Here is a 230686-nt window from a genome sequence, read left to right as displayed (position 1 = left end):
CTGGGCGTGGTTTGGCTACGACGAGCCGAATTATACGTACATGAAAGACGGTAAAAAACTGCTGTCTGAACTGGCCGAACTGAGCCCCGTTCCGGTGTATGTCCGGGCACACAGCCTGCTGGTGACCGGCGACGGAAAACCGGCCCTGAAATGGGGGTCGACCAACGCCTATACGGAAGATGCCAAAGGAAAACCGGTTTACGACTGGACGATTATCGACAGGATTTTCGATACGTACATCGAACGAAAAATGAAGCCGATGGCGCAGATTGGTTTCATGCCGGAAGCGCTATCGTCCAAACCGCAACCCTACGGGCACGACTGGCAACCCGGACAACCCTACGACAAGATTTACACCGGCTGGCGGTATCCGCCGAAAGACTACCGGAAATGGGCGGAACTGATCTACCAGTGGGTCAGCCATTCGGTGAAGCGGTACGGCAAAAAGGAAGTGGAAAGCTGGTATTGGGAGATGTGGAACGAACCGGACAGTCCTTATTGGGGCGGCACCACCGAAGAATACCACAAGCTCTACGACTACTCGATGGACGCCGTTCGGCGGGCCCTGCCGACGGCCAAAGTAGGCGGTCCGCACGTTACGGGGCCGCAGGGAAAACGAGGGGCGACGTTTCTGAAAGCCTTTCTGGAGCATTGCCGGAGCGGGAAAAATTACGTCACCGGCAAAACCGGTTCGCCCCTCGATTTTGTGGCTTTTCACGCCAAGGGCGCTCCCCGGCTGGTGGATGGCCACGTTCGGATGAATCTGGGAACGCAACTGCGCGACATTTCCAGCGGTTTTCAGATTGTGGCGTCCTATCCCGAATTCAGCAAACTCCCCATCATCATCGGCGAGTCGGACCCGGAAGGCTGCGCGGCTTGCGGGATGCAAACCAATCCGGAAAATGCGTACCGCAACGGGACGATGTATTCGAGTTACACAGCGGCCGCGTTTGCCCGGAAATACGAACTGGCTGATGCGCATCAGGTCAATCTGAAAGGCGCGGTTTCGTGGTCGTTCGAGTTTGAAGACCAGCCCTGGTTTTACGGGTTTCGCGATCTGGCCACCAACGGCGTCGACAAACCGGTGCTGAACGTGTTTCGGATGTACGGCATGATGCGCGGAAACCGGGTGGACGTAACCGGTAACCTGGCGTATCATACGATGGCAATTCGCGACTCCAGCGTTCGGCGGGCCGAACCGGATGTCAATGCGCTGGCAACACGCGATACGGCTTCCAACACGGCTGCCGTGATGATCTGGAATTACCACGACGATAATATTCCGGCCCCCGCTTCGGCGGTCGATCTGGCCATCAGGGGCTTACCCACTAAACAGGTGACCGTCACGCATTACCGGATCGACGAAGACCATAGCAATTCGTACGCGGTCTGGCTAAAAATGGGGTCACCACAAAAACCGACACCAGAGCAGGTTGCGACGCTGGAAAAAGCCGGGAAGCTGGCCCAACTCGATGCGCCCGCACCGGTGGCCGTTACAAATGGTACCGTCCGGCTGAAAACCGACCTGCCCCGGCAGGGTGTTTCGTTGTATAAACTGACGTGGTAAAGAGAAATTGAAGTTATTTCACGGAGGTTAGCGGAGAAAAAAGGAGTTAAGCGAAGATTCTTCTTTAACTTTTTTACTCTGCTAGACTCCCTTTTTCTCCGCTGATCTCCGCGAAATAGCCCTTTAAAACACATGAAAAAACTACTTTTTTTACTTCTCCTCAGCAACGCCCTCCTTGCCCAACCCCGCTGGCCAGCCGTCACGCAGCAGACCAAACCCTGGACGCGCTGGTGGTGGATGGGCAGCGCCGTGAATCCGAAAGACCTGACGAACCTGATGACCCAATACCAGAAAGCCGGTTTGGGCGGGGTCGAAATTACACCCATTTATGGCGTCAAAGGGGAAGAAAAGCAGTTTATCGACTTTCTGACGCCGAAGTGGATGACGATGCTGGACCACACACTGAAGGAAGCCGGTCGGCTGGGGCTGGGCGTCGATCTGGCGCAGGCGTCGGGCTGGCCGTTTGGCGGACCGTGGGTGACGCCGGAAGATGCCTGTAAATACGTCGTTCACAAGACGTTCACCCTCAAAAGCGGGGAGACGCTCAACGAACCCGTTGCCTACATCCAGAAACCGCTGGTCCGGACGGTGGGCGAAAAGATTGACATCAGCCAGCTGGTCGAACCGATTGCGAAAAATCCGAATCTGCAACGCCATGCGTTCGATCAGGTGCGGTTCGAAAAGCCACTGCCGCTGGTTGTGCTGATGGCGTATTCGGACCAGGGCCGGGTCATCAACCTGACCACGAACGTCGACACTTCGGGCAAACTGAACTGGACGGCGCCGGACGGGACCTGGATTCTGTATGCGGTTTTTCAGGGTTGGCACGGCAAGATGGTGGAGCGGGCCGGACCGGGGGGCGAGGGCGACGTGATCGACCACTTTTCCAAAACCGCCACGCAACATTATCTGCAAAAATTCGATCAGGCCTTCAAAGGACACGACCTGAAAAACCTCCGGGCGTTTTTCAACGATTCGTACGAAGTGGACGACGCCCAGGGCGAAAGCAACTGGACCCCGGCTTTGTTTGATGAATTTGTGAAACGGCGCGGCTACGACCTGCGGCACCAGCTGGTGTCGTTCTTTGCGAAAGGGAAAAATGACCGCTACCAGCGCGTGCTGACCGATTACCGGGAAACCATCTCGGAACTGCTGCTCGAAAATTACACCAAAACCTGGAGCGAGTGGGCGAAGGGAAAAGGCAAGATCATCCGCAACCAGGCGCACGGATCGCCCGCCAACATTCTGGATTTGTACGCCATCACCGACATTCCCGAGATCGAAGGCACGGAGATGCTGCGGATCAAGTTTGCCTCCTCGGCGGCCAACGTGACGGGCAAAAAGCTGACGTCGTCGGAGTCGGCGACCTGGGATAACGAACATTTCCTGTCGAAGCTGAGCGATATCAAGAAGGATATGGACCGGTTTCTACTCGGCGGTGTCAACCACACCTTTTACCACGGCACCAACTACTCCCCGCAGGATGCGGCCTGGCCCGGCTGGCTGTTTTATGCCGCCGTGCATTTCAATCCGAACAATACTTTCTGGACGGATTTTGGTAAGTTGAATCAGTATGTGGCTCGTTGCCAGTCGTTTATGCAGGCTGGAAAACCAAACAACGACGTGCTGGTTTACCTGCCGATTTACGATGCCTTCGCCCGGCCCGCCCGGGAACTGCTCCAGCATTTCGACGGCATCGAACACGGTTTCAAAGGCTTGCCGGTGGAGAAACACGCCAATGCGCTCCTGAAAAAAGGATACGGTTTTGACTTTATATCGGACAAACAATTGATGAAGGTAACGTCCGTCGGCGGAAAACTGCAAACCGGGGGCGTTGCCTACCAGACGATTCTGGTCCCCGAAGCGCAACTGATTCCGCTGGAAACGCTTCAGCAACTGATGAAACTGGCGCAAAGTGGGTCAAAAGTGGTTTTCGTCAACGAGTTGCCGCAGGATGTACCCGGCTGGGGTAAACTGGCCATTCGGCAGAACGCGTTCAATGCGCTGATTACGTCCATCAACTTTGAGGATGCCGAAGACGGCGTGCAGAAAGCGCGGGTTGGGAAAGGGGCTTTCTGGGTGTCGAACGATCTGGAAGCTTTGCTGACGGCTGCGGGCGTCAAACGCGAAAAAATGGTCGATTCCGGGCTTCAACTGGTGCGCCGGAGCCACGCAAACGGGAATTATTATTTCATTGCCAACGGGGGCAGCAAGGCCGTCGACGGCTGGGTGCCGATCGGCGTGGCTGCAAAGTCGGTGGCGTTATACAACCCGATGACGGAGAAGCTGGGTCTGGCCCGGTTTCGGACAACCGGCGGGGTCGGGGAGGTGTATCTGCAACTGGCTCCCGGCGAGTCCTGCATTCTGGAAACGTCGCGAACGGCCGTCAGCGGTCCGGCGTATGCGTATCTGAAACCGGCTGCTGCGGGGCAGGAAATTCAGGGAACGTGGACGATCAGTTTCGTGGAAGGCGGGCCGCAATTGCCCACCAAAAAAGTAACCGATAAGCTTGGTTCGTGGACGGAGCTGGACGGCGACGACGTGAAAAAGTTTTCCGGAACGGCCTCCTACACGATCGCTTTTCCAAAACCGGAGGGAACTGGCGACGGCTGGCTGCTCAATCTGGGGAAAGTGGCCGAAAGCGCCCGCGTGCAGTTGAATGGCAAAGAAATAGCGACCTTGATTGGGCCGGTCTATCAGGTTTTTATTCCCAAAGACCAACTGAAAGCGACCAATACGCTGACGGTTTTTGTCTCGAACAGCATGGCCAACCGGATTGCGGATATGGACCGCGAACACCTCAACTGGAAGAAGTTTTACAACATCAATATGTCGGCCCGACTGCGGGAAAACCGGGGTGAAGATGGCAATTTTACCGCCGAAAAATGGAAACCGCTGGCATCCGGATTGCTCGGGCCGGTGCTATTGACGCCCGTCGTTTCGGGGAAATGAAACGGTTAAAACCATTGAAATTACCTCGGATTTCGCGTTGTTGGCCCACGACTGAGCCGGGGTGCCGGGCGGTTATGAGTTAAATTAAACAAATGAGATTATTGACCCCGGAGGGGTTCAATGTTACTAGCAAATGGGTATTCTGATCACTCCCGGCGTGCCGGAGGTACGCAATATCAGCAGCTTAGTTGCGTACCTCCGGCACGCCGGGAGTGATCAGAACATCAATTTGCTAGTAACATGACGTGCCGCTGGCACTTAAAAAACGGTTAGACGGGGAATGATCTACTAATCGTATCGTTTGCGCCAAATTAAAAAATACGATCCCACGACCGCCCGTCGGTTCGGTTGCGGGAAACAGCTACGAAAACCTCTGGTTTTTGGTCGTTAAAATGACTTTTAAAATCTTAATTCAGATGCAGGAAATTGCTTTTACCATGAAACTCAAACCCGGCGTAGAGGCTGAATACCGGCGTCGGCACGACGAAATCTGGCCGGAATTGTCGCAGGCGTTGACTGATGCCGGGATCCGGGATTATTCCATCTTCCTCGACCGGTCGAGTGGCATTTTGTTTGGCGTACAGAAACGCGAGGAAAACCATACCGCCGATCAATTGCCGGCGCTGCCGGTGATGAAACGCTGGTGGGCGTATATGGCTGATCTAATGGATACTAATCCCGATCAGTCGCCGGTGGCGATTCAATTGGAACGCGTTTTTCATATGGAATGACGACCCGTTGAATTGGTTTGCTGAAAAGTAGGGAAGACTAGTCAAATGGCTGGTCTTTTTTGATATATTACTGTCCTGAATGCATCGACCTCTGAAATAGTATACGAATACCACAAATAAGACCCTTTTATTTTACATAAATTAAAAGGGTCTATAGTACTTTCTGCGAGATAAAGGTAAAGTGATTGTGAATTAATTCTTTTCAGTAAACCATCTACGTAACACTTTTATGAAAACACCTCTCCGATTTCACCACAAAACGGTGGGCATAGCGGGCCTATGCGCCATTTTAGGGATACTCTCCCCCGGATTAGCCCAAACCATCAAGGTCAGCGGTAAAGTCCTTGCGGCTGCTGACAAATCCGCACTGGTCGGTATCTCCATTGTCGTAAAAGGGACAACGAACGGAACGACGTCGAATGGAACGGGTGATTATACGATCAATGCACCCGCTACGGGTACCCTGGTTTTCTCATTTATCGGGTTTGCCAAACAGGAAGTACCCATCAACAACCGCAGCAGTATCGACGTAACTTTACAGGAAGATAACCAGCAACTGAACGAGGTGGTGGTGACGGCCCTGGGCGTGAAGCGGGAAAAGAAACAGTTGGGGTATACCGTATCGGAAATTTCCGGATCCAAAATGGCCACCACCAACGAATTAAGTCCCATCAGCGCGTTGCAGGGCCGCATTCCCGGTGTACAGATCGATCAGGGCGCGGGTGGTTTGACGGGCAATACTAAGATTCTGATCCGGGGTAATTCGACCCTTTCGACCAACAACCAGCCCATCTTTGTGGTTGATGGCGTCATTCTGGACAATGACATTTATGATGAAAGCAAAGGCCGGGACTTTGGAAACGCGCTCAAGAACCTGAATATGGAGGATTTCGAAAGCGTTTCTGTTTTGAAAGGGTCGGCTGCCGCGGCTTTGTACGGCACCCGGGCGATTAACGGCGTCATTCTGGTGACGACCAAAAAAGGAACCCAGCGCAAGGGAGTCGGCGCCAGTATTTCACAAACGGTGACTATGCAGCAGCCTTACCGGGGGCCTGATTTCCAGAACGAATACGGCGGAGGAACGGTCGGGGCGTTTTTTACGGATACGAGAGAACCAAACTACAAACCCGACGAAAGCTGGACCACCAAAGTATTCCCGACCAATAGCGACGGTAAACCGTATATCGACCGGCAGATTGGGCGTGAACTCGAGAACTGGGGGCCGAGATTCGCGGGCCAGCAGGTCATTGATTATAACGGCAAACCGACGACCTATCAGGCCTATCCCAATAATTACCTCGATGCCTTTCAGACCGGGCTGAGTAATCTGACCAATGTCGCTATCGATGGCGGTAGCGAACGCTCGACGTTCCGGTTTTCGTACAACCGGGTGAAAAGCCGGGGGATCAACTATAAAAATGAGTTAGAAAAAAATGCCTTCAATCTGCGGGTAACCCAGAATCTGAACAAGTTTCTGGTGGCCGATGTCACCGCCGACTACACGACCAGTACCGGCAAAAACCCACCTGCGCTGGGCCTGAATAACTACATCTGGGTCTTTCCGCGGAATTACGACACCAAATACTGGATGCAGCGGGAAAATTACGTCGGCTACAATGGCGGTTTACGCAACCCGGCCGATCCCAACGAACCCAACAAAGTGCCCGGCGCCGAATACTGGTTTAACATCTTCGAAAATGATTACCTGCAAACCGAACAGATGGTCCGCGGAAGGGTAGCGCTGACCGGTACCGTAACCGACTGGCTGAAACTTCAGGTCGAGGGCAACTTCAATAACCTCTATACCAAAAATGAAGACAAGGAAATGGGAACCGGGATCAATTTTACCGGCGGCCGATACGGACTGGGGCACTCCACCAAGCAGGCCACGTTCATGAAGTGGATGGCCATTGTGAATAAACCGATTACCAAAGACCTGGAATTTAGCGGCTACGTTGGTGGGGAAGCCCAGAACTACAACCTTTCCTACAATTACTCGTCAACCAATGGCGGACTGACCTATCCCGGCAACTTTTTCCTGGCCAATTCCATCCTTTCCCAGACTTCTACCGGGGGCATCAAAACCCGGCGCGCGTACCGGTCGTTGTACGCCAGTGCCGATTTTGGCTACAAGGATCAACTGTTTTTGCAGGCCACGTTCCGAAACGACTGGTCGTCGGCCCTCACCTACAAAGACGGCACCGGCAACAATTCGTACAGTTATCCCTCGGTCAGCCTGTCGTGGGTGTTTTCCCAAACCTATCATTCTTCTCTGCCGAAATGGATCAGCTACGGAAAGCTGCGGGGAAATTTAGCCGTTCTGGGCGGAGACATCGATCCGTTTGTGCTCAACCCGGGATTTGCGTTCAGAAACTACACCAATGCCGGTGGCTTTGGGGATCAGCCCATGTCGACCTATAGTTCGGCCAGTACCTTGCAGCAGAATATCAAACCGCTTCGGAAGATTGCGAAAGAAATCGGTCTGGAACTGAAAGTACTCAACAACCGGCTCGGAATCGATGTCTCGGTATATCGGGATAACTCCCGAAACCAGCCTATTCCCATATCGTCGGCCATCGAATCCGGCGTCGGCAGCATCCTGATCAATGCCGGAAACATCCAGAATACCGGTATTGAAATTGCGCTCGACGCGACACCAATTAAGGTTGGGGCTTTTACCTGGAATACGCTGGTATCCTATTCGCGAAACCGCAACAAGATCGTTGAATTGTACGGCGACCGGGAATACTACGCGCTGGCGGATGAATCCGGCGGTAGCAACGACCTGATTCCGTATGCGAAAGTTGGCGGCACCTACGGGGTTATCCGGACCAAGATTGCGGCCAGCCGTTTTCAGGGCGCGGATGCCAACGATCCCCGAAACGGGAAGCCCATTTTATCCTGGCGGGGTGATGCCCGGGCTGCTTTTCCGGCGCGGAGTAATGAATGGAAAGACGTCGGCGATATCAATGCTAAATTCCGGGGCGGTTGGGACAACACCTTTACCTTTAAGAAAATCTCCCTCAACGTGTTGCTGGATGCCAAAATCGGTGGGGATATGATCATCACGTCCTTGCGATACGGTACCCATACCGGCGTTTTCACCAACTCGCTTCAGGGACGCGATGCCGAACACGGCGGCATTACCTGGACCAGCAAGTACGACAACAAGACCTATGACGACGGCATCCTACCGGACGGCGTATTTGCTGCCGGCCAGACCATTACCCAGGCCGATGGCACGGCCGCCAATGTGGGCGGTATGACATTCAAGGAAGCCTATGACAAAGGCCTGGTTGAGCCTACGCACCGACCCCAGTTCAACTACCGCTACGGGTCATTCTCGACGGCCGTGGGGGATTACTGGATCGCTGAAAATTCCTGGATTTCACTGCGGCAGGTCTCGCTGAGTTTCCAGGTGCCATCGTCATTGGTTCAGAAAATAAAGCTGAACGCGCTGTCTGTCAACCTGGTAGGACGGGATTTGTTGTATTTGTACAATACCTTGCCGCTGCATTTTAACCCGGCTTCCAACTATTCCAACAGCACCGCCGTGCAGAAGGAAGTTGGCTTCATACCGCCCATGACGCGCACGCTGGGTGTTACGCTGCGGGGCTCATTTTAGGGATCAATCAGTCATAGAACGTCTTAAAGGCTAGTCAATATGAAAAATATAATGAGATGGAGTTCAATGGTCATGCTGGCCTCCGGTCTTTTCATGACCACCTCCTGCAAGGAAGATTTCGGAAACATCAATACCGATCCGAGTATTGTCATCACCCCGGACCCGAAGTACCTGTTTACGTATTCGCTGGATAATCTGGTGTCGTACAAGGGGACGGAGTGGGTTTGGGAAAGCCTCGAACAAACGCTCCGGTTTTCGCAGCACCTGACGACGGACCCCTACGAGCTTTCGACCAACATCAATTCCCGGTATGGCGCCTATTACAACAATATTCTGCCGAATCTGGTCGAAATACGGAAACAGATCGACGCCAAAATCGACAAGGAACGCTACCAGAAAATGCGGGCGGCCACCTTCGTCGTGGCCGTGCTTCAGGGTTTAAAGGTGACCGATATGAATGGTTCCATCCCGTATACGAAAGCAATTCAGGGCCGGGTTGAAGGAAATTTTAAGCCGGAATACGATACGCAGAAAACGTTGTTCGACACCTGGCTGACGGAACTGACCGAATCGGTTGCGACGCTTTCGGCCACGCTGGCCGACCAGGAAAGCTACGGCAATGCGGATATTTTCTACCACGGTGACTGGACGAAGTGGGCCAAGCTGGCCAATACGCTGAAACTCAGGATCGCACTCCGGTATGAAGGACAGGACAAGACCAAAACCCAGCAGATTTTTAAGGAAGTCATGGAAAATGCCGTTGGGCCGATTGTGGAAGACGGTGATCAGTTTGCCTATCTGGACCCGGATTATGATCCCGTCGGAGGAGCGATCGACTACCGCAGCGCGCGCTTCGCTACCAATTCCATCATAACGTTTCTGAAGACCACCAACGATCCGAGGCTGAAAATTTACTTTACGCCCAACGATCTGACTGCCAGTGCGCTGGATACGATCAAAAAGTTCAACCTCACCCTGCCGTCGTTCATAAAAACCGGTGATCCGTTGATCCGGTATCAGGGCGGGCCGGCCGACTGGACCACCAACCAGGCCGTTGCCCAGTATTACAAAAACCCGTTCAATGCCGGTACCAACAAATACATCCTGATGTCGGCGATTAACCGGACGTTTTTTGCCCCCCGCCGTAATGGTGCCACCGGAACCTTTAATGACTACCTGGTTACGAGTGCGGAAACCTGTTTTTACATCGCCGAGATGATAACAAAAGGGTACGGAGCCGGGGTAAATACGAAGGGTACGGCCGAGTATTGGTACAACAAAGGCATCGCTTCTTCCCTCAAAACGATGAATGCCATCGCCATTGCCGCTTTATCGACAACCGGACTGACCAGCGCGGCCGATCAGGAAATTGCGGCTTACATCGCCCAGCCCAAAGTGAAACTGGATGGAACCAACAACCTGGAACGGATTTATATTCAGCAGTATCTGAATTTCATGCGGCTTCCGACCGAGGCTTTTACGTTCGTCAGACGAACCGGATATCCGAAAAATAATTCGACGTACTATCCCCGCGATCCGTTTAACGAGCTGATCCCACGCCGTTTCTGGATTGACGAGCCTCCGCTGGGTACCAACAATGACAATTGGAAAAAAGCGCAGACCGAGCAGGGATTTACGTTAAACGACCATACACCGCAAGCCTTAAGCACCCAGCGGCTCTGGTTCGACAAGAATAGTCCGGCTTTTGGGCAGGGAAATTAAGCGTTTACCCACGGATGAACTGATGGAGGGTTTTGTAGCGCAGAATCGGATTTTGCGCTACAAAACCCTCCATCATACGAATGATGTATCTTTCACCCCGCCTGGCCTGGCTTAAGGCCTGTTAACTAAAAATGAAGCGTCTCCTGATCAGCAGTTTCTTTGCACTGATTGTCTTAACGGGTTTTGCCCAGCCGAAATATGGGGTTGCCAGTGTGCCGGACGAAAAAATGCGGGAAATTTTCGAAGAAGTTAAAACGCCTTATAAATACGGTATTGTGTTGCCCCAGCCCGATGCCGGTCGGCTGGTGGACAGCCCCACGATTTTCCGGAAGGGCGGCAACTGGTACATGACCTACATCATTTTTGACGGAAAAGGGTATGAGACCTGGCTGGCCAAAAGTGACGATCTTCTATCGTGGACGACGTTGGGCAAGCTCCTGTCATTTTCCGACAAAGACTGGGATGCCACCCAGAAAGCCGGTTATGTCGCCCTGATCGACACGGAATGGGGCGGTTTGTACGAAGCCGAAAAATACCGGAACCGCTACTGGCTGTCGTACCTGGGTGGTTCCGAAAAAGGCTACGAAGCGGGTCGCTTGGGCGTTGGCATCGCGAGCACGAACGACTTGACCAAACCGCAGGAAGCGACGCGATTGCCGCAACCGGTGCTGTCGGCGGTGGATGAAGACGCCCGCTGGTACGACAACAAGACGATCTACAAAAGTCTGGTTATTCGGGACAAAGCAAAGAAAACCGGGTACCCGTTTGTGATGTATTACAACGCCAAAGGCGAAAAGCCGGATGCCGAGGGCAAAGGGTTTGAAAACATCGCGATGGCGGTTTCCAGCGACATGACCCATTGGAAACGCTACGGCCAGCAGCCGCTGATTACCCGAAAAACCGGTATTTGTGGCGACGCCCAGATCGCAAAAATCGGGGATCTGTACGTCATGTTCTATTTCGGCGCGTTCTGGAAACCCGGTGCTTTTGAGCGGTTTGCCGCTTCATACGACCTCGTGAACTGGACCGACTGGACGGGCGACGATCTGATTGCGCCCTCGGAAGCGTATGACAAAACCTACGCCCACAAGCCGTGGGTAATCAAATGGAACGGTGTCGTTTATCATTTCTACAACGCCGTTGGCGATAAAGGACGCGTTATTACCGTGGCGACTTCCAAAGATTTGGGTCACAGTGCCCTGGGTCGGTAAGGCGTGATTGATTAAATTTGGTGGTTGATACTTTTTTAAGCCATGCTAAAAGGAATGAACGGGCCTCAAACCCAGGCTATTGCTCAGTATTCGCTGGAAGAGAGTAGCAGCCTGGCGAGTCGCTATTTCGAGATTCTGGACGTAGAGGGTCAATTCCGACGGCATAAAGCCAACTTTTTGTTGCCCCACCGAAAAGATTATTATTTCTTCTGTCTGGTTCGGCAGGGCAGCAGCCGTCACTGGGTAGACTATGTTCCGTATACGTTACAGGCCAACCGTTTCTATTTTACCGGGCCGCAGCAAATTCAGGTGAAAGAAAAAACGGAACCCCTCAGCGGTATTATGCTCTCGTTTACCGAAGAGTATTTGCAGTTGCAGGAAAATCAGGCCCTGCGTCAGCTGCCCATTCTTGAAAATCCGGAGCAGGGTCATGAACTACGGCTTGAACCGGATCAGGTGCAGTTTCTGGAAGACGTGTTGCGGAAGATGCTTCAGGAGTTTGCCGCCCGGCATGACTGGCGGAACCGCATGTTGCATTCGTATTTGAATGTGCTGTTAATTTACCTGAGCCGTCTGTATACCGGTTCGTTTTCAGGCGGAATCGCCGGGCCTGATCTGGCCTTATTGAAACGATTCCGGGCGGCCATCGACCAGCACTTTCATCGGCTCCATCACGTTGCCGACTACGCCGAGCTGCTCCACTTGACGCCGAATCATCTCACCGACCGCATTAAGCAGCAAAGTGGTAAAACGGCCATCCAGCATATCCATGAGCGTTTGATGCTGGAAGCGAAACGGCAACTTTTTCATACCGACCGGTCTGTTTCGGAAATTGCCTGGCAGTTGGGCTTTGAGGATGCGTCCTATTTTCACCGGTTTTTCAAGCGTTTAGAGGGCAAGACGCCGTCTTTTTTTCGAACGTCCACCCGGGAAATGTACCCATGAAACCCCGGTTTAGTCAGTAGCCTGCTGAGTCGGCAGCCGTACTTTTGTTCTGATGAACCTGGGAAATACCCGGGTTACTAAACAAACTGATTACGGATGAAAACATACCTGGTTTTAATTCGGGAGCCGGACGGACGAACCCTGGTTCCCACGGAAGAAGAGACCCGGCAGCATCAACGGGATGTGAAAACCTGGATCGATCAGGTGAGGGAAAACGGGCATTGGGAAGATGGCAGAGCCCTGACGCTCGTGGGCAAGGTCATACGCCCGACCTCCGCCGGCCGGCAGGTGTCTGAGGGCCCTTATCGGGTACAGGAGCTGGAAATTGTGGGTGGGTACATGCTGCTCAAAGGTCAGGACATGGATGACGTGATTGGCTTGCTGGAAACCTGTCCAATTTTTGACGCGGATTGCTTCATGGAAGTAAGGGAGTTGATGGGATAGCGACCCGGTGCTGGGTTCGCAGGAATCATCCCGGATAACCCAGGGCAGGCAGCCAACAACCAATATTCCTTTTTTTGCGTAAGTAAGCCATTTTCATAAACCGCATCAACTCGTCGGTTAGATCGGCTTTGCTGTAAATCCGGCTGTGGTGATTGTGCAGTTTGGAGTTGGGCAATTGGCCGATCTTATGAAATAAAAACGACTCGGTATACGGCTTGTCGAACTGAAAAAACACGTCGATATAGTCTTTGCCGAGCTGGTTAATGGAACAAAACCGGGTTTGATGGGCCAGCCCAATCCGGGATTTGGCCGGATGGAGCACAAAATCGCCGATGGTTTTGTAGCATTCAATGAACGCGTGAAACCGCTCAACGGTATGCGCGGATTGACCCCGTAGAAAATCATCGACGGTCCGGTCGTTGCACGAATGCCGCTGGTTGGTGTGGCGGAAGGGCTGGTTGCAGCGTGGGCAGGTCCACATCGTATTTCTTTCCGGAGATCTTTTTCGGGCAGTATAGCAAAAAAAACTGCATTATATCCGCAGGTTTCCCCAAATTTCTGCACCTAATTCCAGGTGTTCACCTTTAACGATACCGTCCGTTTGCAGGAGCCTGAATTGATTGCTGCGCTGAAAGCAGGCCATGAGTCGGCTTTTCGGATGCTTGTGGAACAGCATCAGGACAGGGTCTATACCATTGCGCTGGTGATTGTGCGGCACCCCGAAGAAGCCGAGGATATTGCGCAGGAGGTGTTTATTGAAGTCTACCAAACGGTTCATCAATTCCGGGAAGAAGCCAAACTGACGACCTGGCTCTACCGCATCACCACGACGAAAGCCCTGGCCCACCACCGCAAGCGGAAGGCGCAGAAGCGGTTTGCGGTGCTGACCAGTTTGTTCGGCCTGAACAACGAGGTGCTGCACCATCCGCCGGATTTTCACCATCCGGGGGTTTCACTGGAGCAGAAAGAAGAGATGAGCACGTTGTTTAAAGCCGTTGACCGGTTGGCGGATTCGCAGAAGGTAGCGTTTGTTTTGCATTACATCGAAGAACAGAGCCACCGCGAAATTGCGGAGGTTATGCAGGTCAGCGTTTCGGCGGTCGAGTCGCTGCTGCACCGGGCCAAGCAGAATCTGCGGAAACAGCTGGGCCCGTATTACAAGGAAAGAAATAACCCGTGACAGCATGAACAGGAACCAAGAAGATCAACCGTGGGAAGACCGGTTTCGGCAACTGGGCAACATCCGCCCCGCCCAACCGCGCCCTTTCTTTTATACCCGCCTGGAAGCGCGGCTGAAGGCCCGTTTGGAACAGCCGGAACTGGCGGCCCGTTTGCCCTGGTGGCTACAGCGACCGGCCTACGCCCTGGGAACGCTTGGCGTTCTGATTGCCCTCAATGTTTCGGTGGCTATGTGGCAAAACCGACCACCGGCCCCGGAAACTGATCCCGGAACGTACGAAGCGTTTGTGCAGGATTATCAACTGGATCATCAAACCGTTTACGCCGATGAATGACCGCAACCGCCTTCGAATGCTGATCGGGATTATCATTGCGCTGGTTGTACTGAATGCCGGATTGCTGACCTGGATGTGGCTGGGTTCCCAGCGGCATCACCGGGATGGCGATGGTCGATCGTATTTGTCCAAAACACTCGGTTTTTCGGAAGAACAACGGGCGAAATACCGGGCCATGCGCCAGCGCCATTTTCAGACCATCCGTCCTTTGCTGGATTCGATGCGGCAGGAACGCAAACGGTTTTTCGGGCAGGTGAGCGATTCCACCCAAACCGATGCGGTATTGATGCAGCAGGCCCGGCAGATGGGCGAGAAAACCGCCCGGCTGGATGTGCTGACCTTGCGGCATTTTCAGCAGGTAAGCGCCTTGTGTACGCCCGAACAACGGCAGAAACTCCGGCAGGTGCTGGCCGAACGGCCGGGCTACGGCTCGTTTGGCCGGTCGGGCTGGCCCGGAAGCCGCCGGCCTGATTCGAGCCACCGGGACCGTTCTGAAAAATAAATTCTTTTTTCGGGTGCCGCCCGCAGGGTTTGCGATCAATTGACATCTAATGCACTACAACTAAACAGGTACTATCATGAAAAAAGGAATGTTCATTGCCCTGCTACTCGCCGGGATGACGGTTTTCGAAAGCCATGCGCAGAATGGCCAGGGGAGCGGACAGGGCCGTATGCAGGGCATGACGCAGGTCGAAGAAAGTGCTCTGCCAGCACCGGTCATGGCCTATGTCAAAGATAAATACCCCGGGATGACCGTTCGGCGAATCATGAAAGACAAGGAAGATAATTACAACCTGGTTGTGGTGGCCGATACAACCCGGAAAATCGTGGTCTTCGACGCCAAAGGTACTTTCAAAGAAGAAAGAGCTATGCGTGGACGCCGGCCGGGTGGCAATCGCAAATAATTCAAACAATTAGGCGCAACGGGGTGTCTTTAAGGTAATCCCCGGTCGGGATTACACTTCATCAACTTTTCTGTCGATCACAGTCCTTGTCATCACGGTGGAATTCAATTCCATTGTGATGACAAAATTGTGAATCCGCCCATCTTCTCCTTCTGGATCAATGAATGCAAATATTTTACGTCTGTTTCAGTGCTGTTCCGTTCATTTTGGGCGGTATCCGGTTCTGGTGTATCCGGTAGTGGTTTTCCTGCTGACTTCGACAACGTCGCTGTTCGCGCAAACCAACCAGCTTACCGGAAAATTTGTCGATCCCAGAAACGGGGCGCTGGTTGGCGTGCCTATTATTCTGACAGCGCAGCAGGACACGACCCAGAAACAATATACGGTAACGGATACGAGTGGTGTATTTACCTTCCTGAATCTCAATCCGGAAGCATATCGGGTGAAAGCTACCTACCTGGGTTTTCAGGATTACGACCAGGTCATTACCATCACCCAACCCATTCAAAACCTGGGCAATATCACCCTGGCTGAGGATTCCAAAACGCTCAAGGAAGTAGTGGTCAAGGGGCAAATACCGCCCGCTCAGCAGAAAGGCGATACGCTTCAGTTGAACGCCGAAGCTTTTAAGGTAACGCGTGATGCGACAACGGAGGATCTGATCAAAAAAATGCCGGGAATTACCGTCGAAAACGGAACGGTGAAGGCCCAGGGCGAAGACGTGCAGCAAGTGCTGGTGGATGGAAAAATTTTCTTTGGCGACGATCCGAGTATTGCCCTGCGAAATTTGCCGGCCGAAGTGGTCGATAAAATCGAAATCTTCGACCGCCTGAGCGATCAGGCCCAATTTACCGGTTTTAACGACGGGCAGACTTCCAAAACCATCAACATCGTGACGCGCGGTGACCGGCAGAACGGCACCTTTGGCCGGGTTTATGCCGGTTACGGAACCAACGATACGTATTCGGCGGGCGGCAATGTCAACATGTTCAACGGGGCCCGGCGGTTTTCCATCGTCGGTCTGAGCAACAACATCAATCAGCAGAACTTTTCCTCGCAGGATTTAACCGGCGTCGCCAGTAGCGGTGGCGGGGGAGGAGGTGGCGGAGGCCGGGGCGGTGCCGGTGGTGGACGAGGTGGTGCCGGCGGTGGTGGAAACCGGGGTGGAGGAGGTGGCCAGGGTGGCGGAGGTGCCGACAACTTCCTGGTGGGTCAGCAGAGCGGGATCAACAAAACCAATTCCATCGGGCTGAACTTTTCCGACGACTGGGGCAAACACGTCACCATCCGGGGTAGCTATTTTTTCAATAACAGCAACAACAGCAACGCGCAGACGGTTTTTCGCCGGTATACGCTGACCGAAAATGCCAGCCAGAATTACTTCGAAAACAGCCGCACCAGCAGCCATAATTACAACCATCGGCTGGATTTCCGGCTCGAATACACGATCAATTCCAATAATTCACTGCTGATTACGCCCCGGCTGCGGTGGCAAAACAACAACGCATCGAGCAATGTCCAGGGGATTACCTACCTCGCTGGTGACAGTACCTCTGAAAATCCGACGCTGGGTAACAATTTTAATCCCATTCTGCCGCCCGACAGTCTGCTGCTCAACCGATCCAATACGGATTATGCCAACCGAACCCGGGCTTTTAACTTCAGCAACAACATTCTTTTTCGTCACCGGTTTGCCAAACGCGGGCGATCCCTCTCGTTGAATTTCGGCAACCAAATCAGTACCCAAACCAGCAATAATTCACAATTGTCTCTGAATGAATATTTTACGGGCAAAACGCCGGATCAACGCATTCAGCAGCAAACCAACAACAACACGCCGAGCTACCAATATTCGCTCAACGCGGCTTTTACGGAACCGCTGTCGAAACTGAGTCAGCTGCAATTGAATTATACGACGACCTACCGCTACAGTGATGCCACCAAACGGACCAACCGCTACAATCCGGCCACGCAACGCTATGACCAACTGGATTCGTTACTGTCGAATACGTTTCAGAACGATTACCTGACCAACCAGGCGGGTGTGGGCTATAATTACCGGTCGCCCAAAATGGGGTTGAACGTGAATCTGAATTACCAGCGGGCCGATTTGCTCAGCGACCAGATTTTTCCGTTAAACAACGACGTTCGGGCCCATTTCAACAATCTGTTGCCGTCGGGCATGCTGGATATCAAGCTTTCGACGGACAGCCGCATCCGGTTATTTTACCGCACCAATACGCAGGCTCCCGGCGTTACGCAGCTCCAGAACGTACTCGATAACTCGAATCCGCTCTTTCTTACGCTGGGAAATCCGAATTTAAAGCAGTCGTACAGCCACAACGTTTCGGCCCGGTATCAACTCACCAAACCGGTGAAAGGCCGCAGCCTGTTTGTGTTTATCAACATGGGGTCGACCAACAATTACATTGGAAATTCGACGGTAATCAGCAACGGAACCGCCACCTTACCCAACGGCACGATCTTAGGCCAGGGTGTGCAATTGACCCGCCCGGTCAACCTGAGCGGTTTGTGGAATCTCCGCACGTTTGTGACGTACAGCACCCCGCTCAAATTTATCAAAAGCAACATCAGCGTTAATGTCGGGAATAGTTACGGTACGTCGCCGAGTCTGATCAACAACCAGGTTAACAATGCCAACACCATGACCTGGTCGCAGGGGGTCAACCTGAGCAGCAACATCAGCCAGAAACTGGATTTTTTCCTGTCGTATTCGGGTAACTTCAACGATGTGAAATACTCGCTTCAGGCGCAGAATAACAATAAATATTACTTCCAGGTGCTGAGCGGGCGCATTAACTGGATTTTCGGGCCGGGACTGGTCTTACAATCCGATGTTTCGAATCAGAAATATACCGGTTTCAACGGAAGCATCAACCAGCAATATACGCTCTGGAATGCTGCCGTGGGCAAGAAATTCCTGAAAGATCAGCGGGGCGAATTGAAGGTGTCGGTATTTGACTTGTTGAAGCAAAATAACAGCCTGAACGTAACCCAAACGGATACCTACGTTGAAAACAGCCGCGCTCAGGTGTTACAACGGTATTTCATGCTGACGTTCACCTACAACCTGCGCCAGTTTAAAGCAGCCGCATCGCCGGCACGCGGCACCGACCGGCCCGACGGCCAGAACTGGCGCGATGGTGGTGGCGGAGGTGGGCGATTCCCCGGCGGTGGCCGTCCGGGAGGTCCGGGAAATAATTGATGCCTGATCAATCAGGAGGAAAACCGGTTGGGCGATCTTCCCGGCTGCTTGCTGGAAACAGCTACCGATTCGCACTGATTGAGGTATCGTGCGGAGGCCTATTCTGTTTGGGAAAACGGTAGAGGTAAGGTGCTTTGTTGGCAGCACCCGTAAATTTCTTTTCCAGCCGCTCCAGTACGTTTAGCTCCAGAATCCGTTTTGGAAAGTTGTTGGCTGCAAATGATTTCTCCAGAATCGTTTCGTACAGTTCCTGGACCTCTTTCATGGTAAAGGTTTCCGGAAGCAAATGGAAAGCCAGATGCTTGCGATCGAGATCGGCACGCAGGGTTTCGAGAGCTTCATCGACCAGCTCATTATGGTCCATAATCAGCTGGGGTACCGCGTTGATGTCATACCATTCGATCGACGCATCAATTTCGTTTTTCTGCGCAACAACCTGATTTAAATCGACCAGGGCGTAGTAACCAATTCCGATAAACCGTCGGGTAAACCATTCATACTCTCTGCGTTTGACTTGATCGTCTAATGGGTTCGGGTTGAGTTCCATCAGTCGATCCAGAAAATCCCGGCTGTTTCGACCCGCTTTCCCCATGGTTTTGAACGACGCCAGATAGACGTCTTTTATGCCGGTCCGGTCTTCCAGTATTCGCTTGGCGGCTTCGTCGATGTCTTCGTCCTGATACACAAAACCGCTGGGCAACGCCCAGAAATCCCCCTTAAAAATGAGTTTAGGTACAAGTACTTTAAGCTGTTTGTTCTGATACCCGAATATGACACAATGAATGGAGACTTGCTGAATATAGCCTTGTTCACTTAAAATATGCATACGTCTAGCGGAATAGGAATAAAAAGTAATCAAAAAGCAACGGTTTTGCGAACCTGTTGATAAAACTACCAAATTAAGCTACTACAAACCTGCCTGCATTCAGTCGGTGGGAACGATGAGTGCCCCGTTTTCCATAAAGGCCGAAAATGCCAACGCCCATCACCCCAGCCAACGTAACCAGCACCGGGGAGCGTTCGCGTAAGGGGGATCCGCAGGGCCTGAAAAGCCGTTCTCAGTCAAAGGTATAAGGATTAAAAATTATTATTATCTATTTTTTTAGATAATAATAATTTTTCTGCTTTACCTTTACTGAACCTTATACGACACCTGACTTTATAAGTGTCCGGTAATTGTCCACTCAGCGTCGTTTAACGGATGGTGTGCCAGCGTACGGTTGGGAACGTCATCTACATTAAATCGCAGCTTCACAGATAACCTTTAAACAAGCAACCTTATGCGGTTTACCCGGTTTCGCACCATCCTGTTTTGTCTGTTACTCGGCGGGTTTACGACGATGCCGGCTCAGAATAAGCTACCCCAGTTAAGTAGCGAACTGGCTAAAAAGTTTATCACCCAGGATACCTTGTTTAAGGAGCCGTATGTCGATGTGGATGAGTGGCGCGACACGCCCGTTCGCCACCGATATGTACACGGTGGCTTCAAAAACACCAACACCCGGTTTTCCTTCTACTTCCCGCCCAAAGAGCAGTATCAGGGCCGGTTTTTTCAATACATAACTCCGTTTCCGGACAATGAAAGCTTATCGCAGGGTGCCAAAGGCGAGGCTGATAAAATTGGCTTCTCGATCAGCAGCGGAGCCTATTTTATCGAAACGAACGGGGGAGGCCGAGTCGACTTTAGCCGACCAGGCCCTAGCACAAGCCCGTCGATTGGTGCTTACCGGGCCAATGCGGCTTCGGCCCAATACGCACGGGTGGTTGCGATTCAACTGTACGGCGGCAAGCGGCCCTATGGCTATGCGTTTGGCGGGAGTGGGGGCTCGTACCGGACCATCGGCGGAATCGAAAATACCGAAGGCGTGTGGGACGGCGTGGTGCCGTATGTGTCGGGTTCGCCGATGGCTATTCCCAATGTCTTTACCGTGCGGATGCATGCCATGCGGGTGCTCAATGACAAGTTTCCCCAAATCATCGATGCCCTCGAACCGGGGGGTAGCGGTGATATGTATGCCAGTCTGAACGCCGAAGAAAAAGAGGCTCTGCAGGAAGTGACGAATATGGGATTTCCACCGCAATCCTGGTTCGGTTATAAGCGCATGGGAATTCATGGTTTTTTGGTACTGTATCAGGGTGTGGTCGCTTCGGATCGAAAATACTTTGAGGAAGACTTCTGGACTAAGCCCGGCTACCTGGGGGCCAATGCGCCTGCTTCGCTGCGCAAAGCCCGAATTCAGCAAGCGAGCAAAATCAAAGCCGGTATTTCGGTTGATCAGGCGGTGAGTCTGAAATTAACCGCGCCCATGTCGCCCCAGGATCGGGGTACGGCCGATGCAGCCTGGAAAAGCATTGGCGGGGTAGAAGGGGCGATGCCGGTTGCCTTTCAACTCGCCGATGGCTTGCCCGACATTCCCTTTTTAGGCGGTGGTCTGGTCATAAAAACCGGTGCCGCTGCGGGCAAAGTGATCCAGCTCACCAAAATATCCGGTGATAAAGTCGTGGTCGGCCCGGCTGACCCCACTGTGCTCCTGCAGCTAAAGCCGGGCGATGAAGTGGCGGTAGATAATTCCAATTTTCTGGCGGTTCAAACCTACCACCGGCACCAGGTTCCCGGAAAGGAGTACCCGGTGTATGACCAGTTCAGGGATGCCGCCGGGAAACCGATCTATCCGCAACGCCCCCTGCTTTTAGGGCCCCGGTTTACGATAGGCGCGGCTGGCGTGTTGCCCACCGGAACGTTTAAAGGCAAGATGATCATGCTCGAATCCCTCCTGGATCGGGAAGCGTTTGCCTGGCAGGCCGACTGGTACCGGACAAAAGTGCGGGAACATCTGGGCGACAGCACCGATAGCCATTACCGCCTGTGGTTTACTGACCACGCGCTGCACGGCGATATTTCCATGGAAGATGACCCCACCCGTACGGTTGGCTACCTGGGCCTATTGCAGCAGGCGTTACGTGATTTAAGTGCCTGGGTTGAAAAAGGCATTGATCCGGCGGCTACCACCGCGTATAAAATCGTGGATGGTCAGGTGGTCATCCCCCCAACGGCCAACGAGCGCCGGGGCATTCAGCCGGTGGTGGTGGTGAAAGCCAACGGAGGCAAACGGGCGGAGGTGAAGATTGGCCAGCCTGTCACGTTCACGGCTGAGGTGGAGGTGCCCGCCAATCAGGGCAAAGTGGTAGCGGCTGCCTGGAATTTTGAGGGGTTGACCAAAGAAGTTACGCCTGCTGCCGGATGGGATTTTGTCGGGTCCGAGCAGTTTCCGGTTGCCGGGAAGTTCACCCCGGCCGACAAAACCGGCGCTCGGGTAAGGCTGACGACAACGTATACATTCTCCAAACCCGGTACGTACTTTCCATCGTTGCGCGTCGCTTCTCAACGGACTGGTGATGCCAAAACTCCGTATACCCGAATCCAAAACCTGGACCGGGTGCGGGTGGTCGTCAAATAAAGCAGCTATACAGACATCAAAAAATAAATAAAAACGGCATGATAACGCCTAAGTTTTTCGAAGTAAAATGGCCATTCTTATTGGCGGCAATGGCTGTACTGCTACCGTTTTTGAGTTTTTCACAGGACAAAAGCGCACAGGCAGCTATCAATTATTCGCTGATCCCGAAGCTGCCTAAACCGCCCAAACCAGAACCGTTCACGATTTCAACCATTCCGCTCCCCAAAAATGTGGTTGAAAGCGATCTGGTCAATTATCTTCCCGATGGGGAGCACCTTCTTATGGAAGTGCATTTTGTGGGGAAGAAAAAGAGCGATCTCGCCGTCATGAAAGAAGACGGCAGCGAGTTCAATTGCCTGACTTGTGAGTTGAAAGAGGAGATTGGCGATGAAATGCCGGTCCCTTTGCCCGATGGGAAACGGGTGTATACACCCCGCGGAGTTTTAGAGTGTAGCCCGTCGATCGTCAACTGTAAAGAAGCCCGGATCCTTCCATTGGTTTACCCGGCTATTCCGCAGGCCACGATTGTTCGGCGAATTGCCACCAACATGTCGCCCAATGGGGTAAACGTGGCCACCGGGTTGGTCACTACCCGAGGGTATCTGGTACTGGTCAGTGACTTGACGAGAGTGTCGGACGACAAGGGCGATCATTATGAACTGCAACAGGGCAAAGTGGTTGCCAGCAGTCCCAATGAAGCTGATTTTTTAGCGTTCCGACCAAAAATAGACGGGGCTGGCGAAGTGAAAAGTTTTGCTGACGGCGGCCGGTCACTCATTAATCTGGCCCTGTTTGAAAGCAACAACTACGACCTGGCAAAGATTGATCTGACCACTGGCACCCTAACCCGTCTGACCAAACACTTCAGTTACGACGAAGGCACCTATCCGTCACCGGATGGAAAATGGGTCATTTTTCAAACGCACAGGCATATCACCCGAATGGATGCGTTCGGCCTGATTCCCCGGCCGCTTTTTGCCGGACTACCGCAGGCGGCTGGTGTTTCCATGCAGCGAAATGCCGAGTATGAAGGCTATCCCAAGGCCACCCGCTTTTATGGACTCACTATGGTGGATAGTTATGGTGACCGGGCCCGACTACCCGAAGACGGCTATACCGGCGTCAATCTGATGACGGATAAAGACGATGTTACGCTCTATAATCATATGGGAAATTTCGCCTGGCATCCCTCCAGTACCCACGGTATTTTTTGGGAACAAAAAGACCCGAACACCGTGAAGGAAGGAGAAAGAACCGGACGGCTTCGTATGGCCCGGTTTACGGCCAGAAAGCCGACAAAGCCCCTTCCGCCTACGACGCCAGCGATGAACTGGGCCACTGACCTCAAGGACTTTAAATGGACGACTGCCACCTATCCGGAACAGGGCACACTGAAAGGTAAAGTAGCCGGGTATGCTGAAATCAGCACGGTGAAACCAACACCGGGTTCGGCTGATGAACCTCGGCGAGTCATTAAATACGTTGATTTTACGGATGACGGTGTTTACATTTTAAATGGCAGTGAGTCATCGACGTTACGACCTGGTGGGTACGATAAGCCCGTATCCTGGGACGCGGATATAACCGTGAGCGGCAAACATACGGGTTTCCTAAAAGCCAAAGACGTGAAGCTCAGGGTAACCGGTATGTCATCCGGCATCATTCAGGCAGAGCTGGATAAGCACAAAATGGAGGTTGATCTGGCAAAAGGACTACCAACCGGCGTTCCCGGCGAGCTTCGCTAGTTTTTTATACTTAAATAAAACACATGAAGGTGTGTTTGGAGCGGAGCGGTATTGATATAATGCACTATAAATCATAGGGTTATCTGGTTGTTGAAGCCATCGAAAACCGCTAAGGAGTCGTTCCGGCCACGGAAGAACCATCCGGATAAACGGGCTGCGGGGCCGGCGGAGTTACTTCACCGCGTATAAAGGAAATAAAGGCTCCGGTGAGGACTAAACCGGTCATCACCAGATAAACGTAATGCATGCCGAGAAGCTGGGCCTCGACCGATTCGGGCGTTATCGCATGCGCCAGCGCCCAGCGGTTGCGGCTGCTGTACCAAACGGCAGCTGCCATTGCAATGCCCACCACAAAACCCAGGTTACGCATGAAGGCAATCATACTGCTGGCAATACCCCGTTGGGCCAGGGGGGCCGAGTTGAGGGCGCTGCTGCTGTTGGGCGACTGAAATAACCCAAATCCCAGACTAACCAGCGAACTGCGCCAGACGACGTCATGCCAGTCCCAGCTGCTATCCAGAAACGAAAAGGCAAAATACCCGCTGGCCGTAATCAGTAAGCCAATACTGGACAGCCAGCGGGTCTTGACCCGGCTGGAAAGGTAACCGCCCAGGGGCGCAACCAGGCTGAGGGTTAAGGGCCCCGCCAGCAAGATCAATCCGGCCCGTTCGGGCGTGAGCGCCAGGAGTTGTTGCAGAAAAAAAGGAATCACGAACAGGTTGCCTCCCGAAGCGACAAAGCCACAAAAAGCCGCCAGAATAGCCGCCGTAAAGGAGCGGATCCGGAACAGACTCAACTGCAGCATGGGTTCCCGAACCCGCATTTCCCAAAATAGAAAGAGCAGGAGTAAAACCGCTCCGACCGATAGTAACGCGATTACGAGCGGATTGTCCCACCCATACCGGGGTTCCGGACCAAAGTCCAGGCCAGTGAGCAGCGTAATGACACCCGTCAGAAAAAGCCCGGCACCCACCAGATCGAAGCGCTGACCGGGCGCTTTCGGACTATCCGGCAGGATAGTCCAGGCCCGCCAGATGGCGAGTAAGCCGATCGGTACGTTTACAAAAAAGATGCTTGACCACCCGAACTTGCCCAGCAGAAAACCGCCGATAACCGGCCCCGCACTGGAACCTGCGGCCACGATGGAACCCATCAGGCCCATCGCCTGTCCGCGTTCCTGCGGGGCAAAGGTATCGCCGATAATGGCCGGGCCAACGGCAAAAATCATGGATGCGCCCAGGCCCTGAAGCACCCGAAACCCTACCAGCGACCAGAGATTCCACGCCAGTCCACACAGCAGCGACCCCAGCACAAACACACAAAAACCGGTGATATAAAGCTGCCGGCGGCCCACCCAATCGGACACTTTTCCCATGATGAGAAGAGTACTGGTGGTGGTCAGCAGGTAACACAGCACAATCCACTCGACACGGTCGCCCGCGCCCAACTGGCGCCGGATGGTGGGCAGGGCAATGTTGACGATGCTGCTGTCGAGGGTCGACATGAACGTACCGAACATGATGGTGCCCAGTATGATCCATTTATTGGGGGAAGACGAAACCGCAGATGGTGTTGATGACACAGGCAAACGAAATTATTCAGGGAAGTAACGGGTTGAGTGGGCTGGTTGTTTAAATGAGAAATTGAAAAACCGGTCAACGCTGCGTTTGGGTAGAAGCGTTGAGCGGACAGATTTCAACCCGCTCGATCCGCGTTCTTATGGCATTTCCTTCTGAAAAATCATAACGTGTTGCTGCGGCAGTTTTTTATACACGCTTTTTAGCGTTAGTCCCACGGCTTTCATCTCTTTCGTGGCCTGGGCGATGCTCATTTTGTGGTGGGGTTTGATGGGGACACTCGGGTCTTCCGCCCGGTATTCGACCAGCACCACCCGCCCGCCGGGTTTGAGAGCCCGAACGATGTTGGTCATCATTTCACGGGGATGCGAAAACTCGTGATACGCATCAATCATCAGGGCCATATCGATGCCGTTGGCGGGAAGTTTCGGGTCGGTAATCGTTCCCAAAACCGGCTCGACATTAGTCGCGTTTTTCTTCTTTCTGGCCTGATTCAGGTCGTTAATCATCTCATTTTCAATGTCGACCGCCAGAACTTTGCCCCGGTGGACTTTCGGTGCCATCAGAAACGTGAAATACCCGGTTCCGGCTCCCACATCCGCCACCACATCCGTTGGTTTCAGGTTCAGGGCCTCCAGCAGCAGATCGGTGCGCTCTTCCTGTTCGCGTTCCGGTCGCTCGAGCCAGGCGGCTCCCAGATGCCCCATGACCTGCGAAATTTCCCGGCCCAGGTACGTTTTTCCAATGCCGTCGTATGCCGCTTTCCGGTATTGATACGCCCCTTTTTGTGCCTCGGTCGCCGGAGCGGGTTGCTGGCCGAAGGAGCGCGCAAAAGAGAAAATAACGAACAGGGTGGAGAGACCGATGGGCCGGAATAGCGGTTTCATAGCGGGTGGAAAATAGTCTATCGTTTGAACAAGCGGCAAATGAAAGAGTTTAGAGATTATTCTCACTATTTTCACATTCGTATGAACCTAATTTTGCACCTGTTACTCGATGCCGCCGTTATCTTCGGCTTGGCCTACATCATGCCCCAGGTAGACGTAAAAAGTTTTGGCACCGCCCTGCTGATTGCGGTTATTCTGGCTGTTCTTAACTTTCTGGTCGGCTGGATCATTCGTTTTCCGCTGAATCTGGTGACGCTCTTTTTCTTAACGGGTATTGTGCGGATCATCGTGACGGCCATTCTGCTCAAACTCATCGATAAAATGATGGGTAGTTTCACGATTGTCGGATTTTGGCCGGCGCTGGTGATTGCCGTCACCGTAGCCATTGTCGGTGCCATGGTCGATGGGGCTCTGGCTCCTTCCGAAGCGGTTGTGGAAGAGCGTCAGCGGGAAGCCGTGCTGCTCACGCCGGCTTCAGAACTGGTTTTTCGGGGTTAACAAAGCACTTATTTTATAGCTGAAAATACAACAAAAGCCGCCCAGGGTTGATTTGGGCGGCTTTTGTCGTAGAAACCGATTGAATTAATCCACGATTTTCAGATCAACCTGAATGTTTCCACGGGTGGCGTTGGAATATGGGCAAACCTGGTGGGCTTTCTCAACCAGTTCTTCCGCCTGCACGCGTTCGACCCCCGGAATCTGAACTTCCAGCACAACGGCTAATCCAAATCCACCGGCGTCGTTCTTGCCAATGCTGACCTGGGCCGTTACGCTGGTCTGACCGGCTTCTACCTTCTGGGTGCGGATAATCAGACTCAGCGCACTGTCGAAACAGGCCGCGTAACCGGCGGCAAACAGGGTTTCCGGGTTGAGGTAGGTGCCGCCGGGGCCGCCCATTTCTTTCGGTACGCGCACATCGACATCCAGTGCCCCATCGTGCGATTTTACGTGGCCGTTGCGGCCTCCGGTTGCGGTGGCTTTCGCCGTATACAGTTTGTCCATTCGGTGAAGTGCGCAACCGCCCAAGCTCGGGCGGTTGCCAAATTTGTTTCCTGAACAACGGCCACCGGGCCCAAATGGTTGCAGACGGTGCCTTACTTCGCTTTGCGGATATAAATATTGCCGTGCATGTTTTTCATCATCACCTCGCGGCCCCCGCCGTTGACTTTGCCCTGTACCCAGTCGTCGATGCTAACTTTATACATACCGGTCTGGCTGGAACGGGTGGCTTTGGGCTGGCTTTTATCCACGTCCACGTCGAAGTCGCTGAAGATTTCGCCCCGGTCGGATTTAAGTTTTACGTCAAATTTGGCGTTGGCCGGAAAGGTAACATCGACGTTTCCGTTCAGCGTCGAGAAGGCCATCGGCACGTCCGAATTGATCGTTCGAAACGTGGCTTTCAAATTCCCGTTGACGGTATTGGCTACTGCTGAACCGGCGACGTTGGTGAGCTGGATTTGCCCGTTCACATTGTTGACTTCCAGTTCGCCGTTCACGTTTTCGATCGAAATGTCGCCATTGTTGACCGTGCTGACTTTGAGCGAAAACTGCTGAGGCACTTTAATGGTCAGGTTAATGGGGCGTTTTATCGAACCCGCGCTGAGGTTTATCTTGTTATTTTGCTCTTCGGCACTCATGTCAAGACCGCCACGGGTCGAAAGCCGCTTCATGCCGTTGGCGAGTTCATCCGGTTTCTCCTCTTTTCGCTTGCCGGTATTGGGTTCGGCAACGGCATCGACCACCACTTCTTTTCCGGTGTAGCCAACGACGTGGATGGAGCCGTTGATGAGCCCGACCCGCAGGAATCCCGGTTTATTCGGGTCGCTCAACGGGATGGTTAATTGTTCTTTTGTTTCACTTTGGGCCATGATGGGCTGGATTTCGGCCAGCGAAATGAGCATTAAAAGGGCGGTGGTGATGCGATTTGGTTTCATAGTTTTCAGATTGTTATTGAAAATTTTTGTGATCAGCTCATTATTCTGCGACCTTCAAAACCGACCTGTCGGCGCGGTCTGGTAGCTTTTTGCAGTGTGATTTTGTTGGGGCAACTCCCACTTTCCCCGGAGGGGATGCCTGTTACTAGTTTAGTAAACCCGCTCATTCATTCCCAGCCCCGTACGGGGCGACCTGATCCCTGAATCATCCTTGAAAACGCCCCGGCCGGGGCTTAATCTGCCTGGGTCAGCTGATTTGTTCTAGTGACAGACCACCCCTCCGGGGTTACCACCAGAGCGTTCTTTTCGGAATAACTATCACCAGAACAGAATTTTAGGTTGGATCGGCTTTCGGGAAGGAGGGGCATTTACGTTTGTTTTTTAATGTACACATTGCCGTTGAACGTCTCGAAGCGGAGCGTTTTGCCGCCGTTTCCGATTCGGATGGCCGTGTCTTTATTGAGCTTGTAAACCGTGCCGTCGCTCCGCTTTTCCTGGGTTTTGGTAACTTTCGCCGGGAGTAGTTCGGCATTCGGAAAATCCGTGTAAAACTCTCCCTGAAAGCTTTTAAAACTCAGATCGGCGGATAAATTGGCGGGATAGCTGATCTTGATGTCGCCATTGAGCGTATAATATTTCGATTGCTCGGGCGGACTGGCCAGATAATTCGCTTCCACGTTTCCGTTGATCGTCCGGGCGTCGGTAGCGCCCTTGATGTTGGTCAGCGTTATCGCCCCGTTGACGTTGTGCGCAAACAGGGAACCGCTCACGTCTTTTACGGTTACATTCCCGTTGTTTACCGTCGAAACGTGCAGATTCATCGAATAGGGGACTTTTACCGTAAAATCCAGGTCGTATTTGTAATCGATCCGTCGGTGGTTGGTGCCGTTGCCGTTATTCCAGTTGTTGCGATTGGGGCGCGAATCGTAGGGCTGGGCGATGTAGGCAATGATGCTGTCGGCGTCCTGATCGAATTGCAGCAGAAATTCCTTCTTGCCCTGTTCCAGTAACTCCGTGGTTTTGGCCGAAATGCTGCGATCAATTTCCAGGACCACTTTGGTGCCCGCATACCCTTCGACTTTAATAAAACCGCTGATGTTGTAAATCGCCAGCGTGCTGCTGCCTGCGTCTTTCGACAAGGTAAATTCTTTGCTGATGTGGTCCTTAAATTCCTGGGTTTGGGCCGATGCAGAAGCACAGGAAAGCCCCAGCCCCACCAGAATGAGGGTGATAAACGGTTTCATACGGAGTTGATTTTTAGAGATTAAAGAGTGGCGACGTGAGAGTAAAGACGTGAGAGCAGAGACGTAGGAGGAAAGAAGTGGGAATGGCATGACAAGTCTATCCTCTCTTGTCTATCCTCTCTTCTCTCCCTCACGACAAATCCTTGATGGTCTGTTCGATTTTCACCTTGACGAAGTCATTGAGGTTTTCCTGCCGGAGCAGTTGCCGAAGCGGTTTGAGCGATCGTTTTTCCTGAAGTTTCACCATAATGTCGGCCAGGGCGGATTGGACCAGGGGCGAATCCTGCTTGACAATCGCATGAACCAGTCCTTCGCGGACTTTCGGATCAGCTGCGAGCTGGGCCAGGGCTTCGAGCGTTACCAGCCGGACGTTGACATTCGAATCGTTGTTGAGCGTACTCAGCAACGCTTCCACCACCTGTTCATCCGCATGCTCGATGTCTTTGGTGTATTCCACCGCCCGAAGCCGTTCGGTTGCCGAGGAGTTTTCGAGCAGGGACAGCAAAACCGTCTGGCGCATTTCCTTCACCTGCGCATCCAGTTCGCTGATTTGCTGTTCGTAAACCGGGGCCTTTTTCGCACTCAGCCAGTAGCCGCCCGCCAACCCGATCAGCACCAGCGACAGGCTGTAGGCCACCCGAATCGCGAGTTCCGGCGTCAGCAGCCGCCGAACCCGGCGCGCGATACTTTTCCACGAGCGCCGGCGTTTTTTTGCTTCTTCCATCTGGACGGTTTCCAGCATGGCGTAAAACCGGGAGCGTACTTTCTCGCCCGGTTCGGGCACCGGCACGCTGCCCATCGCCAGCCACAGTTGCCGGGTAGCGGCCAGCTCGGCCTGGCATTCCGGACACTCCGCCAGGTGCGCTTCGACGGCGGCCCGCTCGGCTTTCGGAACCTGATTGCTCAGTAAATCAATCAATTGCTCTTGTGCGCTTTCACAGTTCATGGTTGTATCGTTTTGGGCGTTGACTTTGGCATTATCCTCGGCCAAAAGCCCTTTTTAGTTCATTCATCGCCCGGTGAACACGGACCTTTACGGCTCCTTCGGTCGTGTCCAGAATCCGGGCAATTTCTTCGTATTTCAATTCCTGAAAACGGCTCAGAATCAATATCTCCCGGTTTTCGGGACTCAGTTTTCGCAGGGCATCGTGCAAGGATGCCAACTCCTGTTCTTTCTGCATCGACTCATCCGCCGAAACGCCACCGCCAATTTTCTCGACAAAATCAGCCACGTCGTAATGGTAGGCCGAATGCTTGTTTTTCCGAACGTGATCGGCCAGCACGTTGCGGGCCAGGTGATACATCCACGTCCGAAACTCGCCTTCGCCCGTAAACGTATGGCGGTATTTCAGCATCCGGTAAAACACATTCTGCACCAGATCCTCGCTCGCATCGGTTTGCCCCGTCATGTGGTACAGGAAACCAAACAGGGCGCGGTGATACCGCTCGAAGAGCAGGCCCATCTTTTCCAGATTGCCATCCTTCACCTGAAGCATGAGTGAGTTGTCTGTCAGCGATTTCAACCGTTTGTGTGTTGCGGGTTTGGCTTAGTTGGGTGTGGAAACTTGGCGACTTTGGGAAGGTTACACAAAGAGATGAAATTTTTTCGTCTTGTTTTTTGTAACTTGCTTGTAATGATTTTCGACAACCACAATCGCCCCATCACCTACCTCCGTCTGGCCGTCACTGACCGGTGCAATCTCCGGTGCTTTTACTGCATGCCGGAAGAAGGCATCAAGTACCTGCCGAAAAGCCAGTTGCTGACCTACGAGGAGATGGAACGGCTGGTGCGGGTGCTGGCCCGGCTGGGTGTTTCGAAAGTCCGGATTACGGGCGGAGAGCCCTTCGTGCGGAACGGTCTGATGGCGTTTCTCTGGCGACTGAAAGCCACCGAAGGCATTGAGGAACTGAACATTACGACCAACGGCGTGTTGACCGAACCGCTCGTGCCGGAACTGGTTCGGCTGGGCATCGGCTCGGTCAACCTCAGCATCGATACGCTCGACCGCGAACGGTTTCGGCAAATCACCCGGCGCGACGAACTCCCCGCCGTGCAGGGAACGCTCGATGCGTTGCTGAAAAACAACATCCCCGTGAAACTGAACGCGGTGGTGATGGAAGGAAAAAACATTGAAGACCTGCCGCTGCTGGCCGAACTCACCCGCGACCATCCCGTTGAGGTGCGGTTTATCGAAGAAATGCCGTTCAATGGCGAGGGGAGCCATTACCCGGTTTTGAACTGGACGCACCGGCGTATTCTTCAGGAATTGCAAACCCTTTATCCGGGCCTGACGCGGCAATCTGATTCGCCGTTTTCGACCGCTTCCACCTACCGGATTCCCGGTTATCAGGGCACCATCGGCATCATTGCCGCTTTCACCCGCACCTTCTGCGGAACCTGCAACCGCATCCGCCTGACCGCGCAGGGAACACTCAAAACCTGTCTGTATGACAACGGCGTGCTCGACGTCCGGGCGTTGTTGAGATCCGGTGCAACCGACGCCGAATTGACAGCCGCTTTCCTCAAAGCCTTTGCCCACCGCCCCAAAAACGGTTTTGAAGCCGAACGCGAACGCGGCCCGGTTACGGAATCCATGTCGACGATCGGCGGGTAAAATACTGAAATTATTCGGCCTGAATACGGATGCTGCTTAAAACCATCAGATTGGGCTTACTCAACGCTTGAAGGGTGTTGGTGTCCATTTGCGGACAAGCTTTGTCCGTTCAAGGACAGGAAAAGTAGAGCATCGTACCAGTGGGAACCGTTCATTGATCTATATTGCCTTTGATATACTGTGTAATGCATAGTACCTGTTATTGTCAATCAATTTGCTTAACTTCTTTTGATCTGAAATTTATTCCCATCTGATATGCTACGTAGCTACTTCAAAATTGCCTGGCGGAATCTGGTCCGCAACCGCGCCTTTTCCGCCATCAACATCATTGGGCTGGCCATCGGCTTAGCCACCTGCCTGCTGATCAGCCTGTTCGTACTCAATGAATTGAGCTATGACCGGTTTCACGCCAAAGCCAACCAGATTGTCCGCGTCGTGTTTCGGGGAACGGTCCAGGGCGGAAAAATGAACGAAGCGCACGTGATGCCGCCCGTTGCCCGCACGCTCCGGGCCGACTACCCGGAAGTCGAAGAAGCTACCCGGTTGCGCGTGGGCGGGATGCCCCGGTTTCTGATCGGCGACAAGCTGTTCAATGAAGAAAGAATGGCGTTTGTCGATTCGAATTTCTTCCGGGTGTTTAGTTTCCCATTGTTGCAGGGCAACCCGAAAACCGCCTTGACGCAGCCCAATACCGTGGTGCTGACCAAACCGACGGCGCTGAAACTGTTTGGTCGGGAAGATGTCGTGGGCCAGACGCTCCAGGTGAAAGACAGCCCTACGCTCCTGACCGTTACGGGTGTGATGGACGAAATTCCGACGAATTCCCACTTCCATTTCGATATTTTTACGTCAATGGCGAGTTTGCCGGACGGCCAGTCCACTTCCTGGATGACGTCGGAATTCTTTACGTATCTGGTGTTGACCAAAGGCTACGATTACAAACAACTGGAAGCCAAGCTGCCCCAGGTGGTCGAAAAATACATGGGACCGCAGATCGAAAAAGCATTCGGCATGAACTACGCGCTATTCCGGCAGAAGGGCAATGACCTCGGCCTGTTTCTGCAACCGTTGACGGACATTCACCTGTATTCGGATTCGGGGTACCAGTTGGAACCGGCCGGTAACATCCAGTATGTTTATCTGTTTGGCGCGGTGGCGGTTTTTGTGCTGTTGATCGCCAGCATCAATTTCATGAACCTGTCTACCGCCGGAGCTTCCAAACGGGCCAAGGAAGTGGGCATCCGGAAAGTAATGGGATCCATCCGGCTGGAACTGGCCGGCCAATTCCTGATCGAATCCATTCTGCTGACGGCAATCGCGATGGTGGTGGCGCTGGCGCTGGTTTACCTGACGTTACCGGTGTTCAATAGCTTGTCCGGTAAAGCGTTGAAATTCAACTTTGTCGATGCGCCCTGGCTGTTACCGGGCCTGTTGCTGTTTGGGTTATTCGTCGGTATTCTGGCGGGAAGTTATCCGGCGTTTTTCCTGGCTTCGTTCAAGCCGGTTGCGGTGTTGAAGGGACGATTCAGTGCCGGCAAAACCAGTATTGGTTTGCGCAGCGGTCTGGTGGTTTTCCAGTTTTTCATTGCGATTCTGCTCATGGTCGGCACTACCGTGGTGTATCAGCAACTCGATTTCATTCAGCACAAGAAACTGGGCTACGACAAAGATCAGGTGCTGGTGTTGTCGAATACCTGGGCGCTCGGACCGAAGGAAGAGGTGTTCCGCGACCTGCTGTTGCAGGACCCGCGTGTGGTGAACGTCAGTCATTCGGGCTACTTGCCGGCTGGCCCGAGCAATAACAACAACTTTATGGTCTACGGCGATAACAATTCGACGCAGTTGGTCAAGACGTTACGCTACGATATCGATTACAATTACATCGCGACTCTGGGCATGAAGATGGTCGCCGGTCGGAATTTTTCCAAAGCGTACGGGACCGATTCGACGGGAATCATTCTCAACGAAACGGCGGCAAAACTGTTCGGGTGGAACGAAAAAGCAACGGGCCATACGATTACGCACCTGGATCGGGAAGGGGTAAGCCCGACCTACCGCGTGGTTGGCGTGGTGAAGGATTTTCACTTCCGGTCGTTGCACGAAAAGATTACGCCCCTGGTTATGGTGCTGGCCAAAACAAACGGGACGATGATCGTGAAAGTGAAAACCCGCGAGTTGGGCGGTCTTCTGACCTCGATCAAAAAGCAGTGGGCCGCTTTCAAACCCGATCAGCCGTTCTCGTATTCGTTTCTGGATGAGCGGTTTATGCAGACGTACGAAGCCGAACAGAAGATCGGCAAGATTCTCGGCATCTTTTCGGGCCTGACCATTTTTGTCGCCTGTCTGGGTCTGCTGGGGCTGGCCATTTTCACCGCCGAACAACGAACCAAGGAGATTGGCGTTCGGAAAGTACTGGGCGCGTCGATCGGCAGCATCGTGGGGCTGCTCTCCCGCGAGTTCGTCAAACTGGTATTGATTGCCATCGTGCTGGCGTCGCCCATTGCCTGGTACGCCATGAACCAGTGGTTGCAAGCCTTCGAATACCGCATCGCCGTCGAGTGGTGGATGTTCGTGCTGGCTGGTTTCCTGGCAATTGCCGTGGCGCTGCTGACCATCAGCTTCCAGTCCATTAAAGCCGCGCTGATGAATCCGGTGAGCAGTTTGCGGGGGGAATAAACAGTAATGGAAAGAGCCAATAGAAGTATAAAAACAAAGCGACAAAACCAGTATTATTCAACGGTTTTGTCGCTTTGTTTTTATACTTCTATTGGCTCCGTTTTGGGGGAGTACTTATCAGGTGCTGATCTTCTTGAACCCTATTTTAAATCCAACAGAGTTTGAGAAGAGTCAACCCTATAAAGGGGCTTACTCTTTCTAGCGTGGTGAATAGGTGAAGGTTCGGCTGATTCCAAAGTTATCGGCTTCCGAAATGGGCAGACCATTGGCATACTGTATCGTACTTACCTGGTTCGTTTTAATAATTTGATTCAATGGAATAGTTAGATCTTTGGTTACACCAGCCTGTGTTCTGACAAGGTTATTGGGTGACCAAAACCGAAAAAAAGCCTGTTCGAAGAGGTCAAAGTCGTACAAAGGATTGGGTTTATCATCAAATTGGTTCAAACGCTGTCCTCGAAGAATTACCTGTTTGGTAACGGCATCGGTTGTAACAAGGTCTATAGTGATGATATTGTTGCGGGCATCAAACTGGAGAGTTTCCACTTCTGTAAAAAAAATAGTTGAGCCATATTGATTAGTGCGGTCTTGATCAAAATAATAATCGCGGATTATTTTATTGATGCGGTTCTGATTGTCATGCTCATATTTCTCAATCCAATAAGTCTTGGTTACACCAAAAATATCCCGGATAATTCGTGAACGAGAAGTGGTTCTGCCATTTGAATCATAGGTATAATTCATAAAAGAAACAGCACTACCCGGAAGTTCAGGATTACCTCCTCGCACTGTCTGGATTAATTTTCCATTCAAATTATAGATATACATCTCTTTTAAAGAGTTTGTAACTTGTCCTCCACTGGAATACGTTACGGTAGCAGAAGTAGGTTGAGCCGCAGCATTATAAGTAATACTATACTCTCGATTGGAGCCGATGACTTCCGAAATGTGAGTAAGCAAAAACTGGCGTCCTTGCGGGTCGACAGGCGATCTGTGATCAGTCATGCAGGATGCTACCAGAATTGAAATCAGAAGAAGAATAAGTGGGCGATAAAAGCAAATCATACTGCTAGGGATAAGTTTGATAAATGAAACATCAAACTTACAAAAATAGTATTATGTACAACTAAAAGACAACTTGTTTTAAACTTGCCAATCGTTCTGTTGCAGGGATTATAGTATTAAATGAACCCTCACATAATGCTATTGAAGACATTCATTCCTTCACCACTATCTTCAATAAAACCGCCCGGTTTTACTGATGCAGACATTTCCCTGCGCCAGTTGCTTCAGAAACCGGCGGGGTGTCAACCCCAGGTAATACTGAAAATCCTTGATCAGGTGGCTGTGATCGTGATAGCCGAAGCGTAGCACCAGATCGAGCCAGTCGGGAGTGGCCGGATTGGTTTGGGTTAGAAAACCGAGCACGTTCCGGAAGCGCAGAAACCGGGTCAGCTCCTTGGCCGAATACCCCAGGTGCGACTGAAACCGCATCTGAATGCTCCGGGGCGACACCTGCTGCGTTTCGGCCAGCGCCTTGATCGGATCGAGCGCAGCGGCCCGGAAATACGGAATGCTTTCCCGCAATGATTCAGATGCGGCATCGACCGGAGCAGCAAACTGCAACGCATACGCGTTGAGCACCCGGATTCGGTCGTTCAAATTGGCTATTCGGGCGGTTTTTTGCCAGAGTTCGGAAAAACAATCGTTATTCAGCAAAACATCCGGATCGTGCCAGTCACCGGCTTTGAGTTTCTGCATCGATACACCCAGCAACCGGTAAAAACCGTCGAGCGTAAAGTTGACCACGATCAAATCGGCACCCGCCGGAAGTTCATACGTCAGCATTTTTTGCAACGGACCCAGCACGGCGGTTTTCTGAATGCGGTAGTGACTATCGCCCAGCGAAATCGGGATTGGCGGACCAAAATTGAACGCCAGCAACATTTCATAATTGGGCATCAATCGCAGCGTGACCGGTTCGTCTTCCGGGGAAAGCTGAACACAATAATAGTGGCTGAATACCGTCGCCAGCCGTTCGTCGGCATCGATGAGCTGACTGTTCATACGCGAAGCAAACGAATTGGATTCATAAAAAATGCCCAGCCGATATGCATACCGGCTGGGCAAACGCTATTGAAAACCGACTTCTTACGCGTGTTGTCCCTGGTGGGCACCTTCGCGAATTTCTTCGATCATTTTGCGGTTGAACGCCGGAATATCGTCCGGTTTGCGGCTGGTGACCAGCCCCTGATCGGTTACGACTTCCTCATCGACCCAGTTGGCTCCGGCATTGATCAAATCCGTTTTGATGGACGGATACGACGTCAAGGTTCGACCTTCCACCACATCCGCTTCGATCAGCATAATGGGCGCGTGACAAATGGCGGCCACCGGTTTGTGTTCTTCAAAAAAGTGCCGGACAAATTCGACGGCTTTTTTCTCAAGCCGCAGATTATCCGGATTTAAGACGCCACCCGGCAACAGCAACGCATCGTAGCTGTAGGCATCGGCATCATCCAGAATAACATCGACGGAGAACGAATCACCCCAATCTTTCATATCCCAGGCGCGCACGACACCGCTTTTGGGCGCAATCAGATGCGTTTCGGCACCGGCTTCCTGCAAAGCCTTCCGTGGCTCCGTCATTTCGACCTGCTCAAATCCGTCAGTCAGCAGAATCGCCACTTTCTTTCCCTTCAATCTTTGCTGATTTTCCATGATTACATTAAGAATTGGTTATAAGTAGGTAACCACAGAAAAAACAGAAGGTTTTTATTCTTTCTTAAAATCCATCCCGCCAAAAACCAGTGAATCAATTTTTCCCGAAGTGTTGAGACTAAACCGCGCCAGCGCTTTTCCGTACCAGTTTTTTTTGTACGGACCATAAAACGTATCGAAGTGCCAGTGCGCCAGTGTGGCGTTCAGGGCGTTGTCGTTGATGTTGAAAACCAGTTTGTTATCCTCCAGCGTGACGACGGCTTTTCCGTACAAAAGGCTGGAATAAGTACCGGTATAGTCTTTTAGCGGCAACGATGGTGCGGTATTGGCAACGCGCTTTTCCAGAAAGGCTTTGGCGGCTTTTCCATCGTTCTGTTTCAAGGTCGCATACAGCGTTTTGAACTCCGCGTTCCAGTCGCGGTTACCACCCAACGCAAACCAGTCGAGGGTTTTGTAAAGCAGCACATGCCGCACCTCGGCGTGGTCATAGTTCCCGAAAACATAAACACCCAGTTTTTCGTCGGGCAACTGACCCGTAATGGCCGTTAATCCGGCCAGGCTGCCCGTATGAAAATTGACTTTATGGCCTTTATAATCGTGTTGATACCAGCCCAGACCGTACGTCATCCAGCTGGGTTTCAGGACTTGCATGGTCGGGTATTCGTCTTCCGGAAACATCGTCTGCGGCTTGAAAATCTCGGCCCAGGTTTCAGGCTTTACCAGACGCCCACCGCTGTATTTGCTGCTGTCGAGCATGCAGATGATCCACTTGCTCATGTCGTCGACCGACGACCAGACCGCCCCCGCCGAACCGATTTCGCTGTCCGCGCCGTAGTCGATCACCCGAATGGTATCGTTGACGTTGAAATGCGGTTTTGTCATGTTCGTGCTCTTGCTGAGGCCCCGTTTGGGAGCGGTTTGGGTCATGCCCAGCGGATCGAAAATCCGTTCCTGCATCACCTCCGACCAGCGTTTGCCGGTGAGCCGTTCGATGATTCGTCCGGCGGCTGAATACATGATGTTCTGGTAAACAAAGCCCGACCGGAGCGAATAACTGGGTTTGACATACACCATGCGCCGGAACATTTCGTTGGCCGGAATCGTCATCGCGCCCGTAAAAAAGTCGGTGCCGCCAATTCCTGTGTTGTGCGTCAGCAGGTCGCGTACGCGTACCTCGCGGGTCAGATACGGATCGGAAAATTGCAGTTCCGGCAGGTATTTATAAACCGGGTCGTTCCAGGCCACTTTGCCTTCATCCACCAGCATGCCCATCAGCGTCACCGTCATGGCTTTGGTCGTGGACGCGCAGGCGAATAACGTTTGCGTATCGACCGGGTCGGACTTGCCCAATTCCCGCACACCGTAGCCTTTTTTGAAAATCACCTGATTGTCTTTGACCACCGTAATGGCCAGACCGGGTACGTTCCACTCTTTGCGAACCGCTTCCACATACGCATCAAATTCCTGCAGGTGTTTGGCGGTCGGTTTTTTCTGGGCAAACGCAGTCACGACACCGAAGGTGAATAAAACGACAAGAATCGACTTCATATCAACGGGGCGTTGTGGCTAAAACCGGCGGCTGGAACAGGAAATAATCGTAAATCGTGCGGGTTACGTGAGCAATCGTTTGTTCGCGTTGCTCCAGCGGCTGGGGCGATTCGCCAACAAAAACTGCAATGGCAATGTGTCCGGCATCTCCAGGCAGTGTGATAATACCAACGTCATCCGTGGCACTGCCGTCCAGTGAACCGGTTTTGTGGGCCACAACGGTTGCGGGTGGCAAATACCCTTTCAGGCGGTTGAGGCCGCCCCGACACCGCTCCATCACCGCCAGCAACAAATCGCGGCTGGCGGGTTTGAGGGCTTTGCCGCGGTAAATTTGGGTCAGCAGGTTGACCATCGCTTCCGGCGTAGACGTATCGCGCGGGTCGGTTTCCAGCTTCAGCGCGGCTGCACGTCTCATTTCCGGAGTTACTGTGCTCGTCAGCCGGTCATAAAAACCGAGCGTCCACTGCTCCATCGGGGGCAGCGTAACGCCGTCCAGGTCAGCCAGTAACTGAATAATGGACCGGTCGATGGACATGCCCTGAATGCCCAGTATTTTCAACCGTTCCCGCACGGGTTCGACCCCGCCCACCAGCCGCAGCAGAATGTCGGTCGCCGAATTGTCGCTGATCACCATCATCAACTCCAGCAGATTCTGCACGGAAAGCTGAACACCGGGTTTGTTAAAAAGTACGTCCAGGGTACCGCTTCCGGGGTGTAAATCAGATGGTTGCAGATCAACTATCGTCATCAGCGACAGTTCGCCTTTTTCAATTTTGGTCAACAGTTCCACGGCAATCGCCACTTTAATCGTGCTGGCCATCGGAAACCGCTCCTTCAGATTGAGGCTGATCTGCTGGCCCGATTCGAGGTGAAGGGCACAGATGCCCACTTTCCCCTTGGCCAGTTTCACGATGCGTTCCAGTTCCTGATTGAGCCGTTGCTCCACCAGGTTCGGAGTTGCCGGAGCGGGCGCGGGTTCCGGTTTATTTTTTTTCGACTGGCTAAAACCGGATGGTGAGATAGCCAGGATCAGCCAGAAAAGGAAGATAGCGGTTTTGAAGTGTACGATTTTTTTCATGAATTGACAGTGGGTTATGAATAAATTACACGGTTTTCTCCGTTTCGAAAACCGCTTCCAGCGCGGCTAGCGCCTGGGTGAGATCACCGATCAAATCTTCCACATTTTCGATGCCGACCGAATACCGGATCAGGCTTTCGGGAATGCCGAGCTGGGCGCGCTGGGCTTCGGTCAGTTCAACGTGGCTGGTGGTGCGGGGTGGCCCGGCCAGGGTGCTGACCGATCCGAGACTGGCGGCCAAATGGACAAAGTTGAGTTTCGTTAAAAACGTTTTCACGTCGTCGTAGCTGCCTTTCAATGAAAAACTCAGGACGCCACCAAAACCGCTCATTTGCTCCTTCGCAATGCCGTGGCCGGGGTGGGTTTCGAGTCCGGGATAAAAAACATCATTGACTTTTGGGTGTGCTTTCAGAAACCGGGCAATTTTCAGGGCCGACGCGTTTTGCCGCTCGATCCGGAGTTCCAGCGTTTTCATACCGCGGGCAATCAGATACGCCGGATCGGCCTGCAGACTCGCGCCGTTGATTTCCCGAAACCGGAAAACCTTCTCGACCAGCTCCTTTTTTCCGCAGAGCAGTCCGCCCATCGCGTCGGAATGGCCGCCGAGGAACTTGGTTGCGCTGTGAATCACCAGATCCGCCCCCAGTTTCAGCGGATTCTGATTGATGGGCGTCGCAAAGGTATTATCGACCACCACGACCGCGCCAACTTGGTGAGCGGCTGCCGATAACCGCTTGATATCGACCACTTTCAGCGTCGGATTGGTGGGCGTTTCCAGATAAACCAGGTCGCAGCCTTTGGCAATTTCGGCCTCCATGGCTTCGTGGTTTCCGGTTTCGCAAAGGGTCACATTGATCTGATAGGTGGGGAGAAAATCCAGAAAGAGACGGCTGGTGCCGCCGTAGGTATCTTTGATGGAAACCACGCGTTTTCCCGGTGCCAGCAGGCCGAACAAGGTGTTGCTGATGGCACCCATGCCAGTGGCAAACGACGTGGCGGCTTCGGCTCCTTCCAGAATGCGGATTTTTTCTTCCAGTACGTGAACCGTCGGATTGGTGTTCCGGCTGTAAATATGACCTTCGGCTTTCCCGGTGGCCACATCGTGCCATTCGTCAAGGTCGTGATAGGCAAACGCCACACTGTTTACAATCGGACTGGTGGTAGCACCTTTATAGAAGGGATCGGTTTCGCCCGCCCAAACGGAGGCAGTTCCTTTGTTTTTTTTAGAAAAATCCATTGAGGTGGTTGTAAGTCGCAGAAGATTCTCTGTTAAATAGCAAAAATTGCAAAATTTTGGATAAATGTTCAACTTGCCATAAGATTTGTTTTTTTACCTTATGAGAAGTGAAATTATGAAAGAATTAGTACGAATTTATGTAGGAATGGCTTTGCTTTTCTGCTCGTCGCTGGTCATGGCGCAGCAGATTGAAGTCAGTGGCCGGGTAACGGGTGATGGCGAGGACACGGCCTTGCCGGGCGTCAACGTGTCGGTGAAAGGCACAACGAGCGGAACATTAACGGATGCGGATGGGCGGTATAGCCTCCGGGTCAATGCGGGGAACTCCATCCTGGTTTTCAGTTACATCGGATTTGAAACGCAGGAATTCAAGGTGGAAAACCGCCGAACTATCAACGTTTCGTTGAAACAGGATTCCAAAATGCTGAACGAAGTGGTGGTGACCGCCTTGGGTATCAACCGCGAAAAAAAGGCGCTGGGGTATGCTTCGCAAAGTGTCAATTCGGAAGAACTGGTGCAAAACCGCCAGCCGAATCTGGTCAATGCGTTGCAGGGAAAAGTGGCCGGAGTAACCATTTCCAGCACGGGCGGTGCGCCCGGTCAGGGAGCCCGCATTCTGATTCGCGGGATCAATTCCATCGATGCCACTCGCGACAATCAGCCGCTTTTTGTGGTCGATGGCGTTTTGTTTGACAACAGCACCTCCACCGGTACGACCAATTCCGGGGCCGAATTTCGGGGCATGTCAAACCGGGCGGCCGACATCAATCCCGACGACATTGAAACCATCAACATCCTGAAAGGCGGGGCGGCTACGGCTTTGTACGGTTTGCGGGGTGCCAACGGGGTGGTGGTCATCACGACCAAATCGGGGAAAACCGGGGCGCTGCGGGCCAACTTCAGCAGCACCTTCGGCGTCGAAAATGTGAATAAATTTCCGGAAGTTCAGGATAAATACACCATTGGCTATTCGGGCGTCTACAACCCGCAGGACTTTTTTCCTTCGTGGGGACCCACCGTGGCCGAAGCCATCAAGATCGATCCGACGCACCCGAAAAAATTGTACAATCACTTTAAGGACGCCTACAATACCGGCAAGCAATACCAGAACAACCTGTCTTTTTCGGGCGGCAATGACAAGATTACCTTTCTGTCATCCATCGGTCATTTGCGCCACGAAGGCGTCATTCCGTTTACGAATTTCAACAAACTGTCGGTGCGGTTAAATACCAATGTAAAGTTTAGTGAAAAGTTCAGTACGAATGCGAATCTGAACTTCATCAACTCGGGCGGAGACCGGTATAATGCCGATCGGTACAACGAAAGCCTGAGCTACTGGTCACCGCGCTACGACGTCCGGGATTACCTGAATCCGGATGGGTCTTACAAGACATACGGCAACGGAAACCCCATTTACGGGGCCATGACGAACAAATTGCGGGATAATGTCAACCGGCTGGTGGGTGGTCTGAACTTCGTTTATTCACCCCTGACCTGGCTGACCTTCAACTACCGCGTCGGTCTGGATACGTATTCGGAAGATCGGAAGCGGACGGCCCCCGGCCCAACCGGCACCGCGGGCGAATACCTGTATGAAGACAATGACCTGGGTTTCGTTTACCAATATCACACCAATTTCAGAGCCATTACGTCAACGTTTGCCGCCAGCGCCAACACCAAATTTGGCGAAGCTCTGAACGCAACGCTGCGGGTTGGTCATGACCTGTACGACCGCCGGATTCGGTCGTTCGGTGCGGAAGGCAATGAGCTAACGGTTTATAACTATTTTGATCTGCGCAACGCCAAAACCATCACACCCTCGCAGTCGGCGGAGGATTACCGCCTGATGGGTATTTTCGGGGAATTGACGCTGGATTACAAAGATTTTCTGTTTTTGACCCTGACCGGCCGGAACGACATCACGTCGTCGCTGCTGGCACCCAACAACTCGTTTTTTTATCCGTCGGCCAGTCTGGGGTACGTTTTTTCGCAGCAGTTCAAACTGCCTGCGTTTATCACAATGGGGAAGCTGCGGGCTTCGTACGCCAAAATCGGGAAGGATGCGGCTCCGTATTCGACCATTACAGGGTATTCGGCCTACACCAGTCTGCCATCCGGCTCGACCGGTTTTACCCGTGGCTCGCTGCTGGGTGACCCGAACCTGCGTCCGGAGTTTACGGACACCTACGAAGGCGGTTTGGAAATGAGCTTTCTGAACAACCGGCTCGGCCTGGATCTGACCTATTACCACTCGATCAGTAAAGACCAGATTATTCAGGTGGATGTAACCTCGTCGACGGGCTACGTGAAAGCCGCCATCAATTCCGGTTCGATGCGGAATAAAGGGATTGAGGTAATTCTGCGCGCAACGCCGATCCGGAAAGGCAAACTGAACTGGGACGTCAACCTGAATTTCTCGGCAAACCGCAACAAGATTCTGAGCCTGCGTAATGGGTTGACGGAAATCAACTACGCTTCGCAGTACGGCTACGCCAACGCAACGGTTTCGATGAAGCTGATTCCAGGGTATGCTTACGGCAATCTCTACGGCCGGACCTACAAGCGGTATTATGCCAATTCGTCGGAGGAAAATCCCACGATCCTGGACAAAGACCGGCCCATTGTGATTGGGGCCAACGGTTTTCCGGTGGTTAGCACGGCCCAGAAGCTGATTGGGAATTCGCAACCCGACTGGATCGGCGGGATCACCAACACGCTGCGGTACGGTAATTTTACGCTTTCTGCGCTGGTCGACGCGCGGGTTGGGCAGGATCGCTACAACCAGCTGGATAACTTTTTTGCGGCATTCGGTATTGCCAAATACACGGAAAACCGCAATGATACCAAAGTTTTTGAAGGTGTTCTGGCCGACGGAACGCCGAACACGAAAGCCGTGTGGCTGGGACAGGGCAAGGGGCCGGATGGCGTCGATTATACGAACGGTTTTTACCGGAATGTATACCGGGGCGTGTCTGAAAACTTCATCGAAGATGCTTCCTGGGTGCGGCTTCGCTCCGCGAGTCTGGCGTATACTTTACCGGTTTCGGTGCTGAAAAACTCATTCGTTAAAAGTGTGCGGTTGAGCGTTACCGGGAACAACCTGGCCTTGTGGACCCGGTATTCCGGCTACGATCCCGAAACCAGTTCCACCAGCAGCGGCAGCAACGTCGACGGGTTCACGGGCTTTACCTACCCGGCGGTCCGCAGCCTGCTGTTTACGCTCCAGGCTGGTTTTTAAGTATCACCTTTATCTTGCTGATTATCATGAAATTGAATCATAAATTACTACTTCCGCTGCTGACCTTGCTGCTAATCGGGCTGGGTGGCTGCAAGGATTATTTTAACCTGAAAGACAATCCGAACCTGATTGCCAATCCTCCGCTGGCTTCGCTGCTGTCGACCACGACGCAGAAAACCGCCCTGAATTCGCAGCGGGTTGCCAATACGACCTCTTATTTTGTGCAATACCTGGCCAGTCCGGGAACCGCCGGATCGACGGACACCTACCAGGTAACGGATTATACGGCGACCTGGGACGCGGTCTATTTCGGAATGGCCGATTTATATGATCTCAAAAACAAGGCGCAGGAGCAGGGTGCTTCCGAATACGTGGGTGTGGCCGATGTCATGCTGTCGTATCACCTGACCCTGATTGCGGATGTGTTTGGCGCGGCCCCTTTCTCCGATGCGTTTACCGGAACCACGCTGACGCCCAACTATGATACCGGAGAAACGCTGTATGCCACGGCTTTGACGCTGTTGAATGAAGGCATTGCCGAACTGGCCAAAACCGATTCCAAAGTTAAACTGTCCGGGGCTAATGATCTGATTCACAAAGGCAACACGGCAGCGTGGACCAAAACTGCTTACGCCCTGAAAGCCCGGATGCTCAACAAGGTGTCCAAGACCAGTACCTACAAACCGGCCGACGTGCTGGATGCGGTTTCGAAGTCGTATACGTCCAACGCCGATGATGCGCAGATGGCGTCTTTTCTGCTGCGGAATCCGTGGGCGCAGGTGGCCCGCGACAACGCGGCTCTGAACCTCGATGGCTGGCTTTCCGACCAGTTTGTCAATCACCTGAACGGGACAACCTACGGCGTTGTGGATCCGCGCATTGAAAAAATTACGGACAAAACCGTCAACAACGACTACAAGGGAACCCGCAACGGACAGGGCAATGTGGGCGGAAACAATACCGTGAAGGACGAAAATTACATTTCGCTCAATTCACCGCTGACCGGCGACGCGTCCCCGCTGTTGATTGTGACGTATGCCGAAATGAAGTTTGTTGAAGCCGAAGCGGCTTTCCGGGCGGGCGACAAAGCCCGGGCGTATGCGGCTTATCGGGCCGGTATTACGGCCAATATGGACAAATACGGGGTGACAGCAGCGGCCCGTGATGCGTATCTTGCCAATCCGGCGGTGGGTGTCGGCCCGGCAGCGCTGACGCTCGATCTGATTTTAAAGGAAAAATACGTAGCGACGTATCTGAATCCGGAAGCCTGGAACGACGCCCGGCGGTACGATTACAAATACAAAGGATTCCGGTTGCCGTTGAATGCGGCCCTGCCGACCTTCATTCGGAGAGCCGCTTACCCGAACGGTGAAACATCGAAAAACGGTGCCCATGTGCCAGCCGAAGTGCCGCTGTCGACGCCACTCTGGTGGGATAAGTGAGGTTGAAGCGAAGGCTTCTGACACCGAAAACCGGGGTCGTTTGTACTAAAAGCGACCCCGGTTTCGTTTTAAAGTCATCTGATGGAGCGGGATCGTATTCAGGTATGAATTAGCGTGTCGCCGTGTTGGAAATTTAAATCTTGTTAGTAAATTACAAAGTTGTTAGCCTAATTTACATTCTGTATCGGCTTTCTGTTCTTTTCGTATTCCAATCCTCTTTTTATAGTGATCAACCTGTGCCGTTTGGGACGGCTACCGGGAAGAGTACTGTTTCGCTCTTGCTGATACGAATTTTTTAACCTTTTAATGCCTATGTTCCGTGCGAGGTTTAATCCTTAACCGGTATTATTTCATCCCGCAAGGAACAATGACCAAAAACGACCAACATGACCTGCCTGTTAATCCGGATCTGGTGCTGATCGGTCAGGCACTGAAGATAATCTCCGGAAAATGGCGATTATACATCATTCTGTTGGTGGGCGACGAGACCCGACGCTACAGCGAACTGAATGAAAGTTTGCCGGCCATCAGCGAAAAAGTGCTGGCCGGAGAGCTGAAAGCCCTGGTCGCTTTGGGCGTGCTGGACCGCAAAGTATACGCCGAAATTCCACCGCGGGTAGAATATACGTTAACCAGTAAGGGCCGATTAACCTTACCAATCTTAAAACAAATTCTGGAAATCGGCCGGATTTTTAACTACTAATTTATGGTAACCCAGCTTAAATTCAATACCACCAACCGTTCACAGTTTTTCTCTACCGTCCGGCAACGCGTCAATGCGTATTTTAAAGACAATAACCTTTCGCCCAACGCCAACGGCGCCATGTGGACCAAAGCTATTTTCTTTGTAACCGGCTACTTTGTCATGTACGGTTTGATTCTGTCGAATCAGTTTGGAAGCTGGGCGATGCTGGGAATGGCCCTTGCCATGGGCATGTTTGCCGCTTTTATTGGCTTCAATGTCTCCCACGATGCCCTCCACGGTGCTTTTTCTTCCCGGAGCTGGGTGAACAAGTGGATTGGATACAGCTTTTATTTTATTGGTGCCAGTCCCTATGTCTGGAAAATTACCCACAATGTGGTTCACCACACCTACACCAACATTCCCGGTCACGATGATGACATTGAAATCGCGCCGGGGTTGATCCGCGTCGATACCGATGAGCCGGTTCGCCCGTGGCAGCGGTACCAGCAGTGGTACGCGTTTCCGCTCTATTCGCTGGCGTCTATCTCGTGGGTATTTCGCAAAGACTACATGAAGTTTTTCAAGAAAACCATCGGCAGTTACGACAACTCCGGGCATCCCCGTCGTGAATACATCAAGCTGTTTGTTACCAAAGCGGCCTATTATATCTTCTTTATCATTATTCCCTTTCTGGTCCTGGATCTGACGTGGTGGCAGTTTGCCCTCGGGTTTGTGTTGATGCACATCGTCGAAGGCCTGGTGTTGGGACTCGTCTTCCAGTTGGCGCACGTGGTTGAAGGCACTTCGTTTCCGGTACCGCTTGAGGGTATCGGTATCGACGAGGCCTGGGCAGTCCATCAGATGCGGACTACGGCCAATTTTGCACCCGACTCTGACCTGGCTGCGTTTCTTTGCGGGGGGTTAAACCGCCAGATCGAACACCATTTGTTTCCCAAAGTTTGCCACATTCACTATCCGGTCATTGCCAACATCGTTCGGGATACCGCCCACGAATTTGGACTGCCCTATATTGAAAACCCGACTTTTTCCGCAGCTCTGGTTTCGCATTACCGGCTTTTGAAGGAACTGGGTAAGGAAGCGGTTCCATCGCCCGTCCCCGAATCGGTGGAGGTGACGGTTTAATCTTCTGGCTTTCAGAATAATACACCTTATTGAACCGGCTGACAGCTCACGGACTAAAGTCCGTGGGTACGGCCCTAAATGAAGTCCGGCATTTTTTCGCAACCAGGAAGTCGCTTTCTTTGCGGACAAATTTTTCGGAACATTCCCTTTAGGTCCCTTATGTTAAACCGGGTTGTTGTTACAGGAATCGGCGCATTCACGCCCATTGGTCATGATATTTCAACATTCTGGCGGCAGGTTGTCAATGGCCAGTCGGCCGTCGACCGAATCACCCGCTTCGATGCTTCTCTATTTCGTACCCAGTTTGCTTCTGAAATTACATATTTCGACCCGGCAACGTATCTAACCCGCAATGACATCAAGCGAACGGACCGGTTTACCCAGTTTGCTCTGATCGCTGCCGACCAGGCCATTCAAGATTCCGGTTTCGATCTGGACAAGATGGACCCGTTCGATGTGGGCGTCATCTGGGGTTCGGGGCAGGGTGGAACGGAAACCCTGGAAGAGCAGACAAAAGAGTACGTGTTGGGCGACGGTCATCCCCGATTCAGCCCTTTTCTGGTTCCAAAAGTTCTGGTTAACCTGGCATCCGGCCTGATTTCGATTCGGCACGGTTTGATGGGAATCAACTACACGGCGGTTTCGGCCTGCGCCAGTTCCAATTCGGCCCTCATGGATGCCTTTACTTACATCCGGCTGGGGAAAGCCAAAATCATCGTCAGCGGAGGTTCGGATGCGCCCATAACGCCGTCATCGTTTGGCGGTTATTGCGCTATGAAAGCCATGTCGACCCGGAATGCCGATCCGGGAACGGCAGCGCGGCCATTCGATGTCGATCGCGACGGGTTTGTCATGGGCGAAGGGGCGGGGGCACTCGTTCTGGAAGAGTACGAACACGCGGTTCGGCGGGGCGCAACGATTTATGGCGAACTGACCGGCGCTGCCATGACGGCGGATGCGTATCACATCACGGCCACGCACCCGGACGGAATTGGCGCAACCAGGGCCATGCAACTCGCCCTGAACGAAGCCCGAATCAACATCGAAGACCTGGATTACCTGAACGCCCACGCAACCTCGACACCGGTGGGAGATCTGTCGGAAATGCATGCCGTTGCCAAACTGACCGGTTCTAAAAAGACCAGTCTACACATTAGCGCCACCAAATCGATAACCGGCCATTTGATGGGCGCTGCCGGCGCTATCGAAGCCCTCATTTGTTTGCTGGCGATGCGCGACAATGTCATTCCCCCCACGATCAATACCGAGGTCCGGGACCCGGCAATTCCGGAGACTTTGACTATCGTCTTGAAAGAAGCCCGGACGGCAACCGTACAGTCCGCTATGAGCAATACCTTCGGTTTCGGGGGCCACAATGGGATTGTGGTTTTTCAGAAAGTGTAAAACCGGGTTGTGGCATCCGGAATCTTAGTCGAGGTATTTCCGATACGTCGGACGGCAACCGAACAGATAAGCCACGGGAGTCAGTAGGGTAAATACAATTTTCTGGACGGCGGGTTCGGGCTTTGTCAGCCGGAACACCTTTGAAAACCGGTTGACCAGCAGGGCAATCTGCAACACGGAGGGCATTCCGAGGGCGTTGGTTTTGCCATCGTTCGCCAGTCCGGTTGTGGTTTCCAGAAAATATTCGGTATCCATCGCCGGCCTGACCTGCCAGTTGACAACCGTTGGCTGGTTCGACGGATTCCACATGGTATGAACCCTGTTTTTCGAGATGTGCAAGCGGTCACCTTTTCGAAAGGTTCGCTGCGTACCATCCAGACGAACCGTCAGCTCGCCGGACACAATCAGAAAATCTTCAACCTGATGCGGGTGAAAATGGGGCGCAGGTTCGGTGGAGTGCGCCCTGAAAGTCGCTTCCATTTCGAGCAGCTTGCCATCTGTGTCTTTGGCCGTCTGGACAAACCGGATGGACTGTCCGGTAATGGCATTGGAAATCGTCTTGTTTGCGTAAGCCATAAGGTCAACTTGGTTTTAAATGGAAGCAAACCTACATGAACGGGCTGCGGATGGAAATGCCAATTATGCGAAGCGTTACCTGCGGTGTTTAAATAGCCCGGTCGGCAGTTCGAAAAATCAAGCGGCAAAACCCACTTTCTGATTTTAAACCGGCTTTAACGGGGTTGACATACTGATTAAGTGGGTTTGCATAAAACCGCCTGTCTGCACCCTCCTCCGCACCAATCTTTGTGGATCAGATCCGGTTACGTACCGCTTCACCGAACGAATTCGCCAGTTGAACCGGAAAATGCTGTTGCCGGAGCTGCGGAAGGCGTATTTTTAATCGAGATCCTTTGTATCGATTGATTCGACCCGGTTTGCGGTGATTTTCCGGACAGGTAACCCAATCCACTTATGACAACGTATCGTTCGCTCATCATTGACGATGAGCTACTGGCCCGCGGGGTCATTCGCACCTTTTTGCAAACCGATCCTGCCATCACCATTGTGGAGGAAGCCGGCAACGGCACGGAAGCCATCATTAAAATTTTGCAACACCGCCCCGACCTGATTTTTCTCGACATTCAGATGCCCGAACTGGACGGTTTTGAAGTTTTGAAAGAAATCTGGCCCCATCACCAGCCATTTGTCGTCTTTACGACGGCTTACGACCAGTATGCGCTCCGGGCTTTTGAGGTAAATGCCATCGATTATCTGTTAAAACCGTTCAATGAAGTGCGATTCCATCAGGCGTTGGGCCGCGTACAGGAACGGCTGGCGCAACGGACCCAGCCCCGAATCGAGGCCCTGGTCAATCAGTTGCTGGTTGAACAGGCTGCCCAGCCAAGCGGTTCTTTTTTGCGCCGGATTCTGGTGAAAGAAACGGGGCGGATGTACCTGGTCAAAACCGATGACATTAGTTACCTCGATGCCGATGGCAACTATATTACGCTGCATACCGCCCACGAACGCCATACGATTTACGACAGCCTGACCAACCTGGAAACCCGGCTCGATCCGGCCGATTTTGTGCGGATAAACCGCTCGTATATCGTCAATATCAACTACATCGCCGAAGTCGAAACGTATTTCAACGGCGAATACATGGTTCGGTTGAAAACCGGTCAGCAGTTGAAATGGACGCGGATGTACCGTGAAAATTTAAAAGCGTTTTATGCTAAATCGGCCTGAGGAAAGGGCGTAAAACCGGGGATTTAGGCCACATTACCGAATTTTGACTTGAAAGTGGCACCATAGCGTGTGTTTACCCGATATCTCCCGTATTTTAGAGACTTTACGAGCCACTAAGGTCATGAATCGCAGGGAATTGTTAAAAGGGTTAACGGTTTTGCCCCTGGCAGGAGCCACACCGCAGGTGCCGCAGTCGACCATCCGGGAGCGGGATATTTTTAAAGAACTGGGAATCCGCACCTTCATCAATGCCGCCGGAACACTCACCTACATGTCGGGCTGTATCATGCGCGATGAAGTGGTGGAGGTGCTGGAAAGTACATCCCACCATTTTTGCATGATCGACGAGGTGCAGGATAAAGTAGGGGAGCGGATCGCCCAGCTGGTGCATTCCGAAGCGGCTATGGTAACCTGTGGCGCTTTCTCGGCCATGACGCTGGGGCTGGCGGGCATCCTGACGGGCCTGGACGTCCGGAAAGTGGAGCAACTGCCGCACCTGGCAGGAACCGGCATGAAGTCGGAAGTGATCTGCCAGAAAAGCCACAATGAACGCTACAACCACGCTTTTCTGAACACAGGCTGCACGATCGTGGAGGTAGAAACGGTGGAGGATGTTGAAAAAGCGATCAATGAAAAAACCGCCCTGCTGCATTTTCTGAACATTGTGTCGAACGCGGGCCAGATCAAACACGAGGAGTGGGTGGCTTTGGGCAAAAAGCACAACATTCCCACCTCCATCGACATTGCCGCCGACGTGCCCCCGGTTTCGAACCTCTGGAAATTCAATGAGATGGGTTTCGATCTGGTTTTTATTTCGGGCGGGAAAGCCATTCGCGGTCCGCAGAGCGCCGGTATTCTGATGGGCCGGAAAGACCTCATTGCCGCGGCCCGGCTGAACTCACCACCCCGGGGATTCACCGTCGCGCGCGGTCATAAAGTCAATAAGGAAGAAATTCTCGGCATGTATGTGGCCCTCGAAAAATACCTTTCGAACGACCACGAAAAGGAATGGAAAACCTGGGAAAACCGCATTGCCCACATTCAGAATGCCGTGGAGGGGCTGAAAGGCGTTACCACCAAAATTACCGTTCCCGAACTTGGTAATGTAACGCCGGTATTGACCATCAACTGGGACGATACCGTGGTGAAACTGACCGGCCGCCAGCTGCGCGACCGCTTGCGCGATGGCCATCCGTCCATCGAAGCCCAGTTTTCGGGTTTGCCGCTGTATCATTATCAGGCCGGTTCCGATTCGATTGATCCGGCGGTGGCCGAAACCCTCAAAGGCGGGAACCTGGTCCGGGTGACGGCCTGGATGCTGCAACCCGGTGAAGAAAAAATCGTTGCCCGCCGAATCAAAGAAGAACTTTTAACGGCGTCTGTCTAAATTACCGTTCGCCGGTAGGATTACAAGCAGACCCCCCTTACAACTTGCGGTTTTAGAAACGAATCGACACGTTGCCATACTGGTCATTTTATTCCGGAAATAACGCCGTTGACCGGGTAGAATCGGATGGAAAACCGCATTTGGGTAGTGTCGGAACCAAATCAATCTCGTATGGAAGGCGTACCGCCCGATTCGCTGAAGCAGGAACCTGTCGATTTAGCAGACTTCATAAATCTGTTTGATTTTGAGCAAATGGCCAAGGGAAAAATGACGGAAATGGCCTACGAATACGTTGCCAGTGGGGCCGCCGACGAACTGACCGTCCGCTGGAACCGGCAGGCACTCGATGCGATCAAGCTCAATCCAACGGTTCTGACGGATGTCAGCCAGCTCGATACCCGCATTTCCCTTTTTGGCCAGAAACTGGCTCATCCGATTCTGATTGCGCCCACCGCCTACCACAAGCTCATGCACCCCGAAGGCGAGCTGGCGACGGCCCGTGGTGCCGGATTGGCTTCGGCCTTGTATGTGGTCAGTTCCTTCACGACAACACCCTTGGCCGAAATCGCTCAGGTGGCAACGCAGCCACTCTGGTTTCAGGTGTATGTCCGGGATGATCGGGAATTTACCAGAAATCAAATCCAGGAAGCCGAAGCGCAAGGGTGTCAGGCCCTTTGCATCACCGTCGACACGCCCGTTCCGGGTGTGCGGAACCGGGAGCAGCGAGGCAACTTCAGATTACCGGCGGGCGTCACCATTCCGCACATGGGCGGGCCAATTGTCGAGAAAAAACCCTTCACCTGGAACGATATCGCGTGGATTCAGTCGTTTGCGAAAACGCCGGTTTTGCTGAAAGGAATTTTAAATCCGGACGATGCTGAGAAAGCCGTTCAGGCGGGTGTATCGGGGATCATCGTCTCGAATCACAGTGGCCGGAATTTGGATACCGTACCCGCTACGATTGAAGCCCTTCCGCGTATTGCCGAGCGGGTTAACCGGCGCATTCCGGTTTTGATGGATGGCGGAATCAGGCGGGGAACGGACGTATTAAAAGCCATCGCCCTGGGTGCCAATGCGGTTTTGGTTGGTAAACCGATTTGCTTCGGACTGGCCTGCGGAGGGGCCGAAGGGGTGGCGAAGGTGCTGCAACTGCTGACGTATGAATTCGAACTGGCCATGATTCTAACGGGTCGGGCGACGATTGACAGCATCGACCGCTCGGTGATCTGGGATTCATTTCGTGAAAACAAACAGGGCTGACACGGTACTTATCGGTTGGCCAAAACTGATTTATCCAACGGTTTAATCAAGGGACCAGCCGGTTCCGGCTGTAATAAAACGACCGGAACCGGGGTTGAACGAATGCAAATGGTTTCGTTCAACCCCGGTTCCGGTTTTAGCTTTTGGCGGACGCTTCCAGCACCGGCCTGGGGTCAAAAATCACTTTGAGCGAGCTGATTTTGCCGTTCTCAAGATGATACCATCCGCAGCAAAACACGGTCTGCCCGGCCATGGTCAACTCATACAGCAGGCAGACATCATCGCCCTCCGCGAAAGCTTTTTTGATGGTGTATTTCAGCCGCATCTTTTTCATATCCTGGAAATACGCTTCCGCCCCACGTCGGGAACCCAGGACACCATCGAACGTCATCGAATCATTCACCAAACTTCTCGCAAGGTCAAAATTCTCTTCATTGATCGCCTTTACACAAGACAGAACAACTTCTTTTGCCTGGTTTACCGGTGTCATTTTCTTTCCGTTTTGGTTGTTTACCTGTCCCACCTAAACACGCTGCCAGGGTTTATTGTTGGCGGAAAACCGGTCAGACTCTACGGTTTTTGCTTCAGATTGGGCGTTGCGGGTGGCAACGGTATGCGATCGGTTTCGCCTGCTAGTTTCGGAAATTTTTCCTCCTGCCAGTTTTGTTTGGCCTGTTCGATGAGTTCCAGACTGGTGGCTACAAAATTCCAGTAGATGTGGCGTCCTTCGGGAAAAGGCGCTCCGCCAAACACATAAATGGTGCTGTTGGCATGAATCACGAATTCGCAAAGCTGGGGATTTTTGGTCACCAGAATGCGTTTGGGCGGATACGTATGGCCCTCACTTTCAAGGCTTCCCTCCAGAATATACAGTCCCGTTTCACCGAATAAGTCGTCGCCAATGCAGATGGTTTGGGTGGTGGAACTTTTGATTTCCAGAAAGAAAAGATCGCTATAAACCGGTACGGGCGATTTCCGGCCAAAAGCCGCACCGGCAATCAATTTGTAGGCAACGCCCTGGGTTTCCCAGGTCGGTATGTCGTCGGCTGAAGCGTGGAAGAAGGAAGGCGGCATTTGTTCCAGTTCTTTCGGCAGGGCCACCCAGATCTGCAAACCGTGCAGGGTTTTGTCCGAATGACGCAGGTGTTCCGGTGTCCGCTCCGAGTGAACAATACCGCTTCCGGCGGTCATCCAGTTGACCTGGCCGGGGGTAATTTCTACCGCGGTGCCGAGTGTATCTTTATGAAAAATCGCTCCGTCAAAAAGGTAGGTGAGTGTTGAAAGACCGATGTGCGGATGCGGCCCAATATCAATATTCTCATGGTCGCTCATCCGGACAGGGCCCATGTGATCAATAAAAATAAACGGCCCCACCATTCTTTTTTCGCGAAAGGGGAGTAAGCGCCCCACCAGAAAATGGCCAATGTCGGCCGGGCGTTCTTCGATGATGATATCTATTGTTGACATGGGAAGAGAATCCGCGGATCGTCGTTGAAGAAGCAAAATACAAAACGTGGGTCAGCATTGGTAATCTTGGACGCCCGGTCGCGAATCGGCCCCTCTTACATTTGCCGTTGATGATGAATCGAAATGCTGTAACCGGTATAGTGCCCGGCAATTCCGTTGCCCGAATCGGCGGGCTTGAAGCTGACAACGATTTTCGCTTTGTAGTAGATCTGCCGTTCGGTGAATTCGGAGCCGGCAACGGTTTCTGCGGGTTTAAAACCCATCGCAATCAGTTCATTTCGTAAAGCCGACTGCCTGGTTTTTGAAGGTTGCTGAAAATTCAATAATCCCAACTGATCGTTACCAATGTATTGAATTAGCGTCGTGGTGTGGGTCAGGTCACCAAGGAACGGAAACGGCTGGAATTCGTAGATAGATGCCGGATTAGCCACACTTTCGGATCGGTTTTTGAAAACAAATCCTTTTTGAAAAAGACAGGAATCGACCTGGGCGGTTTTCAGGCGGGTCATATCGATGAGCTCGCGCATTGTAATCCGCTGGGCGACTACCGGGCTGGTGAGAAGCAGCAAAAGGAGGGCTAAATGGTAAAACCGTGTCATATCGATCCTGAAGTTTTTTGATTTGTCTTACAAGCAAATAACTGGCCAGTTGCAAACAAAATGCAAAGCAAAACGCCAGCTTGAACTGGCGTTTTGAACGTACCCGCGGACTTTAGTCCGTGTTTAATGCCCTGGATTAAAAATCACGGACTAAAGTCCGTGGGTACGCATTAGATTGGTTTTGAAAATTTGGCGCCGAACAGGAAAATCACGGCATAGCAAATAATGGGCAGATAATAGGCCGTAGCCACATCGTATTCGGCCACAGCACCCATAGCAAACGGAAAAAGAGCACCCCCGCAAACGCCCATTGAAATAAAGGAAGCCGCCTGCTGGGTATGCGATCCCAGGTTTTTCAACCCCAGACTGAAAATGGTCGGGAACATGATACTGAAGAAGAAATTTAGCATCAGCAGGGCGATAAAAGACGGCCATCCCCAGCTTTGGGCGATAATGAGGCACATCAGAATGTTACCAGCGGCAAAAATAGCCAGCAGCGAATTGGGAGCGATAAACCGCATCAGGAAAGTTCCGACAAACCGTCCGGCGAGCATGAGCCCCATAAACAGCACCATGTAATTACCGGCGGTTGCGTCGGAAAACCCCATTTTCTCATGGCCGTAATTGATGAAAAAGGCCCACGTACCGCCTTGTGCCGCTACATTGAAAAACTGCGCAATAACGGCCCAGACGAAATGCCGGTGTTGAAAAAGGCTCTTTTCCGGTTCGACATCGACGTTTACGGCATCCGGATCAACGTCGGCCGAAGCGTGTGGGTTGGTAAGGGCCGGAACCTTGACGAACGAAAACAGCACCGCAATACCGGCGATGACACTCCCAATCACAATGTACAGCATCTTGACCGACGTCAGATCGGTGCTTCCTTCGGTGTTGGTTCTCAATAAAAAATAGGAACCGATGGCCGGTCCCATGATGGCACCCAGGGCGTTGAAAGCCTGCGCGAAATTGATGCGTTGGTCGCTGGTGCGTTGGTCACCCAGTGAAGCCACAAAGGGGTGCGCCACCGTCTCGAGGGTTGAAAGACCGCAACCTAGTATGAAAAGGGCAAGACCAAAGTAGGTAAAGGAAGCCGCATTGGCCGCCGGTACAAACAGAAAGGCACCGGTGGCGAAAAGCCCTAGACCCAGCAGCACGCCGGATTTATACCCAAACCGCTTCATGAAAAGCCCGGCGGGAATACCCATCACAAAGTAGGCTCCGAAAATAGCAAACTGTACAAAGGCCGACTGCGTTTTGGTCAGACTCAGCACATGCTGAAAGTGTTTGTTGAGCACATCACCCATCGTTATGGCGATGCCCCAGAACATGAACAGTGAGGTGACAAAAACAATGGTGACGAGGTATTTCTTTTCGGTAAAAGCCGCGGGCTTTCGGTTACTTACGCTTGCTTGCATGATTAAGGGTCTGGTTAGTCGACGGTCACTTGGTGCAACACAGCCAATTGAAGGTACAATGTAACGCTTAATTTTAATTTGATAAATCAACCCAACAAAAAAGCCAACTTTCCTCAAAGTTGGCTTTTTATCGTATTGGATAGGATTGAAGCTGTAGTTCAGTCGCTTATTTCTCGTGCTTGAACACCTTCACCATGTACACACTCTCCTGAATCTTTTTAATCTGATCCTTGCGCGGGAGTTTGGCGAGGCCATTTTTGCGACTCATCCGAATCGAATTGTTTTTAAGCGAATCGGTCGGAATCGACGAAATGGCCCGGAACAGATAATCGGTTTTGATGGCAAATGTAGCGCCTTCCGACGACGTTTGCTTCCCGCTGATGATGCCGATTACATTTCCTTTTTCATCCAGCAACGGACCACCGGAGTTCCCGGGGTTCACGCTGATGGCTACCTGATAGGCCGTTGAATCACCCCGGTAACCGGTGTGCGAACTCAGATAACCTTCGCCATAAACAATTTCTTCCCGCGGGAAACCCAGCGTAAAAACGCGTTCGCCCAAATCCGAGGGCGCGGCTTCAAAGCCGTAGGGCAGTGTGGTTTTTACCCGAAACGCACTGTCTTCGTGCACCTGCAAAATGGCGAGGTCATATTTGGTGTCGGCATAAACGACTTTTGCCTTGTAAATATCGCCTTTCGTGCTTTGGATATACACGGAATCCGCATCCTGAATGATGTGCGTGTTGGTCACCAGATACCCATCCGGCGACAGCAAAAAGCCCGACCCGGCTACCTGACCCGGATTGATCTGCAACGCTCGCTCGCGGGCATTCAAATCCTGCAAAATCGCATTCTGCGACCGCCGGATGGCTTGCAAATCCCGACGCATCATGCTGTATTGTTCCTGTTGCTTGTGGCTCGACTGGTATTGCCGGACCAGCATCAGGGTTCCAAACGTTGTAATGAGCGCAACCGAAGCGGCCACGGCCAGAATGGGGCGGTAAGTTTGCCACAACTGCCGGAGGGTTCCGCCGGTAGAGTGCAGTTTTCGAACCTTCGAAAGCTGACTGGCCTCATCCCGAACAGCATCCATATCCAACCGGGCATGAATCCGGTTCAGGCGACTGCGAAAATCCGTACGCTGGCCGTAGTTTTTCATGGCCTTCGCCAGCTGCTGCTGTTCGCGGGCGCGCTGGGCCAGTACCGGATCCGACCGGCGGATCGCTTCAAACTCCAGCCGCTCAGCTTCCGTCAGTTCGTTGCGAAGCCATTTGTCAACCCAGTCGGTGAATTTCTGGTGGTCGATCATTTTACTCTTCTTTAAATACTGAAAAGAATAACCGTTTCAGCCGCATCAGACACTTGTATTTCTGTGTTTTGGCATTATCGGCGTTCGTATAGCCAAATTTTTCGGTAATGTCCTGCATCGACAAATGATGGATATAAAAATCTTCCAGCAAAGTCCGGCAGGGTTCTCCCAGTCGGTCGAGCGAATCGGCCATCAGATCGAACTGGCGGTCCCGGGATTCATGATCAGTCAGATCGTCGTCCACATCCGCCAGATCTTCGGTATCCACCAGCGAATTTCCGTTGCGGCTTCGCATTGATAATTGCTTGAGCCAGAGCCGACGGCTCACCGAATAGAGGTACGTTTTTAACTGGCAATGCAATTCCAGCGAATCCGCCGTCACTTTCTCGTACAGGACAATCAGCGTTTCCTGATAAATATCTTTAGCATCATCTTCTGAGCCGCTGTTATTCAGGATGAGGTGCAACACCATCGGAAAATACCGTTTATACAGCTCTTCCAGCATCGTGTCCGAACCGTTGGCCAACCCGGCAAGCAGGTGGTCGTCAGATACATGCAAACGGCTCGGTTCTGTCATTGGTTCCTTGCATACTTAATACGATTCCGGGTCAAATGTAACCCAAAAATAAATTTTAATTTTTTTGAAAAAACATGGGTTACCTAATGGCCCTTCCTGTATTAAGGGTGAGATTTATTATCACTTAAACTGACTACTCTCATGAAACGTATTGTAAAATCTGTATTGTTCGTTGCGACGATGGTTTCTTTGGCTGCTGCTTGTCAATCAAAAAAGACTGAAGATACTACATCAACAACTGACTCAACTGCAATGTCTTCTGACTCATCCATGATGTCTGATACGACAATGGCAACTGACAGCATGTCTGCTGATTCAGCAAAATAAGTCTACGTTATCATAACGTACGAAAGCCGCTCAGCAATGAGTGGCTTTTTTGTTTTTATAGGATTTCAACGCTGAAATTTACGTTTGCCACTCCGAAAATGCAGCATCGGTATTTTCCGAAAGCCAATCCGTTCAGGTAATTCTAATTTAGACTATTGAAAAATAATATTCCTAAAAGGTTGTTTATTTAGAAATAGTCTAATTTATTTGTGCCTGTTAACTGACTGGAAGGAAATGGTGAAAAAAGTCTATTTACTGGCTGTCATGCTGCTAATCAGTGTGTCGGTATATGCCCAGGGAAATTCGAAAAGCGAGCGTATCGTTTCCCTGAACGGAACGATAACGGAAATTCTTTGTGATCTGGGTCTTCAAAACCAGCTGGTCGGTGTCGATATAACGAGTACGTATCCGGCGGCCATGGAGAAAATTCCGAAAGTAGGTCACAATCGCAACATCGGTGCCGAAGCGGTGCTGGCCCTGCGCCCAACCACCATTCTCGGTGTTCGCTCCAACGGGAGCATGGATATAAAACCGGAAGTTGTGCAACAATTCAAAAGCGCCGGGGTGAAAACGCTGATTTTCGACCAGGAAACCAGTGTTGCCGGCACCAAAAAGCTGATCGGCGACGTCGCCAGGGCGTTTGGTGCTTCGGCTAAAGCCGCCTTACTAATTCGCAAACTAGACGCCGATCTGGCTAAAATTCGAAAACCGGCTAAACCGCAGAAAGTACTCTTCATTTACGCCCGTGGCACCGGAACCATGACGGTGGCGGGTCGTAATACCTCCATCGAAAAAATAATTCAATTGGCGGGTGCGCAGAATGCTTTCAACGATTTCGAAAGCTTTAAACCGCTGACGCCCGAAGCCCTGGTAAGCGGCAATCCGGATGTTATCTTGCTGTTTACGAGTGGGTTGGAAAGCCTGGGTGGTATCGACGGACTTCTGAAAGTTCAGGGAGTCGCCCAAACCAATGCCGGTCGAAATCGCCGGGTAATTGAAATGGATGGTCAGCTACTGACCGGTTTTAGCCCCCGTTTGGGTCTGGCTATTCAGGAACTGAGTCGAAAACTGAACCCCGAATTGTCGCTAAAAAATTAATGGCTGCCCCCTTATTGTATGCAAACTGACCTACAACCACCCCTGGCGGCTGCGCCGTCGCAGCGGATTATTCCGACCGGATTGCCCCGTTCCAAAGGCTGGTGGCTGAACGGGTTGCTGTTGGTGCTGCTGCTGGTCGTAATGGTGTGGTCGGTCGGCATCGGTGCCGTATCGATTTCGGTTCCCGACGTGCTGGCGATTCTGTTGAGGCAGGTCGGTTGGGAAATTGCCGCCGTAGAACCCCAGCAGGAGACGGTTCTGACCGTCATCCGTCTGCCGCGAATCCTGCTGGGCGTGCTGGTTGGGGGCGTTTTGGGGATTTCAGGGGCGGCCATTCAGGGGTTGTTCCGGAATCCGCTGGCCGATCCGGGCCTCATCGGTATTTCGTCGGGCGCGTCGGTCATGGCCGTTCTGATGATTGTGTTGCAGCTGAAAATCTTCCGGGATTTGTCATCCCTTTCCGGTTTATACACGCTATCGCTGGCGGCATTTGCCGGGGCCGTTGGCACAACGCTGCTGGTTTATACGCTGGCCCGGAAAAACGGCCGAACCGTCGTTTCAACGATGCTGCTGGTCGGAATTGCCATTAACGTCTTCTGTGAAGCCTTACGCGGGCTGATGATGTATCTGGCCGACGAAGCCCAGCTCCGGACCATTTCAACCTGGAGCATGGGGAGTCTGGGCGGGGCCAGCTGGGAAGTGTTGCAGGTGGCCACACCGTTTCTGCTCCTTCCGATTTTGCTCATGCCGCGACTGAGCAAACCCATGAATGCATTCGCCCTGGGTGAAAGTCAGGCCGGACACCTTGGCGTAGATGTGTCAAAATTGAAACGAAACGTCGTCATCCTGGCTACCCTCGGCGTGGGCGTGGCGGTGGCGGTTTCGGGCGTTATCGGTTTCATCGGACTGGTGGTGCCGCACCTGATCCGACTCATTTCGGGCGCCAATCACCGGACGGTATTGCCCGCTTCGGCCCTGTTGGGAGCCATTGTGTTGACCTTATCGGATCTCGTGGCCCGAACGATTGTTATGCCGGCCGAATTGCCGATCGGTATTATCACGGGAATGATTGGCGCTCCGACCTTTCTGTTTATGCTGATTCGGGGCGCGGGTAACCGGGCGTAATTTTAATTTATAGTTTATGATTAACTATTTTATAATCAACGGCTTATTATCCTCTGGTTATAAACTTTAAACCATAAACAGAGCAACTGGAAAGCATGCTGGAAGTACAACATATTTCGCACCAAATCAACCGGAAAGTCCTGCTGGACGATGTGTCGCTGGCCGTCTGGCCAGGCGAATTGGTGGCGGTGGTGGGTGCAAACGGGGCCGGAAAATCCACGCTGCTGAAAACCTTTAGCCGGGAACTGTCGCCCACGCAGGGGCAGGTTTTACTCGATAAAAAACCGATTGGCCAATTTTCGGCGCTCGAACTGGCCCGGCGACGGGCGGTTTTGGCCCAGCAAAATCCGCTGGCGTTCGAATTCAGTGTGTATGAACTGGTGATGATGGGCCGGTATCCGCATTTTGAAGGCCAGCCGCGTCCCGAAGATCTGGCCATTGTCGATTATGCACTGGAACGAACCGGCATTTCTCAGTTGGCCGGACGGGCCGTCCCGACGCTGTCGGGCGGAGAGCAGCAGCGCGTCCACCTTGCCAAAATTCTGGCCCAGCTGATGAGCAGTGAGGACATAAACCGACCTGATGTGCCGATCCGGCAATCCAGATACCTGTTGCTCGATGAACCGACGACCGGCCTGGATTTTTATTATCAACACAGTTTACTGGAAGTGGCCAGTGAACTGACCCGGCGCGGCTACGGCGTCGTGGCGATTCTGCACGACCTGAATCTGGTCATGCAATATGCCCATAAAGTGCTGTTGCTCAAGGAAGGTAAAGCGCTGGCTTTTGGCAAACCGGCGGCCATTTTAACCACTGAATCCATCCGTCAGGCCTTCAATTTATCCGTACAGATTATTCACCAGCCGGAGCTGGATTGTCCGTTGATCGTTCACACCCGGCAGGCTATTTCCGTTCCTCTCACGACTTAAATTAACCAACAACATGACAACGACCGTTCTCGATCTGAAAAAACAGTATGCGGCTTTCAAGGCCGAAAATCCTAAAGTGCGCATTCGCGATGCGGCTCAACAGTTGGGCGTTAGCGAAGCCGAGTTGGTAGCCACCGGTATTGGTGAAACGGCGACTCAACTGGCCGGCGATTTTCGGGAATTGTTGAAAGAAGTTCCAACGCTGGGTTACGTGATGGCCCTGACCCGCAACGACAGTGTGGTGCACGAACGGAAAGGCGAATACCTGAACGTATCGTTTAACGGCCATGTGGGGCTGGTTTTGGGTGAAGATATCGACCTCCGCCTGTTTTTGATCCACTGGAAATTCGGTTTCGCCGTTCATGAAAACGACCGGAAGAGCCTGCAGTTTTTTGCTTCCGATGGCGAAGCCGTTCACAAAATCTACCTGACTGATCAAAGTAACGAACTGGCTTACGACGCACTTGTCGATCGATACCGGGCCACCGATCAGACTGGAAATCTGGCGATTGAGCCCAAACCGGAAGTTGTGGCGCCAAAGCCGGATTCGGAAATCGACGTTGCGGCTTTTCAACAGGCGTGGCTCGATCTGAAGGATACGCACGCGTTTTTTGGCCTGTTGCGGAAATACAACGTCTCCCGTTTGCAGGCCATGCGGCTGGCACCGGAAGGATACGCGTTGCCCATTACCATGGAGGCTGTGAAAAGTGTGTTTGATGAAGCTTCCAAAAGCAGTTTGCCCATTATGATTTTTGTGGGAAACCAGGGTTGTATTCAGATTCATACCGGTGAAGTTCGGAAACTGGTGCCGATGGGACCGTGGTTCAACGTGCTCGACCCGCAGTTCAATCTGCATCTGCGGGAAGATCATGTCGCATCGGCCTGGGTGGTTAAAAAGCCAACGGTCGACGGGATTGTCACCAGCCTTGAACTCTATGACGCTGAGGGCAACCAGATTGCGTTGGTTTTTGGGAAACGGAAACCCGGTATTCCGGAAAAAACCGAATGGCGCGAAGTGGTGGCTCAAGTTGCTAACCCGGGCCGGACTCGAATGTGAAGTGTTGTCGTAGCCGGATTATTTTTTAACCATACGTGACTAAATCGTGAACAAAATTTCGTTGGCATTCGTAAATCTGGTTTTTATTGGGCTGGCAACGGTTTTGCAACCCGTTCGCGCCCAGTCGGTTAAAGTGTCCACCGTCAGTGATTTACCCGCTGATCCAACCCGCAACGACCCGCAGTCGGGCCGGCCGATGGGGGCGACCAACCGGTTTACGTTTTTTAGTTTTAAAGAAGGTAAACAGGTGCCGAACAGCGATTCGGCAACCAACAAATGGGACATCGGCATTCGGGCAACGACCCTTATTGTCAACGGCGGAACCGGGCGGGCGGGTCAGGGTGGCGCCTATATTTATACCGGAACCTTCGAAAGTCTGACCGTTGTACCGGATCAGGCTGCGTTTGCGGTCGATGACAACCCCAATAAACTGGCTATTCCGACCGGATCAGGCAACGGCTGGTATACCTACGGGGGCGGAATTATTGCTCCGACGCCTGATAAAGTGCTCGTAATCCGCACCGGTGATGGCAAATACGCCAAAGTGCAGGTTCTGGGTTACTACAAGGGCGGGCCGGACGGACCGGGCAGCGAAAGCCGGTATTATACATTCCGCTACGCTTACCAGCCCGACGGAAGCAAAACGTTAAAGTAACCGTTTCTTATCCACGCTTGCCGACGGAATTGTCCGCAATTCCGTCGGTTTTATCAACTTCCTGTCATGGCGAACCGCGATGCCTGTTTTATCCCGCTGGCTCAAACCGACTCCGGCGAAATCCACCTCTGCCGGGGTTGTAAAGCCACTCTCAGTTTCCGGTTTAATAACATTTTTCAGGTAATGTCACCGGGCGAGTTCCGGCAGTTGGTTCGACATGTCGAGTCGATCGATTCAGACGAATTTTTTGGCCAGCCGGTACCGGATTCCGTCGGTGAAATCCGGCGGCTTTACCTGGGCACGACCGTTGAACCCTTGTATTTTTGCTTTACAAAAAAGGAACTGGAAGGTTTGCGGAGCCTGTTGCGGGACGCCATGAGCCGACTCAATACCCTGGAGAAGGCCTGGACCGAATTGAATTAAAAAGACCAATCCGTTGCCTAAGATAATACAGTAAAAGCTATAGTGAGTAGGATAAAAAAGCAGGGTCTTTGACGCTGCTTTTTTTTTATGGACAATACATCAGAACTTTGCGCGTACTAGTAAATGGAGCGGATGATCGACAACGTGCGTTAGCAAACCCGAGTCAACGATGAGAAAGATCCCTTTTTCTCAGGTCAGGCTTCACTAATCCAATAAAGAAATTCTATGCGTAAAATGTATCAAATTCGGCGACTAGCCCTGGTAATCGTAACCGGATTCACGGTTATACTGGCTTCCTGTAAAGAAGAAAGCGACGCCGATCTGAAGCCTTCCCTGTCCATTCCGCGCGTGTATGACAGCCTCGGATACCGGTTTAATTCAGAACCGCTTCAGCCTCTCGTTCAGCAGTTTACGACCCTGGTCGATGAAGCTAAAAAAGGTCGGCAGCGCGGGGTGTATGTATCGGAAGAATCGCTCAATTCGGCTTTCACCCAGGGAAGTTTCAGTTTACTATCCATAACGACACCCTATTACATCAGCCGCCTTCAGGCCCAGAATAACGGGTATTTTGCCGAACTCTCGAAAGCCAGCGGTGGGTCGTTCTACCCATTCGACCGGAGTTGGGAAGGGGGTGTTTTCGGCTCGTATCTGTTCGACGAATACGGTTTGGAAATGGAGCAGATGATCGAAAAAGGATTGTATGGCGCGGCACTGTACAATTATGCGATGTCCCTGACGAATGGAACTTTTACGGAAGCTACGGCCGATCAAATTCTGTTTTTATACGGAGCCAGTCCGATGTTTTACAACAGTGATAACCGTACATTTTATCAGAATCCAGACCGCCTGATGGCCGCTTATGCTGCCCGGCGGGACGATGCAAGTGGTACGGGCTTATACAGCCAAACCCGTCTGGCTTTCATTACCCTGCAAGCTGCATTAAAAGGAGGAGAAGATTATGTTACGTATCGGGATGATGCGTTGGCCGCCATCAAACTGAATTGGGAAAAAGCCAACGCGGCTACGGTTATCAATAGCCTGCATATGAGTATTTCAACGCTGAATTCAACCAGTCAGGGTGATCAGGAACGATCAGAAGTGATGCATTTAATCAGTGAAGCCGCCGGATTCTTACACGGCTGGCGAACGATTGATGCTAAAAATAAAAAAATTACCGACGCCCAGATTGACGAGATTCTGGCCTTGTTAAATGTTCCTTACGATCGTTCAGCCGCCGTTTATCGCTTTGTGACCAACACCCAAACCGAATTGCCGAAACTAATGGAAGCCGTCGGAAAAATTCAGGGAATTTACGGGTTTACGAATGAAGAAGTAGAAAATTTCCGTCGGAATTATGTGGCGGACCAGGGAAGATAAACGGTTTTCGGTATTCGGTTTATAGTGTACGGTGGCTGACGCATTCTTTTGTAAGCCCGCGCCAGCCACCGTACACTATAAACCGAATACCGAAAACCGTCAAACTTTCTTAATCAGTTTGTATTCGATATTCGGGTATCCTCTCACACCGCCGTCCGACGAGGTATAATTAATAAACCTCAATTTATAAATGTTCCCAACGGCGTCTTTTATAACATAAAACCGGTCCGTTTTAACACCAGCAGCAACCCCATTAGGCCCGGCTGACGTTCGCCAGTTGCTGCCGATTACATTGCGGTCTTTCTTGAATGGCGTAGTCGTGATGTTCGCTTCGGCATAAGTATCATAAGAAACCGTGCTGGTCAGAACTTCGGCCGCTTCGACGCCACCCAGGTGGTTGATGAAAACAAAATCGGCGTAGGTATACGGAACGGATTCAGTGGCGCTTAAAGCCGCTTTATAAGTTGCCAGTGTCCACTCGATATCCCACGCTGTTTTGGCCGGTTCAACGGTAGTAAGTCCTTTTTCGAAGGAAACATAACTGAAATTCAGGTTCGCATCTTTTGGAACATCCAGCGTTTTAAACGTGGTTTCAGCAATCTGGGCGTATTGCAGGGTGTAGCCGGTTCCTTTCCGGACAACGCGTACCTTATACCAGGCTTTAGCCGCGGTTCCCGACGTTCCCGGATTGATAATGTAGACTTTGTTTTCCGCATCGGTGGCCGAAATCGTTTTGATGACAGTCTTCGTCAAATCCCCTTCCACATCATCCACATTGGCCAGATTTCCGGTTCCCTGGCTCAAAATCAGGGTGTTTTTCAACCCAACCGTATCGGCCGCCGTGACCTGAGTTAAATCAGTTTTGGTCAGTTCTTTGGCTGAAGCACCCGTTGTTCCGTTGATAATCACCCGGAAATCCGCCCCGCCGTAGAAGCCTAAATCCCAGCTGTTGCGGGCAACTGCCGTCTGGGCGTTGTTGCTGAAATCGACAAACACCGAGTTAACCGCGCTGGAACCGCCTTCGCCACCATTTAATTTCAATTGGGAGCCGGTCGATACAATGGATGAAAATTTCAGCACTGACGTGCTTTTTGTGCCAACTAAAACCGGGCTGGCGGCCGATTTAATCGTAAAATTAATCGCTTCTTTTCCGCTCAGAAAAAGACTGGCGGCTTTGGTTACTTTGAAAGAACCCGCGTTACTTCCGGCGGGAATGGTAACGGTCAGGCTGTTGTTGGTGGCCGCTGGCGTAGTCGTAAACTGGGTGCCGTAAGCAATACCGCTCGGTAGTAAATCGATGGTAATCGCCGTGGCGGTTTCGGCACTTCGGGTCAGCGTTAGTTTGACTTCAGTTTCAGTTTTATCAGACTCGAATCCCTGCTCGCTGGCTTCAAATTGAACCAGATTGTCGGGGAGCGGAGCATCATCCTGTTTGCAGGCGTTTAGGAGAACACTAAAAGTGAGTAATGCGATAAACGAGCGTACTTTATTCATGGATGTATTGAATTTATGGAATACTGGAATTGATTGGATTAATTTGAGAATAAAGAGTAGAGACAAGAGAGTATAGACCAGAGAGTATAGACCAGAGATGCGAAGTTTAGTTGTTTTCTTTATTCTCTTGTCTCTACGCTTTATTCTGAAAAATTACTTACTCCATTGGAAGTTTAAACCGAGAAAATAAGACCGTCCATAACTAAGCGGAACCGCCCCGCCCGTGCTGTGTGAACCGCCGGTGTCGGCCGACGTATTGTTCAATCGGGTGACATTAAACAGATTTTTTGCCCCGCCATTCAGCGTGACGTATTTGGTAATGGATTTACTAATCGTGATGTCGGCCCAATGATAATCGGCGGTTTCTGCCAGGTGAATGAGTGTCTTTCCATCCGCCCCCGACTGGGTTTCGTAAGCCGGTTTTTTGCCGGTATATTTATAAAAAAGACTGACTTTCGTATCGATCTTTTGCAGGTGATAGGTGAGGTTGGAATTAACCTCTGGTGACCACACAAACTCGGGCAAACCACTATCACTTTGGGTTAAACTGTTGTAGCGGCCAATGTGCGAAAAGCCCAGCGTCACCTGTAGATTCTTAGTGTACAGTGTGTTATTCAAAGTGCCTCCCGTGGTTTTAAACCGATCGATATTGATCGTTTTCATCACGCCCGGATTGTTCGGATCGTACCCGTAACTAATCAGGTTATGGAAATCGTTATAAAAACCGGTCAATGTCGATGTGATCCGGATGGTACTCGTACTGACCGACCGCCAGGTGAGCGACCCGTTGAAGCTGTTGGAATATTCGGCTTTCAGATCCGGATTGCCGGTAATGGAGTGGCTGGCATCGAAGAAATTGAAATACAATTCGCGCAAAGCCGGAGATCGAAAACCACGGGCGTAGGCCAGACGCAGGTCGGTATTTTTGTGGATCGTAATTTTGGTGTTCAACGATGGAATAACCGGTGGCGCGTCATATACCGAGTTTTTTACAAACCGCAAACCCGGGCGGATCGTGATGGCAGCGGTCGGTTTCAGTTCCGAAGAGATAAAAAAGGCGTAGTCGTTGATCGACGGCGCACCCAGAATACGGGCACCACGGGCACTTTCCAGGTTGAGGTCGATGCCGGGTTGCAGCGAAACCGCAGCCGAAACTTTGTATTGGGCCGTTACCCGGAAAATTTTGCTGTCGAACGCCGAAACATCCTGTTCGCCCTGCCCCAGCGAGAGCGTGCGACGGCCGGTTGTCAAATCGAGGTTGGTGGTTTGGGTTCGGCGGCTGTAGTCGGTGTAAGACACAATACCGTTCAGTTGCAGCCGCTCACTGGCACGCCAGTCGCCCTGGGCCTGGTGCGTAAACCGGCTGGTGATAAAATTCTGGTCCCGCGCCTGATTGGTGTTGATGTTGACGGCCCCCAGTGCATTGATCGTTTCATCGACCGCATCCAGCCGATACCATACGTTCAGTTTTTCCGTGCGGTACCCGAATTTTACATTGCCGAGCCATTGCTCTTTCGGGTGCCATTCTTTGGTTCGGATCGTTGAGTTTCCCTGCCAGCCGCCGAAATCATTGTGGGTTCCGCCGACGCCAATATACCAGCCATTTTTCTGCCAGGTAAGGCCAATATTCTGGTTGTGAGAACCTTGTCCGCTGAGTCCCCGGTATTCACGGCCGACAGATTCTTCCTGAATGCGCCCCGAAACGACTACTCGTTCGCTACCCGGTTTTTTGGTAATGATATTAATAATGCCGGCCAGCGCATCGGTTCCGTACGAAACCGACATGGGCCCTTCTACAATTTCGACACGCTCGATGGTGTTGATGTCGATCTGATTCAGACTCTCCCGGGTGTCACCCCGGTCGACCATCGGAACGCCGTCGAGCAGGATTTTGACATTCCGGCCCGACATGCCCATCAGTTGAATGTCCGAAGTGCCGAGCGTCGCGTCGTTGGAAAACCGGATGCCGAGTTCGTTGTTCAATACGCCGATCAGGTTGGTAGCCCCCCGCAATTGAATCCGTTCGCGGTCGATGGTGCGAATCTGGTACACCGACTGCCGCATGGATTGGGGTTCGTACTGGCCCGTCACCACCACATCGTCCAGTTGGCGGGCTGCTTCGTTGAGGGAAACCGATGGAATGGTGACGGTTTCACCCGCTTTTAACTGGACCGGAATGGTTTTGCTTTCGAAGCCAAGGGATTGAATCAAAAGACTATAGCGACCTTCCGGCGCTTCTACCGAGTAGGTTCCTTTTGCGTCGACAGTGGTTCCATAGCGCGTATTCTTCAGCACTACCGTAGCTGAAACGGCCGGTTTTCCGTCGGCAGTAACCACAATCCCCTGGACTTTTCCGGTTGTTTCCTGCGCAAAAGTTAGTGTGTGAAGCAGTTGAAAACAGCAAAAATAGAGGAAGATGTATCGCATATGAGAGTTGACTTACTCTTATTTAGACTGATTAATTATTCTTATTTGGACTGATTATAATTTAAGCAAAGGTACAACTTCATTTGATCAATGCTAGAGTTGCGATTATTTTTTGAAAAATTTTAGAAAACCGTACCTACGGACTCAACAGAGACGCCCGCCGGTCCGTGGGTACATTAGAAGAGAATCGTAAATTCCGTCCAGCCGTTGGGGTTGGTTTTGAGGGAGAAAGAGAAACCGTGGTTGAGCAGAATGTCGCGGGTGAGGGTCAGGCCGATGCCCTGCCCGTCGGGTTTGGTACTGAAAAACGGGTTGAACAGGTTCGTTTCCAGGTCCGGGCTGATGGGGTTGCCATTGTCGCGGACAATCAGGTGTTCAGTGGTAACCAGAACTTCGACGGTTTGTCCGGCAACGCAGGCTTCGATGGCGTTTTTAATAATGTTGACCAGCACCTGTTCCATCTGTACGACATCGACCGCAACGAAAACCGGGTGGGCAGGCAGGTCATACCGGAGATGAACTTTGCGTCCGTCTGCCTGGGGCTGCATCAACCGGCTGACATTGCGCATCACTTCGGCCAAATCCGTGTTTTTTTTGTGGGGAATGGGTAACCGGACCACATCGGCAAACCGGCGCATGAAAAGATTTAGCCGGTCGTTGCGCTCGATGGCAATCTGAAGCGCGTGGCTAACGTCCTCCTGGTCAGGTGAATCCATGTAAGCTTTGGTGACATTCAGAATGGAGTTGATGGCACCGATGGAGTTGTTCACTTCGTGGGCCATCATTCGAATGACTTTGCTGTAGGCCTTTTTTTCGGATTCCAGAATCTCACTCGTCAACTCCTCGATCAGCAGAAAATCGCGCCGAAAACCGCGGTCCATGAAGTGAGAACGCTGAACCCGGTAGGTTTCAATACCGGTTCCTTTCAGGGTTCTGGTTTCGCTTGCATCGTCTTCCAGCAACTGGTTCAGCAGGGGATGATCGATTTCTGATAAATATCGCCCGGTTAGCTGGTCGGCCGGGCGTTGCAGCAAGACTGTTGCTTTTGGATTGGCCGACGAAATGCGCCGGTCGAAGTCAAAAATCAGCGTGGCGATGGGGGAGGCTTCGATGAGCTTTTCCAGAAAAAACTGCTGTTCCATTTGCTTGGTGCGTTCCTCACGAAGCTGGTCGATCATGAGGTTGTAGACGTCGATCAGCCCGTCGACTTCCCGGTTGCCGGTCGGCACGAACTTGATCGTAAAATCCTTGTCCTTGATCGCTTCAATGCCCGCCGAAATGAATTGCGATGGTTGCCCGAAAGCCTGATAAATCTGGATGGCGACCAGCACCGACAGCAGCACCAGCACCTCCGAAACGATAAATAGCGGCTTGTTTTCCTGAAGCCATATGAAAATGAGGAAAATCAAAGCCGCATGAATCGCGACCATGTACAGCAGGTATTTCGTCCGCAGGGAAAGTTTCATGAACCCAAGATAAGGGAATGGGAACGCGGATTGAACGGATGAAACAGATTTTAACGGATAAAATGAATCTGTTTTAATCCGCTCAATCCGTTCAATCCGCGTTCCCATCAAATGGAATTCCGTATTTTTCCAGCCTGCGATACAGCGCAAACCGCGTAATGCCCAGTGCCCGCGCCACTTTGGAAACCCGGTTATTGTAAAAATCCATCGCCCGGCGAATCATCTGGTGTTCCAGCTCGTCGAGCGTAATGGTGCCGATTTCGGGTAAGCGGATCGATTCCTGCCGAACGGTCGATTGCGGAACGTGTTTCTGAAAATCGCTGATCGCCAGTTCATCTTTGGTCGATAGCAAAACCGTCCGTTCCACGATGTTTTTCAACTGGCGAATATTACCCGGTAATGCCAGATTTCGCGCCCACTTCAGGGCCGACGGATTGACGTTCAGTTTCGGGCGTTCATAAATGGTTTTCAGGTTGTTGACAAAATACGTGACCAAGGGCGGAATGTCGTCCGGGCGTTCGCGCAGGGCCGGGAGCTTGACGGTGATGAGGTTGATGCGGTAAAACAGGTCTTCGCGGAATGTGCCTTTGGCCACCATTTCTTCCAGATTCCGGTTGGTGGCGCAGATCACCCGCACATCGACGGATTTGCTCCGGCTGCTGCCCAGCGGCTCGAAGGTCCGGTCCTGCAACACGCGCAGCAGTTTGACCTGGCTCGACAGATCGAGGTCCCCGATTTCGTCCAGAAAAATGCTGCCTTTGTTGGCGAGTTCAAACCGCCCGACGCGGTCGGATTTGGCATCGGTAAAAGCACCCCGCAGGTGGCCGAACAGTTCGCTTTCGAACAGGGTCGACGAAATACCGCCCAGATTGACCTTCACGAACGGTTTGCCCCGGCGCCGGCTGTTCTGGTGAATGGCTTCGGCAATCAACTCTTTGCCCGTGCCGCTTTCGCCCGTAATCAAAACCGGAGCGTCGGTGGGCGAAACGCGGCCGATGGTTTCCAGAATGTCGAGCAGTTTGGGATCTTCGCCGACGATGTGTTCAAACTGGTACTGCTGGTCGAGTTTCTGACGGCTGGGCGACAGCGGCTGAGCCGGTTTTTGCCGGGATAAGTTTAAAGTAGTCCGAATGGATTGGAGCACGTAGTCGTTCTGCCACGGTTTGGTAATGAAATCTTTGGCCCCGGCTTTCATACCCTGAACGGCCAGATCGATGGTTCCCCAGCCCGTAATCAGAATAACCGGAACCGCCGGATACCCCGCCCGGATCATGTTCAGCATTTTCAGGCCTTCCTCGCCGGAGGTTTCGATGGAAAAGTTCATGTCCAGCAACACCAGTTCCGGCGTCTCAGCGTCGAGTGCTTCCAGCGCCTGAACCGGATTCTCGGCGGTTTTCACCGTGAAACCGTCCCTCCGCAGCAGGAGCGAGAGGGAAGTCTGAACCGCAATATCGTCGTCAATGATAAGAAGCATGTGAGGCAAAATAGTGAAAAGTTGTTACACAGGGTTGATCAGAGGACAACAGGGTTAATCAAAGTATTTCTCTGGTAACCTCTGATGTTCTCTGATCAACCCTGTGTAACAGTTAAATTATTCCTCATGCAACGCCACTGCCGGTTGAATCCGTGCGGCCAGGCGGCTGGGAAATAACGCACAGAGCGTGACAATTCCGTAGATGACGACGATCGAGATCGCTATGGCCGTCAGGTAAACACCGGCCTGAATATCGAAGACGTTCATCAGCGGAAATTGAGCCGCAAACAGGAGTCCGATCAGCAGCGCGAACGTGGCCAGGACCCAGATTTCGCCGATGAATTGTTCCGAAATCCCGTTGCCGGTGGCTCCCAGCGCCCGGCGCAAACCGATTTCGCCCCGGCGTTTGGCAATGCTCAGATTCAGGACGCCAAACAGCCCGAGGGCGACGTTGATCAGCAGGAAACCCGACACAGTAAGGAAAATAATAACCGGCACGAGTGTCAGGTTGTGTTGATTTTTGCGTGAGTCCGTGAGATGATCGACTTCCACGCTCCATTCGTCCACCATGAGGGTAATATCTTTTACAAGTTTGGCCTCAAAAAGAGCATCGGTTCCGGGCCGGACCCGAATTAGGAACAAATCATGCCACGAAGACTTTGGGTCCAGAAGCTCAAAGATAGCCGGTGTATTCGCCATAAATTCGCCTTTTGCTTTGAACGTATTGACGACACCCATCACTTTGAAACGGTCGCCAATGATTTTGCCCAACGGCAATTCATTCTCAAAAAACGCTTCTTTGGCCTTTTGGTTGATAACGATCGGGGTATATTTTCCGACGCTATCGGCACTTCGGTACCAACGGCCTTCGGTTACGGGCATGTTGAGCGTTTGGGCAAAATTTTCGTCGGTGGCGTAAAAATCCGCCATAACATGTTTTTTCTTATAGTCGACGCCGTTACTCATCGAACTCTGCGAAAAGGGGAAGTTGCTGCTCATTTGAGTAGCCGATTCGACCTCGGGATAAGTCTTTATGCGTTGCAAAACCCGTTGGATTTTTTCGGCCAGGTCGGTGGTATCCCGATTACTCCGTAAACTCACCGCCCAAACGTTTTCATACGTAAAACCAATAGGCTCCTGATATTTACTGATGTTATAGACAAGCAGTGAAGTGAGTCCGAAAAGGACCAGAAACGAAGCCCAAATCTCCACCAGCAGCAGCGAATGGGCTTTCTTCTTGTTCCAGATTAATTTTAAAAGATGACGGATCATGGCAGTTTATTGAGTGAATGAGTGATTGTGTGATTGAGCGAATGAGTGACTAACTCTGTGGTGGTGCATCACTCAATAGCTAAATCACTCATTAAGATTTAAGTGCTTCGGCGATTTTGAGTTTCGACATGCGGAGGGCGGGCAGGACACCGGATAACAGGCCGAACACCAGGCACACCAACAGGCTCACCAGGAAGACATTCACGTTGATCGTCAGGTCGGCGTAGGCAATCATCCCGCTGCTGTTGATCAATTGAATAATGACCAGCGTCAGAATGAGGGCAATGCCTCCACCGATGAACGTGATAAAAATATTTTCGATGATGAACTGCCACATGAGGGTCCGGACGGGAGCCCCGAAGGCTTTCCGAATGCCGATTTCCGAAGCCCGTTCCATAATCCGGCTGACGTTGACGTTCACCAGATTGATGGCCGGAAGTCCCATGAGCATAAACAGAATGAAGGCGATGACCCCGAAAAAGATCGTTTTTATTCCTTTGTTGCCATTCAGGAGTGTACCGGTAAAGTTTTCCACATACGGCTCGCTTTTCACTTCCACATACGCAAATTTATACCCATCCTCAACGCCCGGCAGCGGAATTCGGCGGATGTTATTCTGGAATTCATCCTGAACGGCCTTCAGATCGGACTTCTTTTTGGCCAGCAAAATCGCTACATAACCACCCCGCATACCGGTTCGCTGGTAATTACTTTTGGGCGTTGTATACGGATAGTAGACATCGGCGTAGGTAAACGGGCGGGTAACCGGACTGCCTTTCACCACCCCAATGACGCGGTAATGCAGGTTTTCAATTTCGACGTCTTTGCCAATGACGGACGCTTCGGTTTTGCCAAAATAGTGCTTTTTGAAGTCGTCCGTAATGACGACGACCTGATCGCTGTTGGCAATATTCTGTTCGTTGTAGGGCTTGCCTTCCAGAAACTCAAACTCAGCAACCTCCCAGAAATCCGCGTCGGTATACTTGGTGTTAAGCTTGATTTTCTGCGAACCCACGTAGGCGTTGGAGCTATTGACAAAGGTACAGATCGTGACCCGCTCGGCGGTTTTCAGCGATTTGGCGTATTCCGTCAGAAATTTGAAGCTCATCGGCCCCGAACTGCTGCCGGTTCTGGTCGAATCCTGGGTTCTCATCTGCATGATGTAGAGCGACCGGTCGCGTTTGGTTTCCGGGTAATGGCTCCCGAACAAATGGTCGAGAAACGAGGTCAGCACCATCAGCACCGTCAGGGTCAGACTGATACCGAAGAGGGTAATGAAGGTGTAAAACGGATGCCGCAGGAGCACCTTCCAGGCGATTTTTATGTAGTTCGTTAGCATTTCATTGAGTGATTGAGTGGTTTAGCGATTGAGCGGCTCGGTGATTGATTTTTTCACTCAATCACTCATTCGCTCAATCACAATTATTGCACCTGCGTTCCGTCGAAAAGCCGGATGAGCCGGTGGGTGCGTTTGGCCATGTTTTCGTCGTGCGTGACCATGATGATCGTGGCGCCTTCGTTGTTGAGCGTTTGCAGGATGTTCATGATTTCGTTGCCCATCGCGCTGTCGAGGTTGCCCGTTGGTTCATCGGCCAGGATGATCTCCGGTTGGCCGACAATGGCGCGGGCGATGGCGACCCGCTGTTTCTGTCCGCCTGACAACTGCTTTGGAAAGTGCTTGATGCGGTTGCTCAATCCCACTTTTTCCAGGGCCTCTTTGGCGTAGGTCTGGCGCGGTTTTCCGTTGGTAGAGCGGTAGAGCAGCGGTATTTCCACATTGTCGACCACCGATAAATCGTTGATCAAATGGAAACTCTGGAAAATAAAGCCGATTTTCTCGTTGCGCAACCGGGCCAGTTCCTTGTCGCGGTAGGTCGAAACCCGCTGTCCATCCAGTTCGACGGTGCCTTTCGAGGGTTCGTCGAGCAGTCCCATGATGTTGAGCAGCGTCGATTTGCCGCAGCCCGACGGCCCCATGATGGAGACGAATTCGCCCTTGCGGATGTTGAGGTTGATGTTGTTCAGCGCCAGCGTCTCGATGCTGCTGGTGCGGTACACTTTTTCGATGTTCGTAAGGTTGATCATGTTAGTATTTGATTTTTTCATTGCGTTCAAAATCGTACAGCGTCAGCAGGCGGATCGTGTAAAAAGCCGTCCAGTAATCGCGCAGGGCCAGAATCGCATCACGCCGGGCGCGGTCTTTTTCCTGCATCGCAATACCGAGGTCGGTTACACTCAGGTCACTCAGAATGAAGCGGTTTTGGGCAATCTGGTAGCGTTGCTGACCAATCGCATCTGCTTCGGCGGTGAGCTTCACCTGTTGTTGCAGCATTTGCAGCAGCGTCACCTGCGTGTAAATCGCCTGCTCGAACGTGAGTTTATCCTGCTCCACGGTTTGCGTCACGAGCTGCTGCGTGGCTTTGGCGGTTTCGGTTCGGGCCTGGGCGCGTCCCCACGTCATGATGGGCAACACAAACTGCACTTCGAGGTATTCCCGATCCTGCGGACGGACGTAAATATCCGCCAGATTCGCGCCCCGGTTCGACAGCCCGAAAGCCGCATTCAGCGTGGCATTCAGACCGTTGTCTTTGCGGGCTTTGTCCACATCCCGCTGCGCTTCCAGGGCTCTTCGGCGGAAAGCAATCGCATCGGAGCGGTTGTTAAAGGCTTCATTCAGGGCTTTCTGCACGTCGATGGTTAGCTCGTTGAGTTGCGTCGGAACGACTAGTTCCAGCTTCCGGTCGTCACGATAGCCCATATACGACCGCAGGCTTAATGAAGCGATTTCGGCGTTCTGGCGGGCCGATGCGAATTCCTTTTTCGCCGTCAGAACGCCCATTTGCAATTGCAGGATGTCATTTTGCGAGATTTTCCCCAAATCCAGTTTGTGTTGGGCAATCTTATACAGCGTGTCGTTGTTGCTCAGGTTTTTCTCGGCAATCTGCAAATTAACCTGGGCCACCAGCAAGTCAAAATAATAGGCCGTGGCCGAAACCGTTACTTTTTCCATCGACTCGATGAAGAACTGGTTGCTTTCCTGGTATTTCAACGGTTCAATTTTTCGATCCCACTTCATCGGGTTGAACTGAAACAACGGCTGTTTGAACCCGACGGCAAACGGAATCCCGTTGTAAAGGCGGTTATTGCGCTGGAAATCATCAAACCGCTGAATCTGTTTCTGCACAAAAACCGACCCGCCGGTTGGCGCAATGTTCTGGCTCAGTGAGAGATTCAAGACGGAATTGTTGTTGGAAATCGGCTGAAAACTAATCGTACCGTCGGGCTGCGTCACCTGGATAAAAGACCGTTCGAAGTTGGGCAGCGAACCGTCGAGGCTCAGTTGCGGTTTGAAACCGGCCTGAAACGTGCGGTATTGCCAGTAGCTGGTTTGCTTCTGCGTGGCCGCCTGTTTCGCCGAAATCGACTGCGACTTTGCCATCTGCACCACATCGTTCAGCGTCAGCACCTGCGGCTGGGCAACAGCAACGACGCTAACGAACAGCAGAAGGTATGTACAAATTATCTTCATTGATTTGAATGTTTTGATGGGAACGCGGATTGAACGGATGCAACGGATTAAAAACTGATTTATCCGTTTCGATCTGTTCGATCCGTTCAATCCGCGTTCCCATCAAAAATCAGTTAGTTTTGTTGTCGATGGTAATTTCCTGCAAATGCTCGAACTCGCTCAAGTCGGTGATAATGACTTTTTCGCCCGGCTGAATACCGCTTTTCACCTCCACAAAATCGAAGTTTGACAAACCGACCTCTATTTCCCGGCGTTGCGCCATTCCTTTGTCATTCAGGATGTAAACGAACTGGGATTTCTTGCCTTTGAACGCCGGGCCATTGGCCACCCTGACGGCCCGAGCGGTCTGGCTGGTCACGACGAACACTTCCACTTTCATATTGGGCCGCAGGGAAGCGTGGTGGTTGTCGTTCAACTGCACCACGAACTGCACGACTCCGTTTTTTACGGCCGGTTTTACCTGCGTGATGAGGCCGCGCAAATTGGTTTCGTTGACTTTGACAATGACCGGCAAACCGGCTTTTACCTGATCGGCGTAGATATCGGAGCAGGAACCTTCGATCCGAAAACTGCCCAGATCGGCCAGTTTCGCCAGAATTTCACCTTCGTTGACGGCCGAGCCGATGTTCTCGTTTACCCAGGTCAGCACGCCCGGCCGGTCGGCGATGATGTTGGCCTGATTCAGTTTGCGGTTTAGTTCTTTCAGATTTTTCTCCTCGATCTGCGCCTGCAACGTCGTTTCCTTCAGGCTGGCACCCATCGACTGGCGGTTGTAGGAGAGGTCGTTTTCCAGTTTTTTCTTTTCCAGTTCGGCAATGCGGAGGTTATTTTCGGCGCGGGTGACGTCTTCCTGCGTCCGGCCACCGACTTTCTGCAAGCGCCGGGTGTCTTCCAGTTCGGCCTTTAAACGGTTGATGTTGAGTGATTTAATCTGATCGTCGGCTTCAGCATCGAAGAGGTTTTTGTTTAGCTTCATCCGCAATTGCTCGATGCTGTTGCGTTTGAGGGCCAGCTGGTCCTGCATTTTCTCGAAGTCGATGATGGTCATGGATTTGTCCAGATCCAGAATGGCCTGACCCGGTTTGATCTGTGTACCGGGTGTCATCAGCACGCGCCGGATGCTGGCGCGGATGGGGCTGGTGATGATTTGTTCGTAGGCCGGAATGACTTCGCCCGTCGCGTTCAGCGAATTCTCGACCGGGCCAACCTCCGCCGTTGCCGTCCGAATCCGGGAGGCTTCGATGGAGGTTTTCAGTACATTCCGAAAGAAGTAGATGGCAACCACCGCAACGATCACCACGACGGCCGCAATGGTGTAGTTTCTGGTCCGGCTTTGCCTGACGATTTCGGGCGCTAGTTCTCTGTCCATTTGTTGTGTTACCTTGACAAAAGGTATCCAAACGGCATGCCAACTAGTAATAGTCTTAAAATCAGTGTATTATAAAAACAGGACTTAGTTAAAACGTGCGGTTTCGCACGGGGTGTGCGATTACGTACCACGGTCGGACGGCAGCGGCCGTCCGACCGTGGGTACTTATTTCTTCTCGGCCAACTGCACGGTTTTTACATCCACCGTAATTTCCTTCAGGCGTTTGGCTACATTCTCCGGCATGGATTCCTGATACCGTCCACCCAGGTGTTTGGCCAGAAATTTCTCCGCCATCGCCAGCATCGCCATGTTGTTGACGGGCCGCGCAAAACCGTGGCCTTCGTCGGGTGCGCAAATGTATTCGACGGGAAAACCGCGCTCGCGGAGGGCAATCACAATCTGATCGGACTCGGCTTTGTTGACGCGCGGATCGTTGGCCCCCTGAACCACCAGCAACGGGGATTTGATTTTATCCGCCGAAAATAACGGCGACTGTCTCATCAGCTGGGCTTTGCCTTCGGGGGTGTTGGGGTCGGCCATGCGTTCGTATAACCGTTTGCGGTCGGCTTCCCAATACGCCGGAATGGAATTGAGCAGCGTAATGATGTTGGACGGTGCGACGATGGCGACCCCAGCCGCGTAGACGTCGGGTGTAAAAGCCAGACCAGCCAGCGTAGCATATCCGCCGTACGACCCGCCCATGATGCCGACGCGCTTCGGATCGGCGATGCCCTGATCGATCAAATACTTAACGCCCCAGGTGATGTCGTCCTGCATTTTTTCGCCCCACTGCTTGTTGCCCGCGTTCAGAAACGCTTTGCCATAGCCGGTAGACGCCCGGAAATTCATCGACAAAACCGCATAACCGCGGTTGGCCAGAAACTGGTGGTAGGCATTATACCCCCAGAAATCGCGCGCCCAGGGTCCGCCGTGGGGCACGATCACCACCGGCAGGTTTTTATGGTCACGCCCTTTGGGCAGCGTCAGAAACGCCGGAATTTCGAGCCCGTCCGACGATTTGTAGGTCACGGCTTCCATCCGGGCAAGGTCGTTGATCGGCAGTTTCGGGCGGGGGCGGTATTGGAACGTCAGCTCCTTGGTTTTGCGGTCGAACAGAAACGTAGCGCCGGGATCGGTGTCGCTCGTGGCCGAAAGCAACCAGTATTGCTCATCGTCGGTGGACGAACCGAACAAAATATCCACGCCCGGAAGCTCCCGCAGAATGAACTGAAAATCCTTTTCAAAAGCTTTGTCTTTCCAGTACCGGCGCAGACGATCGTCGGTATAAGTAGTAAAAATCGGTTCTCTGGTGACTTCCGAAATAAGGATTTCCCCAAAATCAACCTTTTTCATCGGATCCGATTCGGCCGACTGCTCTTTCAGCGTGACGGGGTTAAACAGGATAAGTTTCTGAAGATCAGACTTTTCTTTATTAGTAACCAGATAAACCCGCTGATTGTCTTTGTGGAAGCCAACCGGGTAACTGGTTTCGTTAATCGACGTCGAATAGACCTTGGTCATGCCCGCATCGTCGACCCGCAGGAGGTCCGAGCTGCCGTCGGGAGCGGTGCTGGTGGCCAGCCGGAGTTTGTCGTCCCAGTCGAAAATCCAGCCCGTAACGCGGTCGGTATTCTTGCGGACGAGCGTTTTTTCGCCCGTCGTCAGGTTTAGTTTGTAAAGATCATGCCAGGCTTTATCGCGGTCGTTCAAGCCAATATACAGCGCATTCGGATCGGTTTTAGGCACCCGATAAATCGCCACGCGCACACCCTTCAGATTGGTTAGGTCGCGCGCCAGGGGCACATCCTGCCCGGTTTTCAGCGGTTCAGCGGGATTGACCGCGTAGATGTTGAAATTTTCGTCACCCCCTTTATCCTGCGAAAAAAGCAGAAACTTGCCATCGCGCGACCAGAAGTACGTACGAATGGGGCGCAGGGTATCGGCCGTCATGGGCTTGGCCGCCGTGAATGGATCGTCGCGTTTTTTTACCCAGATATTCCGGGTGCCTTTATACGGTTTGATGAACGACATATAGGCTCCGTTGGGCGAAAGCTGGGCACTGGTAATCTCCGGATCACCGAAAATCAACTGCCGGTCGATGAGGGCGGGAACCTGGGCCGTTGCCGCCAGAGCCAGCCAAAACGTAATAACTAACAGCGAAAATTTCTTCATAACAACGGTTTTTCGGTAGATAGGCATGTAAGTTAATGAAAAAAGAAAAAGCACGAACCGTTCGCCCGTGCTTTTCTACTCAACCAGGAATTAGGGTTGATCCGGTCCTTCGTTTCGTTCCAGCACACCGATTCTATACAGACTGAAATTCTTGTAAACCGAACGTTGCCCGTAGTAGTTAATGGCTTAAGGGGAAGTGACTTACCTTCAGGTTCGTTTAAAAAGTACCCGGTTCCATTTGGTCGATTCATCCAACCACTTCAGGCATTATGAGCAAGATTCAGCGGGTAAATCCCGCAGGAATGATGAAAAGCCCGGCCTTTTCGCAAGCCATCATCACGGAAGGCAGCGGCAAAACCGTTTACATCGGTGGACAGAATGCGGTTAACGAAAACAACGAACTCATCGGGAAAGGCGATCTGGCCAGTCAGACCGAGCAGACGATGAAAAACCTTCAAACCGCCCTGGAAGCCTGTGGTGCCACTTTTGAAAACGTGGTGAAACTGACCATTTACCTGGTTCAGGGGCAGGATGTGATGACGGGTTTCAAGGCGTCGCAGCACTACCTGACAGCCGCCCCAACCGTTTCCGTTCTTTTCGTAGCTGGCCTGGGCAATCCGGATTATCTGGTAGAAATCGACGCGGTGGCTTTTGTGTGAAGAATTTCACCGGGGCCACCTGCGCGGCCCCGGTGAAATTTAAAATTCTTACGCCGAATACCCGCGTCCGGCCACTTCCGTTACTTTTTCGCCCGAAAGTTCGTCCAGAAATTGGTCGTGCGTCATCGGTTTGGAAAACATCGGGAAGTTTTTCGCGCAGGCAAAGTTCTGCTCTTCTTCGCTCAGCGTGGCCGTACAATCCGTCAAAGTGATCACTTCAAAGCCTTTTTCATAGCCGGAGCGCATGGTCGATTCGACGCAGCAATTGGTCAGAAAACCGCCCAGGGCAATGGTTTCGATGCCTTTGCTGCGGAGGATAAAGTCCAGATTGGTGCTTGCGAACGCATCGAGGCCCCGTTTCCCTTCCAGTACGATTTCGCCCGGCTGCGGTTTTACATCATCGACAATCTCGACGCCCCAGGTTCCTTTCCGAAACGACTGACTGTCGACCACGCCTTTCAAAATACCGTACGGATGGGCCGTAATTTCGTAGTAACCATCGTGAAAACTAATCGGGGAATGGATGACGGTGACGCCAGCTTCCCGGGCTTTATTGAGGAGATCTTTCGTATTCTCCAGCATGTGGGTGGAGTCCATGACGCCCTTGACGGCGTCGTGCAAAGTGCCTCCCGGCGAGGTAAAATCATGTTGGTACTCGATCAGTACCAGGGCGGTTTTGGCTGCGTTCATGGTTTGAGGGGTGTTTTAAAAGGTGAAAATTAGGCTTGTTCAAGACCGGCGTGTTGGAAAGCAACGCGCCCGGTCGGTTGGAATTGTACGCTCGTCGTTCAAAAATGGCGGTTCGCGAAAATCGGCGGGCATCGCTGGGAAAGCCGCCCTACTTTTGGTTCATCAACTCCGAAAGAACGAGATATGACGACTTCCCGAAAAGCCCTCATCATTGGTTGCGGCATTGCCGGACCGGTGGTCGCCCTTTTTTTACAGCAAGTGGGGATCGACGCCGAAATTTACGAGTCGCAACCCGCCGGAAGGGACGAAGCCGGTGCCTTTCTGAATCTGGCGCCCAACGGCGTCAATGTCCTAAAAGCCCTCGACATCGATCATTTACTGGCAGCGGACGGTTTTCATTCGGTGGGCATGGATTTTTTCAACGGTGACGGCAAACTGCTGGCGCAACTGGAAAGCAGCGACGAAGAAGAGCGGTTTGGGAGCCGAAATGTCATGATCAAACGGGGGCGGTTGCAGCAGGTGCTGCGCGACGAAGCCATTCGCCGGAACATTCCGGTGCAGTATGGTAAAAAACTTACCGGTATTCAACTGAACGGTTTTCAGAATATAACGGCCCGGTTTGAAGACGGAACATCCGCCGAAGGGAATTTTCTGATCGGTTGCGACGGCATTCATTCCCGGACCCGCCAACTCATTTTGCCGAATGCTCCCCGACCGGCGTATACCGGTATGGTCGACTGTGGCGGTTTTGCCCAGTGCCCGGCCGGGTTGTCGACCTCAGGAGCCATGCAGATGATATTCGGTAAAAAAGCTTTTTTTGGTTACATCGCCAAACCGGATGGAGAGGTGTACTGGTTCAGCAACGTCCCCTGGCCAAAGGAGCCGAAACGCCATGAACTGAACGCGATTTCCGCCGATGCCTGGCGGCAGCAACTGCTTCATAATCACGGGAATGACCCGGCACCGGTTCCGGAAATTATTGAGTCGACGCCGGGCGAAATTGGCAAATGGCCCGTCTACGACATGCCTTCGCTGCCGACCTGGCACAAAGGGCTGGTGTGTCTGGTGGGCGATGCGGCTCATGCCACCTCACCGCATTCCGGACAGGGCGCGTCGCTGGCGCTGGAAGATGCCGCCGTTCTGGCCCAATGCCTGCGGGATTCGTTGAAAGTGGAGCATGGCTTTGCCAAATTTGAGAGCCTGCGCCGGGAGCGTGTTGAAAAAATCGTCAAACAGGCCCGGCGTACCGGCAATGGAAAAATGGTGACCAATCCGGTTGCCGTCTGGTTCCGCGATCTGGTGTTGCCGTTTTTTATCAAACAGGGGGCCAAAGCGTCGGAAGAGGTGCTTTCGTATAAAGTTGACTGGGAGAAGGAAGTGGCCTGAGGATTAGTGGCCCGGGATTTGAAATCCCGGACAGATTGCGTCTTGAAAACCGGTCAGGTCTTCAAGACGCAATCTGTCCGGTTTAGCCACTCATTCCAGCGCCTGATAAACCGCAATCCGGAATTTTCGTCTGAATTCACTCGAATGTGCGTAGGGTTGCACATTGGTGAACACCAGCAGGATGAGGTTTTCTTTCGGATCGATCGTGTATTCCGAACAGTACATACCGCCCCACGAAAACGACCCCGGACTCAGCAGGTCTCCGTAACTGCTTTCGGGCGTAATCAATTGAAAACCAAGGCCAAATTTGTCTTGGTAGGCGCTGGTTTCGGCATCGCCAATCTGGTTTTTCAGCATCATTTCCACCGTTTTTCGACCCAGAATCCGTTTGTTGTTAAAGCTGCCGCCGTTGAGCATCATCTGGCAGAATTTGGCATAATCTTCCACCGTGCTGACCAGTCCGGCCCCGCCCGAAAAATACGTCTTGGCCCCTTCCACCGCGAACGAACGGTAGGCCGTGTTTTCGTGCAGCGTCAGCGGTTTTTCGGCGCTGCTTTTGGAATAGAGTTCCACTAAGCGGTTGGCTTTGCTGGCGGGAAGATAAAAATACGTGTCGGTCATGCCGACCGGTTCCAGGACGCGTTCGCGCAGCGCCACATCCAGCGGTTTTCCGGCCAGAATTTCCACCAGCCGACCGATAATGTCGGTATTCAAACCGTAGACAAACGCTTCGCCGGGGTCTTTGGTCAGGGGCCGGGCGGCAATCCGGTTAACAACGTCTTCCAGTTTGTCGGGTTGCGTCGAGTTGTAAAACGGTACTTTAAACTCGGGCCGCTGGTCGAGCGAGTGGTCGTAGGGAATCCCGGCGTTGTGGCTCAACAGGTGCCGGATCGTGACGTCGCGTTTGGCGGGCCGGGTTTCGTAGGTCCCTTTTTCCTTATCGACGCTGACCAGCACGCGCGGATTTTTGAAGGCCGGGATGTATTTGGAAATCGGGTCGTCGAGCAGAAATTTCTCTTCTTCAAACAAGGTCATCAGGGCCACCGTCACCACGGCTTTCGACTGGGACGCAATGCGGTAAATAGCGTCGCGTTTGAGCGGGGTTTTCTTTTCCAGATTGCTATAGCCAAAGGCTTTGTAGTGCACAATCCTGCCATTTCGGGCCACGAAGGTGACGGCGTTAGGAGCAATGCCTTTGTCAATAAAACCTTGCAGGTAGTCATCCAGGCGTTTAAGCCGCTCGGCCGAGAACCCAGCCTCGGCGGGGGATTTGGCATTGGTAAAGGTTTGGGTGGGTTGGGCGAACAGGGAGTAACTGAAGGCGTAAAGTAACAGTCCGCAAACGAAGCGTAATGTTTTTTTCATTGATTAACGATGGGTTTAGGAAAGTACCCACGGACTTAAGTCCGTGTGATTGTCAAATTCAGGGCGGCTTAGGTCTCACGGACTAAAGTCCGTGGGTACTTACATCTGCGCCAGCAGATACAAAACCGCCATGCGCACCGCCACGCCGTTTTCCACCTGATCCAGAATGATCGAATGATGCGAATCGGCCGCGTCGGACGTCAGCTCGACGCCCCGGTTGATGGGGCCGGGGTGCATCAGCACAATCGGCCGGTCCAGTTCGTCCAGCATTTTTTTGGTAATCCCGTAGTAGAGCGAATATTCCCGCAGTGATGGAAAATACTTGATTTGCTGACGTTCCAGCTGAATCCGGAGGACGTTGGCGACGTCGCACCAGTTGAGGGCTTCCCGAACGTCATGGCTGACTTTGACCCCTAACTCGTTGATGTGTTTGGGAATCAGCGTGGTGGGGCCGCAAACCATCACTTCCGCACCCTGTTTTTGCAAACAGAAAATGTTCGATAACGCCACGCGGGAGTGCAGAATGTCACCGATGATGGCCACGCGTTTGCCCGCTACCTCGCCCAGTTTGTCCTGAATGGAAAACGAATCGAGCAGGGCCTGCGTAGGGTGTTCGTGGGTGCCGTCGCCCGCGTTCACCACGTTGGCGTTAATTCGGTCCGAGAGGTAATGCGGGGCACCGGGGCTGCTGTGGCGCATGACGATCATATCGACCTTCATGGCCAGAATGTTGTTGACGGTATCGAGCAGCGTCTCGCCCTTTTTGACCGAACTGCCCGAAGCCGAAAAATTGACGACATCGGCCGATAACCGCTTTTCGGCCAACTCGAACGACAGCCGGGTACGGGTCGAATTTTCAAAAAAAACGTTGGCAATCGTGATATCGCGCAGCGACGGCACTTTTTTGATCGGTCGGTTAATGACGTCTTTGAACTCGCGAGCCGTTCCTAAAATGAGTTGAATGTCGTTCTCGGTCAGGTTCTTAATGCCCAGCAGGTGTCGGACGCTGAGTTGTTGCATGGCGCGAATGAGGAGGAAAAGTTTGGCAAAGATAGCTTTCGCTGCGCCGGATTTCAAATTCAGCGCCCTACTGTTTCAGATTTAAAATCGCCAGGCCCGGAAAACCGCCTGGTGCTTACCGGCCGACCGTTTACACAGAAGTACGAATCTATTTGCCGAAATGGGATCGATTTGATGATAACTTCTTTATTTTTAAGCGGCTTCCGGGTTAACAACAGCACGTATGCTCCGCGCGATTGGCATTTTTTTGGGTAAGTTGTACCAGTTGGTTATATCCCTGGTTGTGGTGGCGTTTCTAGCGGTGGCGGCCTGGTTTGTGTGGCATTTATACGAAGAGGAACGGCTTCAAAACCAGTTTTTGAAAGATGGGAAAGTAGTTGAAGTAACAGTTTCTGACGTCGATTGGTCGCGGCATTCGTACCGGGATATGCTGGGAAACAGCAATTACCTCACATTTCCGTACCAGCAGAAAACGTACCAGACCCGCTATGTGTTCGATACCGCCTGGGTGAGCCCGGGCGACCGGATCCGGCTGCTTTATCATCCTGGGCGGGATGCGTTTCTCCAGCAGCACGTCGAGCGAAAACCGGGTCGGGTGGTTTCCCGGCTGGTTCAATGGTCTTCCATCAATGGGTTTAGCCGGGAGTATAAATTGCTGGTTGGCTTTCTGGCCGTTGCCACCGCCTTGTTCTTTTTTGCCGGGGGAGTGGTGGTTTCCATCACAGGCTGGACGTTCGTGCAAACCGTCGCCCGCTTTGTTCTGGTACTCGTTCTGGGAATTGCTGCCCTGTTTTTTACGTACGACACCTGGGAGTATTTTCAATATTACCGGCATGTAAAAACGAACGGCCGGCCGATGGACGTAACCGTGCTGGATACCGACCGGCACCGGATAGGCAATAGCACCCGAAGCTCCGGTTTTACCCAATACCGGTATGATGCGACTTTCCGATACAAGCCCGGCGAACGCGTTGTTCCGATTACGGAGGATGAATACGAAACGACCCACCCCAACGACCGGCTTCGGGTGCTATATGACGAATCGCAGGATGATTTCATGTCGGCCCGTTACGCCGGGGATTACGCGCAGGTGATCGCACCCCTGTTTTTCTGGATTTTAGTTCTGGTAACGGGCCGGAATGTATTTTTGAAGTCGGAAAAGAAGGTCTGATGCGGCCAGACTGTTCGAATCGCTACTTTTCCGTTTTTCTTGCCTCAAGCTCCGCCAGGGTCCACGGTTGGATTCTGCCCGCTGTTTTCGCCCGCAGCGCTTTCACCTCTTCCGGCCTGACGACGGGTGACACCAGTGGCCGCGTTACAAATCCTTTTTTGTCCAGAACCGGAGTGGTCACCGTGTCGCCGGCCGGGCGGGTGGCGGCCGAAACGGGGCCGGGGCTGTAGCCGCCAAATTCGTAGCGAATGTAGCTCAGAACCGAAGCAATCCAGTCGTCACTGTTGGCATCCATCGACGGCATGTCGGCATAGGTTTTTCCGTCGACCGGACCCGACAGCCCATGCAGCAGAATGTTGATGACGGTGGTCTTATCCGTCTGGAAATGAACCCGTTTGGAGCCTGCCAGTGGAGGTGCGGGCATGCTGCCACCCCCCATGGCGAGGCCCTTGCCGTCGGGGCCGTGGCAGGTGGCGCACAGGGATTTGAATGTGGCCGCACCCGCCAGAATCAGGCTGCGGTCTGCTTCTGGTAATACGCCCAGTTTGCGCCCGTAAGCCTTCACATCCTCGTTTTTTTGCAGGCTCCGTTGCAGTGCGCTCCCCAACAATTCATTTTCGGTATTCTGGCTGGCAATGGCTTTCACAATGGCCCCGGCTTCCGGCAAAGGGCTGTAATGAAGCGAAAGAATGAGTTGACTCCGTACATCAGGGCTGGGATCTGTTTGCAGGGGTTGCAGCAGACCAATCAACGTTCGATCACCTTGTTTAATAGACGGTTCACTGATCCAGACCGCGGTTTTCCGCACCTGGGCGTGCGGGTCTTTCAAGGCCGTCGAAATCGTTTCTTTATCGAGCGCACCCAACCCTTCCAGCGTCCAGAGGGCGTGGATGCGGGCCAGATGGCCAAGTGGCTCTGTTGTCGAACCTTGCTGATGCGACGCCATCTGTTTCAATACCGGCACGACGGACTGGTCGCCCAGGGCAATGAGTTGTTTTTGCGCATTATCGCGCCACCAGCCGTTCGGATGGGCCAGATAGGTGACGAGTTTACGGGCGGTTTCGTCCAGCATTTTTGGCTTCTCCGACCGCTGAAAGCCGTCGTGGACGAGCCGGTAAATACGGCCGTGCCCGGTATTTTTCGCAAAGCCCCGGTAGTCGATGGCCTGCCGAAGAAACGACCCCGGTTTGGTCCAGTTGCCCTGCTGAATAATGCCACGGTGCATGTCGACAATATACAGACAGCCATCCGGCCCGGTATAGGTATTGACTGGCCGGAAATTCATATCGGTCGAAGCAATGAACTCCCGCCGTGGGTACGTGTTGCGCAGCACCCGCTTCCCGGCCACCTCCAGGACTTCGGCCCGGCGAATACTTCGGGCCACGGGCTCGCAAACCAGGTAATCGCCCCGCAGGTCAGCAGGCAGGCGGTCGCCCCGAAAAATGGATTGTCCGCAGGGAGCCGTAAAGTGATTGAGCGTCGAATCGGGCCGCAAACGCATCAGGCCGCCCTGCACATCGGGGGTGGCAATAATGGGCCAGACCTCCGCGAATTCGGCATCATACTGATCCGGAAAGTCCAGGGTTCCGTAAACCGGGTTGATCTGAAAACCGAGTGCGGGAATTTCTCCCCCGGCCCGCGAATAAAAAAGCCGCCCGTAGTCATCATGCGTCACCCCCCATTGCCCACCCGAACCGCTGGGCAGCGTATCCGCTTTGAGCTGGCCGTTGCTATACCGCCAGCGAATCGGGTCGTAGGTCAGGTAAATCCAGTTGTCCAGATTCCAGTCCATACCGCTGCGCTGGTGCTCCATGTTCGCGTCGTTGGCCGAGTAGGCATCATTGCGGTAGGCGATTGTCCTGGTGTCGGCCCGGCCGTCGCCGTTGGTATCCTGATACCGCCAGACATTGAGAGTATTGGTTTCGTTGACCAGCAGTTCGTGATTGACACACAAGAGCATTCGGGGCAGTAACAGGCTGTCAATGAATACCGTATGTTTATCCATTTTGCCGTCGTTGTCGGTATCTTCCAGCAACGAAATCCGGCTGCGCGGTTCCTGTTCGCCCGTAAAATCGGCGTCCTGCATGTAGGTCAGCATTTCTGCCACATACATGCGGGCATTGCCGTCCCACGCAATGGCTACCGGTTCTTTGATCATGGGCTCGCTGGCCACCAGTTCAAGATGGTATCCTTTCGGCAAATACATGGTTTTCATACTCGCTTCGGGCGACAGATAAACGGCGGTAGGATTGGGGACTACCGCAGGATACGAATCGGCCGGGGCCGTCACCGTTTTCGAGGTAATTCGGGGCGCTGTACAGGTAATTGTCAGCAGGATAAGGGCCAGTAGAGCACCAAAACCGGTCTTTTTGTTCATAAGGGGTGAAATTCTCGGAAACCGCCCGCCATTACTTCCACGCGATGGTTTCAACGGGTTGAATGGTTCCGGCCGGAATGCGGGCGGGTCGGGGCTTTTTGAAATGCAAAGCACGGATCGCACTTCCTTTACCCTCTTCGTAATAAATACACAATACCGTACCATCTTTCAGATCCACCGTCGAAGGATAGGCCCCGGTCGTTTTATCGAGCCGGTAAGGCCCCTGCCAGCTTTTGCCATCGTCGAAGCTCACTTGTAACGCCGTGTAGGCCGTAGCCCAGTCGCCCCCCTTCGTAAATCCCCGGTAGGTCAGCAGGATTTCGCCGGATTTCAGCCGGGTGAAAGCGGGCGAATGGCCCAGAAAACCAAAACTTTTAACCGGCGTCCAGCTGGCTCCCATGTCGTTGCTGGTGGCATAGTGCATCGGGGTGTCTTTCTGCGCCCGTAAAGCGGCCAGCAACGTATTGTCTTTCAGGAGGATGACATCCGTTTCGGCCGCCAGCGGCAAGTTGGCTTCCTGCCCGATGGGAATCACTTCGCCCCAGGTTTTTCCTTTGTCTTTGGAAAGCAAAACCCCACCCCAGGCTTTGAGAGCGTCTCCTTTGCCTTCCTGATGATATACCGGAAAAACCAGCGTGCCATTGGGCAATTCCCGAACCGGGGCGGAGCAGTACCAGGCACCGTTTACCGGAATGGTCAGGGCGGTTTTGTCCCAGGTGATTCCGTTATCCGTGGAGCGAATCAACTGCGGGCCGATGCCCTGCCGTTCCTGACCGGGTTTGAAAACAAGCGAGAAAAAACTGACCAAAATCGTTCCATCGTTCAGCTGGCTGATGTGCGGATCGCGGTTGTCTTCAGGATCGTCGTAAATCGTAACCGGTTTGCTCCACGTCTGTCCCTCGTCTTTTGACCGGACCATGCAAAGCCGTCCGCCTTTGGGATAGGCTTCGTTCGGCGAACTGACATGTCCGTAACCCGCGTAAAAAACCGCAGCAATATCGCCGTTTTTCAGTCGGCAGGCATCGGCGAAAGCCTGGTAGTCGCCCGCGTCACCCCCTTTGGAAATGACCTGGTACGGAATGGAATCGGCCCGCAGAGAACCGTCTGACGGCGCCCGGTTTGTCCAGCCGAAGCTGGTGGTGGCGGAAAAAACCAGGAGGAGAATGGGGATAGGAATTGCAAATCGCATTTGGGTTAGGGTTAAGAGTCTATTGATCACAAGGACTGCCGAGGCAAGTACCTACGGACTTTAGTCCGTATTTTTTTAGATCCTGCAAAGCAGGCAGGAAAGAATTACGGACTAACGTCCGTAGATACGGAGCAGGGCGTTGGCGGCCGCTACCCGAACGTCCTGATTTTCATCTGCCAGCAGTTTTTCCAATACCGGTACATCCGCAACCGTTCCCCGCAGCGACAAGGCTTCCGCTACTTCATACCGTTCCCCGATTTCGCCCGTTTCGTAGGCCCGCAAAGCCGCACGGGTAGCCGGGCGTTTGGGCTCGGGCGAGTGCACGAATAAGGCACTCAAAACGTACACCCGCTGGGGATCGTCGACCGGAATCCGGGCCGCGCAGGTTTCCAGGAGCGCGTACGTAGCGGGTCGGATCGTTTCCAGAAAACGGCAGGCATAGGCGGCATACCGATAGGAGAGCGGATCCGTCAGCGTGAGCATTTCGGCCAGCTGGGCTTCATCTTCCGCCCGGCCCGAATTGGCCAGCACCCAACGCGCCATCGGCTTCATGCCATCCGTGCCGTGGTCGGCCTGTTGCCGGATCTGGGGAAGCGGCTGGCTGTAGCCCAGTTTTCCCAGACTTTCCAGCGCAATCAGCCGCTGCCGGACGATTTCCGAGTGCAGAAACACCGTCAGAATCTGATCGACCTGCGATTCATACCGGGCGGGATTGCTTTTGTGTAACCGGGCCAGAATCCGCGTCGAGCCCAGGAAATAGTCCGGGGCGGCTTTTTGCAGGTCCGTAAAAACCGGTTCGATTCCCTGCGGAAGGTGATTGCCAATCAGCGCTTCGGCCGCGTGTACCTTGATGAAAAAACTTTCGGCAGACTGTACGGCTTCCCGCAACAGGCTGATACACTGGGTTTTGGTTTCTTCTGGCGATTTCTGGGCCTGCGTAAGATTCGGGTGCGTCATGGCAACAAGGGCAGCAAAGCTGAAATAAAGGGTACGGTATTGGCTCATTACGCCTTCTTTTTGTCAGCGGCAATTTCGCCGATTGATTTGACCAGTTTATCCAGATCGGCCAGCGTCGTATACACGTGGGGCGTTACCCGGACACAACTGATGTTCTCCCAAACGGTGGGAGAGGTGTTGATTTTATATTTCGCCATGAGCTTTCCTTCCACTTCGCCGGGCGTCATGCCGTCGATGCTCACCCCACAAATACCGCACGAAAACTGGGGTTTGAGGGATGTGGACAGCTTGACGCCGGGAAACTTCAGGACTTTTTCGGCCCAGTAATTTTTCAGATACCGCACGCGTTCTTCCTTGCGTTTGTTGCCGATGGCATTGTGAAAATTAATGGCTTCACCAATGCCCTGTTCAATCGGGAAACTGCGGGTGCCGAGCGTCTCGAACTTGCGGATATCGTCACTTTTCGGCTGGCTGTTACACAGCAGCGGCCAGATTTTGGAAATCTTTTCTTTTTTGATCCACAGCATTCCGCTGCCGACCGGGGCCGACAGGAATTTGTGCAGGCTGGTTCCGAAATAATCGCAACCCAGGTCTGACACCTTGAAATCCAGCAAACCGAAGGAGTGCGCTCCATCTACCACCACCTCAATACCGTGTTTTTTGGCCATGCGGCAGATTTTCTGCACCGGCATGATCTGTCCGACCCAGTTGATGACGTGGGTAACGTGAATGATTTTGGTTTTGGGCGTAATGGCTTTTTCGTACTCGCGGACAATCTGTTCGTCGTCTTCAATCGGAAAATTGAAACTGAGTTGTTTGTAAACGATGCCTTCCCGCTGCGCCCGTTGCCGCCACGCCTGAATGATGTTCGGATAATCTTGGAGCGTACCGATTACTTCGTCGCCCTTTGCCAGATCGAGCCCGTAAATGACGGTATTGAGCGCTTCGGTGGCATTGCGGTTGATGGCAATTTCGTCGGGGAGGGTTCCGGCCAATGCCGCCAGTTTTTCCCGCACCGGCTCGCGGCCCTGATCCAGAATCCGCCACATGTAATACGATGGTCCCTGATTGACCAGCTGGTTATACCGTTCAACTGCCTGTTGCACCACGAGCGGAGACGGCGAAACACCCCCGTTGTTGAGAATGATGATGCTGGACGACGAAGCCGTATAGCCTTGCTGAATGGTGCGCCAATAGTCTTCATCGGCCGCAACTTCCAGCGGACTAAGGTGCTTGACGCGCTCGTTGGCAACGGCCCAATCCGCAGCGTGAACGGTGTTAAACAGGCTGTTGAGTGAGAAAGCGCTTCCGGCAGCGGCTAGTGTTTTAACGAAATTTCGGCGGTTGTGAGACATGGTATCGCAATAGACAAGTGAGTTGATTTGATTTCCCGGCTTCAATTTACTGGTAAATCGTCAGGCTTTCATCCCGCCATCCATCACAATATTTTCCCCATTGATATACGCCCCGGCTTCGGAAGCCAGTAACACGACTAACCCCTTGATATCGTCCTGGTTAGCCATGCGTCGAAGCGGAACTTTCTTCGTGTAGTTATCCAGAAATTGCTGCGGCTGGTGGCTGAACAGTCCGCCGGGGCTGATGCAGTTGACGCGAATGTTTTTACCCGCCAGCACTTTTGCCATATACCGGTTGAGGTTGATCAGTCCCCCGTTGTGGAAGAAATAATCCGGCGGGGGCGTGCCCATGTTGGTGCCTTCGTAGTTGGATAGATCGGGGCCATACATCCCGAAGATGGAACCGATGTTGATGATGCTGCCCCCTCCGCTCTGCTCGATCAGATCGGCCATTTCGCGCAGAATGTCCATCATACCGGTCGCATTGACCGTCATCGACTCCGCAAACTGGTCGATCGGCGCGTCGTATCCTTTCATGGGGCGCGAAACGGCGTTATTCACGAAACCATCCAGCCGGCCGAAGGTAGTTTTGATCTGTGCCTTGAGGGCGGCCACGGAAGCCGGGTCGGCCTGATCCACCGGCATGGCGTGCACATCCAGCCCGGTATCCCGAAACCGGGCTGCGGTTTCCTCGATGGCTTTTTGGTTGCGGGAGGCAATAACGACGGTACCGTCGGCTTCGGCCAGCCCTTCGGCAATGCATTGGCCATATCGTCCCGCCCCACCGGTAACGAGAATTACTTTATTCCGTAAACTCAATAACTCCTTGACGTTCATAGTTTTTTAACTCAGGTGAATGACACGGCCGCCCTGTTCCAGACTTTCCCGGGCAGCGAGTAAGGTGCGAATGATGGTCTCGGTTTTTTCAAAAGCCAGACGCGGTTTTCCCTCCCGAACGGAACGGATAAACTCCGAAATGTTGTCCCGGAACATGCCATACCAGTTTTTGACGTCGATAAGTCGCCAGCCGTCTTTGCCAAACAGCGAGAGCTGGAAGGTGAGCGAAATGTCCATGAACAGGTGCAGCGTGGCCCGAAAACCGTCCGAAAATTCCACGTACACAATGTCCTTATCGGCTTTGCTCACGTGCTGGACGGCCACGGGAGTGGGGTCGTCGAGGAGCATAAACAGGGCTTCCAGCATATGAACCCCGTACTTGATCCAGTCCTTTTTGCCAACGGCCGTAGCCAGTACCAAGGGCCCCAAAGCCCCCAGCTCATTCTTGACGGCCCGGCATTCGGTTGCATACCGCATGGACGAACACGACATGATGAATTTGCCCCGGGCGGCCTGTTCCGAAAAATAGGCCAGATCGGCGGCATTGGTGGCCAGCGGTTTGTCAACGAAAAGCGGAATACCGGCATCGATAAAAAGCCGCGACAGAGCCAGAACCTGTTCGGGATCATCTCGCAGCAACAGCACACCATCCACCTGCCCAATCATCTCCTCGGGCCGGGCCACCACGTTCGAAATGGCCACGGCTTTGGCGATGTGGCCGGAAATGGCCGCGTCGTGGGTCCAGATGTGCGTGACCTGCGCGCCATCGATGCCCAGCAAATCGCGGTTGGCGGTCAGGTACGTGGAAATACCGGGATAACCCGCCTGACTGATTTCCTCCGAATGGAAAGAGCCGTTGATGATGGCGGGCCAGGAATACGGGTGGCCGTTGCCGGGGGTAAGGCCAATAACACCTAATTTGATCATGCGGTTAAGTCGGTTACAGCCAACCCATTTTATCCCAATGAGGGAAGTTTATAAACGTAGGATCAGGATACGCCAGTTCTTTCGCCCGCACCACGGTTTTTTCGTCCAGATACCGCCCGTTGGCGGCTTCGAGCGACTGGTGGAGGTACGTCAGGCGGTCCATACCGACCAGAATGGAGGAAACGGCGGGAAACGACAACGCAAACCGGGTTGCCAGCGTGGCCAGGTCGGGGGCGGCTTCACCCAGCAGTTCCTGGTATTTTGCAATGTGGTTTTCAACCGGCTGCAAGGCCGGGTGGAGGTTTTTGCCTTTTTCGGTTAAAAGCCCCCGCATCAAAACCGACCGGATCACGAGGCCCACGCCCCGCTGGATGGCATCGCTGAAGACGGTTTCCTGCCGCTGGTCCATCAGGTTAAAAGCCGACTGAATGACTTCATAAACACCACTGTCGAGGGCCGCCTGGGCTTCTTCCACGGAATAGAGCGATGCGCCCGTGCTCCGGATGGCACCACTGGCTTTGAGGTCGGAAAAAATCCGGGCCACTTCCTGATTTTGCAATATTTCCAGGTTCGCCGAATGGAGCATATACACATCGACATAGTCGGTTTGCAAATCCGTCAGGCTCTCCCGAAGCGAGGTTTCGATGCGTTTTCGCAGGGTTGCGGCTGGCGGAAGGCTGCCGTCGCTGTCGCGAAAATGGCCGCACTTGGTCGCGATGAGCACCTGATCCCGCCGGTCGTGAAACGCTTTGCCCATGATGGCTTCGCTGGTTCCGTATAAACGGGCGGTATCGAAGAAATTGATCCCGGCGTCGATGCTGGCGTGAAGCAGTTCAATGGCTTCTTTTTCCGAAAGCATGTCCGCTTCACTCGTCACACCCATGCCGTAGGGCAAGCCGATTTCGGCCCCGCCGAAGGCAATCTCGGAAACCGCCATACCGGTTGTTCCCAAAGGTCGTTTTTCCATAATTACTTGTAACCGCCCTGCGCGGTTTGCGTTGCAACGGTCGTTTCGCGGCTGCCCGCCCGGACCTGCTCGAATTTGGTAAGGATATTCTGGCAATACGTATTGACGCCAATGACATCGGCACCAACGCTGACGAAGCGGTAGCCCATGCCGACAAACTCCGCCAGCCGGTCGACGCTGCCGGTGGTGGCGGCAATCTTGCCGTGCCGGTTCGCGGCTTCGGCCACCCGCTTCCGGGCCTCAACGAGTCGCGGGTGGTGCCATTCGCCCGGTGCGCCAATCGCCTGGCTGAAATCGCCCGGCCCGAAGAACAGGCCGTCTACGCCTTCGATGGACGCAATTTCGTCCAGTTCCTCCAGCGGCTCCGGATCTTCAATCTGTACGATCACAAACCGCTGTTCGTTGGCCTGGCGGAGGTATTCGTTAAAATCCAGGTTGGTATAGCTCCCGTCGGCGCTGCCACCGTCGATGGCCCGGCGACCCACGGGGTGAAAACGGGTCATCTGCACCACGTTGCGGGCGTCCTGGGCGCTCATGATGTGGGGAACCAGAATACCGGTTGCGTCCAGCTCCAGGGGCTTTACGTAATCGCTGTAGCTGCCGCGCGGAACCCGCACCATCACATCGACATTGTGGGCTTTGGCGGCCCACACGTGGGCGTTGATCACCGACCAGTTCTGAGCCAGGTGTTCCTGATCCAGCCAGAGGCAGTCGAAACCCAGCATGGCGGCCAGTTCGGAAGCCTGTCCGTCGGCAAAATTTATTTTAAAACAACTGGCAATTTCACCCGCCCGCAATTTTTTCAGTACCCGGCTTTCCCGCATTTTCATGGTGTAATTCGGCTTAAAATGGTTCAGAAACGGTTTAAGTTCAGGCCGGAGGCCTTTCCTGTTGATAGAAGATTCGTGCACCCTCCCATTGCGGTAGCTCCGGAGGAGCGGCCTAGGTTGTTTTTAGAACGCTCCTCCGGAGCTACCGCAATCGGGTTGACTCATTTTTCTATTAACAGGTCGCCCCTCCGGGGCTTTTGGCTAATTCAGGCAATCTCTTCAGAAGATCGGGTAACTTTTACTCCAACTCCTCCGGTTTTATTCGAATACTAAAAAGAATCCCGGCGCAGAGCACCATCAGGACGGCGGCTACCCGAAACAGCACGCTCACGTCAATGTGACTATCCCGCAGCATGCCACCCAGGTAAATTCCGGCTCCGCCAACGATGCAACTGAACATGTTGAGCACACCGTAGCCCGTTGCGCGGTACCGGGAATCGGTGATCAGGCAAAGAATCGGCATCATGTTGGCATCGCTGAAGGTACGTGTGAGGGCGTATAAAACAAAACCCGCCACGGCCAGGGGCAGCATGTCCGTTGTGCTGGCCAGAAAAACGCCGGGAGCCGCCAGCAGCAGGCCGATGGCTGGCAATAATAACCGGGCGCGGGGGTTGGTGCGGCTCCAGCGATCGGCCAGAAAACCGCCCAGCAACACGCCGATCAGGGCTGACGTGTGCAGGTAGCCCGTTGCGTATAAACCGGCTTCGCCCTGCGGCAACTGAAAATGTTCCTTGTAATAGGTTGGCAACCAGCCAATGATGAGCCAGCCGACCATCCCCAGAAAGCCCCAGAACAACAAGGCCAGCCCGAACGACCCGCGACTGAATAAATTCCGCAGAGCCGGTATAAACTGGACTTTTTGCGCCACCGGCGGTATTGATTCATTGCGTTGCGGGGTGGCATCTTTCAGGAAGAAAACGAGCACCACGGCATAGACAACGCCCACGAGACCAAAAATCTGGAACGCCGTGCTCCACGCATGCCGTTCGGCCATCCAGCCACCCACAAACCCCAGGCTCTGGCCGAGCATCATCCCGCCTACGTGAATGCCCGTAGCCAGCGAACGGGTCGTGCCCCGGTGGTAATCGACAATCAGCGCCAGTGCTGCCGGAATGTAACAGGCCTCACTCACGCCCATCAAGGCCCGCGTTGCCAGCAGTTCGCCGAAGGTGGTCGAAAACGCCGTCAGAAAGGTAACCGCCGACCAAACAAATAAACTGCCGATAATGACCCGGCTGCGACTAAACCGGTCGGCCAGAAAACCGGCCATGGGGCTCAGCAGGCCGTAGGTCCACAGAAATACCGCCGTCAGTAAACCAAACTGGGTGTCACTCATCGGAATGGCTTCCACAATGGAACCCCGCATGGTGGTAATCATTACCCGATCGAGGTAATTGAGGCCCCCCACCACGCAAAGCAAGGCCACAACCAGCCAGGCGCGGGCTGGTAATTTGGATTCGAGAACAGCGGTGGCGGGTTGAGCGAGTGCCATACGATCGGGTTTAGGGCGGTTTAGGTAAAAGTCATTGTACTCAGGAATAATCCCGCACCCGTTCCAGTTTTAGCGGATACGTTCGGTGGGAGGACCACTGGCAGACGTACACATTTTCCTCGTCATCGACGCACACATCGTGCGGATGGATGAAAACCGGTTCCTGCTGGGTTTGGGGTTGCAACCGACCGGCGGTATAAACCGGTTCCGTACCGCCCGGTGTGGAGACGACCCGGTCCTGAGCGTCCAGAATGGTGATGTAGCCCGAACCCACTTTCCGGTTTGATTCTGAACGAAATACCGCAGCGTATACATGCGGGCCGTGAATGACGGGTCGGCAGACAAACGAGCCGGGCAGCGAAATGGTGCTGAGGTACTGGCCGTCGAGTGTAAAACGCTTGAAAGCGTTGTGGTTTCGGGACGTAATGAGTAAGGTCGTTTCGGCTGGATTCCGCCGATCGACGGCAATCCCGTGTGCGCAATCGAACTGCTCGTCGGCCGACCCCAAACCGCCCCAATGCCGGATGTATTTTCCCTCGTGGGTGTATTGAATAACGTATTGAAGCCCGTAGCCATCCGTGACGTATACATCGCCGTTCGGTCCCACGGCGGTTTGGGTCGGCAAAAACTGTTCGGCTGCGGTATACAAACCGGTTTCTGCGGGATAATCGAGCGTCATGACCACCTGTCCCTTCAAGGTGGTTTTAATGACCTGATGCCGTTCGATGTCGGTAATGAACAGAAACTCGGCTCCGTTTTCATTCGCGATCGAAAGACCGTGGCCGCCGGGATATTCTGTTCCCCAGGAATCGAGCAGGTTGCCCGCCCGGTCATACACCAGGATGTTATTCCGGGTTTCGTTGGTCAACAGAAAAATACGGCCCTGCGCATCGATCACCATTTCGTGGCAATCGTTGACGGGGTGGGTCGCCGGATTTAACGTACCCCAATCGGGAATCACCTGATACCGGTGGGTCTGATGCCCGAGAAGGGGAGTGGAATCTGCCATGTTTTGAGTTACCAAGCGGCCCTTACGAATTGGCCTGCGCTTTTAATTCTTCCAGATAGGCTTCTTTCTGGGCTTTCAATTCCCGCTGGTAGGCTTCTTTTTTAACCTTGTCTTCCCGAGCTGATTCGGCAAAATAGATGAATCCCAGCGCCCGGCGCGTCCGCGTCAAACTCTGGTTGCCATCCGCCCAGTGAACCGTCATCGAGTGGTGAATCAGCAAATCACCGGGTTTGGCCGGCAGTGCCACCTCGTTCGCCCAGTCGTTTTCGGTACCGAAATCGGTCATGCCCTGCGAAAAACCCACCGTTTTCGTGCGACCGTGGGGGCGCATTCCCTGCTGGTGGGAACCCCGCACGTAGCGAACGCAGCCGTTTTCGGCATCCACCTCTTCCAGAGCCAGCCACAGCGTAACGGCCGCGGGGGGCGTCAGCATGAAGTAATAGTTGTCCTGGTGGGGTGGCGTTGGTTTGCCAATCCGGGGCGGTTTATTGAAAAATTCCAGATTCTGGGGAATCACCCGTTCACCGAGCAGGAGTTCGGCCAGCCAGCGAAACTTGCTGTCGTTCAGCAGGTAGTTGTAATACGAATCATACTGATCCATGTAAAATAACTGCACCAGCGAGCCCGGGTCGGTCGGGTCCTGGTAAACCGCACGCTGGGGCGGCAGACCGGGCACGACATCCTGAAGGTACGACGCCAGTTTTTCGTTCAATTCGTGCATCTCCTCTTCGGACAAAAAACCGGGCATGAAGAGATAGCCATCACGGTCATACGACTCTTTAAGCTGCTGCGTATCCATTGGGTGTAGGGTATGGTTTTCCATTGGCTTTCCGGCAATGGAAGCATCCGTTCGATTGCCGTGTCTCTTCGTAAAGTTGCGTTTTACGGCGTCGGGTTTCTTCTACTTTTAACCGCATTCCCTGTACTATTTTTCAGGCCCGGCCAACGAACTCAAAACCGGCATCCTGTTCGGCCTGGAGCAGGTCCAGCAAGCGAAGGCGAATGGTTTCTTCGGCAGATTCGTCCAGAAAACTGGTTCGGCACCGCCAGGTTTCATAACCGCCCCGTTTGAGTTCATGCGCGGGGGGCACGTAGCCCACGTAGCCATTGGCCATCGTCATGGTAAAATAAGATCGGTCGGGGAACGCTTTTTTCAGCTTTAAACCCGTTTCGGCAAAAAACTCTCCTCCGAGCGCGCCGATCAGACCGGAGCCGATCCGGAGGGCTTGCACGGGAAATAAAATGGAGTCAGGATAGGTATTCAGCAACACCTGTTCGCGGGCGTAAACCGGATACCAGTCTTCCGCACGGCCCGTAAGCTGTTCAAAATTGGTTTGGGCCACCACCGCTTTGGCCGCTTCCAGCTCGGGCGCTGTCGGTTTGCGAACCCCCACGGCCACTTCCGCGGTCTGAACGTTCAGGCCGGGATTGGTCTGCCAGTTGATTTCGGGCAAAGCCGCCAGCACTTTTTCGGCCAGATCCGTTCCGATCAACTGGCTTTTGGCGAAAAAACCGCTGGGGTACCGGTGGGGGTCCAGAAAATCCCAGATGTTGATTTCCCCGCTGGTGCCGTTGCTCATCATTCCGACAAAGTCGTCGCCGGCGCCCAGTTTTTTTTGAATCTGCTCCGAAAATACCCCAAAATAATCCGCCGAAATCGTGCCGTTTTCCCAGTCGCCCACGTAGTGCAGCGAATAGTTGGCGATCAAACTGATCCACTGGTCGTCCAAACCCCGGATGGCCAGAAAACCGACTTCCGGGTCAACGGCCGACACCCGCCGGTCGATGGAAGGTTCGGCGCCGAACGGATTGGTTTTCACTTCGTCCAGTCCGCCGGTTACGGGGTTACGGGCTTCGTAGCCATCCTTCATAAAAAAACGCCGGCAAACCACGTGCTCCGGAGCGTCGACGCGGCCAAAACCGGCTTTTGCCGGACGAAGCTTTTGCTGCGCGCGCTGGACGGCTTCCACGATCAAACCGGGAAGTTGCTGTCGGTACGGCATATCGGCGGCACCCATCAACAGACTCTCGACCGAACCGGCTGCGTGGGTGTGCGTACTGGAAATCAAAATGTTAGCGGCAGGAATGTCCGTTTGACGGTAGATCGTCTGTTTAACATCATCCAGAAAAGCCTTCGACATGGCGCAGATGTCGACCACCACGATGGCCACGGTTGCATCACCCGCTGTCATCACCAGCGCTTTGGCATAGAGAGGGTCGTGAATGGAGCGGGCGTAATGCGAAATCAGATCCCCGTTGATGAGCGTGCCCAGCGGGGGCGTAATGTCAACACGGGCCGCACCGGCCCTAAATTGGGGAGCGTTCATGGGTCAGTTAATGCCAGGCCCGGCGCAAAAACCGAAGCCAGTTGCCGTGAAAAATATTGTCGATGTCCGTTTTCTGATACCCGCGTTTGGTCAGAATGGCTTCGTATTTCTGTAAATCAGCAATCGAATTCATATCCCAGGGCGACTGCTCGGTGCCAAAAATACCGTCCAGATCACTGCCAATGGCTACGTGTTCGCTGGTTCCGGCAAGTTGACAGATGTGGTCCCAATGATCGACGAGGTTTTCCAGCCGGATATTGAGTTGCCAGGGGTCCGAAATGGTATCGATAAACCGGATGTCCATAGCCCAGCAGTCGAGCATTCCGCCGATGACGGCACCCCGCTCGATCAGCCGCCTGATTTGCCCGTCCGTCAGCTGGCGTTGGGTCGGTACCAGTTTTCGAACGTTATGGTGGCTGGCCCAAACCGGTCCCTGGTAGGCGTCCAGCGCCTGATCGAAGCCTTCGTCGGTCAGGTGGGTTACATCCAGAATCAGGTTAAGACCGCTCATTTCTTTCAACAGATCCCGGCCCAGGGGTGTAATGGGGCCTTCCATTTTGGTGCCGGGCGCATACCGCCCCGGTCCGAAATGGGAGAGTCCGATGGCCCGCAGGCCATACTCATACGCTTTGTGGAGATACGAACTATCGACCAGTGAATCCGCGCCTTCCAGGCTCAGAATATAGCCAATCGGTTTTTGTTCGTCCGGTATTTCATCGTTATTCCAGAGAGCCAGGTGGGCTTCCAGTTCGGTTCCGTTGGTAATCTGGACCAGTTCGCCGAGGGCTTCCATTTCCTTATACCAGATCCGTTGCGCCTGCGTCATAGCCCAGGCCTGCTGGGGCGAGTGCCAGCCGGGCAGAGAACTGCCGGGGGGCGTATACCGGGCGAGTTGCGTGGCCACAACGAGCCCAATCCGGCCCTTGCGCAATTCGGGAAAACACACCGTCCCTTTCCCGCGGTCGGGTTTGTCACGCATTCCCATTTCCCGCTGCCGGATGTCGGCCAGCGGCTGGGTCAGATCCCGGTTCCACTCCAGCGCGTTCATGGCCAGATCCAGGTGGGCGTCGATCAGAAAGGGTCTAGTCATGCATCAACGGTTGGGCGTCGGTCAGTTCTTTCGTTTCTTCGTAGTTGAACGGGTACTTGCTGATCAACTGGGAAATCTGGTAGCTAAACTGCTGGAGCCGTGCATCCCATTGTTCCGGTTCGCCTTGCTGGTAATCGAAAAATCCCTTGCCGCTGTCCATCCCCCAATTCCCCTGCCGGATCAGGTCCTGAAAAAACTGCGGCACATGGCGGCTTTTGGATAATTCGGGGTTCAGGTCTTTCATAACCAGGCCATAAATGAAGGTTCCCATCAAATCCATATACCGGAAGTTCCCGGCGAAGGGCATGTAATAGCCCGCGTCGTTGCGGCAGCCCCGATCAATTCCTTCAACGGAAACATACCCGTTTTCGACCAGGTAAAAGGCTTCGCGAATCATGGCGCACAGCATGCGGGTTCGGATGCCGTTGCCACGATGCAATTGATAGGGGTCCTTTTGCCAGTCGGACCGGGCGGTTTCGCAAAACGCTTCCGTGAGCACGTCCGAATTGCGGCTGGTCGTAATAACTTCGAGGAAAAAAGTGGTGTGTGCCGGTTCCGTCCAGTTGACGCCCAGGATGCGTTCCGGTTGTGCAGCCTGTTGTTGCAGGGCGTCGAGCGGGAGGCTTTCCGTATTGATTGCAATCAGGGCTTCGGGCGAAAGAACGGCTTCCAGCTGCCGGATTACATCGCCTTTTTGGGCCAAATTTTCGGGCGTAATCACAATCGCCAGCCGGTGTTCCAGCGGTTCCTTCAGCTCACTCAGTTCTTCACAGTCGACCCCCTGAAGGGCAGAAAGGTTCAACTGGTCGATGGCCGCCGTGTGGGTTTTAATCCGGGCCTGCACGGCCTGACAGTCGTCCGAATAAAGAGTGACCCGGTGGCCGGCCTGCATCAGGCATACGGCAATGCTGCTGGTCAATTTGCAGGAACCCACCACCAGAATGGCGGTTTGGTGATAGCTCGTCTTGGTCATATAGAAGGACTGGCTCGTTTCTGATTGTAAAAAACTCCCGGCCTACAGGGTTTTCAATACGTCCGTGGCCGTTTGGATGGCCTGGTCGATGTCGGCCTGTGTATGGGCTGCGCTAATATACCACAAACCCCGCCCAATAACCCGGACGCCACGGTTGTGTAGCCCGGCAATAAACCGGCTTAGTTTCGCCTTGTCATTCGCCAGCGTGCCGCGATAGTCCCGGGCAGGCGCACTGTCGGTAAAGACGGTGCTAAACATGGGACCCAGGCCCTGAATCTGCAAATTCTGACCGGTATCGGCGGCAGCCTGCTGCAAACCGGCCATGAGTTGCCAGCCGTATTGATACAGCCGTTGATGCGGTTGTTCGCGTTCCAGCACCTTCAGCGTCGCCAGAGCGGCCGCCACGGTCGGGTTGCCGGCGTTCATGGTGCCCGCGTGAATGACGCTGCCGTCTTCGATCCGTTTCATCCAGTCCCGTTTGCCCACCACGGCGCTGATGGGATACCCACTGGCCAGGGCTTTGGCAAAAATGGAAAGGTCGGGCGTTACGTCGTAAAACTGTTGGGCACCGCCCAGCCCCACCCGAAAACCGGTGATGACTTCGTCGAAAATCAGGGCAATGCCATACTGATCGCAGAGGTTGCGCAAACCGGGTAAAAAGGCCGGTTCGGGCAGAATGCAGCCGTTGTTACACATGATCGGCTCGGTGATGATGGCGGCCAGTTCCTGGTGGTTTCTGGCGACGAATTCTTCCACCAGCGCCAGATCATTCCAGGGCAGAACGCTGAATTCATCCCGCGAATTGGTTGCCAGTCCCTGGCTCCAGGGAAAAACCGTCGGGTTGTCGCGCTCACCCAGGGCTTCCAGCGAAGGTGCCGAAAAACCCCAGGCCACATTGTCGAGCCACCCGTGATAATGGCCCTCGAAACGCAGAAATTTCTGCCGGCCGGTTTTGGCCCTCGCCACCCGCAGGGCGGTTTGGACGGCTTCGGAACCATCGAGACAAAACCGCAGCAGCTCGGCCGACGGGATCAGCTGAACCAGTTTTTCGGCCAGTTTGATTTCGCGCAGGTGCTGACCGGCAAAAAGCTGACCCTGTTCCGAATATTCCTGAACCGCCTGTAAGACTTCCGGGTGCGAATGGCCCAGCAACAGGGGCCCCTGGCTGAGGGTGAAGTCCAGGTATTCATTCCCATCGACGTCATAAATCCGGCTTCCCAGACCGTGGGTGTAGAAAATGGCGTGCGGATGATTGTATTTGCGAAATTCCGACGATACCCCACCGGCCAGCACCTGGCGGGCCCGTTCGAGCAGGGCGGCCGATTCGGTATAGGTGATCGTTTTCGGTTGACTGAGTTCCATGCAAACGGCTAAGTAAAATGTGGTTGCGGGTTCAGGGTTTCTGGTTTTCCCGCACGGCGGGATACTGAGCCGCTAATTGATAAATATCCTGGTTGAAAACGGCAAACGCTTCGTCCCATCGCCGGGCTTCTTCGTCCGTGTAATCGTATAACCCCTGAACGCTCTGGGTGCCGCGCGCCTTGAGGTCGATCATGCGCTGCATCACCGCCGGGACCCGGTCATCGTTGCTCAGTTTTGGAAATAGATTTTTGAAAATTTCGGAAAAGTCCTGCAAACCCAGGTAGTCCAGCCGCCGGAAAATCCCCATCAGCGTCACCCACGAACCGACATCATACCGGAAGGCCTTGTCTACATCTTCCATGCTGGCTTCCTCCGTGTCAATCAGGTGCAGCGCTTCCCGGTAAATGGCGTACATCAGGCGGTTGGTTACAAAACCGCGGATATCTTTCCGGAGCAACGTCGGCTCTTTCTGCCATTCGTGCGCCAGTTGAAAGGCCCAGTCGGCGTAGGGCATGGCGGTTTGGTCTCCGCAGGTAATTTCCATAAACCGGGTCATGTAGGCGGGTTCGGCCCAATGGATACCCAGAAAGCGTTCCGGACGGGAAATATAGTGCTGCAGAATGCTGATCGGAATGGCCGAGGTATTGCTGGCAATCACGGCTTCGGGCGACACGACCGCTTCGATTTTTTGGTAGACGGTTTCTTTAATCGCCAGATTTTCAATGACACATTCCAATACCAGGCGGCACTCCTGGAGTTGGGAATAGTCATCGGTTACCGTCAGTTGCGCCAGGTAATCCGCGGGCGCGTGCGACAGGAGCGCGGCTTTTTCGCAGTGCCTGAGCTGGTCGGCAATCCGCTGGGGAGCCAGTTCCATATCCACCGGCAGGGGCGCAATTGCCACGACGGGATGACCCGCAATCAGCAGGGCGGCAACGATGCTACTGCCCATCAGGCCCAAACCCACGACGCCGACGCTGATCTGATTTACGGCTAGATTGTGTTCCATTCAATTGAGAGTGACTAAGACTGGGCCGGGAGTTTAACAATGCAATCAATTTCGACCCTGAGCCCTTCGGCCAGCACCGACTGGACGGTTGTTCTGGCGGGTTTAATGCCCGGAAAATACTGGGCGTAGACGGTATTATAACGGTCAAATTCGGCAATATCCGCCAGGTGGGCGGTACACTTCACCACATCGTCCATCGATCCTCCGGCGGCTTCCACAATGGCTTTGATGTTCTGGAGAGTCCGGTGGGTTTCTTCCTCGATGGTGCCCAGCATAAAGACCGACGTTTTGAAATCGACGGCCGCCTGACCGCTGACAAACAGAAACCCGTCGATCACCACGCCATCGGAATACGCTCCCGTGGCAAAAGCCGGATCACGGTCCGGGTGGTTAATTTTTATTTTGTTCATAAAGGGATGTGGTCGAAAAACAGATCAGAATAGCGACAAAATCAGGTATTGCTTCAACAAAAGTAGAGCCCCGGTTTCTTAAACCCTGTTACTTTTATTTACATTTATGATACTATATTTCAGAAACAGGCCACCTTTTTTGATAATTTGTTATACTTGTTTCGCACGTATTTTTTAGAACGCTAGCTCCCATGAAGTCCATAGAACAGCGGCTACCGCAGGAATTTGACAAATCTTTTATTGTTTTTCAGGAAGTGGGCCAATTTTTTCCTTGTCCGTGGCATTATCATCCTGAATATGAATTAGTATTAGTTTTAAAGAGTACAGGTCGCCGGATGGTTGGTGATCACATTAGCTATTTTGACGAAGGTGACCTGGTTTTTATGGGTCCCATGCTGTCGCACGTCTGGGTTAGTGATCCCGAATTTATTTACGGTCAGGCTGAGTATCAGGCCGATGCCATCGTGGTTCAGTTTGTCGATTCCTTTCTGGGAAAATCCTTTATGGACATTCCCGAAATGGAAGGATTTGCGCAGTTCCTGAAATTATCCAGCCGGGGCATGGTTATTAAAGGACAAACGCGCGAAAAAATCACGGCCCTCATGACCCAGATGCTGCCCATGAATGGGCTGCAACGGCTGTCGGCGCTGCTTTCCATCTTCGACCTGCTGGCCCGCACCTCCGAGTATGAATTGCTGGCCAGCCCCGGTTTCGTTCAGAATGTGGAGCTGAAATCTTCGGACCATTTCCGGCGCATCAACGAACACATCATGCAGAACTTCCACGAGGAGATTTCCCTGCCCCAGATGGCCTCGATTGCGAACATGGCCGTGACGACCTTCTGCAACTTCTTCAAGGAACATTACCGGGTTACCTTTGTCGAATACCTGAACACAATCCGGGTGGGCCACGCCTGTAAACTGCTTTCCGAACGGGATTTAAACATCGTGGAGGTGGCTTACGAATGTGGGTTCAACAACTTAGCCAATTTTAACCGGCAATTCAAGAAATTTAAACGAATGACTCCCAGCGAGTTCCGCCGGACGTTAAATTTCAACTGAACTTCCCCACCGGACTCTTATCGAATACTCCGGCGGGGAAGGCTCAGGCCCGGTGTTGGTTAGTAACCGGCGTTTTGTTTTACCAGCGGTTCCAGACTCAGCGTGGTGGTTGAAATGGGGAACAACAACGCGCTTTCCTGGCCTTTTTTGCTTTGCAGCGAAGGCACTTTGTCAAACACTTTGCCGAACCGGCGCAGATCCCACCACCGTTTTCCTTCATACGCCAGTTCAAGGAGCCGCTCCTGAAGAATCGCGTCGTCGTTCTGTTCTTTCGTTCCGTTCACAAAAACGTGGGCGGCTGCGTTCGTTCCGTAAGCCCGCTGCCGGACCAGATTGATTTCGGGAGACGGATCCTGCCCCAGTGCATTTTTGGCTTCCGCCTTCAGCAGCAACAGATCGGCATAGCGGTACAGAATCACGTCGCTGGCAAAATACCGGACGTTGTTTTCGACCGTTCCGGTTCCTTTCACAATAATGGGCGTGTATAACTTCCGGACTCCGGCAGCATCCACCGTGTAGAGTTCGCGGAACGTGGCGTTGCGTCGCTGGTCGTCGGTCGTAAATTGATTGCGGACCGCGGCCGTAGGACTCCAGACGCTGTTGCCACCCGGAACGCCGAGCGCACTAACGCTGCTGGCTTCCAGATTGGTCGGAATCGCTCCGTTGGCGACGTAGCCGTTGAAATAGAAGTTATCGACCGATTCCAGGGCCTGAAACCGCACTGCCATCAAAATCTCCTTATTCCCTTTGTTGGTATAGCTGAAGAGATCGGCAAAATTAGGCAGCAGCGTTACGTCGGCGGTTTGCACGGCGTTGCAGGCTTCCAGGGCTTTGGTAAAATCGGCCTGTCCGCCATTCATTCGTTTTCCGGTCCACAGATACACGTCGGCTTTCAGGGCGTTCGTGGCCGGTTTTGACCAGATGCTCCGGCCTGCCGCGATCGTGTTGGTGGGATACAGCGAAAGAGCCTTGTCCAGATCGGCCTTGATCAAGGCGAAAACATCGGCTTCCGGTGAGCGCCCGACCTGAATCGTCTGCGGATCGTAGCCCTCGATGGGCTCGGTGCGCAACGGCAACGCGCCCCAGGTTCGTACCATCGCGTAATACATGAACGCCCGCGTGGTGTAGGCCTGCGCCAGAATGTCATTTTTGCTGGCTTCCGAAGTGAATTTGATCGTCGGGGTGTATTTGATCAGCAAATTGGCTGCGTTGACCACCGAATACATGGTTTGCCAGGTAATGAGGGTTCCCATGTTCGCATCCAGCGAATTGTCGTAATACCGGTCGAAGCTCAGCGTTCCGACCAGGGCCGACGTCAGAGTTTCGCTGCGGGCTTCGCCCATGACGAACAGGTTGGTTACGGCTTCGCTGCGCAACCGGATGTACATGCCGTAGAGGGCACCTTTGGCGTCGTCTTCTTTCTGCCAGTAAGACGCCACCGTAATCAGACTGGTGGGCTTGACATCGAGGCTGTCGGTGCAGGAGGTAACGGTTCCGAGCAGAATGGCACTCAGCGCTACGCCTAATTTATATCGTAAAGTATGCATGGGTGTCAAGGTGATTAAAATGAAACACTGGCTCCAAAAATGAGATTGCGGGGATTGGGATACCGGCCCCGGTCGCCCCAGGTTCCGGCATTGGTGCTGTAACCGCCGTCTTCCGGATTGAGTCCTTTGTAGCCCGTAAAATAGTGCAGGTTATTGCCGGTGATGTTCAGTCGCAGGTTGCTCAACTTCGCTTTTTGCAGGAACCGCGACGGAATGGTGTAGCTCAGCGTAACCTCGCGAATGGCCAGAAAATCGCACTTTTCGACGTAGCTGGAACTGATACCGGTATTTCCGTTTCCGCGCCAGATGTTCTGCTGCGTCTGATCCTGCCAGTAATACCGCGGAACATCCGTTACATCGCCCTGTTTTTTCCAGGATTTTTCGGCAAATTCCTTGGTCATGTTCACATCACCCTGCCAGTTTCCGTCCTGATAGGCACGTCCGTAGTTGTAGGTGCTGTGGCCGGTGGTATAATCCATCCGAATCAGGAGGTTCAGGTTTTTGTAGGAAAAGGTGTTGGAGAATCCACCGGTCCAGACCGGGAACGCATTGCCCACATACACTTTGTCGCGCTGGTCGATGATGCCGTTGCCGTCCGTATCCTGCCAGATCACATCCCCGCCATACTTGGTTTTGTTGGCGCCGATCACGTTGTCGATCGGGGCCGATTTGGCGTCTTCGTCGGTTGCGTACACCCCGAGGGCTTTGTAGGCATACCAGTCTCCCAAACGGCTCCCTTCCATCAAACCCGCATTGGCCGGAACCCAGACGTAGGCACCCGACTTGGCGTCCCACACTTCAATACCGCCTACCCGGTTATTGGCAATTCCGTTGTCTGGTAACCGCAGGATTTTATTCCGGGTTTTAGACGCATTGAATGCGATGTTCCACTGAAAGGCCGAAGAACTGGGCAACACCTGCGCGCTCACTTCAAATTCAACGCCTTTGTTTTCCAGACTGGCGAGGTTGGTAAAAATGGTGGTAAAACCGGTCGATTGGGGCAGGGTCAGGTTGGTCAATAAATTGTCGGTGACCCGGCGGTAGACGTCAAAAAGCAATGAAATCCGGTTGTTCAGCAGGCTCAGATCAGCACCTAAGTCAACGGTTTTGGAGCGTTCCCACTGCAAGTTGGCGTTTGGCAGCGTAATCTGCTGAATACCGGGAATACCGCCGTAGCGCTGTTGACCCGTCGTCGTGGAAAGGCCGTATTCACCCTGCGATTGAAAGTCACTCAAGCCACTGATGTTTCCGTTTACCCCGTAACTGGCCCGCAGCTTCAGCCGCGACAGGACCGTGGGTACGCCTTTCCAGAATTCTTCCTGGTGCATGTTCCACCCCAGAGCGACGCCCGGGAAGAAGCCCCATTTGTTGGAGGCCCCCAGGTTGGAAGCCCCGTCATACCGGGCGTTGACCGTCAGGAGGTAGCGCTGTTTGTAGTCGTAATTGATCCGGCCAAAGTAGCCCAGGATGACCTGATCGCTGATGGTGCTGCTCACTAGCGGGTAAGTGGCGGAAGCATTCAGCGTCGGGATCAGGTCCGTTGCCGCGCCTTGTCCACTGGCGCTGAAGGTAGAAAGTTTGCGGCCAAAATACGAGAAACCCGCTTTCGCTTCCAGATTATGCGCCGAGCCAAATGATTTTATGTACGTCAGAACGGCGTCGGCCTGGGTTTGAAACCATTTGCTGTTTGTGACCGTTGCGCTCCGGGTCGTGTTCAGGTTGGCCGGGCCGGCCCCGTTCTGGTAGGAGGGCTGAAAAGTGCGGGATTCGTCCGTAAGCCGGTATAGAGACACCTGCGGATCGAACGACAAACCGGGCAGGATATCCCAGTGTCCGCCCGTCGCGAGCGACAGGTTTTCCGAACCGTTCTGATCGTTGCGGTTGTTCAGGTGATAGGTCGGGTTTCCCAGACCCCGGCCTAGGCCCGGTGCCAGCGTGCCGTCTTCGAAAGTATACTTGGACGTCTTCGGCGCGGCAATGGAGGTCCAGAAAACCTGCCCGACATTGTACACCTGTTTGGAAACGGAGTTCGAATACAGAGCCCGTCCGAAAACGCTGATGTTGTCGCGCACCTTCAAATTTCCGTTCAGGTTGAAGGTCAGCCGGTTGAAACCGGTCGTGATGGCGATTCCCTGGTTGGTCAAATACCCCAGGCTCGCGTTGAAGGTAGCCTTGTCCGTACCGCCCGACAAACCGATGTTGTGGTTGTGCGACTGGCCGGTTTGCCACAGGTAATCCTGGTAGTCGGTTTCCTTGTAAATGATGGTTTTGGTGGGGTCCACCGGATCGGGCATACTCTGCCAGCCTTCATTCAGTTTCTGGCGGTTGGCGTCCGACAAATACTGCGGAGTAAAACCGGTATTGTTGGTCAAATCGTTGCCGGTTCCCATCCCGTTGGGCAGAATCAGCCGGTTGATGGCTGCCGGAATTTTCTGGGCCGTGGCAACGATGCCCAGCCGTCCCAGTTCGATATAATCATGGGCCGAGGCCATTTCCAGGCGTTTGCCCACATCGGACAGGGTGAAATCGTAGCCGTACGTAATCCGGGTTTTGCCTTCTTTCCCGCCTTTGGTGGTCAGAATCACAACACCGTTCGAACCGCGCGCTCCGTAAATGGCCGTGGCCGCTGCGTCTTTCAACACTTGCAGACTCTCGATGTCGTCGGGACTAATGTCGTTCATGTTGGTCCGGATAATACCATCGACGATGTAGAGCGGAGCCGCTCCGTCCGGGTTATTGATGGAGGTTCCTCCGCGGACGATCACGCGGGGAGCCGCTCCGGGTTGCCCCGACGTACTCTGCACCCGCACCCCCGACAACGTTCCCTGCATGGCCGATGCGGCATTGGCGTAGGGAATATTCTCCAGCACTTTGGTGTCCAGTTTCGTCACTGAGGTAGTTACCGTTTCGCGGGATTGTTTGCCGTAGCCGACCACCAAAACCTCCTGCAGGGATTTGACGTCAGACTTCAGGGTAATCTGGAGGGATGTCCGGGAATTGATGTTCACTTCCTCCGTCAGATACCCGATGAACGAAAAAACCAGCGTGGCATTTTCGGGGACATTCAGCGCAAATTGGCCCTCTTTGTCGGTAACGGTCCCGTTGGTGGTACCTTTAATAATTACATTGACGCCGGGAATAACTTCGCCTTCGAGCGATTTGACGGTTCCGGTAATCCGAACGTCTGCTTTCAGTCGGGCCAACATCGTGTTTCGATGGTTTGTAATCCGCAAATTGCGGTTGGCCGCACCGTCGGCCAGGGCCGGAAAGGTGGCAACCAAAGCAGCACTGGCGAAGACCCATTTCCTGAATTGACAGGAGCGGTAGTGAGTGAGTACGTGTTTTGTCATGGGTTGAACGAAGAAAGAAGTTCGAGTGCAGTATTTCGGGTCCCGGATAGCCAATTGCTTCACGAATGGGCATACCTCATCAGCAGCCAATTTTTGGCTAAATAATATTTGGTTTTCTCGTGTCTAAACGGAATGTATTAGTATCCTGGGGCCTATCATCAAAATTAACTTTGTCAAACCAGACCTGCTATTACTTTTATTTACATTTCTGGTACTATTTTTCAAAATGCCCGCCGATCCTGTTTTTCTGCTGCAAACGCCTTTTTTATTTAACTTATCGGTTAAAAAATTTCACTTTATAAAGGTGCTAAGCAAACAGCAGGACCGGGTTTCGGCTTGAGTAAATTTCCGATTTTGGGCTCACTGTCCGCTTAATTGAGCCGGGGTCAATTCATTCAAAAGCGGCTCGAACCGTTGATACCGGCTGACATTCTGGAGGAAAATGGACGAGACCCGTTCCAGAAACCGGGGGCTTAAACTGGAACCGGAAATGTGGGGCGTCATGATGACGTTGGGGAATTGCCAGAGCGGATGGTCCGGCGGCATCGGATACTGGTAGTGCGTGTCGAGGGCGGCCCCGGCAATCCAGCCTTCGCGCAGCGCCCGCAGGAGTGCGGCTTCCTGCACCAGCGGCCCCCGCGCCGGATTTAGCAAAAAAGCGTGCGGTGGCAGCAGCCGCAGTTCGTTTTCACCAACGATTCCGGTGGTTGTGGCGGTTTGCGGAATGCCCATGATCAGGAAATCCAGCCCCTCCAAAAACGCGTCTTTTTCGTTCATGGTAAAAATGCGGTCGGGTAAACTTCCGTCAGAATCACCCGTTTCCGGTACGGCAAAACTGGCGTCACGTTTGCTGACCTCCTGGCGCACCAGCACATGGACGGTCATACCGAGGGCTTTGGCGAGTCGGGCGGTTTCGCGGCCAATACCGCCGTAGCCCCAGAGTCCGACGACCGAACCCCGGATTTCTTTCTGAAAAACCGCCGACCGATCCCAGATTCCGGCGTCCTGGTTGCGAATCAAACCGCGCAGGTCGCGCGCCAGATTGATCATCATGGCGATGTTCCACTCGGCAATCGGCACATCGAAAACCCCCAGCGCATTGCACGCCCGAACGCCCCGCTCCGCCAATGCCTTGCCCACCAGTTGCGTATAGCCCACGGAGGCAATCTGCACCAGTTTCAGCCGCTCCATTTCGTCGTAGTTTTCGGGCAGAAACGTACAAAAGAGGGCGTCGCAGTCCCGAATCAGGTCCGTTGGCAGAACCCGGGCTTTCTCTTCCGGCGGGTCAATAACGGCCACCTTGACGTTTGGTAATCGCTGCAAAGCCTGCAGCACCGGCGCATAAACCGGCATATCAATCAGGATATTCAACATGGGTTGTGGATTCGTTTACACGGGTAAAGTTGTTCGTTGGCACACCCCGGAGGGACGGTCGGCCGCTGCCGTTTTCTGTTAATAGCCACACGGCCTGATCAGCGGCATCAAGCCCCGGCAGGGGCGTCCTAATTTCCAGATCATTTATCAGAACGCCCCTGCCGGGGCTTGGAACAGCAGGGGGATTACCGATTTCTATTAACAGAGCACCCCTCCGGGGTGTGCCAACGAACAAAACTCAGGCATTATGAAAAATCTAAAAATTCTTGTAAATCAGGTTGTTAATATCTTTCCGGGCACACTGTTGAACTCGCCCGTTCCGGGAATGAACGGAAAGCGACGGATGGTTTCGTCCCGGAGTTCGATGCCCAGACCCGGTTTTTCCGGGGGCAGGATATAGCCGTTTTTTAGCTGCAAACTGTCGCCGATCACTTCGCTGTGGAGCGGACCGTAGGCCGGAGCCACCTCCAGAATAACCGTGTTCGGGCAGGCAAAACCGCCGTGAATGTTCTGCATCTGCGAACCGCCCGCGCCCCAGGCGTGGGGTGCGATTTTTTGTCCCCGGGCGTCCAGCAACGAAGCCACCTCCATAAACTGATCGAGTCCGGCGGTGAACGACGCGTCCGGCTGGCCGATGCCGAAACTATCCTGATCGATGAACGTCTGCCATTCGCACACCGCCGTCAGACACTCGCCCCCGGCAATGCGCGTTTTGGTGTTCCGGCGCAGCTCGGCGTAGAGGTCCGGCCGGGTGTAATGCAGCGGTTCTTCCAGGCAAAAAAGGTCGTAAGGTTCGAGGGCTTTGGCCACCGCCGTGGCGGTTTCCAGCCCCCAGGTGAGCGTTGGGCTGTTGCCCATGTGCGCATCGAACAGGAGCCGAAGGTCGTTGCCAAAGCGCTGCCGGATGAAATCCGCCTTTTGCGCTTCCAGGTCGGCGGCCGCAGCGGGTTCGGCCGAAATCTCGAAACCCCGGTCTTTCCAATAGGCTCCGGCTCCAATTTTGACGCCCTGAAACCCCAGCGATTGGTAAAAATCAACTTTGCCCGCCAGTTTATCGAGCGGATAATTGCTCGGCCCGCCCGTTGCGTAAGCGGGCAGTTCGCCGTGTTCCGTCGCAGCCGACGAAAAGCGGTTTTGCCAGCGGTCTTTCAATAATTGATACACCGGAACGCCCATCGACTTGCCTTTCAGATCCCACAAAGCCGCTTCAATACCGGCCAGCACGATGGTTCCCAGCCCGACGCGACACCAGAAATTACCGCACTGGTACATCCGCTGCCACAATTCGGGAATGTCGTCGACGGTGTTGCCAATCAGAATGGGTTTGAAAAACTCGACAATCGGCGGAACACCTTCCGGAAAAAAATAGCCAGCGTAGGTTTCGCCCAGCCCGTCGATTCCGGCATCGGTTTCAATGCGAATAAAAGCCGCACTGCGGAGTTTTCGGGCTTCCGACAGATACGGGTCGTTGGTGCAGGGACCGGTCAGTAATATGGTTTTAACGTCCGTAATTTTCATGGATAAAAGCGGGAAATATTAAGCGGTTTTCGGATGAACCGCGAGTTCGATGCAGACCAGGTTAACCGGCAGTTTGCCGCCGTTTTCCACCACAATTTCGTTCCAGCCGTCGCGCACGAGCGACACCGGGAAGCGGTAATTGTAGGCAATGTGGTCTTTGGTGTGGTGTGTCAGGGAACCGCAGGGAAAGAGGAGTTGACTGGTTCGCTCGTTTTTGAGGGTAGGCCAGCAGCCATTGAACGAAACCGGCAGATACTTCATTTCGTCGCCCGCTTTCAGCACAATCTGCACGGTCAGTTCCAGGTTTTTATCCGTTGGCTCGGCACACATGGCCAGTCTGAACGGATGCTGATCGCCCAGTTCGAGGGCTACCGGTAGCTGGGCGGGCAATTCAAAAGGAACGTGATTGAACGATTTTCCCCCGATGGCAAAGCAATAGTGCTTGGGTTTGCCCCGCAGAAAATCAAGTTTGTCGATTTGGCGCATGGCCGCGTAGTCCGCCTTCAGACCCGGCAGCCGGGGTTGGTCGGTGCAGTAAAAATTGAACCACTCGATGCCGTTGGCCCCCATCGCCAGTTTGCCGGCGGCATTGGCGTGCAGCACCTCCGGACTGGCCGAAATATACCGCAGCCGCTGGCTAAAATCGCCCGTCTGGTTCTGCGTAGGCAGGCCATTGGCACCGTCTTCCACGACGCCGTAAATCGCCACCCGATCGCCCAGCCGTTTCCGGAATTCGTCGTGCGGCATGTCCCAGGTCGTACACCAGAAACCCGACGGACTCACGAAATCGATCGTGCCTTCCTGGCAAAGCGTCACCACATCCAGCCCGATGCTTTTGAGAATGTCGAGCCGCCCCGGAATCCGAAGCCCCAGCGGATACGGCCGACCGGTTTTTTTCGCCCGGCTTTGGGTCAGGGCGCGCACCTGGCGAATCCAGTCGTTCATCATGCCGATGGTTTCGGGCGTCGCGTTGGGCTCGCAGCAAAGCGGGTTGCGCAACCAGTCCAGTTCCAGTCCTTCGAAATCGTAGTCTTCCACCACTTCCCGAATCTGGGTAAACATCAGGTCGCGCACCTCGCGTTTTTCGTAGTTCAGGCCCTGCCGGTACAACGAATTGATGGAACCGTATGAACTGTTTTGCAGCCGCATTTCTTTCTGTTTCAGGAGCGGAACGTTGAAAAAGCTGCCGTCAAAATTGTTGCTCCCGTGCATGTCGTTCATGCGGATGCTGACCCAGGGCGCGATTTTCCGCGCCCGGCAGGCTTTGGACGTTTCCGCCAGCCAGTCCACGCCCGCGTCCAGCAAATCCTGGTAGAGATTCATGAACGTGGAAAACGTATCCAGAAATTCTTCGACCGCTTCCGGCTCCGTGATTCCCTGACAGATGGCGTGGCCCCGGAAAAAATCCCGATCTCCGCGCTTATAGCCGTCCAGAATGCTGGTTATTTTTTTGCTGGGATACCACGCCCGCGACGCATTGGCGTTGATCACAAACGTGTCGATGCCGTTGTCGGCCAGCACATCCACGTAGCGGTGAATCGCCTTCGCCTTGAAGGGGCCACCCACCAGCGTCGGCTTGGTGTTCATCTTGCCGGTGCGGGGGTTCTTAACGGTTTTTACCGAAAAATCTTCGGGCTGCCACATTTCCGGGTTGTAAAAAAAGACGCAGGTGTCGCCGTTGAACAGGTTGCGGTGTTTATCCGAAACCGGGTTTTTGGGCGGCAGGGCCTTTTTCTCAACCGGTATGGCTTCCGGTTGTTCGGCCGGGGCCGTCCCCAGCAAATTCGGTAATACCGGAGCTGCGGCTGCACTCACCAGGCTGTTGCGCAGAAAATTACGGCGGGATTTCAGGTTCTTAGCACACATAGTTAATCGTTCGGGGTTACCGGTAAACCGGATTTGCTGCGGTTGACTACTCACTTAGTTCATTATTTTCCGGAAGAAGGGCTCGTATAAATCGGGGATTTTTCATTCCCGCCCGACTTCAGATAGGCCATCAGATCCCGCAATTCGCTCTCATTCAGGGTATTGATCAATCCGGGAATCATGATCGATACCGGCGAATACCGGGTCGACACGACGTCTTTTTTGGGAATCTTCCGAAGCACATCGGTGGCAAACGGGTTCTGGGCGATGGAATACGAATCCTTGTCTTCACCGACCAGTCGACCCACCACCGACTGGCCGTTTTTGAGCGTATAAATGCTCGCGGCATACTGATCGGAAATGGCTTTGCTGGGCATGGTGATGGCTTCCAGAATGTCCCGCGTCGAAAACCGGGTGCCCAACTGCGTCAGATCGGGGCCAATGTCACCGCCTTCACCCCGCATCGTGTGGCAACGGTCGCAGATGACGGCGGAATAAATCTGGCGTCCCCGCTCAAAATTCCGGTTTGTTCCTGCGCTGTCGACCACCGCCACGGCGTAATCGATCTTCCAACTGCGGTACGGTCCTTTGGGAATATAGCCCGTGGCGGGGCCGTTGCCGGTGGTGTTGATGGCTGCGTCACCAGACAGGGCGTTATACCGGGCCACCTGCTCTTTGGGAACGTGGTTCAACGCCAGTTTTCGGGCTTTGTCCATAAATCCGGCGTAACTTTTCCCCCCTTTAAACGAAAAAGCCTGCGCAAACCAGCGGAAATACCGGGAACGCAACTCGGGCGTCCATCCCTGGCTGGCACTGCTCAGCGCAACCGCATAATACGTCTGCTGGGCCGGCGGAATTTTCGACAGCATGTTGGCAATATCCAGCCCGTACATCGGATTGCGCAGAATGAGGTCGGCGGAATTCATGGCCATTTCCTCTTTCGCCACGGTATTGGCTGCGGTTTCTTTCTGATCCAGTAAAGCAACGGTTTTGGCCACGGCGCCCGGTGCTTCCAGATAAATCAGGAGCTTGCTGAAACTCCGGTTCAGCAGAGCGGTTTTGGCGGGATAATGCGGAGTTAAGTACGCAATGACTTTGGTTTTTAGCATCGGTTCCGGCATGCCCATCCGGCTGAAAACCAGCTCGAACGCCCGCAACAAATCCGCCTGCTGCGTTTCGGTGAACGACCCGAAATTCAGGTTCAGCAACGCTTTTACCAACGGGGTTTCAAGTGCCGGTTTTCCCATACGGGCCAGCGCAATGGCCCCCTGAATGGCCCGTCCGGGATCGGTTTCGGCCAGGACGCGGGCCTGCCACTGATCGACGGGCTGGTGCTCCACGGCAATCCGGGCCGCATACCGCACAAACCGGTCCGGATGATTCAGGTGCGGCCAGGCCACGTTCAGTGCTGTCGGGTTCGGCTGGCCGTGAAAGGCTTCCAGTTTTGTTCGAAGCTGATGTTCAGCGGTTTCGCGCGTTTGCGGAGCCGAAGCGGGATTTTCCGTTCCCGCGTAATAAACCCGGTATAAATCCGATTCGAGCCGCCGGCCCCCGGTCAGGAAATACATCGCGCCATCAGGACCGATCTGGCCGTCGGTCAGCGGCAACGGCGAACCGGAGATGAACTCCTCGGCCTTTGCCGAATACGATGCGCCAGTGGGCTGAAGATGAACGGCATACAGGATGCCAAAGCTCCAGTCGAAAGCAAACAACGCCTGGCGGTATTTCTGGGGAAAGCGGGCGTTAGTGCCAAAAAACACGCCACTGGGCGAGCCCTGGCCCATGTTCAGAACCGCGGGCAGGTTATCCGCAAACGTGGGTGACCAGTTGCTGGACCCGGTTCGCCAGCCAAATTCGGCCCCGCTGGTGATGTGACAGATTCGCGTCGGTTTGTACCACGGAAGTCCAAAATCCCATTCCATGTCGGAATCATAGGTGAACAGATCCCCGGCGTCGTTGATCGCCAGATCGAAGGCATTGCGAAAACCGCCCGCGATAAACTCCCACTGCTGCCCGGTCGAATCGACTTTTGCCAGCCAGCCGCCGGGGGCCGTGCGGTCGGTGGCGTGGCCGCGCGGATCTTTCAACGCCGGGAACAGGTTGTCTTCTTTCCAAACCGGCGGCAACCGGTAGGCATCCATTTTAGGGACGTCGGTAAAGTTGCCCGCCATGACATAGATCGACTTTTTGTCCGGTGCCAGCACCACACTGTGTGGCCCGTGTTCCCCTTCGCCCGTCAGGGCTTTCAGGAGCGTGATTTTGTCGAACTGGTCATCGCCGTCGGTGTCCTGCAGGCGGTACAAACCGCTGCCCCGGGCCAAGGTCGAGTCGCTCTGGTGATTCACCATGACATACAGGCTGTTAAAGGCCCAGAGCAGGCCCTGCGCATAGCCCATTCCCAATTTAGAACCGCTGGAAGTTGCCCCCGCTTTCGCCCCGGGCGGAATAGTCAGTTGCTCGACTTTAGGGGAAACGGACGAACCAATCGGAGGCAATTCCAGGCGGTAGAGGGCACCAAATTGATCGGAGGTAATCAGGCGGCCCCGGTCGTCGAACGTCATCGACACCCAGGAGCCTTGTTTATGGCCGGTTGGGCTGTAGAGATGTTCGGCTTTAAAACCGGGTAACAACTTGAGCTTTTCCACTTTCGGATCGACCGGATCGCTCCCCGCATTTTTCGCTCCCCGATTCCATACCCAGGAGGTTCCTAACACCAGCAGAAGCGATAAAAGCAGCAGTTGTTTCATTGTTGTTGACGGTACTTAAAATGGGTTTGAATGAATCCCGGCGGAGGTTTGCTGTTACTGGATACCAACGCATCCATGAGCAGGCCGCTCCTCCGGAGCTATCCGGCGTTTAATTGGCTTTTTTCTATCAACAGACCGCCCTTCCAGGGCTGGTTAGCTAACTCAAACTAATTACAATGCCACAATGCCCAGAAAGACAAGCTTGATTTTGGCAGAACGCCCTTCCAGGGCTTGTTAGTTGACTCAAGCAGCTTGTTACTTCTTTTCGTTGAAAAAAACCGTCAGGCCATCTTTGCCCGCCACTACAATATCCTGCCGGCCCGTGCCGCGCAGATCACCGAGGGCGAACGAAATTCCGGTTCCCTTGCCGACTCCGGCGGGGCCGTAGGCAATGGCGTGTTTGGTAAAGGCTTTGCCATCCCAGGTAAAATAATACAACCCCACGTCGTCGTAACAGCCGGGATCGGTGTCGTTGTGCGCCCGAAACCGTTTGCCGGTGATCAACTCCGGGTTGCCATCGCCCGTCAAATCGGCCCATTCCATCGTGTGGTATTGCGATGCGGTTTCGTCGATGCTGTGTTTCAGCCAGGTTCGTTTGCCGTCTTGCAGCCGTTGTTCGTACCAGTGCAGACCGTAGCTATGGCCCTGACCCACAATCAGATCGTTCTGGCCATCGCCGGTTAAATCCACCACCAGAATCGGTACGCTGGTGGTGCCGAGGTCAAATTCGGGCCGCATTTCCCACGTCTCGTTGCCCTTGTTTTCGAGCCAGCCTTTGCTGACCACAAAGTCGCCTTTCCCGTCGCCGTTGAGATCGCCGAAGCCCAGGCCGTGGTCCTGCAACGACCCGACGTTCACCTGCCGAAAGGTGCCGCCTTTTTCCAACTTGTAGTATTTCAAGGGCTTACCCGGATTGTTCGGAACGATTTCGATCACGCCGTCGCCGTCCACATCCCAGGCGCGGGTACACTCCACGGCGCCCACACCGGCAATGAGGTGAATGGGCCAGATACCGGGTTTGCCCGGGTTTTCGAGCCAGCGGAGTGAACCGCCCCAATAACCGCCCGTCACCACATCCAGGTTGCCGTCGCCGTTGACATCCAGCGGAATGGTCGAAAAATCATCGTAATACTGGTTGTACCGCTTCTGATTTCCAATCAGATACCGCTTGCGAAACAGGGCTTTGGGATCGGCGGAATTTTCGTACCAGAAATCACCCGAAACCAGATCCGGCCGACCATCTTTGTTGACGTCGATGATGCCCACCGACTCGTAGCTTTCGGAGGCCACATAATACCGGGAAAACCGGGGCTGCTTTTCTTTGGCGGGCCGGTCACTGATCCAGGCCGTCGAGATCAGGCTGGTCAAACCGAGCACATACAGACCTTTCACAAAAGCAGACATAAAATCCTAAAAGTGGTAAAAACAAAAGCGGTATTACTTGACACTCAATAAATAACCCAGCAACTGATTGAACTGCTCCTGCGGAATAGTCTGCCCGAAATGGTCGGGCATCAGCGTGAATTTGGAAGCCTGAGTTTCGACAACGTCTTTTTTCGGGACAAAAAATTCCTCGCCGGAGGCATTGGCGTAGACCAGCGAAGCCGCTTCTTCCCGGCGGAACAACCCGGTTTTGACGCTGCCGTTTTTCAGCTTAATGGTATACGTCCGGAACGCTTCGGAAATGTTGCGGTTGGGGTCCAGAATTTTGGTCGCCAGCGCCTTGCTGCCCCAGCTACCGATACCGTCCAGCTGCGGCCCGATCATACCGCCTTCCTTGTTGATCTGGTGACAGGGTGAGCAGTTCTGAATAAAGATCTGCCGCCCGCCGGTTGCCGAAGCGTCCAGATGGGCCAGCCGGTCTTTGATCAGCGCTTCCCGGGTTTCGTCAATCGGACTCAGGTTGGCGGTTAATTGCTTATAGTCAGATAGTTGCCGAGGGGTGGCGTTGAGCAAAAGCCGGTCTTCCAAACCCGGCTGGCGTAAAATCCGGGTGTAGAGAATACCGCTCCGCACTTGTTTGAAAATGAGATCTTTGCCGTCCGGCGAGGTCGCCAGTGCCTTCAGGAGTTCGAGTTGAATATCGCCCGTCGTCTTTTTGAGACCCTCTTCCAGCACTTTTCCCGTTTGCGCGAGCGGAAATTCGCCCAGCATTCCGGCAATCTCCTTGCGATAAGCCAACGGCGTCGATTCGGTACTGAGCAAAGCCACCGCCTGAGCCGTATACCGGTCGGGAGCCAGCCGGAGCAGGGCGCGCATGCTGGCGACTTTAATAAAATACGGCGTCGATGGACTCGTCAGCAGGTTTTGAATGGTCGGCTCCAGTCCTTTGATGCCGGATTCGCCGGCGGTTTCGATGGCAAACCGTTGCTGTTCACCCTGTTCCTTCGGATTGATGGCCGGGACCTGAACGGCGTTCGTTTTGAAGTTGCCTACCCAGATCAGACCGGACGACTGATCGACCAGTTCCAGATACACCCGTTTTCCCTGGTGGGCCTTTAAATCCCAGCTAATCGTTTCGGCCTGATAATCATTGGTTTTGGGGAGATCCTGCCGGGCGATTACCTGGGCCGTTTCGTCGGCCAGACGCAGTTGCACCCGGTTTTCGGGATCAGCGTTGGTTTTGACATTGTAATTGACGGTGGAAAATACCAGCGAAGGAGGAGCCACAAAAACCGGCGATTTCACCAGCCCCTTGAAGCCCCCCAAATCAAAGCCAAACAGGCGGATGTCGGGCGACAGCAGGGTGGTTGCGGGCGGAATTCGAATCACCACCGGAATGTCTTTCAGGTACAAATCGCCCTCCAGCGCGTACGTCCATTCCGGCTTCGGCGGCATGATCAGGCTCTGAGCCAGGTCGGTTCCCCACTGTTTCACCGATTCATTGATGACACCGCCCTGCTGTTTGATGCTTTGCTGAATAACCGTAAACAGTTTGTACTGGCTCCCCGGATCACCGCTGTATTTCTGGGTAATGAAACGCACCAGCCCGTCGCGCTGGCCCGGCGGCAAATAAAGCGCCGTCTGGCGGAGCATTTTTAACTCGGTGTCTTTGGGCAGGGTGGCCGATTTGAGCGTATTGAGCAGAAACTGACTGGCATATTCCGTATTGACCCCAATCAGGGACTCGGTGAGGGCAACGCGGTCGGATGGGCTCCATGGCGCTGCAGCGGCTTGTGTTCCCAGCGACTTTTCCCGTAGTAAATTCCGCAGACAAAGCCGGGTCGTGTAGGCCAGATGCGTATCAAAAGCCGGTATCGTTTGCTGAAAGGCCACCAGCTTTTTCACCGTCTCCAGATCGCGAAAGGTGGCCAGCGCTTCAACGGCGGCCCGCTGAACGTGCGGGCTCGCATCGTTCAGCCCTGCCAGCGAGGGGCCATAAAAGGTTTTCCCCGGCGTTTTCATTTCCCGCACAATCCGCAGGGCGTGCGTACGGACCAGCGCCTGCGGGTGTTGCAGGGCTTTGAGCAGGGTTTCGTCCCGCAGGGCTCCCAACTGGTGTAACACCCATAGCCCCTGGACGTATTGCGTTTCCGTCGTTTTGCGCCGGTTCAAAAGGTTCTCAACCGGCTCGATGGCGGGTTTGCCGATGCGGTGAATCAACTGATCCCCAACGGTCATCCGAACAGACAGATTCTCAGCCGCCAGTCCTTCCAGCAGTTCGTTCAGGCTGGCTTTTGTCCAGTTTTGCTGACCGGTTTTGTCCAGTTGACCTTTGTAGGTAATCCGCCAGATGCGGCCCCGGAGGTGATCGCGACCCGGATTGTCGAGCGGCACTTCGTAGTGGCCGATGATGCGGTTGTAGAAATCGGCGATGTACAACGCGCCGTCGGGACCCTGGATAACATCCGCCGGGCGAAACCACGGGTCGGCGCTTCGCAGGAAATCGTCCTCCATTTTGCCCACCGGCGAGGAGCCTTTGAAGGTGTACGTACTGCGGTAAATCCGGCATTTTACAACATCCCCCATGTAGAGGCTGTTCCGGTAAGGTTCGGGAAAGGTGGTGCCGCTGCTGAGGGCCAGACCGGACAGGGCGGTGGCTTCCCGTTCGTGGGGCTTCATGATGGGGGCAAAACCGATGCCTTCCGGCAACCGGCCAAAATAGGGGTATTCGGCTCCCTGAATCAATTGATAAAGCGGGGAGGAGTGGCAATCCGAGGAGTAGAGATAACCCCAGTCGTCGAACGTCAGGCCAAACGGATTGACGCGGCCCATCGTCGTTTGTTCAACCCGGCTGCCATCATCCCGAAAGCGGAACGTGTTGCCCGAGCCCAGGGTAATGGAATCACCGTCGGTTCCGGCGATTTTTGAAAGGTTCGTAAACCCGTGGCAGGCATGAATCCAGCCGTCGAAGCCGCGCCGGAGGTGATTGACCATGCCGTGCGTGTCTTTAAACCCGAATGGTCCCAGCAACCGCCGGCTGGTTTCGGTTTTACCATCCCCGTTGGCATCCGTCAGTTTATACACATTCGGAATGCTGAACGCCACGGCCCCGTCCTGAACCGGCAAAATACCGATGGGAATATTGAGGGTGTCGCTGACGGGCGTAAACACATCGGCTTTGCCGTCGTGATCCCGGTCTTCCAGAATCGTCAGCCGGTCGTGGCCGCTGCCGGGCTGGGCCGGAAACGGGTATTCAACTGATTGGGTGACCCACAACCGACCTCGGGCATCGAACGCCAGGTTGATGGGTTTGCCAATCTGTGGTTCGGAGGCAAAAAGGCTGATTTCGAAGCCGGGGGGCAGCGTAAAGCCCAATCGTTCGTCTTCCGGCGAACGGGCTTCCGTCGAGCGGATGTGCTCATCGAACGCGTTGCCGCTGTACGATTGGGGTTCGGTCGTTTTGGTGGGAATCGCTTTTTTTTGCTTCCAGTAGGTAGTACAGCCCGCAACCAGTACTACGATCAGAGAAACAGACAGTTTGTGAATGGGGGCTCGCATGGGGCGGGTGGGCTAGGGTAAAGCGGATGTTGGATTTAGGAATAGTTTATTTGGCTCAAGTCACCACTAGCAAATGTACCTTTTGCTGAACCGGCTTTCTTTTACTTTTTTCCACATTTGTGGTATTATCTTTCAGCTTCCGGTTTTCATTATTTTTCTTCTGAATTTTTATATTCTTTTGTGGACATCTGCCCGAAAACGGGCTACCCTACTCAGGTTGTCCGGCCAGTCTCCCGCGTAACGTATTTAGTAAAACTCCTTTTATTCAATGGATAATGCCTTTATTTCTGCCCGGTTTTACCGGGCGGCTGGTCTGGTATTTTTCGGACTGGCGGTTTGTCTAACGACAGTGGCGACCCCGATTCAGCACAAATTTTACGTCTCTCCGCAGGGAACAGATGCTGGAGCCGGAACGCTCAAAAAACCATTTCGTACCATTCAGCGGGCGCAGCAGGAAGTCCGGCGGTATACGTCGGCTCAAACCGGCGATGTGGTGATTTACCTCATGGATGGTACGTATCCGCTTGCTGAACCACTCAGGTTTTCGACCGCAGACGGCGGGCAGGGTTCTGGCCGCGTGATCTACCAGGCGTATCCGAACGCCAAACCGGTGCTGACGGGCGGGCAGCGGATAACGGGCTGGGTTCCCGACAGGAACGGTATTTTTAAAGCGTCTGTGAAAGGCCTGGATTTCCGGCAACTTTACGTCAATGATCGCCGGGCGATCCGCGCCCGTAAGCCGGATGCCGGTGCCTATTACCGCCTTTCGGGCTGGGATGTGAGGAGCCGTAGTCTGATGATGAAAGCGCACTACGTCGATGCCTGGAAAGCGTTCGACCAGGTGGAAGCCGTGGTGCAAATGTTCTGGGCGGATACGTATGTTCACCTGAAAGCATTCGAGAAATTCAGGGGTGGCCCTGACATGGCTTATGTATCCATTCGGGATCACGAAGCGGCCATTCTTTTTCCGCGACCGTATCCGTACAAACAGGACGATGCGGCTTTCCACTTTGAAAATGCCTACGAATTTGTCAATCAGCCGGGTGAGTGGTACCTCGATCGGGTGTCTGAAATGCTGTTTTACCAGCCGGAAAAATACCAGAACATCCAGGATTTGACCCTGATGGCACCCGTAACCGAAACCCTGCTCCAGATTGAAGGAACGCTCGATGCTCCGGTCCGAAACCTGCACTTCATCGGGCTGACATTTGAACACAGCAACTGGAACCGGCCCAGTTCGGACGGGTACATCAATTCGCAGGCCGGTATGTACAGTTTAACGGCGGATACGGCTAACAATCAGACGGTTCGACGTCCGGCATCGGCCATTCGGGTGTCGAATGCTACCGCCGTTGTGTTCGAGAAAAACACCTTTCAACACCTGGGCGCGACGGCGGTCGACCTGGAAAGCGGTACGCAGGCCTGCCGACTTGTCGGAAACCTCATTCGGGATTGTTCCGGTACGGGCGTGATGATCGGCGCGTTTACGAAAGAAAAAGACGGCGAATTTCACCTCGAACCCTATCATCCAACCGACCGCCGGGAAATCTGCACGAACGACGAAGTGATGAATAATTACATTACCCGCGTCGGGCAGGATTATTACGGCACTTGCGGGATTGCCGCGGGGTATCCGGCGGGTTTAAAAATCGAGCACAACGTCATCCGGGATCTGCCTTATTCCGGTATCAGTTTGGGCTTCGGCTGGACCGGAAAGGAAAATGCCATGCGCGATAACCGCATTGCGTTCAACGACATCAGCCACGTAATGAACCTGCTGTGTGACGGTGGGGCTATTTATACACTTTCACGGCAACCCGGCACGCAGATTTCGGACAATTACATTCACGACATCCAACGGTCGAAATGGGCGGGCTCCTGGCCCATTGCCGCCATCTACCTGGATCAGGCATCCGGTGGGTCGCCGGAAAAACCGCTGCTGATCGAACACAATACCTTTCTGATCACTGACCCGCTGGTGCGCCCTTTCAACCTGAATATGGAAGGAAGAGTGCAGTTCAGCAACAACGGAACCGACCGCGCGGAGGTCATCAAAAATGCCGGAATCCAGGAAAACTACAAACCTTTTATCGATCTGCTGCTTCAACAGGGGCCTGTTCCGGACAACCGGGCAAAACGTTAGCGGTTTTCCAGCACCACACAGCCATAGGCCGGAACCCTCACTTTTCCATCCTTGAAGATCCTGGCACCACCCGCCGTATCGAGCACGATTTGTTTGCCTTCGGCCAGTTCGGCCGGATACAGAACAACATCCAGCCCGCGCTTGCTCAGGTTATGAAGGATCAATACCGACCGGTTTCCCGATTTGCGAATAAAAGCAATGGCGTTTTTGTGCTGAATCCCGGTAAGTTCCAGTTTGCTCAGGTTGTCGTTCAAAACCGGATGGCTATTGCGGAAATGAATCAGTCGCCGGTAGTGATTATACAGCGAATCCGGGTCAGTCTGCTGTTGCGCCAGTGGTGTCACCGTTCGGCTGGTCGAATATTTTGCCCGACGCCAGCGGGCCCGTTCGGGGTCTTTTTTCCCGATATTCCACAAAAACGGTTCCCGGATGTTTTCGTCGGGTTTAACACCCAGCATACCGATTTCTTCGCCGTAATACATATAGGGATTACCGGGGAGCGTCAGCAGCAGATTGGCCGCCACTTTCAGGTGATTCGGATTGCCGTTGAGCAGACTTCCAATCCGACTCTGGTCGTGGTTGGAAAGCATGATGGCGTCGATAAAGTTCGGGTTTACCGCTTCAAAGATCGAGCGGTTTTGCACCAGCATCGGAACGATTTCGGCCGTATCGCGCTCTTTGTACGGAATTTCCTGCAACGCCAGGCTGAGGTCGAAATTGAAGTTGGCTTTTAGCCCCCGAAAGTAGGGCGCAATCCGCTCGGCCCGCGTCCAGACCTCGCCCACGGTATAGACGCCCGGTTTGGCCGCTTCCATCACCTGCCCGAATTCTTCCCAAAACTGGTGATTCTTAGGCTCTTCCCAATCCGGGTAAATGTGCCGGGCCGCGTCGAGTCGAAAACCGTCGACACCGACATCCGTCAGCCAGAACTTCCCGGTTTTATAAATTTCTTCCCGAACCTGCGGATTGTCGTAGTTCAGGTCCGGCATTCCGCTCCAGAACAGGGCGTAGTATTTTTCCGAAAAAGGGGCCCCCGGAACGCGGTGCCACGGATTTTTCTCCTGCGAATCGGCGGTGATTTCGCGGCTGGCAATGTTGAGGGCGTCGATGTCTTTTTGTTTCATCCAGACGTACCAGTCGTGATACGGATTGTCCTTGCTCTTGCAGGCTTCCACAAACCACGGATGCTGGCGGCTGGTGTGGTTGATCACAAAGTCCATGATGACCTTGATGCCGCGTTGGTGCGCTTCCGAAACCAGCCGCCGAAAGTCGTCCATCGTGCCGTATTCGGGGGCAATGCCGTAATAATCCGTCACATCGTACATGTGGTAGCTGGGCGACGGATTGATGGGCATGAGCCAGATGGCCGAAACGCCGAGGTCTTGCAGGTAATCCAGTTTGGACGTAACCCCGTTGAGGTCGCCAATTCCGTCGCCGTTGGAATCGCAGAAAGCGCGGACAAAAATCTCGTAATGCACCCCGGTTTGGCCGGTTTCGGTTTGGTCAGAAGTCGGTGAAGTCAACGTACGTGAAGTCGTTTGAGCAGAAGCGTCGGCAATCATAAACTAAAAATGGATTCAGTCAGGTAAACCAGCCAGAGCAGCCAGGAGTTTGTAAAGAAGGATTTTTCCCTAAATTCGACAAAAAAATCTATAAATAAACTACAATAGTCCGCCCAACCAACCCTGAAAGGGTTACATCATTAGCCCCGGATACCATCCGGGGTTGACGGTCCGGGATAACGGTTCGGGATGGTCAATCCGGGATTAATAATTCGGGATTGACGGTCGGGATTAATAATTCGAGGATAACGGTTCGGGGGTGACGGTCGGGGATACCATTCGGGCTAATGATTCGGGATTGTGGTCCGGGATACCATCCGGGGTTGAACATCCGGGATTAATGATCCGGGATAACGGTTCGGGTTTGACGGTTGGGGATACCATTCGGGTTAATGATTCGGGGTTGACGGTTGGGGATTAACGATTCGGGATTAACGGTCTGGCATTAATAATCCGGATTTAACACGGCATTCTATGGAACGATGACCAGCCGGTACCCGCCAGAGCGTTCCGGAATAACCGGCTTCCCAACAACCTGAAAAAGAGATGAACTTTCTTATCTACTTTAATGTATATACATTAAATGTCGTTACTTGTAAATTGGAATATATATGAAAACGGAACGCACCATACAGCAATTGATACCGGCTCCGATGATGAGCATGGGCGAACTTCGGGTTCGTCAACCCCTGCCATCCGGCCGCCTGAGCTACTTAGATCCCTTCGTTTTGTTACACCACGGCCATAGTTTCCTGAAAGAAAACGAAAATCCGGCTCATTCGGGCGTCGGTCCACATCCGCACCGGGGTTTTTCGCCGGTCACGTTTGTGTTTAAAGGCGGAGTGCGCCACCGCGACAGCCGGGGCAACGACCGGAGCGTTTTTGAAGGCGGAACGCAGTGGATGAACGCCGGTATGGGCATCATGCACAGCGAACGGCCGCTTTCCGAAGAACTGGAAATCATTCAAATGTGGGTCAATACGCCCGCAGCCCATAAGAAAGACCAGCCGACCTATTATCCGCTGTTGAAACAAGAAACGCCCGCGTTTGTGAGCAAAGATGGGAGGGTGACGGTCAACGTGATTTCGGGCGAATTGCTGGGGTTGAAAGGACCCATTCCAACGTTTTCGCCCATCAATTCAGCGACGATGTATCTGAAAGCCGGTGGCCGGATTTACCTGCCGCTGCCCGCCAGCCACAATGCGTTTTTGTATTTGCTGGATGGAAAACTGCGCGTCGGCGATCAAACCGAGGTGAATGCCCGGTATATGGTTGTTCCGGAAAACGACGGCGAAGGCATCACTATTGAAGCGCTCGAAGACACCCGGGTTTTGCTGATGTCGGGCGAGCCGATTGGCGAGAAAATTATTGCCCAGGGCCCTTTTGTGCTGAACAACGAGGTGGAAGTGATGGAAGCCTACCGCGATTACCGCATGGGTAAAATGGGGATTTTGATCGAAGACTAAAAAAGGAGTTGACCGAAAACGCGGATTGTGGAGTATTTTTCTCGGCAATCCGCGTCTTTGCGTAAACTTCTTTTGTTTTTTTGTGAAAAACTGACCCTATGCTCTCCGTTGCCGACGCTTATTCCATTGTCTTGAATCATCCGCTGGTTATACCGGCCGAAAATAGTCCCTTGTCGCAGGCTGCCGGGCGGGTTTTGCGCGAACCGCTGATCGCCGACCGGGATTTGCCTCCTTTCGACCGCGTATCGATGGATGGCATCGCGATTCAATACCGGGCATTTGAGACCGGACAGCGGCATTTTCGGGTGGCAGGAGCGCAATTTGCCGGACAACCGCCCCAAACGCTGGCCGACGAAACGGCTTGTCTGGAAGTGATGACGGGGGCCCTGTTACCCCTTGAAACGGATACGGTTATTCGGTACGAAGACCTTGAACTTACGGACGGTGTGGCCCAAATCCGGATCGAGACGGTTCGGCCGGGCCAGAATATTCATCATCAGGCCACGGACCGGAAACAACACGACGAGCTGGTGGCGGCTGGAACCCGGCTCGGCCCGCCGGAAATGGCGGTGGCCGCGTCGGTCGGGAAGGTGACGGTGCTGGTGAGCAAACGGCCGCGAATTGCGCTCATTTCGACGGGCGATGAATTGGTCGATGTCGTGGATACGCCCAAACCCTACCAGATTCGCCGGTCGAACACGTATCTTTTGCAGGCGGTTTTGCAGTCCGCCGGGGCCGAAACCACCCTGCTGCACTTGCCCGATGAGGTTGACACGATGGAAACCGCCCTGCGAACGTTGCTGATCGACTACGACGCGCTGGTGTTGAGCGGGGGCGTTTCGGCCGGAAAAGCCGACTTTGTTCCGGCCGTCATGGAAAAACTGGGCGTCCGGCAATTGTTTCATCAGGTGGCACAACGCCCCGGAAAACCGCTGTGGTTTGGTGCTTCCGACGAAGGGAAAGTGGTTTTTGGATTACCGGGAAATCCGGTTTCGACTTTTTTGTGTGCCTATCGGTATTTGCTGCCGTGGCTCAACATCTCATTGGGTTTGCCGGATTCGCAGCCGTCCGTAGCGCGGTTGGTCCGCCCAATTTCATTTGCGCCAAAATTAACCTATTTCCTGCCCGTTCGTTTAACGGTTAGTCAGGATGGTATCTGGCTGGCCGAACCGTTACCGGGCAGTGGATCAGCTGATTATGCGAATCTGGTACAGTGCGACGGTTTTATGGAGTTGCCACCGGAACGAGCGGAATTCAGCGAGGGCGAAGCCTTTCCGGTTTTGACGTACCCACGGACCGGCGGGCGTTCCCGTTAAGTCCGTGAATACCACCACCTACTAATTTTTTAGCCTTTCACGGACTTGATTTCGTTGACACAATTGTGAAACGACTCCAATTCATACTACTCCTTCTGTTTTCGCACCTGGTGGGGGCGCGGCAGGAATCGGTATGGATTACATTCCGGAAAGAACCCATCATGGCGCGGAATGCCACATTTTCGCTCCTGCGCGTTCGGGACGAGCGGTCCATAAAGTCGCAGTTGGGTACTATTTTTTCCAGCCCGCGAGGCAGTTTATCCGTTCGTAGCAACGACGAAATAACGGGTGTTTTCGATGATTTGCTACGGCCCGGTTTTCGACCCGATTCCTCACGGGTGCCCGTGATCATCCGCATTCAGGAGCTTGTTTTTTCGGAAAAAGCAAAAACCGATTTCCAGGCCGATGGCAGCTGTCGGCTGGAACTGGCCTTCGATGTGATGCGCGACGGAAAACCCGTTCAGTTAACGACCTATACCGCCCGAACGATTTACACGCGGTCGTTCGGGCAAACGGATCGGCTGGAACTGGTGGCCCGCAAAGCCCTCGAAAGTGCCGCGCAATACCTTTCCAACTGGATCAAAATTAACCGCGAAAAAAGCCCGGCGCTGGTGAAAGGCCTGAAATTTGTGTACATCGACCATCGTATTCAGCAGGCGTCGGGCGATACGGTTTTTTATGACCCACTGCATCCGCTGACGTGGGACGATTTTCAGGCGGCCCCCCGACTCGGGAGCCGGAATGCAGCTTCTATTTTTCCCACGTTTTCCTACGAAGGCCACAGCCGCTGGGTCAATGGGTACATTCAGATTGAACTGACGTTTAAAACCTTCATGGTGAAAAGTATGTCGTGGGTCAGGCCGGGCAATAAAGACGACTACGCCTTGCGGCATGAACAGAAACATTTCGATATTGTCAAACTGATTGTCGAGCGGTTTAAACAGCGGATCGTGGCCGACACCGATATGGATCTCGACGATTATAACAGCCGCGTGCAATTTCTTTACCTGGACGCGTATCGGGACATGAACCGCTGGCAGGAACAGTACGACCACGAAACGCAGCACGGTATTAACCACGCCGAGCAGGAACGATGGAACCACAAAATTGCTCAGGACCTGAAAAACGCCGAAGACCTCACGGCCATTATGTTGTCGACCCGTCAGTAAGATTTGTTGCCGGTTTACGGTTTATAGTTTACGGTTGGCTGATGCGTTCTTGTTGGCATGCGTCAGCCAACCGTAAACTGTATACCGAAAACCGTAAACCGAAAAACCGTAACCATGTCACTATCACTCCGTTTCCACCGTTTCGACCTTCGGCTGAAACACACCTTTACGATTGCCCACGACTCCCGTGACGTTCAGCCAACGCTCCTTGTCGAGTTGCAGGACGGCTCCCTGAGCGGTTTTGGCGAGGCCACGTCCAACAAATACTACGGCATCACGCTCGACCGGATGATCGAAGCCCTCGAAAGTATTCGCGGGGTCATTGAATCGGGTGAGTGGACAACCGCCGAAGAACTCTGGCAACTGGCGCACCCGCACTTGAAAGATAACCCGTTCGCCCAGTGTGCTTTAGATGAAGCCGCTCATGATCTGGTGGCCAAACGGGCCGGAAAACCGCTCTATCAGTACTGGAATCTGGATGCGGCTAATAACCCGATCACCGATTACACCATCGGGATTGATACGGTGGAAAATATGGTGCGGAAAATGCAGGAACTGCCCTGGCCGCTGTACAAAATCAAACTCGGCACGGCCGACGATCAGGCCATTGTCCGGGCGCTGCGTAAGCACACCGATGCGGTTTTTCGCGTGGATGCCAACTGCGCCTGGACCGCCGAAACCGCCCTTCAGAACGCCCTTGTGCTGAAAGAGTTGGGGGTTGAATTTATTGAACAGCCATTAAAGGCCGGGGATTGGGAGGGCATGAAGCGGGTGTTCGAAGAAAGTGTTCTGCCGGTCATTGCCGATGAAAGTTGCATTGTCGAGAGCGATGTAGAACGTTGCGCGGGGTATTTTCACGGCATCAATATCAAATTGACCAAATGTGGCGGTTTGACGCCCGCCCGGCGCATGATCGAAAAAGCGCGGGAACTGGGCCTGAAGGTCATGGTTGGCTGTATGAACGAAACCAGCGTCGGCATTTCGGCCATCGCGCAGTTGCTGCCCCTGCTCGATTACGTGGATATGGACGGTACGCTGCTCATTGCCAACGATCCGGCAACGGGTGTTACCTTCGACTATGGGCGGGTGTTGTATGCCGGAGAAAACGGAACAGGCGCAAAACTTAGATGATCCCGTGTCGGTGTGATCCGGGAATACCAGAACAATTTAGCGGTGGATACGCACTATTCGATTGACCATTTGCCCGGTCGGACCATTGACCTCGACGGGCAGGACTATTTGTTTTTCAGTGGAACTTCGTACCTCGGAATTTCGCAGGATCCAACCTTTCGGTCGCTGCTGGCGGAAGGAATGGCGCGGTATGGGACGGTTTTTGGCTCTTCCCGCAACGGAAATCTGCAACTCCGGATTTATGAAGAAGCGGAGTCCCGGCTGGCGGCTTTTGCCCGCGCCGAAGCGGCATTGACGCTGTCGTCGGGCATGCTGGCGGGGCAGGCCGTGGTGAACTGGCTGAAAGGGCAGGGGTTTGAATTTATTTACGCGCCAAATGCCCACCCGGCCATCTGGCAGGAACCGACTACCCGGTTGCCAACCGGTTCGTTCGACGACTGGACCCGGCAATTACCCGAGCTGGTGGCGGCAGCGGCCACTCCGCACATCGTCATTGCGCTCAACGCCCTGGATGCGCTGTTTTCGGTGGCGTATTCGTTCGACTGGGTGAATCAATTGCCCGGTAATCAGGCAATTACCCTGCTCGTCGATGACTCGCACGGCCTGGGTGTCAGTGGTCCGGAAGGCAGCGGAATCGGGTCTCAAATACCGAAACGACCGAATGTCCGGCTGATTGTGACGGCTTCACTGGCCAAGGCGATGGGCCTTCCGGGTGGCGTGATTTTTTCGGATCCGCAAACGCTGAGCGCCATTCGCCGGACGGCTTTTTTTGGCGCCTGTTCGCCCACGCCACCGGCTTATCTGTACGCTTTCTGTCAGGCGCAGGGCAGTTACCACGCGGCATTCAACCAGCTTTTGGAAAATATCCGGCTGTTTGAAAAGCGGGTCGGAACGTCTGATTTATTTCAGCACATTCCCGATTATCCGGTCTTTTATACTGATCAGGATCGGTTATATTCGTACCTGTTAGCGAACCGGATTTTTGTCTATTCGTTTGCCTATCCAACACCCACCGACAAGCCCAACACCCGCATTGTGATCAATGCGTTACACCGACCGGAGGACATCGAACGACTAGGCGACTACCTGTATGGAAAAGCGAGGTGAACATCACGAGAGACACGAAATGGTCCCGAAACCGAAAAGGCTGATTTCGGACTTTCTGGTTCTTTTTTTAATGCTTTTGGGCCGGCAGACCACCGCCCAGCATACCGATAAATTTCTGGAACAACTGCTGAAAAAAAGTCCGGAATTGTTCGGGCGTATCCTGGAAAACCCGGCTAAATACGACGTTCAGATCCTGTATACGCAAATCAACCGCGACGAACAGAACCGCCCCTTATTCAAAAGTTACCGCTACCGGCTCAACAAGGACCGGTATTTTTACCCGGCCAGCACCGTCAAACTTCCGGCGGTTCTGCTGGCGCTGGAAAAAATCAATCAACTTGCTAAAAAGCAGCCGGGTTTATCCATCCATACCCCCATGCTGACCGACTCGCTGGCGGGCATTCAGGCCGCCGTTCGCCGGGATCCGACGGCTGAAAACGGGTTGCCGTCGGTGGCGCAGTATGCCCGCAAGATCCTGCTGGTCAGCGATAACGACGCGTTCAACCGGCTATATGAATTTGTCGGGCCCTGTGACATGAACGACCGGTTGCGTGAAAAAGGCTACCGGGATTTGCGCATTGTCCACCGGCTTTCGGTGTCATTGACGCCCGAACAAAACCGGCGGACGAATGCCGTCCGGTTTGCCAAAGGTGATACGGTTCTGTACCAGCAACCGGAACAAATCTGCGACCAAACCTTTCGTCCCGACAAACCCATTCGCCGGGGCGTGGGCTACATGAAGGGCGGAACGCTGGTGAAAGAACCGTTTGACTTTACTGAAAAAAACTACTTTTCGCTCGAAGACCAGCAGCAAATGCTGAAAGCGGTTTTGTTTCCCGACGACGTTCCGGCCCGGCAAAAGTTCGACCTGACGTCCGACGATTACCGGTTTTTATACCGCTACCTGTCGCAACTGCCGCGCGAAAGCAGATTTCCCAACTACGACTCCACCTATTACGACAGCTACTGCAAATTTCTGGTGTTTGGGGACGCCAAAAGCAAAATCCCGGCATCGGTCCGGATTTTTAACAAAGTCGGTGATGCCTACGGCTATATGATTGATAATGCGTACATTGTCGATTTCGATAAAGGAGTTGAGTTTCTGTTATCGGCGGTTATTTACTGCAATGAAGACGGTGTTTTCAACGATGATACGTACGATTATCAAACGGTCGGGTTTCCGTTTATGGCGAATTTAGGCCGGATTATTTTTGATCACGAAGTAGAACGAAAGCGGCTGAATAAACCGGATTTGAGCCGGTTTCGGGTGAGTTATACGCCCTGATTTTTGCAAAAAAACTTATTTTATAAGAGGAAAGAATATGAAAGTTTCGGGTGTCGGCTTCCTTTTATTTCTCTCACTTTCCTGGAATACATTTTCACAAGCTTGCAGCGAAAGTGTTCTGTTGGCAACACCCGGCAAATGGACCGAAGGGATGAAAGGTTCGACCTCGGGTATTTCGGCCGCTGACCTTGCCCGGGAAAAAGTCATCGTTGGCACAATCCATAAAATAGTGCTGCAAGGTTATAAACCTCAAGGGGTTGATGCTGATTATAACGGGGTGTATTACAGATCAGAAGCCGCCAGATCCGCCAATATGTTCGGGTACAATCTCCGGTTTATGCCTTATGTATGCCGGGAAAATGCGATTGAGAAGGCCCATGAAACCAACACAAGCCTTTCAATTACGGCCAATCAAATACCATTCGGTCCCGAAATCTACGAGCCCTTTATTGATTCATCACCCTGGGATGCCGGTTTCCGTTCCATGCGAAAAATGCCGGTTGATAAAGGAGGCATTTATTACTTCGTAGAGGAAACTGGCCTGGGCTTTGGCGTGAGGGGAATGCAGTATACCTGGCTGATTACGTATGAGGATAAACTCCCTTTTTTATACGTTAGCAAAAAGGAGTTTCTGGAGAAAAAAAGAGCGAAATTAACGGCTGGTAAAGAACAGGAAATAAACACGATAAAAAGTACGTATACGACCAGACCAAAAGCGGAGCAAGATGCGATGTTGCAAAAATCCGTCAAAGGCTTTGAAGCCGCGTTGGCGAAAGTAGAAGCCTATTTAAAACTACCCGACGACGAATTAACTAAACCGGCGGTGGTAAAACAGGACCCGAATGATTTTTTATCGCATCTTTTTACCACGCCTGATGACAGGTTTGCAAACATTCTTATCAAACCGAATCCGGGTTATTTTAATAAAAAACTACCCTTGTCGTCCCCCCAGTTTATTACGGTTGTATTGCAGGGTGACGAGAAAAATCCGATTCTTGGAAAAGCGATGAAAGATATGCAGCAGGGTCTTGATTTTGGTAAGCTGAAAGCGATGTTGGGGAAATAATGAGGTTCAGCGACTTTTGATACCGGTTCAAGTTCCTAAAGTAACGATTCATGTAACCATTGGTTGAGTTTCGGTGTGTTCAACGCTAGGTTTGCAGCGAACAAAACAACTTTACCGATGAAAAAAATACTGGTTTTTTGGTTTGTACTCGGTGCGCTGGTAGCTTGTAAGAAGGACAACAACGACCATCCCACCCCCGAACAAACCGTTGAACCGGCGGCCAAAGTGGCGGGAACCTACAAACTGAGTTCTTTTCACTTTATTAACGGCGCCAACGAAGTTGAACTGGAAAAATTACCCGTTGTTGAAAGTGGCAAAACCGTAGCGTCCGGCACCGTGAAATTTACCAAAAAAGCCGATGGAAAGGCGCGGATGAACGTGACTCTTGTAATCGAAGGCGAAGGAAGCATACCGGTTGTTGAAGATCTGGAAATCGAGGTGCGTGAATCCGGAAAGGTTTTCGGCCTCTACGCTGATGGCGAGCGGATTGGCGACGCCGATGGCGATTTTATTATCTTCAATATTTCCGGAAAGTCCGAATCCGGCGACGACCTGTTGCTGGCTTTCAACGCGAAAAAATAGTTTATGGGTTAGGGTTTATAGTTGGTTGACGATTTAACGGTATCGGTCAGTCGGCTATAAACCCTAAACTTGGAACTACCTGCAAAAGCCGGAGACGCATTCGTCGCTGGCTTTTGTATTTTTGTGCTTTCCATCTACTTCCGTAAGTTAGTGGTCATGAAACGAATTTTTACCGCGGTTTTACTGCTTTGTATGATTTCCGCCGACGGTGTTGCGCAAACGTTAAGTCAGGTAGTCGACGCCGTCCGGAAGCAGTATGCACCGGATAAACGGGTCGCGATTTTTAATGTAGAAGCCGATTCGTCGGGCCAGCTGACCGGTTTTACCAACCTGCCCGAAGCCAAACAGGCGCTGCTCGCCCAACTGAAAGCGGCTGATATTCCGGTTGTCGATCAGATTCAGTTGCTTCCCGCTTCGGCAGTCGGAGAAAAAAGCTACGCCCTGGTCAATGTGTCGGTGGCTAACCTGCGTTCCAACGCCCGAAATGCCGCCGAACTGGCCACACAGGCGTTGCTGGGCATGCCGTTGAAGGTTTGGGACAAGGATCGGAACTGGTATCAGGTGCAAACGCCCGATCAATACATTGCCTGGACGGACGCGGGAGCGATTCAACTGATGACCAAAGCCGATTTTGAACAGTGGCAGTCGGCGGAAAAAATCATTTATACGCGTCCGTTTGGGTTTGTTTACAGCGAACCCGGCCGGCGATCCCAAACCGTATCGGACATCGTGGCCGGGAACACGCTGGCGCTGGTGAGTGAACAGCGGCAGTATTTTCAGGTGCGGTATCCCGACGGTCGGACGGGGTATGTTGCCAAACGGGAAGCCCAGCGGTTTGATCGCTGGAAGGCCGCGGCCAGGCCGACTGAAGAGGCTCTGGTTAGCACGGCGAAAAGTTTGATGGGCATTCCGTATTTGTGGGGAGGGACCTCCGTGAAAGGCATGGATTGCAGCGGTTTTACCAAAACCGTCTATTTGCTCAACGGTCAGCAGTTGTCGCGCGATGCGTCGCAGCAGGTGAACGAAGGCGAGTTGATCGAGACGCCGGGCAAAAATTTCGCCCAGCTCCGGCCCGGCGATTTGCTTTTCTTCGGCGAACCCGCCACCGCCGACAAACCCGAGCGCGTTGTTCACGTCGGCATGTGGATTGGGAACAACGAGTTTATTCACGCTTCGGGCCAGATTCGGGTCACCAGCGTCGATCCGGCCGCACCCAATTTCGATGCCTACGAACTGAACCGGTTTTTGCGGGTGAAACGGGTGGTGAAACCGGGAATGTAGAATAAAGAGTGGAGACCAGAGAGTTCCCGGGTGTTTTTAAATGGGTCTTTCTTCTCTTGTCTAACTTCTTTGATCTCAAAAAATCATGTCCACTCCGGTACCGGTATACAAACTTCAGGAATTCCCGCGTCACGAGCCCAATGCGCTCTTTTACATGACGAGGCTGGAAAAACTGGTGCAGGAATTCAAGGGAATCGACAAGCCGCACTCGCACACGTTTTACCTGGTCATGTGGATCATCAACGGCAGCGGTACGCATACCATCGACTTCAAAACGTATTCCATTGCGCCCAACCAGCTTTATTTTCTGACACCGGGGCAGGTACACAGCTGGCAGCTGTCCAACGATATTGAAGGGTTCAACCTGTTTTTTGAAGCCAATTTTTTCCGGAGCCGGTTTGGAAACCGCTTGTTTCACTATCCTTTTTTTCATTCCCATCAACACCAGCCACTGCTGGAAGTGGAGAGTTCTCCGGCGCTGTTCCGGGATTTGTTTCGGTATGCCTGGGAGGAATACGACGCGCATTGGCCGAACCGGTCGGAGGTTTTTCTCTCCTACGTTCACCTGATGCTGGAAACCGCCAACCGGCTTTATACCGAAAAACAGACCGAAACGGACACCAATCTGTTCGATAAAATCCGGCAATACGAAGAGTTGCTGGAAGCGCAGTTTCTGACGGTCCGCGAAGTGGCGGAGTATGCCGAACAGATGCATTTGACGCCCAATTACCTGAATCATATCTGCAAGAAAGTGCTGGGAAAAACGGCAAGCCAGCTCCTGCACGAACGACTGATTATCGAAGCCCGGCGGTTGTTGACACATACGGCCCGGTCGGTGAAAGAAATCGGGTTTCTGCTGGGCTTCGAAGACCCTTCCTATTTTGTTCGTTTCTTCAAAAAACACACCCGGCAAACGCCCGCGGAGTTCCGCCAGACTATTTCTGCCTGATCGTTGATTTGTACCATACCTGTCCGGTTCTGTCTTTTTGTACGACGGTTCCGGACCGTACTTTTGTTGCGTACTTAAAAGTACCCACGGTCGGGCGGCCGATGCCGCTTTAGTCCGTGTTTTTAGATCCAATTAAACAAAGTTCACGGACTAAAGTCCGTGGGTACGGCCATGCTAAAAGACAATCGATTATACAGCGTAGTATTCAATAAATGCCCCCGTTGTCATCAGGGCGACTTTTTCATTACCAGCAGCGCCTACAGCCGCCGGTTTGATGAAATGCACGAAACGTGTTCCCATTGCGGTGAAGTACTCGAACCGGAACCGGGATTCTATTGGGGGTCGATGTTTGTGAGTTATGCGTTTTACACCATTTATACTCTGGCGACGTTCCTGGTGTTCGTTACCTGGCTGAAAATTGATCTGGATTATTACCTGATGGGTCTGGTGCCCACGCTGGTGGCCCTGACGCCGTATTTCTTCCGGCTGGCGCGCCGTTCGTGGCTGACGTTTTTTATTGCGTATGATCCGCAAAAGAACCGGCTGGACAGCAGAAAACAGTTGAAGGTTTCGGCCTGATCAATAGCTCCTGAATCTTTAATGAAGTCCTGGCTTGTCGGTGATCCTGTAAATTTTTATCGGGCAGACCGATGGTATCCGGAAGGTACCCCGGAGAAGTCAAATGGTAATTAGATTTGCTTCGGAAAAACGGCTGGTATCCTGAAGTTACCCCGGCGGGATTAAATGGGAATTAGATTTGCATCGGAAAACGGACGGTATCGTTACCCCGGAGGGGTTATCTGTTACTAGAAACCGCCCGAATAGCCAGATGCAAAAGCCCCGGCAGGGGCGTCCTGGGGTTATCCCTTAGGGCGCCCCTGCCGGGGCTTATTGCTATGGAATTGGTTAGTAGACTAGTAACAGATAACCCCTCCGGGGTTAAGCGACCCGGTGAATTTTTAATACCGCCAGAGGAGAATAGCCGTCTTGATCTCATCTGTATCACTAAGCCCCGGCAGGGGCGACCTAGAGGAATTCCAGGACGCCCCTGCCGGGGCTTGTTAAAAAAGATGGGATGCCAGATTGACTATTAACAGGCCACCCCGCCGGGGTGAAAAGTCTTCAATTCGAAAGGTAACTTTCCGGCTGGTTCCTACTTCAATCCCTGCAAATACGCCACGCTTTCCGGCATCTGCTCCATCGAGCGCGACGATTCATCCTCGATAAAATAATGCTTGACGCCCGATTTTCTGGCTTGTTTCATGATCTCGGCAATGCCCAGATCGCCCTTGCCAATCGCCACATTCGATTCCACATCGACGTGACCGGTATTGTTGCCGGGTGTGCCGGGCTTGCGGTCTTTGAGGTGCATCAGCGGGAAGCGGTTGGGGTATTTCTTCAATAACGCAATCGGGTCCTGACCGGGGTGTTTTACCCAGAAAACGTCCATTTCGAAATTGACGTACCGCGGTTCCAGGTTTTCGGCCAGATAGTCGAAAAACGTGCCGTCTTTGTACGGCTGAAACTCGTACCCGTGGATGTGATAGCAAAATAAAATACCGTGATCGCCCAGTAATTTACCGGCGGTGTTGAGCACATCGGCGGCCTGTTTGGCGTCTTCCAGCGTAAATACATCGCCTTTATGCGGAATCCAGGCGCACATTACATACTTGACACCCAGGGCTTTGGCTTCTTCCAGAACCTTCGGGATGTTGCTGGCGAGATCTTCGTACGAAGCTCCGGTGCTGATGGGTTTCAACCCGTTTTTTTCGAGCAGTTTCCGGAAATCGGCGGGGGGCATGCCGTACGTTCCGGCCAGCTCGACCTCCCGGAATCCCATCGCCCGGACTTTGGCCAACGTTCCGGCGACATCTTTCGGGAACTGCTCCCGAAAACTATACAATTGCAGGCCTACCGGCGATTTCGGCTGGGCGAAAACCGAAATGGTCAGGCCGGTGAGCACGATTAAAAAAAGAATTTTTTTCATGGGTTGCAGGATTACGGAGCAGGTAATGTGTGGCATTCAATCGATCCTCATAGTTAATTCTTTAATCGCTGTAATCCTATGGGGCCGTTTCAGGCGTGGTGGTGATTTTACTTCGCAGCCCGCACTTTCTTCACTTCCTCCACCGAAACCGGCTCGGCTTTATTGCCAAAACTACTACGGATAAAGGTCAGAACATCCGAAATTTCCTTGTCGGACAGGAAGTCGTGCGCGGGCATTACATTGTCAAACGTTTCACCGTTGATTTCAATCGGTTCCTGCAATCCCTTCAAAACCACGTTGATAAGCCGGGTTTTGTCGCCCTGCACCCAGTCGGTTTGCTTCAGGGGCGGATTCAGGTTCGGTACTCCTCCGCCATCGGCCTGGTGGCAGGTCAGGCAGTATTGTTCATACACCTGCTGACCCGGTCCCGCAACGGCTTTCGACGCTGGTTTCTTGGTTTGGGCAAAAACGGTTGACGTCAGAAAAAAAAGACTTACTGCAACGACAATTCTCATAACGCAAATTGGACTTTTTGTAAAGATAGGGGGCAAGGCGGAGGAAAGGAAGAAGGAATAAAAGGAAAAAAGTGGTTTTTCAGTTATCCATTCATTTTCCCCGTTTTTTTATTCTTTCACCTGCGTATCAAAAACGCCCGTCAGGACTTGTCCATTGCGTTTGACCTGCACCCAGATGCGGTAATGGCCGGAGCGGGGAAAAGCGTACGGAAATTCGACCATATTGTTGGTTTTCATGGCATGTGTCATGGTGGGCATTCCGGCCAGCAGCAGCTTGTTTTTCTCGGCTTCGGGCAATTGTTTCAGCCGGGAAACGTAGCGGTCGATGCTGTCGCGGAACATGTTGGCATCGGGATAATGGAAACTGCGCGTCGTATCGGCAATGCGATCGACCATGAACGATTCTGCCGCCATCGAATACGTCCCGACGGGGTGCAGGTGAATATAAACCGTCCCGTCCGAACGGATAATGGCCGTGTGACCGCCCATGCCCAGGTAAGGCTCCAACGGAGCGGGTTTTCCCTGCGCGTCGGCCACGGCAAATTTGAGCAGATAGGGCGTCCCGGCTTCCAGAATCTGAGCGGGTTTGTCGGTCCAGAGCATGGTTGAACCGTCGGTCAGCTTCGAGCTGGCCCCCGGTATTCCGCACAGAACCATGTCGTCGTCGAGGTGGGGCAGCCCCACGGAACTGGGTTTGACGCCCATCGGCTGGGCCACCAGCCAGCTATCGTCTTTATCAGTTCCCGGTCTTTCCGTCAAACCGGTGCCGGTTTTCCGGCTGAGGTCGGGAATGGTGATGGTATCCGTTACGGATTCGGCAAAACCGCTGCGGAACACAATGTCGGCATAAAGCAGGTACTGACCGGCGGGCAAATTGGGTAAATTGGCCTTGAAATGAGTCAGATCCTGCCGGTCGGGATGCAGGTGGGCAAACGCATCGAGTCCCGGTGTTCGGGCCAGAAAAACGTGCATGAGTTTGCCGTGATCAGGCACCAGAAAGCTCAGGCGACGGCTTTTTATGCCGCCCTCCACGAAACGTGACGTGTCGATGCCAATGGTCAGCCAGCCCTGACCGTCGGCGGTCCGGTCAACGTTGGCGTCGATGGGCAGCGGAGCATACAGTTTATGGGTGCGGTAGCGATCCGCCCAACTCGTCCACCACGTCCGCCATCCCGTCAGCCCGACGCCCAGCAAAACGGCGGCAATGGTCATGCCGACCAGGCGTTTCCGGCGGTAGGAGGTCGGTACGGCCTGGCCCGGTTTCAGCGTTCCGTCGGCCAGGCTGGCGCCTACGGTGGTGATGAGCAGAACGATCAGCAGAATACCGAGGGCCGCCAGCCCAAAACCTGTTCCCGCAGGCATGGGAGTCATGGCCGTTGGAACCGATAAAACCGGGGCCACGATGGAAACTTTTCCGTCGGGACCATCGAGTTTCAATTCAATACTGGAAGAACCGGAATCCATCATCCACACCACGCCCTCGAAGCGGTTTTCGCCGATGGGTTTCAGTTCGTCGTGCGTCGGGGCACCTTCGTCGCCGGACGAAAAGTAAATGGGGCGGGCCAGAATGGTTTCAACCCGGCCGCTCTCCACAAAAACCGTAACTTTGGCCGTTCCCGGAACCACATCCGGCGGGATGACGCTCACCAGAATCTGGTATTTACCGGCCTGTTTCTGCACCAACACGCCCGGACTGCCGATGTGCGCCAGGGCAATAAGTGAATGCGTAAATGATAGAATGAGTGAACAGATCAGCACCCGCACCAGGAAGTTCTTCATTTTAAAAGGACACACCGTCTTAACTCTTAATTTTTAACTCTTAACTCCTTATCGTTGCACCCGTTTCATCCAGTTCCCCCACAGCAACCCAACGCGGGCTGACAGAATGGCGCAGAGGATGGCAATGCCGATTCCTTTTAAAAATTCGGGAGTCGATTGCAGCCAGTGGGGGTGAAATGTATGGTGGTACGGCCAGGTAGGGTCATTGCTGTACGACATCGAATTGGACAGAAAAAATCCGTTTTGTGCGTAGGGCGACGTATGCAGAAAACCGCCGAAATACCATTGCACGGGGGTTATCACCAGAATAAAAACCGTGCCGGTCAGGGCCGCCAGCAGCCAGTCGTTGAGCTTGCCGTTTCCAAACCGGTGGAGCAGTTTGTCCAGCACAAAACCGGGAATGACCAGCAGCAGCGGAAAAAGAAAAGCCTGGTAATGTGTAACCGGATTGAGAACGGGGCCCAGCCGCGGTGTGGCCGGAAAAAAGGGCAGAATCCAGCTCGGAATGAGCATCGCCAGCATGTACGCTGCCGCCGTAATGGTGATTGGATACCGCAAGGAAGACGCCCGGCCCACCGCCAGCAGATAAAACGGGAGTGCAATCCCCATCGTGATGTAGGCTGATGAATGGTGCGACGTCCAGGGGCCCATTTTTTCCGCCAGCATGGTGAACAGAATGCTCAACAGTAATCCGGCGGCAATGGTAAACATGATTTTAAGCCGTTTGCCCTGCCGTTCATGCGATTGAACATCGGTGGATGGGCTGCTGGTCAGCGTGTTGGAAAACCGGTTCTGCAACGCCAGAACGCCAATCATGGCTCCGAACTGTACGGTCATCATGCCAATGAGTAAAACCGTATGCGGGGGCGTCAGGATCTGAACGTCAAGGCCGTAGGTGTTGTGCCACCACTCGTCGAAGGGAGCGGAGGTGAGCATGGTCAGGGCGCCCCAGACGCAGTACATGGCGCCCAGCGATCCGTAAAAAACACCCCAGAAGCGCACGGAACTGGCCCGCTCGGCATTCATTTTGGCAAAGGTCAACTGCAAAATCTTGAAACCGGAGAACGCTCCGGCCACGACCGCACCGACGTACATCAGCAAGTGCGGGGGCGCAAACAGACCGTCGCGCCCAATGCTCATGTGCCACATGATGTCCCAGAGCAACCCCCACACGATGCAGAGCGAGGAGAATACCACGGCGTAGATATAAGCCGGTATTTTAGTCCGTGAAAACGAAGAAGGGAAGGCGGTTTGCATGCACTCGGTATCTAGTAGAGGAATAGTGGGTAAATATAGGAAAAAGACCCGCTAAACCGCGTCAACCCCCACGACGTTTTGCTATTTAGTGAATCTACTTCTCTACTGATTTTCAAACAAAAAGGGCCTTTCGAGGCCCTTTTTGTTCTGCATGTACCAAAAACCGGACTCAGTCGGCTTTGATTTCGATGTCGTGCTTTTTAGCGGCCCGGCGAATCCGGTCCTTGATGGTTTCGACCTCGTCCGCATCGTATTTGGCCGCATTGTCTTTGTGATTGATATACGACCAGGCCGCCCGGATATGCTCCGGCGTGTCAATTGGGTATTTTTTGTTGGTGGGGTCGGCGAAGGATACATCGCCGTATTGATGGACCCCTTCCCGGGGGTTCACATCATCCCGTTGATCAATTTTAGCCATACCGTTGCTTGTTTACTGGTTTATGAATCAACTCATCGGGCGGAAAAAAGTTGGGAGAATTGGGTGAAAGTAAGGCAATAGGAAAACCGCGGACAGGGACGGCGGCCGCTGTCAGGGTTTTCACCGGTTTCTTTCTAACTTTCCGGTCTGAACAGCATCTTATGAGATACCTCGATGAAAAATATTCTTTTATCAGCTTTGCTAATGGCTTCCGTCATGGCTTGTAACACGAACAACAGCGGGCGGGAAAATGCCTCCGGGAATGCTGATTTTGCTAAAACCGTCGACGATTACTACGAAGAGCGCCTGAAACTGTTCCCGCTGGAAGCCACGATGCAGGGCGATAACTGGTATAATGACCTGCTCCCGAACAGCATTTCGCAGGACTTCCTCAACCAGACGAAAGCATTTTATTCGTCAAATCTCGAAAAACTGAAAACGTTTGATCGCGCAAAATTGTCGGATCAGGACCAGATTTCGTATGATATTTTGAAACGGGAGCTGGAATTGCAACTGGAGCAGTTCAAATTTCACCTTGAATACGTTCCTTTTTCGCAGTTTGAAGGGCTGACGCTGACGTTCGGGCAGTTGGGCAGCGGAGCGGGGGCGCAGCCGTTCAAAACCGTCAAGGATTACGACGACTGGCTGAAGCGCGTTTCGGCGTTTCGGGTGTGGGGCGACACCGCCGTGGCCAACTTCCGCAAAGGGCTGGCAACCGGCATGACCTGGCCCAAAAGCCTGGTTGTCAAGATGATTCCGCAGATGACCGATCTGGTGGTAAGCGATCCCGCCAAAAGCCTCTTTTACGGGCCGATCAATACCCTGCCGAAAACCTTCAGCGAAGCCGATAAAAACCGGTTGACGGCGGCTTACCGGAAAGCCATTCTGGAAGAAATCGTGCCGACGTATCGGAAATTAGGCGAATTTCTGGAAGATGAGTACCTGCCCAAGGCCCGGACCACCTCGGGCGTCGATGCCGTGCCGCAGGGGGCGGAATTGTATCAGGAACTGGTCAAAACCTGGACGACCACGGACAAAACGCCGGAGGAAATTTACCAGACCGGTTTGAAGGAAGTAGCCCGGATTCGGGGCGAAATGGAGAAGGTGAAAACGCAGGTGGGCTTTCGGGGTTCTCTGGACGATTTTTTCACGCACCTCAAAACCGACCCGAAATTTTATCCCTACAAACAGCCCAAAGACGTTCTGGCGGCATTCAACACGATTCTGGCCCGAATTGAGCCGAACCTGAAAAAAATGTTTACCAAAACGCCGAAGTCGAAGTTTGAAATCCGGCAAACCGAGAAATTCCGTGAAGCGTCGGCGAGTGCCGAGTACAACCAGGCTTCGGCAGACGGCAGTCGCCCCGGTATTTTCTACGTTCCGATTCCGGAGGCAACGAAGTTTAACGTGACTTCGGGCATGGAATCGTTATTTTTGCACGAAGCCATTCCGGGCCACCACTACCAAATTTCGTTGCAGCAGGAAAACGCCGATCTGCCCAAATTCCGGCGGTTTGCGTGGTATGGTGCCTACGGCGAAGGCTGGGCCTTGTATTGTGAGTCGCTGGGGAAAGAGCTGGGCATTTACACCGATCCGTACCAGTATATGGGCGCGCTGAGTGACGAAATTCACCGGGCGATCCGACTGGTTGTCGATGTGGCCATTCATACCAAACACATGACGCGCGAAGAAGCCATCCGGTATATGATGGCGAACGAGCCGATTGCCGAACAGGGCGCGGTAGCCGAAATTGAGCGGTATATGGCCATTCCGGCGCAGGCACTTTCCTATAAAATCGGGGCCTTGAAAATCCGGGAACTACGCGCCAAGTATGAGAAACAGCTGGGGGATCAATTCAATCTGGCGGCTTTTCACGACGAGTTTCTGAAAGACGGTTGTATGCCGCTGGATGTGCTGGAACACAAAATGGATGCCTGGGCCAATCGGCAGGGTAAATGACAGGTGCTTGAAAATCAGTCTCGAATGATACAAATTGGAAAAATAAATACCTTAGTGGCCCTGCGCGAAACCAGCGTTGGTGTGTTTCTGGGCGACGACGAGGACAATGACATTCTGCTTCCCAACAAGTATGTGCCGGATACGCTGCGGGTCGATGATCCCATCGATGTGTTTGTATATACCGACTCGGAAGACCGGATTATTGCGACGACGTTGACGCCCAAAATTCAGCGAAACCAGTTTGCGCGCCTTCAGGTGGTGTCGGTCACGAGCGTGGGCGCGTTTCTGGACTGGGGGCTGGAAAAAGATTTGCTGGTGCCGTATCGGGAGCAAAGCCGCCCGATGGAGGTGGGGCGCTGGTATGTGGTGTATCTGTACCTCGACCACGAAACCGACCGGCTGGTGGCCTCCAGTCGACTCAATCGGTTTCTGGATTCGGAAGTGCCCAATCTGACCGAAGGCCAGGAGGTGTCGCTGCTGGCCTGGGAGCCGACCGACCTCGGCATCAACGTCATCATCAACAACCGGTATCGGGGCCTGGTCTACGCGAATGAGGTTTTCCGTCAGGTTTATCCCGGCGACCGGCTGACGGGGTATGTCAAGACGATTCGGGAGGATAACCGCATTGATGTGAGCCTGCAAAAACCGGGGTATGAAAACGTCGAACCCAACGCCCAGCGCATTCTTGCCACGCTAAAAGACCAGAAAGGATTTCTGCCACTCAATGATTATAGCGAACCGGAAGAGATTTATAAATCGCTGGAAATGAGCAAAAAAACGTTCAAGAAAGCCATTGGCGCGTTGTTTCGTGAACGCAAGATCGTGATCAAGGAAGACGGTATTTATCTGGCGTAAGTTGTTAACGGCTTACGATCGGTTGCGTCAGAAATTTGGAAAAGGCCGGGGTAGCTGCTATCAGAATTCATGCTGTTTTCCGGGTAGCTACTCCTTTAAAATATATTTTTTTCGACAGAGATGGTTGCTGTTTTTGAAAACTATATGAAGGCGCAGGACACCACACTGTCTAATGAGGAGATTAGGCTAGTTGGCGCAGCCGCAATTGAAAAAACCGTCTACAAAAAACAGACTTTGTTGCAGGCCGGCGAAGTTTGTCGCTATAAAGTCTTCATTGTCAAGGGGCTTCTGCGAACCTACCGGATCGGAGCGGATGGCAGCGAACACGTTGTGCAGTTTTCACCGGAACTGACCTGGACGACCGACGGCGAAAGTTATGCGAATCGCACCCCGTCTTCCTACAGCATTGATGCCCTGGAGGATAGTCAGATCCTGATGTGGGGCAGAGATCGTTTCGATGCCTTGCTCGACCAGATTCCTGCTCTTAAGAATTTCTCCGATCGGCTTATTTTTAGGAATCTCAATGCCAGCCGGAACCGCATTTATAAGGCCATTAGCTCCACCCCCACGGAGAAGTATGAGGATTTTGTTAAAACCTATCCCGGCCTTCTGTTGCATATCCCTTTGCGCATGGTGGCTTCTTACCTTGGCGTTTCGCTCAAAACCCTGAACCGTATCAGGCATTCACAACTTCAGCATGAAGTAAAATAGGGACAAATGTCCTCTTTTGCCGCCTGAACATTCCGCACTTTTGCTTCATCAACACGGTGGTGTTGGACAAGCCTGCTGTGGGATTGCCCACACCACCAGCCAACTAAAACTCAGTGAAAACATGCGTGTATTTGTAACGGGAGCCACGGGTTTCGTCGGTTCCGCCATTGTACGGGAATTAGTGGGGGCCGGGCATCAGGTTCTGGGGCTTGCTCGCTCAGAAGCCTCTGCCCAATCACTTAGGGAGGCTGGCGCTGCCGTAGTAAAGGGAAATCTCGAAGACCTCGACAGTTTAAAAAAGGGAGCTATCGAGGCCGATGGCGTCATCCATACGGCCTTCATTCACGACTTTTCGAACTTTGTGGCAGCTGCCGAAACGGACAAACGGGCCATTGAAGCCATCGGGTCTGTACTGGCAGGTTCCCACCGTCCGTTTATTGTTACCGGCGGTATCTTGGGATTGCGAAACGATGGGGGACTTATTACCGAAGACGATCCGGCTCCCGGATTTCCGCGTGCCTCGGAAGCAACGGCCCTTTCGCTGGCGGAAACGGGGGTTCATGCATCGGTCATTCGGTTGCCTCCTTCGGTTCACGATGCCGGTGATGGGGGCTTTGTTCCTTTCCTGATTAACACGGCAAAGACGAAAGGCGTATCCGCCTATGTGGGAGATGGCAGCAATCGCTGGCCCGCTGTCCACCGGCTCGATGCCGCTCTTCTTTTCCGACTGGCGCTGGAAAAAGGAACGGGTGGGAGCCGGTATAACGGCATCGGTGACGAAGGCATAACCGTTCGGAAAATTGCGGAAGTAATCGGCCACCAGCTAAATCTGCCCGTTGTCTCGATAACCGCTGAAGAAGCCGTGGGTCATTTCGACTGGATGAGCCGATTCATTATGTTCAATAGCCCGGCATCCAGTGTAAAAACCAGGGAACTGCTGGGCTGGCAACCCACTCACCCCGGTCTGCTTGAAGACCTCGACGCGGGGCATTATTTCGGCCGCTAATTCACTTCGCCAACACCCGGACGCATACCGCTATTGGGCGTGTCCGGGTGTTGCGTTGGTGAATGGGGTCACTTTTCCCGAAAACCAGCCCTTCCTAAACCGCTTCTTTCGGGGCTTTTTGGGAATCGGCGCTGATTTTATCGATAATCTCTGCCAATGTCTGGTTCAACCGATCGGGATTTTCGAGCATGGGATAATGACACGTTCCCGGCAGGTGATAAACTTCGTAACCGTTTGTCAGATACTGTTTTAACGGCTCTTCGTTGATCGGTAGAAAGTCCACATTGATCACATAGAATCTGAACGGTAAGCGGGGCAGCAGGTCCCGCTCTCTGGCCCAGTATTCAAAAACCTGAGCGATCACGGGGCGGCCCATGGGGGGATAAGCATGGCGGTAATCCGCAGCCACCCGGCTGGCGATCGGTTCGGGGGTTTGCGGAGTGAGCAGCGCCATGCGGGCATACTGCTCGCTGGTGGCTGGAAAATCCGTTCGCAGATTTTCGTTGATGGCTTCGACCTGACTTTGAAACTCTTCGGCCAGGGGCGTAGCGGCATTCTTGAACATATCGACGGCGATGAAGCCAATGACCGGTTCGGGATCCGCAACGGCCACTTCGAGAATGATGTCAGCCCCCATCGAATGCCCGATCAGAATGACGTTTTTCAACTCCAGTTCCCTGATTACCGCCATCACATCGTCCCCGTAGCCTTCAATGCTCCAGTCCGTTCGGTCGCGGCCCGATTGCCCGTGTCCGGGTAAATCCAGCGTAACGACTTTGTAATGAGGGGCGAAAAAAGCTACCTGCTGATCCCAGTACGTTTGGTCGATGAATGAACCGTGGACCAACACGAGCGTGATGGCACCTTCGCCCGAAACCCGGTAGTTAATCGTTGCTCCGTTATTTCGTATTTCTTTCATAGAAACGGTCTGCTAGTTTCTAAAAGAAACGTTGGATATAGCGAATGGTTTGCCCGTTTGATCAGGGAATTTATCGCTCAATCGTATAGAATTCATACGCGATTTTCCACGTAAACTCCTGCCCCGGTTCCACCTTGATGGCAATGAATGGTTCGGGCGACAGGTTTTTCGGATTGGACCAGAAGGCCAGTTTGGCCAGCGGCCGGTCGGCCCGAATCCGGACACCCGCGCCGGTTTTGGTATTTTCAACCCGAATGTCGTAGTCGCTGGCGTTGGCTCCGTACCCTTCTACGAGGGTGTAGATGCTTTCCCGGTTTTGAAGCGGGCGTAAAAAGCTGATATCCTGATTTTTACTCGCCAGAATATCTTTCAAATCGCCGGTTGGCCTGGCCGCAAATCCGAACTGAACCCGGAAATCGGGGCCCGACGGCTGCTGATCGATCACCAGAAAGTTGTGGTTGTAAACGGCGGTTTCGATGCGTTGATTGCCGGTATTTTTCAGGCGGTGTTCCAGCACCAGTTCGGGCTTGCCTTTGGTGAGTCGGACGGTTTTTTCGTACTGATACGAGTAGCCGGCAGCATCGTTCAGAACGTGGGTAAACCGCACCTGATCCCCTTTTTTCTGAACCGACCACCGGCCTTTATCCACGTGTTGGTAAGGCGCAACAAATTTATAAGGCTCGTTGTCGATTTTCCGCAGGCTGCCCACCCCGATTTTAACAAATAGGTCACCGGGTTTGGCCTGGTCGTATCCCAGTGGATCAAACGCTTCGACCGGCCCCGTGATGGCGTCGTGCAGGAAGGGGTCATACTTTTCAAACCACTTTCCAAAATAACTGTGGCCCTTGTAGTCCAGGCTGGCAACCGACCCAGACCAGTCGAAGCGGGTGCCCCGGTAGTAGCCCGTGGCCGTGTCTGGTAAATAGAGGGTGGCCCGCACGGAGCCATTGGTAATGACGGCCTGGGGAAAATCATCGATTGTCCAGGAAATCAGGGCGAAAGCCAGCAACAGGCCAGGCAGGTAGTTTTTCATTGGAGCTTTTACCGTGTACGGTATTCGGTTTAGGGTTTACGGTTTTTGGCGGATGCATCCATCTTCGTGCCCCGGCCAATGGTGAGCCAAATTTGCGCTAAAATCTTGATTCCCTCAAGACGTAAGCAGAAAACCATTTTATGGCAATTTTGAAAGCAATAGTTTGAAATTGTCAATGACCAAATTCGGTTCGTCAATCATGATGTAGTGTCCCGAATGGGTGGCGGCAATATGGGTAAAATCCGTTACCCCATTTTTTAATAATTCGTGGGCATCATACCAGGCTTGCATGGCTGATGCAGAGTGGGTGGCATCCACTTGCATGTGGGTGAGCACGAGTACGGGGACGTTTGGTAAGGAGGGTAATGTGCGCATGTATTGCAGGTCTTCAATAAATTCCCTGGCTTCCAGAGTTCCACCGAAATTGGCCCCATTGGCATTTTTGGAAGCCTCGTAAAGCCCGTCTTCCTCCGCCTGTGAGGGATGGTTATAGAATTCATGCGAGGGATCCACAAACAACAGGGCTGCCGTTTTGAGGGGATTTTTAATCGCATAATCTCTTATAATCAAACCGCCCAGGGAGTGCCCGATCAAGATTACTTTTCTTCCGTTTGAAAACGTATCGATCACACGCTCCAGTTCGCTGCGTAACCGGTCGATCGTTCGTGGGCCTGGCCCATTTTCTGATTGCCCATAACCGGCCCGGTCATACAGCAGTACGTCAGCAGTGCTGTTTATTTGTGCCGCAACAGCGTTGTTGTTCCATACCGTATGGTCCTCGCCTAATCCGGCTTCAAAAACAACTAAATAGGTTGAGTTTTTTAGTGCGGAGAACGAGGCTAGTTTATGGGTGGTTAACGAAATCTTTGATTCGGTAAAATCGGGCGTTGTGTCGTTCGGTTTTTTACAGGAAACAACCAGGAAAAGGGTGGCTACTGCCAGTGCTAGGATCTTCATTTCAGCGTTTTTTTCATGCCCATCTTGATTAGTTCAAGGTAGCCGTCAGATTTAAAAAGCACGGACTCAACGGGAGCACCCGTGCGATCCGTGGACACTACATCGACTTCAACAAGCCCCGGCGCCGGAGCAGCGGTTTGATGTCCGGTTCGGAACCCCGGAAGTTTTTGTAAAGCGTCATGGGCTCGTCGGTGCCGCCCTTTTCGAGGACGTTCTTGCGGAACGACTGGGCCGATTTTTGATCGAAAAGCCCTTTCTGCTTGAAAACCTCAAAGGCATCGGCATCGAGCACCGCCGACCAGATGTAACTGTAATATCCCGCCGAATAACCGCCCGCAAAAATATGCTGAAAATACGTGCTCCGGTAGCGCGGAGGAATCTGGTCGATCAGCCCGATTTTAGCCATCGACTGCTTTTCAAAAGCCAGCACATCGGAGGGCGTCTGGTCGGGCTTCAGGGTGTGGTAATCCATGTCGAGCAACGAAGCGGCCAGGTATTCCGTCGTTTCGAAACCCTGGTTGAAGAGGCTGCTTTTGTTAATTTTCTCAATCAATGCGTCCGGAATTACCTCGCCGGTTTTGTAATGTTTGGCGTAGAGCTTCAGCATTTGCGCTTCCTCCGACCAGTTTTCCATAATCTGGGAGGGCAACTCCACGAAGTCACGCGGCACCGCCGTTCCCGACAGACTTCCGTAGGTAACGTTGGAGAGCAAACCGTGCAAAGCGTGACCAAATTCGTGGAAAAACGTCCGGGTTTCTTCCAGACTGAGCAAGGCCGGGGCGTCGCCTGCGGGTCGGGAGAAGTTGCAGACGATGGAAACCACCGGGGCTATTTTCTTGCCATTTTCCACCTTCTGACGCCGGTAGCTGGTCATCCAGGCACCCCCGCGTTTGCTGGCGCGCGGGTGAAAATCCATGTAAATGATGCCGATGTGTCGGCCGTCGGCTTCTTTCACTTCGTAGCCCATCACTTCCTCCTGATAAACCGGCAAATCCGTCCGGCGTTCGAAGCGCAGGCCATAAAGCCGACCGGTCAGCATAAAAATGCCTTCGCGGACATTTTCCAGCGAAAAGTACGGTTTGAGCTGTTCACCGTCGAGGGCGTATTTTTGTTTGCGGAGTTTTTCGGCATAATACCGCCAGTCCCAACTTTCCAGCTTTTCATTTTTGCCTTCCTGGTCCATCATCGCCTGTAACTCGGCGGCTTCCTGTTTCGTTACGGGAGCCGCAGCCGCCCAGAGCTGGTTGAGCAGTTCGCTCACTTTGGCGGGGGTCGAAGCCATGCTTTCTTCCAGCACAAAAGCCGCGTGGCTGGCATAGCCGAGCAACTGCGCTTTTTCGGCCCGAAGCGCCACCATTTTGGCCATGATTGCTTTGTTGTCGCGCTCGTCGTTGTGATTCCCGCGTTCGAGGTAGGCCCGGAAAATCTGCTCGCGGAGGGTGCGGTTATCGGCGTATTGTAAAAAGGGCATGATGCTCGGATTTTGCAGCGTAAAGACCCATTTTTGACCCATCGGACCGCCCTCCAGATTCCGTTTTTTGGCTTCTTTGGCGGCCGCGTCTACGAGTGAAGGGGGCAACCCGCTGAGGTCTTCTTTTTTATCGATCACCAGCGTGTAAGCGTTGTTTTCCGCCAGCAGATTCTGGCCGAATTTCAGCGTAAGTACCGAAAGCTCCTCATTTATTTTCCGCAACCGATCCTGTTGGTTCGACGAGAGTGCGGCCCCGCCCCGCACAAAATTTTTGTAGGTTTTTTCGAGCAACTGCTGCTGTTCGCCGGTTAGTTTGAGTTGGTTCCGTTGGTCGTAGACGGCTTTTACGCGCTTAAACAGCACCGGGTTCAGGGCAATGTCGTCGCCAGTTTTCGCCAGCTTCGGGGCAATGGTCTGGGCTATTTTCTGCAGCGCATCGCTGGTGTTGGCGCTGTTGAGGTTAAAAAATACCGTACTCACCCGGCTGAGCAGATCACCACCCGCTTCGAGAGCTTCAATGGTGTTGGCAAATGTCGGTGCCTGCGTCTGATTGGTGATCTTGGTGATGTCAGCCGCCTGTTGTTTAATGCCTTCTTCAAAAGCCGGTTCGAAATGCTCAGGCCTGATTTTATCGAAAGCCGGTACGCCAAAAGGCGTGTTGTAGGCACTAAAAAAAGGGTTTTCCGCGGTGGATTGGCCGTTCACCGGCGCGAGAGCCGTCAGAATCATAGTCGTTGTCAGCAGTATAAGCGTTGATTTCATCGAAGAACGCGTTGGTTGGATTACGTCAAAACTACAGAATCGCGTTGCGAAAGCAAAACGTACCTACGGACTTCAGTCCGTGAGATTCTGGTATGGTGAAGGTTTAAATCTGATGCGGATCTCACGGACTGAAGTCCGTGGGTACGTTTTGTCCGCCAGCGAACAGCCATTGTCCGGCTTCGTACAGTAAGATTTTCAGGGTTAAATCTTAACTATCTGATTTACAGAATATTATTTTGTTGGCACGGCATTTGGAATACAGGTGATCGAACAGGTAAACAACACTTTTGAATTTTAAGAATACCTACAACAAATACGAAACGTAAACAACACCATGTTAAATCTCCTGAGTAATCTGATCTGTACGGCGCTGTTGAGCGCCCCGCTTAGTGGCGATCCCGCTGCTCCAAAAGCACTGCCGTTTGAAGTGGGTACGTATGTGACTTCCGAAAATAAGATTCGGGTATCCATCGAAAAATCAGCGCCGGAATCGGTTGTGCTGCTGCTCCGCAATGACAAAAAAGAAATCCTTTTTCGGGAAGTGATTTCAAAAAAACAGTTGAAATACGCGGCCAAACTGGATATGAAAAACCTGACCGATGGGACCTACGAACTGGAATTTAAGTCGGCTCAGGGAGCCATCCGCAAGCAGGTTAACGTGGTTACCCAGCCGGTGACCACCCCCGAGCGAATGGTAGTGATGAACACACCGGTCGACTAATTCAGCCACACTACCTAGAAAAAATAGACAAACTGGAAAAACACCCCTGCCGATCAGGGGTGTTTTTTTATGAACTTGAGTGCCGGTCGTCAGCACCTTATTCAGTCCGTATCGGTTCTTTTGAAAGATGACACACGTGAAGTACCCAAGGTTGGAACGGTTTTTCGTTAATATTCCCGTTAATTCGCAGAATCATTGGACGTGATCAACCACGAACCGGCGTTCAACGTACACCATCATGAAATTTGACGATTATTATATTGCCCCCGAAATCAAGCGGAATCTGGAAGGTTTGGGTTTCAAAAAGCCGACTGATATTCAGTTCAAGTCGATTCCGCCGATTCTGAAGGGCGAAGACGTGCTGGCGATTGCCCAAACCGGTACGGGTAAAACGGCGGCTTTTGCCATTCCGGTCGTCAGTATGCTGCATGAACGCAAAACGCAGAAACGGGCGGAGGGAATCAAGTGTCTGGTGATGGTGCCCACCCGCGAACTCGCTTTGCAGATCGCCGGTGTGTTCGAGCAGATTTCCCGCCATATGAACCTGAAAGTGTTTTGTGTGTTCGGCGGGGTGGAACAGGGGCCGCAGATTGCGCAGCTGGAAGCGGGCATCGACATCCTGATCGCGACGCCCGGCCGGATGTTCGATCTGGTGAGCCAGGGCTACATCCGGTTGCAGCGGGTCGAAATCCTGATTCTGGATGAGGCCGATCACATGCTCGATCTGGGTTTTATCAAAGACATTCAGGACCTGATGAAATTTTTACCCCGGAAACGGCAGACGCTGTTTTTTTCGGCAACGATTAACGAGAAAATTAAGAAGCTAGCCTATTCGCTGGTACACAACGCCATCCGGATTCAGATTTCACCCAAAGATCCGGTGGCCAAAAATATCGATCATTCGGTGGCGTTTGTGGCCATGGACGATAAGCGGTTTTTTCTGGAACGATTGATCCAGGAGCACCCCGAAAGCAAGATTCTTGTGTTTGTTCGAACCAAAATCCGGGCCGAGCGGGTGTTGAAAGCCCTGGAACGGGTCGGCATCAAAAGCGAAACCATTCACGGTGACAAAGAGCAAAAAGACCGTTTGCAGGTCATGAATCAGTTTCGGAGCGGGGTCGTTAAAGTGCTCATTGCGACGGACATCAGTGCGCGGGGCATCGACATTGCCAACGTGGACTACGTCGTGAATTACGACCTGCCGGAACAGCCCGAAAACTACGTCCACCGCGTGGGCCGAACGGGCCGGGGGACGCAGAAAGGACAGGCATTTTCGTTTTGCAGCCCCGAAGAAAAGCCGATTCTGGACGAAATTGAAGCTTTTCTGGACAAACCCATCCGCGTGGCACAAATCGACCAGATCGACTACATTGAAACCGTCGATGCCAGCAAAGGGGCGCAGTTTGATCTGAAGGCGCTGATGAAAGAAGCGGAAGAAATGCAGCTGGGGCGGAAAAAGCGGAAGAAAAAATAAAGATTCGTCAAGGGTCTTCGAAACCGGAATGCGTATGCAGATTGCCAATCTTTTGTCCGGAATACCGGCCTCCCTGCCCGAGGAATTGGTGGACGAATTGCTGTCGGGAAGGGGTTTTCGGCTGGAACGCATCGTTTCCAAAGGACACGGCTCGCCCGACGGTTTTTGGTATGATCAAGCCGAGCACGAGTGGGTTATTCTTTTACAGGGCGAGGCCCGGCTGGAACTGGATGGGCACCCCGAACTGATTCATTTGTCGGCGGGGATGGCGGTAAATTTACCGGCTCATCTGAAACACCGGGTGGCGTGGACTCATCCGGAGGAGGAAACGGTCTGGCTGGCGCTATTTTATTCGACCGACTAAAGTTTTTGGGTTCAAACTTCTTCCGATGGAGCCGTTGTAAGCGGCAGAGGGGAGGGGCCACGCCGGAAGATTGTTGCCGGTTCAACAGCCGTGAGCTTCATTTGGGTTGAAGTAAGGGAAACCGATGAACCGGCCTCATTTTTAACCCACTCCTGAATTTTCCTATACCTATAACTCGACCCTTAAATGAAGTCCAGAAGGCAATTTTTAAAGCAGTCATCCCTGGCAGCTCCTTTGACCTAACCAGCAACGCCCGCATGCCTGGTCCAGCGATTAGCGCAGGGTACCTCCCAAAACCGTGCATAAAAGCTTTGTTTTTTGGAAGCGTATCCTGATGGCCCCCCGATTATTTTACTGCGGCCTTGGGCAGAAAACCGTTCAGCGGGAATAACCTGCCTTTCAGGCGGACAGCCTTAAATAGAAAGAAAAGAAGGTGCGGTAATGCGCTGAAATTCAAATTGTTACATTATAGTCGGGTCGTTTGGGAGGAGCACGACACAGGCCGCCCTGCCCAAATGACCCGATCAATACCGCTTTCTCATGAAACGGTAGACAACCTCTGAACGACGAAGGAGCGGTTTACGGCAACGCAAACGCCACGTACCGATCGCCCGATTTTGTTTTGAGTTTGCCACCCCCGCAGGCAATCACCACGTATTGCTTGCCATTGACGGCGTAGGTGCTCGGCGAAGCATAGCCCGCAGCAGGCAGTTTGGCACGCCAGAGTTCACGGCCCGTCTTTCGGTCGAAAGCCCGGATCAGCTCGTCGCGGGAGGAAGCGATGAAGAGCAGTCCGCCCGCCGTAACGGCCGGGGCACCATAATTGTCGGTACCCGTCGGGGGGATTCCCTTCGCTACCAGTTCGGGGTATTCGCCCAGCGGGACCTGCCAACGGTGTTCGCCTGTATTCAGATCGATCGCCGTCAGCGTGCCCCAGGGTGGGCGGCTCACGGGATACCCGGACCGGTCATACCAGCGGGTAAACCCGGTGTGGTGGTAGGGGGCCGTGTTCAGGCCCGCGTTGCTGGCGACGGAGGTCGTTTTGCCGAACAGAAAATCCACGATGGCCTTGCGCTCGGTTTCTTTCAGGTGGGTGAAGGCCGGCATCATGCCCTGGCCTTTGGCCAGCACCTGGGCCACGGACGTCTCGTTGCGTTTTTGGGAAATGCTGAGCAGGGCCGGATAGGTTCCGTCGTGACTGCCTTCGCGGTTTTGACCGTGGCAGGCGGCACAGTGGGTTTGGTAGAGCTGGCTGCCGGTGCGGTCGACGGCCTGGGCTGACGCCGAACTGGCGGGGGTCGGAACCAGCCCCATGGTGACCGGTATTTGCTTGGCGGGAACGTACATCACCCCGGCTTCGTCCACGGCGGCCCCGCCCCACTGCGCGCCCCCGTCGGTGCCGGGAAAAAACACGGTCCGGTTAGGACTCAGCGGGAGGGGAATGAACTCCTTGCCCGATTGCCAGCGCCGGAGCTGGGCCAGCACCGTGTCGCGGTCGGTGACAAAGTCATTAATATCGCTTTCCGAAAACGATTGCCGGGTAAAAGGGGCCGGTTTCAGCGGAATCGGCTGGGTGGGCCAGGCTTTCTCCCCCGGAACGGTAGACGCGGGCATGGGTCGTTCCTCAATGGGAAACAGCGGCTTCCCCGTAACCCGGTCGAAGACAAACAGGAACCCTTGTTTGGATAAAACCGAAACGGCATCCACCTTTTTGCCATCATGAACGACGGTGAATAAATTGGGCGGGGCCGGAATGTCGCGGTCCCAGATGTCGTGGTGGATCGTCTGAAAATGCCAGCGTCGCTTGCCCGTGGCCGCATCGAGGGCGATGAGGCTATTACCGAACAGGTTCTGGCCGGGTCGGGTACTGCCGTATAAATCGAATGCCGCCGTTCCCGTGGGAACATAAACGATGCCGCGCTGCCGGTCGATGGCCATCCCCATCCAGTTATTGGCTCCGCCGAAGTTGCGGTATCCGTCTTTCGGCCAGGTGTCGGCCCCGTACTCGCCGGGATGGGGAATGGTGTGGAAGGTCCAGACGATCCGCCCCGTGCGCAGGTCGTAGGCGCGCACGTCGCCGGGCAGAGCCGGTGCGATCTCCGACACCCGGTGGCCCATGATGAGCAGATTTTTATACACCACGCCCGGCGTGTTGCTCACCACATACTCATCGGCTCCCGGGCGGGCCAGGCCCTCTTTCAAGTTGATTTTTCCACCTTTTCCAAAACTGGCCACCGGTTTCCCCGTTCGGGCGTCGAGGGCGTAGAGCAGCGAGCCGTAGGCGAAGAAGATCCGGGCCTCCCGTCCATCGGTCCAGTAGGTAACACCCCGGCTATTCATGGCGAAGGTATCGTCGGTGAAGGCCGTTTTCCAAAGCTCCTTGCCCGTGGCCGCGTCGAGGGCAAAGGCCTGCGACCCCGCCGAAACACCGTACAGAACGCCGTCGACGATGAGCGGGTTGCACTGAATCTGGGTATTGTTTTTGAGCGTATCGACCCCGCCCGATGCATATTCCCAGGCAACCTGTAAGCCCGCAACGTTACCGGGATTAAGCTGCGTAAGGGGCGAAAAATGGTTGCGATCGGGCCCGCCGTTGTATTCGGGCCAGTCGGTGGTGGCGGGTTTATCGGTCAGGCTGAGCAGGCCAAGCGTCAGCAGGAAGGCGGAGTAGGTAAACCGTTTCATGAGTAGGGTTGAAGGAAGGACAAATAAACACAAAAGGACCGAAAGTTGCGGCAACCTCTTGGCTTATGTGATTCAGGATCACCAAAATCCTATCGGTTCTACTGAATCGTTTTTCAATCCTTCCGGCACGTTACCAGACGCGTCGTCCAACGTTAATCGAGCAGAATCACCGATTTTCCAATCCGTTTATCCCGCCGGGATTCTCCGTAGGCTTCCTTCACGTTGGTCAGCGAGTAGGTCTTATCCAGCACAATCTGCAGGTCACCTTCAGCTAGATTCGTTAACGTCATGAACCTTTCAACGGTCGGTTTCAAGATCAGAACCTTGTATTTTTGCCCGGAAAAGAGGTTGTTCAAGAACGAATAAATGAGCGTCAGCGGAGAAGGAAGCGTACTGACAAAAACGGCTTTTCGATTCATCAGGCTCTTTGCGTCTTTAAATGAAAGCTTGGTGGATAAGTCGATAACCGCGTCGAACCGTTGATTGAGCTGGCTGATTGGTTGCTTTGTATAGTCAACTACGGTATCTGCGCCCCATTTTTTTGCCGCTGCAACGCCATTCGTACTGACAACCGCCGTAACTCGGGCCCCTCGTTTTTTGGCAATCTGCACGGCAAACAGACCAATTCCACCGGTCGCACCGTTGATCAATACGTTCTGGTTAGGACCAACGGCCGCCAGCTCATCGCTAATCTGAAGGGCTGACAGCCCCGTTACGGGTAGCGCGGCTGCATGCTCAAACGGGATATTGGCCGGTTTTGGGGCGATATCGTTCGCCTTGACGACCACGTAATCGGCCAGGGCTCCGCCTTTAAATACGTCTAGTAAACCAATGACCGCATCACCGGCCTTGAAGCGGGTAACGGCGCTGCCGGTCTGATCGACAATCCCCGAGAAATCGATGCCCACCGATTTAGGAAATTTAGATCCCGACATCAATTTCATTTCTCCCCCATACACCTTCCAGTCCAGGGGGTTGATTGAAACCGCTTTCACCCGGATCAGCAGTTGATCCTTCTCAATACCGGGCACCGCCTGCTCGGCTATCTCCAGCACGCTTTCGTCGCCAAACTGGTTATAAAGTACTTTTCTCATACGAGTTGCATTTTAAAGCCTGATCACTGGAAATGGGTTATACGAGTTGTGACAATTCCTCTAAGACCGGATAATCGGTGTATCCTGACATACCCTGGGTGTAGAGGGTCTGGTAATCCACCTCATTGAGGGGGGCGTTTTTTTCGATCCTTCGCATGAAGTCCGGGTTGGCAAGAAAGCTTCGGCCAAAGGCCACCAGGTCAGCCGATCCGGCCTGTAATTTCGCTTCGGCGGTTTCGGCGGTTAGTCCGTTACAGTAAATAAGCGTATTGGAAAAAACGCTACGAATCGCCTGATGCGTTTTCCGGGGTATCGAAGGGCTGTCGGAGATGTGGATGTATGCAATGCCCAGCCGGTTCAACTCCTCACTCAGATACGCATAGGTCTGGTGAACTTCTTCCTCTTCATAGGCAGGCATATCGCTCAGCGTAGAGTAAGGCGAAATGCGCAAACCAACCTTCTCCGGGCCGATGGCATCGGCGATTTTTTCAGCGATCTCCAGCGTTAAGCGGCTGCGGTTCCGGATACTTCCGCCATAGTTGTCTGTCCGGTTATTGACATGGGGGTTCAGCGATTGCTCCAACAGGTACCCGTTGGCACCGTGAAGTTCCACGCCGTCAAAACCCGCTCTGATGGCGTTTTGGGCGGCTTGGACGAAGTCGCTGATCACCCTGGTTAGGCCCTGTTCATCCAGCGCTACCGGCGTGGAATAGTCCTGCATACCGGCGGAGTCGGTAAAGATTTCTCCGACTGCTTTACTGGATGAGAGACCTACCGGCTGATACCCTTCCGGTAAATTGGCGACGTGGGCGATCCGGCCGGTATGCATCAACTGCAGGAATATCCTGGAACCGCCTTCGTGGACGCCCTTGGTCACCGCCTTCCAGCCTTCGACCTGGGCCTCGGAAAAAATGCCCGGAATCCGTGGATAACCCAAGCCTTCCGGGCTGGGTGAGGTACCTTCGGTAACGATCAGGCCAGCTCCGGAACGCTGCTTATAATAGGTGGCCATCCATTCATTGGGTAGATTGTTCAGCGCCCGGCTACGCGTCATTGGGGCCATAACAACATGGTTTTTTAACCGTAGCGAGCCTTTTACATAAGGCATTGATAATTTTTTCATTGCTGTGTGTTTGAATGATTACACAGCAAAGGTGGGCCTTCTAACGAACTGTAAATAGCGCAAAAAGCCGGAAAAATAGTCGAATCCGACAGGGCAAGTCCACCGAGACGACTACACGGACAGGGATATTATTTTCTTATTAGTCTGTGAATAGTCTGTAAAGAATGCAACCTACCGATTAAAGGTGTTTTTTGTAGAAATTCACAATCTGTTCAATCATCAGCCCTGGCTTATCGTGAGGAATATTATGGGAAGCGCCTTTCACATAAATCAGACTACGATTTGGGTGACCCTTTACTAAATTGCGCTGGTCATCCTTAAATCGTTCGTTCTCTTTGGCATCCAGAAAAGGACCTTTCTCCGCCATCATATCCAGCAAAGGAATGGTAGAAGGTAAAGGCACCTGTCTCACGTAATCACTCGTACGCTCCATTCGGGCCAGTAAATAATACAAACTCAGGTAGTCCGCTTCATACTCTTTACGGTTAAGACGTTGAAAATAAGCCCTGGCAAATCGCATATCAGCATAGGAAGGGATTCTAGGATCCACGAGAATAATACCTTTGACCTGGTTGGGATTCCGAGCCGCGTAAACTCGGTTGTAAAAACCGCCTAATGAATGCCCGACCAATAAGAGATTGTTATCTCTGTAACCAAATTGCTGCAAAGCAGCCTCTAAACTTTTGATTTCCTGAAGAATTGTGTAACCCGCCGTATCAAAACTACTTTGGCCAAAGCCAGCCCGATCATACGTGATCACGGTTGCCTGAAGACGGTGATGCACGGCTGTCGCAATCGAGTCCCATTGGGAGGCATCCTGACCTCCCCCCGATTCAAAGAGGATAGGCGGATTCTTTCCTTTTAGAATTCTAAAATGAAGTTTGTAAGCGTCGGTATCAACAATAGTGTCGAGTAGTTGCGCATCGGCGTTTACAGTCACCAGAGACATCCAGAGGAGAAAAGTTTGTATGAAATGCTTCATGGGCTATTCTACGGCTTCACTGTGTCTATTGAGTAAAACTACATTTTCCGAAGGTACAAACCCCGGTCATAAACTTTACAGACCTGCTCACAGATCAATAGGATGGATGTCCGGGCGCACCGTGGTACCGGCTGGCCTGGAAACGTTCTTTGAGGAGATCGGCTAACCGGCTGCTCCCGGCTTGGTCGTGCCGCTGCCCTATTTTGATGAAGCAATCCGTAAAGGCCTGCAGGCCAGCGCCGAAAGGTCCGGTCGGTACGTATTCTCATCCGAGTAGCCGGGGTAAGCAGCGCGTCAGGAATACGAATACCGCTTCGGGTTTAGGCCGTAATGCTTTTCAAATAGTCGGCTGAAGTGGCTCAGATTGGAAAATCCCAGCTCATAGCCCACCTCGCCAACGGAATGTTTACCCTGTTTCAACAGGAAGGCGGCTTCTTCCATGCGGGCCTGCTGGTAATAAGTGTAGATCGTGGTGCCAAAGGTTTGCTTGAAAAGCTGCTTCAGTTTGGTTTCGCTCATGGCTGCGATCTGGGCCAGTTCACGGATAACCGGAGGCACGCTCAGGTCGCTAATGATCTCACGGCGGATGTACAGAAGTCTTTCCGCATCGGCGCTGTTGATCGTTTGATGGGCCGCGCTTTCGCGGAAAGACAATTTGTGAAAAACCAGATAGAGCAGTTCCTGCACCTTGATCTGCATGTAGAAGTGGCTCAGGCTGTCACTCATATCCATAGCGGTTATGTTTTTAAGCAGCAACTTGGTCTCGGCTTCCATGCGTTCGAAAAAAAGAAAGGAATTACCGCTGCCGGTAATGGTTTGCAGGACCGAATTCGGCGCGTTGACGGCTAATAATTCGGTCAACCGGGGCGGCTTTATGGCAACGACCACGTAATGAATCTGTTGATGGGCGGGAAAACGAATGGTTGAACTCAGATCGTTGGACGTGACCTGGATAGCCGACTCATCACGCTGCGAAAACAGGACCTGGGTGTCATCATTGTAAGCAATCTCCAGTGCTTGCTCGTTGTTGTAAAAAAAGACGGTGATCAGGTCATTTCCCTGGCCGGACGTATGGCGTTTGATGACAAGTTCTTCCTTGAGACAGTAACGATGTATCGTAATCTTGAAGTCGGGCCCAAATGCTAACTTCCGAATATACCCCTGCCCGAAATGATCCGGTATTACCAGGAGCCCGTTCTGAACCGTTGTCTGGATGTGACGGGCAAAGTAAGTCATAAAGTCAAAATCGGGGGTGGCCGAAAAACTGAATATCATATCGAAAGGGCCCTCGGGTGCCAACGTTCAGCAATAGTGCATCAGCGTAAGTTATACTGACAGCGTCGAATTTGAAAATAGGTACGCAAAAAACCGGGGAAGCGGCTGGCCGTCATCAGTACCGATCTCAAAATGATGCATTTTAATCCGGATCAGTTTTCCGTTCACTTCATCCGTGAGCAGGTACAACTGGGATTAGGTTCAGGATAAAATACCGGTCAACTTTTGTGAAAACGGTTCACCGTGTTCTAGAGGGGTCTTTTTTCTCCGCACCTCAGTCCAGGCTTACGCCCGGTTTTTGTATTTGAGATGGTCAGTTGTTCTTTTTCAAATGATAACAACGTAAATCAGGGTCTGTAGGATCAGGCTCATTTGAATGCCTAAACGAGAACTTCTCCAACAGTTTTATGGAACTCTGATTCTCTCTGTGAACGAATGCTTCAATTGCTGCAACGTTAAGGGTATTGAATGCATAATCAATCACTTTCTCCAGAGCCTCTTTCATGATGCCCCGCCCTTGAAAGTTTGGCATTAGTTCATAGCCAATTTCACATTGGTCATTTTTATCAGAAAAGCCAAAAAGACAAATTGTCCCGATCAAAGCAGTATGGTTACTCAACGTTATGGCCCAATATAGCGAGTCGTTTTTGATAACATTCTCATTGATCGTACGTATAAAATTCCTTGCATCATCAATGGTATCGCTTGGTGGCCGGTCGAGATATTTATTTATTGCACGATCCGAACGCAGCGTAAATACTTCCCGCTCGTCATCAACCCGTACTTGTCGAAGCGTAAGCCTTTCCGTTTTCAAAATTGGGAAAGGTGTGAAGATTCTATTCAACATTCCGTGGAATTTTGCCGGATAATAAAAACGATAACCATCATCCGTCGGACCGATAAAGTGTCGATTGACGCCTAACTCCTACAAAAGACGCAATGCCTATTTTGTATACTATAGGTAAAGCATGGCAGATAATGCCATTTCCGCGATGTCTGGTTTTACCTCGTTACCGGAAGACCGAAGAGCACCAAACACTAAAACCCAACTAAATGCTTTCATAAGGAATCAATCATCTAGTGCATTAGCGCCCAACCTCCACCAGGCTATGCGTCGATTGGCTATTTCATGAGAAGTTCGGTTGGTGAGACGTTTTCTGCAGTATCCAAAACCGGCTTTCAGGGCTTTCTGCTTAAATTACTCAGTATCAGGTCGGCCAGCTGGATCGTATAGGCCGGAGCAATTTCATGACCCATTCCTTCAATGAGTGTAAACCGGGCGTTCGGTACGTTGCTGGCTACGTCGCGCCCGGCTTCGGGCGTAACCAGCGGATCGTCGCTGCCGTGGATCACCAGCGTCGGTACCCGAATCGTTTGTAGCTGCCGTTCGCGCCCGGCATAAAAACCCGCCAGCGAAGCCGCTCCCTGTCGGATCAGACCAGCGGGGTAATAGGATCGCCGGACATCCTGCTCGACCGCTGCCTGTATTCGAAGAGAATCCAGCGAATCAGCCTTGCCACTGAGCGCCAGCAACGATTTTACTTCGCGCCGGATATAACCTGTCGTATCGGTGGATGGCCACGGTGCCGGAATACCGCTCAGCGCGGCCGGTTTCGCAATCAGGGGAAATCCGGCCTTACCACCACCCGCCATCAGGCTGGTTAGTGTCAACACGCGTTCGGGGTGGTTGTAGGCCAGACGCTGGGCAATCATACCCCCCATGGATGCGCCCACGACGTGCGCTTTTTCAATATGCAGCGCGTCCAGCAGACCGGCCGCATCGCTGGCCATATCGTCCAGCGTGTAGGGCAGGGCGGGTGTTTTCTGTTGAGTTAATGCCTGCCCGATGGCGGTAAAATCAGGTAGACCTGCCTGAGTCAGTTTAGTCGACAGGCCTACATCCCGGTTGTCGAACCGGATCACCTGATAACCCCGGCGGGCCAGATAGTCGCAAAACGAAGTGGGCCAGGTCGTTAACTGGCTGTTCGTTCCCGCAATCAGCAGGATGGCTTCGTTTTTGGAAGAACCAAATCGTTCATAGGCCAGGGTCATCCCGTTGGCGTTGACCAGACCCGTCCGGGGTCTGGATGATTCCCGGCAGTGGCGCAGGATAGCGCAGGAACTTAATCCTACCGTCAGGGCGAGCATATAGGCCAGGGTTGTTTTCATGGTTTTATCGCAGGTTTATTGATTAAACTCCTCCAGAACACTACTCAAATGGTGCAGGGGCTGCTCGAAATGGGTACGGTTTTCCCGATGGATTGCCCATCCGCAGGCGAGTAGCGCCAGTAGGTAGGTCGTAATGGCCCCGGTCCAGTGTTGGGCTACACCACCCGGAACATACACCCGAAAGAGTAACCACACACCCAGGGCGGTACTCAGCGGAATGAGCCCATACTCGTAGATGCGTTTGAACCGGTAAAACGACCGTAGGCTGATGTACTGCTGCTGGATACAGGCCTGTATGGAAAAGCCGCGGGTAGCCCTGCCCGGACTGGCCAGAGCCACCCGTCTGAACTGCCGCAACAGGACGAACGTGAACGGCAAATAGAGCAGCAACCCGGTCAGACAAGCCCACTTCACCTCCGGCCTGTCCCCGTAGCGGATGAGCAGATGACTGAGCATCGCGTAAACAATAATCTGGTAGATCATGGAAGCCCAGAAGTATTGAATGGCCCGGTTGACCTGCCGGGCACTTTTCGCCTTGGTGATGGCGAACAGACTCGCCTGGTCGTAATACATGGATTCCGATACGGGCGCTTTCCACTCATTCTTGAATTCATCCAGTGATAACATGGGTCAATTTTCTTTAGTATCTTTGGTCAAACGGGACTCTAATTCTTTTTTGATGCGGACCAGTCGTACGCTCACGTTGGTTTTCGACAGACCCGTAATCGTGGCGATCTCCTCATAGCTTAGTTCATCTAGATAAAGGAGCACAATTGCTTTATTGAGGGGCGAAAGCGTGGTAATGGCGTCGAAAAGCCTATTGAGATGATCCTGACGTTCATCGGGCGGAGGGTCGGGCACCTGCTCATGGCGGGCCGTTAGCGGCTCTATTTTTCGTTTTTTAGCCGTTCGCTGGTGGGCCAGCGCCGTGTTCAGACAAACGCGGTACATCCAGGTCGAAAACGCGGACTGTCCCGTAAAAGACGGGTAGGATCGCCACAACTGGTAGATCATCTCCTGAATCAGATCGGCTTTATCGTCCGCATCAGCCTGATAGGCCCGACTAATCCGGTGGGCGATGCCCATGTGCTGATTAAGCAGATCGAGAAATGTTTGCTGGATGGTCGTGTTCATAAGGCGGTTTTCGTTTGCCCTTGCTTAGTTAGTAGCCCGGTTGCCCAAAAAACTACACGAAAAGCAAACGTTCACCTTAAATCTTGCTGCCATCTGTTGAATCAGGCAGCGCAAGTCCATCCGGGATCGGGTTTATTTGAGGGCGTCTCGCACAAACCGTTGGTACGACTGCCCGATGGGCAAGTCCAGATCGTCTACCTCAACGTGCGTCGTGCTATAGGCCCGGATTCGATCCACGGCGATGATAAACGAGCGGTGGATTCGTAAAAATTCAGCATCCGGCAGCCGCTGTTCGAAATCCTGAAGGGTTTGATACGTAACAATGTCGCCATGAACGGTCTTAATCTTCACCGATTCCTTTATGCCTTCAAAAAAAATAATGTCCTTCAGAAAGACCTTGACCGTCTTTTTTGCCGATTTGACGTAAATAAACGGATTTGGTACACCGGGCGGAAGAGCTGCTGGCAGGTAGCTTCGGCTGGTTGAGGGTAAGGCCGTGGTTTCAAACTTGTCGATGGCCCGCAGAAAGCGATCGAAGGATATCGGTTTCAGCAAATAATCAATGGCATTCAGCTCATACCCGTCTACGGCATAGTCACGAAAAGCGGTCGTGAAAATAACAGATGGACTGTTTTTGAGGCTTTTAACCAATTCGAGTCCGGTCAATTGAGGCATCTCGATATCGAGAAACAGCAAGTCGACCGTTCCCGCTTTGAGGGCGGTAAAAACCTCAATGCCGTTCTTACACGTAGCCACCACCTGATAGTTTTCAAGCTTGGACAGATAGTTCTCCAATACGTCGGACGACAGCACCTCATCATCGGCAATGATGCAGTTAACCTTCTTCATAGAGTTGTATTTTCAGATTAACGCTGAACGTATTTTCTTCCTGTTTGATCTGTAGTTCATGGCGGCCGGGATAGGACAGGGCCAGCCGCTTGCTGACATTCATCAGGCCAATCCCCTGATGCGGCTGAGCGGTATTGACCTGCGCGATGCTGTTTTCTACGTTGAAAAATAAGTGATACCCCGTTACTTTAATCGTGATGGTGACCCAGGCTTTATGGAGTTCATGACTCAGGCTGTGCTTAAAGGCATTTTCCACAAAAGGAAGGAGTACTAACGGACTGATCAGCTTCCTTTCTACAGGCCCCGAACTTTGAAAGGAATACTCGATCCGGTCGGCAAAGCGCAATTCTTCAATCGCTATGTAGTTCTTTAACTGCGCTATCTCCCCCTCGAGCAGAACGAGCTCGGCGTTGGTGTCGTAAAGTATATACTGCATCAGTCCCGACAGACGCATGACCACGTCGGGCGCCCGGTCGGATTTTTTGAGGGTCAGCGAATACAAACTATTCAAGGTATTAAAGAAAAAGTGGGGGTGAAGCTGGGCCCGTAGGTACGATAACTCCACCTTGTGCCGCTCCGATTCGGCAATCCGGAGCTGTCGTTCCTTCCCATACGAGTTTCTCAGCACCTTGATGAGCATCGTGAGGGCCAGAATGGGGTAAAGCCGGAACGAATTTCGGGCAATGCGAATGGGAACGAAGAAATTTTTCGGCTCTACTAAGTACTGATGTGGTGCATGTTGCCGATCCCAGAGTAACCAGAACTGGTAGCCAATGAATCGGGTCACCAAGGCGTAAGCCACCACCACCACCACCAGGGCCAGCCCATAGGACACGTATTTTCGGGCATAGAGATACCGGGGCATCAGCCCGTACAGATTCAGGTACACAACGCCGATGGTGAGGGGAACATTAGCCCATACCTTGTGAATCTGCGAGAAGTCAAAATAGTCATGTTCCCCCCAACTGGTGTTCATTGTATCGTAGAGGACGTAAAATAGCCAGAACAGAAGGTGAACACTGATCCGTTTGAGTTTGCTATCCGACATAGGAAAACCGCTAATTTTCGGGTAGTCTGATCCCGTGCCAGCCCTGTATATCGCATTGGCCATAGTCATTATTCCCCACGGCAATCAGGGTGCCATCCAATCGAAGGCCGATGGTATGCGTGCAACCCGCGGCCACGGCCACGATGTCATGCCAGGTACTGACATTGCACTGACCATACTCATTCCAGCCTGTAGCCACGAGCGTACCGTCCGCTTGCAGACCGACGGTATGACTACTGCCTACCGCGATGGCTACAATACCACGCCAGCCGCTCACCTGGCATTGGCCGGCCTTGGTTTGCCCCACTGCCTGCACCGTACCATCTGATTTAAGCGCCACCGTATGAAGGTAACCTGCAGCGACGGACACAATGCCACGCCAGTCCCCAACCTCGCATTGGTGATACCTGTTATTTCCCACCGCGATTACCGTGCCGTCTGCTTGAAGACCGACGGTATGCCAGTCACCCGCCGTGACCGCTACCACATCATGCCAGCCGCTTACCGCGCATTGACCTTTCGTGTTTCGACCTGCAGCTACCACCGTACCATCCGATTTAAGCCCAATGGTTCGACGCCAACCCGCCGAAACCGCTACCATATCGTGCCAGTCACCGGTATCGCATTGGCCATCTTTGTTCCAGCCCACCGCCACTACCGTGCCGTCGGATTGAAGACCGACGGTATGAGCATTTCCTGTGTTTGTTGCCATATGTACATTACCAGCCGCAACGGCCGCCATTTCGAACCAGCCGCTTACCACACATTGACCCTGTTTGTTATCACCCACGGCTATCGTCGTCCCGTCCGCTTGAATACCAACGGTATGACGACGACCCGCTGCTATGGTATTCTTTGGCCACTGTTTCAGCTTCATACGTGCTTCCTGGGAAAAAATAGGTTTTTGCCGTACCGTTCGGCACGGGCGTCCCCCACTAAGTATCGCTGTTTACTTTGTTTAAGTTAAGCGTTTTGCAAATGTATGTATCCAGTTGATGCTACGAAATAAACCTGCTCCGGCGGCCGGTCCATTGGCCAATGGACCACCATTACTGGTTAAAAATAGCGCGGTCTTGTCGATTCTTCAGAAAGCATCCGTGGACAGACGGTTTTATACCGTGAATACCGGATTAGCCCTGACTAACGCATACCAGAGGCTTGACCGGAGCTTCGGGATGGGCCAACGCGCTCTTGGCCTGATCGATACCAAACCAGATGATACTATTTCTTTGCTTTGTCGGGTATTAAAGACAAAAGCAGCAGGTATCATGGACTATGTGAATGTTGATGGGCAGACCGCCCTGTTCTACCCGATTGGAAGGCGTTTTTTTGGCCTGGGGATTGCCGGCATTGGAATTATTCATTTCGTTGTCCCCGGTCTCCAACCCGTTATTGTGCCCCTGCCGCCCGAAGCGGTGTGGAGCGGTTTTGGTTATGCCGTTGGTGCCGTGTTAACCGGGGCCGGCGTGGCCATCCTGCTCAACTGGAAACCACAGACAAGTGCACGGCTTTTAGGGGTTCTGCTGCTTCTTTTTCTGGTATTCGGCCACTTGCCCAACCGGCTTGCCCATCACCCCGAAATTCTTGGCTACTGGACGGATGCAATCAAACTGGTAGCCCTGACAGGCGGTGCATTTGCGCTATCTGCTCCGAAACCAGACTTAGCCGGAACGTCGGCAAAATGGAGCCATTTCGCTTCCTATGGCAAGTATCTGTACGCGCTCATGTTGATACTTTTTGGAATCGATCATTTCATTTACGCTGATTTGGTAAAATCGATGGTTCCAACCTGGATACCGGCTCCTCTTTTTTGGACTTACCTAACCGGTCTGGCGTTGATCGGTTCCGGTTTATCAATTGTCATCAATTTTAACGTGTCGTTCATTTTGCGTTTGCTGGCCATCATGCTATTACTCTGGCTGGTTTTGTTGCACCTGCCGTCGACCATCAATGCCCCACTGGGTAATGGCAACCCGGCCATTAGTTCGCTCGAGTGCCTGGCCTTCAGTGGTATTGCATTGTTCCTATCCGATTCACATGAGCCACGGCATCCAACCGGTAGCCGTCTAAAATCACCGAAACCGGCCTGACAATATGGTAAAGCAAACCCCGCCATTCGCCCCGACGGTTGTCAGCGGGCGGGTGTCCTCGATTGATAGCGTCAGGGGAGTCGTGATGATCCTGATGGCCCTCGACCATGTCCGGGATTTACTGCATGTTTCCTCCTTGACGCAAAGCCCGACCGACTTAACAACCACCACACCCGTCCTGTTCTTTTCACGCTGGATAACCTACCTCTGTGCACCAACCTTTGTCTTTTTATCGGGGGTTTCGGTGTGGCTATCCGTCCGGCGAAGCGGAAAGGAAGACAGTCGGCGGTTTCTGGTCAAGCGGGGACTATGGCTCATCCTGCTGGAGTTCACTTTGGTCAATTTTGCCCTTTGGTTCGACGTTCAGTTTCGCCTGCTGATGCTACAGGTCATTGCCGCCATCGGAGCCGGTTTCATCCTCCTTGCGGTGTTGCTGCGGGTGTCTCCCGCAAAAATCGGTATCACGTCAGCCCTGATTTTGGCCACGCATAATCTACTTCCTTTAGTCCCGGCGTCTGATCGTCCGTTGCTGAACACGGTACGAAGTTTACTTTTTACACCCGGTGCACTGCAGGGTTCACCCGGTTTCACGTTTTTCATTTCGTATCCGCTGGTGCCCTGGATAGCCATTATGCTGCTGGGCTATTCGGTAGGAAACGTGTTTGAAAAAAGCCAGGCCGAACAAAACCGGTTGCTGCTAAAAACCGGCGGTGGGTTTCTGGTCTGCTTCGCGGTGCTGCGTCTTCTAAATGGCTATGGCGACCCGATTCCCTGGAAGGTTGAAAAAAGCACCTTGTTTACTCTGTTATCGTTCCTCAATGTCACCAAGTACCCACCGTCACTGGTTTTCGTTTTTTTGTTTCTGGGCATCATGGGTCTGCTCTTATGGTTTAGCGGCAAGTGGCCTCAGGCCGTTCAGCGGGTAGTATCGGTTTATGGGCGAGTTCCGCTTTTTTATTACCTGCTTCACCTCTACCTCATCCGGGTGTCCGTCTTTGTGATGGTATTTGCCCAGGGCTATCGCTGGCGCGATCTACAGTTTGGTCCGTTTCAGTTTGGCCGCCCGGCGGCAGGATCCGGACTCGACTTGTCCGGCGTGTTTCTGGTCTGGCTAGTACTGGTTGCCCTTCTCTATCCGCTTTGTTACTGGTATGACAGGTACAAAAAAGCCAACGCTGGCGTGTGGTGGCTACGGTATCTGTAGGCTGTCTAGGGCTCCGTTTATCGGGTCGTGCGAACCGTAAAAGCCAAATCACGGATTGCCTTCGCCTGGAAAGACTATATGGGCTGAGTTCACGATTCAAGCTTAGTGAACTCTAGGTAAGTATCTGATTTTAAACTAAATACCCAAAGTGTTTTTAAATTAAGTTAACCCAACAAACGCATGAACAACTCTCAGGAACTACCCCGTTATGGTTATTCACATTCCGTTACTCCTGTGCTGGATACCACGATGGCGTATCTGGATGAAGGAACCGGGAAACCCATTGTGTTTCTGCATGGCAATCCTACGTCTTCGTATCTCTGGCGCAACATTATTCCGCACGTAAAAGACCTCGGTCGCTGCCTGGCACCAGACCTTGTCGGCATGGGGAAGTCCGGCAAATCGCCCGCCAGCAGGTATCGTTTCGTCGACCAGGCCCGGTATCTTGATGAATGGTTTGATCAAATGAACCTGGATAAAGACGTTACCCTGGTGTTGCACGACTGGGGTTCTGCCCTGGGTTTCTATTGGGCCTCGCGCCATCCCGAACGGATCCGTGCCATTGCCTACATGGAAGCGATTGTGCTGCCCCGCCACTGGGATGATTTTCCGAATGGCCGGGATGCGCTCTTTCGGAAGCTCCGTTCCGGGGAGGGAGAAACGCTGGTCCTGCAAGAGAATTTCTTCGTCGAAACGGTCTTGCCCAAAAGTATTCTCCGATCATTGGAAGCCGACGAAATGGAAGCCTACCGCCAACCTTTCCGCGATCCACTGTCCCGACTGCCGACGCTGGTGTGGGCTCGTGAACTGCCCATTGATGGAGAACCGGCCGACGTCGCAACTATAGTGGATCACTACGCCCAATGGCTGGCTCACACAACCTTTCCGAAGCTGCTTTTTTCGGCTCAACCCGGCGCTATTCTGACGGGTCGATCACTGGATTTTTGCCGCAGCTTTTCCAATCAGACCGAGGTGGCGATTAAAGGCATTCACTATGTGCAGGAGGATTCTCCCCAGGAAATCGGGGTCGCACTGCGCTCATTTCTGCAGGCTTTGCCCGCGGCATCCTGGGAGAAACCGTCTCGGGTGAACCGTTCTTAATTTATGAGTGACGTCAAATTGGAACTGCAGACCATGACCATTAAAAACGGAACAAAGCGGTTTGCCGGAAAAACCGCATCTGCTTCAACGGGTACCGCACAAATACCGGGGATAGACCCTTTGGGCAGCTCTGCAACAGCGTCAGGTTTGATGTTGGGGTAGACCAGGATTCGCTTGCCTGCCAGTTCCGACCTTTGTGAGTATATAAACCATAAAAACGAATACGAGTATGAACCGGGACTGGGCTCGGCAGTTGGTTAAAGTGAGAACTTTTGAGCAAAAAATACAGGACTGATCGGCGGATGAAAGGAGCAGGGTTAAGGCTCCTGCATTGATTATTGCCGGCGATGCGGAAATTGGTTTGCCAGAACACACTTTGCGGCTTTTATTTGAAAATTGATCCGCCACAATTACTCCGGCGATAGTAGAATATCATGAGGAGACTAGGCTGCAATTGTACGATTTCTCAAACTGTAATTTTCACTTTTACTGAAATTATGACTAAAACAGCTTGTCATTTTTTAAGGATTATCTTAAGATTTTCCTTGTGAAACAGGGGACATGAAAAAGTAAATGAAACGTACCTTTGCAAACAGAAATAGTGATAGAGAGGGAATTGACTTTACTAAAAATGATACTTCTATTAGGATTACATACCTGCAGGTATAGATCGTTTTTCCAGTGTTCAAATTCCATCTGAAAAGCCTGTAGCCCCGCCCAGGTTGTAGGACGGGCAAAACCCAAAAATAAGCCTTTTATGAGCAGCCTTCCACTGCCGGTAATTGATATCAGAAAGCAGACCGACGCGGTCACGACAACCTATGCGAATTTTTTGTTAGCTTCCGTTAACGATCATGTGGTCAAAGTGAGCGTGATGACTGAAAGCTATTATTGGCATTACCATCCCAATTCGGATGAGACATTTCTGGTGATGGAAGGCGGATTACTCCTTGACCTGGAAAGCGAAACCATCGAGTTGCTGCCTGGTCAGCTCGTTACCATCCCCCGAAACGTAGTGCACCGAACCCGGCCTAAAGGCGAGCGTTCCGTGAATCTAACCGTTGAGCATAGTCAGATCGAAACCATTAAAATTGAGCCCGTTGAATAAGTACGGCTTCCGACCCTGGTAAGTTGTGAGGCAGGTTGGTGATGGGGAAGGTGCCGTATCAAAACGACTATGCATGGGATTGTCGTTATCGAACTGGTGGGGGTGGCACAGGGTGCGTTTCTACTCCTGGCCGGGTGGCGCACCGGGCGCCTGAGCGGGTGGCCGGGGCGGCTGCTGACGGCCTTGCTGGTCGTAGACTGTCTGCTGATGGGCTGGCTGGCCCTGCACGATTCGCACCGGCTGGCCGACATACCGGACCTGATTGGGCTGGGGGCGGGCCTGCCGTTTTTGTTTGGGCCACTGCTGTATGGCTACGTGAAAGCATCGGTCGGTCCCGCGTTTCACTGGCGCCGGATGTACTGGCTGCATCTGATACCGTTCGCGCTGTTGATGCTGGGGCATATTCCGTTTCATCTGCAGCCATTTGGTCAGAAACAGACGTTTGTTGTTACCCATTATAGCCAGCCGCATCTGGATTGGTGGGGGCAAGTACCGCTCCTGCATTTCCTGCTCTATCTGATTCCCACGTTCCGGCTTATCCGTCAGCACGATACACAGTTAAAAGCTTACTATTCCGCCATCGAAGCCCGGCAGTTGGTCTGGCTGCGGCAACTGACCATCGGTTTCATTATAGGCTACGGCTTATTTGCGGCCATCCTGTACGGGCGGGGGCTACACCCGGCGGGCTACGCGCTGGCGTTCTGCCTGACCGCGCTGACGTACCTCATTAGCTACCGGCAACTTTACCAGCCTGCCCGGTTTGCCACCGAACCCGGGAACGCACCCGTGGCGGATGCCGGGCCTGAACGGGTGGATACCGCTTCGAACTTACCGGTGCGGCCCAAATACGAAAAATCGTCTCTAACCGCCGGGCAGGGCCGACTGTACGCCGATCAGTTGCAGAACCTGATGCAACATCGGCTATGGTACCTCGACGGTACGTTGACGCTCAGACAGGTGGCCGACGAACTGGCTCTTTCACCCCATACACTCTCGCAGGTCCTGAATCAGACGCTCGGCGTGAGCTTTTACGACTACATCAATGACTACCGGGTAGAAGCCGTCAAACGGGCGCTGGCCGATCATCGGAACGATCACCTGACGATCCTGGCCCTGGCCCTCGACGCGGGCTTTGAATCGAAAGCCGCCTTCAACAAAGCCTTCAAAAAACACACCGGCCTGACACCGTCCGACTACCGCAAGCAACTGCGGACTCAATAAGTGTAGCTTAATCACCACCCCACGATGACCGATGTTTCGAGGTACAGTGGTATCTGTCCGTGTGCGAAACTGAGCAGAATGCCCTGTCGCTGAACACTGACCAGCGTACCGGCCGAAAACTGTCCGCTCCATCCTCGACCCATTGCCCACGCGCCCGTGTAACCCAGCCGGAAACGTTGGGCCGTGGTTCGGTACCATCCGTCGCGGGGTTGGTTGGTGGCTGTTCCGGTGCTGAGGTAGCGATCCATAAACGTACTGCCAACCCGGTCGCTGTGCTGGATACGGGTGAGGAGTGTGGTTTGAAAACCCAGGTCTATCCCGGTCGTCCATCGGTTGCCCCGGCGCAGGGGTAGCAGGCGTATTTCCAGCCCCAGCCCGTCTAACGCACCGGCGTCGTTGCGGTTGCGGGCGTAGTAGGGGAGCAGCGCCAGCCGTCCACCCCAACTCCGTTTGGTCGTCTGCGCGGTGGGATGCCAGTCCAACGCGACCAGGCCATTTAGTCGGACACTTCCCTGACCCACCAGATAAGGCGGCAGCAAAAAACCTGCGCCCAGCCGAATCTGGAACGGACCCGACTGGCGACTCACGCGGCAACTGTAACCCGCCGACGTGGTTAGCTCAGGTTCCAGCCCGCCCCCAACGCCAGCCTGATGCTGGTTTGTGGTAAGCCGAAGGCCGAAAACGCCCTGGGCCATTGTCGGGCAGGCTGATAGGGGCAGGACCAGCAAGGCCAACCCGAAAAAAGAGGGATGAAGAAAGCGGTTTCGGTTCATCAGTAAGCCAATAAATGCGTACGCAAACGTTGTAACAAGGTTTCTTTGTACAGCATGAATAAACTGATATGACCCGCACCCGAAATCGACTCTAAGCGGGCACCGGGCAGGTTGGGCAGAACGTACTGGCGCTGAAAATCAGTCCGGTTGGCCCCACACGTACCCGCCACGATCAGTAAGGGACCGGTGAATTGGCGGAAGGCAGTCAGCCACGATTCATCCGACATACCGCCCGCCGGGGTCTTCGTTAGTACATAATACTGGTAAGCTCCAAACCGCCACATGGGTTCGTCGGTGACGCGTTCGCCCGTGCAGGTGTAGCTGCGGTATGCACCGGGGAGCAGGCTAATGGCCTTGTAGTCAGCAGCCGCGTGGTCGGTGGAGGTCAGGAGTTGGTTTTGCCAGAAAAAATCCTGTCCGTCGGGCCAGTTGATGGTTCCTCCGGCTTCCTGTTTCTTCCCTTCTTTCGTCACCCCGCCCGGCTCGATGAGCACTAACTGACTAACGCGCTCCGGGTGGCGGGCCGTGTAGCGCAGAAACAGGTTTGCCCCCCACGAATGCCCGATGAGCGTAACGGGCCTGCCGGGAACCAGCGCATCCCGAACCGCGTCGATTTCGTCTAGAAACGAGTCGATGGTCAGTTCCGAACGGGTAACGCGCTCGGATAATCCCGCCCCGCGCGGATCCCACATCACGACGTAGTACCGGTCGCTAAGTGCTTGCAGGGGCATCATTAGCCTGAAATCTGCCCCTGGCCCGCCGGGTACTACAAAGGCAACGGGATGGTCCGATTGGCCGAACGTTTGCAGATGCAGCACGCGCCGGTGCCCGGCAATGGTTACTGGAAGTTGGGGCAGGGCCGGGTCCTGCTCGGCCGTGGGCGGTACCCACATACCGGTTTGCTCGATCGTCGGCAATTGGCAGGTGAACAAACCCGCACTTAGGCAAACTAGGCCTAACCTACGTACTAAACCGCGCCAATAGGCGATAAACGTGTTAAGTTTCATGGCGCAAAGGTGCCTTAAGCTCGCACGCCTGTCGTCCATCCCGATGGGATAATACCAATTCTCAGTCCGGTGGTCTGAAACCGCTGGTCTGCGGCTTGGAAAGAATGTAACATTTGGGTGTACTGGCGAGTTAATCACCTATGGCTGATCGAAACAAACAAATCCTCCAGTCGCTGGGGAGTGGCCTCATTGGGGCCTGTGTGCTGACCGTTCTCCACGAAACGGCCCGCCAATTTAGTGACGAAGCGCCCAGGGCCGACATTCTGGGTATGCGCGCCATCCGGAAAGTGATGAAAAAAGCGGATGCCGAGCCACCCGCTGACGATGAGCTGCATACCTGGGCTTTAGGGGGCGATATTGTTTCTAATGCCCTCTATTACAGCCTGGTTGGCCTGGCCAAACCCAAACATGCTCTGGTGGCGGGTACGGCCCTGGGATTGGCTGCGGGGGCTGGAGCCGTAACGCTACCCGGCCCGCTGGGGCTCGGAACCGCGCCCAGCAGCCGCAGCACCGCAACGGCCGCCATGACCATCGGCTGGTATCTGATCGGCGGGCTGGCAACGGCGGGGGCTTATGCTTTCCTGAAACGTCGGTGAAGGCGGTTTATGTCAGGTCAGCGTTCAGAAATCTGAATGTTACCTAACTCCACGGCTCAAAGGCCGGCCGTCATGGTAAACCCCATTTTCAGGTTTATAGGGCTTGTTATGGGGGGCTTTCTGGAAACAGACTAGTAAGGATATGGCACCGAAATCGTGTCGGTTTCTATTTCATTGCTTCCATTCAAAGCACGATCCCGTATCTGAATTCGGTATTTGGTAGGATACTTTTTAAAGGATGGCCCATGATAATAGATTTGTTTCAAGTCAATTGTGCCTTCAATGGGTCCTTTTTGCCCCTCCCGGCTTAAACGGGGAAAAAGTAAGAAATTGTTTTCACCGGTGCTTTGCTCTTTGTATTGGTTGTTCTCCAGTCGAAATGCGCGAATCTTGTAATTTCCCCAGCCGCCCGCTTGCATATAACCCGCTGAATCATGGGCATTGAGTGGAAGTGTGTTGCCCAAGTCCTCATCCCCATCCTTAAACGTAATTGAAATCAGTACGGAGTCTCTTGGCTGCTGACCAACGCCTGTACCTCCTTTTAAGGTGGACCGATTAAAACCCTGGAACTCAATTTGAGGGCTGTTTGGAAAGCTGGGCTCGTGTATACAACCGATCACGGTCAGGCTCAGTAACGCTGCCAGGAGGGAGCCGAAAACGACCATTCGAACGATATAAGACTGTTTCATAAACGTAGAAGAATATAGTCGGAAATCATGAAGAGCGCCGTTTCAACTCCATCCAGCTTGGTATGTCTACGCATACTAACCAGCCAGTCCATAAGTCATTTTTGGGGCTTTTCTACTCTTTGTTACCGGTTTGAAACATCTTGCCAATTCACTCCGTAAAGTGTTAAGGGACGACGGTAGTTGATTGAACACCCGTGCCAAATTTGCTCTGGCTATCATAAGCCAGTCCCAACCCAACGCTGGAGAGTTTATTTTCGTCGGCAATAGCGGCATTCGGAAACAGCCGTTTAAATTCGGCCTGGATCAGCGGCACTTCGGTGGAGCCGCCGGTGAGAATAACCAGGTCGATGGCCTGGTGGCTGACCCCGGCATCCCGCAGACAGGCAGTGGCCGAAGTGACGATTTTTTCAACCTCACCGGATATAGCCTCTTCAAATAACGTCCGTTTGATGGGTATAAAAAATGCTTCTTCCACAAAATCGAACGGGGTATTGTAGTGATCCTGAGCCGTAAGAGCGATTTTTGCCCCTTCAGTGGCGGCCAGAACTGCGTGTCCGGTTTCGTTCTCAAGCACGCTTACCAGCCGCTTATACCGCTTTTTGTCGTGCGATTGATGGAGCAACTGCCGGGTTTGCATGATGAGTTTGGGCGTATACAGAAAATTCACTTTGCTCCATTCTGCGAGGTCATGAAACGGTTTTAAGGGAACTTCGAGCAGCTTGTCGCCGTACGTACTCCGATAACCCAGTTCGGGCATAATAGCCGCCAGGCTCAGGTCCTTGTCGAAATCGTTACCACCAACCCGAACCCCGGTATTGGCTAAAATGTCCTGGGACCGATCCGACTTATGGACGGATTGATTCGACAACCGGATCACGGTAAAATCGGACGTTCCCCCACCCAGATCGGCGACGATCGCCAGTTTTTCGCCGGTCAGCCGGGCTTCGTGCGCAAAAGCCGCAGCGATGGGTTCAAACTGAAATTCGATGTGCTTGAAGCCAATCCGCCGGGCAATTTCTTTCAGTTCGGCCTGTGCCTGTGCGTCGGATTCCGGCGAATGATCGACGAAGTGAACCGGGCGGCCCATCACCACATTTTCAATTTCCTGACCGGCAACGGCATCCGCTTTCGACTTGATCGTTTTTAAAAAAGAGGCAATGATACTGGAAAAATTCATTACCGTGCCGTTCACCACGGTGCCCTGCTTCATGAGCGAAGTGCCCAGAACCCGCTTCAGGCTGCGCATAAAACGGCCCTGCTGCCGGTCGAAGAATAAGTTAACCGCGATTCGGCCGTAAAAAGCTTTGTTGTCGCTGCGCTGAAAAAAAATGGCGCTGGGAATGGTGACATGGGTTTGCTCAACCGGAACCAGGCTGATTTGACGGTCATGGGCAAGGGCTATGCTGGAATTGGAGGTGCCAAAGTCGATTCCGCAGGAGAGTGTTGACATACCGGTTTTGCTCAGATACTACAGGCAAAGCCGGTTTTCGATCAGGTAATGAACCTGACCAAAGCAGGACTACACGGCTTTGATTGGATAAAGGGGCGCAAATTTAAGTTTATTTCTTTATTTTTCGTCCACTTTTCAACAACCTGTTTGAAAAGAAAAAGCTTTTCAACGGACTCCAAAGAACCTGCTCTCAAAATAGGGAGTCCGTCAGACAAGATAACGCACTGTGTACAGTTGTCTTTTAAAAACCGCACCTTCGCAATGGTAACCACTGAGTCATTCCGGAAATTAGCGTTGTCGCTTCCCGAAACCGTCGAGCTTCCTCATGTTGAAAAGGCCTCCTTTCGGGTTAAAAAGAAGATTTTTGCCACCTTGACCGAAAAGCAAAAACGGGCGTGTCTGAAGTTTTCGGAAATCGACCAGTCGGTTTTTACGGCTTTTGATAAAACGGTTATTTATCCGGTTCCCAACAAATGGGGAAAACAGGGCTGGACGTTTGTGGAATTGGAAAAAGTGGAAGAAGAAACGCTTCGGGATGCTTTAACCACGGCACACCGGCATGTTTTCAAACCCGGAACCAAGTAGCCTAAACGATTCATCCGACCCCGTCTTTTTCAAACCCGGGACCTTGCTGGATGTGGAAAACCGGGTACGCCGGCATTGACTTACCTTTCGCTCAATCAGGTAGTTATACGCCGGTAAAGCCGTACTTGCCCGCTGGAATTCGTGATCGTTGCCGTATACTTTAGCAGAGCACTATTGCACTACCTTATTATCTGCACTTTATGGAAACGATTGAAACATCCGTGCGGTCGGCTTTTCTCCGCACCGCACCGGGAAACGCCTTCTCCCTAAGTGACACCCCAGCCTTTCAGATGCCCGATTTTGCCCGGGATTCGGTGGATGAAATCACCCGACGATTCGGGCTTTCTACCTCAGAAGGGACCAAATTACAGAAGCTGGCCCGGCAGGTTGCCGGAACGGAAGAATTGCAAAAAGCGCTGCGTCAAACCGGCACGGTAAATCGCTCGACGGCCGAACTGATGGACCGTCATTTCAGCTTCCGCGCCATGCCCCGGTTTTTAATTGCCGATGTGAAAGCGGAAAGCACCTACCTGCTCAGCCATCTTCCCTTTGCGCTCGAAGTCAGTTTTCGCAACGACTTCGAAAGCCCGGCTGATCTGGTCACCGTCGATGTGGAGTGGGCGGGTGAACCGTTCACGATCCAGCAGGAACTGACCGCGAAAGACCGGGCGAATAAACGGGTTTCCGTTGCTTTTGACCAAACGCGCACGTTACCGGTCGGGCTGGTGCGGTTTACAATCGACCTCTACCGGCGCGACGGCAGCCAGACGTCTTTCATAAAGTCGTTTTACGTGTTGCCCTCCAATCCGCTGTCGCTTCAGGTGGCTCCGGCGGGCGCGACCGTAACGGGCACGTGGAGCGCACGGGGCGCTTTTCAATCGGCCAGCAACACTTTTTTGACCGAATGTCTGGTGACCATTGCCAACGGAGACGCTGCGTCGGTCACCATGAAGCGGAGAATCAACTGGAGTTTTTGGGACGGTGGTGTTGGCAGTGGCTCGCTGGTCGAGTCGGGCGGTTTTGACTTGTCCAGCAATCCGGTGGTTCCGGCTTTTTCCACCTGGCAGGGCTCGTTCTGGTTTAGCTCGCCGGTTGGCAGCGGTATTTACAACAAGTACCACAGCAAGGAAGATCTGGCGCTGGAAATCCGGATGGAAGCAACCGACGGCCGGGTCATTACGGGCCAGATCACCTGCCGGGTGATGCTGGCCTACGGCGTCAACATCATTAAAGTGGGTGATTTTGGCTCGCAGGAGCACATCGATCTGTATACGGCGGTCGACATCATGCGCCAGATTTATGAGCAGCGCGACATTACGTTGCGCGGTGTTCAGCGCTACATCATCAACAATTCGCTGGCGGGCGGGTATACGACTCTCGATAGTGAAAGCGAATTCAGGAACCTGCTGAGCGACTGGTCGGTGCCCAATGATTTTGTGGATGTGTATGTCTGTCAGAGTTTTAACTGGAACACGTACAACGGATACGCGGGTGACATTCCGGGCCCAACGTCGAAAACCGGCAACGAGGATGGCGTAGCGGTTGAGAAAACCGGGTTTACGGATGCCCTCGGCGTCCGGCGACTCAATACCGATGTACTGAGTAAACTGATTGGCCACGAAGTCGGCCATTACCTGGGTTTATCACACCTGGAGGATACAAATAATCTGATGCGCTCCAATACCGGGGTTCGGGGGGCCAGCCTGAACTACGATCAGTACCGGACGATGATGCCCCACGGCTTTATGGTATTTGTTTAACCTGTCACTTTAGTCAACATGGAAACTACAAGACCCCTAACCCGGCCTTCGCGCCTGGTAGAACTGGATAAATTCGAAGCCATCAAAATCCGGATGGATCTCAACCAAAAACTCATGTCGGGCTCCTGCGCTTTCAGCAAACCGCTGGACCTGACGTTCAGTGAACCCGAAATTCAGGTGCTGAAAGTCATGGCCACCGAGCGGTTTTCGGTCAATACGCTCCTGAGAAAACAGGCCATTTACGCGCTGGGGAAACACAAGAGCGTTGAAACGATCGACGAACTAATGCGGCTGGCCCAAACGGACCACGAAGAAAACGTGATTCGGTGTGAGGCCCTCCAGGCGATTCATACGATTTCGCCGGAAGTGGGGCGGGTGGTGATGGAGAAAATGCTGACCGCTGGCGTTCCCGACCTGTCGTTGTTTATCGTCCGTTACCTGAGCCAGTCCGGAGAACCGGAAGGCAAGCAGATGGTCGACCGGTTTTTAGCACTGAAAAAGAATCTGCGCATTCGCCGGGCCTTGGAGCAGGTTTCGAAGCCAGCGGGTAAACACCGTGCTCCTAAACCCGACCGGAATCTGAACGGGCAGTTGCATTAGAACGAAGTGCTGGTTTTTCCGAATAGCTCCGCCGGAGCTATTCGGAAAAACCAGTCTGTGGCGGCAAACAGGCCCCCGGTTTTCCCCAGGGGGCGTCTGCTTATCATTTTTTACCTTCAAACCGGATTTCAACCGAACCATCTTCCGAGGTTCCGGAAGCTTCAAAAACCAGCTTCCCGGCTTTGATTTCGGCAATTTGGGAGCCGCCGTCGCTGAATAGGCCGTAATTGGCTCCGTTGGCTTTGACTTCGTATTCGCCCAGATCCAGTTGCTGATCGTCCTCGCCGGTTGCTTTAAGCAACAGAACCAGCGAAACGGTCCCGTCCGAGGTTTTTTCCATTTCGGCCGTAGCCGACACCGTTACACCTTGCTGGGTTACCGGTAACGTTTTGTAGGTGACCACACTCTTGCCATTTACTTCGTACGCAAACGAACTCAGTTTGTAGGTTCCCGCAACGGCGGTGGCCGGGTCTTTCGGCGTTACTTCTCCTTTTTCAGAATCTTTTTTACAGGAAGCAAACGTAACCAGTGCCAATAAGAGAATCAGTACATTTTTCATCAGTGTCGTTGTTTATTGTTCGTTGCAAACTTAACACGGCGCGCACCCGGTAATCAATTCCGGGTGTCATGAACTGGTATATTTGATTCCTGAAACGGGCGCAAACCGACTTGATTGGGGTTTCGACTCCGGTTTTGGCCTTGTGCGAAAATGCGGCATTTTAAACAAACCCGCGCGCAGGCGGTTATTTTCAAAAGCAATTCTTCAACGTATGAAAACGAAACAATGGATCTGCGGGCTTTCTCTGGCCCTGCTGGCAGCCTCTACTCAAGTGGCCTGTCAATCGAAAACGGAACAAAAAGCCGATAAAGTCGGTGACGAGTACAAAGACGTCATTGAAGCTCAGAAAGAAGGTGACAGCAGTGATGTTCAGGAGGAACAGACTGAACTGGATTCGGCCCGTCAGGATTATAGAGAATTGAAACAGGATTCAACAAAAAAATAGGAGACTAAAAAAAGCTAAAAAAGCCGCCAGAGTGCTCCAGTGAGCGTTTTGGCGGCTTTTTTGGTACATTCCGGTGGTTATTTATGGCCGGATGCTGACTTGGCAAACCGGGCGGTTTAAGCAATGGCCAGGCCTTCTTTTTAAAGTCGGCTGCTGGTTGGATCTGGTAGAGGACGGTTGAAATTACCGGCGTCTGGGCTGGTCGAACGACAGGTTCTCCGAAAAGAATGGCAACACTTTTTTCTCGATGCGTTCGCCAATCCGGTTGATGTGGTCGCCCTCGTATTCTTCGTAGGTATGCTTGATCTGGTAATCATTCAGAACGCTGTCCAGCACTTTATTGCTGGCCGCAATCCCCACGTCTTTCGATCCGGCATCGAACGCAATGGCGTGTAGCTTCTTCAAATTGGAAATGTACTGATCGATCACGGCGAGCGGAGCATTAGCCGCCATTTTTACCAGAATACCCGGCTGCGGTTGCCCGTCTTTTACCGGAAGATCGAGGTAAAAAGGCGGTTTGGTGGGGTTGGGAGCCCAGGCTGCGGCCGTTGAAAAAGCCGCCTTGGTGCCGAAATCGGCTTTCTCCAGTTCCTCCATGCTTTTGATGACTTCCATCCGGGCTGCCGCGGCTTCGTTCCGGTTGGCAGCTAGGTTGGCGCTCATGCAGCAGGGGCTCAGCAGGTAGATACTTGAAAAAATCTCCGGGTATTTCTGACCGATGCGAATGGTGCCGTAGCCCCCCATCGAATGGCCCGTCAATCCCCGGCTGGCGGCATTCGCAAGGGTCCGGTAATGGCTGTCGATGTAGCCCACCAATTCCTGCGCCACATACGCTTCCCAGTTGCCGGTGGTGACGGAGTTGGAATAAAAACTGCCGAAAAATTTGGTGTAGGCATTGGGCGTCACAATGATCATCTCGCGCACGGCGGGGTCGGCAAAGGCCTTGTCGACCACTTCCGGCAGGTTGATCCAATGCCTGGTAAAACCGTACCACTGATCCGCATTGTCGGTAAAACCGTGCAGCAGATACAACACCGGATACCGGCGGTTTTTGTCGGTTTTGTAACTGGGCGGTAGATAAACCGAGACGTCGCGGTCGGGCGAATCGCCGGATAAATTGCCTTCCAGACCTTTCCCGTGCACTTTTATGCGTTCAACGGTTCCCTTTTTGGTGGAAGCGGTTTGGCTGACAGCGGAGGACGGAAGGAAGACGGCGAACAGGATCGCCAGTGCGGAAACACCAATAGTTTTCATGAACGGTTCAGGAATGCTTTCGTCCGGCAACTTACTGATAAGTTGAACAAAGACCAAAGCATTCCCAACGTCGTGATTCAGAATGCGGTTACCACGTATACTGGTTATTGGCTTCCGCAGCATCGTCGGTCCAGGTCGTAAAAACCGAGCGGGTGGCCGACGTCTCGCTGTCTTTTCCGAGCGCCCGCTGTTCACCAATACCGCCCGGGCCGGGTAGCAGCGTATTGATGACCGACAGCACTTCGGCCGTCAAACCCGGTGCAAACCCGTGTACGGCTGCAGCCACTTTGGCGGGCAGCGAAATGATCAGTTCGGCCCGGCCGTAGCGGCAGGCTTCCAGAATTTGCCGGGCGCTTTCAACGGCACTTTTCGACAGAATAGGTAACGAATCACCAATCTTGAACCAGGCGTATTCTTTCTCGTTCTGGCCTTTGAAAAAGGCATTTCTCGGACTGCCCGTTCGCATCAGACCGGGGCAAACCGTTGTTACGTAAATACCGGCTTTGAGCAGTTCGGTCCGTAGCCCTTCAGAATACCCGACCAGCGCAAACTTGCTGGTGGAATAGGGGAGCAGGTGCGGGAATGACACTTTGCCACCAAACGAGGCAATGTTGACAATACGGCCCGCTTTCCGCTCCCGCATCTGGGGCAAAACCGCCTGAATGGAATGGAAAGCCGCCCAGAAATTGATTTCCATCACTTCCCGAAAATCCGCTTCCGTCGCATGTTCGATGGGCGTTACCAGAATCGTTCCGGCATTGTTGACCAGCACATCGACCGGCCCGATTTCCTGTTGCACGGCTTGAATAAAAGCCGTCACCTGCTCTTTATCCGTCATGTCGCAGGCATACGTGAAAACCCGTCCACCGTTGAGTTCAAGGTCTGCTTTGGCGCGTTCCAACTCGTCTTCGTCGCGGGCACAAATGGCCAGATTGGCCCCTTCCTGCGCAAATTCCCGGGCCAAAACCAGTCCCAGACCGCGCGAACCGCCCGTAATGACAACGGTTTTTCCCTGAAAGTCGATTTCGCGCCATTGATTGAACAACGTCCGGACCGTCAGTGCGACGCCAAGCCCCGCCAGTCCCCACAACCAGGTTCTGTTATTGTTGGATACACTCATGTTATTTCGTTTTCGTCTTCGATGATTAGTACTCAACCGGTAGGACTGCGGAATGTTGCTAATTCGACGGATTTCCTTCCGATGGGTGCTCTCGGTTGTATCGCGGAGTTGAGCGGAGAAAAAGGAGATAAGCGGAGAATTATTTAAAAACTCTGCTAAACTCCTTTTTTCTCCGCTTACCTCTGCGATACAACCCGTGAATAGCGAATCAGAACCCAAATGGTCGAAAGAAAATCAACTTTCAGAACTGAGCTCATCACCCTGTCGATCTTTTTACCCGCTTGAAGGATGAATTGTTTCGGTTGAAACGGAATCCATGGCCGAAAACCGTCCGGGTGATCTGACTTTTGCAACACCGAAAGGTGGATAATCATCTTTCCCGACACAACAACAAAAACTACTGAACACATGAAACGCATTACATGCCTATTAATTTGGGTAGGGCTCTATTGTCTGTTTATGGCTGCCTGCAAACCCGACGGAACTGATCTAACCCCTCCGGTGCCTTCCAATCCGGACCCTGCTCCGCCGACGCCGGTCGAGCAAGGCGCTGTTCAGCCGGTGGGAACTCCGCAGGGAACTGCGGTTGTGAAAACCATCGGTCCGGCGGGCGGGTCGATTACCGCCGAAGACGACCGTTTTACCGTGACCATTCCGGCCGGCGCCCTGACCAAAGACGTCGACATATCGGTTCAGCCCATCACCAATACCAACGAGGCAGGGGTGGGCGACGGCTATCGGATGCTGCCGGATGGCCAGCAGTTTGCCAAACCGGTGACGATGACGGTGAAGTATACCGCCGAAGAAGGGAGACGGACCTTTCCGAAAGCCTTTGGCATCGCGTACCAAAATGCCAAAGGAGTCTGGATGGCGGTCGGTGGTACGCAGGTTGACACCACCAACCATACGGTTTCGATTGAGGTCAACCACTTCACGGATTTTACGTTTTTCAAATACGTCTACCTCGAACCCGAATTAACCGCCATCGATCCGGGACAATCCGTCGACATCGAATTGTTCGACTTGGGTTCTATCAACTGGTTACTGGAAGATTTTCCCAAAGGTCAGGAAAGACCGTTACCGAAACCGCACGCCGTTGACTACATCGATGGCTGGGAAGTCCAGGGCGAAGGCAAGGTAGTTGGCGCCGGGAAGAAAGTGACCTACCAGTCGCCCGGCCAACTCCCGGCTACGAATCCGGTACGGGTGGTTGCCCGGTTGAAGTCGCCGGGGAAAGAGGTTGCTCAACTGATTTCGACGATCTACGTACTCAATGAAGGCATTTCGCTACAGGCCGGTGGGGGAGACTGGGTTCATTTTCCGAAAGCCGGGGCTCACCTGCGGGGAAGTATCAAAGGACTTGACGGAGAAAATGGGCAACGCACGGTGAATATTAAATGGGAGGCTGGCCCCAAGCCAGTCGATGCATTGGGGATTTATCCCTGGGCGAAGACTTATCCGGGTATAATCTATCGTCCCGATCCGATCACCGAATATACCCACCTGTATCTGGTCGACAAGAAAGTTTACATCAGCGAGGGATCAATTAAAGCCACCGATATGAAGTACGGCGTCATCTTTGGTACTTTTGATGTAAAATCATCGGGTGCTTTTGTGCTGTCAATACCGCCGGTGGTTTCCACCTCATCCCTGCGCGGAGTTTTCCGGGTGAAATGCATGGATTGTGTGAGATAAGGTATCAAAACCGCAGCCGATGAATTCGATCCTCTATTAACAACCCTACCTATGCATAAAACCGCGTGACTGATTGAGCCGTTGGTAAACCCGTATGGTGACTTAAGTAGCACTTATCGACTAAAAAATAGAATTCATCGGTAGAAACAGGCGGTTTGTCGATGGACGGCCGGTGTTGAAAGAAAAAAACAAAACCGCATTAAACGTTGGGTCGGGTTGCCCCTCTAAGAGGCATATTACAACAAATAAAACACGACCAACCATGAAAACGACCATCCTTACTTTCGTCACCTTAGCCTTATTGAGCACTGGAACGGTAATGGCCCAACGCGGCTACGACAACGATCGCTATCCGGCTCCTAACTCCCGCTACGATAACGACCGCTACGGCAACAACCAACGCTACGACGATATTCAGGAAGATATTAAAATTGACCGGCTGGACGCCATCGTCGGTTTATCGCGCCACCAGGAACGGCAACTGAAGCGCATCGAAGACCGGTATGACTACCGTGAAATGGAAGCCGCCAGACGCCGGGATCCGCAAGCTTACCAATATACGCTGCGTCGGAAAAATCAGGAAATGATGTCGGTATTGACGCCGTTCCAACGCGAACGTTTATTTGCTTACCAACAACAATACCGCCGGAACGATCGGGGAGGTTATTACGGTCGCCGGTACTGATGAACACGTGAGGTTATAAAAAACAAAAAAGCGGAGCCATCCGCTTTTTTGTTTTTGGGCCGCTGAAAAAGAAACGGCGTTAAACCGCCATGCTTTGCGCTCGATTCGCTGACTTTTTGGTAGATTTCGATCCGATACGCTAAAATCAAATCCGAAATTCAGATGAAAAAAGTCGCCATCGCCTTCCTGTTGCTAACCAGCACAATTTCATTGACTTTCGCGCAGCAACCCGCTCCCTCATCAGCACCCGCAGCTCCGCCGATGCGGTTGACAACAACGGCTTTTGCGGATGGCGGGATTATCCCTGTCAAGTTTTCCCAGGCGGCTCCGGGAGCAGTTCCGGGCGGAGGAACATCGCCGGAGTTAAGCTGGACGAACGTGCCCACCGGCACGCAGAGTTTTGTTCTTCACATGCACGATGTGGACGTAGCCCGTAACAAAACGCCGGATGATAACCTGCACTGGCTGGTCTGGAACCTACCGGGTACGGCCACCAGTTTGCCGGAAGGCGTTCCGGCCGGTGCCCAATTGGCAGATGGCAGTTACCAGGTGAACATGCTCACACCGATGTATCGCGGTCCGGGTGCTGCGGCTTCGGGACCGTTGCACCACTATGTATTTGAAATTTATGCCCTGGACATCAAACTCGATGTAAAACCGGGTGCCGACGGGCAGGGTTCCGCAACGCGTTTGAGTATTTTAAAAGCGATGGAAGGGCATGTTCTGGGAAAGGCTGCGTACGTCGGTTTGTTCAAGCGGCCGCAGTAACGTCTACAGTTCGTCCAGAATATCGGCGGCCAGCACGTTGACGGTTTCCCACGAAAAGGGAAGCCATTGACCGCTGTTGTCATCGAAAACTTCGCTGGCGGCTTCATCCGGAAACAGTTTATAGTCGAATTTAGGGTAGTTGCTGACGATGTAGCCGGGGTAATAATATAATTTCTGCTGGAGCCGCGCGTGGTTGATTTTCTGCAGCATCAGGTATTTTCCCAGACTATGCCGGCGGTAATCCGGGTGGTAAAAATTCATGATTCCGGCAATACTCTGCTCACCATTGTCGAAAATACCGACGGCAATCAACCGGGATTCGTCCCGCACTTCAACGGCGTAGGTGTCGAACACGGCGTACCTTTCCCCGTTGAACAGCCAGAATCCGACGGATTCGGGAGCTTCAAAGTCTACGGAGTTTCTATAGATCGCATAAAGCGCTTCGATTTCCTGCGTCAGAACAAACGGCTTTACGTCAACGGAAAACGTTGTATTGCGCCGAAGCAGACTGCGCTGTTTGCTGCCGTAGTTGACGGTTGGCAGCGTAAACCGCAGCCAGTGTACGGGAAAAACCGTATCGTCGAACACCAAATACCGGCAGGTAAACAAATTCTGATGCATCCGAAAATAACCGAGGCTCAGGTACAAATCCAACTGGCTTCCTTTCATCATCAGGGGTAATTGTGCTGCACGTAATGCCGGTTGAAATTAACTACGAAAGTGCAAAAAAACCAGCTAAACAGGTTCATTTCCGGATGCAGGGGGCTAAAGCTTCTCGATTTTCTTCTGAATCGTTTTTTTGTCCGTTTCCGTTCGAGCCAATGCGTAAGCCGTCTGGTAGTTCGTTCTTGCTTTGTCGGTATCCAGATCCGTGTAAAGCTCACCGAGCAACGTATAGTAATACGGGTTGTCGGTTAATTGCAGCTTTTCGGCTTCCCGGATGGCCACCGGTTTTCCGTTGGTTTTCGAGAGGGCAAACGTCCGGTTGAGAGCCGCAATGGGAGAATACGCGATCTGGAGCAACTGATTATAGAGCTGCAAAATGCGTTCCCACTTTTCGTTCGTATCCGCTTTAATGGTGTGATAATAGGCAATGCCGGCTTCCAGATGGTAGGTTGAGAGCGTATTTCCCTGGGATGCCCGGTGAAGAAAATACCCGCCTTTGGCAATCAATGCCTGATTCCACCGTGTTTCGTCCTGATCCTGATACAACACGGTTTCCCCTTTTTCATCCTTTCGGGCCGGAAATCGGGAAGAATGAAAACACATTAGAGCCAGCAACGCATTGACGGCCGGCCGGTTGGTTGGTGGATTTTCGATCAGCAAATACGTCAGCCGCATGGCTTCCAGACAGAGGTCCTCCCGCAAAATCCGGTCCTGACTTTCAGAATAATAGCCTTCGTTGTAGAGCAGATACAACGCCATTAGAACGGTTTCCAGCCGGCTGTTGATCTCCCGTTCGTTCGGGAATTCAATCGCAACTTTTTCGAGCCGCAGCTTTTCTTTGGCGCGAAAAAGCCGCTTGTTGATGGTTTCTTTGTTGGTTAAAAACGCATTGGCGATTTCGTCGATCCCGAAACCGCAGAGAATACGGAGTACTAAACCAATCTGGGCTTCTACGGAAATGGACGGATGGCAAACCGCAAAGACCATTTGCAACTGACTGTCCGTGATGTTTTTGTCGGAAAAATCAATCTCCACTTCCCCAAAATCCGGCGGAGAATCGGTCAGTTTCGGGGCAATTTTATCGGTAAAAAGCTGGTTTCGGGTGAAGTAATTTCGCGCTCTGTTTTTAGCCACCGAATAAAGCCAGGCTGTCGGATTGTCGGGTATTCCCTTGTAGGACCAGGTTTCGAGGGCGGCCAGGAAGGTTTCACTGGCAATGTCCTCAGCCGCTTCCAGGTGTTCAACGCCGAGTTGTTTGCCAAGAACCGCCGTTATTTTTCGGAATTCTGTACGGAAAAGATGCGGTAGAAGTTCCGGATGCTCCATCGTGAAAAATGGCCTCTGTTTGCGGGCAGAGGCCATCATTAAGGTTAAACGCCGTCGGCTCGGGCAATTTTTCGGACTTCCACACTGTTGCCTTCGCCCTGCAAAACCGGGCAACCCTTCGCAAATTCGACCGCTTCGTCAAGGGAGTCGGCCTTCACAATGGTATAACCGCCGATGGTTTCCTTGATCTCACCGAAAGGGCCGTTGGTCACCACATTGTTGGGTCTGACAACCCGGGCGTCCTGAAACGGCAACCCGTTGCCTCCGCTGTATTTGTTTTGGGCGGCAATACCGCCAATCCAATCCATCGTTTGCTTCATCCAGGTTTGCATCTGTTCCGGTGAGACCCGGCCGCTGGCGTCTTCGTGTCTGAAAATTAAAATGAATTCGTCCATTTGATTTGAGTTTTAAAGGTAGATTACAACTCAATGACAATTCAGATCTGGCAAACAGGACAGGGCCGGGCTATTATTTTTCTTGCCGCTGGCATCGTCCGGTAGTTCGGGCCAACTTTGGGTTCGATGCGTGAGGGCGGTTTCTTTCACGGTTTTGCCGGGCGCGATCGTCGAAAATTAAAACATCCCGTTCTGCCGATCCAGGAAATGGGTGCGAGATCCCTCAACTTCGCCGGGCCAGCGCCTGCGCCAGCACACTGGCGGCAATCAGTTGCAAAGCGTGGTACATCATGATGGGCAGCAGCACAATGCCGACGACGTTGGCCGGAAATAAAACCGTTACCATCACGCTGCCCTGCACCAACGATTTTTTGGAGCCGCAGAACAGTGCCGTAATCCGGTCTTCGCGGTTGAAGCCGAGCAGTCGGCTGATCAGATTGACAAAACCGTAGATCAGAAAAAACAAGCACAACATGCAAGCCCCCAGCACCAGCAAATCCAAAACCGTCAGGCTCTGGAACATCCGACGCTCGAAGGATTCGCAAAACGAGGTGTAAACGATCATCAGAATGACAATTTTGTCGAAATTGCTCAGCGCTTTCTTGTAGCGTTCGGCCCAGGTGCCCAGCCAGCGATTGAGTAAAATACCCAGCACAACGGGCGCAATGACCTGTAACGCCAGTTTGCCAATCACGCCCGCCAGATCGTAATCGCCCGACCCGGTCGACAGAAAGAGACCCATCCACAAAGGCGTCAGAAACACGCCGATCAGGCTGGAAATGCTGGCGTTGAAAATAGCTGCCGGAATGTTACCCCCCGCAATCGAAACCATGACGACGGACGACGAAACCGTCGAGGGCAGGGCTGCGACGTAAAACGCACCGAGCCACAGCAAGCGGGTTTCGTCGGTTCCGAACACCGAAAGCGCGGCCCAAACCACCAGCGGAAAGACAACGAAAGTGGTCAGGTGAATGGTTAGGTGAAGTTTCCAGTTGCTCAGCCCCGCCCGGAGTTTGTCGCCACTGAGCCGCAGCCCGTAGAAAAAGAAAATGACCGAAACGCCCAGATTGGCCAGATTGGACAACGAGAACGGCCCTTCCAGAATACCGGGTGTCGGCCAGAGGTAGGCCAGACCGATCATGCTCAGCAGCGCCAGCAAAAACCAGTCTAACCCCGCCCGGGCGGCCAGGGCGCGGATGGATGAGAAGGAAACCGGGGAAGCCGTTGACTTGGTGTTCACAAACTAAAAGTGCTTAAAAAAACGATCGGTCACTGCATCTGCCGCTTAAAAAAGGCCCACGCTTCCAGATAGACATTGATATCATTCGGGTAATCGTGCTTGCCTCCCAGCACTTTCAGCAGCGTAACCTCGGGTTTGCCTTTTTCCCGGTAGGTATACCGCTCAATGGTTTTGCCATCGTTCGGGTCGGTATCCGGCAGCAGCGTTTTCTTAGGAATGCCTTGATAGCCAGCCAGTTCCGACCAGTACCGGAACGTCCGGTCCGTCGACCGCACCAGTCCCAGACTAATACCGTTCGTTTTCACTTCTCCACCATCATAGGGGTTTGTTTGATCCGCCGTTCCGTTCACGATCATCACGGGAATCGCCAGCCGTTTTTCGGCACAATCCAGGTTGTTGGTGTCGGGTAAATTGGCAATGAGGGCCGTAATCGCCCGAAACTGGTCGGGCATTGTCAACGCCAGCTTGTAGGCCATGTGCCCTCCGCCGGAGGTTCCGACTGCAAAAACGCGCTTGGAATCAATCTGGTAGTTTTTACGAAAGTAGCTGATCATTTCGCCAAAAAACGCGTTGTCGTTGATGTTTTCCAGATTCGCGGCCGACTGGGCGGTTTTGCGGCACTCATTCCAGTACTTTTTATAGCCGTCGGGATACACCAGCAGCAGATTTTCGGTGGGGGCTATTTCTTCCAGTTTTTTGGCACCATTCCGAACGCCCTGCCCGTTTCCGCCCGAGCCGTGGAGCGCAAAAATCAGCGTCGACCCGGGTCTGGCCGGCTTCAAAAAATGAAAGGTTCGATAATGCCCCTCAATCAAAATGGAATCACTCAGGAGTTGACTTTTAGCAAGGCCGGATGTCAACACAAATAGAATAAAGATGACCAATCGTTGCATAAAGAAACGGGATGAGGGCGTTGGGCGCGGTTATTTTTTTACTAATTTATGCTGAATGAAGACGTCAGCATACCGCTGGCCTAACGTCCGGGCAGAGGGCGTATCGAAGTGGGTCGAATCCCCTTTGTCGGTCAAACCGGTGGCCAGCACACAATAGGAATCTGGAATGCGCTGGGTCACCTGTTGCAGGGTCGCATTAATCGTTCCGGCGCTGGGATTGCGTTTTACGACGAAATCGCCCAGCGTTCCGACGACAAACGGCACGTTGGGAGCGTTCAGGTCTTTCCGAAACCACTGGACCAGTCCGGCCAGTTTTTCCCCGTAAGCGGAGGCCTTTTCCGGACTGGAATCGGATTCCCCCTGATGCCAGATAAAACCGCCCAGTTGCCCATTTTCGAGGGCTTTTCGGGCCCGGCGCAACGCATCGTCGTACGGATATGACTGGGTCGGTTCGTAGTAGGCCCCCGGTTTCCAGACATCGATTCCCGAACCGCCCACGGCGCAGGGAACCAGCCCGATGTTCAGATTGGGATCAGCTGCCGAAAGCCGTTTCGCGAACGATAAGCCCGGCCCAACGCCGATCACGGCGGGTTTGTCGAAGTGCATTGGATCGCGGGCCGGAACCCAGGTCAGCTCTTTGGTGAACATCCAGACGTGCGGATTCGGTTGTTGGTCTTCAGCTTCGGGTGTGCCGCGACCCGCCATATTCGACTGCCCAATGAGCAGAAACAAGGTTAGGCGGGGCGGTTTATCCTGCCTGAAAGCCAGGCAAATAGTGACAATTCCTGCGAAAAAAAAGGCGTTAACAACGATTTTCATGACGTGCGTTTTGGGATAAAACCCGTCTTACGGCCAATTATACTGAGTTTTTTGTTTTAGAATGAAAAGTATTTTTATTGGCGGTCGGGCACTTGCCCCGGAGGGGTTTGCTGTTAACAGTCTTCAGATTCAGCGAATCAATTTAGCTCCGGAGGAGCGTTCTAATCAGGGCTCAGGCCGCTCCTCCGGAGCTATCGAAAATGGATGACGTGTTCTATTCTATTAACAGCAAACCCCTCCGGGGTACGATTGGAAAGAGATCGCTGCTTTTTTGGTGCCCCTCGCCCGACGATCCCATTAACAGCAAATCCCCAGTGTATGGTTTCAGGTTCAAAGGTCTAGCCTTTGGATTTGACAAAAATGCTTAAGCTCCAGTTTGGTCTGCACTACCCCGGAGGGGTTTGCTGTTACTAGTAAAAATGAACCCTACGTAGTCGAAGCTCCGGAGGAGCGTCCTAATCAGGGCTCAGGGCGCTCCTCCGGAGCTATCGGAGATGGATAGCCTGGTCTATTCTATTGACAGCCAACCCCTCCGGGGTACGATTGGAAAGAGATCGCTGCTCTTGTAATGCTACTAGCTGACTTTTCCATTGACAGAAAACCCCGCCGGGATACGATTGGAAAGGGTTGGCTATTCTGGTAATGCCCCCACCTAACTCGTTCCCATTGACAGCAAACCTCTGCGGGATATGGAAAGGGATCGCTGCTCTTTTAGTGCTACTAGCTGACTTTCCCATTGACAGCACACCTCTTCGGGATACGGCGGAAAGAGATCGCTGCTTTTTTTGTGCCCCTCACCTGACGATTCCATTAATAGCAAATCCCTTCAGTGTGTGGTTCCAGGTTCAAAGGTCTAGCCTTTGGATTTGACAAAAATGCTTAAGCTCCAGTTTGGCCTGCACTACCCCAGAGGGGTTTGCTGTTACTAGTAAAAATGAGCCCTGCGTAGTCGAAGCTCCGGAGGAGCGTCCTCGTTTAGCTCAGGCCGCTCCTCCGGAGCTATCAGAAATGGATGGCCTGTTCTATTCTATTGGCAGTCAATCCCTCCGGGGTAAAAGGCTTGTTGCTTTGATCAATGGGTAAGAGAAATTTTGGTAGTATTTGCAACGAACTACCGGTTTTTCATATCGGTCACCATTTGATATGAAAAGTAACTTAGTAGGATTAGAACCAGCCCGATGGCCACCCAGATCAGCCAGCGGTTTTCGCTAAAAAACGAGTGGGTGATCATTTGTGCCTCCAAAACGGGGCCGACGTTTGTCACCTGAATGATGGGTAACTTGTCCGGTATTTTGTTCTTAAAATACACCAGATCATACGCAGGTGCGCCAACACCGGGACTGGCAAAAGACAGGTGATAGGATCCTCCCGGTTTCAGTTCGGCCAGTAAGTAGGTGGTTAACTGCTGGGCTTTCAGACTTCCAATGGTCAGCGGGATATTGTTCTGATTATCAATTAGTACATACAGGTCTTCCGTCTGAAGAGCAGGCAGATAAACCGTGTGCAGGCTGTCCTGCGAATTGAGTTCAAAAGCCCGGAGCGTTTCGAAAACGATCCGTTTCCGGCCCCGGCGGCCTGTTCGAATCCGGCGTTGGACCAGTTCCGCACTCCGCCGGTATTGCGATGGCGCTTGGATGGCTAGCGTCAGTTTGTCCGGGCGGGCCGGGGTCTGAAAACGGATGTGGACATAACTTCTATGATCCGAACTGTCGATCTGTGTAAACGAAAGGCCGGGAATCTCCGAATAAGTACCCGCTTCGGGGATCGTTTCATAATAGCCCGCTTTAAGAATATTCAGCGGAGCACTCAGGGAGTCGTTGATTTCCAGTTGATAGTATTCGTAATCGCTCAACGGAAAATCGAGGATTTTCGCTTCGGAGGTTGTCTGGCTGCTGGCGACCGGTTCAAGCAGATAGTCGTCCTCAATACCGTACCACGTTTTGGCGTCGTTGCTGCCGCTGAGCCGGGCTTTTTTGCGGATGTTCGTGTTTTTGATGAGCAGACCGAGGGAATTGATCGGACTTTTGGTCGCATTCCGAAGCACCAGTTTCGTTGACGTCTTGGAGGTGATCCTGGTAACAAGCTCATAGTCTTTGAATTGTGTTTTCTGTCCGGGCTGTTCCTGCGTCAGCAGATACGGTATTTCCTGGTTTTTGCCATCGTAAATCCGAATGTCGGTTTTGTCGGCATTCAATCGGCCAACCACCGCGGGTGGCAGCAGAATCCGGTAATACCCGGATTGCTTTACCGGCAAAATCCGCGCCCGATATTCAGCGGCTTGTCCCCTGACTCCCAGCCAAAAAAACAGGAGCGCCGTTGTCAGACTAAGAAACCGGTTCATGCGTCGCATTGGCGTCGTCGGTAAGAATTAACTTTCTGATTTTCTGATACATGAACGAAATAATCAGCAGCAGGACGCCCAGCGAAATGAACGCGGCAATTTTTCCACCTTCCGAAATGCCCTGAATGTCGTAGATGAACAGCTTCAGGATGGTGAGCGCAAACAGACTCAGGGACAGAATCCGGAGCTGGCGGTTTTTGCGGTTAAGCCCAATCCACATAAAAACGAACGCACAAACGCCCCACAGAATCGGCAGGCCCACTTTATTGGTCTGGGTCAGCAGGTCGTCAAAACGCACCAGAGCGGGCTGGCCGACAAAACCGCCGGTTTTCGATCCTGCAAAACTAAAATAAATGACGTGCGCGAATAGTTCCGACGTCGCTAGATACACGATCACGTACCCCATAAACCACGGCCAGAGCCGGAGCACGATGGGCGGAAGTGGTGCCAGCAGGGTTTTGTTTCGGTCGATGAGCCACAAAATGAGCAGCGTGAAAAGGACACTGGCATAATGAAAGGGAAAGCCGATTAAACTCGGTTCGTTGCTTAAATAATAGTCGTTCAGCAGGGTCATCGTCGCCGGGCTATACGTTGACAGATAGGCGATGATGCCGATTAATCCGAGACCGACGGCAACCCAGAGCGTTCCCCGTTTGCCCACCCGCTGGGCATTGAACAGCAATCCGGCCAGGAAAAACAAGTTGTAACAGCCGAGCAGAATGGTTTGGTTGGGACCAAATCCCAGGCGGATCGCCGATTGATAATCCAGTTCCAGCAAACCGCTCAGGTAGAGAACCAATACCGTGATGAAGCGGAGAAACCGGCGGTAACCGGCCACTTCCAGTTGCCCGATCCAGAACCGGAAAGGCTCGGTCTGCGTATTCAATAACCGGTTGACACCCAGCAATCCAGCAATGGATACTACGCTGGTAATGAACGCTTTGTTCAGGATAATCGGGAGGGGAGCGGTTACAACACCACCGTAGAGATCCGCCCAGTCCATGCCCAGGCTCACGAGCATGAGGCCCAAAACCAGCACCGAGGCCGTTGAAACCAGCGTCAGACCGGATTTCTGTGCCAGCCAAAGCAGCAGCACGGCTTCCAGCGCCCAGAACATGGTGATGAAATTGCCTTCCAGTTGCACCGGCACCGCCAGACTCACGAACGTAATGACCAGGCCGATCAGCAAATAAATCAGGGTGCGGTCGACGGACTGCCGCCGGTAGAGAAACGCGGCCAGTCCAAAATTGACAATGGCCAGGGCCACCGTAAACAAACCCTGATACGCCTGATGGCCGCTATGGGCCAGAATTACCATACCGGCTGCGAAGAAGAAAGCGGTATTGCTCAGCAACAAACTGATTTCCAGCGCCGAAAACCGGGTTTTTTCTTTCAGATTATTGATCAGATTCATCGCCAGGAAGACGGCGTAAAAGAGGGTGGCAAAAACCAGGGCACCGCGATAATGCGGTTTGTTTTCTAGAATGCTGTCCGACAGCCACGCGCCGTAGAGCAAAACGGTGAAACCGTAGGCGACGATGTGCACCAGATTCCACTTTTTGAAATACGCCAGCACCAGCATGCCAACGTCCAGAATGAGGATGTAGGTAAACAAAACCACGTAGTTGCCCTCGCCGGAGCTGACCATGAACGGGGTGGCAAAACCGCCCACCAGCGACACCACCGCCAGTTCGACGCGGTCGTAGGAAATGGCCAGCAGAATGGAAAAACCGGTGATGACCACCATCAGTGCAAAAGCCACCGTCTGGCTGAAAATGTGGTAATCGTGGAAGGCGATGGCAATCGTAAAATAGAGAACCGCCAGACCACCGCCGACCAGCACGGAACTGAAAGCCCCGAACGATTTGCGGAGCCGGTGCGCAACGCCAATGAGCGATCCGCCCGCCAGAATGCCGATGAACACCCGGCCAATTTCGTTGATCCAGTCCTGATCGATGGCAAACTTGACAAAATAGCCAATGCCCAGAACCAGAATGCCGATCCCGATTTTGTTGATGAGATTTTCGCCGATGAATTTCTCCAGATCGGGGTTGTCGCGCAGAAACCGCTGGAAGAACGAGAGTTGCGGCTCGGCCCGAACCGGCGGGGGCGTTGGCAAAACCGGCATCGGCGGCACGGCGAGGTCTTTGGGAATGGGCGGAGGAAGAATGTTTTCGGTCCGGCTTTCCGGCTGCTCCACCACGGGCGCTGGTGCCGGAGCTGGTTCGGGCCGAACGACCGTGGGAGCGGGAATTTCGTCGGGAATGTCAATGATTGCTCCCCGTTCATCCAGCATCGTGGGCTTCGCGGAGGGATCGACCGGCCCGGCAGCGGCCCGGAATTCCTGGAAATCGGCCCGCAACTGGCTGATTTCATCACTTTGCCGCTGAATCAGCTGTTTGACATCCGCAAACCGGCTGTAGGCAACCAGGATCAGCACAATGACAATCACGAGTAAAAACGCTTCCATAAGGGTAGTTTCGGTGGAGCTTAGGCCGTAGTAATCAGTTTTTTAACCGTTGGGCGAAGGCGGGATCAATATACGCGATGGGATCGCCGTTGACAAGCCTTTGCCATATAAAGTTGGTGATCGGACGTCCCTACTGCCAGCGGCATCTGGTAAGTTGTCGGGTTGAGTAAACAACTTACGCCCACAGGTTACAGGTTACACGGTGCTTATCGGTGAAACCGCCCGGCTTATCGGGTAAAACCGGCTCCCGGTCGACTGGTCGAAAAGTTCGTTAAACGCCGTGCCGGATTGTGCCTCTAACCTTCAGTAACGAACAAATAAACCAGCAAAATCATGAAAAAGACAATCTTATCCCTCGCAACTGTAGCCCTTTTAAGCATCGGTGTTTCAATGGCCCAACGCGGATACAATCCCAACACCAACCGCAATCCGGCACCTTATAATACGCCTTCCAATTCCCGGTACGACGATGTGAAGGAAGACATCAAAATCGACCGACTGGACGCGGTGGTGAATCTGTCACGCAAACAGGAAAAAGAATTGAAGCGCATCGAAGACCGGTATGACAGCCGCGAAAATTTCAGCCAGCAAAGCAGAAATCCGCAGCTATACCAACGTTTTCAGGCCCAGAAACAGAAAGAAATTCTGGACGTATTGACGCCGAAACAACGTGAGAAATGGTTCGCTTTTCAACAATCCAACCGGTTCGACCGCAAGAATACCGGATACGGCCGCCGGGGCTAATTCGGAGCGATATATCAATCCAAACCCGTCTTCTCTTCGCAGAGGGCGGGTTTATTTTTTGGTAAAAATGGCAATGGGAATCTATTGAGCGATGTCAATCTTTTCGGTAATTTGCCGTATGACTATTCCTCCTCTGGATCTGATTCTTCTGCTGGGCACGGCGCAGGGGTTTATCCTGGCGACGTTGTTGTGGTTCAACCGGAAAGGCAATCGGCTCCCGAACCGGCTGCTGGCTACGCTGGTGGCTTTGCTGGCTTCGGCCAGTTTGGCGGTTGGGATTCCGATTATGAACCCGTGGATCAATCTGTTTGTCGATTTCGTACCGCTGATTATTGCCATGCCGTTCGGCCCGCTGATTTATTTTTACACCCGCGCGTTGCTGGATTCCGAATTTCGGCTGGGGAAACGCGAACGGCGGCATTTCTGGCCGGTTATCATCGACTGCGGGAGTAAGATTATGGCCTGGATTTTCCTGTTTGGCTTGCTGTTTGGCGTATTTGAACACAGTGACAACCGGAAAGTAGGGTGGCTGATGGACGAGTATGATAAGTATGCGGACATTCCGCGCTGGATTTCGGTGACGATTTACGTGATGGTGGCCTACCGCTGGCTGGGCCGGTTTCAAAAGGCAAATTCCGATAAAACGGCGCAACAACGGGCGAGTGTGCGCTGGGTGCGTCAGTTGCTCCTGGTTTTTGCGACCTTTCAAACGATCTGGTTTCTTCATCTGGTTCCGTATATTATCCCCCAAACCAGTAATGCCCTTCTGGATGCGTTTGGCTGGTATCCGCTCTATATTCCGATTGCGATTATGATTTACTGGCTGGGATTGGGCGGGTATATTCATGCCCGCAACCCGGTTCTGCCCGAGCCCGTTCGTAAAACCAGTCCGGTGGTTTTACCCGACGAGCTGATTCAGGAAACCACGAGCGGATTACGCAAAGCGATGGAAATCGATGCGCTTTATCTCGACCCGGAGCTGACGGTCGAGAAAGTCGGGCGGCATTTGCAGCTTCCGGCCAAAACAATTTCGGCGGTTCTGAACCAGCACCGTGGCAAGAGTTTCAATACGTTCGTGAATGAATACCGGGTGGAGGAAGTGAAACGCCGGTTGAACGATGCGGCCAGTTCCAACCTGACGCTCACCGGTATTGCTTTCGAATGCGGTTTCAATTCCCAGGCCACGTTCCAGCGGACGTTCAAGCAGATGACGGGCGTTTCGCCGAAAGAATACATGAACCAGCAGGCGGTGTAGGCGTATTCTGGTATACCCCGGAGGGATAGACTGTTAACCGGCCATCGCCCCAACGCTCTACCCGCTGAGCAAGCGGTGTAAGTACTATGCTGAACAGGCGGTGTAAGTAGTATTCTGTTGTAACCCCGGAGGGGTGTCCTGTTAATAGTCCCGGAGGCTGCGTCAGTCCAGCTCTGGAGGAGCGCCCTAAATTCAGGGCCGTATGTCGCTCCTTCGGATCAGTCAATAGCCGGAATGCCTATTGACCGTGCACCCCTCCGGGCTTATCTCCTGCGCTATTTCGATCCTGTATAGCTTAAATTTCCTCTCAAATCCGGATTTGAGCAGACTGTCACGTTGCTTTTGGCGTGTTTTATCGCAAAAACAGCACCGATGCCGCACACTGCCAAATTCCTTCTTGGGCTTATTCTGACCCTTTTTCCTTTCAGCTTATTTGGACAATCCGGTTACCGATCGCTTTCAGGGAGCGTGATCCATTCCGAAACCGGAGCACCCATTCCGTTTGCCGGTATTTCGGTGGTGGGCCGGAGCATCGGGACGGTTTCCAATGGGCAGGGGGCGTTTGTCCTCAAAATACCGGTCGCGTATTCGAAAGATAGCATCCGGATTGCCAGCGTTGGGTTTCAATCGGTGACACAACCCATGCCGACGGGCCATCAAAATCTCGTTATTCGCTTAAAAACCGCGGCCATTCTGCTGGACGAAGTGCGGGTACAGGCCCGCCGGAAAACCGCACTGGATATTCTGAAAGAAGCTGTGGCCGCCATTCCGCGGAATTACGACACGACTTCGGTGCAAATGACGGCTTTTTACCGGGAAGACAGCCAGTTCGATAGCAAGCCGGTTTTGTTGAATGAAGCCGTATTATCGGTCTATAAATCAGCCAACAATCATCCCGAAGCCAAAGATCAACTGAAATTGATCAAAGGCCGGAAAAAAAACTACGACCCCGCGACGCACAAGCTGCCACCGGTGATCAACCTGAGCAACGGGGCACGGACCTCCCTCTTCGGTGATCTTGTGAAGCTGGCTTCCCACAAGACTAACCTCATCAATGCGCGCAATTACAAATATTATGAGTATCACCTCAGTATGCTCAGGGGCGACCGACCGATGTATGTCATTGACGTCCGGCAAGGGAAAAAGAAACGGAAAGCCTATGTCACGGGCAAGCTCTACATCGATGCGCAAACACTGGCGTTCGTTCGGTCGGAATGGCAGATAACCCAGGCCGGGCTGGACCGGGAAAATAACGATGACTGGCTATTGAAAAAAATTGGTTTCATCGTTCAAAAGCTGAAGTATGAACTGTCTGATTTTAAGGAAGTTGTTACGTATGCTCAGGATAATGCCACCGGAGCGCCGGGCCGGTGGCATTTGAGTAATGTTGAGCGACGGTACGAGATACGCATCAACAGCAAATCGCGGAATCTGGTCGATAAAATCTGGAAAATAGCCACCAGTTTTACCGTCACCGAGGTGGGTCCCAAAGGCATTCCTCCGTTTGCCGAGGGCGATATCAATGAAAACCGCAACCCGATGGGCAACCTGATCGGCGATCAGAACGATCCGAATTTCTGGGAAAATTACAACATTCAAAAACCCATTTCGGAGGATACGGTTTCCCGGAAAATACCGCCGGTTTCGACTACCAGGAAACCGGATTCCACGAAAGTCCGCTTTTCCAACCGCCAGAACGGTTTTACCCGCGCCGATACCCTGCGCGGCAAACTGACACCCCTGCGGAGTAACTACGATGTCACGTTTTATGATCTTTCCGTCAGGGTTGACATTGAAAACAAGGCAATCAGCGGAAGGAATACAATGCGGTTTCGGGTGCTGGCTCCGCTCGACAAAATGCAGGTGGATTTGTATGCTAACATGCGCATTCACCAGATTTTATACGCCGGAAAACCAGTCGCCTACACGCGGGAATTCGATGCGGTTTTTGTGCAGCTTCCGGAAAAACTCCAACCGGGCCGTGAGCGGGAACTCGAAATCGAGTATTCCGGAAAACCGCAGGTTCCGGACTGGACCGTGCCAATGATGGGCGGTTTTTTGTGGGACAAAGACAAGGACGGAAATCCGTGGGTACAGGTGGTTTGTCAGGGTTCGGGCGCCAGTTTGTGGTGGCCCAACAAAGACCACCTGTCCGACGAACCCGACAGCATGCGCATCCGCGTGACGGTTCCGGGCGATCTGATGGAAATCTCCAACGGGCGGCTTTTGCGCAAAACCGCCTTGCCCGACAACTGGACGCAATATGACTGGTATGTGAGCTATCCCATTAATAATTACAACGTTACGCTGAACATCGGGAAGTATGCCCACCGGCGCGAAACCTATGGCGCGGATTCACTGACGCTGGATTTCTACTGCATGCCCTATAATCAGGAGAAATTCCGCTGGGTGTTTGATGGGGTAAAACCGATGCTGACCACCCTGGAAAAGCACTATGGAAAATACCCGTTTCCGCGCGACGGTTTTACGCTGATGGAATCGCTCTACCCGATGGAACACCAGAGCGCGGTTTCGTTCGGGAAACTACCGGCTGGCCGGGCCGATTCGCTCACGTTGGCCGATTCCTTACGGATCATGCAGTTAGCCTGGCATGAAGTGTCGCACGAGTGGTGGGGCAACAGCGTGAGTTGCCGCGACATGGCCGATATGTGGATTCACGAAGCATTTGCCACCTATTCGGAAGGTTTTTATCTGGACTCGGTGGTGCCGGACGATGGTGAACTCGGCTATATCGCGTCGTTGCCCCCGCAGGTTGGCGGGAAAGAGCCCATCATCGGCGTGTATGATGTCAACCACATTCATTATGATATTGGTGACATGTATTCCAAGGGCAGCCTGATGTTGTATACGTTTCGGCACGCGCTCAACAACGATACGCTTTGGGCCGGTCTACTGAAAGGAATTCAACAACGGTTTCGGTATAAAACCGTCACAACCAAAGACCTGGTTGGGTATGTTAACGAAAAAACCGGTACGGATTACACCTGGTTTTTCGACCAGTATCTGACCTGCACGACGCTTCCAACGCTGATGATTAAACTCGTGGAAAAGGAGCAATCGCTGGTTGTGAGCTACCGATGGAAAGCCGACGTACCAAATTTCCGGATGCCGATCCGGGTGACCAAATCCGAAGATCAGTTTGAGTTTATAACGCCCACCACCGCGTGGCAAACGATGACGTTACCCAACATGACCGCCGATGACTTTGAAGTAGACGAAACCCGGTTTTACGTGAAGGTGGAGGAAGTGGAACCGAATTAATCCGGTCAACGGCACTCAGGCCGCTGACCGGATCTTTACTTCACCACAAAGTCGGAATCTTTGACACCGTCGTTGATTTTGACTTTGTCAACGGCAATCTGCATCTGCATTTGCCCCATGCCCTGCGAAAAGGAAGAGGGATATTTTAGTCCTTTAAAGTCTTTATAATCACCATATTGCATGGTTTGTTCGACTTCGCCACGCGGAGACTTCTGGGTTGCCACGCTCTGAACTTTCAGCCCCGAAGCCACATCGTAGTAATCGGTCCACGAAACCGCTCCGTCGGCAGTCGTATGTTTCACTTTATAGGCATCTTTGCCACCGACTTTCTCCGTGCCTTCCACCGTACTTTTCACGCCCTGTTCCGCAAAATGCAATTCCGGAAACAGTGATCCCTGAATAAGAGCCTGCTGGGCATCTTTTCCTTCCAGAACCTGATTACCACCGCGCATGCCGCCCATCGCAATTTTAGTGCCGTCGCTGGTCATCTTAAACACTTCCATGCCATTGGCAATCATCACCCGCGAATACTTGTTGGGCGCTTTTTGCTTTAAGGTAATTACCATCGGGTTGCCCTGCATTTCGGTCGACATCTGAACCGTCAGGTTATCGACTGTCGCCAGAAAATCCTTGCCGCCAATGGCTGTCAGGTACTTAGCGATCACCTCGTCGGCTGCGGGTGTTGTTTGGCCAAAAGCCCACAACGAGAGCGCAGGCAGCATCAGCAAGGTCAGAATGAGTTTCTTCATGGTTTTCAGTAGAAGGTTTGTCCGAAATCTAGGTAAAAAAAGCAGATAATCAAGCGAAAATACTGATTGCAATCGGGGTCCTTAAACTTCAGGCGGGTAATCGGAGTTTAAAACCCTGAACCACCCCGAACCCATGGCCACCTACCAACTTCTCCACGACTGGAATGTCACCCCCGCCGAAGCCGTCGCCCTGCAACAGCAGCTACGGCATCAAATCCAGATTCAACCCCTGACCAAACCGGTCGAGACGATTGCGGGCTGCGATATTTCCTTCAATAAATTTGAGGAAACCGTCTATGCCGGTATTGTCGTTTTGCGGCTGGAAACGCTGGAAGTGATTGAGGAAGTGGGCGTTATCAGCTCGGCTACCTTTCCGTATATTCCCGGATTGTTGTCGTTTCGGGAAATACCGTCGCTGCTCGAAGCGTGGTCGAAACTGAAAACCGAGCCCGATGTGGTGATGTTCGACGGCCAGGGCATCGCCCACCCGCGCCGGATCGGCATTGCATCGCACGGCGGGTTGTTTCTGAACCGCCCGACGTTTGGCTGTGCCAAGTCGGTTCTGGTCGGAAAATACGACGAACCGGCCCCGGAGCGGGGCAACTGGACCCCAATGCGGCATTATGGCGAGGTGATCGGGGCGGCTTTGCGTACCAAAAACAAGGTCAATCCCGTCTACGTTTCGCCCGGCCATCTGATCGATCTGGAAACGGCTATTTCACTCACGTTGCAGTGCGACGGGGGCCGCCGTGGATACGGCTACCGGATTCCCGAACCCACCCGCCTGACGCACAACCTGGTCAATGCGCTCCGGCGCGGTGAGCGAAGCCCCGACTGATGCACCCGGGGATTCTGTTTGATCCGTCGTCGATACACCGGGCCGTTGGCTAACTACTTTTCGGGAGGCCCAACCCTAGGAGCTTTGCCTTAGCCAGTTACCCCGTCCGGTATTTTTAGTTTCTGAAAAAGCCCAACCATCCGAAACGTGAGCGGTTGACTTTAGGTAAACGGTTATTTCACTTTATTTATTCACGTTATGATTTTAAAAATGGACCGGCTCCCAATCGAGCTGCCTACACCCAAAAACCCGTCGCCGAACGATGCGGCTGCCGTTCAGGAACTCCTCGGTGGAAAATTCGGGGAAATGTCGACCCTGATGAACTACACCTATCAGTCGTTTAACTTCCGGGGGCGCAAAAAAATCCGTCCGTTTTATGATGTCATCAGCAGTATTGCTGGTGAAGAATACGGCCATATTGAAGTGGTTGCCTATACGGTCAACCTGCTTTTGACGGGGGCTTCCAAGCGCGGTTTCGACCCGACAACGGCCCCACTGGCCGATGCCGTCAATGCCCGCAACACCCACCATTTCATCGCCAGTGGCCAGGCGGCTTTGCCGATGGATTCGATGGGGCATTTCTGGACGGGTGACAATGTGTTCAGCAGCGGGAATCTGAAACTGGATTTACTCCACAATTTCTTCCTGGAATGCGGTGCGCGGGCCAACAAGATGCGGGTGTATGAGATGGTGAGCGACCCCACGGCGCGAACCATGATCGGTTATCTGCTGGTGCGGGGCGGTTTGCACGTGGTAGCCTACGCCAAGGCCCTCGAAAGGCTGACGGGTGTGGAAGTGACCAAGCTGCTGCCGGTTCCGAACCTGAGCAACAACGCGTTTCCGGAAGCCAGGAAGTTCATGGAAAATAAGCTACACCTGAAACTGTATACGTTCAGCAAGGACGATTACCAGCAGGCCGGACTGATCTGGAACGGGACACACCCCGACGATGGGCAGGAAGTGGAGGTCGTGTTCGGAAGTCCGGAAGGCTTTCCGGCACCGGATCTGGAAGCCGAACCGCAGCTGAACGCGCCCGGTGACGATGAAATCGACCCGGAAATGTTCGCTGATATTGCGAAGAAGCTAGGCATAAAATTGTGAAAAAGAAGTGCCACGGCGGTTTGCCGTGGCACTTCTTCATTTTGCTCAAGTAGTTATTTTATACTTTCGGATCCTCTTTTTTGATCTGAAAAGCCGGTGCTGCCCGGCGGCCTACCCTTCCTTTTACACGCCCCCGACTTTCTCCCGGAAACGCTCCCCTGATCTCAAACCGGGACCATGAAACTCCGCGTTACCGCGCTGGTTGCCGGTTTCCGCTTCGCTGCCAGCCAATTCCCCCACCCATCAGGCAATTTCAGCCGGAAAATGAACCGCTTCGGCTTCTTTTTTTTCGTCACGCATTGCCAAAACGGCTTGCTTTGGGGCATCAATCAACTTCTAAAAATATGCATCGTGTAATTCTTTCCGCAGCTATTGTGCTGCTGCTTTCGGGTCCCCTCCGTGCTCAATCGACCCTTTCTGCCGAACAAAAAACGCAGCTCAAAGCCTGGCAGGAGGCCAATCTGGCCGAACTCAATCTGACCGAAGAGCAAAAGCCTAAAGTGGAAGCCATTCAACAGACGTATAGGCAGGGATTGGCGGATTTGAAAAATTCGAACGGCTCCCGGCTCGCTAAATACCGGACCTATAACGATCTTAAAGAGCGGAGAAACCAGCAGATGAGTGAGGTGCTTACCCGGGAACAATACAAAACATACCGGCAACAGCAGGAGGAGCAGGAAAAGGAATTGAAGAAACGACGTTCGTCCCGGAACTGAGCGCCCGCTTTTGTTTTACCCAATGACTATTTTTCCATGACTCAAGTCTTCAAATGGTGCCTGATGGTTGCGCTGTGCGGAATAAACGCCTGTCAGGAACGGAACGAACCTCCGGCTCAACACCAATACCGCTTTATGGGCAGCCTGCCGGTCGACGGCCGAAATCGCACGTTTGTGCTTAATTTGCCGCCTGATTACTATGAAAAAAAACGGACGTACGCCCTGGTCATCGGACTGCACGGGTTTGGGGGCAACGCCCTGCAATTTGAAGCGGATTACCAGTTCACCCGCAAGGCCAACCAGGATTCCTTCGTGGCGGTGTATCCGGAAGGCGTGGCGAGTGACGGCCCGTTGGGCCTTCGAACCTGGAATGCGGGCGGGTGTTGCGGGTATGCCCAGGAAAATCAGGTCGATGATACCAAATTCATTCGCACGCTAATTGATCGGTTAGTGGCTGATTATCAGATCGACCGCAAGCGTGTATACGTTACCGGAATGTCGAACGGCGGGATGATGGCTTACCGCTTGGCCTGCGAATTGTCCGACAAAGTAGCCGCCATAGCCGCCGTGAGCAGCACCTTGATTAGCGAGATGCCCTGTCAGCCCGGTCGGGCCGTTCCTGTTCTGCACATCCATTCGCTGCTGGACACGAAGGTGCCCTATGCGGGAGGAATCGGATTAGGTGGATACCGGTATCCTCCGGTAGACTCGGTATTGAACGTCTGGGCGTCGATAAATGCCTGCCAGCCGTCGCCGGTTACGCGGGTTGACACTACCGGGTATACGCTCCGGGAATGGACTACGTGTACGCCCAAAACGGGGATTCAGCTGTATCTTACCAGGGATGGTGGTCATTCCTGGCCGGGAGGAGTGCCTAGCCGGCCAGGGGCCGACGTGCCTTCGTCGGCCCTGAAGGCGACCGATATTATTTGGGATTTTTTCACCCGGTATCAATTACCGTGAGTAAATTTCTGCACCAAACCCGAACTTGGGTTCGGGCAAAAATGAAGCGTCTTTTTACCATGAATACGGTGTTTCCCGACTCGATTCCCTTCCGGAGCTGGTTGATTCTGCTCAGTGCGCTGGCTGTGACCATTCTTTTTGCCTTGCCCCGGCTGGCCCTGGTTTATTTTTCCAGTCGGGGAACCCGTATCGATTTTCCCTGGCTGGAATTCAGCGTTCGATCCCTGTATTCTTTCCTGATTGCGATCCTGTTTCTGCTGGTCAATCTGAGTTATCAACGGTTCGGTTTGTCGCGTTTTCCGGGGGTGATCAGTAACTACCTGATTCCGCTGCTGCTGAATGTGGTCCTGCTGATCGGGATTGATTTTATACTCATCCGAATCCATCTGAACCTGTTCGCTCCTCCTTTCAATGAACGCGTGTTCCGCTTTTTCTTCCGAATATCGGTGGTGCTGGAAGTGCTGCTGGTGGTGCTGATCGCCTGTATTTTCCGGCTCATCTTCCGCAACCAGCAGGTCCGGATTGCCAACGAGCGGTTGTTGAAAGCGAACGCGGAAACCCAGTACGAACTGTTAAAAAACCAGGTCAATCCGCATTTTCTCTTCAACTCGCTCAACACGGTAAATGCCCTTATTCTGCACGATCCGGTGGCGGCTTCGCAGTTTGTCAGCCACCTTTCGGATGTCTTTCGGTATAGCCTGACCAGCCGGACCGCCGATCTGGTGACACTGGCAGAAGAACTGCGGTTTATGGAATCCTATATGGCCATGCTGGCGGGTCGATACGGCGAAAAAATAAGGTTTCAACTCGCTATCAATCCGGTTTATACCAACAGCCGACTCCCCCCAATGGCGTTGCAGGTGCTGGTGGAAAACGCGGTCAAGCACAACGTCGCTTCGTATCGGCAACCGCTTTGGGTTGAGCTGGTTACGAACGCCAATCACACCATAACCGTCAGCAATGGACTCCAGGCGAAAAAAGAGCCGGAGCTGTCTACCGGCCTGGGGCTGGCTAATCTCAACCAGCGCTGCCTCTATTTGTCGGGCAGAGAGATTACGATTCAAAAAACAACCCGTACCTTTTCCGTAACCATTCCTTTATTGCTGTAAGCGATGCGAGTATTGATTATTGAGGACGAAGCCCACGCAGCCGCGCAGTTGATGACCCTGCTGCGCACCCTGCCCGGGTCGTTTGATTTTGTGGACGTGATCGACAATACGGAGGATGCCGTTGCTTTTCTGTCGACCAAACCGCCGATCGACCTTATTTTCCTGGATATTTATCTGGCGGACGGAGTCTCGTTTACGATTTTCAAACAGGTGCGCACCGACGTCCCCATCATCTTCACCACCGCTTACGACCAATATGCTATTCAGGCTTTTGACGTCAATAGCATCGACTACCTGCTCAAGCCCATCCGGCTGGAACAATTGCAAAAAGCCCTGGAAAAATACGCCCGTCTGACCGATCGGCAGCAGGGACTCCTGGATACCCGTGTGCTGGCCGAATTAAGTCGGCTAATTCAGGGCGAGAAAACCTACAAACGCCATTTTCTGGTGCCTTTCAAAGACCGGTTGATTCCGGTAGCCGCCGACGAATTCGCCTGGTTTGAAGTAAGGTATGAAGTCGTGCGGGGAATGAAATTTGATCAGGTACCGCTGGTGATGGAAGAGAAAAGTTTGGAAGAACTGAGTGCGGTTTTGCATCCGGCTCAATTTTACCGGGCCAACCGGCAGTTTTTAATTAACCGAAAAGCCATTCGGGAGATCAGCTACTATTTTAATGGCCGCCTGTATCTGAATCTGGAGCCTGCCCCTGCGGAGAAAATCCTCATTAGCAAGGCCCGCGCCAACCAGTTCAAAACCTGGATGCGTACGGCAGTCCCATAATTTCACGGAAACGATACCTTTCTTCGGCCCAAAACCGTACGCGTCAATTTTGGTCCGCAATTCGAACATCCAAAGTGCATTTTCCGACACTTCAGCCGTCCCGTCTGGTCGGGATAAGGTGCTGGAAGCGGCTTTGGGTCGGTTTTAAGGAAGCGTTATTTCGCGGAGTTGAGCAGAGGTAAGCGGAGTTCTTTCCCTATATTTCCTCCGCTCAACTCCGCGAAATAACGCTCCTTTAATAACTCGTCTCCTCCAGTTTTACTTTTCCCCGAAAGGTCCAGAAAACAAATACTGTATAGGTCAATACCAGCGGCATTCCAATGGCGGCAAACAGCAGCATCGTTCGCAGGGAACCATCCGTCGAAGCGGCTTCGTAAATGCTGATGTTTCCCCGGGCGTCGACGTTGGAGAGTACCAGATTGGGATACAAACCCGACGCGAAAAGAAGCAGCAACAAGGCCGTTGTGACGCCGGAGGAGATGAATCCGCGCAAATACCGACGTTTTTCAATCATCCGGCGCATATTCAACACGATCAAAACGGCCGTGACTGGCAAGGCGAACATGACCGGGTATTTGTGAAAAATGGCTTCCATGTGCGGCACATAAATGAGCGTCGCCATCGAAGCTGTGATGAAGCAAAGAATGAAAAATTTACTGGTCTGGTTGATCAGAATCGTCATTTTGGCGTAGAGCCGGTCTTCGGTTTTCATGGCGAGATACATCGCGCCATGCAGCATAAACAGCGACAAAACCGTGACTGAAATCAGCAGGGCATACGGGTTGAAGAAATCCCGCAGCCGCCCGACAAACTGGTGGTCTTTGTCGAGCGGAATGCCCTGAATCAAGTTTCCCAGAATCAGGCCAAACAGCAGCGCAATCGTGGTGCTGGACAGACAATAGCAAACATCCCACGTGGCGCGCCACCATTTCATTTCTTCTTTACTCCGAAACTCAATCGAAATGGCCCGGAAGATGATGGCCACGAGCAGCAGAATGAATGGGAGGTAAAAGACCGACAGCAGAGTTCCGTACACCAGCGGAAAGGCGGCAAAGAGCGCTCCGGCGCCGATCACCAGCCAGACTTCGTTGCCATCCCAAACCGGGCCGATGGCGTTCAGGGCAATCCGGCGGCTTTGTTCTTTCCGGAAAAACAGGTGCAAAGCCCCCGCGCCCAGGTCGAAACCGTCGAGGATGCCGTACCCGCTGATGAGCGCACCGATCAGCAAAAACCACCAGGTGGGAAGGTCGAGACCGAGGATTGTATCCATGACTTTTTAATGATGAATTATGAATGATGAACGATGAATGGTTTAGCTTTAGGAAGTATCCACCATCTCTGTCCTGATTATGAAAAAAGAAAATGTCGTTCGTGAAAAAAGTTTTCAGTTTGCCATCCGTACCATCCGTCTGTCTCAATACATCACTACGAGTAGACAGGAGTATGTGTTGACCAAGCAGTTGCTTCGCTCTGGCACTTCCGTTGGTGCTAATATTCGTGAAGCCAATAATGCTGTTAGTAAGGCTGATTTCATCAACAAAATGGGTATTGCACAAAAAGAATGCGATGAAGTTATGTATTGGCTCGAGCTATTAAAAGCGACTGATTATCTGAATGATGCGGAGTTTGCTAGTATTTACAATGATGCCAACAGCTTGTTAAAGTTAATCCGCACTATTATTCTTAACACAAAGAGAAACCTCACAAGCTGAACATTCATCGTTCATCATCCATAATTCATAATTCAATTCTTGAGCTTGGCGTTTCCGGATCTTCCTGCCCGATGTCGGGGCCGTGCTGGATTTTCTTGTTCAGGAGGTAAATGAACAGCACAAAAAGAATGACGTAAACCAGCGTGAACAGAATGAGCGAAATCAGGACGTGCTCGGCTTTGACGGCCTGGGAGAGGGCGTCGGAGGTTCGCAGCAGGCCGTAAACCACCCACGGTTGGCGACCCACTTCCGCCGTATACCAGCCCACCTGATTGGCGATCTGGGGCAGGAACACCGCGCCGACGAAAACCGCCATCAGCCAGCGGGTTTGAAACAGTTTTTTGCGGTATAACAGAAAGATACCCAGCCAGCAAAGCCCGATCAGCGTCATGCCAATTCCGACCATCAGGTGATAGGTTTGGAATACGAAATTGACCGCGCGTGGCCGGTTTTCGGGTTTGAAACTGTTCAGGCCGGGAATGGCTTTTTTGAAATCCTGGTGGACCAGAAAGGATAACCCGCCCGGTATTTTCAGCCCCGAAACCTGTTGTTTTTCAGCGTCGACCCAGCCAAAAAGATACATGTCGGCCGGTGCCGATTCGAAATGGCCTTCGACCGCGGCCAGTTTGGCGGGTTGGTATTTGGTGATCACTTCCGCCGATTGGTGGCCCGTGAACAGTTGCCCCAGGGACGAAATGGCGGCCACCCACAAGGCGATCGTGAAGGCTTTCCGGGAATGAACCTCGTATTTCCGTTTCAGAATATACCAGGCGCTGACGCTCAGTACGAGGAATGACCCGGCCAGAAACGCCCCGATCAGCACGTGCGAATACCGCTCGATGGACGACGGATTGAAGACCATCTCCCAGAAGTCGGTCACCACGGCGCGGGCTTTCAGTCCCGTTCCTTCAATTCGATACCCCGTCGGCGTTTGTTGCCACGAGTTGGCGACCACAATCCAGAGGGCCGAAAACATGGAACCGAGAGCCACCAGAACCGTCGAAAGGAAGTGAACACGCGGACTGACGCGGTTCCAGCCGAAAATCAGGATGCCCAGAAAAGCGGATTCGAGGGCAAAGGCAAAAATGCCCTCAGCGGCCAGGGCACTCCCGAAAATATCGCCCACGTAGCGGGAATAAACCGCCCAGTTGGTGCCGAATTCAAACTCCATCACAATACCGGTGGCGACGCCGATGCCGAAAATGAGCGCAAAAATCCGGACCCAAAACCGGGTCAGTTCTTCGTAAACCTTGTCTTTTGTTTTTAAATACAAGCCTTCCATGAAAACCAGACAAACGCCGAGGCCGATGCTCAGGGGCGGGTAGATGTAATGGAAAGCAATCGTGAAGGCAAACTGAATGCGGGAGAGAATTTCAACATGATCCATAGTCGGTGGAGATGGGAACGCGGGCAAGTTACTACGGAACTGAACACGAAATAATGGTTTCGAACAAGATTTTCGTGTCTGTGATAAAAAGAGTTATTTCGCAGAGTTTATCAGAGAACATCAGAGTTACGCAGAGTTTTTCTCTGATAAACTCTGGTATTCTCCGCTTAACTCTGCGAAATAACTTTTAAGCTCTATCGTATGCGACCCTATATACTGGCCGAAGCCAACTGGAAACACATTCACGACCAGCCCATCGACCTGGTCATTTTGCCCTGGGGGGCCACCGAAGCCCACAACTACCATATGCCGTATGCGACGGATGTGATTGAAGCCGATACGATTGCCGCCGAATCGGCGCGACTGGCGTGGGAGCAGGGCGCGAAAGTGATGGTGTTGCCCACGATTCCGTTTGGCGTCAATACCGGGCAAACGGATATCCTACTGGATATCAACCTGTATCCCAGCACCCAGAAAGCAATTCTGAACGACATCATCGAAGTGCTGAACCGGCAGGGAATTCACAAGCTCTTGATTCTGAACAGCCACGGCGGAAATGACTTTAAAACCATGTTGCGCGAACTCGGAGTTCGTTTTCCCGACATGTTTCTGAGCACCTGCTCGTGGTTCCATACGCTCGATAAGTCGACGTATTTCGACGAACCCAAAGGCGACCACGCCGACGAGATGGAGACGAGCTTACTGCTGCACCTCCGCCCGGATCTGGTGTTGCCGCTGGAGGAAGCGGGCGACGGAGCGGCCAAGAAATGGAAAGTTCAGGCCCTGCGGGAAGGCTGGGCGTGGGCCGAGCGGAAATGGTCGCAGGTGACGGAAGATACCGGCATTGGCAATCCGAAACAGGCTACGGCGGAGAAAGGCAGGCGGTATTTTGAAGATGTGACGCAAAAACTGAGCGGTTTTCTGGTCGAGCTGGCGAATCTGGATGTGAAGGATTTATACGAGTGAAGGCTTATTGTCCGAATAAGATTCTTTTTCTAATCTGGAAATTAGGCTTTCAAATGATTGAACGTGTTCAGAAAGAATATGCCTTTTCAATTGAGTAACAATTTCACGCTCATAAGCCAAATTGGTTAGATTACGACTTTTATGCATTCGAACCCAGGCAAACCCATCAATATAACCGTCCTGAAATGCTTGCTCAATAACGGGTTTGGGACCAGCAATTTCGCTATATCCTTTATCCCGCAAGAAATCCTGCAAGGTTTTCCAGGCTAATTCGTACGTATACTCAAATGCTTTGATTAGCCCTTGTTCTTCCAATTCATTTAATTCACCTTTTTGAATGAATTTGTTGAGTTGAGACAGGGCTTTTTTGAAATTTCCAAACCGTTGTTCCCAACGAATTTCCTGATTCATACGGTTGAAACTGAAGGGTTAAATCTACTATGAGTTTGGCCTTTTTTCTAAAACCATACTGCCACGGCCGAAGGCGGTATTCCGTCGGGCCGTGGCAGTACTATACTGATTGACGCCGGTTTCTTACTTCTTCGCCGTATACATCACCCGCCAGACTTTCCCTTTCACCGAATCCGTGATGTAGAGAGAGCCGTCCGGTCCCTGCGCCAGACCCATCGGGCGGTGTTTGGCATCGCCGGGGCTGGCTAACTCCAGTTTTCCGGCATTCGCGGCCGTTCCCGGTTTTCCCAGTTCGGCCACACCCGCAAAATTCTCGGCAAATACCTCGTAGTTTCCCGACGGTTTTCCATCACTGCCAAACGGAACGAAGGCGACAAAATAGCCGCCCTGCTGCAGCGGAGCGCGATTCCAGGAGCCGTGAAAGCAAATGAAAGCGCCGTTTTTGTATTTGGCCGGAAACTGGTTGCCCGTATAAAACAGCACATCGTTGGGTGCCCAGTGACCCGGAAAAGCCATGATCGGTTTGTCCTTCCCCGCACAACGATCAACTTTAGTGCCGTCACCACCGTATTCGGGAGCCAGCAGTTTTTTGTTCTGTTCGTGGTCGTTGTAGCAGTAGGGCCAGCCAAAATCAGAGCCTTTTTTTACCATCAGAAATTCTTCCGAAGGCAGTTCGGCACTCACTTCGTCGGTAAATTTGCCGCCCCAGTTGTTGAGGTTATCGCGGCCGTGTTGCAGCGCGTACAGTGCGTTCGAAGCCGTGTTCCAGTCGAGCGCGACGGCGTTGCGAATGCCCGTAGCATAGCGGATTCCGTCGCTTTGTTTCTGGTTGAGTTTATTGGCGTCAAATTCCCAGATACCACCGTAGTTTTCCAGAATCGGGCAGGGGTCCTGGCCTTTGGAACCCGGCTGGCGGTCTTTTTCCTGACAGGCGTTGGAGGGCGCCCCGAAGGTAACGTACATCTTCCCTGCGGGCGAGAAGGCCAGCGGTTTGGAGGCATGCTGGCGCTGAAGTGTCAGCCCAACCACGATGGGTTCCGGTTTGGTTTCCGGATCAACCATTCCGTTGGTCATTTTATACCGGTACACCGACGTATCGGACGAAGCGTACAGATAGCCGTTGAAAATCGCCATTCCGGTTCCGGCATAATTCCCAAACGTGATGGTTTTGTCCGCTTTTCCATCGCCGTTGGTGTCTTGTAATTCAACGATGCCCTTGCCATCTTTCAGGCGATTCAGCTTCACAAAAATGGTCCCTTTCGGGTCGACACTGATGTGCCGGGCCTGCCCCAGATTATCGGCCACCGTCAGCGCGCCAAAACCGGTGATGAGTTTCAGACCGCCGTTGTCGGGGTCGGGAGCCGGAAATGCGGTTTTCCCGGCCCAGCTAATCCGGGAAAATTCGTCCTTTTTACTCGTAAATGCCCAGAGCAGAATAGCGACTGACAGTTCGGCCAGCAACCAGACACGGGTTTTCAAAATAACGGGCTTTTTCATAGGAATGCGGGATTTGGAGTCTGCCGACGTAATTACTGAAATATACAACCGAAATGCACTATTTTTACAACCCTGATCCGTTTGTAAAGTTGAAAAGTTCGGGTTTGGTTTAGGGTAAAAAAAGAGCTTACTTTCCCTTTTGCAAAATAAGCGGTCATTTGATCAAACTTGCAACTTAATTGCTTTAAACACTGAAACTTTACCTATTCGATGAATCCCATTCTACGATGGTTCAACCGGGGAACCGCCCTGCTGTTGCTGGCAGGTGCGTTACCGGTCTGGGGCCAATCTGTTGACGAATCTTTAACGCTTCTTCCCACCGACCGGTTGCCGTCGCTGCCTGCCAACTGGAAACCGGCCGCCGGTATTCAGGTCAATCCTTTCCGGGCCGACATCAAGACCAAAGCCGGGAGCGGACTGCTGGTCGGAACGCCCGGTCAGCCCGTTACCTTATTGACCAATGCCAACGACGTTCGGCTGGTTATGGACGTGATGCTCTCGCCGGGTGCCGAGGCCACCTTATCATTGGGTTCGACGGGCATCCGTCTGGCTGATAATTGGGGAAAATCGGAGATCAATACCATGACCTCCGGCGCTATTGAAGGCAGCGCGACCTTGCTGCCTTTGCAGAATGCCGGCAAAGCACCGGGCTTGTGGCAGCAACTGGAAGTTTTGTTTCAGGGTGGTGGCAAAGGACCGGCTACGCTGGAAAAACTGATCCTCAATGGAGTCGTTGTACACGAAAGCCTGGTACTGCCTAAGCGATCCGGCGGAACCGACGGAACGGTGAGTTTACGTGTGAAAACCGGTACGGTGGCGGTTCGGAATGTTGGTTATCAATTGATTACCGATCGCCCGGTGGCGAAACTGACCAACCTGCGATACAAGTTGTACGAAAACAAAACGGAGACTGTTTCACAGGCGGAACTCGCCAATCTGAAACTGGTAAAAGAAGATACGATTTCGGCGCTGACCTACGAAGTGTCTTTCGGACAGCCGCGCTGGCACGGGATTGTGTATACCGGAGATTTGGTGGTCGACAAAACGGCGATGTATACGGTGGCTTTGCAGCAGGGCGGTTTTGCCTCGCTGCAGATTGATGGCAAAGAGGTGATTGCCAACCAGCGGCTCGATCTGGGTTATATGAATACAGCGAAGCTGAATCTGACTGCGGGTAAACACCCCTTTACCCTGTTTTTCGGACGTTCGTGGCCCCGGCCGGGTCTGGGTTTCTTCATTTCGGCTCCCGATACCAAGTTTCAGGCCCTGCATCCCCGGGCTTCGCTGCCCGAACCCGATCCGGTTGGCGAAATTGCAGTGGAACCAACTACCAAACCGGCGGTGATCCGTTCGTTTGTGATGTATGGTCCTAAAAAGAAAACGCATTGCATCTCGGTGGGGAGCCCTTCCGGCTTGAATTATACCATTGATCTCAATCAGGGAGCGTTGCTGCAGGTCTGGCGCGGGCAGTTTGCCGACGTGACCGACATGTGGTACGAACGCGGAGAGCCGCAATTGTTGAAACCGCTGGGTACTCTGGCGGTATTGTCGGCCCAGAATCCGCTGGCCCTGATGGCCAATTCCGGCCAGTTCTGGCCGGATAGTCTGTCTGACAATGAGTTAAAATATAAAGGGTTGTCGATGGACAAACAGGGCTATCCAACCCTGCAGTATCGGATGAAGGATCTGGACCTGACCGATGCGGTTTTGCCGGATGCCGATAGCAAGTCCTTTACCCGGACGCTGACTCTGAAAGGGCCGGAAACCGAAGCCCTGTATTGCCGGCTGGCGGTTGGTTCATCGCTGGAAGAAGTCACGAAAGGCTTGTATTCGGTCGATGGAAAGTATTATATTCGGATTGACTCCAGGCTGAAACCGACGACGCGTTCCAACTCCGGACGGCAGGAACTGGTGATGCCGGTGAATGTGAAGGAGGGTTCGGCGACCATTCAGTACACACTTTTGTGGTGACCGCCAATGGAAAACGCTATTTCGTGGGCCGACTTTGAAAAAGTGGAGATTGTAACCGGCACGGTTGTGGCGGTTGAAGAGTTTCCGGAAGCCCGAAAACCAGCTTATAAATTAACCATCGATTTTGGTCCAAAAGGGATCAAACGGTCCTCTGCACAGCTAACCCGGCTTTACAAACCGGAGCAACTTACTGGTATGCAGATCGTTGCGGTTGTTAACTTCCCGCCCAAACAAATTGCTTCCTTCAAAAGTGAATGCCTGGTTTTGGGAGCTATTGGGAAGGATGGCGAAGTGACTTTACTGCAAACCGAACGTAAAACAGAAAACGGCTCCCGAATTGCCTAGTTATAAAATCATGAAAAACAGACTCTCGTTTCTTCTTTTTTCTCTCCTGATTTCTTCCCTGGCCGTGGCGCAGCGCCCACTTACGGAAGACGATTATTACCGACTCATTACCGTTCCCATTCCGGAAGGGGTTCAACTGGAAGTGGGCGGGATGGCCGTGCTGCCCGACGGCCGGCTGGGGGTTTCGACCCGCCGGGGTGAGGTTTGGCTCATCAGCAATCCGTATATGAAAGGAAGCCGTATACCGCAGTACAAGCGGTTTGCCTACGGCTTGCACGAACCCCTCGGCCTGGCTTATCACCAGGGCGCTCTGTATGCCACACAACGCGGTGAGCTGACAAAAATGATCGATACCGACGGTGACGATGAAGCCAACGAATACCAGTCCATCGTGAAATGGCCTTTGTCTGGCAACTACCACGAATATTCGTATGGGCCACTCTTTTTGCCAGACGGCGATATGCTCATCACGCTCAACCTTGGCTGGATCGGCCGGGGTGCCAGTTTAGCCAAATGGCGGGGTTGGATGGTGAAAGTAAACGAAAAGGGCGAACTGAAGCCGTTCGCTACCGGACTGCGTTCACCGTCCAGCTACCGGGCGCTGCGTGATGGCAGTATTTTTTACACCGAAAACCAGGGCGACTGGGTCGGATCGGGTCGGATGACGCACCTCGAACTGGGCGATTTTGCGGGAAATCCGGAAGGGCTGAAGTGGACGAAGGAGCCGGGTTCTCCCCTGACACTGAAACCGGAAGACGTACCGAGCACCGGCAAACCGATGCACGAAATGGTGAAGTCGATCCCGCACCTGAAAGAACCGGCGATCTGGTTTCCGCACACCATGATGGGGATTTCGACCTCCGATATTCTGGAAGACACCACCGCCAGCCGTTTCGGGCCTTTCGATGGGCAATTGTTCGTTGGCGATCAGGGACACAGCAAGGTGATGCGGGTTTTTCTCGAGAAAGTAGACGGCAAGTATCAGGGGGCCTGTTTTCCATTCCGGTCGGGTTTTCAGTCCGGTATTTTGCGAATGGCCTGGGGACTCGACGGTTCCATGTTTGTTGGGCAAACCAGCCGCGGCTGGTCTGCCACCGGTAAGGATCCATTCGGGGTTCAACGCCTGGTCTGGACGGGACAGACGCCGTTTGAAATGAAAGCCATCCGCTCGATGCCCGACGGTTTTGAGGTAGAGTTTACGTTGCCGGTCGACAAAAAAACCGCCGAAGACCTGGCTTCCTACAGCATGAACAGCTTCACGTACAAATATCACAGAATCTACGGAAGTCCCGTTGAAGATGCGCGGCCCGTTCCAATACGGGGCGTTGTGGTATCCGATAACGGTTTAAAAGTCAGGATAGTAGCTGACACGCTCCTGCGCGAAGGCTATGTTCACGAGGTAAAAGCGGAAGGAATCAAGTCGGACAAAGGGCTGCCGTTGCTGCACAACACCGGGTATTATACGCTCAATCACATTGCACCGGGAACGAAGCTGACCATTGCGGCCCCCGTCCGGCACAACCATGCTGACATGGCGATGGCCTCCACCAAATCGGTACCGCCGGTTTCGGGCGCCAAAGGAAAGCCCGCGGCTGTCAGTGCAAAACGCGTTACCGAACAACCCGCCGACTGGACGAACGGCCCCGATCAGGTGATTACCATCGGCACGGTACCGGGCTTGAAATTTGATAAAACGCAGGTAGAAGTAAAAGCCGGGAGCCGCATCCGCTGGGTATTCAACAACAACGATGATATGCTGCACAACTGCGTCATTGTGAAACCCGCTACGGCCAATGCGGTAGGGGATGCCGCCCTGAAACTGAACCTGAACGGTTCCCGGATGCAGTACGTTCCGGTAACGCCAAACGTGTTGTTCCATACGAATCTATTACAGCCTGAAAGCTCCGAATCGCTCTATTTCGTGGCTCCAACGACGCCGGGAGACTACCAATTCGTCTGCACATTCCCGGGGCATTCTTCACTTATGCAGGGTGTATTGAAAGTTGTGAAATAAGTATAAAGTTTTTTGTTTATTTTTGTTAATAGGTGATTAAGCCCCCGGTTTAATCACCTATTTTTTTACATACTCATAGGAGAACAACGTTGGAAAACCCACCCCTTTTCAATTTCATTCAAAAGCGATTTAACGTGCTGGTTGGCGTACCCGGAGAAAGCACACTGGAAAGCCGCATCTTCAATTCAATATGTATGATCGGTGTTGTGGCAACGATCTACAATATTCCGTTTAATTATTACATTGGTCTGCCGGAAGCGTCTTTAATTTCTTTTCTGCTTTGTATCGTATTCTCTTTGCTATATTATTTATCCAGAATAAAAAATAAATTTTATATCAGTGTACTGATTGGCGGTATTCTGATTAGCGCGTTGCTGGCCATTAATTATTTTTTTAATGCGGGCGTGGAGGGTCCTTCGCTGCTATTGTTTACGCTTGTTTATCTTCTCCTATCGTTTGTTGCGCCTTCCAGACTGTATGTTTTCTGGTTTTTTTTAAATCTGATTATCGTATCGGGGCTGTTGATGATCGACTATTTTTATCCGGAGTCGATCATTTTACGTTATACGAGTCGGCTGAACCGAACGGTTGATATCGCATCAACGTATGTCGTGGGCATTGTTTTAATTTACCTGGCAACCTACTTTTTCAGGAAAGCCTACCGGGCCGAGCAGCGGTTGGTAGAGGAAAAGTCAAAAGTGCTCGAACGTCTTAATGCCGAGAAAAACAAACTTTTTTCCATCATTTCCCATGATTTGCGATCGCCACTTTCCTCCGTTCAGCAATACCTGGAAATTATTAAGGAAACGGAATTAAATGATTCGCAAAAGAAAGAAATCGAGGCCGATTTGCTGGATGTGGTGAGGAATACCCAGGAAATGCTTTTCAATCTGCTCTCCTGGTCGACCAGCCAAATGGATGGTCTGAAAGTAAACCTGACTCAGGTTACTATTTATGCGGTTCTGAGGCCAATTCTGGAAATTTATAAACCACTGGCTATCAAAAAACAAATACACCTGAATCATTCAATTGATACGACAATCAGCGTTGTGGCCGATCGGGATATGCTCCAGCTTATTGTCAGAAATCTGGTGGGTAATGCAATTAAATTTACTCCTTTTGGTGGTTTAATTACGATTGAAACAATGCAAACCGATACACATTGTTTAATTAGTGTAAAAGATAACGGTGATGGAATAAAACCGGAAGATAAAGAAACTATTTTTTCATTAAAATCGAGGGTGACTTTTGGTACAAATCATGAAAAGGGCGTCGGTCTTGGCCTGTTTTTATGTAAAGAATATGCCGAAGTGCAGCAGGGAAAACTCTGGTTTGAAAGTGAAACCGGTAGCGGTACTTCCTTTTATTTGTCATTGCCGCTCATAAAATAAGCGCTAACAGCGTTGATTGAAGAAGGATTTCATCAACGTTGTTAGCGCCTTTGCCGGTTTAATACCCGATGGTAAACCGCTGACGGATGTGTTTAGGATTTTCCAGTTCGTCGAATAAGGCGACGGCCAGGTCTTCTACCGAAATTTTGCTCACGCCCTGGTCATCAAAAACCGGCTGGTTGGTTCCTTTGCGGAATTGGCCCGTACGTTCGCCCGGTTCCAGCAGAATGGCCGGACTCAAAAACGTCCAGTCCAGCTCTTCTTCTTTTTTGAGAATAGTCAGGTAATCGCGGGCTCCCAGGGCTCCCGGTTTCCATTCGGCGGGGAAGTGGGCCGTGTCGACCAATTGAACACCCGGTGCGGCTTCCAGACTGCCAGCTCCGCCAACCACCAGCAACCGTTTGACACCGGCTTTTTTTACGCCATTCTGAATCGCCTGTGAACCAGCCAGATACTCCTTGTAAATAGCCGGATTTTGCCAGCCGGGGTTATAAGCACTCACCACCGCATCGTGGCCGACTACGCGTTCTGCCACTTCATCTTCGTTCAGCACATCGCCTTGTGCAACCGTCAGATGGGAGCTGTCTACCGTAATTTTCTCCGGATTACGAACAATGGCCGTAACGTCATAGCCCCGGTGCAGGGCTTCTTTCAACAGGGCTGAGCCAACATAGCCAGAAGCTCCAATCAATGCAATTTTCATGGTTTTCGATTTTTAGAAGTACTGAAAAATTAAAACTGTAATTTAAAATATTACAGTTTTGTTCAAAGAAAATTACGCAAACTTTTTACTGAAATCGGCCAGTGTCGTCTGATTCAACTTGGTAACCATGGCGTTTTCGGCTTCCAGATAAAGCTGGTCAAGGTGGGTGTTGATTTGCCGACCCACCGGACAGTCCGGATTGGGGTTGTTCTTGTTTTGCCCCAATAACGATGCCTGCCGCACGGCCTGGTAGACGTCTGATAGCAAAATTTTTTCCGCCGGTTTGGCCAGCCTGCTACCGCCGTTTTTTCCTTCCTTGCTGATTATCAGTCCATTTCTGCGGAGGTTGCTGATTTCCTTTCGCACCAATACCGGGTTGATGTTGACACTGCCCGCAAGGTATTCTGACGACAGCCATTCGTCTCCGGCCCGGGCCAGGAGGGTTAAAATGTGAATTGCGATTGAAAAGCGGCCGTTGTTCATTCTGTAATGTTTTTTATTACAGTACAAACGTAGCGGTTTTTAACTACAAATCAAATGGGGTCTGAAAAAAATGTTTTTAAATCGAGATTACCGCTATTTTTAGACGGAATTACGTAAGTCATAGAACCGGCTATTCTGCCGAAGGGCGGTTTTAGGCCTAAGTCCGGCTAAAACTAAATTTGTCAATAAAATAGAGTGTACTCAAAAATTGTACGTTAATTCAGCATGCGATCTATTTATTTAATTTTTGCAGGGATTTTTCTTGTGGTAACAAGCCAGGCCCAACGACCCGCCGATTCTACCTTTTACCGACCCGGAGCGGCCGTTCCGGCTTATCTAAAGCCGATTGAACGCTCATTTGGGTCGTATTATTACGGTGGTAAACGGTTAAGGTCGTCGAATTCGCTCGAAATTCCCTTTAACGAACTGAATGATCCGTACGTAAACCGTCAGTTTCGAACGTACCGAACGTTTGTCCTGGCCGGGCAAGTGGTTGCCGCCGTTCCGCTGGTGTATGTTTTGACCCGGAAGCGGGGGACGTTTACCCGTTCGAGTGAATACTGGACCGTTTACTTTGGCTCGATCGGTGTCACACTCGGTTTAACAATTATTGGAAACACCCACGTTCGAAAGGCAGTTACTGAATATAACCGGGCGCTGGCCAACGCCCGCTTTGGATTTTCGGTGCAGCCAATGCCCGGAACAACCAAAACCGCCTTTGGCGTTAGTTTAACTCAGCGACTATAACCATGAGAACACCAGAAGATGATCACACGCCCGGAGCGTTTCGGACATTATTTTCGGAAGACGAAACCCGCGAGTTCTACCGGCCCGAAATTCAGTTGCCGACGCGCCGGATTGCCTTCTGGTCGATTGGGGCGTCCTGTCTTCTGGCCGGAGCGCTGGTTATGTCACGGCTTCAGGGACAAAATCGCCCGGTAATGCCTCTAAAACCGGTTCGTCACCTGCTAAAAATCCAGCTTTGAATCCGGCAAAACAGAATAAAGCCGTTACCGCATTGTATCTTAGCTTGCCATTGCGTTAACTTAATCCCTTGCCTGTCGGATGAAATACGTTGCACTGCCGATCCTACTTCTTTGCTTTTCGATGGGTTTACAAGCCCAGACGACCGTCGTCCGCGACCCCGTGATTGCACAATTGGTCGGCCAGGTCTCGGCGGATAGTCTGCGCGCACACGTCACCAGCCTGGTCAGTTTTGGAACGCGGCACACGCTCAGCACCACGACCGATGCCAAACGCGGAATTGGTGCTGCCCGACAGTGGGTATTGAGCAAGTTTCAGCAGTTTGCCCGGCAATCCGGTGGACGATTAACGGCCAGGATCGACGCCTGGACGCTGCCGCCCGACGGAAAACGGGTCGACGTGGCGACGCCCATGGGCAATGTGATGGCGACGTTGAAAGGCACCGATCCCACGGATGACCGGATTTTTCTGGTGAGCGGCCACATCGATAGCCGGGTGACCGACGTCATGAACCGCACCGCCGACGCGCCGGGCGCCAATGACGACGGTTCGGGAACGGCCGCCGTCATCGAACTATGCCGGGTCATGAGCAAAGTCCCGTTTCCGGCTACCATCATTTTTGTGGCTGTGAGCGGGGAGGAGCAGGGCTTGCTGGGTGCCAATCACCTGGCGCAGCGGGCGAAAGATGAAAAATGGAATCTGGAAGCGTTGCTCAACAACGATATTATGGGCTCCAACAACAGCCCCGATACGCGCATCACCGACAACACGCGCGTCCGGGTGTTCAGTGAAGGATTGCCCGGTTATCAGACGGATTCACTGGCGGCCAACATCCGGCAATACGGACTGGAGAACGACGGAAAATCGCGGCAACTGGCGCGGTATACCAAAGAAGTGGGCGAGCGGTATGTCGACCAGCTGGAGGTGGTAATGGTGTATCGCAACGACCGGTTTTTGCGCGGAGGTGACCATACGCCGTTCGTAAACCGGGGTTTTCCGGCGGTTCGGATTACGGAAATGAACGAAAATTTTGCGCACCAGCACCAGGATTTGCGGGCACAGGAGGGTGTAGAATACGGCGACTTTGTGAAGTTTATGGATTTTGAATACCTGCGCAAAAATACCGCCATGAACCTGGCCGTACTGGCCAATCTGGCCAAAGCGCCGTCCATGCCGCAGAACGTAACAGTCGAAGCCCGCAGTCTGACCAATGCCACGAGCCTGTTCTGGCAGGCTCCCAAAGCCGGAGCTTCGGCCAACCGTAAGATCAAAGGCTATTATGTGTTGATGCGCGAAACGTACTGGCCGTTCTGGCAAAAGAAATTTTTTACCGAAAAAGTCGGCCTGACGCTACCGTATTCAAAAGATCATTATTTCTTTGCGGTTCAGGCCGTTAGCGAAGACGGCAACGAGAGTTTGCCGGTGATTCCGAGGCCCGGATTGCGATGACAGGCGGTATGACAATACCGTACCGAATGCTGGAAATTTTGGTAAAATGCAGCCTTAACGCAACGATTTACCCCTTTATCGCGTATCGTAAAAGAGAAAATTCCGGGTTTTTGCCCTGAAATTTACAACCTGACTGTTTTTTTTGTAGCTTTCGTTTAGAACGGTCATCTCATCCAATCACACTAAACTAGTATTTCACAAAAACCTGAAAATTATGAAGCGTTTACTTTATTTGATCTCCGTAGTGGTGTTTGCGGCTGGCCTGAGTTCGTGTAATAAAGATGATGATCCGGCACCCGATCCGGTGGTGGGCAAGTGGGCATCAGATCGGGTTCGGATCAGTGGCTTACCTGCACCTTTTACTGCATCTAACGGTCAGGAACTAGATGCCTTAACTCAATTTGGTATTAGCACATCCTTTGAAATTAAATCTGATAAAACATTTACAGAAACCGATCGTTCGGGCGGGACCGTTGTTGATTTTGAAGGTACTTGGGTTTATACGGGAACTGAGTTAACCAAAAATTACAGTGATGGTGATATCATTAAATTAACCTACGATGACACTAAAAAACAATTACTGAGTGAAACGATTGCCGTACAAGACTCTTTAGTTAATCCGACTACATCTAAGCGACAGTTGGTTTCATTCACCTTACAACTTGTTTATAAGCATCCATAAAATTCTTTTTAGACTTTCTAGCCTCCGAAATAATTCAGCTTTATTTCGAAGGTTTCTTTTTGTTTTCTAGAAGCATTCTATCGCAGAGTTAAGCGGAGGAAAAGGGAGTTAAACAGAGAAAAATAATATCTCTGCGTACCTCTAATTTTCTCCGCTTACCTCCGCGAAATAACTCTTTTAAACGCTAGTCCACCGGCTTCACATTGTCATCCGACACCCGGTCGATCAGCTTGTTATACGGATCGACCCCGGCCTTGGCCGGTTTGCCTTTCACGACCAATTCCAGCGTGTGAACGCCCGGCCCGAGCCACTGCTTTTTCAGATACAGCGGCACTTTCTCCGTCATGCCTTTCTTGTTTTTGGTATCAGCCGCAAAAATTCCGATTTCGATCAGGTCTTTGGCTTTGCCCACACCGGTTTCTTTCCCCGCCTTGTCGTAATACAGTTTTTTGGTCTGCACGGTCATCTTCACCTTGTACTGACCGTTTTTCAGCGGCTCGGCTTTGGCTTCCGTGATGCGGTTTTCGTAGAGCGTGATTTTTTCGAAATTGTCGGTCAGGAAATACCGCATCGAGTCGGGCGTGGCGGCTTTGATGTAACTGTACCAGTCGCGGCTGGTCGTAAACGGCGCTTTTTGCTGGAAAGCATCCTTCTCCACGTAGTCGCGGAAAGCGCGGTTGAGCCGATCTTCACCGATGTAATCCTGCAACGCAAACAGCACTACCGAACCCTTGTCATACCAGACATACGACCGCGTATCGTTGTCGAGCAGCGTTTCCTCAAACTTGTCCTCCGACGACCGCCCGCGCAAATACCGGTCGAGGCTGTATTTCAACCGCGACTGCATGATGTTGTCGCCGTACGTCTTTTTCAACACCATCAGCGAGGCATATTCCGCCATCGACTCCGAAATCTGGTTGGCACCCCGCGTATTGCTCGGCATCACCTGATGGCCCCACCACTGGTGCGCCACTTCGTGGGCCGTCACGTAATAGGCGTAATCCGTTTTGTCGGGATCGCGAAAATCGCCCACCCAACCGAAGCTCTCGGCATACGGCACGGTATTGGGAAACGACTGGGCAAAACTGGCGTACCGGGGAAATTCCATGATCCGCATTTGCCGGAACTGATACGGGCTGAAATAGTGGTTGTAATAGTCCATCGACGCTTTCACCGAATTAACATACCGGTCGATGTTCCGCCCATGCGTCGGGTGGTAATACACTTCAATGTTGACGGCTTTTCCATCCGGCCCTTTCCACACGTCGCGTTTGACGGCGTAGCGGGCCGAACTGACGTTCATGAAATACGCAATCGGCGCGTCCATTTTGTAGTGGTAATACCTGCGTCCGTTCTCACTCCATTCTTTTTGCAGATAGCCCGGCATGATGGCAATCTGGTCGGGGGCCGTGCTGACGGTACCTTCAAACGTAATCCAGTCGCCATTCTGCGT

At 52.8% G+C, this 230686-nt stretch carries 195 protein-coding genes (2 of these 195 only partly in view); 90 read left to right on the top strand and 105 right to left on the bottom strand.

From position 1 onward, the window contains the following. From EHT87_RS10375 to EHT87_RS10340, 8 genes are all read left to right on the top strand, one after another. Nucleotides 1-1567: the 3' portion of a GH39 family glycosyl hydrolase gene (locus EHT87_RS10375; protein ID WP_374756026.1), read on the top strand. 98 nt of this gene lie to the left of the window's left edge; the window shows 1567 of its 1665 coding nt (coding positions 99-1665); its start codon lies beyond the left edge, outside the window; its stop codon occupies nt 1565-1567. A 132-nt stretch (nt 1568-1699) separates the two neighbouring features. Then, nucleotides 1700-4519 carry a glycosyl hydrolase gene (locus EHT87_RS10370; RefSeq protein ID WP_124906559.1) on the top strand — a complete coding sequence of 940 codons (2820 nt, stop codon included), beginning with the start codon at nt 1700-1702 and terminating at the stop codon, nt 4517-4519. 416 nt (nt 4520-4935) lie between these two features. Then, a complete protein-coding gene (gene rhaM / locus EHT87_RS10365; protein WP_124907221.1) occupies nt 4936-5250 on the top strand; it encodes an L-rhamnose mutarotase in 315 nt (104 codons plus the stop codon). 229 nt (nt 5251-5479) lie between these two features. Beyond that, a complete protein-coding gene (locus EHT87_RS10360; protein WP_124906558.1) occupies nt 5480-8875 on the top strand; it encodes a SusC/RagA family TonB-linked outer membrane protein in 3396 nt (1131 codons plus the stop codon). Between the two features lie 51 nt (nt 8876-8926). Beyond that, nucleotides 8927-10597 carry a SusD/RagB family nutrient-binding outer membrane lipoprotein gene (locus EHT87_RS10355; RefSeq protein WP_229320983.1) on the top strand — a complete coding sequence of 557 codons (1671 nt, stop codon included), beginning with the start codon at nt 8927-8929 and terminating at the stop codon, nt 10595-10597. A gap of 131 nt (nt 10598-10728) precedes the next feature. Next, on the top strand, nt 10729-11808 hold the full coding sequence (locus EHT87_RS10350) for a glycoside hydrolase family protein (RefSeq protein ID WP_124906556.1): 1080 nt from the start codon (nt 10729-10731) through the stop codon (nt 11806-11808). 54 nt (nt 11809-11862) lie between these two features. Next, complete coding sequence (locus EHT87_RS10345; protein WP_124907220.1) at nt 11863-12753, top strand: helix-turn-helix transcriptional regulator; 891 nt, start codon at nt 11863-11865, stop codon at nt 12751-12753. Nucleotides 12754-12849: 96 nt separating this feature from the next. Then, nucleotides 12850-13197: a YciI family protein gene (locus EHT87_RS10340; protein WP_124906555.1), complete on the top strand. Its 348-nt coding sequence runs from the start codon at nt 12850-12852 to the stop codon at nt 13195-13197. Nucleotides 13198-13222: 25 nt separating this feature from the next. Here the strand turns inward: EHT87_RS10340 and EHT87_RS10335 are convergent, their stop codons facing one another. Beyond that, a complete protein-coding gene (locus EHT87_RS10335) occupies nt 13223-13678 on the bottom strand; it encodes a DUF5655 domain-containing protein (protein ID WP_124906554.1) in 456 nt (151 codons plus the stop codon). A gap of 93 nt (nt 13679-13771) precedes the next feature. On the opposite strand from EHT87_RS10335, the gene EHT87_RS10330 reads away from it, so the two are divergent. The 5 genes from EHT87_RS10330 to EHT87_RS10310 all read left to right on the top strand — a co-directional run bounded on the left by EHT87_RS10330 (nt 13772) and on the right by EHT87_RS10310 (nt 18842). Then, nucleotides 13772-14377: an RNA polymerase sigma factor gene (locus EHT87_RS10330; RefSeq protein WP_229320980.1), complete on the top strand. Its 606-nt coding sequence runs from the start codon at nt 13772-13774 to the stop codon at nt 14375-14377. Nucleotides 14378-14381: 4 nt separating this feature from the next. Beyond that, nucleotides 14382-14711, top strand: a complete 330-nt coding sequence (locus EHT87_RS10325; protein WP_124906553.1) for a hypothetical protein — start codon at nt 14382-14384, stop codon at nt 14709-14711. Further along, the gene (locus EHT87_RS10320; protein WP_185716182.1) at nt 14704-15213 is read left to right on the top strand and encodes a Spy/CpxP family protein refolding chaperone; all 510 of its coding nucleotides are present in this window, start codon (nt 14704-14706) and stop codon (nt 15211-15213) included. The genes EHT87_RS10325 and EHT87_RS10320 overlap by 8 nt, the downstream gene beginning before the upstream one ends. A 76-nt stretch (nt 15214-15289) precedes the next feature. Beyond that, nucleotides 15290-15616 (top strand): hypothetical protein, encoded by a 327-nt coding sequence (locus EHT87_RS10315; RefSeq protein ID WP_124906551.1) that lies wholly within the window; start codon nt 15290-15292, stop codon nt 15614-15616. A gap of 160 nt (nt 15617-15776) precedes the next feature. Then, nucleotides 15777-18842: an outer membrane beta-barrel protein gene (locus EHT87_RS10310; protein WP_124906550.1), complete on the top strand. Its 3066-nt coding sequence runs from the start codon at nt 15777-15779 to the stop codon at nt 18840-18842. Between the two features lie 61 nt (nt 18843-18903). Here the strand turns inward: EHT87_RS10310 and EHT87_RS10305 are convergent, their stop codons facing one another. After that, on the bottom strand, nt 18904-19668 hold the full coding sequence (locus EHT87_RS10305) for an NUDIX hydrolase (protein WP_124906549.1): 765 nt from the start codon (nt 19666-19668) through the stop codon (nt 18904-18906). Nucleotides 19669-20122: 454 nt separating this feature from the next. Here EHT87_RS10305 and EHT87_RS10300 point away from each other — a divergent pair, with 454 nt between their 5' ends. Both EHT87_RS10300 and EHT87_RS10295 read left to right on the top strand, forming a co-directional pair. Next, the gene (locus EHT87_RS10300; protein WP_124906548.1) at nt 20123-22300 is read left to right on the top strand and encodes a hypothetical protein; all 2178 of its coding nucleotides are present in this window, start codon (nt 20123-20125) and stop codon (nt 22298-22300) included. A gap of 89 nt (nt 22301-22389) precedes the next feature. Continuing rightward, on the top strand, nt 22390-24045 hold the full coding sequence (locus EHT87_RS10295) for a PD40 domain-containing protein (protein ID WP_185716181.1): 1656 nt from the start codon (nt 22390-22392) through the stop codon (nt 24043-24045). Nucleotides 24046-24154: 109 nt separating this feature from the next. Here EHT87_RS10295 and EHT87_RS10290 read toward each other — a convergent pair whose 3' ends face one another. Then, nucleotides 24155-25627, bottom strand: coding sequence for an MFS transporter (locus EHT87_RS10290; protein ID WP_229320978.1), 1473 nt, complete (start codon nt 25625-25627; stop codon nt 24155-24157). A 135-nt stretch (nt 25628-25762) separates the two neighbouring features. Continuing rightward, nucleotides 25763-26509 (bottom strand): class I SAM-dependent methyltransferase, encoded by a 747-nt coding sequence (locus EHT87_RS10285; protein ID WP_124906546.1) that lies wholly within the window; start codon nt 26507-26509, stop codon nt 25763-25765. Between the two features lie 81 nt (nt 26510-26590). On the opposite strand from EHT87_RS10285, the gene EHT87_RS10280 reads away from it, so the two are divergent. Beyond that, nucleotides 26591-27007, top strand: a complete 417-nt coding sequence (locus tag EHT87_RS10280; protein ID WP_124906545.1) for a phage holin family protein — start codon at nt 26591-26593, stop codon at nt 27005-27007. Nucleotides 27008-27091: 84 nt separating this feature from the next. On the opposite strand, the gene EHT87_RS10275 is transcribed toward EHT87_RS10280, so the two are convergent. The 5 genes from EHT87_RS10275 to EHT87_RS10255 form a co-directional block, all read right to left on the bottom strand. Continuing rightward, on the bottom strand, nt 27092-27511 hold the full coding sequence (locus tag EHT87_RS10275) for an organic hydroperoxide resistance protein (protein WP_124906544.1): 420 nt from the start codon (nt 27509-27511) through the stop codon (nt 27092-27094). 92 nt (nt 27512-27603) lie between these two features. Then, nucleotides 27604-28443: a DUF4097 family beta strand repeat-containing protein gene (locus EHT87_RS10270; RefSeq protein WP_124906543.1), complete on the bottom strand. Its 840-nt coding sequence runs from the start codon at nt 28441-28443 to the stop codon at nt 27604-27606. A 368-nt stretch (nt 28444-28811) separates the two neighbouring features. Continuing rightward, nucleotides 28812-29687 (bottom strand): DUF4097 family beta strand repeat-containing protein, encoded by an 876-nt coding sequence (locus EHT87_RS10265; protein WP_124906542.1) that lies wholly within the window; start codon nt 29685-29687, stop codon nt 28812-28814. Nucleotides 29688-29817: 130 nt separating this feature from the next. Then, a complete protein-coding gene (locus EHT87_RS10260; RefSeq protein ID WP_124906541.1) occupies nt 29818-30633 on the bottom strand; it encodes a HEAT repeat domain-containing protein in 816 nt (271 codons plus the stop codon). A gap of 31 nt (nt 30634-30664) precedes the next feature. Next, complete coding sequence (locus EHT87_RS10255; RefSeq protein WP_124907217.1) at nt 30665-31183, bottom strand: RNA polymerase sigma factor; 519 nt, start codon at nt 31181-31183, stop codon at nt 30665-30667. Nucleotides 31184-31321: 138 nt separating this feature from the next. Here EHT87_RS10255 and moaA point away from each other — a divergent pair, with 138 nt between their 5' ends. Further along, nucleotides 31322-32302, top strand: coding sequence for a GTP 3',8-cyclase MoaA (moaA, locus tag EHT87_RS10250; protein ID WP_124906540.1), 981 nt, complete (start codon nt 31322-31324; stop codon nt 32300-32302). Nucleotides 32303-32557: 255 nt separating this feature from the next. Continuing rightward, nucleotides 32558-34978 carry an ABC transporter permease gene (locus EHT87_RS10245; protein WP_124906539.1) on the top strand — a complete coding sequence of 807 codons (2421 nt, stop codon included), beginning with the start codon at nt 32558-32560 and terminating at the stop codon, nt 34976-34978. A 198-nt stretch (nt 34979-35176) separates the two neighbouring features. On the opposite strand, the gene EHT87_RS10240 is transcribed toward EHT87_RS10245, so the two are convergent. From EHT87_RS10240 to EHT87_RS10215, 6 genes are all read right to left on the bottom strand, one after another. Next, entirely contained in the window at nt 35177-35983 is an 807-nt protein-coding gene (locus tag EHT87_RS10240) for a hypothetical protein (protein ID WP_124906538.1), read from the bottom strand. A 231-nt stretch (nt 35984-36214) separates the two neighbouring features. Beyond that, nucleotides 36215-37045 carry an AraC family transcriptional regulator gene (locus EHT87_RS10235; RefSeq protein WP_124906537.1) on the bottom strand — a complete coding sequence of 277 codons (831 nt, stop codon included), beginning with the start codon at nt 37043-37045 and terminating at the stop codon, nt 36215-36217. Between the two features lie 84 nt (nt 37046-37129). Continuing rightward, the gene (locus EHT87_RS10230; protein WP_124906536.1) at nt 37130-37699 is read right to left on the bottom strand and encodes a type 1 glutamine amidotransferase domain-containing protein; all 570 of its coding nucleotides are present in this window, start codon (nt 37697-37699) and stop codon (nt 37130-37132) included. A gap of 54 nt (nt 37700-37753) precedes the next feature. Beyond that, a complete protein-coding gene (locus EHT87_RS10225) occupies nt 37754-39247 on the bottom strand; it encodes a serine hydrolase (protein ID WP_124906535.1) in 1494 nt (497 codons plus the stop codon). A gap of 1 nt (nt 39248) precedes the next feature. Next, nucleotides 39249-40325, bottom strand: a complete 1077-nt coding sequence (bla, locus tag EHT87_RS10220; RefSeq protein WP_124906534.1) for a class A beta-lactamase — start codon at nt 40323-40325, stop codon at nt 39249-39251. A gap of 25 nt (nt 40326-40350) precedes the next feature. Beyond that, nucleotides 40351-41562 (bottom strand): cystathionine gamma-synthase family protein, encoded by a 1212-nt coding sequence (locus EHT87_RS10215; RefSeq protein WP_124906533.1) that lies wholly within the window; start codon nt 41560-41562, stop codon nt 40351-40353. A 115-nt stretch (nt 41563-41677) separates the two neighbouring features. Here EHT87_RS10215 and EHT87_RS10210 point away from each other — a divergent pair, with 115 nt between their 5' ends. From EHT87_RS10210 to fabF, 5 genes are all read left to right on the top strand, one after another. Further along, entirely contained in the window at nt 41678-44800 is a 3123-nt protein-coding gene (locus tag EHT87_RS10210; RefSeq protein WP_124906532.1) for a SusC/RagA family TonB-linked outer membrane protein, read from the top strand. Between the two features lie 26 nt (nt 44801-44826). Beyond that, nucleotides 44827-46242 (top strand): SusD/RagB family nutrient-binding outer membrane lipoprotein, encoded by a 1416-nt coding sequence (locus EHT87_RS10205; protein ID WP_124906531.1) that lies wholly within the window; start codon nt 44827-44829, stop codon nt 46240-46242. 367 nt (nt 46243-46609) lie between these two features. After that, on the top strand, nt 46610-46945 hold the full coding sequence (locus tag EHT87_RS10200) for a winged helix-turn-helix transcriptional regulator (RefSeq protein WP_124906530.1): 336 nt from the start codon (nt 46610-46612) through the stop codon (nt 46943-46945). Nucleotides 46946-46948: 3 nt separating this feature from the next. Next, nucleotides 46949-48070: a fatty acid desaturase family protein gene (locus EHT87_RS10195; RefSeq protein ID WP_124906529.1), complete on the top strand. Its 1122-nt coding sequence runs from the start codon at nt 46949-46951 to the stop codon at nt 48068-48070. A gap of 159 nt (nt 48071-48229) precedes the next feature. Then, nucleotides 48230-49474, top strand: coding sequence for a beta-ketoacyl-ACP synthase II (gene fabF / locus EHT87_RS10190; RefSeq protein WP_124906528.1), 1245 nt, complete (start codon nt 48230-48232; stop codon nt 49472-49474). 24 nt (nt 49475-49498) lie between these two features. Here the strand turns inward: fabF and EHT87_RS10185 are convergent, their stop codons facing one another. Then, nucleotides 49499-50050, bottom strand: coding sequence for a cupin domain-containing protein (locus EHT87_RS10185; protein WP_124906527.1), 552 nt, complete (start codon nt 50048-50050; stop codon nt 49499-49501). A 396-nt stretch (nt 50051-50446) separates the two neighbouring features. On the opposite strand from EHT87_RS10185, the gene EHT87_RS10180 reads away from it, so the two are divergent. The 3 genes from EHT87_RS10180 (at nt 50447) to EHT87_RS10170 (ending at nt 53870) form a co-directional block, all read left to right on the top strand. Continuing rightward, the gene (locus EHT87_RS10180; protein ID WP_124906526.1) at nt 50447-51223 is read left to right on the top strand and encodes a LytR/AlgR family response regulator transcription factor; all 777 of its coding nucleotides are present in this window, start codon (nt 50447-50449) and stop codon (nt 51221-51223) included. 121 nt (nt 51224-51344) lie between these two features. Then, the gene (locus tag EHT87_RS10175) at nt 51345-52610 is read left to right on the top strand and encodes an aminotransferase class V-fold PLP-dependent enzyme (RefSeq protein WP_124906525.1); all 1266 of its coding nucleotides are present in this window, start codon (nt 51345-51347) and stop codon (nt 52608-52610) included. Nucleotides 52611-52781: 171 nt separating this feature from the next. Further along, a complete protein-coding gene (locus EHT87_RS10170) occupies nt 52782-53870 on the top strand; it encodes an alpha-hydroxy acid oxidase (RefSeq protein WP_124906524.1) in 1089 nt (362 codons plus the stop codon). A 136-nt stretch (nt 53871-54006) separates the two neighbouring features. On the opposite strand, the gene EHT87_RS10165 is transcribed toward EHT87_RS10170, so the two are convergent. From EHT87_RS10165 to EHT87_RS10140, 6 genes are all read right to left on the bottom strand, one after another. Next, entirely contained in the window at nt 54007-54360 is a 354-nt protein-coding gene (locus EHT87_RS10165) for a nuclear transport factor 2 family protein (RefSeq protein ID WP_124906523.1), read from the bottom strand. 80 nt (nt 54361-54440) lie between these two features. Then, nucleotides 54441-55337 carry a pirin family protein gene (locus EHT87_RS10160; RefSeq protein ID WP_124906522.1) on the bottom strand — a complete coding sequence of 299 codons (897 nt, stop codon included), beginning with the start codon at nt 55335-55337 and terminating at the stop codon, nt 54441-54443. Nucleotides 55338-55432: 95 nt separating this feature from the next. Next, complete coding sequence (locus tag EHT87_RS10155; protein ID WP_124906521.1) at nt 55433-55936, bottom strand: hypothetical protein; 504 nt, start codon at nt 55934-55936, stop codon at nt 55433-55435. 170 nt (nt 55937-56106) lie between these two features. Beyond that, nucleotides 56107-57351, bottom strand: a complete 1245-nt coding sequence (gene fucP, locus EHT87_RS10150; protein ID WP_124906520.1) for an L-fucose:H+ symporter permease — start codon at nt 57349-57351, stop codon at nt 56107-56109. Between the two features lie 166 nt (nt 57352-57517). Next, complete coding sequence (locus tag EHT87_RS10145) at nt 57518-58660, bottom strand: S1 family peptidase (protein ID WP_229320976.1); 1143 nt, start codon at nt 58658-58660, stop codon at nt 57518-57520. A gap of 1 nt (nt 58661) precedes the next feature. After that, a complete protein-coding gene (locus EHT87_RS10140; RefSeq protein WP_124906519.1) occupies nt 58662-59237 on the bottom strand; it encodes an RNA polymerase sigma factor in 576 nt (191 codons plus the stop codon). Nucleotides 59238-59378: 141 nt separating this feature from the next. On the opposite strand from EHT87_RS10140, the gene EHT87_RS10135 reads away from it, so the two are divergent. The 8 genes from EHT87_RS10135 to EHT87_RS10100 all read left to right on the top strand — a co-directional run bounded on the left by EHT87_RS10135 (nt 59379) and on the right by EHT87_RS10100 (nt 66228). Beyond that, nucleotides 59379-59564: a hypothetical protein gene (locus tag EHT87_RS10135; RefSeq protein WP_124906518.1), complete on the top strand. Its 186-nt coding sequence runs from the start codon at nt 59379-59381 to the stop codon at nt 59562-59564. 234 nt (nt 59565-59798) lie between these two features. Then, nucleotides 59799-60662, top strand: coding sequence for a heme/hemin ABC transporter substrate-binding protein (locus EHT87_RS10130; protein ID WP_124906517.1), 864 nt, complete (start codon nt 59799-59801; stop codon nt 60660-60662). Nucleotides 60663-60680: 18 nt separating this feature from the next. Next, on the top strand, nt 60681-61787 hold the full coding sequence (locus EHT87_RS10125; RefSeq protein WP_124906516.1) for a FecCD family ABC transporter permease: 1107 nt from the start codon (nt 60681-60683) through the stop codon (nt 61785-61787). 95 nt (nt 61788-61882) lie between these two features. Then, a complete protein-coding gene (locus tag EHT87_RS10120; protein ID WP_124906515.1) occupies nt 61883-62716 on the top strand; it encodes a heme ABC transporter ATP-binding protein in 834 nt (277 codons plus the stop codon). A 13-nt stretch (nt 62717-62729) separates the two neighbouring features. Beyond that, nucleotides 62730-63773: a hemin-degrading factor gene (locus EHT87_RS10115; RefSeq protein ID WP_124906514.1), complete on the top strand. Its 1044-nt coding sequence runs from the start codon at nt 62730-62732 to the stop codon at nt 63771-63773. Between the two features lie 46 nt (nt 63774-63819). Beyond that, nucleotides 63820-64428 carry an HmuY family protein gene (locus tag EHT87_RS10110; protein ID WP_221622006.1) on the top strand — a complete coding sequence of 203 codons (609 nt, stop codon included), beginning with the start codon at nt 63820-63822 and terminating at the stop codon, nt 64426-64428. A gap of 66 nt (nt 64429-64494) precedes the next feature. After that, a complete protein-coding gene (locus EHT87_RS10105) occupies nt 64495-64851 on the top strand; it encodes a DUF6686 family protein (protein WP_124906512.1) in 357 nt (118 codons plus the stop codon). Nucleotides 64852-65076: 225 nt separating this feature from the next. Further along, nucleotides 65077-66228: a hypothetical protein gene (locus tag EHT87_RS10100; protein ID WP_124906511.1), complete on the top strand. Its 1152-nt coding sequence runs from the start codon at nt 65077-65079 to the stop codon at nt 66226-66228. Nucleotides 66229-66327: 99 nt separating this feature from the next. Here the strand turns inward: EHT87_RS10100 and EHT87_RS10095 are convergent, their stop codons facing one another. From EHT87_RS10095 to EHT87_RS10050, 10 genes are all read right to left on the bottom strand, one after another. Then, complete coding sequence (locus EHT87_RS10095; protein WP_124906510.1) at nt 66328-67722, bottom strand: HmuY family protein; 1395 nt, start codon at nt 67720-67722, stop codon at nt 66328-66330. Between the two features lie 153 nt (nt 67723-67875). After that, nucleotides 67876-70149, bottom strand: coding sequence for a TonB-dependent receptor (locus EHT87_RS10090; protein WP_124906509.1), 2274 nt, complete (start codon nt 70147-70149; stop codon nt 67876-67878). A 176-nt stretch (nt 70150-70325) separates the two neighbouring features. After that, nucleotides 70326-71615 carry a sensor histidine kinase gene (locus EHT87_RS10085; protein WP_124906508.1) on the bottom strand — a complete coding sequence of 430 codons (1290 nt, stop codon included), beginning with the start codon at nt 71613-71615 and terminating at the stop codon, nt 70326-70328. Nucleotides 71616-71706: 91 nt separating this feature from the next. Further along, on the bottom strand, nt 71707-73089 hold the full coding sequence (locus tag EHT87_RS10080; protein ID WP_124906507.1) for a sigma-54-dependent transcriptional regulator: 1383 nt from the start codon (nt 73087-73089) through the stop codon (nt 71707-71709). Between the two features lie 117 nt (nt 73090-73206). Further along, a complete protein-coding gene (locus tag EHT87_RS10075; RefSeq protein ID WP_124906506.1) occupies nt 73207-74361 on the bottom strand; it encodes an ABC transporter permease in 1155 nt (384 codons plus the stop codon). Nucleotides 74362-74452: 91 nt separating this feature from the next. Further along, a complete protein-coding gene (locus EHT87_RS10070; protein WP_124906505.1) occupies nt 74453-75700 on the bottom strand; it encodes an ABC transporter permease in 1248 nt (415 codons plus the stop codon). 83 nt (nt 75701-75783) lie between these two features. Next, nucleotides 75784-76446, bottom strand: coding sequence for an ABC transporter ATP-binding protein (locus tag EHT87_RS10065; RefSeq protein ID WP_124906504.1), 663 nt, complete (start codon nt 76444-76446; stop codon nt 75784-75786). A gap of 1 nt (nt 76447) precedes the next feature. Then, nucleotides 76448-77890 (bottom strand): TolC family protein, encoded by a 1443-nt coding sequence (locus EHT87_RS10060; RefSeq protein ID WP_124906503.1) that lies wholly within the window; start codon nt 77888-77890, stop codon nt 76448-76450. Between the two features lie 109 nt (nt 77891-77999). Next, complete coding sequence (locus tag EHT87_RS10055; RefSeq protein ID WP_124906502.1) at nt 78000-79259, bottom strand: efflux RND transporter periplasmic adaptor subunit; 1260 nt, start codon at nt 79257-79259, stop codon at nt 78000-78002. A gap of 165 nt (nt 79260-79424) precedes the next feature. Next, nucleotides 79425-81431, bottom strand: coding sequence for a S9 family peptidase (locus EHT87_RS10050; RefSeq protein ID WP_221622005.1), 2007 nt, complete (start codon nt 81429-81431; stop codon nt 79425-79427). A 269-nt stretch (nt 81432-81700) separates the two neighbouring features. Between EHT87_RS10050 and EHT87_RS10045 the strand changes: the two genes are divergently transcribed. Continuing rightward, entirely contained in the window at nt 81701-82090 is a 390-nt protein-coding gene (locus EHT87_RS10045; RefSeq protein WP_229320974.1) for a RidA family protein, read from the top strand. Nucleotides 82091-82138: 48 nt separating this feature from the next. Here the strand turns inward: EHT87_RS10045 and EHT87_RS10040 are convergent, their stop codons facing one another. Then, a complete protein-coding gene (locus EHT87_RS10040; protein WP_124906499.1) occupies nt 82139-82780 on the bottom strand; it encodes a cysteine hydrolase family protein in 642 nt (213 codons plus the stop codon). Nucleotides 82781-82963: 183 nt separating this feature from the next. Between EHT87_RS10040 and EHT87_RS10035 the strand changes: the two genes are divergently transcribed. Then, the gene (locus EHT87_RS10035; protein WP_124906498.1) at nt 82964-84166 is read left to right on the top strand and encodes an FAD-dependent oxidoreductase; all 1203 of its coding nucleotides are present in this window, start codon (nt 82964-82966) and stop codon (nt 84164-84166) included. A 90-nt stretch (nt 84167-84256) separates the two neighbouring features. Here EHT87_RS10035 and EHT87_RS10030 read toward each other — a convergent pair whose 3' ends face one another. After that, on the bottom strand, nt 84257-85531 hold the full coding sequence (locus tag EHT87_RS10030) for a serine hydrolase domain-containing protein (protein ID WP_124906497.1): 1275 nt from the start codon (nt 85529-85531) through the stop codon (nt 84257-84259). A gap of 99 nt (nt 85532-85630) precedes the next feature. Continuing rightward, entirely contained in the window at nt 85631-86551 is a 921-nt protein-coding gene (locus tag EHT87_RS10025) for an aspartate carbamoyltransferase catalytic subunit (RefSeq protein ID WP_124906496.1), read from the bottom strand. A 223-nt stretch (nt 86552-86774) separates the two neighbouring features. Between EHT87_RS10025 and EHT87_RS10020 the strand changes: the two genes are divergently transcribed. Continuing rightward, the gene (locus EHT87_RS10020; protein ID WP_124906495.1) at nt 86775-87722 is read left to right on the top strand and encodes a hypothetical protein; all 948 of its coding nucleotides are present in this window, start codon (nt 86775-86777) and stop codon (nt 87720-87722) included. A 22-nt stretch (nt 87723-87744) separates the two neighbouring features. On the opposite strand, the gene EHT87_RS10015 is transcribed toward EHT87_RS10020, so the two are convergent. The 17 genes from EHT87_RS10015 to EHT87_RS09935 all read right to left on the bottom strand — a co-directional run bounded on the left by EHT87_RS10015 (nt 87745) and on the right by EHT87_RS09935 (nt 106833). Beyond that, the gene (locus EHT87_RS10015) at nt 87745-90099 is read right to left on the bottom strand and encodes a DUF7133 domain-containing protein (RefSeq protein ID WP_124906494.1); all 2355 of its coding nucleotides are present in this window, start codon (nt 90097-90099) and stop codon (nt 87745-87747) included. A 31-nt stretch (nt 90100-90130) separates the two neighbouring features. Next, nucleotides 90131-91288 carry a sialidase family protein gene (locus tag EHT87_RS10010; protein ID WP_124906493.1) on the bottom strand — a complete coding sequence of 386 codons (1158 nt, stop codon included), beginning with the start codon at nt 91286-91288 and terminating at the stop codon, nt 90131-90133. A 111-nt stretch (nt 91289-91399) separates the two neighbouring features. Next, on the bottom strand, nt 91400-92293 hold the full coding sequence (locus EHT87_RS10005; protein ID WP_124906492.1) for a HEAT repeat domain-containing protein: 894 nt from the start codon (nt 92291-92293) through the stop codon (nt 91400-91402). Next, nucleotides 92293-93600: an aminotransferase class V-fold PLP-dependent enzyme gene (locus tag EHT87_RS10000; RefSeq protein WP_124906491.1), complete on the bottom strand. Its 1308-nt coding sequence runs from the start codon at nt 93598-93600 to the stop codon at nt 92293-92295. Before EHT87_RS10000 ends, EHT87_RS10005 begins: the two co-directional genes overlap by 1 nt. 60 nt (nt 93601-93660) lie before the next feature. After that, nucleotides 93661-94437 carry an SDR family oxidoreductase gene (locus EHT87_RS09995; protein ID WP_124906490.1) on the bottom strand — a complete coding sequence of 259 codons (777 nt, stop codon included), beginning with the start codon at nt 94435-94437 and terminating at the stop codon, nt 93661-93663. Between the two features lie 6 nt (nt 94438-94443). Beyond that, complete coding sequence (locus EHT87_RS09990) at nt 94444-95364, bottom strand: Gfo/Idh/MocA family protein (RefSeq protein WP_124906489.1); 921 nt, start codon at nt 95362-95364, stop codon at nt 94444-94446. Between the two features lie 13 nt (nt 95365-95377). Further along, nucleotides 95378-96331, bottom strand: a complete 954-nt coding sequence (locus tag EHT87_RS09985) for an aldo/keto reductase (RefSeq protein WP_124906488.1) — start codon at nt 96329-96331, stop codon at nt 95378-95380. A gap of 2 nt (nt 96332-96333) precedes the next feature. Continuing rightward, nucleotides 96334-97161, bottom strand: a complete 828-nt coding sequence (locus EHT87_RS09980) for an HpcH/HpaI aldolase family protein (RefSeq protein WP_124906487.1) — start codon at nt 97159-97161, stop codon at nt 96334-96336. A 238-nt stretch (nt 97162-97399) separates the two neighbouring features. Further along, nucleotides 97400-98653 carry an MFS transporter gene (locus EHT87_RS09975; protein WP_124906486.1) on the bottom strand — a complete coding sequence of 418 codons (1254 nt, stop codon included), beginning with the start codon at nt 98651-98653 and terminating at the stop codon, nt 97400-97402. Between the two features lie 40 nt (nt 98654-98693). Next, entirely contained in the window at nt 98694-99662 is a 969-nt protein-coding gene (locus EHT87_RS09970; RefSeq protein WP_124906485.1) for an NHL repeat-containing protein, read from the bottom strand. Nucleotides 99663-99684: 22 nt separating this feature from the next. Further along, a complete protein-coding gene (locus tag EHT87_RS09965; protein WP_124906484.1) occupies nt 99685-100461 on the bottom strand; it encodes a phytanoyl-CoA dioxygenase family protein in 777 nt (258 codons plus the stop codon). Between the two features lie 133 nt (nt 100462-100594). Continuing rightward, the gene (locus EHT87_RS09960) at nt 100595-101989 is read right to left on the bottom strand and encodes a neutral/alkaline non-lysosomal ceramidase N-terminal domain-containing protein (protein WP_124906483.1); all 1395 of its coding nucleotides are present in this window, start codon (nt 101987-101989) and stop codon (nt 100595-100597) included. Between the two features lie 7 nt (nt 101990-101996). Further along, entirely contained in the window at nt 101997-103079 is a 1083-nt protein-coding gene (locus tag EHT87_RS09955; protein WP_124906482.1) for a dipeptidase, read from the bottom strand. Then, on the bottom strand, nt 103072-104052 hold the full coding sequence (locus EHT87_RS09950; RefSeq protein WP_124906481.1) for a 3-hydroxyacyl-CoA dehydrogenase family protein: 981 nt from the start codon (nt 104050-104052) through the stop codon (nt 103072-103074). Before EHT87_RS09950 ends, EHT87_RS09955 begins: the two co-directional genes overlap by 8 nt. A 42-nt stretch (nt 104053-104094) precedes the next feature. Next, nucleotides 104095-105414 carry an aspartate aminotransferase family protein gene (locus EHT87_RS09945; RefSeq protein WP_124906480.1) on the bottom strand — a complete coding sequence of 440 codons (1320 nt, stop codon included), beginning with the start codon at nt 105412-105414 and terminating at the stop codon, nt 104095-104097. A 31-nt stretch (nt 105415-105445) separates the two neighbouring features. Then, a complete protein-coding gene (locus EHT87_RS09940) occupies nt 105446-106423 on the bottom strand; it encodes a 3-hydroxyacyl-CoA dehydrogenase family protein (RefSeq protein WP_124906479.1) in 978 nt (325 codons plus the stop codon). Between the two features lie 14 nt (nt 106424-106437). Continuing rightward, nucleotides 106438-106833: a RidA family protein gene (locus EHT87_RS09935; protein ID WP_124906478.1), complete on the bottom strand. Its 396-nt coding sequence runs from the start codon at nt 106831-106833 to the stop codon at nt 106438-106440. A 191-nt stretch (nt 106834-107024) separates the two neighbouring features. On the opposite strand from EHT87_RS09935, the gene EHT87_RS09930 reads away from it, so the two are divergent. Then, on the top strand, nt 107025-107894 hold the full coding sequence (locus EHT87_RS09930; RefSeq protein WP_124906477.1) for an AraC family transcriptional regulator: 870 nt from the start codon (nt 107025-107027) through the stop codon (nt 107892-107894). 59 nt (nt 107895-107953) lie between these two features. Here EHT87_RS09930 and EHT87_RS09925 read toward each other — a convergent pair whose 3' ends face one another. The 8 genes from EHT87_RS09925 to EHT87_RS09890 all read right to left on the bottom strand — a co-directional run bounded on the left by EHT87_RS09925 (nt 107954) and on the right by EHT87_RS09890 (nt 125237). After that, a complete protein-coding gene (locus tag EHT87_RS09925) occupies nt 107954-109441 on the bottom strand; it encodes a RagB/SusD family nutrient uptake outer membrane protein (protein WP_124906476.1) in 1488 nt (495 codons plus the stop codon). 14 nt (nt 109442-109455) lie between these two features. Continuing rightward, a complete protein-coding gene (locus EHT87_RS09920; RefSeq protein WP_229320972.1) occupies nt 109456-112791 on the bottom strand; it encodes a SusC/RagA family TonB-linked outer membrane protein in 3336 nt (1111 codons plus the stop codon). Nucleotides 112792-113151: 360 nt separating this feature from the next. Further along, the gene (locus tag EHT87_RS09915) at nt 113152-114165 is read right to left on the bottom strand and encodes a D-2-hydroxyacid dehydrogenase (protein ID WP_124906475.1); all 1014 of its coding nucleotides are present in this window, start codon (nt 114163-114165) and stop codon (nt 113152-113154) included. A gap of 273 nt (nt 114166-114438) precedes the next feature. Next, nucleotides 114439-115683, bottom strand: a complete 1245-nt coding sequence (locus EHT87_RS09910) for a mandelate racemase/muconate lactonizing enzyme family protein (protein WP_124906474.1) — start codon at nt 115681-115683, stop codon at nt 114439-114441. Nucleotides 115684-115701: 18 nt separating this feature from the next. Continuing rightward, the gene (locus EHT87_RS09905; RefSeq protein WP_124906473.1) at nt 115702-117549 is read right to left on the bottom strand and encodes an alpha-amylase family protein; all 1848 of its coding nucleotides are present in this window, start codon (nt 117547-117549) and stop codon (nt 115702-115704) included. A 62-nt stretch (nt 117550-117611) separates the two neighbouring features. Further along, nucleotides 117612-120296: a c-type cytochrome gene (locus EHT87_RS09900; protein WP_124906472.1), complete on the bottom strand. Its 2685-nt coding sequence runs from the start codon at nt 120294-120296 to the stop codon at nt 117612-117614. Between the two features lie 255 nt (nt 120297-120551). Then, nucleotides 120552-121700 carry an FG-GAP repeat domain-containing protein gene (locus tag EHT87_RS09895; protein WP_124906470.1) on the bottom strand — a complete coding sequence of 383 codons (1149 nt, stop codon included), beginning with the start codon at nt 121698-121700 and terminating at the stop codon, nt 120552-120554. Between the two features lie 33 nt (nt 121701-121733). Continuing rightward, on the bottom strand, nt 121734-125237 hold the full coding sequence (locus EHT87_RS09890) for a PVC-type heme-binding CxxCH protein (protein WP_124906468.1): 3504 nt from the start codon (nt 125235-125237) through the stop codon (nt 121734-121736). Between the two features lie 268 nt (nt 125238-125505). On the opposite strand from EHT87_RS09890, the gene EHT87_RS09885 reads away from it, so the two are divergent. Further along, entirely contained in the window at nt 125506-127380 is a 1875-nt protein-coding gene (locus EHT87_RS09885) for a right-handed parallel beta-helix repeat-containing protein (protein WP_124906466.1), read from the top strand. Here the strand turns inward: EHT87_RS09885 and EHT87_RS09880 are convergent. After that, entirely contained in the window at nt 127377-128942 is a 1566-nt protein-coding gene (locus tag EHT87_RS09880; RefSeq protein WP_124906464.1) for an alpha-amylase family glycosyl hydrolase, read from the bottom strand. The genes EHT87_RS09885 and EHT87_RS09880 overlap by 4 nt on opposite strands. Nucleotides 128943-129553: 611 nt before the next feature. Here EHT87_RS09880 and EHT87_RS09875 point away from each other — a divergent pair. The 11 genes from EHT87_RS09875 (at nt 129554) to EHT87_RS09825 (ending at nt 140873) form a co-directional block, all read left to right on the top strand. Continuing rightward, the gene (locus EHT87_RS09875) at nt 129554-130408 is read left to right on the top strand and encodes a pirin family protein (RefSeq protein WP_124906462.1); all 855 of its coding nucleotides are present in this window, start codon (nt 129554-129556) and stop codon (nt 130406-130408) included. Between the two features lie 98 nt (nt 130409-130506). After that, the gene (locus EHT87_RS09870; protein ID WP_124906460.1) at nt 130507-131724 is read left to right on the top strand and encodes a molybdopterin molybdotransferase MoeA; all 1218 of its coding nucleotides are present in this window, start codon (nt 130507-130509) and stop codon (nt 131722-131724) included. Nucleotides 131725-131789: 65 nt separating this feature from the next. After that, nucleotides 131790-132893, top strand: a complete 1104-nt coding sequence (locus EHT87_RS09865; RefSeq protein ID WP_124906458.1) for a DUF922 domain-containing protein — start codon at nt 131790-131792, stop codon at nt 132891-132893. 114 nt (nt 132894-133007) lie between these two features. After that, on the top strand, nt 133008-134024 hold the full coding sequence (locus tag EHT87_RS09860; protein WP_124906456.1) for a dipeptide epimerase: 1017 nt from the start codon (nt 133008-133010) through the stop codon (nt 134022-134024). A 12-nt stretch (nt 134025-134036) separates the two neighbouring features. Beyond that, nucleotides 134037-135131, top strand: a complete 1095-nt coding sequence (locus tag EHT87_RS09855; RefSeq protein ID WP_229320970.1) for an aminotransferase class I/II-fold pyridoxal phosphate-dependent enzyme — start codon at nt 134037-134039, stop codon at nt 135129-135131. A 19-nt stretch (nt 135132-135150) separates the two neighbouring features. Beyond that, nucleotides 135151-136416 carry a serine hydrolase gene (locus tag EHT87_RS09850; RefSeq protein WP_124906452.1) on the top strand — a complete coding sequence of 422 codons (1266 nt, stop codon included), beginning with the start codon at nt 135151-135153 and terminating at the stop codon, nt 136414-136416. A 37-nt stretch (nt 136417-136453) separates the two neighbouring features. Next, a complete protein-coding gene (locus EHT87_RS09845) occupies nt 136454-137482 on the top strand; it encodes a hypothetical protein (protein WP_124906450.1) in 1029 nt (342 codons plus the stop codon). A gap of 117 nt (nt 137483-137599) precedes the next feature. Further along, complete coding sequence (locus tag EHT87_RS09840; RefSeq protein ID WP_124906448.1) at nt 137600-138064, top strand: hypothetical protein; 465 nt, start codon at nt 137600-137602, stop codon at nt 138062-138064. A 156-nt stretch (nt 138065-138220) separates the two neighbouring features. Then, nucleotides 138221-139345, top strand: a complete 1125-nt coding sequence (locus EHT87_RS09835; RefSeq protein ID WP_124906446.1) for a C40 family peptidase — start codon at nt 138221-138223, stop codon at nt 139343-139345. Between the two features lie 85 nt (nt 139346-139430). Further along, nucleotides 139431-140294, top strand: a complete 864-nt coding sequence (locus EHT87_RS09830; protein WP_124906444.1) for a helix-turn-helix domain-containing protein — start codon at nt 139431-139433, stop codon at nt 140292-140294. 171 nt (nt 140295-140465) lie between these two features. Next, on the top strand, nt 140466-140873 hold the full coding sequence (locus EHT87_RS09825; protein WP_124906442.1) for a DUF983 domain-containing protein: 408 nt from the start codon (nt 140466-140468) through the stop codon (nt 140871-140873). Nucleotides 140874-141447: 574 nt separating this feature from the next. On the opposite strand, the gene EHT87_RS09820 is transcribed toward EHT87_RS09825, so the two are convergent. From EHT87_RS09820 to EHT87_RS09800, 5 genes are all read right to left on the bottom strand, one after another. Next, nucleotides 141448-142281 carry a sugar phosphate isomerase/epimerase family protein gene (locus EHT87_RS09820; RefSeq protein WP_124906440.1) on the bottom strand — a complete coding sequence of 278 codons (834 nt, stop codon included), beginning with the start codon at nt 142279-142281 and terminating at the stop codon, nt 141448-141450. Between the two features lie 107 nt (nt 142282-142388). Next, nucleotides 142389-142796 (bottom strand): c-type cytochrome, encoded by a 408-nt coding sequence (locus EHT87_RS09815; RefSeq protein WP_124906438.1) that lies wholly within the window; start codon nt 142794-142796, stop codon nt 142389-142391. A 108-nt stretch (nt 142797-142904) separates the two neighbouring features. Next, nucleotides 142905-144575: a DUF8832 domain-containing protein gene (locus EHT87_RS09810; RefSeq protein WP_124906436.1), complete on the bottom strand. Its 1671-nt coding sequence runs from the start codon at nt 144573-144575 to the stop codon at nt 142905-142907. Between the two features lie 48 nt (nt 144576-144623). After that, complete coding sequence (locus tag EHT87_RS09805; protein ID WP_124906435.1) at nt 144624-145832, bottom strand: hypothetical protein; 1209 nt, start codon at nt 145830-145832, stop codon at nt 144624-144626. A gap of 169 nt (nt 145833-146001) precedes the next feature. Then, nucleotides 146002-146250, bottom strand: a complete 249-nt coding sequence (locus EHT87_RS09800) for a DUF6582 domain-containing protein (protein ID WP_124906433.1) — start codon at nt 146248-146250, stop codon at nt 146002-146004. Between the two features lie 174 nt (nt 146251-146424). On the opposite strand from EHT87_RS09800, the gene EHT87_RS09795 reads away from it, so the two are divergent. The 4 genes from EHT87_RS09795 (at nt 146425) to EHT87_RS09780 (ending at nt 150781) form a co-directional block, all read left to right on the top strand. Further along, nucleotides 146425-148209 carry a DUF885 domain-containing protein gene (locus tag EHT87_RS09795; protein WP_124906431.1) on the top strand — a complete coding sequence of 595 codons (1785 nt, stop codon included), beginning with the start codon at nt 146425-146427 and terminating at the stop codon, nt 148207-148209. A 24-nt stretch (nt 148210-148233) separates the two neighbouring features. Next, nucleotides 148234-149064, top strand: a complete 831-nt coding sequence (locus EHT87_RS09790; protein ID WP_124906429.1) for a CvfB family protein — start codon at nt 148234-148236, stop codon at nt 149062-149064. Nucleotides 149065-149208: 144 nt separating this feature from the next. Beyond that, a complete protein-coding gene (locus EHT87_RS09785; protein ID WP_229320968.1) occupies nt 149209-149775 on the top strand; it encodes a Crp/Fnr family transcriptional regulator in 567 nt (188 codons plus the stop codon). 121 nt (nt 149776-149896) lie between these two features. Continuing rightward, complete coding sequence (locus tag EHT87_RS09780; protein ID WP_124906425.1) at nt 149897-150781, top strand: SDR family oxidoreductase; 885 nt, start codon at nt 149897-149899, stop codon at nt 150779-150781. Nucleotides 150782-150875: 94 nt separating this feature from the next. Here the strand turns inward: EHT87_RS09780 and EHT87_RS09775 are convergent, their stop codons facing one another. The 4 genes from EHT87_RS09775 to EHT87_RS09760 form a co-directional block, all read right to left on the bottom strand. Continuing rightward, a complete protein-coding gene (locus tag EHT87_RS09775) occupies nt 150876-151700 on the bottom strand; it encodes an alpha/beta fold hydrolase (protein WP_124906423.1) in 825 nt (274 codons plus the stop codon). 70 nt (nt 151701-151770) lie between these two features. Further along, nucleotides 151771-152733, bottom strand: coding sequence for a hypothetical protein (locus tag EHT87_RS09770; RefSeq protein WP_124906421.1), 963 nt, complete (start codon nt 152731-152733; stop codon nt 151771-151773). A 138-nt stretch (nt 152734-152871) separates the two neighbouring features. After that, nucleotides 152872-153690, bottom strand: coding sequence for an alpha/beta fold hydrolase (locus EHT87_RS09765; protein WP_124906419.1), 819 nt, complete (start codon nt 153688-153690; stop codon nt 152872-152874). A 97-nt stretch (nt 153691-153787) separates the two neighbouring features. After that, a complete protein-coding gene (locus tag EHT87_RS09760) occupies nt 153788-155923 on the bottom strand; it encodes a M3 family metallopeptidase (RefSeq protein ID WP_124906417.1) in 2136 nt (711 codons plus the stop codon). Between the two features lie 334 nt (nt 155924-156257). On the opposite strand from EHT87_RS09760, the gene EHT87_RS09755 reads away from it, so the two are divergent. From EHT87_RS09755 to EHT87_RS09745, 3 genes are all read left to right on the top strand, one after another. Continuing rightward, nucleotides 156258-156644 carry a hypothetical protein gene (locus tag EHT87_RS09755; RefSeq protein ID WP_124906415.1) on the top strand — a complete coding sequence of 129 codons (387 nt, stop codon included), beginning with the start codon at nt 156258-156260 and terminating at the stop codon, nt 156642-156644. Between the two features lie 238 nt (nt 156645-156882). Then, a complete protein-coding gene (locus EHT87_RS09750; RefSeq protein WP_124906413.1) occupies nt 156883-158118 on the top strand; it encodes a DEAD/DEAH box helicase in 1236 nt (411 codons plus the stop codon). Between the two features lie 34 nt (nt 158119-158152). Further along, the gene (locus tag EHT87_RS09745; RefSeq protein WP_185716180.1) at nt 158153-158482 is read left to right on the top strand and encodes a cupin domain-containing protein; all 330 of its coding nucleotides are present in this window, start codon (nt 158153-158155) and stop codon (nt 158480-158482) included. A gap of 579 nt (nt 158483-159061) precedes the next feature. Here the strand turns inward: EHT87_RS09745 and EHT87_RS09735 are convergent. The 12 genes from EHT87_RS09735 to EHT87_RS09680 form a co-directional block, all read right to left on the bottom strand. Next, complete coding sequence (locus tag EHT87_RS09735; protein ID WP_124906409.1) at nt 159062-161167, bottom strand: outer membrane protein assembly factor BamB family protein; 2106 nt, start codon at nt 161165-161167, stop codon at nt 159062-159064. Nucleotides 161168-161319: 152 nt separating this feature from the next. Then, a complete protein-coding gene (locus tag EHT87_RS09730; RefSeq protein ID WP_124906407.1) occupies nt 161320-162261 on the bottom strand; it encodes an NAD(P)-dependent alcohol dehydrogenase in 942 nt (313 codons plus the stop codon). 37 nt (nt 162262-162298) lie between these two features. Continuing rightward, on the bottom strand, nt 162299-163369 hold the full coding sequence (locus EHT87_RS09725; RefSeq protein WP_310587552.1) for an alkene reductase: 1071 nt from the start codon (nt 163367-163369) through the stop codon (nt 162299-162301). A gap of 193 nt (nt 163370-163562) precedes the next feature. Further along, nucleotides 163563-164366 (bottom strand): alpha/beta fold hydrolase, encoded by an 804-nt coding sequence (locus EHT87_RS09720; protein WP_124906403.1) that lies wholly within the window; start codon nt 164364-164366, stop codon nt 163563-163565. A 294-nt stretch (nt 164367-164660) separates the two neighbouring features. After that, nucleotides 164661-165641, bottom strand: coding sequence for a helix-turn-helix transcriptional regulator (locus EHT87_RS09715; RefSeq protein WP_124906401.1), 981 nt, complete (start codon nt 165639-165641; stop codon nt 164661-164663). A 313-nt stretch (nt 165642-165954) separates the two neighbouring features. Next, nucleotides 165955-166488, bottom strand: a complete 534-nt coding sequence (locus EHT87_RS09710) for a GNAT family N-acetyltransferase (protein ID WP_124906399.1) — start codon at nt 166486-166488, stop codon at nt 165955-165957. A gap of 332 nt (nt 166489-166820) precedes the next feature. Next, nucleotides 166821-167810 (bottom strand): alpha/beta fold hydrolase, encoded by a 990-nt coding sequence (locus EHT87_RS09705; protein WP_124906397.1) that lies wholly within the window; start codon nt 167808-167810, stop codon nt 166821-166823. A gap of 15 nt (nt 167811-167825) precedes the next feature. After that, nucleotides 167826-168437, bottom strand: coding sequence for a hypothetical protein (locus EHT87_RS09700; RefSeq protein ID WP_124906395.1), 612 nt, complete (start codon nt 168435-168437; stop codon nt 167826-167828). Nucleotides 168438-168440: 3 nt separating this feature from the next. Next, the gene (locus EHT87_RS09695) at nt 168441-168944 is read right to left on the bottom strand and encodes an RNA polymerase sigma factor (RefSeq protein WP_124906393.1); all 504 of its coding nucleotides are present in this window, start codon (nt 168942-168944) and stop codon (nt 168441-168443) included. A gap of 132 nt (nt 168945-169076) precedes the next feature. After that, complete coding sequence (locus tag EHT87_RS09690; protein WP_124906391.1) at nt 169077-169793, bottom strand: LytR/AlgR family response regulator transcription factor; 717 nt, start codon at nt 169791-169793, stop codon at nt 169077-169079. After that, the gene (locus EHT87_RS09685; RefSeq protein ID WP_221622004.1) at nt 169780-170841 is read right to left on the bottom strand and encodes a sensor histidine kinase; all 1062 of its coding nucleotides are present in this window, start codon (nt 170839-170841) and stop codon (nt 169780-169782) included. The genes EHT87_RS09690 and EHT87_RS09685 overlap by 14 nt, the downstream gene beginning before the upstream one ends. A 10-nt stretch (nt 170842-170851) precedes the next feature. Next, nucleotides 170852-171553 (bottom strand): RCC1 domain-containing protein, encoded by a 702-nt coding sequence (locus EHT87_RS09680; RefSeq protein ID WP_221622003.1) that lies wholly within the window; start codon nt 171551-171553, stop codon nt 170852-170854. 280 nt (nt 171554-171833) lie between these two features. Between EHT87_RS09680 and EHT87_RS09675 the strand changes: the two genes are divergently transcribed. The 5 genes from EHT87_RS09675 to EHT87_RS09655 all read left to right on the top strand — a co-directional run bounded on the left by EHT87_RS09675 (nt 171834) and on the right by EHT87_RS09655 (nt 177565). After that, on the top strand, nt 171834-172931 hold the full coding sequence (locus EHT87_RS09675; RefSeq protein ID WP_221622002.1) for a DoxX family protein: 1098 nt from the start codon (nt 171834-171836) through the stop codon (nt 172929-172931). A 4-nt stretch (nt 172932-172935) separates the two neighbouring features. Further along, nucleotides 172936-174135, top strand: a complete 1200-nt coding sequence (locus tag EHT87_RS09670) for an acetyltransferase domain-containing protein (RefSeq protein ID WP_124906383.1) — start codon at nt 172936-172938, stop codon at nt 174133-174135. Nucleotides 174136-174315: 180 nt separating this feature from the next. After that, nucleotides 174316-175236 carry a haloalkane dehalogenase gene (locus tag EHT87_RS09665; RefSeq protein ID WP_124906381.1) on the top strand — a complete coding sequence of 307 codons (921 nt, stop codon included), beginning with the start codon at nt 174316-174318 and terminating at the stop codon, nt 175234-175236. Between the two features lie 757 nt (nt 175237-175993). Continuing rightward, on the top strand, nt 175994-176344 hold the full coding sequence (locus EHT87_RS09660; protein WP_124906379.1) for a cupin domain-containing protein: 351 nt from the start codon (nt 175994-175996) through the stop codon (nt 176342-176344). A 69-nt stretch (nt 176345-176413) separates the two neighbouring features. Beyond that, nucleotides 176414-177565 (top strand): AraC family transcriptional regulator, encoded by a 1152-nt coding sequence (locus EHT87_RS09655; RefSeq protein WP_124906377.1) that lies wholly within the window; start codon nt 176414-176416, stop codon nt 177563-177565. 11 nt (nt 177566-177576) lie between these two features. Here the strand turns inward: EHT87_RS09655 and EHT87_RS09650 are convergent, their stop codons facing one another. Both EHT87_RS09650 and EHT87_RS09645 read right to left on the bottom strand, forming a co-directional pair. Next, the gene (locus tag EHT87_RS09650) at nt 177577-178338 is read right to left on the bottom strand and encodes a hypothetical protein (protein ID WP_124906375.1); all 762 of its coding nucleotides are present in this window, start codon (nt 178336-178338) and stop codon (nt 177577-177579) included. Continuing rightward, the gene (locus EHT87_RS09645; protein WP_221622001.1) at nt 178338-179231 is read right to left on the bottom strand and encodes an alpha/beta fold hydrolase; all 894 of its coding nucleotides are present in this window, start codon (nt 179229-179231) and stop codon (nt 178338-178340) included. Before EHT87_RS09645 ends, EHT87_RS09650 begins: the two co-directional genes overlap by 1 nt. Before the next feature lie 254 nt (nt 179232-179485). Here EHT87_RS09645 and EHT87_RS09640 point away from each other — a divergent pair, with 254 nt between their 5' ends. Beyond that, nucleotides 179486-179941 carry a hypothetical protein gene (locus EHT87_RS09640; RefSeq protein ID WP_124906371.1) on the top strand — a complete coding sequence of 152 codons (456 nt, stop codon included), beginning with the start codon at nt 179486-179488 and terminating at the stop codon, nt 179939-179941. Nucleotides 179942-180072: 131 nt separating this feature from the next. On the opposite strand, the gene EHT87_RS09635 is transcribed toward EHT87_RS09640, so the two are convergent. Together EHT87_RS09635 and EHT87_RS09630 are read right to left on the bottom strand one after the other, a co-directional pair. Continuing rightward, a complete protein-coding gene (locus EHT87_RS09635) occupies nt 180073-180630 on the bottom strand; it encodes a hypothetical protein (protein ID WP_229320964.1) in 558 nt (185 codons plus the stop codon). Between the two features lie 163 nt (nt 180631-180793). Next, nucleotides 180794-182080: an Hsp70 family protein gene (locus EHT87_RS09630; protein ID WP_124906369.1), complete on the bottom strand. Its 1287-nt coding sequence runs from the start codon at nt 182078-182080 to the stop codon at nt 180794-180796. 261 nt (nt 182081-182341) lie between these two features. Between EHT87_RS09630 and EHT87_RS09625 the strand changes: the two genes are divergently transcribed. The 3 genes from EHT87_RS09625 to EHT87_RS09615 all read left to right on the top strand — a co-directional run bounded on the left by EHT87_RS09625 (nt 182342) and on the right by EHT87_RS09615 (nt 185025). After that, nucleotides 182342-182665: an MmcQ/YjbR family DNA-binding protein gene (locus EHT87_RS09625; RefSeq protein ID WP_124906367.1), complete on the top strand. Its 324-nt coding sequence runs from the start codon at nt 182342-182344 to the stop codon at nt 182663-182665. 200 nt (nt 182666-182865) lie between these two features. Continuing rightward, nucleotides 182866-184425 (top strand): zinc metalloprotease, encoded by a 1560-nt coding sequence (locus EHT87_RS09620; RefSeq protein WP_124906365.1) that lies wholly within the window; start codon nt 182866-182868, stop codon nt 184423-184425. 18 nt (nt 184426-184443) lie between these two features. Further along, the gene (locus EHT87_RS09615; protein ID WP_124906363.1) at nt 184444-185025 is read left to right on the top strand and encodes a HEAT repeat domain-containing protein; all 582 of its coding nucleotides are present in this window, start codon (nt 184444-184446) and stop codon (nt 185023-185025) included. 103 nt (nt 185026-185128) lie between these two features. On the opposite strand, the gene EHT87_RS09610 is transcribed toward EHT87_RS09615, so the two are convergent. Next, complete coding sequence (locus EHT87_RS09610; protein ID WP_124906361.1) at nt 185129-185584, bottom strand: hypothetical protein; 456 nt, start codon at nt 185582-185584, stop codon at nt 185129-185131. 211 nt (nt 185585-185795) lie between these two features. On the opposite strand from EHT87_RS09610, the gene EHT87_RS09605 reads away from it, so the two are divergent. Beyond that, nucleotides 185796-186029, top strand: coding sequence for a hypothetical protein (locus tag EHT87_RS09605; protein WP_124906359.1), 234 nt, complete (start codon nt 185796-185798; stop codon nt 186027-186029). Between the two features lie 183 nt (nt 186030-186212). Here EHT87_RS09605 and EHT87_RS09600 read toward each other — a convergent pair whose 3' ends face one another. Both EHT87_RS09600 and EHT87_RS09595 read right to left on the bottom strand, forming a co-directional pair. Beyond that, on the bottom strand, nt 186213-187283 hold the full coding sequence (locus EHT87_RS09600) for an alpha/beta hydrolase (RefSeq protein WP_124906357.1): 1071 nt from the start codon (nt 187281-187283) through the stop codon (nt 186213-186215). 88 nt (nt 187284-187371) lie between these two features. Beyond that, complete coding sequence (locus tag EHT87_RS09595) at nt 187372-188403, bottom strand: SDR family NAD(P)-dependent oxidoreductase (RefSeq protein ID WP_124906355.1); 1032 nt, start codon at nt 188401-188403, stop codon at nt 187372-187374. Between the two features lie 408 nt (nt 188404-188811). On the opposite strand from EHT87_RS09595, the gene EHT87_RS09590 reads away from it, so the two are divergent. The 3 genes from EHT87_RS09590 to EHT87_RS09580 all read left to right on the top strand — a co-directional run bounded on the left by EHT87_RS09590 (nt 188812) and on the right by EHT87_RS09580 (nt 191551). Further along, a complete protein-coding gene (locus EHT87_RS09590) occupies nt 188812-190098 on the top strand; it encodes a hypothetical protein (RefSeq protein WP_124906353.1) in 1287 nt (428 codons plus the stop codon). A gap of 262 nt (nt 190099-190360) precedes the next feature. After that, nucleotides 190361-190783, top strand: a complete 423-nt coding sequence (locus EHT87_RS09585) for a hypothetical protein (RefSeq protein WP_124906351.1) — start codon at nt 190361-190363, stop codon at nt 190781-190783. A 162-nt stretch (nt 190784-190945) separates the two neighbouring features. After that, a complete protein-coding gene (locus tag EHT87_RS09580; RefSeq protein ID WP_124906349.1) occupies nt 190946-191551 on the top strand; it encodes a YbhB/YbcL family Raf kinase inhibitor-like protein in 606 nt (201 codons plus the stop codon). A gap of 3 nt (nt 191552-191554) precedes the next feature. Here EHT87_RS09580 and EHT87_RS09575 read toward each other — a convergent pair whose 3' ends face one another. From EHT87_RS09575 to EHT87_RS09540, 8 genes are all read right to left on the bottom strand, one after another. Beyond that, nucleotides 191555-192220: an arginine-tRNA-protein transferase gene (locus EHT87_RS09575; protein ID WP_124907212.1), complete on the bottom strand. Its 666-nt coding sequence runs from the start codon at nt 192218-192220 to the stop codon at nt 191555-191557. A 96-nt stretch (nt 192221-192316) separates the two neighbouring features. Further along, nucleotides 192317-193543, bottom strand: a complete 1227-nt coding sequence (locus EHT87_RS09570) for an RNA polymerase sigma factor (protein ID WP_124906347.1) — start codon at nt 193541-193543, stop codon at nt 192317-192319. A gap of 44 nt (nt 193544-193587) precedes the next feature. Next, entirely contained in the window at nt 193588-193938 is a 351-nt protein-coding gene (locus EHT87_RS09565) for a YciI family protein (protein ID WP_124906345.1), read from the bottom strand. A gap of 223 nt (nt 193939-194161) precedes the next feature. Further along, a complete protein-coding gene (locus tag EHT87_RS09560) occupies nt 194162-195178 on the bottom strand; it encodes a bile acid:sodium symporter family protein (RefSeq protein WP_229320962.1) in 1017 nt (338 codons plus the stop codon). Between the two features lie 29 nt (nt 195179-195207). Continuing rightward, entirely contained in the window at nt 195208-196071 is an 864-nt protein-coding gene (locus EHT87_RS09555; protein WP_124906343.1) for a CE1 family esterase, read from the bottom strand. A 30-nt stretch (nt 196072-196101) separates the two neighbouring features. Beyond that, nucleotides 196102-196890, bottom strand: coding sequence for a sialate O-acetylesterase (locus EHT87_RS09550; protein WP_124906341.1), 789 nt, complete (start codon nt 196888-196890; stop codon nt 196102-196104). 1111 nt (nt 196891-198001) lie between these two features. After that, nucleotides 198002-199240 (bottom strand): DUF3999 domain-containing protein, encoded by a 1239-nt coding sequence (locus tag EHT87_RS09545; RefSeq protein ID WP_148096028.1) that lies wholly within the window; start codon nt 199238-199240, stop codon nt 198002-198004. Next, a complete protein-coding gene (locus tag EHT87_RS09540; RefSeq protein WP_124906337.1) occupies nt 199215-201701 on the bottom strand; it encodes a DUF2339 domain-containing protein in 2487 nt (828 codons plus the stop codon). The genes EHT87_RS09545 and EHT87_RS09540 overlap by 26 nt, the downstream gene beginning before the upstream one ends. 333 nt (nt 201702-202034) lie before the next feature. Between EHT87_RS09540 and EHT87_RS09535 the strand changes: the two genes are divergently transcribed. The 3 genes from EHT87_RS09535 (at nt 202035) to EHT87_RS09525 (ending at nt 206982) form a co-directional block, all read left to right on the top strand. Next, a complete protein-coding gene (locus EHT87_RS09535) occupies nt 202035-202445 on the top strand; it encodes a hypothetical protein (protein ID WP_124906335.1) in 411 nt (136 codons plus the stop codon). A 118-nt stretch (nt 202446-202563) separates the two neighbouring features. Beyond that, a complete protein-coding gene (locus EHT87_RS09530; protein WP_124906333.1) occupies nt 202564-203700 on the top strand; it encodes a helix-turn-helix domain-containing protein in 1137 nt (378 codons plus the stop codon). Nucleotides 203701-204168: 468 nt separating this feature from the next. Next, nucleotides 204169-206982, top strand: a complete 2814-nt coding sequence (locus EHT87_RS09525) for a M1 family aminopeptidase (protein WP_185716177.1) — start codon at nt 204169-204171, stop codon at nt 206980-206982. Nucleotides 206983-207017: 35 nt separating this feature from the next. Here EHT87_RS09525 and EHT87_RS09520 read toward each other — a convergent pair whose 3' ends face one another. Further along, entirely contained in the window at nt 207018-207731 is a 714-nt protein-coding gene (locus EHT87_RS09520; RefSeq protein WP_124906329.1) for a hypothetical protein, read from the bottom strand. A 133-nt stretch (nt 207732-207864) separates the two neighbouring features. Here EHT87_RS09520 and nfi point away from each other — a divergent pair, with 133 nt between their 5' ends. From nfi to EHT87_RS09485, 7 genes are all read left to right on the top strand, one after another. Then, nucleotides 207865-208569 (top strand): deoxyribonuclease V, encoded by a 705-nt coding sequence (gene nfi, locus EHT87_RS09515; protein WP_124906327.1) that lies wholly within the window; start codon nt 207865-207867, stop codon nt 208567-208569. A 210-nt stretch (nt 208570-208779) separates the two neighbouring features. Beyond that, complete coding sequence (locus EHT87_RS09510) at nt 208780-209670, top strand: manganese catalase family protein (RefSeq protein WP_229320960.1); 891 nt, start codon at nt 208780-208782, stop codon at nt 209668-209670. A gap of 177 nt (nt 209671-209847) precedes the next feature. Continuing rightward, a complete protein-coding gene (locus EHT87_RS09505; RefSeq protein WP_124906323.1) occupies nt 209848-210027 on the top strand; it encodes a hypothetical protein in 180 nt (59 codons plus the stop codon). Beyond that, complete coding sequence (locus tag EHT87_RS09500; RefSeq protein ID WP_124906321.1) at nt 210015-210386, top strand: hypothetical protein; 372 nt, start codon at nt 210015-210017, stop codon at nt 210384-210386. Before EHT87_RS09505 ends, EHT87_RS09500 begins: the two co-directional genes overlap by 13 nt. 36 nt (nt 210387-210422) lie before the next feature. Continuing rightward, nucleotides 210423-211349, top strand: a complete 927-nt coding sequence (locus tag EHT87_RS09495; protein WP_124906319.1) for an extracellular catalytic domain type 1 short-chain-length polyhydroxyalkanoate depolymerase — start codon at nt 210423-210425, stop codon at nt 211347-211349. A 41-nt stretch (nt 211350-211390) separates the two neighbouring features. Further along, nucleotides 211391-212458: a sensor histidine kinase gene (locus EHT87_RS09490; RefSeq protein ID WP_124906317.1), complete on the top strand. Its 1068-nt coding sequence runs from the start codon at nt 211391-211393 to the stop codon at nt 212456-212458. Nucleotides 212459-212461: 3 nt separating this feature from the next. Next, nucleotides 212462-213238, top strand: a complete 777-nt coding sequence (locus tag EHT87_RS09485; protein ID WP_124906315.1) for a LytR/AlgR family response regulator transcription factor — start codon at nt 212462-212464, stop codon at nt 213236-213238. A 235-nt stretch (nt 213239-213473) separates the two neighbouring features. Here the strand turns inward: EHT87_RS09485 and cydB are convergent, their stop codons facing one another. Beyond that, nucleotides 213474-214508, bottom strand: coding sequence for a cytochrome d ubiquinol oxidase subunit II (gene cydB / locus EHT87_RS09480; protein ID WP_124906313.1), 1035 nt, complete (start codon nt 214506-214508; stop codon nt 213474-213476). A gap of 79 nt (nt 214509-214587) precedes the next feature. Between cydB and EHT87_RS09475 the strand changes: the two genes are divergently transcribed. Further along, nucleotides 214588-214950 carry a four helix bundle protein gene (locus EHT87_RS09475; RefSeq protein ID WP_124906311.1) on the top strand — a complete coding sequence of 121 codons (363 nt, stop codon included), beginning with the start codon at nt 214588-214590 and terminating at the stop codon, nt 214948-214950. Between the two features lie 25 nt (nt 214951-214975). On the opposite strand, the gene EHT87_RS09470 is transcribed toward EHT87_RS09475, so the two are convergent. Continuing rightward, complete coding sequence (locus tag EHT87_RS09470) at nt 214976-216337, bottom strand: cytochrome ubiquinol oxidase subunit I (RefSeq protein ID WP_124906309.1); 1362 nt, start codon at nt 216335-216337, stop codon at nt 214976-214978. Nucleotides 216338-216538: 201 nt separating this feature from the next. Between EHT87_RS09470 and EHT87_RS09465 the strand changes: the two genes are divergently transcribed. Continuing rightward, a complete protein-coding gene (locus EHT87_RS09465; RefSeq protein WP_124906307.1) occupies nt 216539-217303 on the top strand; it encodes a creatininase family protein in 765 nt (254 codons plus the stop codon). On the opposite strand, the gene EHT87_RS09460 is transcribed toward EHT87_RS09465, so the two are convergent. Both EHT87_RS09460 and EHT87_RS09455 read right to left on the bottom strand, forming a co-directional pair. Continuing rightward, a complete protein-coding gene (locus EHT87_RS09460) occupies nt 217292-217714 on the bottom strand; it encodes an HI0074 family nucleotidyltransferase substrate-binding subunit (RefSeq protein WP_124906305.1) in 423 nt (140 codons plus the stop codon). The two genes, EHT87_RS09465 and EHT87_RS09460, sit on opposite strands and share 12 nt — an antisense overlap. Nucleotides 217715-217837: 123 nt before the next feature. After that, nucleotides 217838-219211, bottom strand: a complete 1374-nt coding sequence (locus EHT87_RS09455) for a PQQ-dependent sugar dehydrogenase (RefSeq protein ID WP_124906303.1) — start codon at nt 219209-219211, stop codon at nt 217838-217840. Nucleotides 219212-219421: 210 nt separating this feature from the next. Here EHT87_RS09455 and EHT87_RS09450 point away from each other — a divergent pair, with 210 nt between their 5' ends. From EHT87_RS09450 to EHT87_RS09435, 4 genes are all read left to right on the top strand, one after another. After that, entirely contained in the window at nt 219422-221182 is a 1761-nt protein-coding gene (locus EHT87_RS09450) for a hypothetical protein (RefSeq protein ID WP_124906301.1), read from the top strand. Between the two features lie 6 nt (nt 221183-221188). Beyond that, the gene (locus tag EHT87_RS09445) at nt 221189-221527 is read left to right on the top strand and encodes a tRNA-binding protein (protein ID WP_124906299.1); all 339 of its coding nucleotides are present in this window, start codon (nt 221189-221191) and stop codon (nt 221525-221527) included. 10 nt (nt 221528-221537) lie between these two features. Continuing rightward, nucleotides 221538-223541, top strand: coding sequence for a plastocyanin/azurin family copper-binding protein (locus tag EHT87_RS09440; RefSeq protein ID WP_124906297.1), 2004 nt, complete (start codon nt 221538-221540; stop codon nt 223539-223541). Nucleotides 223542-223735: 194 nt separating this feature from the next. Continuing rightward, a complete protein-coding gene (locus EHT87_RS09435) occupies nt 223736-224932 on the top strand; it encodes a sensor histidine kinase (protein ID WP_221622000.1) in 1197 nt (398 codons plus the stop codon). Nucleotides 224933-224990: 58 nt separating this feature from the next. Here EHT87_RS09435 and EHT87_RS09430 read toward each other — a convergent pair whose 3' ends face one another. Next, the gene (locus EHT87_RS09430; protein WP_124906293.1) at nt 224991-225635 is read right to left on the bottom strand and encodes an NAD(P)-dependent oxidoreductase; all 645 of its coding nucleotides are present in this window, start codon (nt 225633-225635) and stop codon (nt 224991-224993) included. A 72-nt stretch (nt 225636-225707) separates the two neighbouring features. After that, nucleotides 225708-226118 carry an Rrf2 family transcriptional regulator gene (locus EHT87_RS09425; protein WP_124906291.1) on the bottom strand — a complete coding sequence of 137 codons (411 nt, stop codon included), beginning with the start codon at nt 226116-226118 and terminating at the stop codon, nt 225708-225710. Nucleotides 226119-226343: 225 nt separating this feature from the next. Here EHT87_RS09425 and EHT87_RS09420 point away from each other — a divergent pair, with 225 nt between their 5' ends. The 4 genes from EHT87_RS09420 (at nt 226344) to EHT87_RS09405 (ending at nt 229233) form a co-directional block, all read left to right on the top strand. After that, nucleotides 226344-226865, top strand: coding sequence for a hypothetical protein (locus tag EHT87_RS09420; RefSeq protein ID WP_124906289.1), 522 nt, complete (start codon nt 226344-226346; stop codon nt 226863-226865). A 2-nt stretch (nt 226866-226867) separates the two neighbouring features. Next, entirely contained in the window at nt 226868-227104 is a 237-nt protein-coding gene (locus EHT87_RS09415) for a hypothetical protein (protein WP_124906287.1), read from the top strand. Between the two features lie 79 nt (nt 227105-227183). Continuing rightward, nucleotides 227184-228551, top strand: a complete 1368-nt coding sequence (locus tag EHT87_RS09410; protein ID WP_124906285.1) for a M28 family metallopeptidase — start codon at nt 227184-227186, stop codon at nt 228549-228551. Between the two features lie 214 nt (nt 228552-228765). Next, nucleotides 228766-229233, top strand: a complete 468-nt coding sequence (locus EHT87_RS09405; protein WP_124906283.1) for a hypothetical protein — start codon at nt 228766-228768, stop codon at nt 229231-229233. Nucleotides 229234-229417: 184 nt separating this feature from the next. On the opposite strand, the gene EHT87_RS09400 is transcribed toward EHT87_RS09405, so the two are convergent. After that, nucleotides 229418-230686: the end of an ABC transporter permease/M1 family aminopeptidase gene (locus EHT87_RS09400; protein WP_124906281.1), read on the bottom strand. It continues 2361 nt past the right edge of the window; 1269 of the gene's 3630 nt are visible here — the last part of the coding sequence; the start codon falls outside the window, past its right edge; the stop codon is at nt 229418-229420.

Origin of the sequence: Larkinella knui (assembly GCF_003858645.1) — a bacterium.
Classification (GTDB): Bacteria; Bacteroidota; Bacteroidia; order Cytophagales; family Spirosomataceae; genus Larkinella; species Larkinella knui.
This window is presented reverse-complemented; position numbering and strand designations above follow the sequence as displayed.

Excerpts from the sequence above, each read along its gene's own strand:
- EHT87_RS10370 (WP_124906559.1), top strand. The coding sequence starts at position 1,700 with ATGAAAAAACTACTTTTTTTACTTCTCCTCAGCAACGCCCTCCTTGCC.
- rhaM (WP_124907221.1), top strand. The coding sequence starts at position 4,936 with ATGCAGGAAATTGCTTTTACCATGAAACTCAAACCCGGCGTAGAGGCT.
- EHT87_RS10360 (WP_124906558.1), top strand. The coding sequence starts at position 5,480 with ATGAAAACACCTCTCCGATTTCACCACAAAACGGTGGGCATAGCGGGC.
- EHT87_RS10355 (WP_229320983.1), top strand. The coding sequence starts at position 8,927 with ATGAGATGGAGTTCAATGGTCATGCTGGCCTCCGGTCTTTTCATGACC.
- EHT87_RS10350 (WP_124906556.1), top strand. The coding sequence starts at position 10,729 with ATGAAGCGTCTCCTGATCAGCAGTTTCTTTGCACTGATTGTCTTAACG.
- EHT87_RS10345 (WP_124907220.1), top strand. The coding sequence starts at position 11,863 with ATGAACGGGCCTCAAACCCAGGCTATTGCTCAGTATTCGCTGGAAGAG.
- EHT87_RS10340 (WP_124906555.1), top strand. The coding sequence starts at position 12,850 with ATGAAAACATACCTGGTTTTAATTCGGGAGCCGGACGGACGAACCCTG.
- EHT87_RS10335 (WP_124906554.1), bottom strand. The coding sequence starts at position 13,678 with ATGTGGACCTGCCCACGCTGCAACCAGCCCTTCCGCCACACCAACCAG.
- EHT87_RS10325 (WP_124906553.1), top strand. The coding sequence starts at position 14,382 with ATGAACAGGAACCAAGAAGATCAACCGTGGGAAGACCGGTTTCGGCAA.
- EHT87_RS10320 (WP_185716182.1), top strand. The coding sequence starts at position 14,704 with ATGAATGACCGCAACCGCCTTCGAATGCTGATCGGGATTATCATTGCG.
- EHT87_RS10315 (WP_124906551.1), top strand. The coding sequence starts at position 15,290 with ATGAAAAAAGGAATGTTCATTGCCCTGCTACTCGCCGGGATGACGGTT.
- EHT87_RS10310 (WP_124906550.1), top strand. The coding sequence starts at position 15,777 with ATGAATGCAAATATTTTACGTCTGTTTCAGTGCTGTTCCGTTCATTTT.
- EHT87_RS10305 (WP_124906549.1), bottom strand. The coding sequence starts at position 19,668 with ATGCATATTTTAAGTGAACAAGGCTATATTCAGCAAGTCTCCATTCAT.
- EHT87_RS10300 (WP_124906548.1), top strand. The coding sequence starts at position 20,123 with ATGCGGTTTACCCGGTTTCGCACCATCCTGTTTTGTCTGTTACTCGGC.
- EHT87_RS10295 (WP_185716181.1), top strand. The coding sequence starts at position 22,390 with ATGGCTGTACTGCTACCGTTTTTGAGTTTTTCACAGGACAAAAGCGCA.
- EHT87_RS10285 (WP_124906546.1), bottom strand. The coding sequence starts at position 26,509 with ATGAAACCGCTATTCCGGCCCATCGGTCTCTCCACCCTGTTCGTTATT.
- EHT87_RS10280 (WP_124906545.1), top strand. The coding sequence starts at position 26,591 with ATGAACCTAATTTTGCACCTGTTACTCGATGCCGCCGTTATCTTCGGC.
- EHT87_RS10275 (WP_124906544.1), bottom strand. The coding sequence starts at position 27,511 with ATGGACAAACTGTATACGGCGAAAGCCACCGCAACCGGAGGCCGCAAC.
- EHT87_RS10270 (WP_124906543.1), bottom strand. The coding sequence starts at position 28,443 with ATGAAACCAAATCGCATCACCACCGCCCTTTTAATGCTCATTTCGCTG.
- EHT87_RS10265 (WP_124906542.1), bottom strand. The coding sequence starts at position 29,687 with ATGAAACCGTTTATCACCCTCATTCTGGTGGGGCTGGGGCTTTCCTGT.
- EHT87_RS10260 (WP_124906541.1), bottom strand. The coding sequence starts at position 30,633 with ATGAACTGTGAAAGCGCACAAGAGCAATTGATTGATTTACTGAGCAAT.
- EHT87_RS10255 (WP_124907217.1), bottom strand. The coding sequence starts at position 31,183 with ATGCTTCAGGTGAAGGATGGCAATCTGGAAAAGATGGGCCTGCTCTTC.
- moaA (WP_124906540.1), top strand. The coding sequence starts at position 31,322 with ATGATTTTCGACAACCACAATCGCCCCATCACCTACCTCCGTCTGGCC.
- EHT87_RS10245 (WP_124906539.1), top strand. The coding sequence starts at position 32,558 with ATGCTACGTAGCTACTTCAAAATTGCCTGGCGGAATCTGGTCCGCAAC.
- EHT87_RS10240 (WP_124906538.1), bottom strand. The coding sequence starts at position 35,983 with ATGACTGATCACAGATCGCCTGTCGACCCGCAAGGACGCCAGTTTTTG.
- EHT87_RS10235 (WP_124906537.1), bottom strand. The coding sequence starts at position 37,045 with ATGAACAGTCAGCTCATCGATGCCGACGAACGGCTGGCGACGGTATTC.
- EHT87_RS10230 (WP_124906536.1), bottom strand. The coding sequence starts at position 37,699 with ATGGAAAATCAGCAAAGATTGAAGGGAAAGAAAGTGGCGATTCTGCTG.
- EHT87_RS10225 (WP_124906535.1), bottom strand. The coding sequence starts at position 39,247 with ATGAAGTCGATTCTTGTCGTTTTATTCACCTTCGGTGTCGTGACTGCG.
- bla (WP_124906534.1), bottom strand. The coding sequence starts at position 40,325 with ATGAAAAAAATCGTACACTTCAAAACCGCTATCTTCCTTTTCTGGCTG.
- EHT87_RS10215 (WP_124906533.1), bottom strand. The coding sequence starts at position 41,562 with ATGGATTTTTCTAAAAAAAACAAAGGAACTGCCTCCGTTTGGGCGGGC.
- EHT87_RS10210 (WP_124906532.1), top strand. The coding sequence starts at position 41,678 with ATGAAAGAATTAGTACGAATTTATGTAGGAATGGCTTTGCTTTTCTGC.
- EHT87_RS10205 (WP_124906531.1), top strand. The coding sequence starts at position 44,827 with ATGAAATTGAATCATAAATTACTACTTCCGCTGCTGACCTTGCTGCTA.
- EHT87_RS10200 (WP_124906530.1), top strand. The coding sequence starts at position 46,610 with ATGACCAAAAACGACCAACATGACCTGCCTGTTAATCCGGATCTGGTG.
- EHT87_RS10195 (WP_124906529.1), top strand. The coding sequence starts at position 46,949 with ATGGTAACCCAGCTTAAATTCAATACCACCAACCGTTCACAGTTTTTC.
- fabF (WP_124906528.1), top strand. The coding sequence starts at position 48,230 with ATGTTAAACCGGGTTGTTGTTACAGGAATCGGCGCATTCACGCCCATT.
- EHT87_RS10185 (WP_124906527.1), bottom strand. The coding sequence starts at position 50,050 with ATGGCTTACGCAAACAAGACGATTTCCAATGCCATTACCGGACAGTCC.
- EHT87_RS10180 (WP_124906526.1), top strand. The coding sequence starts at position 50,447 with ATGACAACGTATCGTTCGCTCATCATTGACGATGAGCTACTGGCCCGC.
- EHT87_RS10175 (WP_124906525.1), top strand. The coding sequence starts at position 51,345 with ATGAATCGCAGGGAATTGTTAAAAGGGTTAACGGTTTTGCCCCTGGCA.
- EHT87_RS10170 (WP_124906524.1), top strand. The coding sequence starts at position 52,782 with ATGGAAGGCGTACCGCCCGATTCGCTGAAGCAGGAACCTGTCGATTTA.
- EHT87_RS10165 (WP_124906523.1), bottom strand. The coding sequence starts at position 54,360 with ATGACACCGGTAAACCAGGCAAAAGAAGTTGTTCTGTCTTGTGTAAAG.
- EHT87_RS10160 (WP_124906522.1), bottom strand. The coding sequence starts at position 55,337 with ATGTCAACAATAGATATCATCATCGAAGAACGCCCGGCCGACATTGGC.
- EHT87_RS10155 (WP_124906521.1), bottom strand. The coding sequence starts at position 55,936 with ATGACACGGTTTTACCATTTAGCCCTCCTTTTGCTGCTTCTCACCAGC.
- fucP (WP_124906520.1), bottom strand. The coding sequence starts at position 57,351 with ATGCAAGCAAGCGTAAGTAACCGAAAGCCCGCGGCTTTTACCGAAAAG.
- EHT87_RS10145 (WP_229320976.1), bottom strand. The coding sequence starts at position 58,660 with ATGATCGACCACCAGAAATTCACCGACTGGGTTGACAAATGGCTTCGC.
- EHT87_RS10140 (WP_124906519.1), bottom strand. The coding sequence starts at position 59,237 with ATGACAGAACCGAGCCGTTTGCATGTATCTGACGACCACCTGCTTGCC.
- EHT87_RS10135 (WP_124906518.1), top strand. The coding sequence starts at position 59,379 with ATGAAACGTATTGTAAAATCTGTATTGTTCGTTGCGACGATGGTTTCT.
- EHT87_RS10130 (WP_124906517.1), top strand. The coding sequence starts at position 59,799 with ATGGTGAAAAAAGTCTATTTACTGGCTGTCATGCTGCTAATCAGTGTG.
- EHT87_RS10125 (WP_124906516.1), top strand. The coding sequence starts at position 60,681 with ATGCAAACTGACCTACAACCACCCCTGGCGGCTGCGCCGTCGCAGCGG.
- EHT87_RS10120 (WP_124906515.1), top strand. The coding sequence starts at position 61,883 with ATGCTGGAAGTACAACATATTTCGCACCAAATCAACCGGAAAGTCCTG.
- EHT87_RS10115 (WP_124906514.1), top strand. The coding sequence starts at position 62,730 with ATGACAACGACCGTTCTCGATCTGAAAAAACAGTATGCGGCTTTCAAG.
- EHT87_RS10105 (WP_124906512.1), top strand. The coding sequence starts at position 64,495 with ATGGCGAACCGCGATGCCTGTTTTATCCCGCTGGCTCAAACCGACTCC.
- EHT87_RS10100 (WP_124906511.1), top strand. The coding sequence starts at position 65,077 with ATGCGTAAAATGTATCAAATTCGGCGACTAGCCCTGGTAATCGTAACC.
- EHT87_RS10095 (WP_124906510.1), bottom strand. The coding sequence starts at position 67,722 with ATGAATAAAGTACGCTCGTTTATCGCATTACTCACTTTTAGTGTTCTC.
- EHT87_RS10090 (WP_124906509.1), bottom strand. The coding sequence starts at position 70,149 with ATGCGATACATCTTCCTCTATTTTTGCTGTTTTCAACTGCTTCACACA.
- EHT87_RS10085 (WP_124906508.1), bottom strand. The coding sequence starts at position 71,615 with ATGAAACTTTCCCTGCGGACGAAATACCTGCTGTACATGGTCGCGATT.
- EHT87_RS10080 (WP_124906507.1), bottom strand. The coding sequence starts at position 73,089 with ATGCTTCTTATCATTGACGACGATATTGCGGTTCAGACTTCCCTCTCG.
- EHT87_RS10075 (WP_124906506.1), bottom strand. The coding sequence starts at position 74,361 with ATGATCCGTCATCTTTTAAAATTAATCTGGAACAAGAAGAAAGCCCAT.
- EHT87_RS10070 (WP_124906505.1), bottom strand. The coding sequence starts at position 75,700 with ATGCTAACGAACTACATAAAAATCGCCTGGAAGGTGCTCCTGCGGCAT.
- EHT87_RS10065 (WP_124906504.1), bottom strand. The coding sequence starts at position 76,446 with ATGATCAACCTTACGAACATCGAAAAAGTGTACCGCACCAGCAGCATC.
- EHT87_RS10060 (WP_124906503.1), bottom strand. The coding sequence starts at position 77,890 with ATGAAGATAATTTGTACATACCTTCTGCTGTTCGTTAGCGTCGTTGCT.
- EHT87_RS10055 (WP_124906502.1), bottom strand. The coding sequence starts at position 79,259 with ATGGACAGAGAACTAGCGCCCGAAATCGTCAGGCAAAGCCGGACCAGA.
- EHT87_RS10050 (WP_221622005.1), bottom strand. The coding sequence starts at position 81,431 with ATGAAGAAATTTTCGCTGTTAGTTATTACGTTTTGGCTGGCTCTGGCG.
- EHT87_RS10045 (WP_229320974.1), top strand. The coding sequence starts at position 81,701 with ATGAGCAAGATTCAGCGGGTAAATCCCGCAGGAATGATGAAAAGCCCG.
- EHT87_RS10040 (WP_124906499.1), bottom strand. The coding sequence starts at position 82,780 with ATGAACGCAGCCAAAACCGCCCTGGTACTGATCGAGTACCAACATGAT.
- EHT87_RS10035 (WP_124906498.1), top strand. The coding sequence starts at position 82,964 with ATGACGACTTCCCGAAAAGCCCTCATCATTGGTTGCGGCATTGCCGGA.
- EHT87_RS10030 (WP_124906497.1), bottom strand. The coding sequence starts at position 85,531 with ATGAAAAAAACATTACGCTTCGTTTGCGGACTGTTACTTTACGCCTTC.
- EHT87_RS10025 (WP_124906496.1), bottom strand. The coding sequence starts at position 86,551 with ATGCAACAACTCAGCGTCCGACACCTGCTGGGCATTAAGAACCTGACC.
- EHT87_RS10020 (WP_124906495.1), top strand. The coding sequence starts at position 86,775 with ATGCTCCGCGCGATTGGCATTTTTTTGGGTAAGTTGTACCAGTTGGTT.
- EHT87_RS10015 (WP_124906494.1), bottom strand. The coding sequence starts at position 90,099 with ATGAACAAAAAGACCGGTTTTGGTGCTCTACTGGCCCTTATCCTGCTG.
- EHT87_RS10010 (WP_124906493.1), bottom strand. The coding sequence starts at position 91,288 with ATGCGATTTGCAATTCCTATCCCCATTCTCCTCCTGGTTTTTTCCGCC.
- EHT87_RS10005 (WP_124906492.1), bottom strand. The coding sequence starts at position 92,293 with ATGAGCCAATACCGTACCCTTTATTTCAGCTTTGCTGCCCTTGTTGCC.
- EHT87_RS10000 (WP_124906491.1), bottom strand. The coding sequence starts at position 93,600 with ATGTCTCACAACCGCCGAAATTTCGTTAAAACACTAGCCGCTGCCGGA.
- EHT87_RS09995 (WP_124906490.1), bottom strand. The coding sequence starts at position 94,437 with ATGAACGTCAAGGAGTTATTGAGTTTACGGAATAAAGTAATTCTCGTT.
- EHT87_RS09990 (WP_124906489.1), bottom strand. The coding sequence starts at position 95,364 with ATGATCAAATTAGGTGTTATTGGCCTTACCCCCGGCAACGGCCACCCG.
- EHT87_RS09985 (WP_124906488.1), bottom strand. The coding sequence starts at position 96,331 with ATGGAAAAACGACCTTTGGGAACAACCGGTATGGCGGTTTCCGAGATT.
- EHT87_RS09980 (WP_124906487.1), bottom strand. The coding sequence starts at position 97,161 with ATGAAAATGCGGGAAAGCCGGGTACTGAAAAAATTGCGGGCGGGTGAA.
- EHT87_RS09975 (WP_124906486.1), bottom strand. The coding sequence starts at position 98,653 with ATGGCACTCGCTCAACCCGCCACCGCTGTTCTCGAATCCAAATTACCA.
- EHT87_RS09970 (WP_124906485.1), bottom strand. The coding sequence starts at position 99,662 with ATGGCAGATTCCACTCCCCTTCTCGGGCATCAGACCCACCGGTATCAG.
- EHT87_RS09965 (WP_124906484.1), bottom strand. The coding sequence starts at position 100,461 with ATGGATACGCAGCAGCTTAAAGAGTCGTATGACCGTGATGGCTATCTC.
- EHT87_RS09960 (WP_124906483.1), bottom strand. The coding sequence starts at position 101,989 with ATGAACGCTCCCCAATTTAGGGCCGGTGCGGCCCGTGTTGACATTACG.
- EHT87_RS09955 (WP_124906482.1), bottom strand. The coding sequence starts at position 103,079 with ATGACTAGACCCTTTCTGATCGACGCCCACCTGGATCTGGCCATGAAC.
- EHT87_RS09950 (WP_124906481.1), bottom strand. The coding sequence starts at position 104,052 with ATGACCAAGACGAGCTATCACCAAACCGCCATTCTGGTGGTGGGTTCC.
- EHT87_RS09945 (WP_124906480.1), bottom strand. The coding sequence starts at position 105,414 with ATGGAACTCAGTCAACCGAAAACGATCACCTATACCGAATCGGCCGCC.
- EHT87_RS09940 (WP_124906479.1), bottom strand. The coding sequence starts at position 106,423 with ATGGAACACAATCTAGCCGTAAATCAGATCAGCGTCGGCGTCGTGGGT.
- EHT87_RS09935 (WP_124906478.1), bottom strand. The coding sequence starts at position 106,833 with ATGAACAAAATAAAAATTAACCACCCGGACCGTGATCCGGCTTTTGCC.
- EHT87_RS09930 (WP_124906477.1), top strand. The coding sequence starts at position 107,025 with ATGAAGTCCATAGAACAGCGGCTACCGCAGGAATTTGACAAATCTTTT.
- EHT87_RS09925 (WP_124906476.1), bottom strand. The coding sequence starts at position 109,441 with ATGCATACTTTACGATATAAATTAGGCGTAGCGCTGAGTGCCATTCTG.
- EHT87_RS09920 (WP_229320972.1), bottom strand. The coding sequence starts at position 112,791 with ATGACAAAACACGTACTCACTCACTACCGCTCCTGTCAATTCAGGAAA.
- EHT87_RS09915 (WP_124906475.1), bottom strand. The coding sequence starts at position 114,165 with ATGTTGAATATCCTGATTGATATGCCGGTTTATGCGCCGGTGCTGCAG.
- EHT87_RS09910 (WP_124906474.1), bottom strand. The coding sequence starts at position 115,683 with ATGAAAATTACGGACGTTAAAACCATATTACTGACCGGTCCCTGCACC.
- EHT87_RS09905 (WP_124906473.1), bottom strand. The coding sequence starts at position 117,549 with ATGTGTGCTAAGAACCTGAAATCCCGCCGTAATTTTCTGCGCAACAGC.
- EHT87_RS09900 (WP_124906472.1), bottom strand. The coding sequence starts at position 120,296 with ATGAAACAACTGCTGCTTTTATCGCTTCTGCTGGTGTTAGGAACCTCC.
- EHT87_RS09895 (WP_124906470.1), bottom strand. The coding sequence starts at position 121,700 with ATGTCTGCTTTTGTGAAAGGTCTGTATGTGCTCGGTTTGACCAGCCTG.
- EHT87_RS09890 (WP_124906468.1), bottom strand. The coding sequence starts at position 125,237 with ATGCGAGCCCCCATTCACAAACTGTCTGTTTCTCTGATCGTAGTACTG.
- EHT87_RS09885 (WP_124906466.1), top strand. The coding sequence starts at position 125,506 with ATGGATAATGCCTTTATTTCTGCCCGGTTTTACCGGGCGGCTGGTCTG.
- EHT87_RS09880 (WP_124906464.1), bottom strand. The coding sequence starts at position 128,942 with ATGATTGCCGACGCTTCTGCTCAAACGACTTCACGTACGTTGACTTCA.
- EHT87_RS09875 (WP_124906462.1), top strand. The coding sequence starts at position 129,554 with ATGAAAACGGAACGCACCATACAGCAATTGATACCGGCTCCGATGATG.
- EHT87_RS09870 (WP_124906460.1), top strand. The coding sequence starts at position 130,507 with ATGCTCTCCGTTGCCGACGCTTATTCCATTGTCTTGAATCATCCGCTG.
- EHT87_RS09860 (WP_124906456.1), top strand. The coding sequence starts at position 133,008 with ATGTCACTATCACTCCGTTTCCACCGTTTCGACCTTCGGCTGAAACAC.
- EHT87_RS09850 (WP_124906452.1), top strand. The coding sequence starts at position 135,151 with ATGGTCCCGAAACCGAAAAGGCTGATTTCGGACTTTCTGGTTCTTTTT.
- EHT87_RS09845 (WP_124906450.1), top strand. The coding sequence starts at position 136,454 with ATGAAAGTTTCGGGTGTCGGCTTCCTTTTATTTCTCTCACTTTCCTGG.
- EHT87_RS09840 (WP_124906448.1), top strand. The coding sequence starts at position 137,600 with ATGAAAAAAATACTGGTTTTTTGGTTTGTACTCGGTGCGCTGGTAGCT.
- EHT87_RS09835 (WP_124906446.1), top strand. The coding sequence starts at position 138,221 with ATGAAACGAATTTTTACCGCGGTTTTACTGCTTTGTATGATTTCCGCC.
- EHT87_RS09830 (WP_124906444.1), top strand. The coding sequence starts at position 139,431 with ATGTCCACTCCGGTACCGGTATACAAACTTCAGGAATTCCCGCGTCAC.
- EHT87_RS09825 (WP_124906442.1), top strand. The coding sequence starts at position 140,466 with ATGCTAAAAGACAATCGATTATACAGCGTAGTATTCAATAAATGCCCC.
- EHT87_RS09820 (WP_124906440.1), bottom strand. The coding sequence starts at position 142,281 with ATGAAAAAAATTCTTTTTTTAATCGTGCTCACCGGCCTGACCATTTCG.
- EHT87_RS09815 (WP_124906438.1), bottom strand. The coding sequence starts at position 142,796 with ATGAGAATTGTCGTTGCAGTAAGTCTTTTTTTTCTGACGTCAACCGTT.
- EHT87_RS09810 (WP_124906436.1), bottom strand. The coding sequence starts at position 144,575 with ATGAAGAACTTCCTGGTGCGGGTGCTGATCTGTTCACTCATTCTATCA.
- EHT87_RS09805 (WP_124906435.1), bottom strand. The coding sequence starts at position 145,832 with ATGCAAACCGCCTTCCCTTCTTCGTTTTCACGGACTAAAATACCGGCT.
- EHT87_RS09800 (WP_124906433.1), bottom strand. The coding sequence starts at position 146,250 with ATGGCTAAAATTGATCAACGGGATGATGTGAACCCCCGGGAAGGGGTC.
- EHT87_RS09795 (WP_124906431.1), top strand. The coding sequence starts at position 146,425 with ATGAAAAATATTCTTTTATCAGCTTTGCTAATGGCTTCCGTCATGGCT.
- EHT87_RS09790 (WP_124906429.1), top strand. The coding sequence starts at position 148,234 with ATGATACAAATTGGAAAAATAAATACCTTAGTGGCCCTGCGCGAAACC.
- EHT87_RS09785 (WP_229320968.1), top strand. The coding sequence starts at position 149,209 with ATGAAGGCGCAGGACACCACACTGTCTAATGAGGAGATTAGGCTAGTT.
- EHT87_RS09780 (WP_124906425.1), top strand. The coding sequence starts at position 149,897 with ATGCGTGTATTTGTAACGGGAGCCACGGGTTTCGTCGGTTCCGCCATT.
- EHT87_RS09775 (WP_124906423.1), bottom strand. The coding sequence starts at position 151,700 with ATGAAAGAAATACGAAATAACGGAGCAACGATTAACTACCGGGTTTCG.
- EHT87_RS09770 (WP_124906421.1), bottom strand. The coding sequence starts at position 152,733 with ATGAAAAACTACCTGCCTGGCCTGTTGCTGGCTTTCGCCCTGATTTCC.
- EHT87_RS09765 (WP_124906419.1), bottom strand. The coding sequence starts at position 153,690 with ATGAAGATCCTAGCACTGGCAGTAGCCACCCTTTTCCTGGTTGTTTCC.
- EHT87_RS09760 (WP_124906417.1), bottom strand. The coding sequence starts at position 155,923 with ATGAAATCAACGCTTATACTGCTGACAACGACTATGATTCTGACGGCT.
- EHT87_RS09755 (WP_124906415.1), top strand. The coding sequence starts at position 156,258 with ATGTTAAATCTCCTGAGTAATCTGATCTGTACGGCGCTGTTGAGCGCC.
- EHT87_RS09750 (WP_124906413.1), top strand. The coding sequence starts at position 156,883 with ATGAAATTTGACGATTATTATATTGCCCCCGAAATCAAGCGGAATCTG.
- EHT87_RS09745 (WP_185716180.1), top strand. The coding sequence starts at position 158,153 with ATGCAGATTGCCAATCTTTTGTCCGGAATACCGGCCTCCCTGCCCGAG.
- EHT87_RS09735 (WP_124906409.1), bottom strand. The coding sequence starts at position 161,167 with ATGAAACGGTTTACCTACTCCGCCTTCCTGCTGACGCTTGGCCTGCTC.
- EHT87_RS09730 (WP_124906407.1), bottom strand. The coding sequence starts at position 162,261 with ATGAGAAAAGTACTTTATAACCAGTTTGGCGACGAAAGCGTGCTGGAG.
- EHT87_RS09725 (WP_310587552.1), bottom strand. The coding sequence starts at position 163,369 with ATGCCTTATGTAAAAGGCTCGCTACGGTTAAAAAACCATGTTGTTATG.
- EHT87_RS09720 (WP_124906403.1), bottom strand. The coding sequence starts at position 164,366 with ATGAAGCATTTCATACAAACTTTTCTCCTCTGGATGTCTCTGGTGACT.
- EHT87_RS09715 (WP_124906401.1), bottom strand. The coding sequence starts at position 165,641 with ATGATATTCAGTTTTTCGGCCACCCCCGATTTTGACTTTATGACTTAC.
- EHT87_RS09710 (WP_124906399.1), bottom strand. The coding sequence starts at position 166,488 with ATGTTGAATAGAATCTTCACACCTTTCCCAATTTTGAAAACGGAAAGG.
- EHT87_RS09705 (WP_124906397.1), bottom strand. The coding sequence starts at position 167,810 with ATGAAAACAACCCTGGCCTATATGCTCGCCCTGACGGTAGGATTAAGT.
- EHT87_RS09700 (WP_124906395.1), bottom strand. The coding sequence starts at position 168,437 with ATGTTATCACTGGATGAATTCAAGAATGAGTGGAAAGCGCCCGTATCG.
- EHT87_RS09695 (WP_124906393.1), bottom strand. The coding sequence starts at position 168,944 with ATGAACACGACCATCCAGCAAACATTTCTCGATCTGCTTAATCAGCAC.
- EHT87_RS09690 (WP_124906391.1), bottom strand. The coding sequence starts at position 169,793 with ATGAAGAAGGTTAACTGCATCATTGCCGATGATGAGGTGCTGTCGTCC.
- EHT87_RS09685 (WP_221622004.1), bottom strand. The coding sequence starts at position 170,841 with ATGTCGGATAGCAAACTCAAACGGATCAGTGTTCACCTTCTGTTCTGG.
- EHT87_RS09680 (WP_221622003.1), bottom strand. The coding sequence starts at position 171,553 with ATGGCAACAAACACAGGAAATGCTCATACCGTCGGTCTTCAATCCGAC.
- EHT87_RS09670 (WP_124906383.1), top strand. The coding sequence starts at position 172,936 with ATGGTAAAGCAAACCCCGCCATTCGCCCCGACGGTTGTCAGCGGGCGG.
- EHT87_RS09665 (WP_124906381.1), top strand. The coding sequence starts at position 174,316 with ATGAACAACTCTCAGGAACTACCCCGTTATGGTTATTCACATTCCGTT.
- EHT87_RS09660 (WP_124906379.1), top strand. The coding sequence starts at position 175,994 with ATGAGCAGCCTTCCACTGCCGGTAATTGATATCAGAAAGCAGACCGAC.
- EHT87_RS09655 (WP_124906377.1), top strand. The coding sequence starts at position 176,414 with ATGCATGGGATTGTCGTTATCGAACTGGTGGGGGTGGCACAGGGTGCG.
- EHT87_RS09650 (WP_124906375.1), bottom strand. The coding sequence starts at position 178,338 with ATGAACCGAAACCGCTTTCTTCATCCCTCTTTTTTCGGGTTGGCCTTG.
- EHT87_RS09645 (WP_221622001.1), bottom strand. The coding sequence starts at position 179,231 with ATGTGGGTACCGCCCACGGCCGAGCAGGACCCGGCCCTGCCCCAACTT.
- EHT87_RS09640 (WP_124906371.1), top strand. The coding sequence starts at position 179,486 with ATGGCTGATCGAAACAAACAAATCCTCCAGTCGCTGGGGAGTGGCCTC.
- EHT87_RS09635 (WP_229320964.1), bottom strand. The coding sequence starts at position 180,630 with ATGAAACAGTCTTATATCGTTCGAATGGTCGTTTTCGGCTCCCTCCTG.
- EHT87_RS09630 (WP_124906369.1), bottom strand. The coding sequence starts at position 182,080 with ATGTCAACACTCTCCTGCGGAATCGACTTTGGCACCTCCAATTCCAGC.
- EHT87_RS09625 (WP_124906367.1), top strand. The coding sequence starts at position 182,342 with ATGGTAACCACTGAGTCATTCCGGAAATTAGCGTTGTCGCTTCCCGAA.
- EHT87_RS09620 (WP_124906365.1), top strand. The coding sequence starts at position 182,866 with ATGGAAACGATTGAAACATCCGTGCGGTCGGCTTTTCTCCGCACCGCA.
- EHT87_RS09615 (WP_124906363.1), top strand. The coding sequence starts at position 184,444 with ATGGAAACTACAAGACCCCTAACCCGGCCTTCGCGCCTGGTAGAACTG.
- EHT87_RS09610 (WP_124906361.1), bottom strand. The coding sequence starts at position 185,584 with ATGAAAAATGTACTGATTCTCTTATTGGCACTGGTTACGTTTGCTTCC.
- EHT87_RS09605 (WP_124906359.1), top strand. The coding sequence starts at position 185,796 with ATGAAAACGAAACAATGGATCTGCGGGCTTTCTCTGGCCCTGCTGGCA.
- EHT87_RS09600 (WP_124906357.1), bottom strand. The coding sequence starts at position 187,283 with ATGAAAACTATTGGTGTTTCCGCACTGGCGATCCTGTTCGCCGTCTTC.
- EHT87_RS09595 (WP_124906355.1), bottom strand. The coding sequence starts at position 188,403 with ATGAGTGTATCCAACAATAACAGAACCTGGTTGTGGGGACTGGCGGGG.
- EHT87_RS09590 (WP_124906353.1), top strand. The coding sequence starts at position 188,812 with ATGAAACGCATTACATGCCTATTAATTTGGGTAGGGCTCTATTGTCTG.
- EHT87_RS09585 (WP_124906351.1), top strand. The coding sequence starts at position 190,361 with ATGAAAACGACCATCCTTACTTTCGTCACCTTAGCCTTATTGAGCACT.
- EHT87_RS09580 (WP_124906349.1), top strand. The coding sequence starts at position 190,946 with ATGAAAAAAGTCGCCATCGCCTTCCTGTTGCTAACCAGCACAATTTCA.
- EHT87_RS09575 (WP_124907212.1), bottom strand. The coding sequence starts at position 192,220 with ATGAAAGGAAGCCAGTTGGATTTGTACCTGAGCCTCGGTTATTTTCGG.
- EHT87_RS09570 (WP_124906347.1), bottom strand. The coding sequence starts at position 193,543 with ATGGAGCATCCGGAACTTCTACCGCATCTTTTCCGTACAGAATTCCGA.
- EHT87_RS09565 (WP_124906345.1), bottom strand. The coding sequence starts at position 193,938 with ATGGACGAATTCATTTTAATTTTCAGACACGAAGACGCCAGCGGCCGG.
- EHT87_RS09555 (WP_124906343.1), bottom strand. The coding sequence starts at position 196,071 with ATGCAACGATTGGTCATCTTTATTCTATTTGTGTTGACATCCGGCCTT.
- EHT87_RS09550 (WP_124906341.1), bottom strand. The coding sequence starts at position 196,890 with ATGAAAATCGTTGTTAACGCCTTTTTTTTCGCAGGAATTGTCACTATT.
- EHT87_RS09545 (WP_148096028.1), bottom strand. The coding sequence starts at position 199,240 with ATGCGACGCATGAACCGGTTTCTTAGTCTGACAACGGCGCTCCTGTTT.
- EHT87_RS09540 (WP_124906337.1), bottom strand. The coding sequence starts at position 201,701 with ATGGAAGCGTTTTTACTCGTGATTGTCATTGTGCTGATCCTGGTTGCC.
- EHT87_RS09535 (WP_124906335.1), top strand. The coding sequence starts at position 202,035 with ATGAAAAAGACAATCTTATCCCTCGCAACTGTAGCCCTTTTAAGCATC.
- EHT87_RS09530 (WP_124906333.1), top strand. The coding sequence starts at position 202,564 with ATGACTATTCCTCCTCTGGATCTGATTCTTCTGCTGGGCACGGCGCAG.
- EHT87_RS09520 (WP_124906329.1), bottom strand. The coding sequence starts at position 207,731 with ATGAAGAAACTCATTCTGACCTTGCTGATGCTGCCTGCGCTCTCGTTG.
- nfi (WP_124906327.1), top strand. The coding sequence starts at position 207,865 with ATGGCCACCTACCAACTTCTCCACGACTGGAATGTCACCCCCGCCGAA.
- EHT87_RS09510 (WP_229320960.1), top strand. The coding sequence starts at position 208,780 with ATGGACCGGCTCCCAATCGAGCTGCCTACACCCAAAAACCCGTCGCCG.
- EHT87_RS09505 (WP_124906323.1), top strand. The coding sequence starts at position 209,848 with ATGAAACTCCGCGTTACCGCGCTGGTTGCCGGTTTCCGCTTCGCTGCC.
- EHT87_RS09500 (WP_124906321.1), top strand. The coding sequence starts at position 210,015 with ATGCATCGTGTAATTCTTTCCGCAGCTATTGTGCTGCTGCTTTCGGGT.
- EHT87_RS09495 (WP_124906319.1), top strand. The coding sequence starts at position 210,423 with ATGACTCAAGTCTTCAAATGGTGCCTGATGGTTGCGCTGTGCGGAATA.
- EHT87_RS09490 (WP_124906317.1), top strand. The coding sequence starts at position 211,391 with ATGAAGCGTCTTTTTACCATGAATACGGTGTTTCCCGACTCGATTCCC.
- EHT87_RS09485 (WP_124906315.1), top strand. The coding sequence starts at position 212,462 with ATGCGAGTATTGATTATTGAGGACGAAGCCCACGCAGCCGCGCAGTTG.
- cydB (WP_124906313.1), bottom strand. The coding sequence starts at position 214,508 with ATGGATACAATCCTCGGTCTCGACCTTCCCACCTGGTGGTTTTTGCTG.
- EHT87_RS09475 (WP_124906311.1), top strand. The coding sequence starts at position 214,588 with ATGAAAAAAGAAAATGTCGTTCGTGAAAAAAGTTTTCAGTTTGCCATC.
- EHT87_RS09470 (WP_124906309.1), bottom strand. The coding sequence starts at position 216,337 with ATGGATCATGTTGAAATTCTCTCCCGCATTCAGTTTGCCTTCACGATT.
- EHT87_RS09465 (WP_124906307.1), top strand. The coding sequence starts at position 216,539 with ATGCGACCCTATATACTGGCCGAAGCCAACTGGAAACACATTCACGAC.
- EHT87_RS09460 (WP_124906305.1), bottom strand. The coding sequence starts at position 217,714 with ATGAATCAGGAAATTCGTTGGGAACAACGGTTTGGAAATTTCAAAAAA.
- EHT87_RS09455 (WP_124906303.1), bottom strand. The coding sequence starts at position 219,211 with ATGAAAAAGCCCGTTATTTTGAAAACCCGTGTCTGGTTGCTGGCCGAA.
- EHT87_RS09450 (WP_124906301.1), top strand. The coding sequence starts at position 219,422 with ATGAATCCCATTCTACGATGGTTCAACCGGGGAACCGCCCTGCTGTTG.
- EHT87_RS09445 (WP_124906299.1), top strand. The coding sequence starts at position 221,189 with ATGGAAAACGCTATTTCGTGGGCCGACTTTGAAAAAGTGGAGATTGTA.
- EHT87_RS09440 (WP_124906297.1), top strand. The coding sequence starts at position 221,538 with ATGAAAAACAGACTCTCGTTTCTTCTTTTTTCTCTCCTGATTTCTTCC.
- EHT87_RS09435 (WP_221622000.1), top strand. The coding sequence starts at position 223,736 with ATGATCGGTGTTGTGGCAACGATCTACAATATTCCGTTTAATTATTAC.
- EHT87_RS09430 (WP_124906293.1), bottom strand. The coding sequence starts at position 225,635 with ATGAAAATTGCATTGATTGGAGCTTCTGGCTATGTTGGCTCAGCCCTG.
- EHT87_RS09425 (WP_124906291.1), bottom strand. The coding sequence starts at position 226,118 with ATGAACAACGGCCGCTTTTCAATCGCAATTCACATTTTAACCCTCCTG.
- EHT87_RS09420 (WP_124906289.1), top strand. The coding sequence starts at position 226,344 with ATGCGATCTATTTATTTAATTTTTGCAGGGATTTTTCTTGTGGTAACA.
- EHT87_RS09415 (WP_124906287.1), top strand. The coding sequence starts at position 226,868 with ATGAGAACACCAGAAGATGATCACACGCCCGGAGCGTTTCGGACATTA.
- EHT87_RS09410 (WP_124906285.1), top strand. The coding sequence starts at position 227,184 with ATGAAATACGTTGCACTGCCGATCCTACTTCTTTGCTTTTCGATGGGT.
- EHT87_RS09405 (WP_124906283.1), top strand. The coding sequence starts at position 228,766 with ATGAAGCGTTTACTTTATTTGATCTCCGTAGTGGTGTTTGCGGCTGGC.